At 56.8% G+C, this 228,541-nt stretch carries 205 protein-coding genes, 1 tRNA gene and 1 other RNA gene (2 of these 207 running past the window's edge); 100 read left to right on the forward strand and 107 right to left on the reverse strand.

The features are described 5' to 3' along the window. From ACHUE7_RS02200 to ACHUE7_RS02210, 3 genes are all read left to right on the forward strand, one after another. On the forward strand, positions 1 to 399 hold the 3' portion of the coding sequence (locus tag ACHUE7_RS02200; RefSeq protein WP_394168526.1) for a polyamine aminopropyltransferase. 321 nt of this gene lie to the left of the window's left edge; 399 of the gene's 720 nt are visible here — the last part of the coding sequence; the start codon falls outside the window, past its left edge; the stop codon is at positions 397 to 399. 422 nt (positions 400 to 821) lie between these two features. Then, a complete protein-coding gene (locus ACHUE7_RS02205; RefSeq protein ID WP_394168527.1) occupies positions 822 to 1,166 on the forward strand; it encodes a protocatechuate 4,5-dioxygenase subunit alpha in 345 nt (114 codons plus the stop codon). A 2-nt stretch (positions 1,167 to 1,168) separates the two neighbouring features. Continuing rightward, positions 1,169 to 2,008 (forward strand): class III extradiol dioxygenase family protein, encoded by an 840-nt coding sequence (locus ACHUE7_RS02210; protein WP_394168528.1) that lies wholly within the window; start codon positions 1,169 to 1,171, stop codon positions 2,006 to 2,008. A 3-nt stretch (positions 2,009 to 2,011) separates the two neighbouring features. Here ACHUE7_RS02210 and ACHUE7_RS02215 read toward each other — a convergent pair whose 3' ends face one another. The 4 genes from ACHUE7_RS02215 to ACHUE7_RS02230 form a co-directional block, all read right to left on the reverse strand. Continuing rightward, positions 2,012 to 2,269: a GNAT family N-acetyltransferase gene (locus ACHUE7_RS02215; protein ID WP_394168529.1), complete on the reverse strand. Its 258-nt coding sequence runs from the start codon at positions 2,267 to 2,269 to the stop codon at positions 2,012 to 2,014. Between the two features lie 21 nt (positions 2,270 to 2,290). Further along, entirely contained in the window at positions 2,291 to 2,527 is a 237-nt protein-coding gene (locus tag ACHUE7_RS02220) for a DUF2789 family protein (protein ID WP_394168530.1), read from the reverse strand. Positions 2,528 to 2,653: 126 nt separating this feature from the next. Then, on the reverse strand, positions 2,654 to 3,217 hold the full coding sequence (locus ACHUE7_RS02225) for a tetratricopeptide repeat protein (protein WP_394169143.1): 564 nt from the start codon (positions 3,215 to 3,217) through the stop codon (positions 2,654 to 2,656). A 277-nt stretch (positions 3,218 to 3,494) separates the two neighbouring features. Further along, entirely contained in the window at positions 3,495 to 4,043 is a 549-nt protein-coding gene (locus ACHUE7_RS02230; RefSeq protein WP_394168531.1) for a cupin domain-containing protein, read from the reverse strand. A gap of 238 nt (positions 4,044 to 4,281) precedes the next feature. Here ACHUE7_RS02230 and ACHUE7_RS02235 point away from each other — a divergent pair, with 238 nt between their 5' ends. Together ACHUE7_RS02235 and ACHUE7_RS02240 are read left to right on the forward strand one after the other, a co-directional pair. Continuing rightward, a complete protein-coding gene (locus ACHUE7_RS02235; protein WP_394168532.1) occupies positions 4,282 to 5,631 on the forward strand; it encodes an NAD(P)/FAD-dependent oxidoreductase in 1,350 nt (449 codons plus the stop codon). Positions 5,632 to 5,773: 142 nt separating this feature from the next. Then, a complete protein-coding gene (locus ACHUE7_RS02240) occupies positions 5,774 to 6,811 on the forward strand; it encodes a DUF2235 domain-containing protein (RefSeq protein WP_394168533.1) in 1,038 nt (345 codons plus the stop codon). A 3-nt stretch (positions 6,812 to 6,814) separates the two neighbouring features. Here the strand turns inward: ACHUE7_RS02240 and ACHUE7_RS02245 are convergent, their stop codons facing one another. The 20 genes from ACHUE7_RS02245 to ACHUE7_RS02340 form a co-directional block, all read right to left on the reverse strand. Next, positions 6,815 to 8,296 carry an FAD-binding domain-containing protein gene (locus tag ACHUE7_RS02245; RefSeq protein ID WP_394168534.1) on the reverse strand — a complete coding sequence of 494 codons (1,482 nt, stop codon included), beginning with the start codon at positions 8,294 to 8,296 and terminating at the stop codon, positions 6,815 to 6,817. Beyond that, on the reverse strand, positions 8,293 to 8,580 hold the full coding sequence (locus ACHUE7_RS02250; protein ID WP_394168535.1) for a TIGR03643 family protein: 288 nt from the start codon (positions 8,578 to 8,580) through the stop codon (positions 8,293 to 8,295). Before ACHUE7_RS02250 ends, ACHUE7_RS02245 begins: the two co-directional genes overlap by 4 nt. A gap of 247 nt (positions 8,581 to 8,827) precedes the next feature. Then, complete coding sequence (locus ACHUE7_RS02255; protein ID WP_348474850.1) at positions 8,828 to 9,052, reverse strand: RSP_7527 family protein; 225 nt, start codon at positions 9,050 to 9,052, stop codon at positions 8,828 to 8,830. A 169-nt stretch (positions 9,053 to 9,221) separates the two neighbouring features. After that, entirely contained in the window at positions 9,222 to 9,818 is a 597-nt protein-coding gene (locus ACHUE7_RS02260; protein WP_394168536.1) for a HupE/UreJ family protein, read from the reverse strand. A 33-nt stretch (positions 9,819 to 9,851) separates the two neighbouring features. After that, positions 9,852 to 10,523, reverse strand: a complete 672-nt coding sequence (ureG, locus tag ACHUE7_RS02265) for an urease accessory protein UreG (protein ID WP_394168537.1) — start codon at positions 10,521 to 10,523, stop codon at positions 9,852 to 9,854. A gap of 14 nt (positions 10,524 to 10,537) precedes the next feature. Continuing rightward, entirely contained in the window at positions 10,538 to 11,206 is a 669-nt protein-coding gene (locus ACHUE7_RS02270; RefSeq protein ID WP_394168538.1) for an urease accessory protein UreF, read from the reverse strand. Beyond that, a complete protein-coding gene (ureE, locus tag ACHUE7_RS02275) occupies positions 11,196 to 11,714 on the reverse strand; it encodes an urease accessory protein UreE (RefSeq protein WP_394168539.1) in 519 nt (172 codons plus the stop codon). The genes ACHUE7_RS02270 and ureE overlap by 11 nt, the downstream gene beginning before the upstream one ends. A 200-nt stretch (positions 11,715 to 11,914) precedes the next feature. Beyond that, positions 11,915 to 13,621, reverse strand: coding sequence for an urease subunit alpha (gene ureC, locus ACHUE7_RS02280; protein ID WP_394168540.1), 1,707 nt, complete (start codon positions 13,619 to 13,621; stop codon positions 11,915 to 11,917). Next, positions 13,618 to 13,941 (reverse strand): urease subunit beta, encoded by a 324-nt coding sequence (locus ACHUE7_RS02285; RefSeq protein ID WP_394169144.1) that lies wholly within the window; start codon positions 13,939 to 13,941, stop codon positions 13,618 to 13,620. Before ACHUE7_RS02285 ends, ureC begins: the two co-directional genes overlap by 4 nt. A 38-nt stretch (positions 13,942 to 13,979) precedes the next feature. Further along, positions 13,980 to 14,282 (reverse strand): urease subunit gamma, encoded by a 303-nt coding sequence (locus ACHUE7_RS02290; RefSeq protein ID WP_394168541.1) that lies wholly within the window; start codon positions 14,280 to 14,282, stop codon positions 13,980 to 13,982. Between the two features lie 185 nt (positions 14,283 to 14,467). After that, positions 14,468 to 15,340 (reverse strand): urease accessory protein UreD, encoded by an 873-nt coding sequence (locus ACHUE7_RS02295; protein WP_394168542.1) that lies wholly within the window; start codon positions 15,338 to 15,340, stop codon positions 14,468 to 14,470. Between the two features lie 13 nt (positions 15,341 to 15,353). Beyond that, complete coding sequence (gene urtE / locus ACHUE7_RS02300) at positions 15,354 to 16,049, reverse strand: urea ABC transporter ATP-binding subunit UrtE (protein ID WP_394168543.1); 696 nt, start codon at positions 16,047 to 16,049, stop codon at positions 15,354 to 15,356. Beyond that, on the reverse strand, positions 16,046 to 16,879 hold the full coding sequence (urtD, locus tag ACHUE7_RS02305) for an urea ABC transporter ATP-binding protein UrtD (protein WP_394168544.1): 834 nt from the start codon (positions 16,877 to 16,879) through the stop codon (positions 16,046 to 16,048). The genes urtE and urtD overlap by 4 nt, the downstream gene beginning before the upstream one ends. After that, positions 16,876 to 18,033: an urea ABC transporter permease subunit UrtC gene (gene urtC / locus ACHUE7_RS02310; protein ID WP_394168545.1), complete on the reverse strand. Its 1,158-nt coding sequence runs from the start codon at positions 18,031 to 18,033 to the stop codon at positions 16,876 to 16,878. The genes urtD and urtC overlap by 4 nt, the downstream gene beginning before the upstream one ends. After that, on the reverse strand, positions 18,030 to 19,619 hold the full coding sequence (gene urtB / locus ACHUE7_RS02315) for an urea ABC transporter permease subunit UrtB (RefSeq protein WP_463558422.1): 1,590 nt from the start codon (positions 19,617 to 19,619) through the stop codon (positions 18,030 to 18,032). Before urtB ends, urtC begins: the two co-directional genes overlap by 4 nt. Positions 19,620 to 19,716: 97 nt before the next feature. Beyond that, a complete protein-coding gene (gene urtA / locus ACHUE7_RS02320) occupies positions 19,717 to 21,003 on the reverse strand; it encodes an urea ABC transporter substrate-binding protein (protein ID WP_394168546.1) in 1,287 nt (428 codons plus the stop codon). A 492-nt stretch (positions 21,004 to 21,495) separates the two neighbouring features. Continuing rightward, a complete protein-coding gene (locus ACHUE7_RS02325) occupies positions 21,496 to 22,767 on the reverse strand; it encodes a phosphopantothenoylcysteine decarboxylase domain-containing protein (protein WP_394168547.1) in 1,272 nt (423 codons plus the stop codon). Beyond that, positions 22,764 to 23,879: a transglutaminase-like domain-containing protein gene (locus tag ACHUE7_RS02330; RefSeq protein ID WP_394168548.1), complete on the reverse strand. Its 1,116-nt coding sequence runs from the start codon at positions 23,877 to 23,879 to the stop codon at positions 22,764 to 22,766. Before ACHUE7_RS02330 ends, ACHUE7_RS02325 begins: the two co-directional genes overlap by 4 nt. Positions 23,880 to 24,133: 254 nt before the next feature. Beyond that, the gene (locus ACHUE7_RS02335) at positions 24,134 to 25,072 is read right to left on the reverse strand and encodes a response regulator (RefSeq protein ID WP_394168549.1); all 939 of its coding nucleotides are present in this window, start codon (positions 25,070 to 25,072) and stop codon (positions 24,134 to 24,136) included. Continuing rightward, positions 25,069 to 28,491, reverse strand: coding sequence for a hybrid sensor histidine kinase/response regulator (locus tag ACHUE7_RS02340; protein WP_394168550.1), 3,423 nt, complete (start codon positions 28,489 to 28,491; stop codon positions 25,069 to 25,071). The genes ACHUE7_RS02335 and ACHUE7_RS02340 overlap by 4 nt, the downstream gene beginning before the upstream one ends. Positions 28,492 to 28,858: 367 nt before the next feature. On the opposite strand from ACHUE7_RS02340, the gene ACHUE7_RS02345 reads away from it, so the two are divergent. From ACHUE7_RS02345 to ACHUE7_RS02375, 7 genes are all read left to right on the forward strand, one after another. Beyond that, complete coding sequence (locus tag ACHUE7_RS02345; protein ID WP_394168551.1) at positions 28,859 to 29,221, forward strand: 2OG-Fe(II) oxygenase family protein; 363 nt, start codon at positions 28,859 to 28,861, stop codon at positions 29,219 to 29,221. Between the two features lie 176 nt (positions 29,222 to 29,397). Further along, positions 29,398 to 29,865, forward strand: coding sequence for a GNAT family N-acetyltransferase (locus tag ACHUE7_RS02350; protein WP_394168552.1), 468 nt, complete (start codon positions 29,398 to 29,400; stop codon positions 29,863 to 29,865). A 77-nt stretch (positions 29,866 to 29,942) separates the two neighbouring features. Continuing rightward, entirely contained in the window at positions 29,943 to 30,392 is a 450-nt protein-coding gene (locus ACHUE7_RS02355) for a GNAT family N-acetyltransferase (protein WP_394168553.1), read from the forward strand. Between the two features lie 165 nt (positions 30,393 to 30,557). Continuing rightward, entirely contained in the window at positions 30,558 to 30,773 is a 216-nt protein-coding gene (locus tag ACHUE7_RS02360; RefSeq protein WP_394169146.1) for a GNAT family N-acetyltransferase, read from the forward strand. Between the two features lie 297 nt (positions 30,774 to 31,070). Then, complete coding sequence (locus tag ACHUE7_RS02365; RefSeq protein WP_394168554.1) at positions 31,071 to 31,568, forward strand: GNAT family N-acetyltransferase; 498 nt, start codon at positions 31,071 to 31,073, stop codon at positions 31,566 to 31,568. A 57-nt stretch (positions 31,569 to 31,625) separates the two neighbouring features. After that, a complete protein-coding gene (locus tag ACHUE7_RS02370; protein WP_394168555.1) occupies positions 31,626 to 32,135 on the forward strand; it encodes a GNAT family N-acetyltransferase in 510 nt (169 codons plus the stop codon). A gap of 236 nt (positions 32,136 to 32,371) precedes the next feature. Then, positions 32,372 to 33,091 carry a head GIN domain-containing protein gene (locus ACHUE7_RS02375; RefSeq protein ID WP_394168556.1) on the forward strand — a complete coding sequence of 240 codons (720 nt, stop codon included), beginning with the start codon at positions 32,372 to 32,374 and terminating at the stop codon, positions 33,089 to 33,091. On the opposite strand, the gene ACHUE7_RS02380 is transcribed toward ACHUE7_RS02375, so the two are convergent. The 3 genes from ACHUE7_RS02380 to ACHUE7_RS02390 form a co-directional block, all read right to left on the reverse strand. Then, complete coding sequence (locus tag ACHUE7_RS02380) at positions 33,078 to 33,941, reverse strand: CvfB family protein (RefSeq protein WP_394168557.1); 864 nt, start codon at positions 33,939 to 33,941, stop codon at positions 33,078 to 33,080. The two genes, ACHUE7_RS02375 and ACHUE7_RS02380, sit on opposite strands and share 14 nt — an antisense overlap. A gap of 93 nt (positions 33,942 to 34,034) precedes the next feature. Next, entirely contained in the window at positions 34,035 to 35,405 is a 1,371-nt protein-coding gene (gene gnd / locus ACHUE7_RS02385; protein ID WP_394168558.1) for a decarboxylating NADP(+)-dependent phosphogluconate dehydrogenase, read from the reverse strand. A gap of 113 nt (positions 35,406 to 35,518) precedes the next feature. Further along, on the reverse strand, positions 35,519 to 36,442 hold the full coding sequence (locus ACHUE7_RS02390; RefSeq protein ID WP_394168559.1) for an AEC family transporter: 924 nt from the start codon (positions 36,440 to 36,442) through the stop codon (positions 35,519 to 35,521). A gap of 135 nt (positions 36,443 to 36,577) precedes the next feature. Here ACHUE7_RS02390 and ACHUE7_RS02395 point away from each other — a divergent pair, with 135 nt between their 5' ends. Then, the gene (locus ACHUE7_RS02395) at positions 36,578 to 37,168 is read left to right on the forward strand and encodes a DUF2239 family protein (protein ID WP_394168560.1); all 591 of its coding nucleotides are present in this window, start codon (positions 36,578 to 36,580) and stop codon (positions 37,166 to 37,168) included. 114 nt (positions 37,169 to 37,282) lie between these two features. Further along, the gene (locus tag ACHUE7_RS02400; RefSeq protein ID WP_394168561.1) at positions 37,283 to 38,098 is read left to right on the forward strand and encodes a DODA-type extradiol aromatic ring-opening family dioxygenase; all 816 of its coding nucleotides are present in this window, start codon (positions 37,283 to 37,285) and stop codon (positions 38,096 to 38,098) included. Between the two features lie 108 nt (positions 38,099 to 38,206). Here ACHUE7_RS02400 and ACHUE7_RS02405 read toward each other — a convergent pair whose 3' ends face one another. Then, positions 38,207 to 39,064, reverse strand: a complete 858-nt coding sequence (locus ACHUE7_RS02405) for a class I SAM-dependent methyltransferase (RefSeq protein WP_394168562.1) — start codon at positions 39,062 to 39,064, stop codon at positions 38,207 to 38,209. A 465-nt stretch (positions 39,065 to 39,529) separates the two neighbouring features. On the opposite strand from ACHUE7_RS02405, the gene ACHUE7_RS02410 reads away from it, so the two are divergent. The 11 genes from ACHUE7_RS02410 (at position 39,530) to ACHUE7_RS02460 (ending at position 52,314) form a co-directional block, all read left to right on the forward strand. Next, positions 39,530 to 40,852 carry an ABC transporter substrate-binding protein gene (locus ACHUE7_RS02410; RefSeq protein WP_394168563.1) on the forward strand — a complete coding sequence of 441 codons (1,323 nt, stop codon included), beginning with the start codon at positions 39,530 to 39,532 and terminating at the stop codon, positions 40,850 to 40,852. Between the two features lie 253 nt (positions 40,853 to 41,105). After that, positions 41,106 to 41,984: a carbohydrate ABC transporter permease gene (locus tag ACHUE7_RS02415; protein WP_394168564.1), complete on the forward strand. Its 879-nt coding sequence runs from the start codon at positions 41,106 to 41,108 to the stop codon at positions 41,982 to 41,984. A gap of 9 nt (positions 41,985 to 41,993) precedes the next feature. Beyond that, a complete protein-coding gene (locus ACHUE7_RS02420; RefSeq protein ID WP_394168565.1) occupies positions 41,994 to 42,824 on the forward strand; it encodes a carbohydrate ABC transporter permease in 831 nt (276 codons plus the stop codon). A 94-nt stretch (positions 42,825 to 42,918) separates the two neighbouring features. Beyond that, positions 42,919 to 44,409, forward strand: a complete 1,491-nt coding sequence (locus ACHUE7_RS02425; RefSeq protein WP_394168566.1) for a mannitol dehydrogenase family protein — start codon at positions 42,919 to 42,921, stop codon at positions 44,407 to 44,409. A 72-nt stretch (positions 44,410 to 44,481) separates the two neighbouring features. Then, positions 44,482 to 45,375 carry a helix-turn-helix domain-containing protein gene (locus tag ACHUE7_RS02430; RefSeq protein WP_394168567.1) on the forward strand — a complete coding sequence of 298 codons (894 nt, stop codon included), beginning with the start codon at positions 44,482 to 44,484 and terminating at the stop codon, positions 45,373 to 45,375. A 74-nt stretch (positions 45,376 to 45,449) separates the two neighbouring features. Continuing rightward, entirely contained in the window at positions 45,450 to 46,157 is a 708-nt protein-coding gene (locus ACHUE7_RS02435; protein WP_394168568.1) for a Type 1 glutamine amidotransferase-like domain-containing protein, read from the forward strand. A gap of 103 nt (positions 46,158 to 46,260) precedes the next feature. After that, entirely contained in the window at positions 46,261 to 47,073 is an 813-nt protein-coding gene (locus ACHUE7_RS02440; protein ID WP_394168569.1) for a methylamine utilization protein, read from the forward strand. Further along, positions 47,063 to 49,408 (forward strand): putative bifunctional diguanylate cyclase/phosphodiesterase, encoded by a 2,346-nt coding sequence (locus ACHUE7_RS02445; RefSeq protein ID WP_394168570.1) that lies wholly within the window; start codon positions 47,063 to 47,065, stop codon positions 49,406 to 49,408. Before ACHUE7_RS02440 ends, ACHUE7_RS02445 begins: the two co-directional genes overlap by 11 nt. Continuing rightward, on the forward strand, positions 49,401 to 50,273 hold the full coding sequence (locus ACHUE7_RS02450; protein WP_394168571.1) for a DUF3034 family protein: 873 nt from the start codon (positions 49,401 to 49,403) through the stop codon (positions 50,271 to 50,273). Before ACHUE7_RS02445 ends, ACHUE7_RS02450 begins: the two co-directional genes overlap by 8 nt. 14 nt (positions 50,274 to 50,287) lie before the next feature. Then, positions 50,288 to 50,764, forward strand: a complete 477-nt coding sequence (locus ACHUE7_RS02455; protein WP_394168572.1) for a group I truncated hemoglobin — start codon at positions 50,288 to 50,290, stop codon at positions 50,762 to 50,764. Between the two features lie 140 nt (positions 50,765 to 50,904). Then, positions 50,905 to 52,314, forward strand: coding sequence for an HDOD domain-containing protein (locus ACHUE7_RS02460; RefSeq protein ID WP_394168573.1), 1,410 nt, complete (start codon positions 50,905 to 50,907; stop codon positions 52,312 to 52,314). 59 nt (positions 52,315 to 52,373) lie between these two features. On the opposite strand, the gene ACHUE7_RS02465 is transcribed toward ACHUE7_RS02460, so the two are convergent. Then, the gene (locus tag ACHUE7_RS02465; RefSeq protein WP_394168574.1) at positions 52,374 to 53,093 is read right to left on the reverse strand and encodes a hypothetical protein; all 720 of its coding nucleotides are present in this window, start codon (positions 53,091 to 53,093) and stop codon (positions 52,374 to 52,376) included. 151 nt (positions 53,094 to 53,244) lie between these two features. On the opposite strand from ACHUE7_RS02465, the gene ACHUE7_RS02470 reads away from it, so the two are divergent. The 4 genes from ACHUE7_RS02470 to ACHUE7_RS02485 all read left to right on the forward strand — a co-directional run bounded on the left by ACHUE7_RS02470 (position 53,245) and on the right by ACHUE7_RS02485 (position 56,307). Next, positions 53,245 to 53,793 (forward strand): sigma-70 family RNA polymerase sigma factor, encoded by a 549-nt coding sequence (locus ACHUE7_RS02470; RefSeq protein ID WP_394168575.1) that lies wholly within the window; start codon positions 53,245 to 53,247, stop codon positions 53,791 to 53,793. Continuing rightward, a complete protein-coding gene (locus ACHUE7_RS02475) occupies positions 53,790 to 54,512 on the forward strand; it encodes an anti-sigma factor (protein WP_394168576.1) in 723 nt (240 codons plus the stop codon). Before ACHUE7_RS02470 ends, ACHUE7_RS02475 begins: the two co-directional genes overlap by 4 nt. A gap of 132 nt (positions 54,513 to 54,644) precedes the next feature. Then, positions 54,645 to 55,088, forward strand: coding sequence for a hypothetical protein (locus tag ACHUE7_RS02480; RefSeq protein ID WP_394168577.1), 444 nt, complete (start codon positions 54,645 to 54,647; stop codon positions 55,086 to 55,088). A 115-nt stretch (positions 55,089 to 55,203) separates the two neighbouring features. Continuing rightward, the gene (locus ACHUE7_RS02485) at positions 55,204 to 56,307 is read left to right on the forward strand and encodes an AI-2E family transporter (protein ID WP_394168578.1); all 1,104 of its coding nucleotides are present in this window, start codon (positions 55,204 to 55,206) and stop codon (positions 56,305 to 56,307) included. Here the strand turns inward: ACHUE7_RS02485 and ACHUE7_RS02490 are convergent. The 5 genes from ACHUE7_RS02490 to ACHUE7_RS02510 form a co-directional block, all read right to left on the reverse strand. Next, positions 56,304 to 57,179 carry a DMT family transporter gene (locus tag ACHUE7_RS02490; RefSeq protein WP_394168579.1) on the reverse strand — a complete coding sequence of 292 codons (876 nt, stop codon included), beginning with the start codon at positions 57,177 to 57,179 and terminating at the stop codon, positions 56,304 to 56,306. The two genes, ACHUE7_RS02485 and ACHUE7_RS02490, sit on opposite strands and share 4 nt — an antisense overlap. Before the next feature lie 73 nt (positions 57,180 to 57,252). Continuing rightward, on the reverse strand, positions 57,253 to 57,948 hold the full coding sequence (mtgA, locus tag ACHUE7_RS02495) for a monofunctional biosynthetic peptidoglycan transglycosylase (RefSeq protein ID WP_394168580.1): 696 nt from the start codon (positions 57,946 to 57,948) through the stop codon (positions 57,253 to 57,255). A gap of 172 nt (positions 57,949 to 58,120) precedes the next feature. Further along, positions 58,121 to 59,386 carry an inorganic phosphate transporter gene (locus ACHUE7_RS02500; protein WP_348474807.1) on the reverse strand — a complete coding sequence of 422 codons (1,266 nt, stop codon included), beginning with the start codon at positions 59,384 to 59,386 and terminating at the stop codon, positions 58,121 to 58,123. 55 nt (positions 59,387 to 59,441) lie between these two features. Then, complete coding sequence (locus ACHUE7_RS02505) at positions 59,442 to 60,122, reverse strand: TIGR00153 family protein (protein WP_127556869.1); 681 nt, start codon at positions 60,120 to 60,122, stop codon at positions 59,442 to 59,444. 206 nt (positions 60,123 to 60,328) lie between these two features. Beyond that, a complete protein-coding gene (locus ACHUE7_RS02510; protein WP_394168581.1) occupies positions 60,329 to 60,748 on the reverse strand; it encodes an acyl-CoA thioesterase in 420 nt (139 codons plus the stop codon). 300 nt (positions 60,749 to 61,048) lie between these two features. Between ACHUE7_RS02510 and ACHUE7_RS02515 the strand changes: the two genes are divergently transcribed. The 10 genes from ACHUE7_RS02515 (at position 61,049) to ACHUE7_RS02560 (ending at position 71,142) form a co-directional block, all read left to right on the forward strand. Next, entirely contained in the window at positions 61,049 to 62,092 is a 1,044-nt protein-coding gene (locus ACHUE7_RS02515) for a substrate-binding domain-containing protein (protein WP_394168582.1), read from the forward strand. Positions 62,093 to 62,338: 246 nt separating this feature from the next. Then, the gene (pstC, locus tag ACHUE7_RS02520; RefSeq protein WP_394168583.1) at positions 62,339 to 63,727 is read left to right on the forward strand and encodes a phosphate ABC transporter permease subunit PstC; all 1,389 of its coding nucleotides are present in this window, start codon (positions 62,339 to 62,341) and stop codon (positions 63,725 to 63,727) included. Continuing rightward, positions 63,720 to 65,033, forward strand: coding sequence for a phosphate ABC transporter permease PstA (gene pstA, locus ACHUE7_RS02525; RefSeq protein WP_394169147.1), 1,314 nt, complete (start codon positions 63,720 to 63,722; stop codon positions 65,031 to 65,033). Before pstC ends, pstA begins: the two co-directional genes overlap by 8 nt. Positions 65,034 to 65,057: 24 nt before the next feature. After that, positions 65,058 to 65,933 carry a phosphate ABC transporter ATP-binding protein PstB gene (gene pstB / locus ACHUE7_RS02530; RefSeq protein ID WP_394168584.1) on the forward strand — a complete coding sequence of 292 codons (876 nt, stop codon included), beginning with the start codon at positions 65,058 to 65,060 and terminating at the stop codon, positions 65,931 to 65,933. Between the two features lie 17 nt (positions 65,934 to 65,950). After that, positions 65,951 to 66,667 carry a phosphate signaling complex protein PhoU gene (phoU, locus tag ACHUE7_RS02535; protein ID WP_348474804.1) on the forward strand — a complete coding sequence of 239 codons (717 nt, stop codon included), beginning with the start codon at positions 65,951 to 65,953 and terminating at the stop codon, positions 66,665 to 66,667. A 73-nt stretch (positions 66,668 to 66,740) separates the two neighbouring features. Next, positions 66,741 to 66,816, forward strand: a tRNA-Thr gene (locus tag ACHUE7_RS02540). Between the two features lie 211 nt (positions 66,817 to 67,027). Beyond that, complete coding sequence (locus ACHUE7_RS02545; protein WP_348474803.1) at positions 67,028 to 67,363, forward strand: DUF3392 family protein; 336 nt, start codon at positions 67,028 to 67,030, stop codon at positions 67,361 to 67,363. A 5-nt stretch (positions 67,364 to 67,368) separates the two neighbouring features. Next, complete coding sequence (locus ACHUE7_RS02550) at positions 67,369 to 68,172, forward strand: S1/P1 nuclease (protein WP_394168585.1); 804 nt, start codon at positions 67,369 to 67,371, stop codon at positions 68,170 to 68,172. Between the two features lie 1,228 nt (positions 68,173 to 69,400). Further along, complete coding sequence (locus ACHUE7_RS02555; RefSeq protein WP_394168586.1) at positions 69,401 to 70,153, forward strand: hypothetical protein; 753 nt, start codon at positions 69,401 to 69,403, stop codon at positions 70,151 to 70,153. Between the two features lie 77 nt (positions 70,154 to 70,230). After that, a complete protein-coding gene (locus tag ACHUE7_RS02560; protein ID WP_394168587.1) occupies positions 70,231 to 71,142 on the forward strand; it encodes a response regulator in 912 nt (303 codons plus the stop codon). Here the strand turns inward: ACHUE7_RS02560 and phoR are convergent. The 4 genes from phoR to ACHUE7_RS02580 form a co-directional block, all read right to left on the reverse strand. Continuing rightward, entirely contained in the window at positions 71,110 to 72,459 is a 1,350-nt protein-coding gene (phoR, locus tag ACHUE7_RS02565; protein WP_394168588.1) for a phosphate regulon sensor histidine kinase PhoR, read from the reverse strand. The genes ACHUE7_RS02560 and phoR overlap by 33 nt on opposite strands. Continuing rightward, complete coding sequence (phoB, locus tag ACHUE7_RS02570; protein WP_127556847.1) at positions 72,456 to 73,163, reverse strand: phosphate regulon transcriptional regulator PhoB; 708 nt, start codon at positions 73,161 to 73,163, stop codon at positions 72,456 to 72,458. Before phoB ends, phoR begins: the two co-directional genes overlap by 4 nt. Before the next feature lie 152 nt (positions 73,164 to 73,315). Then, positions 73,316 to 74,170 carry a 4-hydroxybenzoate octaprenyltransferase gene (ubiA, locus tag ACHUE7_RS02575; protein WP_394168589.1) on the reverse strand — a complete coding sequence of 285 codons (855 nt, stop codon included), beginning with the start codon at positions 74,168 to 74,170 and terminating at the stop codon, positions 73,316 to 73,318. Next, positions 74,139 to 74,708, reverse strand: coding sequence for a chorismate--pyruvate lyase family protein (locus ACHUE7_RS02580; RefSeq protein ID WP_394168590.1), 570 nt, complete (start codon positions 74,706 to 74,708; stop codon positions 74,139 to 74,141). The genes ubiA and ACHUE7_RS02580 overlap by 32 nt, the downstream gene beginning before the upstream one ends. A gap of 183 nt (positions 74,709 to 74,891) precedes the next feature. Between ACHUE7_RS02580 and ACHUE7_RS02585 the strand changes: the two genes are divergently transcribed. From ACHUE7_RS02585 to ACHUE7_RS02600, 4 genes are all read left to right on the forward strand, one after another. Further along, positions 74,892 to 75,056, forward strand: a complete 165-nt coding sequence (locus ACHUE7_RS02585) for a rubredoxin (protein ID WP_127556841.1) — start codon at positions 74,892 to 74,894, stop codon at positions 75,054 to 75,056. Then, positions 75,053 to 76,219 carry an FAD-dependent oxidoreductase gene (locus ACHUE7_RS02590; protein WP_394168591.1) on the forward strand — a complete coding sequence of 389 codons (1,167 nt, stop codon included), beginning with the start codon at positions 75,053 to 75,055 and terminating at the stop codon, positions 76,217 to 76,219. The genes ACHUE7_RS02585 and ACHUE7_RS02590 overlap by 4 nt, the downstream gene beginning before the upstream one ends. Positions 76,220 to 76,320: 101 nt before the next feature. Beyond that, positions 76,321 to 76,593 (forward strand): HU family DNA-binding protein, encoded by a 273-nt coding sequence (locus tag ACHUE7_RS02595; protein ID WP_127556837.1) that lies wholly within the window; start codon positions 76,321 to 76,323, stop codon positions 76,591 to 76,593. A gap of 176 nt (positions 76,594 to 76,769) precedes the next feature. After that, positions 76,770 to 77,138, forward strand: a complete 369-nt coding sequence (locus ACHUE7_RS02600) for an SCP2 sterol-binding domain-containing protein (RefSeq protein WP_348474795.1) — start codon at positions 76,770 to 76,772, stop codon at positions 77,136 to 77,138. A 163-nt stretch (positions 77,139 to 77,301) separates the two neighbouring features. Here ACHUE7_RS02600 and ACHUE7_RS02605 read toward each other — a convergent pair whose 3' ends face one another. Then, positions 77,302 to 77,796: an Lrp/AsnC family transcriptional regulator gene (locus ACHUE7_RS02605; RefSeq protein WP_394168592.1), complete on the reverse strand. Its 495-nt coding sequence runs from the start codon at positions 77,794 to 77,796 to the stop codon at positions 77,302 to 77,304. 365 nt (positions 77,797 to 78,161) lie between these two features. On the opposite strand from ACHUE7_RS02605, the gene leuA reads away from it, so the two are divergent. Both leuA and ACHUE7_RS02615 read left to right on the forward strand, forming a co-directional pair. Beyond that, complete coding sequence (gene leuA / locus ACHUE7_RS02610) at positions 78,162 to 79,862, forward strand: 2-isopropylmalate synthase (protein ID WP_394168593.1); 1,701 nt, start codon at positions 78,162 to 78,164, stop codon at positions 79,860 to 79,862. A 1,119-nt stretch (positions 79,863 to 80,981) separates the two neighbouring features. Next, positions 80,982 to 84,380, forward strand: coding sequence for a hypothetical protein (locus ACHUE7_RS02615; RefSeq protein WP_394168594.1), 3,399 nt, complete (start codon positions 80,982 to 80,984; stop codon positions 84,378 to 84,380). Between the two features lie 315 nt (positions 84,381 to 84,695). On the opposite strand, the gene ACHUE7_RS02620 is transcribed toward ACHUE7_RS02615, so the two are convergent. Beyond that, entirely contained in the window at positions 84,696 to 85,685 is a 990-nt protein-coding gene (locus ACHUE7_RS02620; RefSeq protein WP_394168595.1) for a transposase, read from the reverse strand. A gap of 119 nt (positions 85,686 to 85,804) precedes the next feature. Here ACHUE7_RS02620 and ACHUE7_RS02625 point away from each other — a divergent pair, with 119 nt between their 5' ends. Together ACHUE7_RS02625 and ACHUE7_RS02630 are read left to right on the forward strand one after the other, a co-directional pair. Further along, the gene (locus ACHUE7_RS02625) at positions 85,805 to 86,458 is read left to right on the forward strand and encodes a hypothetical protein (protein WP_394168596.1); all 654 of its coding nucleotides are present in this window, start codon (positions 85,805 to 85,807) and stop codon (positions 86,456 to 86,458) included. 16 nt (positions 86,459 to 86,474) lie between these two features. Next, positions 86,475 to 87,506, forward strand: a complete 1,032-nt coding sequence (locus ACHUE7_RS02630; RefSeq protein WP_394168597.1) for a hypothetical protein — start codon at positions 86,475 to 86,477, stop codon at positions 87,504 to 87,506. A gap of 575 nt (positions 87,507 to 88,081) precedes the next feature. Here ACHUE7_RS02630 and ACHUE7_RS02635 read toward each other — a convergent pair. After that, positions 88,082 to 89,071, reverse strand: a complete 990-nt coding sequence (locus ACHUE7_RS02635; RefSeq protein ID WP_394168598.1) for a transposase — start codon at positions 89,069 to 89,071, stop codon at positions 88,082 to 88,084. 153 nt (positions 89,072 to 89,224) lie between these two features. Here ACHUE7_RS02635 and ACHUE7_RS02640 point away from each other — a divergent pair, with 153 nt between their 5' ends. Both ACHUE7_RS02640 and ACHUE7_RS02645 read left to right on the forward strand, forming a co-directional pair. Then, the gene (locus ACHUE7_RS02640; RefSeq protein WP_394168599.1) at positions 89,225 to 90,148 is read left to right on the forward strand and encodes a hypothetical protein; all 924 of its coding nucleotides are present in this window, start codon (positions 89,225 to 89,227) and stop codon (positions 90,146 to 90,148) included. Next, on the forward strand, positions 90,145 to 91,134 hold the full coding sequence (locus tag ACHUE7_RS02645; RefSeq protein WP_394168600.1) for a hypothetical protein: 990 nt from the start codon (positions 90,145 to 90,147) through the stop codon (positions 91,132 to 91,134). The genes ACHUE7_RS02640 and ACHUE7_RS02645 overlap by 4 nt, the downstream gene beginning before the upstream one ends. A 262-nt stretch (positions 91,135 to 91,396) precedes the next feature. On the opposite strand, the gene ACHUE7_RS02650 is transcribed toward ACHUE7_RS02645, so the two are convergent. Continuing rightward, positions 91,397 to 93,016 carry a hypothetical protein gene (locus tag ACHUE7_RS02650; protein ID WP_394168601.1) on the reverse strand — a complete coding sequence of 540 codons (1,620 nt, stop codon included), beginning with the start codon at positions 93,014 to 93,016 and terminating at the stop codon, positions 91,397 to 91,399. 208 nt (positions 93,017 to 93,224) lie between these two features. On the opposite strand from ACHUE7_RS02650, the gene ACHUE7_RS02655 reads away from it, so the two are divergent. Genes ACHUE7_RS02655 through ACHUE7_RS02665 form a run of 3 tightly spaced genes read left to right on the forward strand, consistent with a single transcriptional unit; the run spans position 93,225 to position 96,232 of the window. Next, positions 93,225 to 94,922 carry a vWA domain-containing protein gene (locus ACHUE7_RS02655; RefSeq protein WP_394168602.1) on the forward strand — a complete coding sequence of 566 codons (1,698 nt, stop codon included), beginning with the start codon at positions 93,225 to 93,227 and terminating at the stop codon, positions 94,920 to 94,922. A 19-nt stretch (positions 94,923 to 94,941) separates the two neighbouring features. Then, a complete protein-coding gene (locus tag ACHUE7_RS02660; RefSeq protein WP_394168603.1) occupies positions 94,942 to 95,562 on the forward strand; it encodes a sigma-70 family RNA polymerase sigma factor in 621 nt (206 codons plus the stop codon). Beyond that, positions 95,549 to 96,232 (forward strand): hypothetical protein, encoded by a 684-nt coding sequence (locus ACHUE7_RS02665; RefSeq protein ID WP_394168604.1) that lies wholly within the window; start codon positions 95,549 to 95,551, stop codon positions 96,230 to 96,232. Before ACHUE7_RS02660 ends, ACHUE7_RS02665 begins: the two co-directional genes overlap by 14 nt. Before the next feature lie 110 nt (positions 96,233 to 96,342). Here the strand turns inward: ACHUE7_RS02665 and ACHUE7_RS02670 are convergent, their stop codons facing one another. Both ACHUE7_RS02670 and speA read right to left on the reverse strand, forming a co-directional pair. Next, the gene (locus ACHUE7_RS02670) at positions 96,343 to 96,633 is read right to left on the reverse strand and encodes a hypothetical protein (protein WP_394168605.1); all 291 of its coding nucleotides are present in this window, start codon (positions 96,631 to 96,633) and stop codon (positions 96,343 to 96,345) included. Positions 96,634 to 97,011: 378 nt separating this feature from the next. Continuing rightward, positions 97,012 to 98,922: a biosynthetic arginine decarboxylase gene (gene speA, locus ACHUE7_RS02675; protein WP_394168606.1), complete on the reverse strand. Its 1,911-nt coding sequence runs from the start codon at positions 98,920 to 98,922 to the stop codon at positions 97,012 to 97,014. Between the two features lie 160 nt (positions 98,923 to 99,082). Between speA and ACHUE7_RS02680 the strand changes: the two genes are divergently transcribed. Next, on the forward strand, positions 99,083 to 99,466 hold the full coding sequence (locus ACHUE7_RS02680; protein WP_394168607.1) for a RidA family protein: 384 nt from the start codon (positions 99,083 to 99,085) through the stop codon (positions 99,464 to 99,466). Between the two features lie 176 nt (positions 99,467 to 99,642). On the opposite strand, the gene ACHUE7_RS02685 is transcribed toward ACHUE7_RS02680, so the two are convergent. Then, positions 99,643 to 99,792 (reverse strand): hypothetical protein, encoded by a 150-nt coding sequence (locus tag ACHUE7_RS02685; RefSeq protein ID WP_394168608.1) that lies wholly within the window; start codon positions 99,790 to 99,792, stop codon positions 99,643 to 99,645. 85 nt (positions 99,793 to 99,877) lie between these two features. Between ACHUE7_RS02685 and lpxL the strand changes: the two genes are divergently transcribed. From lpxL to folE, 3 genes are all read left to right on the forward strand, one after another. Next, a complete protein-coding gene (gene lpxL, locus ACHUE7_RS02690) occupies positions 99,878 to 100,858 on the forward strand; it encodes an LpxL/LpxP family Kdo(2)-lipid IV(A) lauroyl/palmitoleoyl acyltransferase (protein ID WP_394168609.1) in 981 nt (326 codons plus the stop codon). Positions 100,859 to 100,996: 138 nt separating this feature from the next. Continuing rightward, entirely contained in the window at positions 100,997 to 102,412 is a 1,416-nt protein-coding gene (locus tag ACHUE7_RS02695) for a M17 family metallopeptidase (RefSeq protein ID WP_394168610.1), read from the forward strand. A 92-nt stretch (positions 102,413 to 102,504) separates the two neighbouring features. Further along, positions 102,505 to 103,143, forward strand: coding sequence for a GTP cyclohydrolase I FolE (gene folE / locus ACHUE7_RS02700; protein WP_348475879.1), 639 nt, complete (start codon positions 102,505 to 102,507; stop codon positions 103,141 to 103,143). A 240-nt stretch (positions 103,144 to 103,383) separates the two neighbouring features. Here folE and ACHUE7_RS02705 read toward each other — a convergent pair whose 3' ends face one another. The 9 genes from ACHUE7_RS02705 to ACHUE7_RS02745 form a co-directional block, all read right to left on the reverse strand. Continuing rightward, positions 103,384 to 104,706: an NAD(P)/FAD-dependent oxidoreductase gene (locus tag ACHUE7_RS02705; protein WP_394168611.1), complete on the reverse strand. Its 1,323-nt coding sequence runs from the start codon at positions 104,704 to 104,706 to the stop codon at positions 103,384 to 103,386. A gap of 56 nt (positions 104,707 to 104,762) precedes the next feature. Further along, positions 104,763 to 105,311, reverse strand: coding sequence for a histidine phosphatase family protein (locus ACHUE7_RS02710; protein WP_394168612.1), 549 nt, complete (start codon positions 105,309 to 105,311; stop codon positions 104,763 to 104,765). 41 nt (positions 105,312 to 105,352) lie between these two features. After that, entirely contained in the window at positions 105,353 to 106,147 is a 795-nt protein-coding gene (locus ACHUE7_RS02715) for an adenosylcobinamide-GDP ribazoletransferase (RefSeq protein WP_394168613.1), read from the reverse strand. A gap of 5 nt (positions 106,148 to 106,152) precedes the next feature. Further along, entirely contained in the window at positions 106,153 to 107,208 is a 1,056-nt protein-coding gene (gene cobT / locus ACHUE7_RS02720; protein WP_394168614.1) for a nicotinate-nucleotide--dimethylbenzimidazole phosphoribosyltransferase, read from the reverse strand. 116 nt (positions 107,209 to 107,324) lie between these two features. Next, a complete protein-coding gene (gene cobU, locus ACHUE7_RS02725; RefSeq protein ID WP_394169148.1) occupies positions 107,325 to 107,828 on the reverse strand; it encodes a bifunctional adenosylcobinamide kinase/adenosylcobinamide-phosphate guanylyltransferase in 504 nt (167 codons plus the stop codon). A 353-nt stretch (positions 107,829 to 108,181) separates the two neighbouring features. After that, positions 108,182 to 110,077 carry a DNA topoisomerase IV subunit B gene (gene parE / locus ACHUE7_RS02730; RefSeq protein ID WP_394168615.1) on the reverse strand — a complete coding sequence of 632 codons (1,896 nt, stop codon included), beginning with the start codon at positions 110,075 to 110,077 and terminating at the stop codon, positions 108,182 to 108,184. Positions 110,078 to 110,264: 187 nt separating this feature from the next. Further along, positions 110,265 to 111,071, reverse strand: coding sequence for a 3',5'-cyclic-AMP phosphodiesterase (gene cpdA / locus ACHUE7_RS02735; protein ID WP_394168616.1), 807 nt, complete (start codon positions 111,069 to 111,071; stop codon positions 110,265 to 110,267). 326 nt (positions 111,072 to 111,397) lie between these two features. After that, positions 111,398 to 111,859, reverse strand: a complete 462-nt coding sequence (locus ACHUE7_RS02740) for a DUF1249 domain-containing protein (RefSeq protein ID WP_394168617.1) — start codon at positions 111,857 to 111,859, stop codon at positions 111,398 to 111,400. A 30-nt stretch (positions 111,860 to 111,889) separates the two neighbouring features. Continuing rightward, positions 111,890 to 112,501 carry an NUDIX domain-containing protein gene (locus tag ACHUE7_RS02745; RefSeq protein WP_394168618.1) on the reverse strand — a complete coding sequence of 204 codons (612 nt, stop codon included), beginning with the start codon at positions 112,499 to 112,501 and terminating at the stop codon, positions 111,890 to 111,892. Positions 112,502 to 112,804: 303 nt separating this feature from the next. On the opposite strand from ACHUE7_RS02745, the gene ACHUE7_RS02750 reads away from it, so the two are divergent. The 4 genes from ACHUE7_RS02750 to ACHUE7_RS02765 all read left to right on the forward strand — a co-directional run bounded on the left by ACHUE7_RS02750 (position 112,805) and on the right by ACHUE7_RS02765 (position 118,389). Continuing rightward, complete coding sequence (locus ACHUE7_RS02750; RefSeq protein WP_394168619.1) at positions 112,805 to 114,121, forward strand: TolC family outer membrane protein; 1,317 nt, start codon at positions 112,805 to 112,807, stop codon at positions 114,119 to 114,121. A gap of 132 nt (positions 114,122 to 114,253) precedes the next feature. Further along, entirely contained in the window at positions 114,254 to 114,919 is a 666-nt protein-coding gene (locus ACHUE7_RS02755; protein ID WP_394168620.1) for a glutathione S-transferase, read from the forward strand. 60 nt (positions 114,920 to 114,979) lie between these two features. Continuing rightward, positions 114,980 to 116,917 carry an ATP-binding protein gene (locus tag ACHUE7_RS02760; protein ID WP_394168621.1) on the forward strand — a complete coding sequence of 646 codons (1,938 nt, stop codon included), beginning with the start codon at positions 114,980 to 114,982 and terminating at the stop codon, positions 116,915 to 116,917. Continuing rightward, entirely contained in the window at positions 116,914 to 118,389 is a 1,476-nt protein-coding gene (locus ACHUE7_RS02765) for a two-component system sensor histidine kinase NtrB (RefSeq protein WP_394168622.1), read from the forward strand. The genes ACHUE7_RS02760 and ACHUE7_RS02765 overlap by 4 nt, the downstream gene beginning before the upstream one ends. A 46-nt stretch (positions 118,390 to 118,435) precedes the next feature. Here the strand turns inward: ACHUE7_RS02765 and ACHUE7_RS02770 are convergent, their stop codons facing one another. Continuing rightward, on the reverse strand, positions 118,436 to 119,812 hold the full coding sequence (locus ACHUE7_RS02770; RefSeq protein ID WP_394168623.1) for a response regulator: 1,377 nt from the start codon (positions 119,810 to 119,812) through the stop codon (positions 118,436 to 118,438). A 187-nt stretch (positions 119,813 to 119,999) separates the two neighbouring features. Between ACHUE7_RS02770 and ACHUE7_RS02775 the strand changes: the two genes are divergently transcribed. From ACHUE7_RS02775 to ahpF, 5 genes are all read left to right on the forward strand, one after another. After that, positions 120,000 to 121,163, forward strand: coding sequence for a sensor histidine kinase (locus tag ACHUE7_RS02775; protein WP_394168624.1), 1,164 nt, complete (start codon positions 120,000 to 120,002; stop codon positions 121,161 to 121,163). A 137-nt stretch (positions 121,164 to 121,300) separates the two neighbouring features. Next, the gene (locus ACHUE7_RS02780) at positions 121,301 to 124,465 is read left to right on the forward strand and encodes an EAL domain-containing protein (RefSeq protein WP_394168625.1); all 3,165 of its coding nucleotides are present in this window, start codon (positions 121,301 to 121,303) and stop codon (positions 124,463 to 124,465) included. Between the two features lies 1 nt (position 124,466). Next, positions 124,467 to 126,632 carry an EAL domain-containing protein gene (locus ACHUE7_RS02785; protein WP_394168626.1) on the forward strand — a complete coding sequence of 722 codons (2,166 nt, stop codon included), beginning with the start codon at positions 124,467 to 124,469 and terminating at the stop codon, positions 126,630 to 126,632. 251 nt (positions 126,633 to 126,883) lie between these two features. Continuing rightward, positions 126,884 to 127,450, forward strand: coding sequence for an alkyl hydroperoxide reductase subunit C (gene ahpC, locus ACHUE7_RS02790; RefSeq protein WP_127556810.1), 567 nt, complete (start codon positions 126,884 to 126,886; stop codon positions 127,448 to 127,450). Positions 127,451 to 127,564: 114 nt separating this feature from the next. Further along, positions 127,565 to 129,157: an alkyl hydroperoxide reductase subunit F gene (gene ahpF / locus ACHUE7_RS02795; RefSeq protein WP_394168627.1), complete on the forward strand. Its 1,593-nt coding sequence runs from the start codon at positions 127,565 to 127,567 to the stop codon at positions 129,155 to 129,157. 161 nt (positions 129,158 to 129,318) lie between these two features. On the opposite strand, the gene ACHUE7_RS02800 is transcribed toward ahpF, so the two are convergent. Together ACHUE7_RS02800 and ACHUE7_RS02805 are read right to left on the reverse strand one after the other, a co-directional pair. Next, entirely contained in the window at positions 129,319 to 130,278 is a 960-nt protein-coding gene (locus tag ACHUE7_RS02800) for a Ppx/GppA phosphatase family protein (protein WP_394168628.1), read from the reverse strand. A 157-nt stretch (positions 130,279 to 130,435) separates the two neighbouring features. Further along, positions 130,436 to 131,197, reverse strand: a complete 762-nt coding sequence (locus ACHUE7_RS02805; protein ID WP_394168629.1) for a dienelactone hydrolase family protein — start codon at positions 131,195 to 131,197, stop codon at positions 130,436 to 130,438. Between the two features lie 242 nt (positions 131,198 to 131,439). Here ACHUE7_RS02805 and ACHUE7_RS02810 point away from each other — a divergent pair, with 242 nt between their 5' ends. After that, on the forward strand, positions 131,440 to 132,135 hold the full coding sequence (locus ACHUE7_RS02810) for an alpha/beta hydrolase (protein WP_394168630.1): 696 nt from the start codon (positions 131,440 to 131,442) through the stop codon (positions 132,133 to 132,135). Here ACHUE7_RS02810 and ACHUE7_RS02815 read toward each other — a convergent pair. After that, positions 132,122 to 133,792 carry a methyl-accepting chemotaxis protein gene (locus ACHUE7_RS02815; protein ID WP_394168631.1) on the reverse strand — a complete coding sequence of 557 codons (1,671 nt, stop codon included), beginning with the start codon at positions 133,790 to 133,792 and terminating at the stop codon, positions 132,122 to 132,124. The genes ACHUE7_RS02810 and ACHUE7_RS02815 overlap by 14 nt on opposite strands. A gap of 351 nt (positions 133,793 to 134,143) precedes the next feature. Between ACHUE7_RS02815 and ACHUE7_RS02820 the strand changes: the two genes are divergently transcribed. The 3 genes from ACHUE7_RS02820 to ACHUE7_RS02830 all read left to right on the forward strand — a co-directional run bounded on the left by ACHUE7_RS02820 (position 134,144) and on the right by ACHUE7_RS02830 (position 137,834). After that, on the forward strand, positions 134,144 to 134,911 hold the full coding sequence (locus tag ACHUE7_RS02820; protein WP_394168632.1) for an EAL domain-containing protein: 768 nt from the start codon (positions 134,144 to 134,146) through the stop codon (positions 134,909 to 134,911). 121 nt (positions 134,912 to 135,032) lie between these two features. Further along, entirely contained in the window at positions 135,033 to 135,722 is a 690-nt protein-coding gene (locus tag ACHUE7_RS02825; RefSeq protein ID WP_394168633.1) for a pirin family protein, read from the forward strand. A 150-nt stretch (positions 135,723 to 135,872) separates the two neighbouring features. After that, positions 135,873 to 137,834, forward strand: a complete 1,962-nt coding sequence (locus ACHUE7_RS02830; protein ID WP_394168634.1) for a metallophosphoesterase family protein — start codon at positions 135,873 to 135,875, stop codon at positions 137,832 to 137,834. Between the two features lie 30 nt (positions 137,835 to 137,864). On the opposite strand, the gene ACHUE7_RS02835 is transcribed toward ACHUE7_RS02830, so the two are convergent. The 3 genes from ACHUE7_RS02835 to ACHUE7_RS02845 form a co-directional block, all read right to left on the reverse strand. Next, positions 137,865 to 139,757, reverse strand: a complete 1,893-nt coding sequence (locus ACHUE7_RS02835; protein ID WP_394168635.1) for a PhoX family protein — start codon at positions 139,755 to 139,757, stop codon at positions 137,865 to 137,867. 153 nt (positions 139,758 to 139,910) lie between these two features. Further along, the gene (locus ACHUE7_RS02840) at positions 139,911 to 141,500 is read right to left on the reverse strand and encodes a hypothetical protein (RefSeq protein ID WP_394168636.1); all 1,590 of its coding nucleotides are present in this window, start codon (positions 141,498 to 141,500) and stop codon (positions 139,911 to 139,913) included. Between the two features lie 248 nt (positions 141,501 to 141,748). Beyond that, positions 141,749 to 143,884: a hypothetical protein gene (locus tag ACHUE7_RS02845; RefSeq protein WP_394168637.1), complete on the reverse strand. Its 2,136-nt coding sequence runs from the start codon at positions 143,882 to 143,884 to the stop codon at positions 141,749 to 141,751. 205 nt (positions 143,885 to 144,089) lie between these two features. Here ACHUE7_RS02845 and ACHUE7_RS02850 point away from each other — a divergent pair, with 205 nt between their 5' ends. From ACHUE7_RS02850 to ACHUE7_RS02860, 3 genes are all read left to right on the forward strand, one after another. Further along, positions 144,090 to 144,680, forward strand: a complete 591-nt coding sequence (locus ACHUE7_RS02850) for an SAM-dependent methyltransferase (protein WP_394168638.1) — start codon at positions 144,090 to 144,092, stop codon at positions 144,678 to 144,680. A 356-nt stretch (positions 144,681 to 145,036) separates the two neighbouring features. Continuing rightward, the gene (locus ACHUE7_RS02855) at positions 145,037 to 145,243 is read left to right on the forward strand and encodes a cold-shock protein (protein WP_028671638.1); all 207 of its coding nucleotides are present in this window, start codon (positions 145,037 to 145,039) and stop codon (positions 145,241 to 145,243) included. Positions 145,244 to 145,611: 368 nt separating this feature from the next. After that, on the forward strand, positions 145,612 to 146,391 hold the full coding sequence (locus tag ACHUE7_RS02860) for a DUF4382 domain-containing protein (protein ID WP_394168639.1): 780 nt from the start codon (positions 145,612 to 145,614) through the stop codon (positions 146,389 to 146,391). Between the two features lie 58 nt (positions 146,392 to 146,449). Here ACHUE7_RS02860 and waaA read toward each other — a convergent pair whose 3' ends face one another. The 9 genes from waaA to ACHUE7_RS02905 form a co-directional block, all read right to left on the reverse strand. After that, positions 146,450 to 147,775 (reverse strand): lipid IV(A) 3-deoxy-D-manno-octulosonic acid transferase, encoded by a 1,326-nt coding sequence (gene waaA / locus ACHUE7_RS02865; RefSeq protein WP_394168640.1) that lies wholly within the window; start codon positions 147,773 to 147,775, stop codon positions 146,450 to 146,452. Next, complete coding sequence (gene hemW, locus ACHUE7_RS02870) at positions 147,772 to 148,938, reverse strand: radical SAM family heme chaperone HemW (protein ID WP_394168641.1); 1,167 nt, start codon at positions 148,936 to 148,938, stop codon at positions 147,772 to 147,774. Before hemW ends, waaA begins: the two co-directional genes overlap by 4 nt. Continuing rightward, on the reverse strand, positions 148,935 to 149,546 hold the full coding sequence (rdgB, locus tag ACHUE7_RS02875) for an RdgB/HAM1 family non-canonical purine NTP pyrophosphatase (RefSeq protein WP_394168642.1): 612 nt from the start codon (positions 149,544 to 149,546) through the stop codon (positions 148,935 to 148,937). The genes hemW and rdgB overlap by 4 nt, the downstream gene beginning before the upstream one ends. Beyond that, a complete protein-coding gene (locus tag ACHUE7_RS02880; protein ID WP_394168643.1) occupies positions 149,543 to 149,992 on the reverse strand; it encodes a DUF4426 domain-containing protein in 450 nt (149 codons plus the stop codon). Before ACHUE7_RS02880 ends, rdgB begins: the two co-directional genes overlap by 4 nt. Before the next feature lie 4 nt (positions 149,993 to 149,996). Further along, entirely contained in the window at positions 149,997 to 150,587 is a 591-nt protein-coding gene (gene metW / locus ACHUE7_RS02885) for a methionine biosynthesis protein MetW (protein WP_394168644.1), read from the reverse strand. Next, on the reverse strand, positions 150,587 to 151,735 hold the full coding sequence (metX, locus tag ACHUE7_RS02890) for a homoserine O-succinyltransferase MetX (protein WP_394168645.1): 1,149 nt from the start codon (positions 151,733 to 151,735) through the stop codon (positions 150,587 to 150,589). Before metX ends, metW begins: the two co-directional genes overlap by 1 nt. A 74-nt stretch (positions 151,736 to 151,809) precedes the next feature. Beyond that, on the reverse strand, positions 151,810 to 152,412 hold the full coding sequence (locus tag ACHUE7_RS02895; protein ID WP_394168646.1) for a YggT family protein: 603 nt from the start codon (positions 152,410 to 152,412) through the stop codon (positions 151,810 to 151,812). 70 nt (positions 152,413 to 152,482) lie between these two features. Next, the gene (proC, locus tag ACHUE7_RS02900; RefSeq protein ID WP_394168647.1) at positions 152,483 to 153,307 is read right to left on the reverse strand and encodes a pyrroline-5-carboxylate reductase; all 825 of its coding nucleotides are present in this window, start codon (positions 153,305 to 153,307) and stop codon (positions 152,483 to 152,485) included. 46 nt (positions 153,308 to 153,353) lie between these two features. Beyond that, positions 153,354 to 154,067 (reverse strand): YggS family pyridoxal phosphate-dependent enzyme, encoded by a 714-nt coding sequence (locus tag ACHUE7_RS02905; protein WP_394168648.1) that lies wholly within the window; start codon positions 154,065 to 154,067, stop codon positions 153,354 to 153,356. Between the two features lie 288 nt (positions 154,068 to 154,355). On the opposite strand from ACHUE7_RS02905, the gene ACHUE7_RS02910 reads away from it, so the two are divergent. Together ACHUE7_RS02910 and ACHUE7_RS02915 are read left to right on the forward strand one after the other, a co-directional pair. Next, positions 154,356 to 155,390 (forward strand): type IV pilus twitching motility protein PilT, encoded by a 1,035-nt coding sequence (locus ACHUE7_RS02910; RefSeq protein ID WP_127556789.1) that lies wholly within the window; start codon positions 154,356 to 154,358, stop codon positions 155,388 to 155,390. 105 nt (positions 155,391 to 155,495) lie between these two features. Next, complete coding sequence (locus ACHUE7_RS02915; RefSeq protein WP_127556788.1) at positions 155,496 to 156,623, forward strand: PilT/PilU family type 4a pilus ATPase; 1,128 nt, start codon at positions 155,496 to 155,498, stop codon at positions 156,621 to 156,623. Positions 156,624 to 157,117: 494 nt separating this feature from the next. Here the strand turns inward: ACHUE7_RS02915 and ACHUE7_RS02920 are convergent, their stop codons facing one another. The 8 genes from ACHUE7_RS02920 to iadA all read right to left on the reverse strand — a co-directional run bounded on the left by ACHUE7_RS02920 (position 157,118) and on the right by iadA (position 166,778). Beyond that, entirely contained in the window at positions 157,118 to 157,621 is a 504-nt protein-coding gene (locus ACHUE7_RS02920) for a response regulator (protein WP_394168649.1), read from the reverse strand. A 176-nt stretch (positions 157,622 to 157,797) separates the two neighbouring features. Further along, positions 157,798 to 159,138, reverse strand: coding sequence for an N-succinylarginine dihydrolase (gene astB / locus ACHUE7_RS02925; RefSeq protein WP_394168650.1), 1,341 nt, complete (start codon positions 159,136 to 159,138; stop codon positions 157,798 to 157,800). Next, a complete protein-coding gene (gene astD, locus ACHUE7_RS02930; RefSeq protein WP_394168651.1) occupies positions 159,135 to 160,604 on the reverse strand; it encodes a succinylglutamate-semialdehyde dehydrogenase in 1,470 nt (489 codons plus the stop codon). Before astD ends, astB begins: the two co-directional genes overlap by 4 nt. Continuing rightward, a complete protein-coding gene (gene astA / locus ACHUE7_RS02935; RefSeq protein WP_394168652.1) occupies positions 160,597 to 161,649 on the reverse strand; it encodes an arginine N-succinyltransferase in 1,053 nt (350 codons plus the stop codon). The genes astD and astA overlap by 8 nt, the downstream gene beginning before the upstream one ends. A 15-nt stretch (positions 161,650 to 161,664) precedes the next feature. Continuing rightward, positions 161,665 to 162,678: an arginine N-succinyltransferase gene (locus ACHUE7_RS02940; protein WP_394168653.1), complete on the reverse strand. Its 1,014-nt coding sequence runs from the start codon at positions 162,676 to 162,678 to the stop codon at positions 161,665 to 161,667. A gap of 288 nt (positions 162,679 to 162,966) precedes the next feature. Further along, positions 162,967 to 164,172: an aspartate aminotransferase family protein gene (locus tag ACHUE7_RS02945; protein ID WP_127556782.1), complete on the reverse strand. Its 1,206-nt coding sequence runs from the start codon at positions 164,170 to 164,172 to the stop codon at positions 162,967 to 162,969. A 411-nt stretch (positions 164,173 to 164,583) separates the two neighbouring features. Further along, on the reverse strand, positions 164,584 to 165,498 hold the full coding sequence (locus ACHUE7_RS02950; protein ID WP_394168654.1) for a GlxA family transcriptional regulator: 915 nt from the start codon (positions 165,496 to 165,498) through the stop codon (positions 164,584 to 164,586). A gap of 107 nt (positions 165,499 to 165,605) precedes the next feature. Next, complete coding sequence (gene iadA, locus ACHUE7_RS02955; protein ID WP_394168655.1) at positions 165,606 to 166,778, reverse strand: beta-aspartyl-peptidase; 1,173 nt, start codon at positions 166,776 to 166,778, stop codon at positions 165,606 to 165,608. A gap of 194 nt (positions 166,779 to 166,972) precedes the next feature. Between iadA and ACHUE7_RS02960 the strand changes: the two genes are divergently transcribed. Then, positions 166,973 to 168,805 carry a methyl-accepting chemotaxis protein gene (locus tag ACHUE7_RS02960; RefSeq protein WP_394168656.1) on the forward strand — a complete coding sequence of 611 codons (1,833 nt, stop codon included), beginning with the start codon at positions 166,973 to 166,975 and terminating at the stop codon, positions 168,803 to 168,805. Positions 168,806 to 168,817: 12 nt separating this feature from the next. On the opposite strand, the gene ACHUE7_RS02965 is transcribed toward ACHUE7_RS02960, so the two are convergent. Then, complete coding sequence (locus ACHUE7_RS02965; RefSeq protein ID WP_394168657.1) at positions 168,818 to 169,567, reverse strand: glycerophosphodiester phosphodiesterase family protein; 750 nt, start codon at positions 169,565 to 169,567, stop codon at positions 168,818 to 168,820. 255 nt (positions 169,568 to 169,822) lie between these two features. Here ACHUE7_RS02965 and ACHUE7_RS02970 point away from each other — a divergent pair, with 255 nt between their 5' ends. From ACHUE7_RS02970 to ACHUE7_RS02980, 3 genes are all read left to right on the forward strand, one after another. Further along, on the forward strand, positions 169,823 to 170,320 hold the full coding sequence (locus ACHUE7_RS02970; protein ID WP_394168658.1) for a GNAT family N-acetyltransferase: 498 nt from the start codon (positions 169,823 to 169,825) through the stop codon (positions 170,318 to 170,320). Positions 170,321 to 170,388: 68 nt separating this feature from the next. Then, positions 170,389 to 170,736, forward strand: coding sequence for a hypothetical protein (locus tag ACHUE7_RS02975; RefSeq protein ID WP_394168659.1), 348 nt, complete (start codon positions 170,389 to 170,391; stop codon positions 170,734 to 170,736). A gap of 239 nt (positions 170,737 to 170,975) precedes the next feature. After that, positions 170,976 to 171,497, forward strand: a complete 522-nt coding sequence (locus tag ACHUE7_RS02980) for a P-loop NTPase family protein (RefSeq protein WP_394168660.1) — start codon at positions 170,976 to 170,978, stop codon at positions 171,495 to 171,497. 365 nt (positions 171,498 to 171,862) lie between these two features. Here ACHUE7_RS02980 and ACHUE7_RS02985 read toward each other — a convergent pair whose 3' ends face one another. The 3 genes from ACHUE7_RS02985 to ACHUE7_RS02995 all read right to left on the reverse strand — a co-directional run bounded on the left by ACHUE7_RS02985 (position 171,863) and on the right by ACHUE7_RS02995 (position 173,927). Then, a complete protein-coding gene (locus ACHUE7_RS02985; RefSeq protein WP_127556772.1) occupies positions 171,863 to 172,273 on the reverse strand; it encodes a hypothetical protein in 411 nt (136 codons plus the stop codon). 81 nt (positions 172,274 to 172,354) lie between these two features. After that, positions 172,355 to 173,017 (reverse strand): hypothetical protein, encoded by a 663-nt coding sequence (locus tag ACHUE7_RS02990; RefSeq protein ID WP_394168661.1) that lies wholly within the window; start codon positions 173,015 to 173,017, stop codon positions 172,355 to 172,357. 373 nt (positions 173,018 to 173,390) lie between these two features. Next, positions 173,391 to 173,927, reverse strand: coding sequence for a GNAT family N-acetyltransferase (locus tag ACHUE7_RS02995; protein WP_394168662.1), 537 nt, complete (start codon positions 173,925 to 173,927; stop codon positions 173,391 to 173,393). A 173-nt stretch (positions 173,928 to 174,100) separates the two neighbouring features. Between ACHUE7_RS02995 and rraA the strand changes: the two genes are divergently transcribed. Together rraA and ACHUE7_RS03005 are read left to right on the forward strand one after the other, a co-directional pair. Beyond that, on the forward strand, positions 174,101 to 174,580 hold the full coding sequence (rraA, locus tag ACHUE7_RS03000; protein ID WP_394168663.1) for a ribonuclease E activity regulator RraA: 480 nt from the start codon (positions 174,101 to 174,103) through the stop codon (positions 174,578 to 174,580). Continuing rightward, entirely contained in the window at positions 174,577 to 175,095 is a 519-nt protein-coding gene (locus ACHUE7_RS03005; RefSeq protein ID WP_394168664.1) for a GNAT family N-acetyltransferase, read from the forward strand. The genes rraA and ACHUE7_RS03005 overlap by 4 nt, the downstream gene beginning before the upstream one ends. Here ACHUE7_RS03005 and ACHUE7_RS03010 read toward each other — a convergent pair. Together ACHUE7_RS03010 and ACHUE7_RS03015 are read right to left on the reverse strand one after the other, a co-directional pair. Next, on the reverse strand, positions 175,092 to 175,982 hold the full coding sequence (locus ACHUE7_RS03010) for a DMT family transporter (RefSeq protein ID WP_394168665.1): 891 nt from the start codon (positions 175,980 to 175,982) through the stop codon (positions 175,092 to 175,094). The genes ACHUE7_RS03005 and ACHUE7_RS03010 overlap by 4 nt on opposite strands. 65 nt (positions 175,983 to 176,047) lie before the next feature. After that, positions 176,048 to 177,223 carry a hypothetical protein gene (locus tag ACHUE7_RS03015; protein WP_394168666.1) on the reverse strand — a complete coding sequence of 392 codons (1,176 nt, stop codon included), beginning with the start codon at positions 177,221 to 177,223 and terminating at the stop codon, positions 176,048 to 176,050. Between the two features lie 227 nt (positions 177,224 to 177,450). Here ACHUE7_RS03015 and ACHUE7_RS03020 point away from each other — a divergent pair, with 227 nt between their 5' ends. Further along, the gene (locus ACHUE7_RS03020) at positions 177,451 to 177,912 is read left to right on the forward strand and encodes a GNAT family N-acetyltransferase (RefSeq protein WP_394168667.1); all 462 of its coding nucleotides are present in this window, start codon (positions 177,451 to 177,453) and stop codon (positions 177,910 to 177,912) included. On the opposite strand, the gene ACHUE7_RS03025 is transcribed toward ACHUE7_RS03020, so the two are convergent. From ACHUE7_RS03025 to ACHUE7_RS03075, 11 genes are all read right to left on the reverse strand, one after another. Further along, positions 177,871 to 178,350, reverse strand: a complete 480-nt coding sequence (locus ACHUE7_RS03025; protein ID WP_394168668.1) for a methylated-DNA--[protein]-cysteine S-methyltransferase — start codon at positions 178,348 to 178,350, stop codon at positions 177,871 to 177,873. The genes ACHUE7_RS03020 and ACHUE7_RS03025 overlap by 42 nt on opposite strands. Continuing rightward, positions 178,347 to 179,732: an AlkA N-terminal domain-containing protein gene (locus ACHUE7_RS03030; RefSeq protein ID WP_394168669.1), complete on the reverse strand. Its 1,386-nt coding sequence runs from the start codon at positions 179,730 to 179,732 to the stop codon at positions 178,347 to 178,349. The genes ACHUE7_RS03025 and ACHUE7_RS03030 overlap by 4 nt, the downstream gene beginning before the upstream one ends. A gap of 348 nt (positions 179,733 to 180,080) precedes the next feature. Next, positions 180,081 to 180,377 (reverse strand): 2Fe-2S iron-sulfur cluster-binding protein, encoded by a 297-nt coding sequence (locus ACHUE7_RS03035; RefSeq protein ID WP_394168670.1) that lies wholly within the window; start codon positions 180,375 to 180,377, stop codon positions 180,081 to 180,083. A gap of 42 nt (positions 180,378 to 180,419) precedes the next feature. Next, on the reverse strand, positions 180,420 to 181,100 hold the full coding sequence (locus ACHUE7_RS03040; RefSeq protein WP_394168671.1) for a TetR/AcrR family transcriptional regulator: 681 nt from the start codon (positions 181,098 to 181,100) through the stop codon (positions 180,420 to 180,422). 83 nt (positions 181,101 to 181,183) lie between these two features. Continuing rightward, on the reverse strand, positions 181,184 to 182,539 hold the full coding sequence (locus ACHUE7_RS03045; protein ID WP_394168672.1) for a DUF1302 family protein: 1,356 nt from the start codon (positions 182,537 to 182,539) through the stop codon (positions 181,184 to 181,186). Next, the gene (locus tag ACHUE7_RS03050) at positions 182,539 to 183,351 is read right to left on the reverse strand and encodes an outer membrane lipoprotein-sorting protein (protein WP_394168673.1); all 813 of its coding nucleotides are present in this window, start codon (positions 183,349 to 183,351) and stop codon (positions 182,539 to 182,541) included. Before ACHUE7_RS03050 ends, ACHUE7_RS03045 begins: the two co-directional genes overlap by 1 nt. Beyond that, complete coding sequence (locus tag ACHUE7_RS03055; RefSeq protein WP_394168674.1) at positions 183,351 to 185,705, reverse strand: efflux RND transporter permease subunit; 2,355 nt, start codon at positions 185,703 to 185,705, stop codon at positions 183,351 to 183,353. Before ACHUE7_RS03055 ends, ACHUE7_RS03050 begins: the two co-directional genes overlap by 1 nt. A gap of 685 nt (positions 185,706 to 186,390) precedes the next feature. Continuing rightward, entirely contained in the window at positions 186,391 to 187,233 is an 843-nt protein-coding gene (locus ACHUE7_RS03060; protein WP_127556757.1) for a carbohydrate ABC transporter permease, read from the reverse strand. Positions 187,234 to 187,240: 7 nt separating this feature from the next. After that, the gene (locus ACHUE7_RS03065) at positions 187,241 to 188,230 is read right to left on the reverse strand and encodes a carbohydrate ABC transporter permease (protein WP_348477374.1); all 990 of its coding nucleotides are present in this window, start codon (positions 188,228 to 188,230) and stop codon (positions 187,241 to 187,243) included. A gap of 240 nt (positions 188,231 to 188,470) precedes the next feature. Then, positions 188,471 to 189,724, reverse strand: a complete 1,254-nt coding sequence (locus ACHUE7_RS03070; RefSeq protein WP_127556756.1) for an ABC transporter substrate-binding protein — start codon at positions 189,722 to 189,724, stop codon at positions 188,471 to 188,473. Positions 189,725 to 189,891: 167 nt separating this feature from the next. Next, a complete protein-coding gene (locus ACHUE7_RS03075) occupies positions 189,892 to 191,769 on the reverse strand; it encodes a beta-N-acetylhexosaminidase (RefSeq protein ID WP_394168675.1) in 1,878 nt (625 codons plus the stop codon). A 333-nt stretch (positions 191,770 to 192,102) separates the two neighbouring features. Here ACHUE7_RS03075 and ACHUE7_RS03080 point away from each other — a divergent pair, with 333 nt between their 5' ends. From ACHUE7_RS03080 to ACHUE7_RS03100, 5 genes are all read left to right on the forward strand, one after another. Continuing rightward, on the forward strand, positions 192,103 to 192,984 hold the full coding sequence (locus ACHUE7_RS03080; RefSeq protein ID WP_394168676.1) for a glucosamine kinase nucleotide-binding domain-containing protein: 882 nt from the start codon (positions 192,103 to 192,105) through the stop codon (positions 192,982 to 192,984). Further along, on the forward strand, positions 192,984 to 193,760 hold the full coding sequence (locus ACHUE7_RS03085; protein ID WP_394168677.1) for a GntR family transcriptional regulator: 777 nt from the start codon (positions 192,984 to 192,986) through the stop codon (positions 193,758 to 193,760). Before ACHUE7_RS03080 ends, ACHUE7_RS03085 begins: the two co-directional genes overlap by 1 nt. Positions 193,761 to 193,841: 81 nt before the next feature. Continuing rightward, on the forward strand, positions 193,842 to 194,984 hold the full coding sequence (gene nagA, locus ACHUE7_RS03090) for an N-acetylglucosamine-6-phosphate deacetylase (RefSeq protein ID WP_394168678.1): 1,143 nt from the start codon (positions 193,842 to 193,844) through the stop codon (positions 194,982 to 194,984). Positions 194,985 to 195,244: 260 nt separating this feature from the next. Next, on the forward strand, positions 195,245 to 196,027 hold the full coding sequence (nagB, locus tag ACHUE7_RS03095; protein WP_394168679.1) for a glucosamine-6-phosphate deaminase: 783 nt from the start codon (positions 195,245 to 195,247) through the stop codon (positions 196,025 to 196,027). A 46-nt stretch (positions 196,028 to 196,073) separates the two neighbouring features. Then, the gene (locus ACHUE7_RS03100; protein WP_394168680.1) at positions 196,074 to 197,000 is read left to right on the forward strand and encodes an NAD(P)-dependent oxidoreductase; all 927 of its coding nucleotides are present in this window, start codon (positions 196,074 to 196,076) and stop codon (positions 196,998 to 197,000) included. A gap of 102 nt (positions 197,001 to 197,102) precedes the next feature. Here ACHUE7_RS03100 and ACHUE7_RS03105 read toward each other — a convergent pair whose 3' ends face one another. Further along, the gene (locus ACHUE7_RS03105) at positions 197,103 to 197,585 is read right to left on the reverse strand and encodes a fasciclin domain-containing protein (RefSeq protein WP_394168681.1); all 483 of its coding nucleotides are present in this window, start codon (positions 197,583 to 197,585) and stop codon (positions 197,103 to 197,105) included. Positions 197,586 to 198,076: 491 nt separating this feature from the next. On the opposite strand from ACHUE7_RS03105, the gene ACHUE7_RS03110 reads away from it, so the two are divergent. The 3 genes from ACHUE7_RS03110 (at position 198,077) to ACHUE7_RS03120 (ending at position 203,799) form a co-directional block, all read left to right on the forward strand. Further along, on the forward strand, positions 198,077 to 199,858 hold the full coding sequence (locus ACHUE7_RS03110; protein WP_394168682.1) for an acyl-CoA dehydrogenase C-terminal domain-containing protein: 1,782 nt from the start codon (positions 198,077 to 198,079) through the stop codon (positions 199,856 to 199,858). Between the two features lie 276 nt (positions 199,859 to 200,134). After that, positions 200,135 to 201,901, forward strand: coding sequence for an acyl-CoA dehydrogenase C-terminal domain-containing protein (locus ACHUE7_RS03115; protein WP_394168683.1), 1,767 nt, complete (start codon positions 200,135 to 200,137; stop codon positions 201,899 to 201,901). 287 nt (positions 201,902 to 202,188) lie between these two features. Continuing rightward, on the forward strand, positions 202,189 to 203,799 hold the full coding sequence (locus tag ACHUE7_RS03120; RefSeq protein ID WP_394168684.1) for a methyl-accepting chemotaxis protein: 1,611 nt from the start codon (positions 202,189 to 202,191) through the stop codon (positions 203,797 to 203,799). 3 nt (positions 203,800 to 203,802) lie between these two features. Here the strand turns inward: ACHUE7_RS03120 and ACHUE7_RS03125 are convergent, their stop codons facing one another. Further along, entirely contained in the window at positions 203,803 to 205,248 is a 1,446-nt protein-coding gene (locus ACHUE7_RS03125; RefSeq protein WP_394168685.1) for a protein adenylyltransferase SelO, read from the reverse strand. A 444-nt stretch (positions 205,249 to 205,692) separates the two neighbouring features. Beyond that, entirely contained in the window at positions 205,693 to 206,475 is a 783-nt protein-coding gene (locus tag ACHUE7_RS03130) for a cyclic nucleotide-binding domain-containing protein (protein ID WP_394168686.1), read from the reverse strand. Positions 206,476 to 206,518: 43 nt separating this feature from the next. Here ACHUE7_RS03130 and ACHUE7_RS03135 point away from each other — a divergent pair, with 43 nt between their 5' ends. Next, entirely contained in the window at positions 206,519 to 208,843 is a 2,325-nt protein-coding gene (locus ACHUE7_RS03135; RefSeq protein ID WP_394168687.1) for a DNA polymerase II, read from the forward strand. 62 nt (positions 208,844 to 208,905) lie between these two features. Here ACHUE7_RS03135 and ACHUE7_RS03140 read toward each other — a convergent pair whose 3' ends face one another. Both ACHUE7_RS03140 and ACHUE7_RS03145 read right to left on the reverse strand, forming a co-directional pair. Continuing rightward, the gene (locus ACHUE7_RS03140; RefSeq protein WP_394168688.1) at positions 208,906 to 209,451 is read right to left on the reverse strand and encodes a DUF4124 domain-containing protein; all 546 of its coding nucleotides are present in this window, start codon (positions 209,449 to 209,451) and stop codon (positions 208,906 to 208,908) included. Between the two features lie 166 nt (positions 209,452 to 209,617). Next, positions 209,618 to 210,619 (reverse strand): adenosine kinase, encoded by a 1,002-nt coding sequence (locus ACHUE7_RS03145; RefSeq protein ID WP_394168689.1) that lies wholly within the window; start codon positions 210,617 to 210,619, stop codon positions 209,618 to 209,620. 417 nt (positions 210,620 to 211,036) lie between these two features. Here ACHUE7_RS03145 and mrcB point away from each other — a divergent pair, with 417 nt between their 5' ends. Next, a complete protein-coding gene (gene mrcB, locus ACHUE7_RS03150) occupies positions 211,037 to 213,406 on the forward strand; it encodes a penicillin-binding protein 1B (protein WP_394168690.1) in 2,370 nt (789 codons plus the stop codon). Then, on the forward strand, positions 213,385 to 213,843 hold the full coding sequence (locus ACHUE7_RS03155) for a hypothetical protein (RefSeq protein WP_394168691.1): 459 nt from the start codon (positions 213,385 to 213,387) through the stop codon (positions 213,841 to 213,843). Before mrcB ends, ACHUE7_RS03155 begins: the two co-directional genes overlap by 22 nt. A gap of 38 nt (positions 213,844 to 213,881) precedes the next feature. Here the strand turns inward: ACHUE7_RS03155 and ACHUE7_RS03160 are convergent, their stop codons facing one another. The 5 genes from ACHUE7_RS03160 to ACHUE7_RS03180 all read right to left on the reverse strand — a co-directional run bounded on the left by ACHUE7_RS03160 (position 213,882) and on the right by ACHUE7_RS03180 (position 219,683). After that, on the reverse strand, positions 213,882 to 214,919 hold the full coding sequence (locus tag ACHUE7_RS03160; RefSeq protein WP_463557992.1) for a peptide ABC transporter ATP-binding protein: 1,038 nt from the start codon (positions 214,917 to 214,919) through the stop codon (positions 213,882 to 213,884). Next, on the reverse strand, positions 214,916 to 215,911 hold the full coding sequence (dppD, locus tag ACHUE7_RS03165; RefSeq protein ID WP_394168692.1) for a dipeptide ABC transporter ATP-binding protein: 996 nt from the start codon (positions 215,909 to 215,911) through the stop codon (positions 214,916 to 214,918). Before dppD ends, ACHUE7_RS03160 begins: the two co-directional genes overlap by 4 nt. Before the next feature lie 9 nt (positions 215,912 to 215,920). Then, the gene (dppC, locus tag ACHUE7_RS03170) at positions 215,921 to 216,814 is read right to left on the reverse strand and encodes a dipeptide ABC transporter permease DppC (RefSeq protein WP_394169150.1); all 894 of its coding nucleotides are present in this window, start codon (positions 216,812 to 216,814) and stop codon (positions 215,921 to 215,923) included. 17 nt (positions 216,815 to 216,831) lie between these two features. Further along, on the reverse strand, positions 216,832 to 217,842 hold the full coding sequence (locus ACHUE7_RS03175; protein ID WP_394168693.1) for an ABC transporter permease subunit: 1,011 nt from the start codon (positions 217,840 to 217,842) through the stop codon (positions 216,832 to 216,834). A gap of 245 nt (positions 217,843 to 218,087) precedes the next feature. Continuing rightward, positions 218,088 to 219,683 (reverse strand): ABC transporter substrate-binding protein, encoded by a 1,596-nt coding sequence (locus ACHUE7_RS03180; RefSeq protein ID WP_394168694.1) that lies wholly within the window; start codon positions 219,681 to 219,683, stop codon positions 218,088 to 218,090. Positions 219,684 to 220,776: 1,093 nt separating this feature from the next. On the opposite strand from ACHUE7_RS03180, the gene ACHUE7_RS03185 reads away from it, so the two are divergent. The 5 genes from ACHUE7_RS03185 (at position 220,777) to astE (ending at position 225,260) form a co-directional block, all read left to right on the forward strand. Further along, on the forward strand, positions 220,777 to 221,550 hold the full coding sequence (locus ACHUE7_RS03185) for an ABC transporter ATP-binding protein (protein ID WP_394168695.1): 774 nt from the start codon (positions 220,777 to 220,779) through the stop codon (positions 221,548 to 221,550). Between the two features lie 256 nt (positions 221,551 to 221,806). Further along, entirely contained in the window at positions 221,807 to 222,565 is a 759-nt protein-coding gene (locus ACHUE7_RS03190) for a transporter substrate-binding domain-containing protein (RefSeq protein WP_394168696.1), read from the forward strand. 181 nt (positions 222,566 to 222,746) lie between these two features. Next, positions 222,747 to 223,457: an ABC transporter permease gene (locus ACHUE7_RS03195; protein WP_394168697.1), complete on the forward strand. Its 711-nt coding sequence runs from the start codon at positions 222,747 to 222,749 to the stop codon at positions 223,455 to 223,457. A 2-nt stretch (positions 223,458 to 223,459) separates the two neighbouring features. Beyond that, positions 223,460 to 224,173: an ABC transporter permease gene (locus tag ACHUE7_RS03200; protein WP_394168698.1), complete on the forward strand. Its 714-nt coding sequence runs from the start codon at positions 223,460 to 223,462 to the stop codon at positions 224,171 to 224,173. An 82-nt stretch (positions 224,174 to 224,255) separates the two neighbouring features. Next, the gene (gene astE / locus ACHUE7_RS03205) at positions 224,256 to 225,260 is read left to right on the forward strand and encodes a succinylglutamate desuccinylase (protein ID WP_394168699.1); all 1,005 of its coding nucleotides are present in this window, start codon (positions 224,256 to 224,258) and stop codon (positions 225,258 to 225,260) included. Between the two features lie 190 nt (positions 225,261 to 225,450). Here astE and ACHUE7_RS03210 read toward each other — a convergent pair whose 3' ends face one another. Both ACHUE7_RS03210 and ACHUE7_RS03215 read right to left on the reverse strand, forming a co-directional pair. Further along, complete coding sequence (locus tag ACHUE7_RS03210) at positions 225,451 to 226,152, reverse strand: LrgB family protein (protein WP_394168700.1); 702 nt, start codon at positions 226,150 to 226,152, stop codon at positions 225,451 to 225,453. Further along, positions 226,149 to 226,490, reverse strand: coding sequence for a CidA/LrgA family protein (locus ACHUE7_RS03215; protein WP_394168701.1), 342 nt, complete (start codon positions 226,488 to 226,490; stop codon positions 226,149 to 226,151). The genes ACHUE7_RS03210 and ACHUE7_RS03215 overlap by 4 nt, the downstream gene beginning before the upstream one ends. Positions 226,491 to 226,641: 151 nt before the next feature. Between ACHUE7_RS03215 and smpB the strand changes: the two genes are divergently transcribed. From smpB to ACHUE7_RS03230, 3 genes are all read left to right on the forward strand, one after another. Then, on the forward strand, positions 226,642 to 227,127 hold the full coding sequence (gene smpB, locus ACHUE7_RS03220) for an SsrA-binding protein SmpB (protein WP_127557919.1): 486 nt from the start codon (positions 226,642 to 226,644) through the stop codon (positions 227,125 to 227,127). Positions 227,128 to 227,284: 157 nt separating this feature from the next. After that, positions 227,285 to 227,670: a transfer-messenger RNA gene (ssrA, locus tag ACHUE7_RS03225) on the forward strand. A 125-nt stretch (positions 227,671 to 227,795) separates the two neighbouring features. Next, positions 227,796 to 228,541, forward strand: the 5' portion of a protein-coding gene (locus tag ACHUE7_RS03230; RefSeq protein ID WP_394168702.1) for a replication endonuclease. The gene runs 673 nt beyond the window's last position; only the first 746 of its 1,419 coding nucleotides appear in the window; its start codon is at positions 227,796 to 227,798; its stop codon lies beyond the right edge, outside the window.

A 228,541-nucleotide genomic window follows, 5' to 3' on the forward strand; every position in this document is an offset into this window, starting at 1 on the left:
GCCGAAGACGTGCCACTGGGTGCCATACTGAACGCCGACCCGCGTAACCGCTACGTTCAGGGCAGCTTTTTCGACCTCGCCAAAGGCGAGCCCACCGGCTTCGACCCGGAGCAGCCGGGCCGCGTTTTCGATGCCATTCTGCTGGATATTGACCATTCCCCTAGCGCCTTGCTCAATGCGGGCAACGCCTCGTTCTACCAGCCCGACACGCTAGCCGCCATGGCCGGCCAGCTACGCGATCAGGGCGTGTTTGCCCTCTGGTCCAATGAACCGCCAGCCCCCGATTTTGTGGCGGTTCTGGAGTCGGCTTTCAGCCGGGTTGAGTCGCATATCATTCGGTTTTATAACCCTTTTCAGAATAACGAAGCGACGGCTACGGTTTATGTGGCGGTTAAATAGCCGTTGGCTTCACGTTTCGGAGTTCGGGTAAGTTGAATTGTCATGAGTCCGTGTCAGGCACCGGGTATGTCTGTCCGGGGTCGGCGTAAACCCGTCCATGGGGCCTAGATCGCATGATATGAATCCCATCCATGGGATTCACCCTCCGGGCTCGCTACGCTCATGCTAAAACGCTCCTGGCGTTTTAGTCCATGTCGCGAACTTCCCCAGACAGACATACCCGGCACCTGACACTCAGTTGGTGCGAACTCCGAAACCCGATGCCTGGAAGTGGAACACTTCAAGGCAATTCTCGCAGTCGTTGCAATAACGCGAACGTACTGTCTGGGCATCAGCCCGACCAAAAATTGATCCAGATCAGTCTTTTTAGCCCATCAGCGATTACCTTTGGCCAACAGATACAGGCAGCCAGAGGACCCACCATGAACCCCGCCAGGAACCCGCTGGATACCGTCACCTTTGATGGTCCCAAAGCCACTCAGGGCTATAACCTGAACAAGATGTGTTACTCCTTCAATGAAGCCAGTGCCCGTGAAGCGTTTAAGGCGGATGAAGCCGCTTATTGCGATCGCTTTGGTCTGACCGCCGAACAGAAAGCGGCCATTCAACAGCGCGACATTCTGCGCCTGCTGGAATTGGGCGGCAGTATTTACTACCTGGCCAAGTTCGCGGGCTTGCTGGGGTTGTCGGTTCAGGACGTTGGGGGTTTGCAAACCGGCATGAGTACTGAAGCCTTCAAAGAAAAACTGGTGCGGATGGGAGACTGAGCATGGCAAAGATTATAGGTGCCGTCGGCACGTCACACATTCCGGCGATCGGTAAAGCGATGGACCAGGGGCTGGAGCAAACGCCGTACTGGAAGGACTTTTTTGATGCCTACCCGCCGGTGCGCACCTGGCTGAAGGAGCAGGCTCCGGACATCGCCGTGGTGTTTTACAACGACCATGGGCTGTCGTTCTTTCTTGATAAAAAACCGACGTATGCGATCGGCGCAGCGCCGGAATACACCAATGCCGACGAAGGCTGGGGTATCCAGCCCATCGCGCCCATCACCGGTGAAACCGAGCTTGCCTGGCACATCATTAATAACCTGATAGAAGACGAATTCGATGTCACCGTCTGCCAGGAATTGCGGGTTGACCATGGCCTCACCGTGCCGATGACGCTGCTGTGGCCGAACGAGGAATACCGCAAGATCAAGGTGATTCCCGTTGCCATTAACTGCGAGCGGCACCCCATGCCCAAACCGTCCCGGTCTTACAAGCTGGGTCAGTCGATCGGGCGGGCGATTCAGTCGTGGGACAGCGATGAGAAGGTGGTTGTGCTGGGTACCGGTGGTCTGTCACACCAGCTCGATGGTGCCCGCGCTGGCTTCATCAACAAAGCGTTTGACCTGTACTGCATGGACAAACTGGTCTCCAACCCCGAGGCTCTGCTGGGATATTCCAACGCCGACCTGACCGAAACCGCCGGTGCCCAGGGCGTTGAACTGGCGATGTGGCTGGCAATGCGTGGCGCGCTGGAAGGGTCGGTGAAATTGCTGCACCAGAACTACCACATTCCGGTCTCTAATACCGGCGCCGGGCTGATGCTGCTGGAGCCGACCTGAGGGTCAGCCTCCGCGCTTTATGACCGCATCCACATAGCTGCAGGAAGCGTTAATGTCATAGCCCTGGTCCCGTGCCCACGTGAGCCCGGCATCCACCAGCTGCCGGGCCAGACCGTGGTGGCGCAGAGCAGGCGGGACAAAGGTATGGTCAAAGTCGACCTGGCTGGATCCCTGTGGATGGTGATAGGTCAAAGACGACGTTTCGCCATCCATCTCGATCACAAAACGATGGTGTTCGGGCTGATGCTGAACATCAGGCATAGCGTGCTCCTGCAAAACGGGTTACGAATTCTTGTGCAGCAGGGATTCCATCGTATCGACCAGCTCAGCCCATTCGGCGTCGTCATCGCGCATCCGGGTCAGCGCCAGACGTTGTTCGAAGCTTAGAAAGTCCGCTTCTGACACATCTTCATCCTGCCCGAGATGATGATGCCGGAAGAAGGCTTCTATGGCGTCCTGGCTGCTGTCGAGCCCCAGTTGGTCGAATAGCGTGGTCATATCCGGTAAGGGTGTCAGCATACGATTTACCCCCCACGTGCAGTTAGCGTGAACCCCAAGCATAGCTGTTTCATATGACACTACCATTGCCGGGCGCTAAACCGATGCCCAGCCCCCGTAAAACCGTCAATCTGGATGAACAGCGGCTCAGATGGCCCGTCCCTCGATCTCCTGGCGCAAGCGCTCGAGGTTGCGCTGGCTTTGGGTAGATTGTGGGTAGATATCCAGCACCTGTTCGTAGGCCCGTATCGCTGCGGCCGGTTGTTGCAGACGCGCGAAAATCGACCCAAGCCCGGCCAGGGCGCCAAAATGGCGGGGTTCAAGCGTCAGGGTCTGTTCGATATCGGCCATCGACTGGCTGATGTCGCCGCGCAGGTAGTGCAGGGTAGCCCGTTTGTTCCACGCCTCTGCGAACTCGGGTTCTTCGTCAATCAGTTGGTCAAACAGCCCCAGGGCCATATCAAATTCACCCCGCTGCATGGCGCGAACGCCCCGGCGCAGCTGCCGTGTCGCTTCATCTGTAGGGCCCCGGCTCCACAGCACCCAGATTTGCTGTTCAATCACCGAGGAAACATTCACCCCGGGCGAGGATTGCAGTTCGTCGAAGAGGGGGTCGAGTCGCTCGTCATTCTGGTCAGCATTTACGCCTGTGGTAACCCACAGCACCGCTGCCATCAGCCAGGTCCAGTGGGTGTGGCGGACGCAGTTCATCACAGGTACCTCCATCCGTTGCAGCACTTTATTCGCTGCCGTCTGCAGAATAGACCATTTTCGACTGCGTCGAGGGCTTGGGTGCCTTCGGTTTTAAGTTTGGAGTTCCCGGATGCTGTATTGCCAGTAGCCCGCACCGGCTACCAGGTAGGCCTATCGGGGGTCAGCGTAAACCCATCCATGGGGCCTGGACCGCAGCGTCCTTGCTGCGGACCACCCCCGATAGGCCTACCTGGCATCCGGCGCTAACTCTGTGTTACCGAAATCCGAACTCGAGTTAGAAGTTGGCGGGTGTGGTGGCCGATACGATCTGGCAGGGCTCGTCGAACGGGTTTCGAAAGCGGTGTGGCCGGGTCGAGTCGAAATAGTAGGCATCGCCGGTTTTCAGTTCGTACACCTCGGTGCCTACCGTCAACTCAAAGCGGCCGCTGATGACCAGCCCCGCTTCTTCGCCTTCATGCACGTAGAGGTCGGCGCCGGTATCGGAACCGGGCTCGTAGGTCTCGATCATAAAGGCCAGGGCGCGGCGGCCATAGGCCTTGCCCACTAGCTTCATGCTGACGTCGTTGACCGACAGATCCATGAACTCATCCGGGCTGTAAACCACCGGCTGGCTGGCATCGGTTTCCGCCTCTTCGGCAAAGAACTCGACCAGCGACATCGGAATGCCCTGCAGCACCTTTTTCAGCGAGCCGACACTGGGGCTAACACTGTTCTTTTCGATCATCGAAATGGTGCTGTTGGTGACACCGGCACGCTTGGCCAGCTCGCGCTGCGACAAGCCTTTTTGTTTGCGTATAACTTTGAGTCGTTCACCCACGTCCAAGGGTTGTTTCCTCCGGTAACGAGCGTAATTCCATGGAAAGCGGCATGATAAGTCACCTGATGCCGACCATTCATTATTTTTTACAGAGTGTAGCAAATACTGGCAACTCCTAGATATGTCTATCTGGTTCAGTTGCACTACCCGGCATCCGGTGCGGACCAATGCCTATGAGGTGAACCGAACGCCGAAACTTGAGTTGTAAATCATTGCCATTTATGTCAAAAATACCGAACATTCGATGATTATAATTGACGGCCCCGACTTCATGAAAGCCACTAGCAGCAGTTATTTGAACCCCAGTACCCATACCGATGATTACCCTGCCTCCTACTATGTAGCCACGGCCAACCCGGCTACACAGCACCGGTACCCGACGCTGACCGAGGCTTTGGAGGCGGATGTGTGCGTTGTGGGCGGTGGTTTCAGTGGCGTGAACACCGCCCTGGAGCTGGCAGACCGGGGTTACAGTGTGGTGTTGCTGGAGGGGCGTCGCATTGGCTGGGGCGCCAGTGGCCGTAACGGCGGTCAACTGATTCGGGGGGTTGGCCATGGCCTGGAGCCCTTTCGCAAGGCACTGGGACAAGAAGGTATCGATGCCGTAACTCAGATGGGGTACGAGTCCGTCGATATCATTCGGGAGCGGGTTGCCCGTTTTGGTATTGAGTGCGATCTGAAGTGGGGTTATTGCGATTTGGCCTTGCGCCCGCGTCACCTTAAGGATCTGGATGCCGATTACGAAGAACTGAAAGCCACCGGTTACCCGCACGAGATTGAACGCATCGGCAAAGACCGCATGCACGAGGTGGTTGGGTCTGACCGATACATCGGTGGCCTGATTGACCGGGGTGCGGGTCACCTGCACCCCTTGAACCTGATTACCGGCGAGGCTGCTGCGGCCAGCCAGTTGGGTGTTCGCATTTTTGAGAACAGCCTGGTGACGTCTGTTGAGCATGGCGACCGGGTCAGTGTTCGTACGACCGAAGGCGAGGTGCGTGCAGACCGGCTGGTGTTGTGTGGTAACGCCTATGTGGCCGGCCTAAACGATACCCTGGCCGGCAAGGTGCTCCCCGCTGGCAGCTATGTCGTTGCCACAGAGCCGTTGACGGAAGCTCAGGCCAAGCGGGCCTTGCCGCAAGACATGGCCGTCTGCGACCTGAATGTTGCGCTCGATTATTATCGGCTGAGTGCAGACCGTCGGCTGTTGTTTGGCGGTCTGTGCAACTATTCTGGTCGCGACCCGGCTTCGATAGAAGCGGCCATCAAACCCCATCTCGACCGGGTGTTTCCGTATCTCACGTCACTGCGCATTGATTATCAGTGGGGCGGTATGATCGGCATTGGCGCCAACCGCTTTCCGCAGGTCGGCCGACTGAAACCCAATGTTTACTATGCTCAGGCCTATTCCGGCCACGGACTGAATGTGACCCACCTGGCTGGTCGCCTGATTGCCGAAAGCATTCATCAGGAAACTCAGCGCCTGGATATTTTTGAGAAAGTTAAACACATTACCTTTCCCGGTGGCCCCAAATTCCGGTCTCCTATTCTGGCACTGGGCATGCTGTACCACCGCTTGCGGGATGTGATTTAGCGCAGGCAATGCAAGTTCCTGTTCATCAGGCGCCGCCAACTATGGGCAATAGGGGTTTCTTGGTTATACTCCCTGCTGAGCTTTGGCGGTTACGGCAGTACGCACCAAGTTCAACTGTCCGTAATAGCTGGGAGGCAACGCCATGGCTAATATCATCGTGTGCGCAGATGGCACATGGAACCGTCCGGAAGAAGACCTCGAAAAAGATTTCCCCAGTAATGTGTTAAGGCTGGCCCGGGCCATCAAACCTGCCCAGGGAACTGACCGGCAGCACGTGTTTTACGACTGGGGCCTGGGCTCCTATCATAACAGTCTGTCTGCCGGCGCTACGGGCCGGGGCATTCACAAGAACGTTCTCGATGGCTACCGGTACCTTGTTCAGAACTACAACCCGGGCGATCACATCTATCTGTTTGGTTTCAGTCGCGGTGCCTATACCGTTCGGGCTCTGAGCGGGCTGATCAATAATTGCGGCATTCTCAAACGAGCCGTTGCTTCGCAGATAGCCGAAGCCTGGAAAATTTATAAAAGCCCTCTGAAAAAGAATCATCCCAGCGGTGCCGGCGCTCAGAAGTTCCGGGAAGATCATTCTCACCCTGCGCGCAATGTTCATTTTGTCGGGGTTTGGGATACGGTCGGCGCACTTGGCATCCCGTTCAGCCTGATGGGCCTGCTCGACAGCCACGATGAATTCTACGATACCAAAATGGGGTCCAACGTCACCATTGCCCGCCACGCTCTGGCGATCGACGAACAGCGGGAAGATTTTGAGCCCACCGTCTGGACACCAAAGCCCGGTGTGGATCTGAGGCAGGTCTGGTTTGCCGGTTCCCATTCTGACGTGGGAGGCTCCTACCCGCCGGATAAACACACCGGACTGCTGGCGTCAGATGCCCCCCTGGCCTGGATGTTAAAACAGGCCAGATCGGCCGGGTTAAGCCTTGAAACGCACCTTGAAAACGCACTTACCGATGGCAGCAAGGCCGAATTGCACCGGTCTAGGAAACACGTATACCGCTTTAAGAAACCCTTGCACCGGGAATTGATGCAGAGCGACAAACCCACTCGAATCCACCCGAGTGTTAAGACTCGTTATCTGGAAGATAAGACGTATCGGCCAAAGCAGTTGGAACAACTGGTTGAACAGGTCGGGTGGGAAAATCTGGATGTCGGCGAGTAACGTCTAGTCCGGTCTGACATGAGTGGCCAGAATGCGTTGTTGTTCGGCCTGCACGCCCGGTGCTTTGCGATGTTGCCATAACCGTTCCCGTGCATGGCGGCCAGTTTCGGTGATGTCGACAATGGGCTCCGGATAATCGCGCCCCAGTTGAAAGCCGATCATGGCAGCCTCCAGGGGTGGCAAGTCCCAGGGCGTATGAAGGTAAGGGTCGGGCAGTTCGGATAACTCTGGCACCCACTGGCGAATGAACTGACCGTCCGGGTCGTGATCCTGAGATTGCTTGACCGGGTTGTAGATCCGTACCGTATTGGTGCCGGTATTACCCGCCTGCATTTGAAACTGGGCGTAGTGAATGCCCGGCTCGAAGTCCAGAAACTGTCTGGCCAGATGGTGCACACCCCACCGCCAGTCGAGCCAGAGATGGTGCGTTAAAAAGCTGACCAGCATGGCGCGCATTCTGAAATTCAAATAGCCAGTAGCGATGACTGCACGCATGCAGGCGTCCACAAGTGGGTAGCCTGTGTGCCCGGTTTGCCAGGCGATAAGGTCCTCTTTGGCTTCAAACCCTTGCCGGTAATCCATGTCTTTATAGCCCCGGTTTACCGGTTCAAATTCCATTCGCGATTCGCTTTCGAACTTCTGAATGAAATGGCCCTGCCAATGCAAGCGGGACGAGAACCCCTGCAATGCACGATGCCATCCCGGGCGTTGCCAGTCTTGCAGTAGCCGTTGGTAGACCTGTCGAATACTCAGGTTTCCCCAGGCGAGGTAGGGCGACAAGCGGGAGCAACTTTCCCGGCTCAGATCAGGCTTGGAAATATGTCTCGCATAGTTCTGGCCGCGCGCTTCAAAGAACGATTTCAGAGTAGTCCAGGCTGCGGTTTCCCCACCGGTCTGAAACAGGTTCGCTTGTTGGGGCCAGTCGGCCGGCCATGGCCAGTCATCCGCTACGCTGTTTACCGGCACCAGTCGGGCCAAGTCGGGAGTGACCGGTTCAGCTTGCATGATGGCTTGCCAGTGTTTGTCCCAGTTGTGGCGGTGCGTGAGGCCACGCTGGACCGCACCGTTGGGTGTTTCCTGCCAGTCAATGCCGTGTTTTTTACACCAGCTGGCGACGGCTTTGTCCCGTTCAAAGGTAATGGCCAGGCCAGTTTCTTCGTGGCTGTGCAGGCTGATGATGTGATGGTCTTTGTGCAGTTGCGCCAGTATTCTCAAGGTATCGCCACTGCGTTTTACGACCCGGTTGCCATAGGGTTTCAGGCGCCGGTTCATGTCCTGAATAGACTGTCGGATAAAACGCCAGTGCCGCGCATCGTAATGCGGGTCGGTCAGCAAGTCTGGCTCGGCAATGTACATCAACAGAACCGGGTTTCCGGATTCGATCGCCTGTTGCAGTGGCGCGTGGTCGTGCAAACGCAAGTCACGCTTGAACCACACAACGCTGATGCCGTTACCCGGTTCGCTGCTGGGGTTGTTCAGTGTCATCGGTGCTTGTATTGGGTAGGGCAGTGGCTGCGTAACACCTGGCTATTGCGCAGGGCAATGTGCTTGGTGGCACGCTGGCTCACTCGAGCGCGCCAGTTGCGGAAACTGGTCGGTTTGAGCAGCCGTTGCATCAGGCGAATTACATCCGCTTCAGGCAGGCCGAACTGTGCCTCGATGGCATCGAAGGGCGTTCTGTCTTCCCAGGCCATTTCGATCAGGCGTGACTGTTCATCGGCAGGCCATTGTTGAAAACGGCTCCAGAGTTGAGAGCGTCGCTGGCTCATGGCGTTGTGCTCTGTGCAAGGGACATGGTACAAGCGGTTTTAAGCATTCAACCCATTACGGAGCGGTTTCCTGCTCGGATCAGAACCGGAATAGCGGGAAAGATACGTGCGGTCGGATGAGTAACCTGAGGCGTGAAATAATGGGGTCTGGTGGTTGCGCAGGAAAGCAGAGTCAGGCTGATGTCGGATGAGATTCGGTCAGCCTGACGGTCGGTCATTAAAGGCCGGATGTCTGAGCAACAACGGCTCAGGCATGACGCACGTAAGACGGCGCGTGGAAAACTTTTTGTGCGCTGCTTCGCACCCACTGACCAAAGCGCTGACTGGCGGCGCGAAACGCTTCGGAACGCATGCGTTCGGCGTTACGGATATGGTAGGCCACATCTGCGTCGTAGACGTTGAGCCTGCGGTCACCTTCCAGCAGTTCAGAGTGGTGGGTTGAGTTGGTCAAAATGGCCGGGTCAATAAACATTTGGGCGTCTCCTGTGTGGCTTAACAAGTCAGGGGTCGGGGGGTGCCGTCTGCATCCCCGCCCTGTTATGACCACAATAGGGTGAGCCCGGATGCATCACAAACGATCAATATTTGAGCCATGGGTGAGCTAAATTCATCTGCGTCCCGTTCGTCTGCTCAACAACGGGTTACGTTAAACTCAGCGCCAGACCTGAAAATGCTATGAACCCACCCGCCCAGCGATACAAACCTGGCAGCCCCCTGGCTGTTAAGCCTGAAAGAATGCCAATTCCATGCAAGGCCCCCGTTGCCAGGACAAAGCCAAGTGCATACCCCATGGCCGAACTGCCTAACGGCATTTCGTTGCCATGCGCCAGGCCGTGGAAAACAGCGAAACCTGCGCAGAGCATTGCCGCAGCGGTTGCATTCAATTTGCCGTTCACTGCCAGCACCAGACCAATAACAACGGACGAGGCCATTATCATCGGCTCCGTCGCCAGCGTCAGCAACGGTGCGACCATCCCGGTCATGGCCAGGGTGCCGCCCAGGACCATGGCAACCACAAACACCAGAGGTAACTGCCACCGAGCGTTACCGCTCAAATGCGCCGCCCAGAATCCGACGGCCACCATGGCTAACAGGTGATCGAGCCCGCCAAGTGGGTGGGCGAGACCGGCGGCAAAGCCTGAGGCATGGGTGTGGCCTTCATGGGCCAGGGCCAGGCCGGGCAGTAACGCGGTTGCCAAAACGCTGCCGGTAACGATGGATTTATTGAGTCGGTGCATGATCAATCTCCTGTTTTGGAAGTAGATGAAACGTTAAACAACGGCTTTGGCCGGCGGCATCGTTTTGGCTTCGAGCATGCCTTCACGCACGATGAAAGCGATGATGTCATCGAGACCCTGAGCCGCTTTAAGATTGCTGAATACAAAGGGGCGATCGCCGCGCATGGTTTTGGCATCCCGATCCATCACGCCGAGGTCAGCGCCAACCAGCGGTGCCAGATCGGTTTTATTAATGATCAGCAAATCGGATTTGGTAATGCCCGGCCCGCCCTTGCGCGGTATCTTGTCGCCGGCCGAGACGTCAATCACATAGATCGTCAGGTCAGAAAGCTCCGGGCTAAAGGTGGCACTCAGGTTATCGCCACCGCTTTCAACAAACACAAGGTCCAGGTCGCCGTGCCGGGCGGTCAGTTCATCGATAGCGGCCAGGTTCATCGAGGCGTCTTCGCGAATGGCGGTGTGCGGGCAGCCGCCGGTTTCGACGCCGATGATGCGATCGGCACTGAGCGCCTGGTGCTGGGTCAGGAATTTCGCATCCTCCTGGGTGTAGATGTCGTTCGTGACCACCGCGATGTCGTAGTGCTCGCGCATGGCGGAACACAGCGAACGCAGTAACGCCGTTTTACCGGAGCCAACCGGCCCGCCGACACCGATGCGCAAGGTTTGTTTGGGTTGTGTTGTTGTGGTTTGAGTGTGATTGATCATGGTTGGTTCTCCCCTCAGGATCGGAATAAGCGGCTGTATTGGGTTTCGTGATAACAACTGGCGATGGCGAGCGCAGGCAGACACGCGCCGATGTCATCGTCTTCCAGGGTGGTGGCCAGGGCGATGGCCTCTGGTATCAGCGGCTGCAATTCACCCAGTAAACGCTGTGCATCGGTTTGGCCAAGCGGCACCAGTTTGGTTGCAGCGGCAATCTGGTTTTCCAGCCAGGCCCAACTGAAACCCAAAGCCGCACTGTGAAATGGTATACCCCAATGCGAAGCGGCTATGGCATAGCCAGTGACAAAGCTCAGCGGTTCGGCGGGTGAAAAGGGCAGTTCGATGTCGAGGCTGCGCAGTAACCGAGCCAGGGCTTTACCCATGGCGGTATCGGTGAGTCGCAATTCCTGCGTTTCACGACAAGCCAAAGCCAGGTCGTTCCACTGGGTGAGCGCCATTAAATCGGTTTGGCCGAAACTGTGCATCGCTCGCTGCAGCAGCGGCAGGTCGAGACGGCCCAGGCCTTCACTCAGTTGCAGGCTCAGCGCCTCGAAGGTATCGGATTTGGTGCGCACCCAGCCTAGATCAATGCTGCTTTCCAGGCCCTGTGAAAAAGCAAAGCCTCCAACGGGTAAGCTGACACTGCTCAGTTGCAACAAACGCAGCTGATGAACATCAGTCAGCATGGGCATGGCCGTTGATGTGACTGTGAGAATGCCCGCTTTCGTGGTTGTGTGAATGGTTGTGCGCGTGCCCATGAGAAGTGCCCGGTGCATAAGCGCCGGATTCCGGGTTGAAGACGGCATTGTCAGAGACAACGGTTAGCCCCTGCTGAATCAGCATGGCTTCGAGCACATGATCGGGTTTAATGCGCAACCAGCGATCACCCACTTCGATTTTTACGTGCCGGTTACCCAGGTGGTAGCAGGCGCGGGCAAAGGTTTGCCAATCGTGGCAATGGGCTTCGGTTATGGGCTCAATGGCCCCCGCAACCTGAATGTGTTTACCACAGTCGCTCTTCAGAAACTCACCGACCTGTAACGCCTTGCCTCGCTCGAGAAATACCTGAACTTCTTCGCCGGCATCACTGACTGCGCGCAGTCGGCCTTTTTCACGCTGGTCGTGCGTTAAGGTGAGGCGGGCATCTATTGAAACCGGTGATACGGTACCCAGCCGTTGATGAATCGTTAACATTGTGTCTTCCTCATGATCCAGTTTCGGAGTTCGTTTTTGCGTTGGTACCAGGAATCCGTGTCAGGCACCGGGTAACCCTATCTGGGGCCGGCGTAAACCCATCCATGGGGCCTAGACTTCGGCATCCATGCCTCAGACTTCCCCAGATAGAGTTACCCGGCACCTGGCACTCAACTGGTTGCCAATCTCAACCTCGGTAATCAAAACAAACAATAACGTTGTGCCAGTGGCAGTTCGGTTGCTGGCTCGCACGTAAGCAGTTTTCCGTCTGCGCGTACCTCATAGGTTTGCGGGTCGACGGTGATGTCTGGTTGCCAGTCGTTCAAAACCATGTCGGCTTTGTTGATGGTTCGGGTGTTCTTGCAGGCGACCAGCGTGCGCTGCAAGCCGAGTTGTTCGCCGATGTTTGCATCCAGTGCTGCCTGGCTGGTAAAGGTGACACTCAACTGAGCGGGTGCCTGGCCGAAGCTGCCGAACATGGGGCGGTAGTGCATGGGCTGCGGCGTTGGGATGGACGCATTGGGGTCGCCCATTGGGGCTGCTGCAATCATGCCTCCTTTGATGATTAATGACGGTTTGATGCCAAAGAAGGCGGGTTTCCATAGCACCAGATCGGCCAGTTTTCCGGCTTCAATGGAACCCACTTCATGGGCGATGCCATGAGTGATAGCCGGGTTGATGGTGTATTTGGCAATGTAGCGCCGGGCGCGAAAATTATCGGTACCCCGGTCGAGGTCTTCGGCGAGCAGGCCGCGTTGCTTTTTCATCTTGTCGGCGGTTTGCCAGGTGCGGGTAATCACCTCGCCGACCCGACCCATGGCTTGTGAATCTGACGCGATCATGCTGAAAGCACCCAGGTCGTGAAACAGGTCTTCGGCAGCGATGGTCTCCTTGCGAATCCGCGAGTCAGCGAAGGCCACGTCTTCGGGTATTTTCGAATCGAGGTGATGGCAGACCATCAGCATGTCGAGGTGCTCATCGACCGTGTTGACGGTGTAAGGCCGGGTTGGGTTGGTCGATGAAGGCAATACGTTGGAATAGGCACAGGCTTTGATGATGTCGGGTGCGTGTCCACCGCCTGCGCCTTCGGTGTGGTAGGTATGAATGACCCGGCCTTTGAAGGCGTTGATGGTATCGTCGACAAAGCCGCTTTCGTTCAGGGTGTCGGTGTGAATTGCGATCTGAACGTCGTAGCGGTCAGCGACGCTCAGACAGGCGTCGATGGCCGCTGGTGTGGTACCCCAGTCTTCGTGAAGTTTTAATCCGCAGGCGCCGGCGAGTAGTTGCTCCTCCAGCGCCACAGGCTGGCTGGCGTTGCCTTTACCCATAAATCCCAGGTTCATGGGCATGGCGTCGGTGGCTTGCAGCATTTTACCGATGTACCAGGGGCCCGGTGTGCAGGTAGTGGCGTTGGTTCCGGTGGCCGGACCAGTGCCACCACCGAGCATGGTGGTGACGCCAGACATCAGCGCTTCTTCGATTTGTTGCGGGCAAATAAAATGAATGTGCGCGTCGATGCCGCCAGCGGTGAGTATTGAGCCTTCACCGGCAATGATTTCGGTACCGGGGCCGATGATGATGTCGACGTTGTCCTGAATATCCGGATTGCCGGCTTTGCCGAGTGTGACGATGCGACCGTTATTGATGCCAACGTCGGTTTTAACGATGCCCCAGTGGTCGAGCACCACGGCGTTGGTGATCACCAGGTCCATCGCGACATCGCAACTGACCTGGCTTTGCCCCATGCCGTCGCGAATGACTTTACCACCACCGAATTTAACTTCGTCGCCATAGGTGGCACTGTCGGATTCAATTTCGATCCAGAGGTCGGTATCGCCGAGGCGAATGCGGTCGCCGGTAGTCGGTCCGAACATCTGGGCGTACGTGGTGCGATCCATTGTTGTCATTGTTGGGCTCCCTGATCCAATGCGCCCATGACATCACCCCGGAAACCGTAAACTTTCCGGAGCCCGGCGTAGGCGACCAGTTCGACAGTGCGACTTTGCCCGGGTTCAAAGCGTACGGCCGTGCCAGCGGCGATGTTGAGGCGAAAGCCGCGCGCGGCTATACGGTCGAATGAGAGGGCGGGGTTGGTTTCAGCGAAGTGATAATGAGACCCAACCTGCACCGGCCGGTCACCGGTGTTCTCTACGGTCAGCTGTAAGGTGGCGCGCCCGGCATTGAGGGTAATGGACCCTTCGCCGACCTGAATTTCCCCTGGTATCATCATTAGGAGCTCCTGTGTACGTTGCGCTTTGCGGTCAACTAAATAATCGGGTTATGAACAGTGACCAGTTTGGTCCCATCCGGAAATGTGGCTTCCACCTGGACTTCGGTAATCAGGTCAGCGATGCCATCCATCACCTGGTCTGCTGTCAGCCAGGTTTTTCCTTCACCCATCAGTTCGGCGACGGTTTTCCCATCCCGGGCGCCTTCCAGAATATTCATGCTGAGATAGGCAACCGCCTCGGGATAATTCAGTTTGAGGCCACGGTTGAGTCGGCGCTCGGCCAACAGGGCGGCGGTAAAAACCAGCAGCTTGTCTTTCTCTCTTGGCAGTAATTCCATCTTTGTCTCCTGGTTGCATTAGGTACGTGCCAGTGGTCCGTGCAAGCGACCCGGAGTACTCGATCGGGGCCGCCGTGAATACTTCCATGTAGGCTTAGCCTCGACATCCATGTCTCGGATATCCCCGATCGAGTACTCCGGGCCGCTTTCACTTTCCTGGCAACCTTCACGAAAATTTGCATTAACTAAGTTGCCCAGATTCTCGGTTCACATACTGAGCGACTAAATAACTGTTGCCTCACTGGTGCCCAGCACTGTGTGAGCAATTTTTTAACCGGCTCCGCACGATTAGCCAGCGCTCGGATTACGAGGTACCGGTCGACTTGTGATACCCCTGCCAGCTCTGAAAACTCCGAGCAATGGTGTTTCAGCTGTTTCATTGCATCGGGTTCCAGTGGTTCGTGAAATGGTCCGGCAATCATGATGGCGTTGACGCTGTGGTCGCGAAAACCGAGGCGGCCGTTGAGTGCTTTTCGGTTGGCGTTGGTAAGGTGCAGGTGTTCGCGCAGAGCGACCCGGCCGTTTTCAATGACCTGCAAGCGTTGGCTTAATTCTCCCGACTGAAACGGTTGTTTGCTGGCCGGTAGCCCCAGGCAGGTAATGTCCCATCCGATGAACCGGGCACCGTCGTTCAGGTGAATGTCGGTATCCAGGCGAGCGCGGGCATCGGGGTAGAGCAGGGTTTCCTGGGGCAGCCATTCAAGTGTTGCGTTTTCATGGGCATTGAGTGATATGTGTTGGTGTTGCAGTGTTCTGTCGGGACGTGCCCGGTATGCACGGCCTGCGCCGGGCGTAGTTAGCAGGGCGTGGGCGTTTTGGTCAACGTTGACAGCAATCTGTAAGTGATCGCCGGAAACCAGGCCGCCAGGCGGGTGTAATAAATACGCATGGGCGCAGTCCGACCCTTCCGGGTAGAAAGGTTTCTGCACATAGAGTGGGCCCTGGTGGTTGCAGCGCGATAATTGCGTGCCTCGAGGGCCGTGGGTAAAACCCAGGTTTAACCAGGCGGCCCATTCGGAGGCTTGTATCGTTGGTGGTAACGGTGCCCGACTGTTCATGGTACTGCGTCTCCTAAACGGCCAGGTGCTGTCGGATGAGTTGGTCGTTGAGATTGGCCATCTGGTCGCTGGCGACGACGCGGCCTTTCTCCATCAATCGGAATTCCTGGCCGACGCGGCGGGCGAAGCCGAGTTTTTGTTCAACCAGCACAACGGTCAGCCCGTCTTCCTGATTCAGCTTTTGAATCACATCGCCGATTTGGGTAACGATGTTGGGTTGAATGCCTTCGTTGGGCTCATCGAGAATCAGAACCCTGGGGTCGATGACCAGAGCACGGCCGATGGCGAGTTGTTGCTGCTGTCCACCGGATAGGTCGCCGCCGCGTCGGTGCAGCATGTCGTGCAACACGGGGAACAGCTCAAATATTTTGTCGGGGATGGCTTTGGCTTTGTCAGCGCGTGCACCGAGGCCAATGCGCAGGTTTTCTTCGACACTGAGCATCGGGAAGATGTCGCGACCTTGAGGCACATAACCGATGCCAAGCCGGGCTCGGGCATCGGCGGGTTTCTTGTGCAGGGCTTCGCCGGCGAGGGTGATTTCGCCGCTGCTGATCGGCAGTAAGCCCATCAGGCATTTGAGCAGGGTGGTTTTGCCGACGCCGTTGCGGCCCATGATACAGGTGCAGCGACCTTCGGGAATGTCGAGATCGAGATCCCAAAGAATATGAGTACCGCCGTAACGCTGGTTGACGCCGTTTACGCTGATCATGGCGCTTCTCCCAAATAGACTTCGATGACATCGGGGTGGTTTTGAACGTGATCCATGCTGCCCTCGGCCAATACCGAACCCTGGTGCAATACTGTGACGGTGCGTGCGATGCTGCGTACAAATTCCATGTCGTGCTCCACCACCACCACGGTGTGTTTACCGGCCAGTGACGTCAGCAACTCAGCGGTACGCTCGGTTTCCTCAGCGGTCATGCCGGCGACGGGTTCGTCGATGAGCAGCAACCTGGGTTCGGAGACCAGCAACATGCCGATTTCCAGCCATTGTTTTTGACCGTGAGACAAGGCGCCTGCCAATTGAAACCGATGATCCGTTAAGCCAATGGTGGCCAGTACGGTGTCGATCCGGTCAATCTCGGAGGGGCTTAGGCGGGCCAGCAGGGTGGGTAGCAACCGCTTGTTGCTTTTCAGTGCCAGTTCCAAATTGTCGAATACGCTCTGGGCTTCAAATACGGTCGGTTTCTGGAATTTTCGACCAATGCCGAGTTCGGCGATGTCCGCTTCGCTGTACTTAAGCAGGTTGATGGTCTGGCCAAAGAACACGCTGCCTGAGTCGCATTGGGTTTTGCCGGTAATCACATCCATCAGGGTGGTCTTACCGGCGCCGTTGGCGCCGATCAGACATCTCAGTTCGCCATCGTTGATGTAGAGGTTCAAGTTGTTCAGCGCCTTGAAGCCATCGAAGCTGAGGTTCAAGTCTTCGATGTACAGCAGGATGTCTTTATCGACATTGATGCTGGCAGCAGGCGGTTGTAAAAAAGGCCAGACCTGGTCGCGTCGCATCAGTTCGGCGGTATTGGAAAATGCCGTCATGAGGTGGCCTCCTGGTTGTGTTGCGGGGGCTCATCGCTGCTCCGGCTGCGTTTCCATGAAGTGGTTAACTGGCCGTAGACACCGGCTAGGCCTTTGGGCAGAAACAGGGTAACCAGAACAAAGAGTGCGCCGAGCATGAACAGCCAACCGTCTGGCATTATTGCGGTAAAGCGGGTTTTGGCGTAGTTAACCAGCAGAGCGCCGATGACGGCACCATACAACGTACCCCGGCCACCCACGGCTACCCAGACGACGATTTCAATGGAGTTCAGTGGCGCAAACTCACCCGGGTTGATGATGCCGACCTGGGGCACGTAGAGGGCACCGGCGATACCGGCGATCATGGCGGAATAGACGAAAAGCGCGACCTTGTAGCGGTCGGTCCGGTAACCCAGAAAACGAACACGGGGCTCGCCATCACGAATGGCTTCGATCACCTTGCCAAGTCGAGACTTCAGCACCCAGTGGCTGAGCATGAAAATGGCGGCCAGAAGCCCGGCTGTGCACAGCAACAGCGCAACCCGGGTGGTGTCGGCCTGCAAACTGAAGCCAAGCAGGTCTTTGAAATCGGTAAGCCCGTTGTTGCCACCAAAGCCCATTTCGTTGCGGAAGAAAGCCAGCATCAGTGCGTAAGTAAGCGCCTGGGTGATGATCGACAGGTATACACCGGTAACGCGGGAATGGAAGGCGAGCCAGCCAAACACAAAGGCGAGCAGGCCCGGTACCAGTAAGACCATTAGCATGGCAAACCAGAACTGGTCCATACCGAGCCAGTACCAGGGCAAAACATCCCAGTCCAGAAACACCATAAAGTCAGGCAGGATTGGGTCGCCATAAACACCGCGACTGCCAATCTGGCGCATCAGGTACATGCCCATGGCGTAACCGCCCAGTGCAAAGAAGGCGCCGTGACCGAGACTTAGAATGCCGCAATAGCCCCACACAATATCAACCGCTAGAGCGAGCATGGCAAAGCTCAGGTATTTGCCGAGCAGGGTAATGGTGTAGGTGGACACGTGCAGCGCCGAGTCGGCCGGTATCCACAGGTTGCCAATCGCCGCCAGCACCGTTAGCGTCATGAGTACGGTAACGAAAGGCAATACCGGACTGCCAAGACTGTTACGGCGAGACAGAAAGGTGTTCAGCAGGGTCATTCAGCCGCCCTCCCGCGTTGCGGAAACAGACCCTTGGGTCGTTTCTGAATAAACAGGATGATGAACACCAGCACCAGAATACTGGCCAGTACCGTACCGGTAACCGGTTCCAGAAACTTGTTGGCGATGCCAAGCGTAAAGGCCGCGACTAACGTACCCAGTAAATTGCCGACTCCGCCGAACACCACGACCATAAAGGAATCAATGATGTAAGCCTGGCCAAGGTTTGGCCCAACGTTGGTGAGCTGGCTGAGCGCGACACCACCAATGCCCGCGATGCCCGAGCCCAAACCAAAGGTCAGGGCATCGACCCGGTCGGTTTTAATGCCCATGGCTTTGGCCATGTCCCGGTTTTGTGATACAGCGCGTACGTATAAACCGAGGGCGGTTTTTTTCATGATCACCAGCAGGGCGACAAACACGATCAGCGCAAAAATCAGAATGGTTAACCGGTTATAGGTCAGTGACAACACCGGGTTGATTTCCAGTGAACCACTCATCCAGTCCGGTGCAGCGACGCGACGATTCAGTGGCGAAAACACGGTGCGGACTAGTTGCTGCAGAATCAGGCTGATACCAAAGGTGGCGAGCAGCGTTTCCAGAGGCCGGCCGTGCAAGAAACGAATAACGCAGCGTTCGATCAGAATGCCGAACAGCCCCGCGACGATAAAGGCGGCCGGTATGGCGACCCAGAGTGAGTAGTTGATGAAGCCCGGCATCAGAAGCTGAACCACGTAGGTGGTGTAAGCACCGAGCATCAGCATTTCACCATGGGCCATATTGATGACACCCATGACACCGAAGGTGATGGCCAGCCCAATGGCGGCGAGTAACAGTACCGAGCCCAGGCTAAGCCCGAAGAACAACTGGTCGATGTAGCCGTAGAACGTCACCTTGCCGTCGATTTTTTGCAAGGCAGCGGTAGCGGCTTCGCGCACGGCGGGGTTGTCGGCATTGCGTTCCAGATCGAACAACAGGTTGCGCGCTTCGGGTTGCAGGCGATCCGACAGCGTGTCGATGGCGGTGATCTGAGCCTCGACTGTATTTCCAGACTGTGCACTGTACATTGCCAGCGCCAGGTCAATGGATGACAGCACGGTACGGTTGGATTCTTCGCGGCGCAGCTCGGCCAGATCGTCAGCGGTTGCAGCGTCCAGCGTTGTCAACAAAGACAGAACAGCCGCACTGCGCAAGGCGGGCTCCGGGCTGCGAAGTTGCAGTCGGCCTATGGCGCTGCTGAGAAAGTTTCGCAGGTTATTGTTTACGCGTATCTTGCTAACATCGCGCCGTCCCAAAGGCTCAATCGCGGTGCCGCTTTGAAATTCGGTGTACTGGTCGGTGCCGTTGACATCGACAATGGATACTAATACCTGGTCGGCTTTGCGAAAGTGCAGATTGCCATCCAGCAAGGTTTGAAACAGTGGCAAAACCTCAGGGTGTCCGGTCGCCTCTATTTTTTCCAGTATGGGTTGGGTGGTGTTGAGGTCGGCCTCGGTCAGCGCCATCAACAAGTCGTCATACGACGAGGTGGTATCGGTTTCGGCCATCGTCGGGGTCGACCACAACGCCAGCCAGCACCCGAACATCAACAAGGCTTGTTTCACGGCATCCTCCGCAGGCAATCAATGAAGTGCAATAAAAGAAGGGCGGCAGAACCGCCCCAAGGGAGAGTCGATTTAAGCCTCAGTACACGGTGCCGGAGCAGGTGCCGGTTTCAGTGTTGTAATTGCCACACTTCAACGGAGCGGACCAGTCAGCCAGTAGCATCTTCGACCCGGGCAGGTAATCAGACCAAGCATCACCCGGTACTACGCCAGCGGTCTGCCAGACAATCTCGAACTGACCGTCATCCTGAATTTCACCGATCAGAACCGGTTTGCTCAGGTGGTGGTTCTTGTTCATTACCGCAGTACCGCCAGACAGGTTGGCAACGGTCTGGCCAATCATCGCCTGTTCAACGGCGTCGACATCGGTAGTGCCTGCCTGCTCAACCGCCTGAACCCACATCTTGAAGCCGATGTAAGTCGCTTCCATCGGGTCGTTGGTGACGCGGTCTTCATCGCCAATGTAGGCGTGCCACATATCGATGAAGTCGTAGTTCACATCGGCATCCACACTCTGGAAGTAGTTCCAGGCTGCCAGGTGTCCAACCAATGGCGTGGTGTCGAAGCCGGAGAGTTCCTCTTCACCTACGGAGAAGGCGATAACCGGAATGTCGGCAGAAGACACACCCTGGTTACCCAGTTCCTTGTAGAACGGAACGTTGGCATCACCGTTAATGGTAGAAACCACCGCGGTCTTTTTACCGGCACTGCCGAAGGTTTTAATGTCGGAGACGATCGACTGCCAGTCTGAGTGCGAGAACGGCGTGTAATTGATCATGATGTCTTCTTCGGCCACACCCAGATCAAGCAGGTAGGCTTCCAGAATCTTGTTGGTCGTGCGCGGGTAAACGTAGTCGGTTCCCGCCAGTACCCAGCGCTCTACACCCAGCTCGTTGCGCAGGTAGTCAACCGCAGGAATCGCCTGCTGGTTCGGTGCAGCGCCGGTGTAGAAAACGTTTTTGGAAGACTCTTCGCCTTCATACTGAACCGGGTAAAACATCAGGCCGTTCAGTTCTTCGAGCACGGGCAACACGGATTTGCGCGATACCGACGTCCAGCTGCCGAAAATCACATCGACTTCTTCTTGCGTCAGCAGTTCCCGGGCTTTTTCAGCGAACAGAGGCCAGTTGGAGGCCGGGTCAACAACAACGGCTTCCAGCGGACGGCCGAGCAGGCCACCGGCTTCGTTCTGTTGTTCCACCATCATCAAAACGGTGTCTTTCAGCGTGGTTTCACTGATTGCCATGGTGCCGGACAGTGAATGCAGTACGCCGACTTTAATCGGGTCTTCCGCGATGGCGGCGGTGCTCAGTACGGTGGACGCCACGGCAAAGGTGAGGCCCTGGAGTATGGGTTTGAGTGTCATGCTGTGTTCCCCCTGGTGTGTGTTCGATTCGGATCGATGACGGTGTGTCAGCACGATCGATTGTTGAACAGCGGGGTGCCAGACGGTATGGGGAGGATGGCGGTGGCCCCTACGTCATTTAACGTATGGACAGTGGGAGGTTACTGTTTTTGTGGTGCCAGTCGTAGGTTTTGTGGACGACCGTTGAGCTCAGTTCTAGCCACAAGTCGGCCCCGGCCGCGTTCGTCTTCCACCCGGTCTTGCAGGCATATCCCTGTGCCCAAGACCTACCGCGAGCATCCATGCTCGCTGTGGAAGACGAACCCGGCAGGGGCCTTGGTAGGTTGGTTTCAATTTATGTTTTGGGTAAGCACATTGCGAGCGTCGAGTGGCGGTAGTCCCTCTGCGGGGGAGTCCGCAACATGGATGTTGCGGTCTAGGCTCCATGGACGGATTTACGCCGACCCCGCAGAGGGATTACCGGTAGTCGACGCGGGCTCATGGCAAGAGCGTCTATTTTACCTCCGAGGTCAGGGTTTCCAGGTGGTCTGCTATGGCGCCGGCGATTTGGTATTTGCCTTCGACGGGGGTGACGCCTGCTTTGGTGACCATTAGGGCGCGTTGCTCTTTGCCTTTGGTGTCTTCACCGCGAGTGGCGACGACCAGGCTGGCGTGATTCAGGCGTTTGGAGGCGACGTTGATGAGCTCTTCTTCGGTCACCTGTTCCAGATACTTGAACGCAACACAGTGCATTGACGAGTCCGCTTCGCAGGCCAGGTCGATGACTTTTTCGGTCGGTACCAGGTTGAGTGGCAGGCTGGCCTGGCCAGAGGTGATTTTGCCCTGCACTGCTTCGGCCGGTCGGTAGTCGGCTACACCGGCTGAAAATACACCGGCAAAGAGGCCCGACCGGGCACGGTCTACGACGGTGTCGCGGTACTCATCGAAAGTGCGGGTGATGGTGAGTGGCAGGGTTGTCTTTGGTCGCCAGGCACCGTCGCCGAGGATGAGTTCGGCATCGGCACCGCGCCAGATGAGCTCTTCGGCAATGGCAGCGCCGAGGCGGCCACGGAAGCGGTTGACGATTCTGCGAACGCCGTCGATCGGTACCGGGGTAGGGCCAGCGGTAACCATGATGGACTTATTTCGCAGCGGAGATTCGCTCAGAATGCGGCCGACGCTGGTGCAAAGTACATCGGTATCCGGCAGGTTGTGTTTGCCGTAACCGTCGCGCGGGGCAACAAAATGCACACCAAGGTTGCTGAGTTTACGGGCGTTCTCAACCAGTACGCTGTTGTGCAGGGTGCCGTGCATGGTCGGGGCGATCAGGATCTTGGTGCGGCCCTGTTCCATTCTGCCCAGTGCCGACGCCAGTGCCGACGTAATGACGGTATCGGCGATGCCGTTGGCCATTTTGGCAATGGTGTTGTGGGTGGCCGGAGCCACCAGGTAAGCATCGAAAGGGGCGTTGTCGGATAAATGTTCCGCCGCCCAGGTCAGGGTGCTGACCACGGGTGAGCAGGTGGCCCATTCCAGGGCTTCCCGGGCCACATAGCGCAGGGCGTCGTCCGATGCGAAGGCGACAACCTCGGCGCCATGCCGGCGCAAACCGCGCGCAATTTGCGGGGTTTTCATGGCGGCAATGCCGCCAGTAACCAGCAGGGCAACGCGCTTGCCGGCAAGGCGATTGGAGATTACCGGCACATCGTGGTCGCCCATGTCGCTCGGCGTCGGAGCCTGGAAATTCCAGTCAAACAGGCCAGCGGCGGTGGGTCTTGAGGTCATGCCACCAACTCCTCGCGGCGGGCAGTCTGAACCGGCTGGAACTGCTGCTGTGCCTGGTTAACCAGCGGCATGTAAACCGACTGAATGCGGTCGAGGCTGGTGTTCAGGGCTTCGAAATGTTGCATAGAGAATCGACTTTTTTTGCTCATTTCTTCTTCAAGATTCGTCAGCACTTCTTCGTCTTTCAGAAAGGGGTCAGTCTGGTTCATCAGGGCTGATGGGCTGTACGGGAAGCCATCGGCAAAGGTAACCGGCACCAGTTGAGCGAATTCCGGGTTGGCTTCAACAAAGGCGTCGCAGACGTCGTCGTTGAAGGTCGCATCGGCAGAGTGCCAGCGGCCGTTGATCTTCATCGCGGCGTAATAATGTTTGAACGAAGAACGCATCAGCAAACGCCAGCTTGGCGGCATGATAATGCCCAACACACTCAGCTCCAGTGGCGCTTCAATAAAGCCGGCTTCAATGTTGCTGGCGCGGCACAGGGCCACTTGCAAGTTGGCTTTGGTGGTACACATGCCAACGCCCTTGGCCAGGGTCGTTGACGCCGTTTCCTGCCAGGTGCCGAAGCGGTAGGGAATCGCCTGAACAAAATAGAAAATATTACGAGCAGTGTCGGCCGGGGTGTTGCCTTTGAGTTCCCGGGCGCATTTTTGAATGGCAGGGTGCTGGTAATCGCACAGCGTCGTTTTATCGGGCAATTGCGCATCGGGTACCGGTGCAACGGACTTGTAGGCGGCATCGGCAGCCAGCATGGCCAGCGTCATCGCCCGGCGCAGTGGCATGGCGGCTGGTGCCTGCCAGGCATCGCTGGCTAGATCCAGGTGCCATAGAATAACGGTGTCACCCAAGGCCGTCAGTGGTGGCTGACCGTCGGACAGTGCAGCCATGAAATGATTGCCGGGACCGTGCCAGGCTGCCGCGTGACCCAAGCGACCCTGAAGGACCGTATAGAGACGATAAGGCGACGGGTTTTCCAAAGGGGCGTCTGCTTCAAGGTAAGTCACAGTACCCAGGTGGAAGATTGGGTCGGCTTTGTCGTCGAGGTAAAAGCCGAGTGTTGTATCACGAAACAGGGCGTCGTGTTCCATACTGAGAGTGGGTGCGGCATTCATTTTTTTCTACTCCGTTTAACGGTTAGTCAGCGTCGGAGTGGGCGGTTCGGCGAACATCACTCCAGCAGTCAGTCAATTGACGTGGCACCTTCGGTACCGTGCTGGCGCTCTATGCGATTGCTGTGCCAAACTCTGTTTATGCTTAAAACACAGCAACTTAGCTGGGTTGGTTGAATCAGTGGCCGCCAGTATTTTGTTGCTCATGGCGTGTGTTGTCAGAAAAATGACGGCGCAGATCAGTCGAAATGAGCCGATCATTCGGCCAATTGTCGTAGGGCAATTCCGGCTGCCGCGGTCCGGTTATCGACTGCAAGTTTTTGAAAAATAGTTTCCAGATGTTTGTTTACCGTGCGCGGGCTCATAGTCAATATTTGGGCTGCTTCCCGGTTCGATTTACCGTTGGCCACCCAGTAGAGCACCTCGGATTCACGTTCAGTCAACCCCAGACTGTTTTTTAACAGAGCCGGGCCTGCGGCTCGCTCTTCGTCGACGAGTTTGAGCAGGGTTTCCTGATGGGTGTGCTGTGCGATCAGACGAATACTCAATGCGTGATCAAGGCCCGTCAGAGTGAGTTGGTGGCTGGGTTCGGGCCCATGGCCGAGCCAATGTCTTAATTGCGAAGCGAGCTCATTTTGCTGCCAGCGTTCGACCGCTCGTGCACGGGCCAGCAGGGCATGGGTTTGCGGTGTGGCCCATTGAATGGCGCCATCAGCATTCACGGTGAACAGAGTCTGGCCGGTGCTGTCGAGTGCGGTTTGAGCGCTTGAGGTCAGGCGCGCATTGTTCAGATGTACGCGCATGCGAGCCAGCAGTTCGCCGGGTTGAATGGGCTTGGTCAGGTAATCGACACCCCCGCATTCGAGGCCGCGCACCACATCGTTGGTGTCGCTCAGGCCGGTCATGAAAATAACCGGAATGGACGAGAGACTGGGGTCGGCTTTCAGCGCAGTGCAGGTATCGAAACCATCGAGTACCGGCATCACGGCATCGAGCAGAATAATGTCGGGCCGGATGCGTCGCGCTATGGTAAGCGCCTGTTTGCCCTCCAGTGCAACCAGCACATCCATGCCTTCGGCTTCGAGGGCGTCGTTAATCATACTCAGGGCATCGGGCGAGTCATCGACCACCAGCACCACGTCGGGAGTGTCGGGGCGATGAACCTGGGACGGCGCTGAAGAGGCATTAGCGTTCATGGTGTATCAAGCTCCAGGCAGTGCACCAGCGTTTCAAACTGGAGTTTGCGGGTAAGGTGTTCAAGGTAGGTGAGGGTATCGTTCTGAATAATATCCGACTCGCGAAGCTGTTTGAGTGTGGCGCGAACACCTTTGGTGTAGCCGATTTCGGCAAAGGCTTTCAACTCGCGTACCACTGGGTGGTCGGGTATTACCAGTGGGTTTGGCCGTTGCGGGTTGTGTTTTGGTGTGCGCCCGGCTGAGGCGTTCACCGGGTCTGACGGTTCCTGCAGCTGATACGTCCAGGTCAGCGCGAGGTGATGCGCCAGTTTGTCGAGCAGGTTTTGGTTAGTGACGGGCTTAACCAGATAATCGTTGTACGCCGGTGTGGCATGACCGGTGCTCTGGTATTCCTTGGCATCAGCCGAGAGCATGATGATCGGCGCGGTAATATCCCGGTCACGCAGGGTAGCCGCCAGGTCGAGCCCGTTCATACCGGGCATTGAGATATCGAGTAAAAACAGATCCGGTGAAATCTGGTTGAGCATTCCGAGGCAAGCGTTGGCGTCCTGGGCTTCCAGGGTGGTGAAGCCGAGGGGGATTAGCAGATCGGACAGCAAGCCGCGCAGCACCGGGTCATCGTCGACCAGCATCAGAGTGCGCTGGCGGCCTTCATAACCGGCAATGCGCCGGGGTTGCGACGCATCGGCATCCGACAGCGTAACCCAGGGCAGCATCAGGTTGACGGTAAAGCGGCTGCCGTGCCCGAGTTTTGATTCCACCCCCAACTGCCCCCCCATGATTTCCGTCAGCAATTTCACGATGGTCAGGCCAAGGCCGGTGCCCGGCAGGTTGGGCGACTCTGCCGTACGCACGCGTTCAAAAGGTGCAAAAATACGTTCCAGATCGGCCTCGGGAATGCCCGAACCGGTGTCGCTGATCACAAACTCCGCAACCTGGTTGCGGTAGTGAATATCGAGCAAGACACCGCCAGCCTGGGTGTATTTTATCGCGTTGGAAAGCAGGTTGATCAGAATTTGCCGTAGCCGTTTCTCATCGGTGATAACGGTTTTGGGCAGGGGATCGTGCAAGCGAAAATCGAAATCAATGCCTTTGTCGCGGGCCTGCATGGCAAACATCTGGGCCAGTTGTTCGATCAGTTCTGGCAGGGCAACCCGGTTGCGATACAGCTCGAGCCGGCCGGCTTCAATTTTAGAGACATCGAGCAAGCCTTCGATCAGGTCCGTCAGGTACTGACCGCTGCGGCCGATAATGGCCAAGCCATCCTGGTGTCGATCCGGCGTGTCGGGCCGGTCGGCCAGCAATTGGGCGTAGCCCAGAATGGATTGCAACGGTGTGCGCAGTTCATGGCTGAGCCCGGTAAGGTAACGGCTCTTCGCGGCATTGGCCCGTTCTGCCAATTCCTTAGCTTGTTGCAATGCCAGGTCAGTCGCCTGGTGCGCATCGATCTCGCGCATCAGCTTGTGCGTTTGCCGGTTGGATTCGCGCTGCGCAACCAGCCGGCTTTCATGGGCCAGCAAAAACAACCAGGCGATGACTCCGGAGACAATAAACAGCGTAAAAAACAGTGACCACAGCGTCTGCTCCAACAAGGCCGTTTCAGCCAGTGTCGCGGGCTGCATTTGCCGGTACACCAGGGCAAGCAACGCCGACAGCAGCACGGTGATTACCAGCAGTAAGGCGGTAAACCGCCCAAGTCGGGAATTCACCCAGCGCACGGCGCGTACCGGCAATACCAGACGCAGGCTGTCGATCAATTGTTGTGACAGCCGGGCCTTGGGTTTGCAATGGTCCAGGCAGCGGACATCAAGCGAACAACAGAGTGAACAGATAGGCAGATCGTAGGCGGAGCAGAAACTCATGTCCTCCTGCTCGAACCGGTTTTCGCATACGCCGCAGGTGAGCACGGCCACCGGATGATCCGCATCAGCCGGTTGTAATAAGGGAATCAGCTCGGGTGACTGGCGTGCCAGATAATATTTGCCACCGGTCAGCCAGGCAATGGCGGGAACGGCAATGAAACAGGTGCCGAGGCTGATAAAATGCGCCATGTTGGCTGCCACTTCACCAAAAGCGCCAAGATAGCTGACCATGCCAATGGCCGTTGCCAGACACATGGAACCGACACCAACGGGATTGATGTCGTACAGATGGGCCCGCTTGAATTCAACATAAGAAGGGCTGAGCCCGAGTGGTTTGTTGATCAGTAAATCGGCCGACAAAGACCCCAGCCAACTGACGGCCACAATGGCAAAAATACTCAGTATCGCCTCAAGTGACTGATAGATGCCCAGCTCCATCAGAATCAGGGCGATGGTGACATTGAACACCAGCCAGACGACTCGCCCCGGGTGACTGTGGGTGAGTCGCGAGAAGAAGTTCGACCAGGCGATCGAGCCCGCGTAGGCGTTGGTCACATTGATTTTCATTTGCGAGATAATCACCATCAGCGCCGCGAGTATTAACGCGATGGCGGGGGTATTGGTTAAATACAGAAAGACGGTCTGGTACATGTGGGTCGGGTCAGATGCAACCTCAGCAGGAATACCGGCACTGATGGCGAGGTACGCCAGAAACGAGCCCAGCAACATTTTAATCAGCCCAAACAACACCCAGCCCGGTCCTGCGAGGATCAGCCAGAACCACCAGCGGCGTGCGTTTTCAGGTGTCTTGGTGGGCAGAAACCGCAGGTAGTCAACCTGTTCGCCAATCTGCGCGACCAGTGCAAAAAATACCGATGCCGCGGCCCCGAACAATACCCAGCTGAACGCATCGCTGCCCGGGGTTTTGGCGGGCGCATACTGAGTCCAGTCTGGTATCGACTGGTAGTCGTGAACGATGACAACCAGCAACGCCGAGCATTGCAGCAGTAGCCAAATAGACTGGGTACCCACCTGGAACTTACTGATCGCTTTAATACCGTGAGTCACAATGGGAATGACCGCAACGGAACACAGAAAATACCCAATGGGCAGGGGGATGCCCAGAAGCGCTTTCAGTGCCGAGGCCAGAATCGCCGCTTCGATGGCGAAGAAAATAAAGGTAAAAGAGGCATAGATCAGTGAGGTCAGCGTTGAGCCCAGATACCCAAAGCCCGCTCCCCGGGTCAGCAGGTCGATATCCAGCCCGTGTTTGGCCGAATAGTAAGTAATGGGAAAGCCGGTAATAAAGAACAACACACACACCACAACCATGGCAGTTACGGTGTTTATAAAACCGTAATTCAGCGTTACCGCCGCCGCAATCCCTTCCAGCGCCAGAAACGCGGTAGCGCCGAGAGCGGTATTTCCCACCCGCTGAATACTCATGGTGCGACCCGCCCGCGCGGTAAAGCGCAGCGCATAGTCTTCCAGTGTCTGGTTGGCGACCCATTTATTGTAGTGCCGGCGGACCTTGAATATTTTTTGTGAGGCGGCCATGCCCGCGAACCCGCTGTTATGATCAATTCTGGTGCGCCAAGCGCTTCAATAACGAGCGCAAAAGCCCAAAAAATCAGCCTGATCGTGAGTAAAAGCCCTGTTTTGGGGCTGAATGGGTAACCTGTAGCAGGAAACGTGCCCTATTTTGCCCTCATACCCACTCCGTTTGGCCTGAGCCCATCGAAGACCCCTAGGGAGCAAATCCAAGTGCCAAACCCAGCGCGATCTAAAACCCGGCCCTATCCGCCATTGCCTTTCACCAGCCTTTGCAGGGGCAACCATGGCCTCCAAACCATATCGCTGGCTTGACCAGATATGCGCTTCCGCTTAGGTTGGGGCGCTTTCAAGGTCATGAGGACTCCCGCAATTGGAGCGTAAGGGCATATTCTCAAGGTTATTCAGATGGCAAAAAGGGCGTCAGAATACCGGTTACGACAAAATGCTGATTGGTGGCGGGCTATGGCCCTATCCGTTTGATATCTATATCTTGAAGTTCAGTGAGGGCCAGGAAATCCCTCCCCACGTAGACAAGGTGGCACGGGGCGAGCACTATCGGCTGAATATCATCCTGAAAGCGCCGACATCAGGAGGCGAGTTTGTTTGCAGTTCGCCACTGTATGAAAGTAAGCGCATTAAGTACTTCAGGTCTGATATTTCAGAGCACTCCGTTGGCAAGGTTTTAAAGGGACGTCGTTATGTTCTTAGTATTGGTTGGGTTAAAAACCCCTAGCCAAGGGCCGCACTCCATTGTGGTGAGAGCCTGTGGGCCTGAAAGATACGCCCGTAGAGAGAACACGAATACATGTCGATATCAAAACATTAATCAGGGAAGGTGCTTGATGAAATCAAGTGCCAAGAAGGCGTATCGGTTTCTCCTGATTCACGCTAACCAGGAGCGATAGTTATATGGACTTCGAATTGAGAGCCACTGAACAATCTGATTACGATACCATTGCAACATGGATAGAAGATGCCGTCTCATGTTCCCGTTGGGCGGGCCCACGGGTGCCGTTCCCTTTTTCAGCCAGAGAATTACCTGAGCTGCTGTCAGTAAAAGGCGGCTCAAGCTATTCTTTATCTGATAGTGACAATAGCTGCATAGGCTTTGGTCAATTCTGGGTCGTTAGACAAGGGACAGTTCACCTTGGCCGGATTATCATTTCACCGGAAGCGAGAGGCGTTGGTGCAGGCCGGTTGTTGTGTAAAAAGCTCTTAGCGAAAGCCATGCAAGAAACTGGTGCAGCAATGGTCACGTTACGTGTTTATCGGGATAATATGCCTGCGCTATCATTATACTCAAGCCTAGGATTCTCCGTTGTAGAGTCAGAGTCTACCGGTGACCTGTTGTTAATGAGTACCTCCAACGCTGAGTAATGAGTTGTATCGGCTTATTAAAGCTTTTTGACACCACCTGAATCAGGCGTGATGACTTAAGAGGTTCGGAGAGGACGATGAGTATTCGTGCCGCAAGCAATACGGATGTACCGAAAATTTCCAGTCTGGTAACGTCACTGGCGCACTACTATCTGGAGGGCTCAGATGGAACACTACCTTCATGGCTGGAAGATACGTTAACTCACGAAGCATTTTTAGCGAGAATAGCAGATACTGATTATTTGAATCTCGTTTTTGAAGTATCTGGCTTAATAGTTGGCTATATATCTCTAAAGGAACCTGGGCATCTTTATCATTTGTTTGTCGCAGAGGAGTTCCAGGGGCAGGGGATATCCCGAAGTCTCTGGGTGCATGTTAGAAGGCAGAGTCAGTGCAGTAGGTTCAGCGTTCGGTCGTCTGTTTACGCAGTGCCTGTCTACAAGCGGTTTGGTTTTCTTGAATCAGGCCCTGCCGGCAGCAAGGATGGTGTGTCTTTCCAGCCTATGGAGTATCTTAGTGAAAACTAGATATTACGGGCCAGATTACTATTGTGACGTTGAAGCCGAAAGGATGGCTTCCGGTAAACAGGGGAAGAGCCATTGACCAAGGTAATAGAGCTCGATGAACGTTATTCTGAAGCGCTTGCGGCGTTGAATGAGCAGTTAATATCGGATGAGGGTCACAGCAACTCTATGAATGGCCAGGAGTTGACTGTTCGGATTCGCCAGTGGCTTCGGCAAGATTATCGATGTTGCGGTATTATCAGAAGCGGTCTACCAATTGCCTATGCATTGTATCGAAATGACGGTGATTGCTTCTATCTTCGGCAGCTATTCACGGCTCGTGCCTACCGAAATCAGGGGTTGGCTTCTGAACTACTGAGGTATTTTAAAGTGAAAGTTTTATAGGTGAACCCGTTAGATAGGAAGTTTTAGTGGATGACGGTCGGTCTTTTGATTTTTACTGTAAGCACGGATTTAAAGGTTGTTCCCATACAATAAGTTCTTTGTTAAATGGAAGGCGAGGAGGCGGTTTGCAGTAGCGTAGACTGTGAATCATGAGTACGATTGGTTGTGTGTTTAACCAGGTTTTAAGCCCTGATTTAAGAGAGTATATTGATCGGAGACATGCTCTCGTCAGACGTATAAAAAGCTTTGGGATATAGTAGTTAACGCTACTTTGCTTGATATTTAAGGTGGTCTTTTTTGTCGATATCGCTAGTGCCTGCAGAACATTACCAGTATGTAGAAAACCTGTTTCAGTACTATCTGTACGATATGTCTGAGTATATGGGGTGGCCACCAGACAAAGACGGTACCTACAAGATAGATAAGTCGCTCACCAATCTGGCCGAGTACTGGTCCACGCCAGAGCACTATCCTTATTTGATCATGGTTGATAACGAAGTGGCGGGTTTTTCTTTGATCAGAAGATACCCTGGCAGCACAGATACTTTTGATATTGGCCAGTTCTTTGTGCTGAGAAAGTTTAAGGGTGCTGGGGTTGGCCGCTCTGCATTTAACATGACAGTTGCCATGCAGCCTGGAAAGTGGGTTACCAGAGTGCTTGCTGGGAATCAGAGTGCTTATACATTCTGGGAAAAGGTGATATCGGAAGTGGCGGTGGAAGAGCCGACTGTCAAACGGGAACTTTACCGTGCGACAGATATGCACTTTTTCTACTATGAAGTACGGCCCTGTTAAGCATGAATAGCGGCGGTCTTCGAAATAAATTAGAACGCTATAAATGAGTGGGGTTTTATGGACATACCGGTCATCGAAACTGAACGGCTGCGTCTTAGGGGTATATCTGCTGAAGATCTGGACGATTTCGCAGAAATGAACGCGAGTCCCGACTTTGCAAAATACTTTGGTACGGGTGAGCCTCTATCGCGCTGGGAGAGCTGGAACGTTTTAACGATGCTGGCTGGACACTGGATGGTACGGCAATTCGGGTTTTGGTTTGTGGAGGAAAAGGAAACCAGGCGTTTCGTCGGCAGGGTAGGTATCTGGTATCCGGATGGTTGGCCAGGCATTGAGATCGGCTGGGGCATCTCTCCCAAGTTCTGGGGGAAGGGTTATGCGACTGAAGCAGCCCGGGCCTCAAGAGATTGGGCCTTTCAGGCCCTTGATCTGGACGAGTTGATTAGCGTGATTCACCCGGAGAATGAGGCGTCCAAGAGAGTGGCTATGCGGATTGGCGAGTCCTTCAGGGAAACATTGACGGTGAATGGGAAAAGATCCGATATTTACTCGATGTCCCGTTCCTAGCAGGGCTGTCGATACTCCGAAGGCCCGTGATCGTTTTAAGGCATTTCCGCAGTAGAATAATTGATCTGTTTGGTCGATATCGCTAAAACAAATAGCATTTTTGCTTAATTGCATGCTTGTCATGTGGCCTATGAACACATCGGGGGCCCACGGTGCCTGGCTTGCAGCGCCGAATGCCTGGTTGGCACATCTCTCGCTATGGCAACGCCACCAATCACAATAGTAAGGAAATCGATATGCAGGTCAGGAATAGCCGGTGGGCCCTCTGGGCCGCCTTTGCAAGCTTTGCACTGGTGGGCTGCGCCTACAACAATACAGTACGCGGAGAGGGGGAGGTGGTTGTCACGGAAATAGCCCTGGGTGATGTGTTGCATGTCGACATCGGTGGCCGGTCGACTGTCACCTTGCACCAGTCTGAGCGCAATGAACTGGTGGTTCACGCTCAGCAGAACGTGCTTGATGAGCTGTACATTAACCTGACCGGTACCAGGCTGGAAATACGACCACGCCGGGGTGTGACGATCTCCTCTCGCTCACCGCTCAGCTACGATCTCTACCTCAGCCAGCTTGAAAGGCTGGACCTGAGTGGCAGCTCTCACTTGGTTTCCGATGGCTTTCAGACGCCCAGGCTGAGGCTTGATATCGCCGGCAGTGCAGACATCGACATGGTATTGACGGTCGATGAACTGGAGCTCGATACAGCGGGCAGTGTGGATGCTCTTCTGGCTGGCCGGGCCGATCGGTTCTCGATCGACTCTTCAGGGTCGGCCGATATTGACGCCCAGGCATTAGTTGCCCGGGACGTTGCTATCGATTCGGCCGGCAGTGCCTCGGTAAGGGTCTGGGCAGAGGATGCCTTGCGGGTGGATGCGGCCGGAGCCGCCAGTATTCGATACCGGGGCCGGCCCGTTATACATCAGGATCTGGCCGGGTCGGCGTCTGTTAACCCCCTTTAGAATTGCTTGGAGACCGGTCGTCCTGCAACAGTATTCGATGGGTCTCCTGGGTTATTTTTCCCTGCTTGAGCAGGCGCCCAATGGCTTTCTTGAAATTGCCCTTGCTGACCTGAAAAGCCGAGTAGATGGCTTCCGGGGTGGAGCGATCCGACAGTTCCAGAACGCCGCCGTTATCAGTCAGCTTTTTCAGAATCCGGTCGGCAATGTCTACCCGCGCTTCATGGCCTTGCAGCTGCAGCATCAGGTCTATCTTATGGTCGTCGCGAACGGTTTTTACATAGCCTTTTATGCGCTGGCCAATGCTCAGTGGCTGCAGTACATCTTCGTTAAACACCATACCGAGATAGCGCTGATCGACCACGGCGCGGTAACCCAGATCTGTGCGTCCGGCGATCAGCAGGTCGACCGGGTCGTTGACCCGGTAGGCGTCGGTTTCCTCAGCCAGAAAATTGCTCAGCTTGGCACTGCCGGTAATGCGTTGCGTGAGATTGTCGACAAACAGATAGACCACGTGTTTCTGGCCCGCTTCCATCGGTTTGCGTTGTTCGCCAAACGGCACCAGCAGATCCTTGGGTAAACCCCAGTCGAGAAAGGCACCAAAGGCCGTGAGTTCCTTGACTTCAAGCAGTGCGCACTGGCCAACTTCAGCTTTTGGCCTGATGCGCGTGGCGATCAACCGGTCTTCAGAATCGAGATAGATAAAGGCGTTGATGAAATCGCCTTCGTGAATGGGCTCGGGGCATTGTTTTTTAGGCAGCAAAATGGTGCCAAGATTCTCGCCATCGAGAAAGGCGCCAAAGTCGGTAAGGGAAACGACTTCCATCGAGTTGAAGGTGCCAATTTGTGCCATAGTCGGGGTGCCTTGCGTGAAGCGTTTGGAGGGAAGTGTAGCGGGATGTTGCGCCGACACGCTACTGCGCGTCAGCAGCAACATCCTGAAAAGTCAGCCAGGCAGCCGCTCGTACTCGTGGGCGCCAAAGAAGTTGCGCTGGCCCTGAATCAGGTTGGCGGGCAAACGCTGGCTGCGCACGCCGTCGTAGTAAGCCAGTGCATTGGACAACGCGGGTACCGGAACGCCGCCTTCGATCGCACGAACCAGCAAGCGGCGCAACGCGGCTTCGCAGCCTTTGAGTTCGTCGACGAAGAAATCACTGAGCATAAGGTTATCGAGGTCGGGTTCAGCCTGAAAGACCGACTGAATCGGGTCGAGTGCTTTCGCGCGAATGATACACCCGGCTTTCCAGACCTGGGCGATGTTAGCCATGTTCAGTTTCCAGCCGTATTCGCGGGCGGCTTCGGTGAGCAGGGTAAAGCCCTGAGCGTAGGCGAGCAGTTTGGCGGCATAGAGCGCTGCTTCGGCATCGTCTTCCAGGCCCTGGTAACCGGCAATTGAGGTCGTCTTTGCGTATTTCTCATGCACGGCCTGGCGCTCTTCCCAGCGCGAGGAAAGCGCCCGTGCGAACACGGCTTCGGTGACGATGGAACCCGGTACGCCCAGTTCCAGCGTTTGAATGGCGGTCCATTTGCCGGTACCTTTCTGGCCGGCCTTGTCCCAGATGTTGTCGACCCAGTCACTGCCGTCGTCGTCTTTGATGCGCAGTACGTCGGACGTAATTTCGACCAGATAGGACGCAAGGCGGCCCTGATTCCAGGTATCGAACAGGCTGGCGATGGCTTCGTTGTTGCGGCCACTGTGGCGCAGCAGGTCGTAGATCTCGGCAATCATCTGCATGTCGCCGTATTCGATGCCGTTGTGCACCATTTTGACAAAATGACCGGAGCCGCCGTTGCCCATCCACTCGCAACAGGGTTCACCGGCCTCTGTCTTGGCGCTGATGCCCTGCAAAATGGGTTTCAGAGCGGACCAGGCTGATTCATCGCCACCGGGCATCATCGACGGGCCAAAGCGCGCTCCATCCTGCCCACCGGAAATGCCACAGCCGACAAAGTGGATGCCCTGCGGCGTCAGGTCGTCGCTGCGACGCTGGGAATCGGTAAACAGGGAGTTGCCGCCGTCGATCAGGATGTCACCGTCTTCGAGCAGGGGTTTGAGGTCGTTGATCACGGCGTCGACCGGGTCACCGGCCTTGACCATCAGGATGATCTTACGTGGCCTGGCCAATGATTGAACGAACTGTTCCAGCGAGTGGGTGCCTACCAGATTGTCATGCTTGGCTTCGCCAACAAAGTCGTCAGTAACCTGAGCGGTGCGGTTATAGACCGCTACTTTGTTGTCGTGGTCGAGCAGGTTCAACACCAGGTTTTGGCCCATGACAGCCAGGCCTATCAGGCCAATCGTACAATCACCCTTCATCAGGTCACTCCTTGTCGGCGGACACATCCGCAGTAATGTGAGTCTGTAGGGTAATAAGGGCAATTCTTAATAATGCAATCAGGAAGGGCTACCCCGTCAACCTGAGAAGCGCTTCAGAATAGCGCGGTATTGGCGGCCAGAACCAGCCAGGCGGGCATCACCAGAAAGGCCATCAGCGTTTGCAGGGTAATGATGTTGGCCATGAGGTTGGCATTGCCGCCCATCTGGCGCGCCAGAATGAAGGCAGAACTGGCCGTGGGTAAGGTGCCCAGAATCAGCAGTACCGACACGCCCAGTGCATTCACGCCTAACAGAGTCGCCAGTGCGACCAGTGCCAGCGGCAACAGGGCGAATTTCACCAGGCTGGCCAGTAGAACGGGTTTTACATCGGCACTGATCGTGCTCAGGTTCAGTGCCGCGCCGACAGCCAGCAGGCCCAGTGGCAAGGCCGTGGAGCCGAGCAGGCGAGCGGTGTCGGCCGTCCAGCCCGGCAGGCCGATGCCACTCAGGTTCAGCGCAACGCCGGCCAGGCAGCCGAGAATAAGGGGGTTGCTGAGCAGGGCACGTACGATGCCCCGGGCCGATACTTGCGAGCCTGTGCCGGTCAGCGCGAAAGTGAGCACGCACAATACATTCACAGAGGGAATCATCACCGCCATGGCCATGGCGGCAATCACCAGACCCGGCTCGCCATACAGCGCGCTGACGACCGCCAGGCCGATGTAGGTATTGAACCGAACCGCTCCCTGGTACACCGAAGTCAGGTCTGGCCCGTTTTTGGCCAGCCAGCGTTGCAGCAGAAAGAAGAGCAGGCTGATCAGTAGTAGGGCCGAACAGATGGTGAGTGCCAGTTGACCGAAAGTGCGCAGGTTAAAATCGGCCAGTGCCAGCCGGTGAACCAGCAGTGCAGGAAACAACACGGTGTAGGTCAGGCGTTCAATGCCAGGCCAGGTGGCGGCTGGCGGCAGGTCCCAATGTCGCAGCGCGACGCCCAGCAGAATCAGCAAAAAGACGGGCCCGAGCGCGTTGGCAATCATTCCGTGTTCCAGTTGGTAAAGCCCGCATTTAACCCTTTGGAGCACCCGGCTGTAAAGAGACGACAAAAGCACTGTTCGAACGTGAGAAATCTGGATACACTGTATTTATTCCGGGTAAAAATAAAAGGGAACTCTATGAAAGTCATCGCATTCAATGGAAACCTCAAGGTCGCCGAAGGCGAGCCAGAACAGGCATTGCCTGCCATTCGAGCCTTTCTTGAGGCCGACCAGGCTGCTTCGTTGCTGGTGCTGAATCATCAAACGTCCAGAGTCCTGGAGATCGACTGGACCCAACCGGATGAACTGATTACCCGCAGCCTGGCCTACCAGGCAGGCGAGGCGCCAGTGCAGCAACGTCAGGGACGGGGGCGACCCAAGCTGGGCGTACAGTCGCGTGAAGTGTCGCTGTTACCACGCCACTGGGAATGGCTGAACCGCCAGCAGGGCGGTGCATCGGCCGCCTTGCGGCGCATGGTGGAAGCGGCGCGCAAGTCACCGGTGGTGCAACTGGAAGAGGCATCACTGGCGGTGGACCGTTTTATGCAAACTCTGGCCGGTGACCTGCCCCGCTATGAAGAAGCGTTGCGCCAGTTTTATCGCCATCAGTACGGCGCCATGTTTACCGAAATGGCCGACTGGCCCGAAGATGTGCAGCGCCACATCAGAGCCCTGGTGGGCGAAGTGCAACACTGGCGGGAAGCCAATGAACCGGATCGCCGGCATTGAAATTCAATGCAGCCGTTTTAATCAAATAGGGTGAAGATGTTGAACAACTTATTTTGATGGTTGCCGCCCGGCTCGCAGGGCTATGCTTGGCGCCATAATGATGAGGAGCCAACCATGAATACCGCAACCAACCAGCGGGCACCCGCGGTCTTTATTCCACACGGTGGCGGCCCGATGCCGCTGCTGAACGAACCCAGCCAACAAGCCCTTGCCGACTTCCTGCGGCAATTGCCGCAACATTATGAGCGACCGAAAGCGATACTGGTGATCAGTGCGCACTGGGAAGCGCCGCACCCGACATTGCTGGATGCCGACACACCGCCTTTGCTGTTCGATTACTACGGCTTTCCAGCTGAAACCTATGACTATCGCTACCCGGTAACCAACCCGGCTGATATCCGCGCCCGGGTGAAGGAATGCCTTGCAAATGCAGGGTTGCCGGTCGATACCGATGCAAAGCGTGGCTATGACCATGGTGTCTTCGTGCCGCTGATGCTGATGCACCCACAGGCGGACATTCCGGTGCTGCAGTTGTCGCTGATCGAAGGGCTGGACCCCGCAGCGCACATCGCGCTGGGTCAGGCATTGTCTGCCTTGCGCGATGACGGCGTGATGATTCTCGGGTCCGGGTTTTCGTTTCACAACATGAGTGTGATGCGCAACGGCAACGACCAGGCCAGGGCCATTAACAGCGAGTTTCATGACTGGCTGGCCGAGACCCTAACTCATCCGGAGCTGACGCCAGAGCAGCGCATCGCCAAAATGATCGACTGGGATCAGGCTCCAGGAGCCCGGTTCAGCCACCCGCGTGAAGAGCACCTGTTGCCATTGCCTGTGTGCCTGGCAGCAGCCGGAGGGCATGCCGGTGAGATTTTGTTTGATGACACGGTTCTGGGTTATCGGACGTTCTGTGTGATCTGGCGGGATTGACTCTGGCGGCTGCTTAACGCTCCATGGGGTTCGACAGGCTCGCCCCGAACGGAATGGGGCGTGGGTCTAACCTCACACCCCGCTCCCGCTGAGCCTGTCGGCGAGGTTTCAGCCCGGTTTTCTTAAGACAATGCGCCGGTAGGTTTTGTATCGCTCAAACACCGCCTGGCTGCGATGGCCGCTGAGGTACTTGAACTTCAGCTTGGCCAGTTTCTTGCGAAATAACCACTTGACCGACTTCAAAATGAAACCGTGACGTTCACCCAGGTACTGATCGAGCGTGCCCATTGCTGGCCCGATGCGTTCGCGCAACAGCAGGTCGAGCAGATGAATGTTCGGGCTGGTGTTGGCCGTGATGTCGCTGTTTTCCAGCACTTCCCAATTCGAGGCTTCCAGGTCTTTCACGAATTTGGTGTAAGGGTGACCGCCGCCGAAACTCTTGTCGCCGGGTTGCCCATCACCGGTGTGGTCGGTTTTGAAAAAGTCACAGATGACAACGTGGCCGCCGGGTTTGAGCAGGCTGTTCGCGGCGGCCAGTGCCTTCTGGTAAGGAATGTACTGAAAACTCTCGCTGAACAGAACCGTATCGTACTGGCCCGTCAGCGTATCGACCGGCACATCCTGCAGGGTGCAACCCCAGACGGTGCTCTTGAGATGACCGGCGGCGACTTTCTCGCGAACCCGGGCTTCCAGGTGCGGCGCGGGAATCACGCCATCGACCTGATGACCGCGCTCACTCAGCGCTACCAGCACCTGGCCGGTGCCACACCCCACATCGATGATCCGCTGCGGTCCAGGGCCATGGGCTTCAATGGTTTCTATTATCTGTTCGGTATAGCGCAACTGCGCCTGCTTCATGTAGAGCACGGAGATCTCGGGAATGGTGTCGTCCCAGAACCCATAGTGTAAATCTTCCATCCCTGTTAATTGCTGGCTGAAAACCAGCCCAAATTCTTTGGAGTCCATGGCGTTGCCGTTTGTTATTAGAGTCGGGTTACCTTATCACGGTCTCTGGGAGCGGTGAATCAGTGCTGGTAAAAGGTTACTAATTCAGGTTTCTGAAGTTGCACAATGTGAGCGTCGGTTGCCGGTGGTGCCTCTGCGGGGTAGTCCGCAACATGGACTAAAACGCCGGGAGCGTTTTAGCAAGAGCGCAGCGAGCCCGAAGGGTGAATCCCATGGAGGGGATTCATATCATGCGGTCTAGGCTCCATGGATGGATCCACGCCGAACCAGCAGAGGCACCACCGGTAGCCGACGCGGGCCATAGCCAATAAGCGAACTTGGGTGCCCGGTTACAAGAGGTCAAAAAAGTACAGAAACTTTCTGTTGGAGTATTGGTGAGTTGTTCGCCTTACTCGTTTAATGGTGTTGTCCGTAACGGGATTCCCGAAATCGCAGACATACAAAAACAACGATAGGTGAATGACAATGAACGCTTCCCCAACGACCTGGCTGCGCCTGAGTGCGCTCGCCATTGGTGTTTCCTGCACCACCGCCGCACTGGCAGAAACCATTACCATTGGCACCGTAAACAACGGTGACATGATCCGTATGCAAGCCCTGTCTTCCGAGTTTGAAGCCGCCAACCCGGGCATTGAACTGGATTGGGTCATACTGGAAGAAAACGTCCTGCGTCAGCGTCTGACCACAGACATCGCCGCCAACAGCGGCCAGTTCGATGTAATGACCATCGGCATGTATGAAACCCCCATCTGGGGAGCCAACGGCTGGCTTGAGCCTATGGACAACCTGCCCGCAAGCTACGACGAAGACGACCTGTTCCCGTCGGTAAAAGCCGGCCTGTCAGCTGATGGCCAGCTTTACGCCTTGCCGTTCTACGGCGAAAGCTCGATGACCTATTATCGCACCGACCTGTTTGAAGACGCAGGCCTGAGCATGCCAGCGGCACCCACCTGGGATCAGGTGCGTGAATTTGCGGTTGCCTTGCACGACCCATCGAACGAACAGTACGGCATCTGCTTGCGCGGTAAAGCTGGCTGGGGTGAGAACATGGCGCTGGTAAGCACCATGGTCAACGCTTTTGGTGGCAGCTGGTTCGATATGGACTGGAACGCCCAGCTGGAAACCGACGAATGGAAGAGCGCCGTTAATTTCTACGTCGACCTGCTTGGCAATTATGGTCCTCCGGGTGCCAGCAGCAACGGTTTCAATGAAAACCTGGCGCTGTTCAACACCGGCAAGTGCGGTATGTGGATCGATGCCACCGTCGCCGGTAGCTTCGTTACCGACGACAGCCAATCTAACGTAGCCGATTCAGTAGGCTTCGCCGCCGCACCAAGCCAGGTAACCGAGAAAGGCAGTGGCTGGTTGTGGGCCTGGGCCCTGGCCATACCGGTCAGCTCAGACCAGAAAGACGCCGCTCAGAAGTTTGTCACCTGGGCCACCTCGAAAGAGTACTCAGCACTGGTAGCGGACCGTCACGGCATTGCCGCCATTCCCCCTGGTACGCGTGTTTCCACCTACGAAAATCAGGAATACCTGGACGCTGCGGAATTCGCCAGCATGACGCTGACGCAAATGCGCAAAGCCAACCCGGATGATTCAACCCTGGAACCGTCGCCTTACACTGGCGTTCAGTTTGTGGCCATCCCGGGTTTCAGCGGCTTTGGCACCACGGTAGGGCAGCAGATCTCCGGTGCCCTGGCGGGCAGTTCAACGGTTGATCGCGCATTGGCCAATGCCAATACCGTTGTGAACCGTGAAATGCGCCGCGCTGGATATCAAGACTGAACCGGCAGTAGCGACTAAATTGCCGGTATTCGAATTGTTGTCCAGAGCGAGCAGCGGATGCCGGTGACGCCTCTGCAGGGAAGTCCGCAACATGGATGTTGCGGCCTAGGCCCCATGGAAGGGTTCACGCCGACCCTGCAGAGGCGTTACCGGTAGCCGCTGCGGACCAAAGCCAACTAAGTGAACTCCGGCTCTTGATTGATGAGTGCCGCCCGAAAAGGCGGCCAGGCCTTAACGTGGACGTACCCTAGTCATGTCTCAGCTTTCTAGAAATGCCCGAGCGGCACGCTTTCTGGTTGCACCCTCGGTACTGCTCTTGCTGGCATGGATGACTGTGCCACTGGCAATGACGCTCTATTACTCGACGGTCAATTTCAATTTAACGATCCCGGGTTTGCGCAACTTCGTCGGTTTCGAAAACTACATCTTCTTCTTTACCGACCCCAGTTTCTTCGCCGGCATGTCCAATACCCTGGTGCTGGTGGGTTCTACCCTGTTGATTACCGTCGTGCTTGGCACACTCATCGCGGTGCTGATCGACAACCCCTTTCCGGGCCGAAGCCTGGTGCGAATTTTACTAATTTCACCGTTTTTCATTATGCCAACGGTGAATGCCCTGATCTGGAAAAACCTGCTGATGAACCCGGTCAGCGGCTTCTTTGCCTTTTTGTCAAAAACGTTTGGCATGACTCCGATCGACTGGTTCACCGACGTGCCCATGTTGGCGATCATTCTGATCGTTTCCTGGCAATGGCTGCCCTTTGCGATTCTGATTCTGATGACGGCGATGCAATCGCTCGATCAGGAACAGCTTGAAGCCGCACGTATGGACGGTGCTGGCCCCGTGGCTATTTTCCGGCACATCACACTGCCGCACCTGGCACGACCGCTGGCGGTGGTGGTGATGATCGAAACCATTTTCCTGTTATCCATATTCGCCGAAATTTTTACGACCACCGGCGGTGGCCCTGGCACCCAGACCACCAACCTGGCGTATCTGATTTATTCCCAGGCACTGCTTCAGTACGACGTTGGCATGGCCTCGGCAGGCGGCATTGTCGCCGTGGTACTGGCCAATATCGTGGCGATTTTTCTGATTCGCATTGTCGGCAAATCGCTGGCCGGGGAATAGGAGTTCGAGATGAAATTACATACTGAAAAAGTGGTTAAACTAACGGTGGTAACCATCGTCTCCTGGTTGGTTGCGGCGCTGATCTTCTTCCCAATTTTCTGGATGATACTGACCAGCTTCAAAACCGAATTGAACGCCTTTTCCTCGCCGCCCAGTCTGTTTTTCTGGCCAACGCTGGAGAATTACTTGGTGGTGTTTGAGCGCAGCGATTATCTGCGTTATGCCTTCAACTCGGTGGTCATAAGTGTTGTCTCGTCCATTCTGGCGATGGTCATCGGTATTCCGGCGGCCTATTCCATGGCGTTCTTCCCCACCAAACGAACCCAGGGCGTCTTGCTGTGGATGCTGTCGACCAAGATGCTGCCGCCGGTGGGTGTGCTGGTGCCGATCTATCTGCTGGCACGGGATACCTCGTTGCTCGATACCCGCACCGGTCTGGTCATTATTTACACCCTGATCAACCTGCCCATCGTTATCTGGATGATTTACACCTACTTCAAGGATGTGCCCAAAGACATTCTCGAAGCTTGCCGGATGGACGGCGCCAGCCTGTGGCAGGAGATTCGCCATGTGCTGATTCCGATCACCATGGGTGGCCTGTCATCCACCTTTTTATTGTCGCTGATTCTGAGCTGGAACGAGGCGTTCTGGTCATTGAACCTGACCGCGTCGCAAGCCGCGCCGCTTACTGCTCTGATCGCCTCCTACTCCAGCCCTGAAGGGTTGTTTTGGGCCAAGTTGTCAGCGGCTTCAACCCTGGCGGTTGCGCCCATTCTGGTGTTCGGCTGGATCAGTCAGAAACAACTTGTTCGTGGTTTGACCTTTGGTGCTGTTAAGTAGTGTGGGTCCTCGTTAACGGAGCCTTCGGGCTCCGTCTTTTTCCAGATCAGTTGCAACCCGTCGGTTCACCGGCGGGTGATTAAGGAGTTTTTTCGTGTCGCAATCGAATGTCCTGGCTATCGCGGATTTGACGGCAGAGACTTGCCCGCCAGCGCTTCACTGGCCCGCTTTTAATCGTTCTGATGTGGTGCCCGGTATCGCCCATATTGGTGTTGGTGGTTTTCACCGTGCGCACCAGGCGCTCTACCTGGATGACTACATGACGCGTACGGGCGAGTTGAACTGGGGCATCTGCGGCATTGGCATTCGCCCGGCCGATAAAGGCTTTCTGGATACCCTGGCCCGTCAGCACGGGCTGTATACGCTGACAGAGAAAGATGATGACGTCATTCGCGACCGGGTGATCGGCTCGCTGACCGACGTATTGTTTGCACCGGACGATCCGCAGCGGGTTGTAGACACTCTGGCGCAGCCAGCCATCCGCATCATCAGCACCACCATCACCGAAGGCGGATATTTGTACGACTTCGAACAGCAGCGGTTCTTTCACGATCACCCCGATGTTCAACACGATCTGAGCAACCGGGATCAGCCGAAAACCATTTACGGTTACTTGTGGCAGGCGCTCGAAGCACGCTCGAAACGGGGCGCTGACGGTGCAGTAACACTGCTGTCGTGCGATAACGTGCCGCACAATGGCGATGTGTTTCGCAAAGCATTGCTCAGCTTTCTTGAACAGGCTGACGCAACGCTCTGCGACTGGGTCAGGGCGCAGGTGTCGTTTCCGAACTCGATGGTCGATCGCATTACGCCGGCGCCCGGCGTGGCTGACCAGCAGGCCGTGCTTGAGCGCCATGGCGTTGTCGACCCCTGTGCTGTGGGCGCCGAAACCTTTATTCAGTGGGTGATTGAAGATGACTTCAAAGCCGGTCGCCCGGCCCTGGAACAGGTTGGTGTGCAGTTCACGGCCGACGTATCGCCTTATGAAACGGCCAAATTGCGGCTGTTGAATGGCAGCCATCTGATGATGGGGTTTATTGGGTATCTGGCGGGCTACACCCGGGTGGACCATGCCATCAAAGACCCGGCCATCCTGCAGCTGGTTAACGATTATATGACGCTGGATGCAGCCCCAACCCTGACCCCAATCGCCGACATGCCGCTGGATGACTATCAGCTCCAATTGATCGAGCGGTTTGGTAACTCGAAAATTGCCGACCAGCAACAGCGTATCTGTTCCGATGGCTATTCCAAGCTGAAGAATTATCTGATGCCGGTGCTCGGGGATGTCATGACAACCGGTGGTGACACCCGTCGTCTCAGTTTGCTGTTTGCCAGCTTTTTGAAGTATCTGGACGGCGTTAACGATGCAGGCGAACCGATGCCGATCATCGAATTCAATCTCAGTGAGGCGCAACGCGAGGCCAGCTCGGCAGATCGTCTGTCGTTGCTGAAAGTGGATGCCCTGTTCGGCGAGCGCCCCGACGATAACCGCACCCGCTTTCTGGAAGATGTAGCCAGCCACCTGGCAGGCATTCGTGCCCGAGGTGCTTACGTCTACTTACAGCGGATGATGCAGGGGTAGCGCAGTTACCGCACAGCAGGGTGGCTATTTTGGGGTTGGAGGGTATCCTGTGCAGGCGACTGGAGGAACTGTATGAGTGCAATCAAACCGGAATACGAAGCCGTTTATGAAGCTCAAAATAGCTTTCGGTATCTGGCGCACGGTGCCGACAGTTCTCTGGTGCGCTGGCATTACCACAACGAATACGAACTGCACCTCATTCTGACCACCCACGGCAATGCCTTCATTGGCGATTACGTCGGCCCTTTTACGCCCGGTTCGGTGTTTTTGTGCGGGCCCTACCTGCCGCATAACTGGGTCTCGCTGGGTGACTTTCAAACCGGTATTCGCGACCGGGTGATCAACTTCTCCGATGAGCGTATTCAATCGCTGATTCAGATTCTGCCGGAAATGAAGTCGCTGCAAACCATGCTGGCCGACTCGCGCTACGGCATCGAATTCTCCAAGGAAGCCAGCGCCCGGGTGATGGATGAATTTGCCACCATCGCTGGCCTTAAAGGCCCGGCCCGGGTGCTGTCTTTCCTGAACATCATGTCGGAACTGGCGCAGTCGCAGGATTATTGGCCGCTGTCGAGCCGCTCGTTCGAGGAAGAGTCGGACTCGTTGATGGAGGGTCGGGTCAATACCGTGGTCAACTACATCATCCACAATTGCACCCGGGAACTGAGCCTCGAAGAAGTGGCCGGTGTGCTCGGCCTGGCGCCGACCTTCTTTTCACGCTGGTTCAAAAAGGCCACCGGATACCGCTACATCGACTTTCTGACCCGCTTGCGCATCAGCCGCGCTTGCGAGCATCTGGAAGTGACCGATCGCCCCATCACCGAAATATGCTTCGACGCCGGCTTTGCCAACGTGGCCAACTTCAACCGGCACTTCCTCAAAATAAAGGGTATGACACCCCGACAGTACCGGGAGTCGATCGAGATTCGCGGGCGAACCATGAAAAAGGTGGTCTTACAGCGTTAGTCTTGATCCGGCACCCACTTAGTGGGTATAAAGGGCGTCAGCGGGGAAGAAAACCCCTACCGAACCACCCGGATGTGAAGGATCATAACGCCATGCCGATCATCGCCATTGGCGGCGGTGAACTGAAGGATCAGGAAACCCTCTTGCTCGATCAGTTCATCGTCAAGCAAACCCAGAAAGCCCAGCCCCGCGCTCTGTTTATACCCACCGCCAGCGGCGATGCACCGGGCTACATTGAAGCCTTCGATCAAATTTACGGGCTCTTGCTCGGGTGCGACACCCGGGCACTGTGCCTGAGCCGGGCGCCTTCTCCGTCGGCCATTGCCGACCTGGTTGGCTGGGCCGATCTGATTTATGTGGGCGGCGGGGATACCCGTTCCATGATGGACCAGTGGCGGGCGCACGGGCTTGACCGCCTGCTGATCGAAGCCGAGACCAGCGGCAAGGTGCTGTGTGGCCTCAGTGCGGGCGCGATATGCTGGTTCGACGTCGGGTTCAGTGATTCCAATCGCTTCGACTCGCGCGGCGACTGGGCCTATACCCGGGTCGAGGGGCTGGGGCTGTTGCCCGGCATGCTCTGCCCACATCTCGACAGCGAGCAACGCGCCTTGCCATTGATGCAGGATTTACTGGCCAACCCGGTGCAGACGCTGGCGCTGACAGACGGTGCCGCCGTCGTGGTCAGTGACGGGCAACTGTCGATACTGGAGGGGAAGGACCGCGCCGCGGTCTATCGCATCACGCCCGCTACCGAGGGGCTGAACTGGAGCCAGCTTCGCTGACAGTCGCGAACCCGGCCACAGGCTGGCCATCACTGTAAAAAAACACCGGAAACCCGCTGTTTGAGTCGCCAAACCGTGACCGGGTCGACTATAGTGAAAGGCCATGGTAATTAAATGGCTGTGCATCATGCAGTGTGTTTCCCAATTGCGACGTTGGTGCCACCGGCAACTCCGGTTCCTCACGCAAAATCCGTTTGAAGCGTTGCGTTGCGTTCGTCGCGCTCGTGGTTCGGGCAGGCGGCCAACAGCCAGCCTGGCGTTGCTGGCCCTCATTCTGGGCGCGGCGGCTTCCGCTGCTGCCACCACCTTACCTCCGCTGCAGTTAGTTGATCAGGCCGGGCAACCCGTGAGCGACGCTGTGGCACGCATTGAGCAGTCACAAACCTCCGCTGCCCAGGAAGGCCCGGCGGTCGCGGTGATGGATCAGGTTGAACTGAGCTTCAGCCCCAAGGTCATTGCCATCAGCACCGGAACCCGGGTGCAGTTTCCCAACAGCGATGAGACCCGCCACCATGTCTATTCATTTTCGCCCGCTAAAACCTTCGAGCTGCGGCTGTTTCGCGGTAACGAAGCGCCACCGGTCGAGTTTGACCAGGCCGGCCTGGTGGTCATCGGTTGCAACATTCACGATGCCATGGTCGGCTATATCTATGTTACCAATGGCCAGGTGTATGGCGTGACCGATGCCGACGGTGGCCTGATGCTGCCCACCTTCACAGCGCCCGAGTCAGCTGAACTGCTCATCTGGCACCCAGATATGGACGACCCGCTGGCAGTGCCGCTGGCCGGGCTTGATACGTCCGGAGACCTTCTGCGAATTGAGCTGCCCATGACCCAGAGCCAGCCAGAGCCTGCATCAGGTGCGGCCGGCGGGTTGCGCAACCGACTGCAACAATACAAGTCCAATGACGATTAGCTTTCGAACCCGGTTGCTGCTGATTTTTACCGCCGTACTGGCTGTCACCCTCACCGCGACTACGTTGTCTGCTTTGCGGGCAACGGATGCCAATACCCGGGCGAACGCGACGCGTGAGCTGGCGGTGGCCGAGCGCGTGTTTCAGACCCTGCTCGATGAAAACAGCCGCGAACTGACCGACAGAACCACCTTGCTGGCGGAGGATTTCGGCTTCCGTGAGGCCATTGCCACTAACGAAGAAGACACCATCATCAGCGTGCTGGCCAACCACGGTGATCGCATTGGTGCCGATCTGATCATGCTGATGTCGCCGCAGGGCGAAGTGTTGATCAGCACCCACGACATTGGCGCCGACCTTGGCCGGGTGCGTGCGGGCCTTGGCAATCAGGCATCGGCGTTTTCACTGTTAACCCTGAGCGAGCATCAGCCCTATCAGATGGTGATGGTGCCGGTGGATGCGCCCCAGCGGGTCGCCTGGGTGGGCATGGGGTTCCTGCTGGACAACGATCTGCTGAGCCGGTTTCGCGACATTACCAGCGCCAATGTCACCCTCATTTACCGCGAACGGGAAACGGGCAGCAACTCGGACATACAAACGCTGAGCACTTTGCCTACTCAGCCTCTGGCTAATGTTGACTTGCTCGGCCCTTACGATGAGGTACTCAGTGAGGCATCCCGGGAGTTGCGTGAACAGGGCCTGCTAAGTCGCTACACAACCCTGCTCGATCAACCGCCCGTGCACCTGGGTGCCTTGCTGACGGTGTCGCTGGCCGACGCGGTAGCGGCCAATACCCGGCTGCGTACTCAAATGCTGCTAATCGCCCTGGCGGCGCTGGTGGCCGCTGCCGTTGTCACTCTGTTCATAGCCCGTGGTATTACCCGGCCGATTGACACCCTGGTGGCCGCCGCCAGACGCATTGCCAGCGGTGACTACCAGCACAGCGTGTCACTGAAAAACACCAATGAGTTCGGCGTGCTTGGGCAAACCCTCAACACCATGCAGAACGATATCCAGCAACGTGAGCGGCATATTTTTTACCAGGCCCGGCACGACCTGAAAACAGGCCTGCCCAATCTGGAACAAATGGCGCAGCGCTTTGCCGAGTTGACGCCGGACGATCAGCACCCGCTGGTGGTTGTGCTGGTGCGCCTGGAGAACGTCAGTGCGCTCAGCGATGTCTATGGCCTCGCCTTTACCGACGAGATCGTGCGACTGGCCGCCGAGCGTCTGGTGCACCGTTTGAGGCCCGGCGACATTGTGGGCCGGGTAGGCGCCAATGAGTTTCTGGTGTTGGCCGATGCGCAGCTTGCCGGGGAGTGTGATCAGGCATTGGCGGGGTATCTGGCGGTGTTTGACCAGGCCATTGAACACCAGGACATCGATGTGTTGCTCGATGTTCGCATGGGCCAGGTGATGTGCCCCGAACAGGCCAGCAATTTTGAAGATGCCTTGCGTCGTGCCAACATCGCCGTCGGTGATGCCAGAGTGCATGGCCAGGCGCTAGAGCGGTATCAAATCGGGCGCGATGAGTCACACCTGCGGCAATTAACTGTCACCAATCGGTTGCAGCACGCCATCGAACACGGGGGTTTCGAGCTTCTGTTTCAACCGCAATACGACCTGCGCAACCGCCGCATTCATTCAGCCGAGGCGCTGTTACGCTGGCACGACGATCAGTTGGGCCGAATGTTTCCGGATGAGTTCATTCCGCTGGCGGAGCAGTCGGGTGATATCACCCAGATTACTGAATGGGTTGTCACCGAGGCCATTGCCCGCATGACCGCCTGGCGAGAAGAGGGGTATGACCTTGGCGTCAGTATAAACCTTTCGGCCCGGGATATTCTCAACAGCCACTTTATCGACCGGGTGATCGAGCGAACCGCGCACGCGGGCTTTGAGCGCAAACACCTGATGCTGGAAATTACCGAAAGTGCCATGGTGACCGATACAGAGCTGGCTCTGGCTCACCTGAAACGCCTCTATGATGCGGGTTTTGACCTGGCGATGGACGACTTCGGCACTGGCTATTCGTCGCTGGCGCAACTGAAAACCATGCCGATACACGAACTCAAGATCGACAAGTCCTTTGTGTTGAAGCTCGATGAAGATCAGGATGACCAGAACATCGTGCGCTCTACCATTGAGATGGCACATCACCTGGGGCTGACCGTTATTGCCGAAGGCGTCGAAAACCAGGCCGCACTCAAATTGCTGGAACAGATGGGGTGCGATGCCATTCAGGGCTATTACCTGAGCAAGCCGATGGCGATTGCCGATCTGAAAGCCTGGCTGGCCGCCTTTAATGAAACCACTCTGGAGTCTAGTTATGGTTAACCGGTACCTGAATCGGGCTTTGCTGGCCGGTGCAGTGCTGTCGCTGCTGGCACTGGCTCCGGCCTGGGCTGGCAGTAAAATACTGGCCACCTCAGCCGCCACTCAGATTGAAGGGGCCGCCGGCGGTGGTCTGGTGCCCTGGGCCGTGATTGGCGGCTATGGCAGCGACGGTGAGTGGGCTGGTGCCGCCAGCCTGACCCGCGTTGGCCTGCCGGACTTTCAGCTGGGTACGGCAGCGGTGCACGCCGGAATTAACAACCGCTTTGAGTTCAGCTTCGCGCAGCAGACGCTGCAGGTGGATAACCTGGCGTCGGTGCTTGGCAGCCCTCTCGATGGCGTAATTGAGCAGCATGTTTACGGCGCCAAGGCCCGCCTGTGGGGTGATTTGATTTATGAGCCCTGGCCGCAAATCAGCCTGGGTGCCCAGCACAAGGTGAATCTGAACCCGGCCGCCGGTACCGTGCTCGGCGCTAACAGTGACAGCGGAACCGACTGGTACCTGTCAGCCAGTAAGTTGTACCTGCATGCTCTGTTCGAACGGAATGTTCTGTTGAACGGCACCTTTCGCTATACCGATGCCAATGAGACCGGGTTTCTCGGGTTCGGAGATGGGGCGGGCGCCGATCCACACATTATGGCCGAAGCCAGCGCAGGCCTTTTTCTGAATGCGAACTGGGCGTTGGGCGTTGAATATCGTCAAAAGCCAGACCGGCTGGACCTGGGCGAATCGGACTGGCGCGATGCCTTTGTCGCCTGGTTTCCCAACAAGCAGGTAACGGTGGTCGGAGCCTATACCGACCTCGGCAAGGTCGCCCTCTGGGATGACCAGACGGGCTGGTATCTGTCGGTTCAAATCAATAACTGAAGGTGACTGAATTCATGCGACTGATTACCTCCATCGTTCTGGTGGCCCTGGTGGCCCTGGTGGCCCTGGTGGCGGCCTGTAGCACTGCGCCCACCCAGCCGACCCTGTATGAGCGCCTGGGTGAGCAGGATGGCATTACCACCATTGTCGATAATCTGTTGTACGAAATTGGTGGTAACGATACGTTGCTGCCGTTTTTTGCCAAGACCGACATCGGCCGGTTTCGGGAAAAACTGATCGAACAGCTGTGCCAGGTCAGCGACGGCCCCTGTGAGTACACCGGCGACAGCATGGCGCAGGTGCATGCGGGTATGGGCTTGGATGACCGTCATTTCAACGCCCTGGTAACCGACCTGGTGGTGGCCATGGACGAAGCCGGTGTGGCGACCGGCGCGCAGAACGATCTGCTGTCGCGGCTGGTGCCGATGTATGACGAAGTCATGAACCCGGACGCTTATCTGGAGTCCGGTACCACACCGGAAGCGCCATAATCCGGCTATACTGATGATTCAAGACTGTGTTCCCGGGTCGTTGGAACCACCAACCCCGGGGCCGGGCAGGGATACCCGCTTAACGTTTGCTGCCACTGGCAGGCAGACACCCAGCCATATCCACTGCAACAGGGCCCGCCATGACTGACGTACGAGGCCTTAAAGCCTGGCTGAAAGTGATCGCCAAGCTCGACTTGCCATCACTAAACTCGGTGGTGAAGGCCATCTGTGAACTCAGCGATGACGACGACAGCAGCGCCGATGAATTCACCCAGATCGTGCTGCGCGACGCCGACCTCACCTCGCAGGTGCTCAAAGTCGCCAATTCGGTGCATTACAACCGCAGCTTCAGCCCGATCAAGACCGTCTCCCGCGCCATTGTTCAGATCGGTTATCTGGATCTGAAGAACATTGCCCTGGCCACAACGCTGATCGATGGCTTTCTCGACGGCAAGCCCCGGGACCGGCTGATCAATAACCTGGCCCGCTCTTTCCATGCCGCCGTGCAAGCGCGCGCCATCGCGCAGCAGTTGAACAGCGACGATCATGAAGAAGTCTTTATTGCGGCCCTGTTGCTGCGCCTCGGTGATTTGGCCCTGCTGGCCACGGGTCGGCCCGAAGTTGAAACCTTTATGGCCGCACGCGACCAGAGCCCGGGCGAGGCACACAGCCTGGCGCTGGAGCATCTGGGTGTTGGTGTCAAAACCCTGAACCGGGCGCTGATTCAGGAATGGGGGCTGGGCGATCTGGTGCTGAAAGCCAGTGATGACACCCACAGTACCGACCCCTGGGTGCGCTCGGTTCAGTTTGGCGATGAAATCAGCCAGACCATTCATCTGGGCATCGACCATCCTGAGATGCGCAAGGTCATTCAGCGCATCAGCCAGTTTCAGGGACGCAGCAGTACCGATGTTCGCGAGCATATTCTGCTGATGGCAGAAGAGGCTTCTTCGGTGGCGGCAACCTACGGGGCCGAGCGGCTGTTGCAGGCGTTGCCACAGCGGGATGCCATAGAGGGCGACGCCACCGAGGTAAAAGCGACCGACCACGATATGCAGCGCTTTCTGAACCGCATCAGCCGCTGCATTATGGATGTCGAACCCTTGCCACGCCTGCTGCAACTGGCGGTTCATGCCTTGCACCGCGGTGCCGGTTTTGGGCGGGTGGCTCTGTGGTTGAATTCCGCGCGGGATCACCGGCTCGAACCGGTCATCGTTGCCGGCGACGATGTCGCCCGCTGGCGCGATGTGCTGAAGCTCGATCTGAGCACCCTGCAGCAGGATGAATCACTGACTTTGTTCCTGAAAGCGCCGGAACCCCGGTGGTACCGCCGCAAAACACCCACCGACGGCGTCATGCGGCGGTTGCTTGGTCCTGTCGACGGGATGATGGTGCCGGTGCAATCCCCGGAACGGCTGGTGGGGGTGATCTACGCGGATAACGATGGTGCGTCACTTACCGAACGCCAGTTCGAGGAATTGCAGCTGGTGGCGAACCAGATCAATCTGTATTTGCAGTTTAATATGCCTGCACAACCAAAAAGCGGCTGACGAGTCAGCCGCTTTTATCCGATATACCCGGTTAAAACACCGCCCATGCGTTGCGCCGGTTAAAGCGTCGGTGTCCGGTCACTTTGCAGGGCATCGAGCACCGGGCTGGCTTCAATGCTGGTCAGGCCATTGGCATCGGTGATGTTCTCAAACGCCAGTTGCTGCTGCACGGCGGTGGTCACCGAATCGGCTTCTTCTGCTGAGTCGATCGCCGGGTTCCCCGGTGTCAGCCGTTCATCCTGAATGGCATTGAACGATTGCTGGAGTTGATCGATCTGTGACGATTCCGCTTCCGAGAAGCGTTCCAGTGCAGAGATGGTGCCATTCAACGTGGACAGCGTGTCGCCCCGGTCACGCACGAAAAAGCTGCTATCGGGCAGCGGGCCCAAATCCTCAATGCCCTGACCAAAGGGGTCGCTCAGCGCCCGTTCACGCAGCGCTTGCAAGGCTTCTGCAGCCTGGGCGCTCAGCTGCTCCCGGCCTTCTGTAAGCTCGGTGCTGCCGCCTTCAGCGATCTGATCGCGTTCGCTGCGCAGCTGGTCGACCACTTCGCCCCGGCTTTGCTGGGAAATGGCCAGACTCGAGGCTTCCTGAACCAGAGAGCGCTCGGCACTGGTGCGTCGGTCGATACGGGTATCGACCTGAACATCGGGAGCAGGTGTCTGGCGCTCCTGGGGTGAGGGTTCCTGCCGGGCAGGCGTCGGCCCCTGGGGCGCACGTGGCTCCGGCCGATTGATCGAACCCAGGGTGGCATTGCTACCCGTTATGTCCGTCAACATCTGCTAACCTCCCAAGCGATTGTTGAATGTCTTATGGAAAGTTTAGGGGTGTTTGGTTATTTTTCAACCAGCCTTCTGCATCCGAATGCGGTTTAGCAGAGTATTTACCCTAACTCTACACTTTATCAATTAGCAACGGTGACCCTCTGCAATGACCGAGTCCGATTCCCTAAGGCTACTGATGCGAACGGCTGAAGGCGACGCCCTGGCCTTTCGCCAACTCTACGACCAAACCTCCGGCAAGCTGTTTGCCGTCAGTCTGGGCATGATGAAACGCCGCGATCTGGCTGAAGACGCCGTTCAGGATGCATTTGTCCGGATCTGGCATAACGCCGGTGAGTACCGGGCCGAAAAAGGTGTGGTGCTGACCTGGATGATCAGCATTGTGCGTTACCGGTGCCTGGATCTGCTGCGGTCTGCAAAAGCGCGACGCGAGCACCTGACCGATGGCGATATGGACCTGGCCGATGAGCCGGAAGACCATGCCACCCCGGAAGGCGCCTTGCATGCCGGTCGTGACCGGGTACGGATTGACGAGTGTCTGGATGAACTGGAAGACCAGCAACGCCATGCCATTCAACTGGCCTACTTTCGCGGCATGACCCACCAGGAAGTCTGCGGTCAGTTGGACTTGCCGCTGGGGTCGGTAAAAAGCTGGATTCGGCGTGGCCTGCAACAACTGAAACGGTGCCTGGAATGACCCAACAACTGTCCGACAGACGGCTCGATACACTGGCCGCGGAATACGTACTCGGAACACTCGATGCTGAAACCCGGGTCAAACTGCAACGCCTGATGATGACCAGCGACCGGGCCCGCCAAGCGGTCTGGCGCTGGGAGCGGGAGCTGAATGCACTGGGTGCCAGCCTGAACGATGTTCAGCCAGGCCCGGTCGTCTGGCAGCGGATTGAGGCAAGGCTGGGCCTGGCTGGTCAGGCCACGGCCAACTCAGCCAGGGCGGAGCCGCGACCCTCCCGGGTCGGTTCAAGCCGAGGCTGGAATCCGTTCCAGCACTGGGTCTGGCCCGCTATTGCGGCAGCACTGGTACTGGTCATGGTGAGCTGGAATACCTGGCAGGTACCGCAACCGGCCCCGACGCAGGTCGCCGTTATTCAGGACGCCAGCGCCCGGGCGCTCTGGTCGGTTAGCCTGACTGAACAGGATCTGGTGGTTACCAGCACCCGCGAGGTAACGCCCAGCACCGATCGCGACTACCAACTCTGGCTGGTGGCGGCCGACGGTCGAGCCCCTGTCTCTCTGGGCCTTATGCCGGAAACGGGGCAGCGCCAGCTAGCGCGCAGTGCGCTGTTTGATACGGCTACTGTTGACGTGCTGGCGGTCAGCCGGGAGCCGGAAGGTGGCTCGCCCACCGGCCAGCCGACGGAGGTGCTGTACTCAGCGCAACTGGTCAGGCAATGAAACAAGGGGGCGTTTCAGGGCCGGTGAATTGTTCTTTACCGGCCCCTTTAAAATACAGGTTTCGGCATAATCACTGAACAATGCCATACTCATGGCGAACAGGGCCTACATATTGCCCCCGGGAGCGCCATTATGCCGATACTCAGAGACGACCATACCGCTGCGCTGGCAGGTATTCATGCCCAGGGCGGCGAGCTGCTGGAGCGAATTCAGGATGTGCTCGACCAAAGCACCCTCTCGGCTCCGATTGAACGTTTGTTAAGAACCACCGCGGTGCGCCGCGAAACCCTGCTGCTGGATGTCGAAATGCTCGAGCGCGAGCGTGGCGACCTGCCCAAGGCTGCCAACACCGAACGTGCGCTGCTTGAGGCCATTGCGGACTGGGTGCATACCCAACTGACCGACGAGAGCAGCCTGATCCGCCGCCTGACCGAAGCAGAGACCCAGTGGCGTCAGGTTATTCTGGAGGCACTGGAGCAAGACTGGACCGATCAGGAACAGGATGTTCTGCAGGCGCTGGTTGAGCACAGCGACGAATTCATCGACGAACTGGCGGTACTGCAAACGACGCTTTAGCCGGGTTGCTAGGCCCAGCTGTGACCCGTTGGGCATTTTGACGCCCCGGTGTTAGGTTTTAGCGCCACTTAGGGTAAGCTGGCCGACCTTGGGTTAAGGGATTAGGGATTGGAACATGAAGCAGTCGATGGAAACGCGCTCGTTTCTGGTGTTTTTACTGATCGTTACGGTGCTGTTCGGGCTGGTGCTCGAACCGTTTTGGGGGGCCATTTTCTGGGCCGCTGCCGTCTCCGTTATTTTCTATCCGTTGCAACGCCGTCTGGTGCACCGGTTTAACGGGCGTCGCAATCTGGCCGCTATGACCACTTTATTGTCCTGCATGCTGATTGTGGTGATACCGGTGCTGCTGGTGCTGTCGCAAGTGGTGCGCGAGGCCATAGGGCTCTATCAGGCGATTGAAGAGGGCGATATGTCGCCGGGCGGCTATCTGGACCAGATCCGGACGGCCTTTCCGATCATTCCGCAGACCCTCGAAACACTGGGCATCGATACCAACAATCTGCGCGAGCAGATCTCCGATTTCAGCGTGGCTGCGAGCCGCTACCTGGCGCAGGAAACCCTGACCTTTGGCCAGAGCACCATCAGCTTTGTACTGCACCTGGGCATGATGCTCTACCTCACGTTCTTCCTGCTGCGCGATGGCGATACCCTGATCGATCTGATGGTCAAAGCTCTGCCCCTGGGCGATGAGCGCGAACGCCGCCTGTTCGATAAGTTCGCCGAAGTCACTCGGGCGACAGTCAAGGGCAACCTGGTTGTGGCCATGGTGCAGGGTGCGCTGGGGGGCTTCATCTTCTGGGTGCTGGGCATTCCCGCCGCTATACTCTGGGGGGTGATGATGATGGTACTGTCGCTGATTCCCGCCGTCGGCGCAGCCCTGGTGTGGGGGCCGGCGGCCATCTACCTGTTTGCTGTGGGCGATGTTGTGGCGGGCATTGTGCTGGTGCTTTATGGCGTCATCATCATTGGCCTGGCCGATAACATTCTGCGCCCCATTCTGGTCGGACGGGACACCAAGCTGCCGGATTACCTGGTGTTGTTCTCGACCCTGGGCGGTATTGCGCTGATGGGCATCAATGGCTTTGTCATCGGGCCGCTGATCGCCGCCGTCTTCCTGACCTTCTGGGATATTTTCATGGAAGAATTCAATACCGATGTGAACCGGCCAGTGCCAGACAATGAGACCGCAGAGGCTGGCACCGCCGAACAGGGCCGCTAACGCGGTGGGCGGGCTGGCTGCTTTGCCCGGCCCGTCAGGAACACTCCAATGCCGCCCAGTAACAGCCCGGTGGCGATCAGTAACTGCGTGGTCAGAGGTTCCAGTACGATGACGGCGCCACCCACCGCCGCCAGAATCGGCACACTCAACTGCAGCACGCTGGCCTGGATGCCACTGAGTGCAGGCAGCACGCTGTACCAGAGCGCATAACCGATACCGGAGGCCAGAGCACCCGAGGCAACGGCCAGCCAAAAGCCGTGCGATGAAATCAGAATCGAATCGGTAAAGGGCAGATACAACAGCAGGGCGAACGGCGCCGCCCGCACGAAGTTACCGGCCGTATCGGCCAGCGGCTGGCTTGAGCCTCGTCCGTTCAGGGTGTAGAACCCCCAAGCAATGCCACTGATGACCATCAGCATAAACCCGAGCCGGGTTGGAGCCGTCAGCCCCGGAACGATCAGGTACAGAAAGCCGCCCACTGCCATCCACAGCCCCAGCCACTCCAACCCGGTCAGGCGTTCACCCCGTAGCAGGCTTGTGATGATCATCGTCAGTTGCACCGTGCCAAACAGCAGCAAGGCGCCAGTGGCCGTATCGAGTTGCACGTAGGCGAAACTGAAACTCGCCGCGTACAGCCAGAGAAACCCCGCCCCCCGCCAGGAACCGGCGAGCACCAGAGCCGACAGACGCTCCTGGCGATGCCGCAATGCGAGAATGACCACCAGCGTCAGCGCTCCGGACACCAGCCGCACGGCGGTAAACGACGCTGCATCAATACTCAGGGTGCCCAGCGCCAGCCTGCACAACACCGAATTGGCGGCGAATGCGAGCAGTGCGAGCAAGGTCAGAGAGGCGTGGCGGGGTGGCAGCATGGCGGAACCGTATCAGAACTGTGGGGCGCCTACTGTACGGGTTTTTACGCCAAAGCTCATGCCTTGAAACCAACTAACGAATCACGCCTTCCAGGTAGCTGTGACCGCCCAGATAGGACATGGCCGTGCGAATCGTCCGGCTGCGCTGCGACACATAGGCCGATGGCTGGCCGACGTTCAGGCGCTTGGGGTTGGGCAGCACAGCCGCGAGCAGAGAGGCTTCGTAGGGCGTTAGCTGCGCCGGTGTCTTGTTGAAAAAATGCTCGCTGGCGTCGGTCACCCCATAAATGCCCGGCCCAAACTCAACGACATTCAGGTAGATCTCGAGCAGACGGCCCTTGCTCCACAGCAGTTCCATCCACAACGTCAGCCAGGCTTCGATGCCTTTGCGCACTAAGCTGCGACCGGTCCAGAGATAGAGGTTTTTGGCCAGTTGCTGGCTGATGGTGCTGCCGCCGCGCAACCGGTCACGGTCTTCATTCAGGGCCTTGCGAATGGCCGCGACGTCAATGCCGAAATGGTCGGGGAAGCGCTGGTCTTCAGAGGCAACGACGGCCAGGGGCAGATGCGGGGAAATGTCTTCCAGTGGGGTCCACCGGGTTAGCCAGGGCGACCGGTCGCCCGAATCTTGCAGAATGTACGCCGTGGTAGGTGGGTTAAACACGGCCAGCGGCAAGGTCAGGCCAACACTCAACAGGCACAGGGCGCCTGTCAGCCAGAGGAAACCGCGCAACCAGCGCCTGGGAGTGAAGTTGAAACGCACACGCATCCACGATGATCAGAGAAAAATAAGTGGCCAGTTTACCCCAAAAGCAAGCCTTGCAACTGTCATGAAAGAGTATGCTGCCATTGCCTGTCGCGTACACGGAAAGTGCGGTTGCCATCTGAAGGGCTGGCGAGGAAGAGACAACCGCCCGGTAGGGCGGTTGCGGGAAAGCGGCTTAGCCGAAAATGCCCTTGAACATAAAGAAGAAAATGATCGCCAGGAAGGCACCGGCGGGCAGTGTGACGATCCAGCTGGCGAAGATGGTGCCCACGACTCTGAGGTTCAGTGCTGAGATGCCGCGTGCCATGCCCACGCCGAGCACGGCGCCCACCAGGGTGTGGGTAGTGGAAATCGGCAGACCGGTGCCCGAGGCCAGCACGACCGTGGTAGCGGCCGCCAGTTCGGCGGCGAACCCCCGGCTCGGGGTCAGTTCGGTGATCTTCCGGCCGATGGTGCCCATCACCTTGTAACCAAAGGTGGCCAGACCGACCACAATACCGCCGCCACCAAGCAGCAGCACCCAGGCGGGCATGGCCGATTCAGCCAGAATATTGCCCTGATTGGCCACCACATTGATGATGGCCGCCAGCGGTCCAACCGCGTTGGCCACATCGTTGGAGCCGTGGGCAAACGCCATGGCGCAGGCAGTGAAGATCATTAGAATAGCGAACACTTTTTCGACCGAGGCAAAGCGAAAATGACGGTCTGCCTCTTCGTCGATTGTCACACGTTTGAGTAAGGCGACCCCGAGCAACATCACGGCGAAACTGACGGCGAGGCTGATCAGTACGCTTTCCCCAAACGAGAGGCCAACGCCGACGTGTTTCAGGCCTTTGGTGAACGTCACCATGGTGATCATGAAAGCGGTCAGAAACATATAGCCGGGCACGTAGCGTTTGGCATTGCCAAAGGGGTCGTCGGTGTTGAGGATGAGCTTGTGAACGCTGCGGAAAATAAAGAAGGCCAGGGTTCCGGCCAATACCGGTGACACCACCCAACTCATCACAATGGACGTGACCTTGCCCCATTGCACGTACTCAACGCCGATGCCGACGGCCGCAAAGCCAACAATGGCGCCGACGATGGTATGAGTGGTGGAGACCGGCCAACCCATCATCGAGGCGATGACCAGCCAGATGGCCGCCGCCAGCAGAGACGACATCATCCCGTAGACCAGCAATTCCGGCGAGCCGGCCATCACATTGGCGTCGATGATGCCTTTTCGGATGGTACCGGTGACCTCGCCACCGGCCAGGTAAGCGCCGGCGAATTCGAACACCATGGCGATAATAATCGCCTGTTTAACGGTCAGGGCACGAGAGCCGACGGATGTACCCATGGCGTTGGCAACATCGTTGGCGCCAACGCCCCAGGCCATGAAAAAACCAAACAGGCAGGCAAGCAGGACGAACCATTGGCCGTATTCTGCAATGACGGTCATGGGGTATTCCTCTTATCGGTGAGCATGGGGTGACACAAGCCGATTGGGGCGCGTATCAGCGAGCTAACAGAATTTGCAAACGAGAGCCGACGCGTTGTGCCACGTCTGCCAGGTCACCGATCAGCTCGATTACCCGGTACAGGAACATCACGTCGATGGGGGGGTAGTCCTTTTCCACGGCACGCAGGGCGCGGCGTACGCGGATTTCCAGTTCATCGGCCCGGTGCTCCTGATCGTCCAGATCGTTGAGCAGGCCACTCACCAGTTTGATTTCGCGGCTGCTGAAGCCGGTTTCAAACAGTTCGTCCAGTTCGGCCAGGGCATCAGCCGCTTTCTGGCTGGTGTTGATCGATGATTCCAGATACTCGCGCATCAGCGGCTGTATGGGGTTCGGGATGGTCATTTCCCGGCCCAGCATCACCCCGGCAATGTCCTTGGCGCGGTTGGCGAGTTTGTCCTGGTGGGTCAGCAGTTCGAGCAGGTCAGAGCGGGGGACCGGCATGAACAGGCTGTTGGGCAGGTGCATGCGGATGTCTTTTTTCATCCGGTCCGCTTCGCCTTCGAGTTTGGCGATGTCCTGACGGATGGCTTCGGCCGCCTGGTAGTCACCAGTAGCGGCCACATCATAAAAGTCGATCAGTCGAACCACACAGGCGTGCGCCTTCTGCATGTGCTCCTGCATGGGCTTGACCGGGGAACGGCCAAAGAGGGCCATCAATGGGCTATCAGCCGCCATGTCGCTTTCCTCTGTTGCATCGTCGAATGAAGTGGGGGCGCATTATAGAGACCCGGCGCAGTAATAAAAACGTCACATGCGGGCTAATTCACATTTTTTTGACCAGCGGGTGTTTTGGCGTGGCGACGAGGTGGCAGGGCCGGGGGTTGCATGGAGAGTGATTACTTACCCGGCAGGCCGCCGGGCAGGTTTGAACGACGCGTCGGTCAGTTAAGTGGTTCGCCCTCGCTGGGCTGGGGCAGAGCCCGGATGCGTCGCTTGTCGTCGATGGCGACGTAAACGAACTCCGATTCCGTGACCTTTTGCCGTTCTTCGTCTTCGGGCATCCGGCACCAGACTTCAACGCCGATGCGAATTGAACTGCGGCCCATGCCCAGAATGCGGGTATAGCAGCAGATGACCGAGCCAACCCGGACCGGCCGCACAAATGACATCTCGCCAATGGCCATGGTGGTGGTACGGCCATGCGCCAGCCGGCTGGCGGCGATGCTGGCGGCCATGTCCATATGGGTGACCAGCCAGCCACCGGAGATATCGCCATTGGTGTTGGTGTCTTTGGGCTGGGCGACGACCCGCAATTGCAGTTCGCCGCGGGGCGTCGGGTCTTTTTCATCCAGTTTTTTCATGGGGTCCCTAGCGTCGTTCTGGCCTGGAAAGTCAGGCCGGGCGGGGCTGTCCGGCCGGTAGCGGCAATACATCACTGGTTTGGAGTATACGGGAAAAGCACCGCTTTTGACTATGCTGGTGGGCCGCTGATCGGTCCGTATGCGATATTTATGACAGTTGTAACAATACTGTCATATCAAAGACATATCCTTGTCATATCCGAGCTCTAGCATGCCTCTCGAGCTTCGAGGTTGTGACCCAGTTGCCAATTCGCAGTTGGGCAGGCCGAGAAAAACCAAAGACTGACTGGAGGTTTACCAGTGAACAAGAAAATGATTGGCGCCCTGGCACTTGCCGCCGCCGCTACCAGCTTCGCAACGGTATCGGCCGAAGGCCGTAGCCAGATTAGCATTGTAGGGTCTTCTACTGTGTTCCCATTCGCGTCGGTGGTTGCCGAGCGTTTCGGTCAGACTACTTCATTCCCAACGCCGACCATTGAATCTACCGGTTCAGGCGGCGGTTTGAGCCTGTTTTGCCAGGGCGTTGGCGAAAGCACGCCAGACATTACCAACGCTTCTCGTCGCATCAAGCAATCCGAAATCGACCTGTGTGCCAGCAACGGTGTGGAAGACGTCGTTGAAGTATTGATCGGCTACGACGGCATTGCCATCGCGAACAGCGTTGAGGGTGCTGAGCTTGAACTGAGCAAGGGCCAGTTGTTCCTGGCACTGGCTCAAACCGTGCCGAGCCCGAACGGTTCCGGTCTGGTAACCAACCCATACGAAACCTGGAGCGACATCGATAGCAGCCTGCCGAACATCGCCATTCGCGTCTTTGGTCCGCCGCCATCATCTGGTACCCGTGATGCGTTCGTTGAGCTGGTCATGGAAGAAGGTTGCATGGAATTTGACGCGATAGCGTCTTTGGAAGACACGGATGAAGACAAGATGGAAGAAGTCTGCGCTACCATGCGTGAAGACGGTGCTTTCGTTGAAGCCGGTGAAAACGACAGCCTGATCGTGTCGCGTCTGGAGAACGACCCGAACGCACTGGGCATCTTCGGTTACTCGTTCCTGGATCAGAACTCAGACAAGGTCAAATCAGTCTCGGTTGAAGGCGTTCAAGCCACGTTTGATACCATCGCTGACGGCTCTTACTCAGTGTCCCGCCCGTTGTTCTTCTACGTTAAGAAGGCACACGTGGGTGTGATTCCGGGTATCGAAGAGTACCTGGCTGAATTCACCAGCCGCCGGTCCATTGGCGCCAACGGTTACCTGATCGACCGTGGTCTGATTCCGCTGTCCAATACCGAATTCGCTCGCATGAAAGACAACGCAGAGAACCTGCGCGACGTCTCACTGTAAGCGATAGTCGTAAGGGGCCGGACAAGCGTCGGGCCCGATCGGAGGAGGTCCAGTTGGCTGGCCCTCCTCTTGGTGTTTTAACGGTACGGGTTCTTCTGGCGGTATTTTCTGAGAGAATGCGCAACCTAGGCCCGGTTCTGTTAACACCGATAATGGAATGTCCCGGTCAACGCTCTGCACGGTGTATTTCAACCGGGCAACAGAGCAGTGACCGAGACGTTTTTTCATGTTCTGAGGAGTGGTTGGATGCAAACATCGACCCTGATTTTGTTCGTACTGGCGTTGACGGTCGTCGCCTACGTGCTCGGCCGTCAACGCTCGGTGCAGCTGGCCCAGCCACTTGGCGGGATTAAGCGGCTGCATTCCCTGCCCAATTACTACGGACTGATGGCCGCCGTCTGGACAAGTATTCCAGCCCTTATCATCGTGGCTGTCTGGTCGGGGATGGAAACAACCGTCATCACCGGTACTGTCCTCTCGACGTTGCCGGATGCCTACACCAACGTCTCTGAATCTCAAATAAGCCTGACCTTCAGCCGCATTCGCAACATCCAACTCGGCACTATTGATGGGAGTCAGTTCCCCGACCTGGTTCAGGCGGGTGAGTTGCTGCAACGCTTAACCGAGAGCAGTCAGTTTGGCAAGGTAGCGTTGACCCTGGTCATCTCGGTTCTGGGTGGCGCCTATGCCTGGTTGCGCACCAGCCCGAGGCTGAGAGCCCGCCCGCAGTTTGAGGTCGTGCTTAAAGGCTTTTTCCTGCTTTGTTCTACCATCGCCATCTTTACCACGATCGGCATCATTTTGTCGGTTCTGTTTGAAAGCATCCGTTTTTTCCAGTCGATTCCATTTTTCGATTTTGTGTTCGGTACCAAGTGGAGCCCTCAGATTGCGATTCGCGCCGATCAGGTCGGTTCGTCTGGCGCCTTTGGGGCCATTCCGTTGTTTGTCGGCACGCTGTTGATCGCAGCTATCGCTTTGCTGGTGGCCGTCCCACTTGGGCTGATGTCGGCCATTTATTTATCGGAGTACGCCAATTCGAAAGTGCGCGGTGTCGTTAAGCCGCTACTGGAAGTGCTGGCCGGTATTCCCACGGTGGTGTATGGCTTTTTCGCTGCACTGACCATGGCGCCGCTGGTCCGCGACTTTTTTCAGGGCATCGGGTTCGATGGCGTTTCCGCCGAATCGGCTTTGGCCGCGGGCCTGGTTATGGGCATCATGATCATTCCCTTTGTGTCGTCGTTGTCTGATGACGTGATCAATGCCGTCCCGAACAGTTTGCGCGATGGCTCTTACGGCCTCGGAGCCACCAAAAGTGAGACCATCCGCCAGGTCGTCTTTCCGGCCGCTCTGCCGGGCATCATGGGTGGGGTACTGCTGGCGGCCTCCCGGGCCATTGGGGAGACCATGATTGTCGTCATGGCGGCAGGTCTGGCCGCCAACCTGACGGTGAACCCGCTTGAGGCGGTCACTACGGTAACGGTGCAAATTGCCACCTTGCTGGTGGGTGACCAGGAATTTGACAGTCCCAAGACCCTGGCAGCATTTGCCCTGGGCCTGATGCTGTTCATTACCACACTGCTGTTGAACATTGTGGCCATGTCGATCGTGAAGAGGTTCCGTGAACAATATGACTGATCAATCGTTGAATGCCATCGAGCGGATGGCGACCGTCAAGCAGGAACGACTGAACGCCCGACTGAAGCAGCGTTATAATCGTGAGCGCCGCTTCAAGGCCTATGGCATTGCGTCCATCACCGGAGGTCTGGCGTTCTTGGCCATATTGCTGATCACCATTTTCAGCCAGGGTATACCGGCCTTTCAGAGCTCCTTCATCAAGCTCGACATCACCTATGATCCGGATGCCCTGTACATCGATGACGCCTCCGATCCAGAGCAGCTGCGGTTTGCCGACTTCGACAACGCGGTGCGCCAGTCGATGCTGGAGCGCTTCCCCGAGGTGTCGGGCCGGAATGACACGCGTGAGCTGATGTCTCTAGTCAGCACCGCCGCCGGGTATACCGTGCGAGATCGGTTAATTGCAAACCCCGATCTGTTGGGTCAAACAGAAACACTGTGGCTCATGGCCGATGATGATCTGGACCTGGTACTGAACGGCACCATCGATCGCAATTTGCCGTCGGATGAACGCCGGGTGTCCGATCTGGAGCTGGAGTGGATTGACGACTTGATGGCCAATGGTGATATCGAGCGTCGATTTAATACCACTTTCTTCACCCGGGGCGACTCGCGCGATCCTGAAACCGCCGGTGTCTGGGGCGCTGTAGTCGGCTCTTTCTACACCCTGGTGGTGACACTGGCGCTGTCGTTCCCGATTGGGGTGGCCGCGGCCATATACCTGGAAGAATTTGCGCCCAAGAACCGATTGACCGACATCATTGAGGTAAACATCAACAACCTGGCGGCGGTGCCGTCCATTGTGTTTGGCCTGCTTGGTCTGGCGGTGTTTATCAACTTCTTCGGATTGCCGCGCTCCGCCCCGGTGGTCGGTGGCCTGGTGCTGACGCTGATGACCTTGCCGACCATTATTATTTCAGCCCGTGCATCGATAAAGGCGGTGCCACCGTCGATTCGGGATGCAGCCATGGGGCTGGGTGCTTCAAAAATGCAGGTAACGCTGCACCATGTATTGCCCCTGGCGATGCCCGGCATGCTGACCGGCACCATCATTGGCATGGCTCAGGCCCTGGGTGAAACAGCCCCATTGCTGATGATTGGCATGGTGGCCTTCATTGTGGATATTCCGCAGGGGTTCACTGATGCCGCCACGGTTCTGCCGGTTCAGGTATATATCTGGTCGGACAGCCCGGAACGGGCCTTTATTGCCAAGACATCCGCAGCCATTATGGTGCTGTTGGGCTTCCTGGCGCTGATGAATTTGTTGGCCGTCCTGCTGCGCCGTAAATTTGAGCGTCGCTGGTAGGCGATTTCGGGGAGACCGTAGACGATGACCATTACCAATCAGTACACAGAACATAAGGCCGACACCGTGACCGTAGCCAAAACCGAACCTGATCAATTTGACATCGGCGACTGGACCCAGACTGTGGGCGATCCGCTGCTGGATGACCCGCGCCTCAGTGCCCGTAATGTAGATGTGTTCTACGCAGATAATCAGGCGATTCACAATGTGAGTCTCGATGTCGGCAAGAACGAAGTCATTGCGATGATTGGGCCGTCCGGTTGCGGCAAGTCGACGTTTTTGCGCACCCTGAACCGGATGAACGATTCAATCGACATTTGCCGTGTCAAAGGCGAGATCATTCTCGACGGCCGCAATATTTACGATAAAAGCATGGACGTTGTAGAGCTTCGGGCCAAGGTCGGCATGGTGTTTCAGAAGCCGAACCCCTTCCCCAAATCCATTTACGACAACGTCGCTTATGGCCCACGCATTCATGGCCTGGTGTCGCGTCGTGCGGAACTGGACGAGGTGGTGGAAACCGCTCTGCGCAAAGCGGGCCTGTGGGATGAAGCGAAAGACCGACTCGACAAGCCAGCGACCGGTCTGTCGGGTGGTCAGCAGCAGCGGTTGTGTATTGCCCGCACCATCGCCGTATCGCCCGAGGTGATTCTAATGGACGAGCCCTGTTCAGCCCTGGACCCGATCGCCACCGCGCGCATCGAGGAGCTGATCGCCGAGCTGTCTGAGAACTACACCATTGCGATCGTGACCCACAGCATGCAGCAGGCGGCCCGGGTTTCGCAGCGTACGGCCTATTTTCACCTGGGCAAGCTGATTGAAGTGGGTGACACCGACAAGATTTTCACCTCGCCGGATCACAAACTGACTGAAGATTACATCACCGGTCGCTTCGGCTGACCGGAGAGGGAGACACCATGGATAAATCACATTTCGACCGCCACACCTCCGCTCAGTACAACGCCGAGCTGGAAGAGGCGCGCAAGAACCTGATGCAAATGGGCGGCCTGGTTGAGCAACAGGTCGAAGACGCGCTCAAAGCGCTGATGGAAATGGACACCGCCCTGGCCCAGCGCGTGATCGAGACCGACAAAACGGTAAACGACATGGAGCTGGAGATCGATGAGGAATGCACCCGCATTCTGGCGTTGCGCCACCCGGCAGCTTCGGATCTGCGCTTTGTGATCGCGGTCACCAAGGCCGTAAACGATCTGGAGCGAATGGGTGACGAGGCTTCAAAAGTCGCCAAGCACACGCTGGAACTGGCCGACACCGGCTCGGGCCCGCAGGGTTACGTTGAGTTGCGCCATATTGGCGAGAAAGTCCGCCAGATGGTCTCCCAGTCGCTGGATTCCTTTGCCCGCCTGAATACCGACAGTGCCTTTGATGTGCTGCAACAAGACCAGGCGGTCGATCTGGAATACGGTACGGCCATTCGCACCCTGGTCACCACCATGATGGAAGACCCGCGCACCATTACCCGGGCACTGAACGTGATGTGGTCGCTGCGCTCACTGGAGCGGATCGGCGACCATGCCCGCAACGTAGCTGAGTCGGTCATCTATCTGGTGAAGGGCAAAGACGTGCGCCACATCAAGCTCGATCAGGTGGAAGCCCAGATCAAGAAAAAATAATGGCGAAAAAACTTGTTGCGAATCAAAAGGTTGTTGACGAGCACAGGGGTTTTCCTTATATTACGCACCCGTTGCCGGCATAGCTCAGTTGGTAGAGCAACTGACTTGTAATCAGTAGGTCCCGAGTTCGACTCTTGGTGCCGGCACCATATTCAAAGAAACCCGCTTCGTGCGGGTTTTTTCGTTTCTGGGGTTTGGTGGTTGCTGTCACTGGGTGCCATGAGTCCGCTTCGGCACCTGTTTGCCATCAATCATGCAAAAATCTGCCTCGACTGATCCTTTCAGTTCCCTTCACTGGCGGCTTGCCCGGATATTCAGTAGAGTCAGCGGTTCGTCCGTTGTACTGCTTTGGAATCTGGCATGAACTTCATTACCGATCTGCTGTTGTCGCTTTCGGGGCTGATCCGCCCGCACCTTACCTTTGTGTCTTCGGCCCTGGTGGCCACGTTGCTGGTTATTTATGGCAATGACGTTAACCGTGCCGTCTGGGCGCTGATTCGCCGGGCTCATTTTATCGTTCGGACTCTGGTGTTTATTCTGCTGTGTGCCATCGGGTATGGCCTGATAGCGGTCTATCTGGTGCCGCTTGTTTCCCGCCTGCTGTTAATGGCGGGTTCGGTCTGGTTTGGGTTGATTGTAGTGCTGGTGTTTATACTGGTCGGCTGGCTGGCTGAAAAGCACAGTCGGCGGGGGTGATGAGGGTGGTTGGCACCTGTCTCAAACCGTTGCGCCGACTGGGTCTGAGCGTTGCGCTTGCTTTGTCGCTCCTGCCGCTGCAACGGGCCTGGGCCCTAAATGAGGCGGCGCACCAGGCGGTGCTTCAGCTAGCGATCATGCAACTGGAGGAGGGCGCCCGTGAGCAGCTGGCACAGTGGTATGGCCCCGAGTGGCAGCGCGATCTGATCGCCCTGGCGAACTGGGCCGATGAGGCCCGGCCCGAGCCGCGGTTCAGCAAGGTACTGTTTGCCGAAGGCGCGACGGGTTTTGATCTGGTTGAGAATTGCCCGGGAAATCTGTGTGCCGTGGCGGCCATTCTGGAAAGCCGTCGGGTGCTTGAAGATGAAACGTACAGTGTGATCCGCAAGCGCGAGGCTTTGCAGTATCTGATGCATTTCGTCACCGAGTTGCATGTGCCGGTCAATGCCGGGCGTCTGTCGGATGAGGGCGGGCAAACGCTGACCCTCACGGCGAGTGACCTGCGCGATGTCTCACTGGATTGGGTGTGGAATCAGGATCTGTACAGCCGAGTGAGTGATTCTTGGTTTGTGCAGGCCCAGCGCTATCGGCGTCGGCTGTCAGAACTGCCGGTATCGCAGTGGCAGCAGTCTACGACTCCAGTCGACTGGGCGCTGGAAACGCATCAGCTGTCGCTGGAGACAGCCTATGCCTTTGCTGAGCGCGGTAAGTATGATGCCGCCTACCGTCAGGCAGCGATGCCGGTGCTTGAGACGCAGATGATCAAGGCCAGTGTGCGGCTGGCTGGGGTACTGAACGCGGTTTTTTGAAGGGGCTGGGTTCCCTGCAGGCATAAAAAAAGGCCCCATCCGAGGGCCTTTCTTTATTACGATCATTTTAACCATCCGTGTCGACCACTGAACTGCTGAGAGCTTCCGTTGCCGCACCATTGGCTCCTTCCTGGCGCCTTTGGTGTGTCAATTCTGCTATCAGGCTACTTGCGTATTCTGACGTCAGCATCCGTGCTGTGTCGCGTGGTGCGATGCTCCTGTTGCCATCCTATGGCTGGCCAGCCTGGCCCCTGTTTTGTCCGTTGGCGTTCTTCCTGAACACGAGAGAAGTATAGCGAATGTCAGTTTGCTTTGTGACGCAGTTAGCGCTCTGAGAGCCGGGTCTGGTCAGTTTTGCCTCATAGGCAGACGGTTGGATGCGGCTTGGCGGGTGCTTTTAGTGAACTTCGTCACAAAATAAGTGGAAACATCGTACGTGCCGTGTAGGAAATGTCTTACACAGAGATGAGGAAAACGGGAAATTGAACGTCAATGGCAAGGTGTGAAACGGTCAGCTAAACGTCAGCCAAGGCGCTTGTAGAGCCTGTGTCGGCGGGTGGCTGCCTGTGTACTGTGTAAGAAAGGGTATCTGGTCTGGTGTGTGCCCGGGCAAATCTGACGGTTTACTCAACCTCATTGCTACGGTGAAAGTGGAAGGGCAGATGACTCTGCCCTTCCGGGTCTTGCCAGTGTGATGCTATTGGCTTGCTGCTGTGAACCATCCCGGCTCTTGCATGCTCTTCCGTGTGACCGTCCCCGGTCGGGCGTTCCTTGCGGCGCTGTTATCCCTGTCGGTTCGTCCTTGCGCATCCCTGTGACGGCTGCTGCCGAGCCGTGCGTTGTCCCTGGTGTGACCGTCCTGGTCGGCTTCCCTGTTTCTGGCCATCCTTAGAGCTGACTGTCCGTAGTCTCCGGTTTCCTTTTGGTTCAGGCCAAGTCTTGGCCCTGCTCCCTGAACGCAGGCTATGATACGGGTAAGGCCCCCTGGTTTGGGCGTCAATTTGTTGTCATATTGAATTGTAAGAAGTGTGACAAAGTGCAAAGCCAGCCATGCTGGGGGTGGGCTCTTTTTGTGGGACGACTCTTAGTGCAAGTCGCTCTTATTCTCACATCGAATGTAGGAAATCTCGTACAAATCATGTCAGAAAAAAAGACATTACCTTCTGGAACCTTACATTTTTTTGGCGGAAAACCGATGGTTTTTTGGCTTAAACAGGGGGTAATACCCTTGAGTCCGGGTTTGCCGTTGGCGCAGCCCTTCGTTCAGCCGGTGCCAGAGCAGGCGCGAATGCTGCAGCCGGTCAGTGCCGAAGCAATGGAGCGCGAATGGCAACGCCAGTATGAGGCGCTGCCATTGGCCGTTAAGGGGCTGTTGAGTTTCGAGCACTTTCGCGCCCAGTCCGGCGAGCTGGCCAGCACCATACAAACGGCGGCCCGGGAGCGTGAACACGGGCGCTTGCCCGGTTATGACCTGAACCGGCTGGCGAAAGCCCGGGTGGCCCGGTTGTTTCCATCGGCGCTGAGCTATCTGGCCTGGCGAGACCTGGCAGAGGGGTTCAGCGGTCTGGCGGTGGCGGTGCAGAGCCGGCACGCGTCTCTGGCCAGTCGGGAAGGGCGGCCCGCACTGCTGGCGCCGGTTCAGTATGGGGGCGAACACCGCTACCAGGTGACCGCAACCAACCCCTTTCCGGGCTTGTTGGTCGATCACCCCGCCTGTACGGATAACAATGAATGGCGCCTGCTGATGCCGGAGACAACGGTGCCGTTGAAACCCGGGCCCGACCGGGAGCCACAGCCGGTGCTGCCGATTCAGCGGGGGCTGGTCACGGCAATCTACTGGTCGGTCAATACTCCGGAAACAACGATTGCCGAGGTTCGCCAGCTGGTTGCCCGCGACATGCGCTTTCGGTCGGTGGCCCTGGGCCAGGTCATACCGGATCCGGGGCGCTGGCAGTTGCAGTTGCAGCCGGTCAGCGAGTAAAGGCAGGAATTGACTGCTAGAATAAAAACCGACTTGTTTCGACATCCACCCCGCAGGCCCGGTACAGGATTAACTACATGCAGAAACTCTCTTTTCTGGTGGCCGATGATGCCGGTTTTATCCGGGATCTGGTCAAGCGCGCGCTTAAGAGCCAGTTTGCCCAGTGCCAGATCGATGAAGCCCCCAATGGGCGCAAGGCACAGGGGTTGCTGAACCGGAATCGCTACGATCTGGTGCTCTGCGACTGGGAAATGCCTGAAATGTCGGGGCTGGAATTACTGGGCTGGCTGCGTGCGACCGAGACCGAGCGCGAACAAAGTAAGACGCCGTTCATCATGGTGACCAGCCGTGGCGACAAATCCCATGTGGTTAAGGCGGTGGAAGCCGGTGTCAGTGATTACATCGGCAAGCCGTTCAGCAACGAGCAGATTCTGAAGAAGGTGCTCAAGGCGTTGTCGGTGAACCACCGGGATCTGATCCGCAGTATTTTGAAGGGCCAGGCGACCATGTCGAAGCCAGAGGGTGGGCTGGGTGAGTCGGCCAGCCTGCTGACGTCTTCTCAGGCGACACCCCGGCCGGCCCCGGCACAGAACCTCAGCGACAGTGCCAGCTTGCTTACCGGCGGCAAACCCGCAACACCCAAGCCAGCCGCCGCCGCAGCCAACAGCAAGGCGCTCACCAAGGTTCTGGTCCGGTCATCGAAAGGGCAGTGGAAGGGCGCGGTGCGTGATTTGAACCTGATTGAGATTTCCGTCGACATTCTGCTGGAAGAAGCGCCGCCGCCCATCCTGTTTGAGCAGGTGGTGATTGACTTGCAGGTTCCGGATCAGCCCAGTTCCCTGGCGCGCATCAACGGTTTTGTCACCCAGCTTGCGCTGCGCGAAGCCTCAATGGATGCCCGCAGCGTGCGCCTGGGCGTGAAGTTCGTGGATGATGATCCGCAGAAGATGGAAGTCTTAAGCCGGCTTGTGGCGTCGATCCGGCGCTGAATCTGGCGTGACCGGTGCGTTGGCGGGCGGTAGCAGTCGTTCGGCGGGCAGGCAGCAGGTGAATACGGAGCCGCGCCCCGGCACGCTGGCGACATCAAGCCGGCCCTGGTGGTGATGCAAAATGTGCTTGACGATCGCCAGGCCGAGGCCAGTGCCACCGCGCTCGCTACTGCGGCCTGGGTCTACCCGGTAGAAGCGTTCGGTCAGCCGCGGAATGTGGCGCGGGTCGATGCCGATGCCGTTGTCCCTGATCGAGATATAGCCGCCCTGCGGTGATTCGTGCCAGTGCAGTTCAATATCGCTGCCATCGGGGCTGTAGTTGACGGCGTTGTAGACCAGGTTGCTGATGGCCGAGCGCAGTTCCGAGGGGTCTCCCTGTAGGTCTTTATCGCTGTCGAGGCGAACGCTGATGTGGTGGTTGCGTTCACTCGACAGCGCGCGGGCGTCGTCGGCAATGCTGTTCAGCAAGGTACTCACCTCGATGCGTTGGCGCACCGACTCCCTCACTTCCACATCCAGCCGCGTCAGCACCAGTAAGTCGTTTACCAGGTTTTCCATGCGCTGGGTCTGGCCATTCATGCTGCCCAGTGCCCGGCGCAGTGGGGCAGGCAGGTCATCGCTGAAGTCGAGAATCGATTCCAAATAGCCCTTGAGCACGGTCAGCGGGGTCTTGAGTTCGTGGCTGGCGTTGGCCACGAAGTCCTGACGCATGTGTTCCAGCTGGGTCATCCGGGTGGTGTCGCGAATCAGCAGCAGGCGTTCGCCCTTGCCGTAGATGGTCATCGAGACATCGAGGGTTCTGTCTGGGAAGGCCGGGTTATCGATGCGGATGCTCTCGCGCACTTCCCGGTTCTGGTAGAACTTCTGAAAGGCAGGCTCGCGCACCAGGTTGATCAGCAGTTGGCCTTCGTCGCGCGGTTGCAGCTTGAGCAGGTCGGCTGCCGACTGGTTCCACCATTGCAGAGCGCCGTGATGGTCGAGCAGGATAACGCCATCGCGCAGGGCCTCGGTGGAATTCTGCACCCGGTTGATCACGTTCTGGTAATGGCGGACTTGCTTCTTGCGCCGGCGTTGTTCGCTGTAGAGGTGGTCGAACACCATGCCCCAGAGGCCTTTGGAGTCCGGCGGTTCCGACTTGGCACCCTGTTCCAGCCATTTGATCAGACGGCTTTGCTGGAACAGCTGCCAGGCCAGATAACCGCTGACGGCAATCAGTAATAACAGGATCGGCTGGCCAATATAGACGCCGAAAGCGAATACGCCGGTCAGTGCCAGCAGCAGGTTTCGGAAATAGGGGCGTCGTATGTCTCGAATCATGAAGCCGATTGTGCCGAAACTTTGGTCGAGAAGCGATATCCCGTGCCTCTAACGGTCTGAACCATGGCCTGGAAGGGCTCGCCCAGGGCTTTGCGCAGGCGCCGGATGTGAACATCCACGGTGCGCTCATCCACATACACATTGCCGCCCCAAACCTGGTCGAGCAGTTGCGAACGGGTGTAGGCGCGCTCGGGGTGGCTCATGAAAAATTGCAGTAACCGGAACTCGGTCGGCCCCATGGTCAGTTCGCCCTCGCCGGTGCTGACGCGGTGGCTGTTCGGGTCGAGCCGCAGGCCCTGAATGTCGATGGGCTCTTCAATGCCAGCGGGCGTGGTGCGACGCAATACGGCTTTCAGCCGGGCAACGAGTTCGCGCGGTGAGAAGGGCTTGGTGATGTAATCATCGGCCCCGGCTTCCAGGCCGGTGATTTTATGGTCTTCCTCACCTTTGGCCGTGAGCATGATGATGGGGATTTCCGCTGTCATCGGGTCCCGCTTCAGGCGGCGCGCCAGTTCGACACCGCTGACGTTGGGCATCATCCAGTCGAGCAGGATCAGATCGGGCTTTTGGTCGACGACCAGGCTGTGGGCTTCGGTAGCATCACCCGCTTCCAGGGTATGGTAGCCGGCCATTTCCAGAGCTGCGGCGATCACTTCACGAATGGCCGATTCGTCGTCAACGATCAGAATGCTGCGAGAGTTCATGGTTCACCTTAATGTCACCTTTGTGATCATTTAACGCCGCTTCCATGACAGAAGTGTTACAGCCGTCATTGAATTGTCAAAATTCAAGCTGCGAGCTACGAGCTACGAGCTGCGAGTTTTGAGCTAACAGCTAACAGCTCGAAGCTCGAAGCTCACAAAAGATCTAATACAGCGCCGATGAATAAAGCCAGGCCGGCCCAGTGGTTGTTTAGGAAGGCCTTAAAGCAAGGGTCGCGTTCGCGGTGGCGAATCAGCCATTGCTGATAGAGGAAGCAGCCGGTGGCGACGGCCAGACCCAGCCACCAGAATAGCTTCAATTCGGCCTGTATGCCCAGCATGAACCAGGCGAGCCAGGTGAGCAGTTGCAGCAGGCCGACCATGAGTTTATCGGCATCGCCAAAGAGGATGGCGGTGGATTTTATGCCGATTTTAAGGTCGTCGTCGCGATCGACCATGGCGTAAAGGGTGTCGTAGTGCACGGTCCAGAGAATGTTGGCGGTGTACAGCAGCCAGGTAATTTCTGTGAGTGGCGCGCCAACGGCGGTATAGGCCATGGGAATCGCCCAGGAGAAGGCCGCGCCGAGAAAGACCTGGGGCAGGTAGGTGTAACGCTTCATGAACGGATAAAGCGCCGCCAGAAACAACCCGCCGAACGACATATAAACCGTGGTGGTATTGGTGAACAGCACCAGGCCAAAGGCAGCCAGTGCCAGAAGGGCGGCCAGCAGCAGCGCTTCGCGTTCGGTGACCAGGCCCCGGGCCAGTGGTCGTTGGTTGGTGCGTTTTACGTGGCCGTCGAGGTGGCGGTCGGCGTAGTCGTTGATTACGCAGCCGGCGCTGCGCATCAGGGTGGTGCCGAGTATGAAGATGACCACCAGGTGCAGCGGCGGCCAGCCCTCGGCTGCGAGCCACAGCGCCGTTAACGTTGGCCACAGCAACAGGTAAATACCGATGGGCCGGTCGAGACGGGTCAGTTTAAGGTAGTGCGGTAAGGCGTTGATGTTCATGGCTGAGTAAGGCTTCCATAAAAAATTCAGCGACCAGAACCGGGGCACCATGCAGCCAGTAACGGGTGCGTCGGCCCCAGCCGTCCTGGGTCCGGGTGATCTGTTGCTGGTCTTTGCGCACCCCGGGCGTGGTGAAGAGTAACTCGCCCAGTGGCCGCGTTTTCAATTGCGACAGGGCCGACAGAGAGCCGTTCAGGCTGGCCCGGGTAACCAGGGTATGTGCCAGCACCCAGGGTGTATCGCCATGGCACAAGGCCACCTGGCGAGACCAGCAGTGGCAGGCATCGGCTTGTTCCGTAAAGGCCGCCAGCGGTGTTTCGAGTGTCAGTTCGCCTTCGGCCAGAACCCGAACCGAAAAAGCCGGGGTCCGGTCGCGCAGCGCCTGCGTAAGGCTACCTGGCAACTGCAGCCAGTAACGCCAGTCTGCAGAGGGCTGGTCTGGTACGGTCGATAGGTCGTACCAGTCGTACTGACGCATGTCGGCCGGTTCAGGCGCGGCGCGGGATGCTGTGGCGGGTTGGGGGTGTGCAAGGGTCACAACCGTGCAATCCGTCTGCTGTAAAAGGCGCAGTGTAAAGTGGGGCACCCGCGAATACCAGAGGCGTTCCGGCTTCAGCGTCGGTGACTTTCTTGCAATTGACTGGCAGTGTCAGTAGTTTCATCAGCCCCGGGGTTTACCTGCCCGGGCCGGTAAAGCAGATCGCTATCTGAGAGGATCGACATGAGAAAGTGGCAATGCATTGTCTGTGGTTTTATTTATGACGAGGCCGAGGGTATTCCGGAAGAGGGCATCGAGCCTGGTACCGCCTGGGAAGACGTACCCGACACCTGGGCCTGCCCCGATTGCGGCGCCACCAAAGACGATTTTGAGATGATTGTGCTTTGAAGGCGTCGCCTGCTCCTACCCCACCGCTGATTGTTGTTGGCTCTGGCCTGGCGGCCTACACCCTGGTCCGCGAATGGCGCAAGGCCGACCCCGATACCCCCCTGGTGCTGATTACCGCTGATGATGGTGCGGGCTATTCCAAGCCGATGCTGTCCAACGCACACAGCAAGGGGCAATCGGCTGACGATCTGGTTCAGTTGACGGCCGATGAAGTGGCACAGCGTTACCAGGCCGAGTTGCTGACCCGAACCGAAGTGCTGCACATTGACCCGACCACCCGAACACTGCATCTCGATACTGGCTCTACGCTGGTGTGGGGCCAGCTGGTGTTGGCTGTGGGTGCTGAACCGATCCGCGCGCCGCTGGAAGGCGATGCCCTGAACCGGGTGTTCAGCGTCAACGACCGGCTCGATTTTGCCCGCTTCCAGTCTGAACTGGAGGGGGCGCGGCAGGTGGTTATTATGGGCGGCGGTCTGATTGGCTGCGAGTTCGCCAACGACCTGGTCAGTGCGGGTTTCGAGGTCGACCTGGTAGCCCCCAGCGAGACACTGTTGTCGGGCCTGGTACCCGCTGAAATAGGCGAGGCGCTGAAACAGGCGCTTGGTGAGGCGGGTGTTCGCTTTCATCTTGGGCCAATGGTAAGCCGGGTAGACCGGGCCGATGATAAAAAATTGCAGGTCAGTCTGACCAATGGTCAAAAACTGCCGACCGACCTGGTGCTCTCGGCCGTGGGCCTCCAGCCGCGGCTTGATCTGGCTCGCAAGGCTGGGCTGGCGGTTAATCGGGGTATTGTTGTTAATAAGTACTTACAAACCTCGGACCCATCGATTTATGCGCTGGGAGACTGTGCTGAGGTGGAAGGCCAGGTACTGATGTATGTGATGCCTCTGATGAATGCAGCCCGCGCCCTGGCGAAGACACTGGCCGGAGAGACGACGGCCGTACAGTGGCCGGCGATGCCGGTTACGGTAAAAACCCCGGCCTGTCCTGTGATCGCGTACCCACCCCGGAGCACTGGGGCATGGCAAATTGACGGCAGTGGCGCTAATCTAGCGGCTGTGTGCCGTCAGGGTGAGTTGATTGTGGGCTTTGCTTTGTCCGGTGAGCGCATCAAAGAGCGCAATACCTGGTTAAAGGCCGTACCACCTTTGCTGGCTAGCTAACCTGGGGTTGCCATGGGCCTGTGCGGCGCTTGGCAATCCAAATACCGTCGCGTATGCTGATTCAGTCATGCGGAACCCGAAATAAACAGAAGGAAAGTCTTATGCGTAAACCAGAACTGGCCGCTGCCATCGCTGAAAAAGCGGATATCTCAAAAGAAAAAGCCAATGAAGTGCTGAATGCTATGTTGGATCAGATCACCAACACCGTTGCCAAGAAAGAATCCGTCACTCTGGTAGGTTTCGGTACTTTTGAAGCACGCGCTCGCGCCGCTCGTACTGGCAAGAATCCGCAAACCGGTGCCAGCATCCAGATTCCGGCCAGCAACACCGTTGCTTTCAAGCCCGGTAAAGCGCTGAAAGACGCGGTTAACTAAGAAAGAGAGACGCAAGCTGCCTTCAATCCGGTTAACCACCAATGAAGGGGTTTTAGTCACGAAACGGGGCCTTCTGGCCCCGTTTTTCGTTCTAACTGCATGAATCCCCGCTTAGGCTTGGCAATCTGTCTGTGGCCCTGCATGATGCGCCTCCCCTGCATTGTGAGGCTAATGTCATGAAATATCGGTTATTACTTTGGTTGATGGCAGTGCGATTCAAGCGCGCCCTTCGACGTCAGCCTGCGTTTCGCGAAGCTCTGCAAGACATCGACCGAACGATCCAGTTCACCACCGACGAGCGCAAGGTCTCACGCTATCTGGCGTTTCGCGACCAGCGGCTCAAGTCCCGTCGCGGTCAGGCCGAGCACGCCGACATCACCCTGCGTTTCACCACCGCTTCAGAGGGCTTTAGCACACTCTGGGCCATGGCCACCGGCAAAGACCGCAACGCCGTAATGAAAGCCATTCAGGACAAACGCCTGGCCGTCGAAGGCGACCCCATGTTGTTGATGTGGTTCCAGAAGACGGTCAAATTCCTGCGGTAGGGTTTGCTTTTGGGGCATGGGTTTGCACTGGCCGCCGGGTAGACCTATCCGGGGCCGGCGTGAACCCATCCATGGGGCCTAGACTTCGGCATCCATGCCTCAGACTTCCCCGGATAGCTCTACCCGGCAGCCAGTGCTTAGTGCATTGGTTGACGTTACTGCTTTAAAGATCTTTTATGTAGCCCAGCGGCAAATCCGTTTTATCCACCACCCGCCTCAGTACGAAACTCGAGTGAACACCGGAAACGCCGGGGATTCGGGTTATTCGGTTCAGTAGCAGCTCCTGGAACACATCCATGTCCGGTACCACCGCCTTTAGCATGTAGTCGGCGTCGTGGCCGGTGATCAGATAGCATTCCTGGATCTCCGGGCAGGCTTCGATCTGGCGCTGAAACTCGTCGAACCGTTCGGGAATGTGTCTGTCCATGCTGATCATGATTACGGCCGTCAGTGACAGCCCGAGAGCTTTGCGCTCCAGTAGTGTGACCCGCTTCAGAATGACGCCGGCCTCTTCCAGGGCCCGCACCCGGCGCAAACAGGGCGAGGGCGACAGCCCAACGCGTTCGGCCAGTTCCTGATTGGTGAGGCCGCCGTCCTGTTGCAGGCAATCCAGAATGCGGCGGTCTGTTTTATCAATTCTGACCAGCTTTTCGATCATAGTGGCTTAATCTCGCTCGAAAAATAGATTATTGGCAATTAACTGCTTAAAAATAGCGATATTGAGTCAATTTAGCAAACACATTGCCCAATGGCCTGGGTATCATAAGGTCATTGCTCGGGTGAGTAGCGGTTACCGCTGTTGCAGACCCCGACTGCCTGGCTCACAAGGCCAGACAGTGCCAGCGACGACCCCGTTGCCGGCTCAGCAGGTGCCAGACCCATCATCATTGGGCTGAGTCCCTGACCAGGCGGTGCAAGCCGCCTGTCAGCTTTCTTGCAGAAACAAACAAGAAAGTTGCTGAATCCAGCACGACTGATCAATGAGCACAGCCTTTTCAGGACAGCCTAAAACAGGAAACCATCATGAGCTTCGACCACCGCAAATACCCGGCCTTTGCCCCCATTCGCAAAACCGACCGCCGCTGGCCCGATCGAGTCATCGAGCAGGCCCCGATCTGGTGTGCGGTGGACCTACGGGACGGGAACCAGGCGCTGGTCAAGCCGATGAACCTGGTGCAGAAGCAGCAGATGTTTGATTTGCTGGTTGATTGTGGCTTTAAAGAGATCGAGATTGGCTTTCCTTCGGCCAGCCAGCCCGATTTCGATTTCTGCCGGCAGTTGATTGAACAGAACCGCATTCCGGACGATGTCACCATTCAGGTGCTCACTCAGGCGCGCCCGGAACTTATTGCGCGTACCTACGAAGCCCTGGCCGGTGCGCCGCGTGCCATTGTGCATGTGTACAACTCCACCTCGACCGTGCAGCGCGAGCAGGTGTTCGGGCTCGACCGCGAAGGCATTAAAGCCATTGCCGTCAACGGTGCAAAAGAAGTGCAGCGCCACGCCGCCTTGCACCCGGAAACCGACTGGACATTCCAGTATTCCCCGGAAAGCTTCACCGGCACTGAGTTGGATTTCTCGGTGGAGGTGATTGACGCCGTATCCGACGTCTGGCATCCGGAGCAGGGCCAGAAGATGATCATTAACCTGCCTGCCACTGTTGAGATGTCGACCCCCAACATTTTTGCCGACCAGATCGAATGGGTGTGCGACAACATTAAGCACCGCGAACACATCGTAATCAGTCTGCACACCCATAACGACCGTGGCTGCGGTGTAGCGGCAGCAGAACTGGGTCTGATGGCTGGTGCCGACCGCATCGAAGGCACACTGCTCGGCAATGGCGAACGCACCGGTAACATGGATCTGGTGACCGCAGCGATGAACCTCTATTCACAGGGGGTTGATCCGACACTCGATTTATCCGACATGGCGCGCATCATTCGCACCGTGGAATACTGCACCGAAATTCAGGTTCACCCGCGCCACCCATACGCCGGTGAGCTTGTATTCACAGCTTTCTCGGGCAGCCATCAGGATGCCATTCGCAAATGCCTGAACCGCCGCACGGCTGACGACGACATGTGGCACGTCGCCTATTTGCCGATCGACCCTTCCGATCTCGGCCGTCGCTACGAAGAAGTCGTGCGCATCAACAGCCAGTCCGGCAAGGGCGGCGTCGCCTATGTGCTGGAACGGGATTACGACATCACCCTGCCGCGCTGGTTGCAGATTGATTTTGCCAAGGTCGTGCAACGTGCCGCTGAAGTCAGCGGCGACGAAATCAATTCCGATACCATTCATCAGTTGTTCGACCGCCACTATCTGGCCACGCCAGAAGGCTGGCGTCTGCACACCTACGACCTGCACCGCACCGACGAAGGCGTGGAAGCCCAGGTTGATTTCGGTGACGACGGCGACCGGGCGTTGTTGCAAGGCTATGGCCAGGGCGCCGTTGAAGCGCTGGCACAGGCACTGGAAAAACGCTACGAGATTACCCTGCAAGTCGATGCCTATGACGAATTCGCCCTGTCGGAAGGCACGCGGGCCAATGCACTGGCGTGTTTGAAAGTGAGTGTGAGCGGAACGCCGGTGACAGCAGCTTCGCTGGCCGGTGATACGACTACCGCTACCTTGCAGGCGTTGTTGAATGCGGTTGGCCGGTATCAGTTGGCCAGTGCAGATGATAAACGCCAGGCGGGGAGTGAAGCGGCGGCGTTGTAGGTAAAAGACACAGAACCTTCGGTGGCTGTTCTGTGTCAAACACGGCAATCAAGCCAGCCCTAAAGGGGCTGGTACGACCTGTTAAGCTTCTGTTGTGTGGTCTAAAGCTTATGGTCCTCTCTAATTCTGGTTGAGCAAAAACGCTAGGGCGCAACCTGGTGGAGCCAGTGCAAAGATCGGTTTTTATTAGCGCAACTACACTTCAAGATATGCTCATATAGTTTTCAACTTCGATTTTTCTTCCTTGTTTGTTTTCGACCCAAACTCGAAAATCCCTCCAGATTCTGATGCTGCTTTATCGGCAAGACCAAGCAAGGTTTGTTTAATCAGACCACTCGTATCGCCGGGTATCTTTTCAACTATGGCGCGGGTTGCTATGGCTAAACACGCTTCGGGCTAATGCATGAATTCTTGATTGCGGGAGGTTGGCAATATAGCTAGAGAAAGTTTGTGCCGTAGGTTGATATATTTCTGCAAAAAATGGGGTGTCTGCACTTTCCGGCTATGCCAGTATTTCTTTGTCATCAATGCTCTCATTAGACCCTGAAGCAAGTATATAAATGAATTCAGGAAGTATATTGGGCGGGCGGAGTATTTAACGGCACTATGAATGCTCACTATTAATATTTTCATAGTGTGAGTTGCGTCACATTTCTTGCTGAGTAGACTTAGATAATTTGTGGGGTTTTGTTGCCGCCAGTCAGCAAGATCGAGCGCGCCGTTAGTAAAATGGCGTTATCTGGGTGTCGTTGTGCCAATTTAATGTTCGATCCTTCAAACTCAAACTGTCTGACACTATGCACTAGGGTTCCTGGGTATTGTTAAAAAACGGTATGGTTTCAACCGTGTTCCGATGTCTATTAGCCTCTGAAGCGGAACTTTTTGCGTCAACGAACCAGATAAACGGAAAGTTGCCGGATTAGTGTAGTGAGGGCTGAAAGCGTTAGGATGGGTGTCCACCGATACACTGTTGGCTCTATTTATCTAGTGCCCACCATTTTCTTTTAGCACAAATGCGCGCTTCAGCTTTTTGATCTGCTTTGCTAAAGTCCGGGAGGGTCTTTACTCAAAGTAGGGATAAGTTAGGACCCAAACAATACTAAATTAGGGATATTAGATATGAAGAGTAGTTTTAAGCTGGCTCATATTGTTATCGGGCTTACCGCAGGCGTGACTCTCTCGCCTTCTTGGGCCGGAAATATGATCTCTGAAGAGTCCTTTAGCGCGTCATTCGGTAACCAGTGGTTTAATAATACTGCTGATGACTCCCATGATTGGCGATTCAATACCTACGGAACTCCTTCCTCCAATACCGGGCCGTCATCCGGTGCAAGCCGAGGGGCTGATGGTTACGTGTACTTGGAAACCTCTTCTGGCGCAGCATATAGTGCCGGGAGTACTGCCATCCTTGAGGGCCCTGAACTAGAAGAAGGACACTATCGTTTGGACTTTAAGGTCCATCGGTACGGGTCAGATATTGGCACACTTGAAGTGCAAGCGCGGACGTATGAAGCCGCCACTGGTACTTGGGAGTGGGTTACCCGGATATCAGATACAGGTCAGTTCCAAACGAGTAGTTCAGAACTATGGCTAGAACACTCCGTATCTTTTGAGACTTATGAGATCGACCGAATTCGATTTAAAGCGACTGCGGCAGGAGGGTGGGAAGGTGACATTGCTATAGATGATATTGCACTTTACACCTCAGGTCCGAATACCACTCCCCCGAGTCTGTCAGAAGGTGGCGTTAACGAAATTGTTTATCAGGATACCAGTGTTTATATCGATCTGGACGACTACATTACCAGTGGAAGTGAATACTTCGTATCATGGCCAGATATCCCGGCATGGCTTTCCCTGGAAGCAGATAATGTGTTGTCTGGCAGTGGTGTGGATGCGATGCCGGGGTTGCTCCAGGACGAGATAGAAATACAGAATGAATACGGCGCTATAGCTTTGCCTATTACGATAGATGTAGTGGATAGAGTAGCGCCCACGTTGGTGAGCAGCGAGTCCTTTGGCGAAGGAGTAGATCCAGTTTGGACGCTTAATTCAGACGGTGATACAAATGCTTGGCAGTACAAAATCGGTAATACGTCGAGTGCCAATACAGGGCCAGAAAAATCTCCTGCAGATGATCAATATGTATACTTCGAAACATCGAGCGGGTATGCCTACACTATTGGTAATTCCTCATCCTTAAAGAGCAACAGCTTTTTGATTGAAGGAGCGCTGATTGAATTTCAGTACCACATGTATGGCTCCAACACTGGCTCGCTGATTCTTGAAGCAAAAGTCGATAACGAATGGGTGCAGGTCTGGGCAAAAGAAGGTCAGCAGCATGCGTCATCACGAGACCCATTCAGCAAGGAAACAGTTGAGTTGGGCAATTTGGGTCAGATTCAGCAATTGAGATTCCTCGCCATTGCTCAGGGTGGTTTCATGGGTGATATCGCCATAGATGAAATCAGCATTGCTGGCTATCCGGTAGCCCAGCCAGACGCTGACGGCGACGGCTACCACGACGGGATCGACGCATTTCCCGATGATCCAAGTGAATGGGTGGATTCAGATGGCGATGGCACGGGTGACAACTCGGATGTCTTCCCGACGGACCCTACTGAGATAGCAGACTCTGACTGGGACGGCACAGGCGACAATGCCGATGTGTTTCCTGGCAATCCGAATGAATGGCAGGATTCAGACTCTGATGGCGTAGGCGACAACGGTGACGTGTTCCCTACCGATCCCACAGAATGGGCTGATAGTGATTTCGATGGCTATGGCGACAACGGGGACGCATTTCCGAACCACCCCGGCGAATGGTTAGATACGGACAATGATGGTATTGGCAACAATACCGATGAAGACGATGACGATGACGGCATTCCGGATGTCGATGATGCGAACCCCCTGACGCCGGATACTGGCGCTTATATCCCTCCGTATGAGCTGGTCAACCTTCAGGTAACGTTTATTGATGCGACTGGCCCGTTTCACACTGAGGTATCTGACCATATTGGGCTGTTTGGTTACAACAACCCCGCCCTTGATGGGGTTGACTACAACAGCCTGACGGTTGAGTGGAGTGGTCAGCTGGTCGTGAACCGTCCCGGGATCTATGTTGCAGGACCATATAGCAATATTGCTAATGTGGTTGAATTCGACCTCGACGGACCTGCGTTGGTTTACAATCCACTTCAATTGAGTGCTGGAACCTACGACTTCAATTTGGTAATCGATGGGCTGCAGGGTGACAGCAATTTCCAATTCCAGTTCTATGATACCAGTGAAAATCCGCCAGGAGATCAGGAACTTGCTGCAGTGTTGCAACAATTGATGACTGACCAAACGGCCGTGATTTACGCAAGCGCAAACCATCCACAGGACAAATACGGCAACATAAACGTTACCTTTGAGGCAACACAATACCCGGTGATATTGTTCCTAAGCACTTTTGAAGGGATGGGCTGGGACATCGATATTCCTGACGACGTTGAGGTTGCTGCAATTGTTGCAAACGCCAATATGGCCCCCCCGAAGGTGACGGTGAATCAGGATGTGCCAATATATCAATACAGCTTTCTAACCGCTGAGAGTAATGAACTGAGTGATGATGCTATACACATTGAGAACATGATTGGTACTGAGCCACACTTATACTATGGCAATGAAGCAATACTGGGGTGGAATCCAGAGATCAATCAGTTGTTGACGATTGAGAGGTGTGAATACTATTGCGGCTTGGATCCCAACGAACCATTGGATAGTGATCGGGATGGGATATTCAATAACGTCGATACCGATGATGATAATGATGGGTATCCCGACACCAATGACGACTTTCCGTTGGACAGTAAGGAATGGGTCGACACAGATGGCGATTCAATTGGCAATAACGCCGATCAGGATGATGACAATGACGGAGTAACAGATCGCAACGACGAATACCCTCTGGACTCGTCAGAAGCGTTCGACAGTGATAATGATGGTTTAGGCAACTCAATTGACACCGATGATGACAATGATGGTGTACCGGATGTTGCTGATGACTTCTCACTGGACCCCAATGCGAGCTCTGATTCAGATTTCGACGGTATCGATGATTCTGTGGATACTCTAGACAATGGAGGCCCTACGCGGATCAACAACGCGTATGACCTTTATCCATTTCAATGGGATATTTATGCTGGTAGTCACCTGATGACCACAGAGTATCGTCGTGTCGTCGATCTAGACTACCCGTGGGACTACTTATATGGTGTTGACTCCCCTGAATACTCGGCTGTCTGGAAAACTAAACTAGAGACTGCAAATGTAGACCAGTTAGTACATCTGGATGTTACTTTGAGCTGGGCAAGCGCTGAAGTCTCGGTTAACGGAGTTGTTATCGATTCATGGAGTACTGCTGGCTCTGTACATACCACCAGTTTTGTTATTCAACCCGGTGTGACCGACGTCGAGATACGACATGTTAACAACTGGCATACAACCAGTTTTCAGGCAGACTTCCGTTAAGTAGCTGTCTTTTGGTGAAAGGAGCACCGTTGGGTGCTCCTTTTTAGCATTGACCAGTAGATTATGTTAAGCCACGGCTACACTCCGAGATGTCTCAAGCAATAGAGAACAAGCAAGAGAGTAAACAGCAAACAGGACAAACCACCCAAGCTAGTAAATTTTGAAACACTTAGATCTCTGAAGTGAAAAGTCTTATGGCGGTGTATGGTGAATGACGATCTAGGAACCGAAATTACGAATGTGTTGCTATCAACCATGTTTTTCAGCCACGGGAAAATCTCAGATAGCCCTGATAATTGATTAAGATGGGTTGGGTTAAGCTAACTGTGTCGCAGCCGCTAGCCCCGGTGTTCGCTGGTATCCGAACCGCTGACACTGAGCTTTGATCGAAAGGACCGTTCCCACTAAACCTTTGAATTGACTCTCGAAATGCTGGGTATTGTAGACCCAGTGGTCGGTATCGATATTGAGGCGTTCGAGAATAGGGGGAGCCTTCTGGTCGATACTCCCGCGCTTGTCTGCTCTAATTTGTCTACCCGTCCAATCAACCAGTTCCAGGTAGTCCTGGAGCCGAAAGGGTAAGCCTGAAGGCATGTCCTGGCGGGGGTATCCTGCGAATGGAAACAATGGCTTCGGTTGCTTTGGTTCAACATTGTCGGGTTCGCTTTGAGCGGTATTGATGCGTTCTTTTATCGAAGTAAAGTCGGAAGTCTCGAGAGCGTCTGCCATCTGGGCACGAATGGGGTTTAAATCGACATAAGCCAGGCAGGTTGCCAGCGCTGTTTCATCGAGTAACGCTTGGGACTTGTAGCGACCTTCCCAGAATCTTCCAGTGCACCCGTCTTCTGCGTTGGCCTGTCGTGCAATGTCCTCGTTCAAGGCTCGCATGAACCAGCTGATCGACATCAGGCGTTCGCGCCATTTTTTAACCAGCTCTGAAATGACTCTGAGTTGCTCTTCATACAGGCCTTTGCCATCCAGATACTCATGGCTCAGGAAATTGCCAGCATACAGGGCGTGCCAGCGTTGAATAACTTCGGTGTCCGACCAGGCTTTGGCTTTCTCGGCGTTGATGTGAAGCACAATGTGGTAATGGTTGGACATGACGGCATAGGCACAGATATCGAGTGCATAAACTTCGGCTAGCGCCATCATGCGCAGCTCAATCCATCCACGGCGGTGCTCGTAGTCGTTACCGGAGTGCTCATCACGGCCGCACAGAAAGGCGCGGCGCACGCACCGGGAAGTGCAGTGGTAATAAGGTGTCGCCTCCAGGGCGATCTGGCTTTTCCTTGAACGTGGCATAGTGTCTAACCTTGACGGCCCGTTTTTAAGATGCTGTATAAAGTACTGTATGGATTTCGGTAGGTCAAGTGTTAGGATGGGTGTCCAGTTTGGCCCATCATTATGATCCTGGACAAAACTTGATAGCTAAAGCCGTATGGTTGTCTCGACAAGGGTGTGGTGACAGCTTTTGGCGAGCCTTTGTCGTTGATCCCAATGACGATGATGGAAGAACAAGATACGCCGGAAGCTATGTATCATCAGGAGGTGTCACTCTAAGACGTATTGAGACTGGGGGTGAAAGCACAATCATTGCAGGCGGAGTTCATAATGATGATGTTTATGAACGCTTGGCTAAGGCTCTCGGCGGCTATAATCAAGGGTCTCCTCAGTTTTCGAGGGGGCAGGGGAACAGTTGGTTAAATCACCTTATTGATATTAGTAACCCTAGCTCGGCCACATTTGTCCGATACTCGAGACTAGAGGAGCCTTCTCCAGCGCAAAAAAAATATATGGCCAGATCAAAGGCCATGGACTATGCCATGACAATCATGCACGATGATAATAAGTTAAGTTTGCCATCAAGATCATACATATTCGAAGGCGGGGCTTATGCTGATGATTTGGTTCTTGAAAATGGGGCTCCCGATCCGAGAGCAGGGCAGGTATGGTGTTTTGATTATAGCGAGTCCCACTGGTTGGCTGGTATTGGGTTGAGGGCTAGGTTGTTAGCTGCTAGGGGAGATCCTTTGGCTCTACCACCAATTGAGCCAACAGGAAGAGTGGATTGTTAAATTAGTGAGTTATTTTATGAATAAGATGCTAGTTTTTTTTACCGTGATTATGAGCCCCGTTGTTCATGCAATTGACCTTGATGCGGGTGTTGGATTGCATGCTGGTAATGAAGAGGAGCTGTACTATAGTTCGATTCCCTACGCGATCGCTAGGCAAGGCCATGCAAATTTTAACGAAGATGTTATTAAAGGTTTTTTCGAAACAACAACATATATTTTTTCAGTGTCTGATGAGCAAACTTTGGCGAAAATTGATAAAAATAGCCGAAGTGTAGTTGATAGTTGGTTTGTAGAAGGGCTTGGTTATCATTTGTATCTCAACGCAGAATATATTGCGGCTGATGATGAATTTCCAAATAGAGCAAGAGATGAATCTCGTCGTCGCTTAAATCCTGATGTTATTGTGGAAGATCGAGAGGTTGCATATTCCTTTATTGAGGCTGCTAATAATAATGTAGGCTGTTTTCAATTAACCCCTTTGCGGTACGGCGATATAGAAAGTGATGGGCAGCCTGAACTGGTTCTTTTTATGGGATATGACTTTATAGTCTTCTCTCCAGAAGAAGGTGAGGTTATTTTTAGTTCACATTTCTGGCAAAGCGATGAATTAACTGGGGAAGAAAAGCAGCGTTGGTTCGGAGAGCTTTCAAATTCAAACGCTCCACAGTTTGTGGCTTCCAGCGGGACGGATGTGCTTATCGATGCTATATTCCCAGCTTGGCACTCCCTAACAAAGATTTATATCGGAGAATTTGATGGCGTAGAGGGGTTCGATATACTTCTATGGCGCAAAGTTTACGATGCCAACCGTAATTCTGAATTGCCAGGATTTCATAAGATTGCTGATCGTCTAGTTCACTATACCAAGCAAGATGGAATATATCAGTTAACAGACTCTACATCAGCCATGGTCAGCAGTTGGTTAGCTGAAGAAGACATGACCTGGAGTGATGGCTTTCCTTCTGCAAGTGAGTGTGATGGAGAAGAAGGCGAGCTGATCCCGGAGATGCACGATCCGATGCTGAATGACCCGGAGGTATTGCAATAACAGGTTTATAGCAGTATCGGCTAATAGAAAGGGCTAATAGGACAAAGGGCTAATAGGGCAGCCATAACAGCGTAAAGAGATGAAAGCGAACATAAAGTCACACAACAGGCTGCGTAAAAAAGGAAAGTAACGGCCGGAGTTACTGGGTCGCTCAGAAATCAGGGTTTTCAGCAACAGTAAAGCTTCAGGCTGCCCTGTGAGGAGGATTTTTTATAAACTGGGGATCAATCTAAGTTAGCAGCTCTGCCAGCCCAAGACCCGGGGTTCGCCGATAACCAAACTGCTGAAACTTGGCTTTGATGGAAATGAGACTCCACAGGACATATATAGGGGAAAGGAAAACAGAAGGAAAACAGGACACCCAAGTTAGTGAACTTTGAAAATGAGAGGGAAAACAGGACACCCAAGTTAGTGAACTTTGAAAACACTTTGATCTCTGAAGTGAAAAGTCTTTTGGCGGCATATGGTGAAAGACGGTCCGTGAATGGAAAGTCGGAGTGTGTTGCCATCAACTATGGTTTTTCAGCCACGGGAAAATCTCAGGCAGCCCTGACAATCGATTTAGAGGGGTTGGATTAAGCTAGTTGTGTCGCAGCCGCTAGCCCCGGTGTTCGCTGGTACCCAAACCGCTGACACTGAGCTTTGATCGAAAGGACCGTTCCCACTAAACCTTTGAATTGACTCTCGAAATGCTGGGTATTGTAGACCCAGTGGTCGGTATCGATATTGAGGCGTTCGAGAATAGGGGGAGCCTTCTGGTCGATACTCCCGCGCTTGTCTGCTCTAATTTGTCTACCCGTCCAATCAACCAGTTCCAGGTAGTCCTGGAGCCGAAAGGGTAAGCCTGAAGGCATGTCCTGGCGGGGGTATCCTGCGAATGGAAACAATGGCTTCGGTTGCTTTGGTTCAACATTGTCGGGTTCGCTTTGAGCGGTATTGATGCGTTCTTTTATCGAAGTAAAGTCGGAAGTCTCGAGAGCGTCTGCCATCTGGGCACGAATGGGGTTTAAATCGACATAAGCCAGGCAGGTTGCCAGCGCTGTTTCATCGAGTAACGCTTGGGACTTGTAGCGACCTTCCCAGAATCTTCCAGTGCACCCGTCTTCTGCGTTGGCCTGTCGTGCAATGTCCTCGTTCAAGGCTCGCATGAACCAGCTGATCGACATCAGGCGTTCGCGCCATTTTTTAACCAGCTCTGAAATGACTCTGAGTTGCTCTTCATACAGGCCTTTGCCATCCAGATACTCATGGCTCAGGAAATTGCCAGCATACAGGGCGTGCCAGCGTTGAATAACTTCGGTGTCCGACCAGGCTTTGGCTTTCTCGGCGTTGATGTGAAGCACAATGTGGTAATGGTTGGACATGACGGCATAGGCACAGATATCGAGTGCATAAACTTCGGCTAGCGCCATCATGCGCAGCTCAATCCATCCACGGCGGTGCTCGTAGTCGTTACCGGTGTATTCATCACGGCCGCACAGAAAGGCACGGCGCACACACCGGGAAGTGCAGTGGTAGTAGGGTGTCGCCTCCAGGGCGATCTGGCTTTTCCTTGAACGTGGCATAGTGTCTAACCTTGACGGCCCGTTTTGATGATGCTGTATAAAGTACTGTATGGATTTCGGTAGGTCAAGTGTTAGGATGGGTGTCCAGTTTGGCCGGGTTATGAGATCGAAGCGACCTATTCAGACGCAGACCATGAGATCGTTACGAATGATTTGCCACAAGATGCCGCGAGTATCACCCGAGAAGGTATTATTCGCGCATGGATCTACCAAGAAAACGGTGGCGACCATTGGGGGGCTCGAAGCTACCCAAATGATGCGGCATCCAGGGATTTCCGCATTGCGGAAGGCGGGGCCGACGAAGAGGGCAGTATGGGTTTCAATCACATTGTTTGGAAACGCATGTATGGCGATGAAAACGACTGTGCCAGCATTCGAGGGTATTTACTGAATAATGGACATCCCGATGGTGCCGAAAATATTAATATGTACCACCCCAAAAACAGCTTGCTCGGTTTTGCTATGGCCGCATCTGACGAAGACTGCGGTTCATCCAATGGGTTGTTTCGGGCATTCTCTGAAATCCCCAGCTACACCACCGCCATACCAGACAACCAGCGGCCTGAGGCGTACTGCTACGAGCCGGTACCAAGGGGCGAAGAAAGCTGTGCCAACGACAATACCGATGACGGTAATATACGAGAGTTTACCGCCGAAGAAGATACGGGCTTAAACTTATTGGTTAAAGCCATGGTCGCTTATAATCGTGGGACTGCTGGGTTGAATACACATCATTATTTTTCAAATCTACTGTTGGGTAGCCGAGCAAGCATCAGTGATGGAGAATACCGATCCACCGCCTTTGGCTACGCCATGCGCATTAAAGAACATACGCAAACCTTAAACACCGTTGACGGTTATTTGCCTTACGTTACCTATATTTGGCAGGGTGCAGAAGCGGAAGAGGATGACCCGGATGCTGAAGCAGATGAAGCACAAGTGGCTTGGTGTTATGTGTATGGGGAGGAAGAGTGGATGGGTGGTGTGACATTCGATGATGCTTATATGCAAACGAGAAGAGTAATACTTGGTATTCCAAATGTAGATGACGTGAGCTACGAGGTAAATTGCCAGTGAAAAATTTTATTTATTTGTTTATTGTTTTGCAGATTCATCCTGTTGCATATGCAGCATTTGAGGCACTTGAAAAAACAAGAATAACAAATGCGCGAGAAATGTCAGATAAAGAGTTTGTAGAATTCACTATGCAAACTAGGAGGCTAGCAGAATTTGGTGTTGAAGGTTCAAGAGTTCTTACCTATATTGAATCTGGAAATAGCTTTTTCGTACTGAAAAAGGATTTGAGCTTGGCAGGAGCCGATCTGGCATCAGATGCGTTTATCGGAAATTGGCCCCTCACCCGCTGGCCAACCGAAGTGAATGACGAGTCACTGGATGCCTTTACGTCTAATTACTCCGGCGATTGGTACGACTATGGATTAACACTCGATACCTGGGTAGACCGAAAAGGGATTGGTTGCTTAACCGATGCACCGCTTCGTTACGGTGATATAGAGGATGACGGCACTAATGAACTGGTGTTATTGCTCGGCGATGTTGATCGAACCTTAGACATATTAGTGTTTTCACCTGAGCAAGAAACTGTGACCTTTGGTATGCGTGCCGCATTTCAGGATTCGTTCCCAGCTGAATCCCCCAACAAAGCCGGCTATGAGTATGTGTCAGAAATAGACATGCGCAGCCCATATCCAGCGGAGCGCATCTACGCCAAAGTGTTTGTCGGTGAATTTGATGGAGATGCCGAAACCACTAACGAACTGATCGTCTGGCGCAAACGCTACAGTCCATATCCCGTAGGCTCAAGCAATCAAGGGTTTTATCTCGATCAAACATCCTTTGAGCATTACGTACAAGCCGATGAATATCAAAGACAGGCAACGGAGCAAACCACGATTCAGCAATGGCTAGCAGCCAACAACCTACGCTGGCCCGATGGGTTTCCGAACGTCTCAGAATGTGAGGATAAGGAGGGTCAGCTTATTCCCGAGATGCACGACCCATTGCTCAATGATCCTGACGTTATGCCTGTTAAAGAACAATAGTAGTTTGACCGGGCATCTACCTTGTCTGGTCAGCACGGTTTAGGCACTGCCGCTTTGCGGGGTAGCCTACGAGTTGAAACAAGTTCTTCGGTTGCTTTGGTTTAGAGATTTCAGATTCAGTTTGAGCCGTATATATACGTTCTTTGACTGTCGTAACGTCAGACGTGTCAGGTGAGTAGGCCATCTGGTCGCGAATGGGGTTTAAATCGACATCGGCCAAGCGGGTTGCCAGGGAGCGCCGTAATAAGGTCGCGCTTCCCTTTCAATTAAAACGGCCGACACGCTCATACAACCCCAACTTCTCCAGCGACTCTTTCTGATGCTGTTGCATTTCTTTCAGAGACTCAACCAAGTTCTTTAATCGTTCAAGCGCACCGTCTTGAGGCGTTTTATCGAACTGCCAGCCGGTCGGCAGGTTATTGAGAAATCTGTGTTCGGCCGCCTCGGGCGTATACACGTAGGTCTGGCGGACGTTCATCGTTGTGCTGAAATCCAGGTTGGCCTGCATGCGTTCTACGGCTAGCCGTCGGGTTTCACTGTCATAGGTTTGCTCTTGTCGGCTCACGGAGGCCTCGGCGCGTTGAGTTATTTCGCCTTGTAAGGCGATGGTAACTACCGGGGCTTCTTCACTGGTGGGTCGTTGCAGCACTGGCTCGGTTGACGCTTGTGCCAACAGGTTGTTCCCCTGAATCTGGACCTGGGTTTCCTCATTGCGCTCCTGAATCCGAACATCTATGGATTCCTGAAAGAACGCCAGCGGGTTTATTCGGGTGTCTTCCTGCCCGTCGTCATCGATATACCCAAGGCTGGATTCGGAGACAAAGTTGCGCAGGTTCAGTTCCTGCACAACGGCGACGGCGCCGTTTTCCATTAAGGCGGCCCCGCTTCGTTTCACCTGGGCCTGCAAATCGCCCTCGCTATCGAGCAAGTCGTATTGGGTTTCGGCACTGGTGAGCGATATGGCACCCAGGCCCACGGTAGAGAGCGACTGGATGACGGGCTGACCCTGGTCATCGAACTGCATGAAGCCCAATTGTTGAAAAGCGGCGTCGCCTTCGTCTATCCAGCCGTTGCCGTCGTCATCGAGTTCGGCCAATTCCTGGTAGCCATAACCCGTCGACGGGCCAAACAGCTCACTGCCGTCATCAATCTTCCCGTTGCCGTTGCGGTCGAATACCAGGTAGCCGGAGCCACTGGCGGTTCTGGATACGCTGTCCAGTTCGCCGTCGGCATTCAAATCGAAGTCGAACACTTCATCACTTAACTGCACGCTCTCACCGTTCAGGTTGATGGCGAGCGGATCGATCAGGTCAACATTCCCAACGAAGGTATTGATCTGTTCACGTTGTGTCAGGCGTTCAAAGTCGAGTTGCATGAGAAAGCTAATCTCACGCCCGTCTGCGGTCGTTACCGTGCCCATAGTATTCATTTGTACCGAATTATGGGTTTCAACACTTTCGACTGTGCTGATCTCAATAAAGGTTGCGTCGGTTGGGCTGCCATTGCTACCCGTCGGCAGTGAGCGGGTAATCGTGAACTCGGCCCGTTGCGAAGACGCCGTGACCGCTTCGAGGATTGACTGGCTTAAATGGCTGCTGACGGTATCGTCCGGCCCGGTGACGACTGAGGCCGCTTGCAGTGCGAGCCGTTCTGAGTGCGTGGTGGTCAGTTCCAGTGTGACGCTGGCTTCTCGATCGGCTTGCCGTTTGCGTTCAAAGATCAGGTGCCCCTGACCGATATCCATAATGTCCGAGCCACGGTTGAACCGTTGCTGGAGTGTGTCCTGATCCAGCGTGCTGACCTGCTCACGCCGCTGTTGCAGTCGCTCGGTGGTTTTTTGCTGAACCGATTGGCTGACCACATCACTGCTGATGATACGCATAATAATCCCTCAGACGTAACGATACCCAGTGGGTATCGGCCGGGCTGAGCCAAAACCTGAATGAAATTGAGTATCAATTTGTAATTTCACCGGTATTCCGCGCGCTGGGCGCAGTGCACTCAAATTATTTTTACCCCTTTTCCCAACCTCAGACGTTTAACCCCCAAGACCGACCATTAGGCGGTCGTTCGATACAAGGGGAATCCACATGATCAATCGCACTCACGGCCTTTGGCTAAGCACCGCCATACTCACTGCCTGCTCCAGCGTTCAGGAGCCCAATACTCTGGAAGCTGGGCAGACTCAATCGGAACCGTCATCGGCTGACATTCGCCCGGCACCGCAGCCAGAACCGTTGCGTGAGACAACTAAACTCAATTCGACGCTTGCGGATGTCACCAGTACCCACATTCAGGCACAGCCCATTGCGCGCTCTGAAAGCATCGCAAGCTTTGTGTTGCCCGCTCCAAGCCCAGTGCCTGGGGTGGTAGTTGAGGCCGATCGGGAGCGCTATGAGGCGGCAGCGGTCAACCCGATCCACCGTGTGCTGGAGACGCCGGTGTCTACCTTCAGTGTTGATGTGGATACGGCCAGCTACAGCAACATGCGCCGGTTTCTGAGCCAGGGCGTGATGCCGCCCGAAGACAGCATTCGGGTTGAAGAACTGCTTAATTACTTCGACTATCAGTATGAAGGGCCTGGCGAGGGTGACCACCCCTTTGCCATTCATACTCAGCTGGCACCCACACCCTGGAACGAACATACCCAGTTGTTGCGCATTGGGGTGCAGGGTTACGAGGTTGAAGCAGAGTCACTGCCGCCGATGAATCTGGTATTCTTGCTCGATGTCTCCGGTTCCATGAACCAGCCCAATAAATTGCCGCTGTTGCAACGTGCTTTTGGATTGCTGGTAGATAGGCTACGGCCCGAAGACAAGGTTGCCATTGTGGTGTATGCCGGTGCTTCCGGGGTAGTACTGGAGCCTACCGGTGGGGACGATCGCGTCAGTATCAGTCATGCGTTGAACCAGTTGCAGGCGGGTGGCAGTACTCATGGCAGTGCGGGTATTCAGTTGGCCTATCAGGTTGCGGAAGCGCAGTTCAGGGAAGGTGGCATCAACCGGGTGATACTGGGCACCGATGGTGACTTTAATGTGGGTGTGACCAACCTGGATGACCTGAAAACACTGATTGAGGCCAAGCGTGACAGCGGCGTGTTCTTCAGTGCGCTCGGTTTTGGTACCGGCAATTATAACGATCAGCTGATGGAAGAACTGACCAACCTTGGTAACGGCACCGCCTATTACATTGACCAGTTCCGGGAAGCCCGTAAGGTATTCGCCGAAGACCTGACCGGCACGCTGCACACCATCGCCAAAGACGTCAAAATACAGGTCGAGTTTAACCCGGCCCAGGTCGCCGAATATCGGCTGATCGGTTACGACAACCGCCAGCTGCGCCGGGAAGACTTCAATAACGACCGGGTCGATGCCGGTGACGTCGGGGCTGGGCATTCGGTCACAGCACTATACGAAGTGGTGCCCGCCCGCAGTGACTTCCGGTTTACTGATCCGCTGCGTTTTCAGGAGCACTCGGGTGTTGAAGCCACGGCTTCGGAACTGGCCTTTGTGAAACTGCGCTACAAACAGCCGGATCAGGACCGCAGTATTCTGATGACCCAACCGGTCGGAGCGGCGACCGAGACTCAAAGCATGGATAACGCCATGCAGTTTGCCGCCGCCGTTGCCGGATTTGGCGAGTTGTTGCGCGGCAGTTACTATGTCGACGACTGGTCAATCGCGGATGCCCGCCAACTGGCGCAAGCGGCTGTGGGTGACGATGCCTTTGGTTACCGCCAGGAGTTGATTCAACTGATGCAGAACGCCGAGGCGTTAGAAGCCCATTGAAACAGGAACGCAGGTTGCCGTGACGCTGTTATCCAACGTACAGGGCTGGTTCACCGGCCGGGGTGATGCAGCCCCGGCCGACCCGGACAGCCAACTGATGTGGCGCTATCGTCAATCCGGCAGTGCCGACCTGCTCGCCCGTCTGATGCGCAACACGGGGGACGACCTCTACCATTTCCTGTTAACCCAAACCGATGCCGCCTTTGCCGAAGACTTGTACCAGAGCGTCTGGCTCAGGGTGATGGAGCGGCGTCATCAGTATGAGCCGGGGTCGGCCAAGTTCAAAACCTGGCTGTTCACCCTGGGCCGGCACTTGATGATCGACGAATTACGGCGGCAGCGGCGCTGGCAAACGACGGATTTGGACAACGCAGAAACCGACCCGGCGAGCCTTGCAGAACTGCACACACAACCGCTGGAAAATACCATCGCTAAAGATAACCTTCACCAGCACTTTGACCGGTTGTTGCTGGGGTTGCCCTTTGCCCAGCGCGAGGCGTTCGTGTTGCAACAGGAGGGCTTTAGCCTGAAAGACATCAGCGACATTACCGGCATCGGCCAGGAAACCATTAAAAGCCGGCTGCGTTTTGCCCGTCAAACCCTACAGCAACAGTTGGAGGCGCATCATGGCCCCGCATGACGACGACCGCTCAGCACCGCACGATGATGACCTGTCGTCGCTTTACCGGCAGCGCAAGCAGCGCCACCCGGCCCCCGAGCGCTTGAACGAGGCGGTGTTAGCGACTGCCAAGGCTGAAAAAGACCATCATGGGCGAGGTTATGGCTGGAAAGGTGCCTTATCTTCGGTCGCCGCCGCTGTGGTTATTCTCGTGCTGGGTATGAACTGGCTGCAAGATCCGGTGCTCTCACTCAGCGAAGACGTCAGTCTGGTTTCGGAAATGGCCGATACGGAAGCGACTGAGTCGGCACAGTCTTTTTTGTCTGAATTGACCACCGGTGAAGCGCCCCCTGAACCCGCTCGCAGTGCACCAGCACCGGCTCCCAAGGCAGAGACGCGGCGTATGGAACCGGCGGAGAGTGAACCCTCCGGGTCTGATGCGCCCGTGATGATGGCTGACCGGGCTTTGCAGTTTGAATCGTTGCAGTCAGAAACTGTAGCGCTAAAGCCGCGCTTTCTGAAAGCGATAGCAGGAGAAAACTCTGTGTTTGAACAATGTGATGGCAGTTTGTTCGAGTACACCATTCCGACAGCGCCCAGCAAGGGCTGGTTTGAAGTCGAATGGTCGGAGAGTGGCGGTATCGGCAGTGTTGTTTCCAGGGGTGCCGAATCGCCTTGTGACTCAAAATGAGCAGAGCTGAATAAAGTCGTTTGGGGAGAGGCTCTTGCAAAAAGAGCTGGGATCTTTCAGGTACGGTCTGCCTGCTAAAGTCAGGACCAGGCAGACCGTTGTGTTCGGGTTTAGCCGGTAATCCGACGCTGCGCACGCCACTGCTTCAACACCGGGCGCGGGTCCTGGCTCAGCGGCATGGCAATGGCCATCTTCAGTTCTGCACGGGTGTAGCCAATGTCTTCCAGCGTGGCATCATCGTATCGTGTCAGGCTGATCAGCTTGTTACGGTATTGCCAGGCACGGTAAAGGCGACCTGCCGCGGCAAACAAGTGCAGCGGTGGCATCGACGGCATATAGAATTCGGGTACCGGTGCTTTGGCAGGTAGTTGAACGAGGGTGTTGAGACCGATAGCTGTCATGGTGTTCTCCGGTAAAACAGCAAATGTAAGGGTATACGGTCTGGTCAATTAGTAGGCAGATCGCGGCGCGGATTATGCTTATCCGACCGGTCAAGATCAATCGCCAAAATCACTTTTTATCAGTTAAATACAAAATATTACTGGCTTGCTGACAGCGCCGGAAAAACGGCGGTTTAAAAGGCTGTCCGTTACCTCACTTTGACAACCCGCGACCACCCCAACCACCCCTTTCTGACCCAGATAATAAAGGCGCGCCGGCACTGGTCACATTTGACCGTGTGCACGCCTTCGGTTTTGGCCGGGTAGTCAGCCGTGAAGGGTGCGCTGCAAAACGGACACTGCACGGCCATGGTCGGTACTCTTTAGATTATGCCGGGGTTACTGCGGCGCCGTTGCCTGGCGCGCTTCCAGATAAGTGATCTGGTTCAGGCCGTTGATGTATTGCTGCATCATGTCGGCCCGTTCGGCGTCGGTCAGGTTGGCGGCTTGCAGTTGTTTGTCGAAGGCGGCCTTGAGCATGTCGAATTCGAAGTCGACGGTTTTCAGCACGCCCTGAATACTGTCGCCGCGGCGCACGTTGCTCAGGCGCAGGTCGCCATTCTCTTCAAAGAAGATGTCGAGGCTGTCGGTGTCGCCAAACAAGTTGTGCAGGTCACCCAGAATTTCCTGATAAGCACCGACCATAAACAAGCCCAGCCAGGGTTTTTCATTGGGTGTCCAGTCCGGCAAGGGCAGGGTGGTTTCGACGCCTTCGCCATCGACATAGGCGTTGATGCGGCCATCGGAATCGCAGGTGATGTCCTGAATCACGCCGCGTTCGGTTGGCTCCCGGTCTAGCCCGGTCAGCGGCAGAATCGGGAAGATCTGGTCGATGCCCCAGATGTCGGGCACCGACTGAAACACCGAGAAGTTAACGAACAACTTGGTCGCCAGCTTTTCATTCAAGTCGTCAATCATGCCTCTGTGGCTGCTCTTGCTCGGGTTCAAACGGCTGCGAATACCCTGGTTCAGGCTGCGCGCCAGCTCTTCGGCCTGGGCCCGGCCATGCAGCGACAATTGCCCCAGGTTGTAAGCCTGGTGGCATTCGCTGAGGAAGTAGCTGGCATCGTGATACAGCTCGGCCAGTGACCGCTTGCGCGAATCCAGATCCTGCAGGCAGGACCAGAGTTCGAGCAGGGCCGGTTGTTCGTCACTCTCCGGCTTGCCCACATTGGCCGTGTCGGCGCGTTCTTCTTCGATCACATCGGTCAGCAACACAGCGTGATGCGCGGTAACCGCCCGGCCGGATTCACTGAAAATGTTCGGGTGCGGTAGCTCCGCCTGCTCGGCCGCTTGCCGGAAGGCGAACACAACGTTGTTGGCGTATTCCTGGGTGCTGTAGTTCATCGAACAGGTCGAGCGCGAACGGGTGCCTTCGTAATCCACACCCAGCCCACCGCCGACATCAACACACTGAATCGGAACGTCCAACTGGCGCAGTTCAACATAGAAGCGAGCGCACTCACGCAAGCCGACCTGAATATCGCGAATATTGGCGATCTGCGAGCCCAGATGAAAGTGTAGCAACTGGAAAGCGTCGGTCATGTTAGCGGCTTTCAAGGCATCGACCACGCGCAGCACTTCGGCAGCGGTCAGCCCGAATTTGGATTTCTCGCCACCGGTGTTCTGCCAGTTACCCTTACCAATGGAAGACAGCCGGGCCCGCACGCCAATGCGCGGCCGCACGTTCAGCTCCTGAGCGATCTGAATCACCCAATCGACTTCGCTGGCTTTCTCCACCACCAGAAACACCCGGTGGCCGAGTTTTTCAGCCAGCAGCGCCAGTCGAATGAACTCCCGGTCTTTGTAGCCGTTGCAAACAATGGTGGTCTCACCTTTATGAGCCTCGGCCATCACCGCCAGTAACTCCGGCTTGCTGCCGGCTTCCAGTCCAATGCGACCGTTACAGGCTTGTTGCTGGCCGTTGATGATTTCCTCAACAACCCGGCGTTGCTGGTTCACCTTGATCGGATACAACGGCTGGTACTGGCCCTGATAGGCTTCACTGGCGATGGCCTTGTGAAAGGCATCCACTATGGTGCCAACCCGGTCGTGTAGAATATGCGGGAAACGCACCAGCAGCGGCATTTGCAAACCCTGGGCGCGAGCGGCGTCGACAATACGCGTGAGCGGAACCGGCTGGGCGGCGTGGTTGACGCTGACACGACCATCGCTGGTAATGCCAAAGTAGTCTTCCGACCAGCGGCTGACGTTATACAGTTCAAGAGCGTCGGCAACGGACCAACTCATAGTAAGCGTTTTCCTTATGATCAAATAACGGCAATCGGTATTGGCAGCCTAGCAGCATTCACCGGGATGTTCGAAAAGAGGCGATTGTAGAACGTTGTGCTCAGCGCGCAATCAATCATAATGGCGGGCTGCGTAAATTGATGAAATGGAGTGACCGAGCATGAATAAGAGCATCATTAGCACCGATCAGGCCCCGGCCGCCATTGGCCCCTATTCACAGGCCGTTAAAGTCGGTGACACCGTCTATCTGTCGGGCCAGATCCCGCTCGACCCGGAAACCATGGCGCTGGTCGAAGGCGACATCGCAGCCCAGGTGCACCAGGTGTTCAAGAACCTGACCGCGGTCTGCGAAGCGGCCGGTGGCAGCCTGCAGCACATAGTGAAGCTGAACATCTTCCTGACCGACCTTGGCCATTTCAACACGGTAAACGAGATCATGAAAGAGTATTTCGTGGCTCCATACCCGGCGCGTGCGGCCATTGGTGTGGCCCAGTTGCCGAAAGATGCCCAGGTTGAGATGGATGGGGTGATGGGGCTTTCCTGAGACAGTCACTCATTATCAAATGATGCGAGTAAGCAGCCAATTGAGTGACAGATGCCGGGTATGCCTCTCCGGGGTAGTCCACAACATGGATGTTGTGGTCTAGGCCCCATGGATGGGTTCACGCCGACCCCGGCGAGGCATATCCGGTGGCTGGCACGTACTTGAGGCACCAAAGCTTACTGGTGTTTGTCCCGCTTGTGCTTGGCCTTCAGCGCGCTGCGTGCGTCTTTATAGCCTTGCCATCTGACCTGCATGGCGGCCAGCCAGCTTAATAGCTTGTGGGCAGCGCGGCGGCGGGTTAGGAACTTGGGCAATGCTTTGGCCATGTTGGCGAATCCTTGACGGGAATTGTTCGAAGGTTAGTGGATAATTTTGATAAACTGCTGGTCCATTTAACGATTCATGAGCCCGATGCGTCAAGCGAACCCCTCACCACCGACCCCGCCCAAGCGGCCGGGGCGCCGTCAGCGCGACTCGCGTGTTACCGAAGGCACCCAGTATAGCGACTTTCTGGCGCCCAAATACTGGGGAGCCTGGCTGTTCATCGGCTTTATGTATGTGATTGGGTATATACCCGGTAAAGTTCGCATTGGCCTGGCCCATATACTGACGCCCCTGGCCATGCGCCTCGCCCGCAGCCGGCATCACATTGCCAAAACCAACATCGATCTGTGTTTCCCGGAGAAAACCGAAGCAGAGCGCAAGAAACTGGTTCGTGATACTTTTTTCGCCAATGTACTGGGTTTTTTCGAAACGGCCGATTCCTGGGTGCGCCCGATAGAGCGTATGCGCTCGCGCGTGCACTGGGAAGGCGTGGAGCATCTGGATGCGGCCGAGAAAGACGGCCAGGGCGTTCTGCTGGTTGGGGGGCACTTCGCTATTCTGGATATGGCCGGTGCACTGTTCGGTCTGATCAAACCCTACGATCTGGTCTACCGCAAACACGATAACGCCCTGCTCAACTACTTTATGACCCGCTCGCGCGAGCGCTGGTGCGAACGCACCCTGGCACGCCGCGACATGAAAGGCCTGATCCGCTCATTGCGCGAAGGCCGCATCGTCTGGTACGCACCCGACCAGGATTATGGCCGCAAGGCGAGCGAGTTTGTGCCCTTTTTCAATATGCAGACCGCAACCGTCACCATGACCAGCAAGCTGGCCAAATCGGGCAATGCCCGGGTGATACCGGTGTTCTTTTACCGCAACCCGTCACTGCTCGATTACGGCGCCCGCTTTGGCCCGCCGCTGCCGATCCCCAGTGGAGATGACATCGCCGATGCGGCCTGTTTTAATGCCTGGCTGGAAGGCTGTGTACGGGAAGCGCCAGACCAGTATTTGTGGTTGCACAAGCGTTTTAAAACCCGGCCTGAGGGCGAGCCTTCTGTTTATTAATGTCATTACTTGGCACTGTGCCTAGTGCCGGACTACCCGGCCCCAGGCACGGACGACTGGCAACCAAGCAAGCCAAGCTCGAGCAACCTCAGAGACAACGATTACCGCAGCCCATAGAGGCTTCTAACCAAGGTGACTATGAAAGCCTTCGACTATCCCGTTTTTGATGTCCAAATCGCCGCCTCAGTACCAACTGACAGTGATGCTGTGCTGGAATGGCGTGAACGCAGTGTGTTGACTGTCATTGCCGACCGAAATCGCGAGCGGGATCAAACGCTGGCGCCAGATGAAGCGCCAAAGGGGCAGTGGACCTTTGTTAAGCTGGCGACGGCCAGTTCCGTTTTCGAGCGCCTGACTCAGGCGCGTAAGGCGATGTCTGGTGCCTGGCAGGTGGGTGATCAGCATCTGACGCTGGTGGCCGACAGTGCCGAAGCACTAGACGCCTTGCTCAGTGCGGCACTGGCGGCTTTGTATGTGTTGCCTACCTTCAAGCAGGACCCCGCCCCGGCACCGACGGTGAGGCGTATTACGCTGGTTGGGCCGATCGCCGATGCTGACGTGCGCATTCGCTGTGCCGAGGCCGAAGGCAATGCCCTGACCCGGTTTTTGTCAACGATGCCTGCCAACAAGCTGACGCCCTGGTCCTATCGAGACTGGGTGGAAGACCTGGCCGAAGCCGAAGGCTGGGGTTTTCGGGTATACGATTATAAAGAGCTGCAGCAAATGGGCGCGGGCGCCTTTCTGGCCGTAGCCCAGGGCTCGGAGAGTCAGGATGCTTCCATCGTGCGGGTGCAGTATCGCGGCAAACCGGAATCAACCGACACCCTGGCCCTGGTCGGCAAGGGCGTCTGTTTCGATACCGGGGGCTATAACCTGAAAATCAGCGGCAGCATGTTTGGCATGCACGGTGATATGGGCGGCAGCGCGGTAGTGCTGGGCAGCCTGCTGACAGCCACCCGATTGGGTTTGCCGTTCAACATGACCGGCTGGCTGGCCCTCGTAGCCAACCACCTGGGGCCCAATGCCTATCATGCCAATCAGGTGGTGCGGGCGTTGAACGGCACCACCATTGAAGTGGTGGATACCGATGCCGAGGGCCGGATGATTCTGGCTGATACCCTGACGCTGGCGTCGCGCGAACGGCCGAAATGGGTATTTGACTACGCCACCCTGACCGGCACCTGCATTGCTGCCCTCTCTACCCGATACAGTGGCGTTTTTACCAACCATGATGCCTGGTGGATGCCGCTGATCAGTACCGGCCAGCGCAGCGGAGAGCGGGTCTGGCCTTTCCCGATCGACCCGGATTACGATGACCAGATTAAAAGCGACATTGCCGATATTCAGCAGTGCAACCCGGGCAAGTCGTCCGACCATATTGACGCAGCGCGCTTCCTGAGCCGGTTTGTGGAGGCGGGCGTACCCTGGGTGCATGTCGATCTGGCGGCCGATAGCCACAAAGGAGGCCTGGCCCATGTTCCAACGGATGTGACTGGCTTTGGTGTTCGCCTCACACTGCAGTGGCTGCAGGACTGGTCGTCCGGTGCAGACTGAGTCTGCCAGAAATCGTCATCGGGCTGTCATCTGGCCCCGGGTTGACTGCGTACAACCCGGTAACCCCACCTAATTGCAAAGAGTGCCCGCCCATGTTGAGTAACGAAGCCGCAGCTGTCCGTGAAGCACTGGTGCACCAGGGTCTGGAGACCCCCATGGTCGACAATGGCCTGAGCAATGAACAGAAACGAGAGCGCATCACCGGGCTGATGGCGGAAGTGGCAGGTACCCTCGGGCTCGATTTAACCGACGACAGCCTGATGGAAACCCCGGCGCGCATCGCCAAGATGTACGTTGAAGAGATTTTCTCCGGTCTCGATTACAGCACCTTCCCTAAGATCACCCAGATCGAGAACAAGATGGGCCTGCATGAGGTGATTAAAGTGCGGGATATTGGCGTGCTCAGCACCTGTGAGCATCATTTCATCACCATCGATGGCTGTGCCCGCATTGCCTACATTCCCAAAGATACGATTATTGGCCTGTCGAAACTGAACCGCCTGGTACGCTTCTTCGCCCAACGGCCTCAGGTGCAGGAGCGTCTGACCCGTCAGATAATGGTATCGCTGCAAGTGCTGCTCGGCACCGATGACGTGGCCGTGCATATTGATGCGAAGCATTACTGTGTAAAAGCACGCGGCGTAATGGATGAGCAGTCCCAGACCGAGACCATAGCGCTGGGAGGGGTATTCAAAAAAGACGCCGGGTTGCGTACTGAGTTTTTAAGTTAGTAGCCAAGTTACGGAATTCGGGTCACATTGGAGGCTATGGACCGCGCCGGCTACCAGGTATGCCTCTGTGGGGTCGGCGTAGATACGTCCATGTAGCCTAGGCCGCAACATCCATGTTGCGGACTTCCCCACAGAGGCACACCCGGCACCCGGCGCTAGTCTCCCGGGCGAACTCCAACACTAGAGTTAGCGAGCAACCCGATTCAGTATGAAACCAGGTTGCGTGCAGATAGTTCGATCTCAGTGCAGTTTCAACCGCGGCCGAATCGCATGATTTAACCGGTCGATTACCGTCAGCAGTGCCGTTCTGGCCACACCATGCAGTGCCACCTGATGCTGCCGATACAGGCTGATGTAGACCATCCGGGCGATTCGCCCTTCGATCATCATGCTGCCCCGGGTCAGATTGCCCATCAGTGAGCCCACCGTGCTGAAGCGGCTCAGGCTGATCAGCGAACCATGGTCTTTATACCGGTATTCAAGCAGAGGCTTCTGCTGGCGCTGACGCAGCATGTTTTTATAAACATGGCTGGCCATCTGGTGTGCCGACTGGGCGCGGGGCGGTACCCAGCGATCACCGGGTTGCGGGCAGGCACTGCAGTCGCCAAGGGCCCAGATGCGGTCGTCTCTTGTTGTTTGCAGCGTGGCACTGACCAGCATCAGGTTGTTGCGGGTGGTTTCCAGCCCGGCCAGATCTTTGAGAAAACCCGGAGCACGCACGCCGGCCGCCCATACCATGATCGACCCTTCAATGCGTTCGCCATCGTCTGTTTCCAGTGCACCCTCATGGCCTTTGACGACCTTGGTCTGGGTGCGGACGGTGACGCCCAGTTGACCGAGTTCGTGGGTGACCGTCTGGCTGATGCGATCGGGCAGGGCGGGCAAAATGCGCGGCCCGGCTTCGACCAGGGTAACGTCCAGATGTTCCGGGCCTACGTGGCCGAGGTCGTAGTCTTTCAGTACGCTGGCAGCGTTGTACAGCTCGGCCGATAGCTCAACCCCGGTGGCGCCGCCGCCGACGATGACCAGTTTTAAGCGTTCATCCAGACCCTGAGCCCGGGCCCGGTCGAGTCGCAGAAAGGCGTTGAGCAGGTGCTGGTGGAAGCGCTCGGCCTGGGCCGGGGCGTCGAGCACCATGCAGTGTTCCTTGATGCCGGGAATGTCGAAATCGTTGGTGACGCTGCCCAGAGAAAAGACCAGTTGATCGTAGGGGACGCGGCGTTCATTGAGCACGGTGGTGCCTTCGCTGTCGACCAGGGGCGCCAGAATTACCTCGCGTTTTTCCCGGTCCAGATCGCAGACGGTGCCCAGCGTAAAATGAAAGCCGTTACGGCGCGCCTGGCCCCGGTAGTTTACCTCATCGACACCCGCATCCAGCGAGCCGGCGGCGACTTCGTGCAGCAGCGGTTTCCACAGGTGGGTGTTGTTGCGGTCGATCAGCGTAATATGCGCTTGCTTGCGCCGCCCCAGCTTTTTGCCCAGGCGCGTGGCCAGTTCAAGGCCACCGGCACCGCCACCGATGATGACAATGTTCTCCGGCTGAGTGGTTGTGTTTTGAGTCACATTGGACTCCTTTGGTCATGAATAATCGGTTCGGGGCTGTTCTCAATTCTGGAGGACTAGTCATCCTGCTCCCATAAATCGAACCCGGTGCCCCGGGAATTCAGTTTTAACGCAATGCCGTAGGGTACTGGCCACTGCCAGGTATGCTCAAATGGCTGCTCCAACAGCGTTGCAGCCAGGGCGCGCAGGCTGCCAGCGTGGGCAATCACGATGCTGTGCTCATCGAGTGATGTTTGCATCGCCCAGGCATATACCCGGCTGAACAGATCGCGGCCGGATTCCCCGCCCGGCATGCAGTAATCGAGCGGCTGTTTCGCCCAGTCGTCCAGAGCGTCGCGATCAATATCGGACCAGGGGCGTTGCTCCCAGTCGCCAAAATTCAGTTCTCGCAGCGCCTCGACCTCCATTATCTGATCAGCCGGGGCCAGGGCCAGGGCAATGGCCAGACAGCGAGGTGACGGGCTGCAATACAAGGGCCCTGGTCGCTGCGCGAACCTGGCAGGCAGCGACCGGGCGGTTTGTTCCGCCGGTTCTGCCAGAGTCGGGTCGCTGTGCCCGTAACAGACACCGGTTTCGGCCGGTGCGCCGTGTCGAATCAGTATCACCGGTATCCTTCCATGATGACGGTTAGGTTTTCTATCCCTGCTCAGGCAATGAACGCCAGCAAGATCAGCACGGCCAGCGTTTCCTGCAGTTGCTGGGCAGCGCCCAGGCAGTCGCCAGTGTAGCCCTGAATGCGGCGCATAAACCAGCGGTTCAACAGGGCGCGAAGCAACAGGGCTCCAAGCGCTAGGCCGAGCAGCTGCATCGGGCTTAGCCACCAGACTAACCCCATTACGGGTACCAATGCCAGCACCGAGGCGCCTGTGCCAAAGCGGGTGGCCAGGGGTTTGCTTTTGCTGTTGTCGTCGCGGGCGTAGGGGAGCGTCCAGAGGGTTGAGATGGCCCAGAACCGGCTCCAGGCAGCGATCAGTGGCAGCGCCCACCAGGGCGACAGGCCTTGCTCGAACAGGGTTGTCCAGGCCAGCCAGCGAATCAGCAGGGTGACTACAAGGGCTGCCGCGCCATAGGTGCCCAGGCGGCTGTCTTTCATGATGGTGAGCACGGCCTCGCGGGTGAAGCCACCGCCAAAGCCATCGAAGGTGTCGGCCAGGCCGTCTTCGTGAAAGGCGCCGGTCAGCAACAGGCTGAAAGCCAGCATCAGTGCAACCGCCACGGGCCAGGTCCATAAGGTGCCTGCGGCCATCACGACCAGCGCCAACATCAGGCCGAGAATCGCCCCGACCCAGGTAAAATAACGGCTGCTGTGGTTCAGCAGCGCGTCGTCAAAGCGGATACCCGGGGGCGGCGGCAGGCGGGAGAAGAAGATCCAGGCGTTGAAGAAACTGTGCCACTGGGTGACGAGCCAGGGTTCCGTTCGGGGGGTATCCGGTGATGGCATTGCGCTCAATTACCCCCAGCGGTATCGACGCCGGCACTGTCGAAGCTGGCCATTTCATCGAGCATGGCAACGGCGGCCCGAATCAGCGGCCAGGCCAATACCGCACCGGTACCTTCGCCCAGACGCAAGTCGAGCTGCAGCAGGGGTTTTACACCCAGAGCGGTGAGCATGCGCTGGTGACCCTGCTCGCCGGAGACATGGCTGAACAAGGCGTAGTCGAGGATCTCCGGGTGGTCGTACCAGACAGTCAGCAGGGCGGCCGTTGCCAGAAAGCCATCGACAATAAAGAGTTTGCCCAGTTCTGCCGTGGCCGCCATGGCCCCGGCGATCATCGCCAGTTCAAACCCACCCAGGTGCTGCATGATGGCGCGACCCGAGGTAAGGCCTGCCTGGTGCAGAGCCAGTGCCTGGCGAACCACCTGGGTTTTGTGTTCAATCAGTGTGGCGTCGGCCCCGGTTCCGGCACCTACGCAGTCGGCCGGGTCGAGCTTCAGGCAGGCGGCCATCAGCGCCGCACCCGCGGTGGTGTTGCCAATGCCCATTTCACCGAAGCTGAGAATGTCGGCGCCTTCGGCCAGTTGCATTTCTATGATGTCGGCGGCTTTATCGACCGCTAGCTGGTAGTGCTCGCGGCTCATGGCGGGCTGACGCATCAAGTTCGCGCTGCCGTCGCCCAGCCTGGCGTCAATCAGGTTAGGGTGGGCGGGCAGTGGATCCCCCTTGAGCCCGGCATCGACCACGGTCAACCGAACGTCCTGCTGCCGGCAAAACACGTTGATGGCGGCACCACCGGCCATAAAGTTCAGCACCATCTGGCGCGTCACGTCGCTGGGGTAGGGGCTGACACCTTCCTCACAAACACCATGGTCGGCCGCAAATACACAATGATTCAACCGACTGAGCTGCGGGCTTAAACTTTGCTGAATACGAGCGATCTGCGCCGCCACTGCTTCCAACTGACCCAGAGAACCGGGCGGCTTGGTCTTGTTATCGAGCGTATTTTGGATAACAGCATCAAGACTGTTGTCTGCGGCGGTAATGGTAAATCGATCCTTCGGCATAATTTGACGTTCCCTCTGGTGGGTGAGTTTGGATCCCTGGTTGCCCGCTGGGTTTGCCTCGTCGGCAGCTGACACTTGAGTTGTAGCCATGGTAAAAACCAAGTCAAACAATCCAGTTATTTCAATTTTTGCGGTAACCCAGCCACAACCCAGGTGACCTGATCAGCCTGCTTTGCGATAGCCTGATGCAGCCAACCAGCTTCATCAACAAAACGCCGGTTCAGTGCGCCCAGGGGCACAATGCCCTGGCCGACTTCATTGCTAACCAGAAGGATATCAGCCTGTGGTTGTCGCAATTGGTCCAACAGGGCGGCACGCCGTTCAGACCAGGATGCAGTCTCGGTTAGCAGGCAATTGCTAAGCCATAAGGTCAGACAATCTACCAGAACAGTGTGGCCAGGTTGATCTCTTTTGGCCAGTTCCTCGGGTAGCGTCAGCGGGCATTCACAGGTTTCGAATCGGGGAGAGCGCAGGGCCTGGTGTCGCTCCAGTCGGTCTGCCATTTCTGCATCGCCGGCTTCGGCTGTGGCCAGATAGTGAAGTGGGCCGTCGGCTGCAAGAGCAATGCGTTCGGCATAACTTGATTTACCGGAACGGGCTCCGCCGAGGATCAGGTGCACAGTCAAATGAGATCTCCGGTTTTGAACGATAGACCACACATGCCGAGATACCTTTGATGTGGGCATTTAATAGTTGGTAAATCTATAGCCTTTGGAGGCAATCTAAAAATCGATGCTGAGCGAGCGTTGGCGATTGGGTGTCCCTGTCTGGGGTAGTCCGTAACATGGACTAAAACGCCAGGAGCGTTTTAGCATGAGCGAAGCGAGCCCGTATGGGTGAATCCCATGGAGGGGATTCATATCATGCGGTCTAAGCCCGAAGCGTCGGACCGCCATGGATAGATTTACGCCGACCCCGGACAGGGATACCCGGTCGGGAACGCGTACTCAAGGCACTCAAGCCGGAGTAGCCGTCAAACGGCGATGTCAGCCAGATTACCCTTGGATTCCAACCAGTTTTTACGGTCACCGGAGCGCTTTTTAGCCAGCAGCATGTCCATCATTTCGACGGCGACGTCGTTGTCGTCGATGCGCAGTTGCACCAGGCGCCGGGTATTCGGGTCCATGGTGGTTTCGCGTAGCTGCAGCGGGTTCATTTCACCCAGGCCCTTGAAGCGGGTGACCTGAACTTTGCCGCGTTTCTTTTCGGCTTTTATGCGGTCGAGGATGCCGTCGCGTTCGTCGTTATCGAGGGCGTAATAGATTTCCTTGCCGATGTCGACCCGGTACAGCGGGGGCATGGCGACGTAGACGTGGCCGTTGTCGACAAGGGCGCGGAAGTGGCGCATGAACAGGGCGCACAACAGGGTACAGATGTGCAGACCGTCCGAGTCGGCATCGGCGAGAATACAGACCTTACCGTAGCGCAGACCCTCAAGGTTGTCGGTGTCGGGGTCGACGCCCAGCGCAATGGCAATGTTGTGGATTTCTTCGCTGGCCAGCAGCTCATCGCTGGCGACTTCCCAGCTGTTCAGGATTTTGCCGCGCAGCGGCATGATCGCCTGGAAGGTGCGGTCGCGGGCCTGTTTGGCTGAGCCGCCGGCTGAATCACCCTCTACCAGAAACAGCTCGCTGCGGCTGGTTTCGCTGCCGGAGCAGTCGGCCAGTTTGCCGGGCAGGGCAGGGCCCTGGGTGACTTTCTTGCGGGCGACTTTCTTGGCCTGCTTCAGGCGGCTTTGGGCGTTGCTGACCACCAGTTCGGCGATCTGTTCGGCGATGTCGGTGTGCTGGTTCAGCCAGAGGCTGAAGGCATCTTTAACCACGCCGGAAATAAAGGCTGAAGCCTGGCGCGACGACAGCCGCTCTTTGGTCTGACCTGAAAACTGCGGATCGCGCAGTTTGAAGCTCAGCACGTAGTGGCATTTGTCCCAGACGTCTTCCGGGCTCAGCTTGACGCCGCGCGGCAGCAGGTTGCGGTATTCGCAAAAGTCACGCAGAGCGTCGAGCAGGCCCTGGCGCAGGCCGTTGACGTGGGTACCACCCAGCGCAGTCGGAATCAGGTTAACGTAGCTTTCCTGTACGCCTTCACCGCCTTCGGGCAGCCATTGTACGGCCCAGTCGACCGCTTCGTCTTCACTGCTGAACGCGCCGGTAAAGGGTTCGGCTGGAATCGGGTCGTAGACCACGGTGGCGTTGTGTAGGTAATCGCGCAGGCCATCTTCGTAATGCCAGGTGTCGGTTTCGTCTTTCTCTTCGTTGTAGAAGGTGACTTTCAGGCCGGGGCACAGCACCGCTTTGGCACGCAGTACATGGCGCAGACGGCTGGCGAGGAATTTGCCGCTATCGAAGTATTTGGGGTCGGGCATGAAGCGCACGGTGGTGCCGGTGTCGCGCTTGGCACAATTGCCGATCTCTTCAAGCTCGGAGGCTTTGTCGCCATTGGCGAAGCCCATGCGGTAGAGTTTGCCGTCGCGTTTTACCGAGACTTCCAGCAGCGTCGACAGGGCGTTAACCACCGAGATGCCCACGCCGTGCAAACCGCCCGAGAACTGGTAGTTCTTGCCAGAGAACTTACCCCCGGCGTGCAGCCGGGTCATGATCAGTTCGATGCCGGGTACGCCGTGTTCAGGGTGAATATCCACCGGCATGCCGCGTCCGTTATCGGCAACCGAGAGCGAGCCGTCTTTGTAGAGCACCACTTCCATACTGGTGGCATAGCCGCCGATGGCTTCGTCGACGCTGTTGTCGATGACTTCCTGGGCCAGGTGGTTGGGGCGGGTGGTGTCGGTGTACATGCCGGGGCGCTTGCGCACCGGGTCAAGACCGCTCAGGACTTCAATGGCGTCGGCCGAATAATTGCTCTGACTCATGCTCGGGAGTGCCTCATCAATCTGTCTCGCAAGGTTCTTGCTGAAAGTCAGCCAGGAAGGGGCTGAAGAATGGGGTTAGGATAATGGCTAAGCGGCACTGGCGTCGAGTGCCAGGGGGTATTGCCCGCACGGCGAGCATGGACCAAACCGCTGCCAGGCGGGCTACAGACCGGCAATACCGGGCCGGTCAGTAGCCTTTGACGGAGTAGTCGATCTCGAAGTCGACGCCTTCAACGCGGGTGAGGCCGGTGTCTATGCTGCCATCGGCATGCAGGTCGAGCCAGCGGTAGCCAGGGCCTTCTGTGTCGATCGAAAAATCTTTGCTTTTCGGTTCGAACTGAACGCAGGTCGAAGGCGTTGATAGGTATCGCAGGCCATCGTGCACTTCATCACTGCTCTGGTGCACATGTCCCCACAGCAGGGCACGCACGTTGGTGTGGCGGCCCAGCACGGCCATCAGTTCCGATTCGTTGTGAATGCCGATCTTATCGATCCAGCGGCTGCCCATTGATTTTGGGTGGTGGTGAAAGGTCACCAGGGCGTGTTTGTCGCTGTGTTGGGTCAGGGCTCGGTCGAGCAGGGCGAGCTGGTCGGCGGCGAGGTGGCCGTAGACCTTGCCGGGCACGGTGCTGTCGAGCAGTACAATGACCCAGTCGTCGGTGGTAAAGACGCTGCGTGCCATGGACGGCCGGCCGGTCAGTGCCAGGGCCTGGCTCATATGCTCGCGGTCGTCGTGGTTGCCTGCGGTCCAGAATACGGGTGCGCCGAGGCGATCCATCCGCCCGATGAAGGTGGTGTAGGCGCCGACGGACCCATCCTGGGCGATGTCGCCGGTGGCGAGCACAACGTCGATCTCCGGGCGCTCCGCGACCACGCGGTCGAGCACCAGGTCCAGGCTGTTCAGGGTGTTCATGCCCAGCAGAGTGCCTTCCTGGCTGGCATGAAGATGGCTATCGGTGATTTGCACCACTCGTACTGTCTGCTGTTTCAACATGTCAATCCGCAGTCAACGGTTATAAATCCATTTTTACACAAAGTTCGGGCTAAATGTAACACGCCCTGTGCATTTCGCGACCTGGCTCTCTTTTTAAACTCAAGTTTCGGAGTTCAGGTTTCCTGAGAGGCATTGGTCCGCAGCGGGCACCGGGTATACCCCTGTGGGGTCGGCGTAAATCCATCCGTGGAGCCTAGACCGCAGCATCCCTGCTGCGGACTACCCCACAGGGGTATACCCGGCACCCGCTGCTAGTCTCCTGAGCGAACTGCGAAATTTGAGCTTGAGCCCACTTACCGCACAGAATGAAGTGAGCTTTCTTTCTGTTACTGCTCCGGCGACGTAGGCTGCCAGCGCTCTTCGGTAACGCCGTGCTGCATCAGGTGCGCCAGCCATTCGCCCAGATACTGGTTGGCCTGGGCTTTTTCATCGATCTGGTACATCTGTTCGTTCGGGTAGGGGTATACGCCCGACATTTGCTTGCCCTTGGCCCAGGTGACGACTTCAGCCATACGCGCATCGTGGTACATGCGCAGCGTCAGCTGCACCTGGTTGAGCGGTTCGGGCAGGGCGGGGTTGTCTTTGCTCAGGGTGAGGGTGGTGGTGAACTTGAATCGCTCCTGCACATCAATTTGCACGCGCACCGGTGTCTGCCCCTTGCCGCCGCCCCATTGAAAGGCGTAGTGGCTTTTGCTCATATCACCGAGCAGCCGTTCCAGGCGCAGGAAGTTGGCCTCGGACAGGGCATTTTGCTCCGGCAAATCCGGGATGTAGCGTTTATTGATCAAGGTGGCGATGGCCTCCGGGTGGTACAGGTTTCATTGAGCGGACCAGTGGTCTCTCAGCCAGGTCAGGTTCAGTTGCACCCATTGCAGGGCGATCAGGCTGGCGGCGTTGTTGATGGTGCCGTCTTTACACCAGGCGAAGGCTTGCTCCAGCGGCACCCGGTGGACGCGTATGTCTTCGCCTTCCTCGTCGAGGCCATGGATGCCGCCGACGCCCTGGCTGTCGACTTCGCCAACGAACAGAAACACGCGTTCATTGGTGCCGCCCGGCGAGGGCAGATATTGGGTGATGGGGTGTAGCCGACCCAGTTCAACCCCGGCTTCTTCCTGGGCTTCGCGGCGGGCAACCTGTTCGGGAACCTCGTCTTTATCAATCAGCCCGGCCACCAGTTCCAGTAACCAGGGGTTGGCCAGGCGCAGGGCGCCGACCCGAAACTGCTCGACCAGCACCACATGGTCGGTGGCCAGGTCCAGCGGCAGCACGCACACCGCATCGTGACGGTCCATCAGTTCGCGCTGTATGGTCAGGGATTGGCCCGCGAATGTCTGGTGAGTCAGAGTGTAGCGGTCCATGCGGTAGAAGCCTTCGTAAAGATGCTCAACCTGGTCAATGGTGTGGTGGAACGTCAGGGTGTCACGGCTCATGGGCATCCTCTGGGTCAGCGTCGTGATTCAGGCCGGTTGGGTCGGCACGGGTATGGCGCGACAGTATGGCACAGTCAGCACCGGCGTCGAGTTGGCTGCCCGGGCGATGGTGACTTTTGGGGCTTCTGGTTGGGGGGGATTCGGGTCACACTGGTGCAATAATCCGTAAAGCCCGGGCCGACGACTGTAAACCTGCGCCCCAGGCGGCATAATGGCGGTTCGATACCAGAACAGTGCCCGTCACGGCGGTGTACCGGCAATAACCGGGTTCGCCGACAAACGTATAACCAAGAGACAGGAACAATGGCAGTGAATCGATTTGTAGCAAGCATCACTCTGGCGCTGGCTTCCGCCGGAGCCTGGGCTGAGGTGTCGCTGATGGATGTTTATCAGCAAGCGCTCGAGAACGACCCGGAACTGGCGATTCAGTCGCTCAACCAGCGAGTATCGGCCGTGCAGGTAGACTCGGGCTTCAGCGAACTGTTGCCGAGCGTTAATGCCTCGGCGGGTTACACCGTGTCGAGCACACCTGGCAATGGTGTCGGCCCCGATTTCGACAATGGCCAGAGCGTCAGCGCCCGGGTGACGGCGAGCCAGAATATTTTTGCGCTGGCGGCAATAGACGCCTATGAAGCCCTGAAGTTGAATGCGTCGCGCGTTGAAATCGAAACCATTGCTGCCCAGCAGTCATTGATTGTGCGCGTGGCTGAGGCTTACATCAGTGTGTTGCGCGCCAAAGAAGGCCTCGATTCAGCCCAGACGCAACTGCGCGCTGTGGAGCGCCAGGCTGAACAAACCGAGCAACGCTATGAAGTGGGTCTGGTTACCGTGACGGATGTGCTGGACGCTCAGGCCACGCTGGATCAATCCCGCGTGGCCCTGATCAGCGCCAACAGCGAGTACGACATCGCCCTGCAGAACCTCTCGGTATTAACCGGTGAAGTGCCGGATTCGGTCATGGCCATTGGTACCCGTCTGCCGATCAACATGCCGGTCGAGAATGGTCAGGATCGCTGGATCGATTACGCCCTGGACAATCACCCGAGCATTCTCGCGGCCCAGAAAGGCCTGGAATCCGGCGAGCGTGAGCTGCAGGCGCGGCGCAATAACCGTTTGCCCGTGCTCAGTGCCAGTGCATCGGTCAATTATCAGGACAACGCCAGCGATGGTGTCGACTTTGACGACCGGCTGGGCAGTTCAATCGGCCTGTCGTTGTCGGTTCCGCTGTACACCGGTGGCGCTACCTCGGCACAAATCGTATCAACCGGTTTGCAAAACAACATTGCGGAACAGCGCCTTGAACAACTGAAGCGCAATACCCGAATTCAGGTGGGCACCTATTACCGGCAGCTGCGCACAGCGGCGCAGAATATCGATGCCCAGGCGCGCGTCGTGGAATCCCGCGAGAGCGCTTTGCAAGCGACTGAGGTAGGCTACGAAGTCGGAACGCGGAACATTGTTGAAGTACTGAACGCCCAGCAGGCTGTGTTTGCAGCCCGGCAGGATTTCGCCAATGCCCGTTACGATTATGTGATCAGTGGGTTACTATTGAAGCAGTCGGCCGGTCAGTTGTCAGTGAGTGACCTGGAACAAATTGAGTCTTATCTGGTTAGTTTTTAAGGCAGATCCTGGTTTTTTGATTGGCTTTTTTTACCATCCACTCAATTCCGGCACAGAATACCGTTAGTTAAGCCAGCCAGCGTTTGCTGGCTTTTTTGTGTTTAGATTGCATCAGGCAGGAGTCCCTGAATTATGTTGACGGTTCATCACCTGGAAAAATCGCGCTCGCACCGGGTGCTGTGGTTGCTTGAAGAATTGGGGTTGGAGTACGAGTTAAAAACCTACCAGCGCAACCCCAGAACCATGCTGGCTCCGGCTGAATTGAAAGCCGTGCATCCGCTCGGTAAATCGCCGGTGATTACGACGGGCGATATGACTCTGGCGGAATCCGGAGCCATTCTGGAGTGGTTGACGGAGCAGTATCCCGAGAAGGCATTATCAGTACCAGCGGCGGAACCTGACCGGGCCGACTATCTGTACTGGCTGCACTATGCCGAAGGCACACTAATGCCCTTGCTGGTGATGACGCTGGTGTTTCGGCGGGTGCCCAAGTCCCGCATGCCGTTTTTCGCCAAACCGGTGGCGAAAAACATCACCCGTCGCGTGATTGGCAGTTACATTCAACCCCAGGTGGATACCCAGCTTCAGGTGTTGAACGATCACTTGCAGCACCGTGACTGGCTGGTTGCCGACCGCTTTACCTGTGCCGATATTCAGCTCAGCTACCCCCTGGAAGCGGCAGCCGGTCGCTATGGGTTGGGCGATGCCTATCCGGCGTTGACGGCCTATCTGGAACGGTTGCGTGCACGCCCGGCGTATCAGGTGGCTATCGACAAGGGTGGACCGGTCACCCTGTAGCGCTGGTGTAACCACGTATTTGGCTATACTTCCGGTCTCTGTTTTCTGATTTGAGCGGTTATGCCTGAACACAATAAAACGCACAGTGCCCGGCCATCCCCCAATGCGGCGGTCGCTTGGGCGTTGATTGATAAATTGCGTGAAGGCATTGTCCAGTTGGATGCGCAGGGTCGTATTGAACTGATTAATAAGGCCGCCTGCGAACTGTTTGGTGGGGATGGCAATGCCCTGTACGGCCAGGCCTGGGAGGCGGTGTGTGACCATTGCATGAGCAATGGGCGTCGCTATGCCCCGGGCCAGAGCCCGATTCGCCAGGCACTGTCTGATAACCGCGAGCGGCGTATCGAAGGCGACCGTTTTGTTGGGCTCGATGGTATCAGCCGCGTAGTCAGTTACGACTGCCTGCCCGTGGCCGACGACCAGGCTTCGGGCATGGTGATCAGCTTTGTTGATGTGACCGCCGACTTGCTGACGGAGCAGTTGCATACCTGGGAAGCTTCCATTCTGACCCTGATGTCTGGTGGTGCCCGCCTAAGTGCATTGATCGAGGCCATACTAAACGGGCTCGATGTGCTAACACCCGGTGGTCAGAGTGCGCTGGTGTTGTCTGACTCCAGCTCCCAGCCAGGCAAGGCGATATTCACGGTCAGTCTTACGGCCCGGGCGTGCGATGATTTACTCCGTGAGTCGACCGAACTCTCCGGGAAATCGAGTGGTGATGTGTGGCCGGTCAGAGATGACGCCGGTCGGCTTCTGGCCAAACTCTATTGCCCTGGGTTCAGTCAACTCGAAGACGGGCAGCGAGAGCGACGGGTTCTGGAACGAGCGGTCAGTCTGGTTCGACTGGCACTGGAACAAGACCAGGTACACCGCACCCGGGAAGACAGTGACCGACGGTTTCAGCAACTGGCAGAGCAGGTCAGTGAAGTGTTCTGGCTAACGCAGAGGGATGGCACCCTGTTGTACGTTAGCCCCGCGTTCGAGCGAATTTGGGGTGTGCCGGTAGCAACGCTTTATCAACAGCCATGGGTGTGGGTTGACTGTGTGGTCGCTGACGATCGTGACCGGGTGATCAAGGCACAGGCGTTGCAATCGGGCGGTCACTATCAGCTTGAATACCGCATCAGCCGGCCAGACGGAGGCATCCGCTGGATCGAGGATCTGGCCTTCCCGGTCAAAGACGATGCTGGCCAGGTGATCCGTATTGTTGGCACCGCGCGCGATATTACTGCGCGAAAGTCGGCCGAGCAGCGTATTGATGGTCTGTTGTCGGACCTGCGGCGCAGCAACGATGAATTGCAATCCTTCGCAGCCATTGTCTCCCACGATCTGCAAGAACCGCTACGTAAAATTCAGATGTTTTCCGAACGTCTGCAACGGGATACGGAACACCTCGGTACACAGCAGATCCATTTCCTGGTTCGTATGCAACAAGCAGCCGTGCGGATGCGCAACCTGATACAAGCGCTGCTCAGGTATGCCCAGCTCAGCGCAATTGACGAGCCACAGCAACCCGTAGATCTCGACCGCCTGCTGGATGAGGTTCTGGCTGACCTCGAATTGAGGCTAAATGAAGCTGGGGCCCGCATCGTTCGCAAACCACTGCCACAGATTCAAGGGTATAGCAGTCAATGGCGCCAGGTTTTACTCAACCTGCTTGGTAATGCCCTTAAATTTCGTCGACCGGCAGTTGCTCTGGAAGTCGCCATTCACACGGAAATTTCCAACGACAACCATTTGCAATTAATCGTTGCCGACAATGGCCTGGGGTTTGATGTGACTAAGAACCCGAACCTGTTCAAGCCGTTCTACCGGGTTGGCCAGTCACCGGATGTTGAAGGCACGGGCATTGGTCTGGCCATTGTCGAGAAAATTGTGCACCAGCATGGCCTCACCATTCGGGTCGAGAGCACACCGAATCGAGGCAGCCGGTTTATTATTGAATGGCCGGAAGACGCGGGTAAGCCGATGGGCACCAGGCACTGGACTGTACCATGAACCTACTATTTGGCTTGAAAGGGGTTGCTGTACTGGCGGTGCTGGTCGTGTTTGTGACCGATGCGTACACCCCGCTCGGTTTTGCTCATGGCATGTTGTACTTGCCAGTGCTGATTCTCACGGTCTTTATGGATAGCCGACGCTGGGTGTTGGGCGTTGGTCTGGCGTCTGCCTTGCTGATTATTGTAGGGGTTTATACCTCTGGCTCGGCCGAGGTGCGGCCATCGGTGTTCTGGACCAATCGACTGGTGAGTCTGGCGCTGGTGGTAATTGTCAGTGTGTTGTTGGCCCGGCAGAATGCCCTGCTGACCGCCCGTCGACTGACCATTGAGCGACTCGACACCGACCGCTTGAAACAGGAGAGCAACGCCCGTTACCGGCAACGACTGTTCACAGAGCTGACTGATGCACTGCCGGTCATCGTCTGGATGGCGGATGATCAGGGGCAGGTCGATTTTCTGAATCAGGCACTGGCCGACTATACCGGCATTCCAATTTCAGCCATCACCTTGCCGGATGGCTGGCTGGAATTGCTGCACCCCGATGATCGGGAACCGACCATGGCCGTCTGGGAACGCGCGGTAAGAACAAGTCAGCCTTACACCATGGAATTTCGCATTCGCCGGCACGACGGCCACTATGGTCATTTTCTGGTCAGTGCCAAACCGGTTGGGCATCTGGAAGCAGGCCTGCGCTGGTATGGCACCGCCACTGACATGGACGAGTATCGTCAGTTGCATGAACAATTGAATCAGGCCCGGCGGCTCGAATCGATTGGGCAGCTAACCGGTGGTCTGGCGCACGATTTTAACAATCTGTTGGCGGTGGTAACCGGCAACACGGGGTTGCTGCGGGATATGCTGGTCGACCGCCCCCAGGCCCGGGAGCTGGCCGATGTCGTTCTGCAAGCGGCCGACAGCGGTGAGCGCTTGACCGACAGTTTGCTGGCGTTTGCCCGGCGCCAGTCGCTGACACCCAGGCGCCTTGAGCTCACCAGCCTGATTCAATCGCTGGAGCCTGTATTGCGCAACAGTGTTGGCGCGGCCATCCATTTTAGCGTGTCGTTACAACCGGACCTGCCGGCACTGGTACTGGATCAGGGGCAGCTGGAAAATGCGATGTTGAATCTGGCAATTAACGCGCGCGACGCCATGCCCGATGGTGGCTCACTTCAGCTGACTGTCAGCAGAGCGGATGAAAAAGCGGTCTTTGGCGACGGGCAAACCGCAGAGGGAACCGACTGGGTGATCATCGAGATGACGGATACTGGCCATGGCATGAGCGACGCAACCAGGCAGCGTGCGTTTGAGCCATTCTTCACCACCAAGTCGGCCAGCAGGGGCACCGGGTTGGGGTTGAGCCAGGTATTTGGGTTTGTTACTCAATCGGGCGGTGAAGTGCAGATACAGTCGGAACACAATGCCGGCACCCGGATGAGGCTTTGTTTTCCGGTTGTGGGTGATGCAGAGTAACTGAAACCGGACATTGTCCGTTAAAAAACACCTCTGGAGTTTCGGGTCAGTGTTGAATGTAAATACTCAGGTCGCGACCAAATTCCGATTCCAGCGCCAGTAGTTTTTCAATGTGTCGGGCGGTTAACTTCTGGCCCTGGGTCAGCATCAGTATGTCCTGGTTGGTATAGACATCCTGCGCCAGCACCATGCCAGGTTCCAGCGTGCGAGCCGAAACCAGGTGTCCTTTTTTATCGGCCGACTCATCGTCATCTTCGACCTCCACTTCTTCAACGGCCATCGACTCTTTAAGCGTGAGGTACAGTGATTCCGGATAGCGAAAATTAACCCAGGGTTCAATGTCTTTCAGCGCCTCGATCTGGATATTCATGCTGCCAACACGCTTACCCAGTCGGGCTTTCTTTTCGCGGTATTTTTCGAGTGCCAGGGTGTAATCCCGGCACAGCAACACCAGTTGGCTGCCCAGTGGAATTTCTTCTTCCTTTAGCTTGTGTGGGAAGCCGGTGCCGTCCCAGTGTTCACGATGATGGTTGATGTACAGACTGACCTTTGCCAGGTAATCAACGCTGGTCAGCAACTGTGCACCGCGTTCAGGGTACATGCTGTAGTCGCGCCAGGCGTTGGACGTCAGCAGCGATTCCCGGGCCTGGTTCAATTCGGATGGAAGGGCCAATTTGCCGATCTCGTGCAACTGACAGGCATAGCGAATGGCAGTAACCTCGGCGGGTGGAAGCTCGAGCGCTTTCGACAAGGTGACACTCACTTCGGCCATGTTTTTTGCCAGGGTGCTGTCTATGCCCGGGTTAACCGCTGACACTTCCAGCAAGAGCCGAATAGTGGAACGGTATGTTTGCATCAGAGAGTTATGCGATTTCTCCAGAGACTGATGCGACGTTTGCAAGGCACGGGTTCGTTCAGCAACGCGTTTCTCCAGTGACTGATTCAACTCCAGCAGTTTTTTATTCTGTTCGAGGTTTATGCGCAGCAGCTGCTCGTTGCCTCGTTTCAACAGGGCTCGTTCAAGTTGTTCCTGTACGGCTCTTAGCAGAGTGCTGTCGTCCCAGGGTTTGGTCAGAATAACGCCACTGGCCCCTTCGTTGATGGCTCGCAAGGTATGCTCCAGGTCGGCATGGCCGGTCAGCAGAATACGGGCGACATTGGGGTGGTGTTTGTACGCGTGACGCAGCAGATCGATGCCATCCTTGCCGGGCATGCGCAGATCTGTCAGTACAAGATCGACGGTTTTTCCCGCTAACAGCTCAATGGCGAGATCGACATTGTCGGCTTCGACAACCTGATACTGGTGTCGGTGCAACAGCCGTTTCAGTGAACGCCGGACATTGTCGTCATCGTCCACGACCAGTATGCACGCCTGTGCGACGTCATAAGGGGTGTTTGTGGTTGCATCAGTGGTTTGGCTCATGCTCACTCCGCAATTGGATGGGCGCCGGCTAGTGATGGTTCCTGCAGTCATCGTAGCTTAAAGCATTCGCTTGCGACAGCGTATCGTTTGCACCTTTTAAGTCCCTTTGCTATACCGGCTGCAGTCATCCCGTCCAAGAGACCACCACGCCATGTCTGCCAACTGGTTACAACGACCGGAAGCACCAATGTTCGTTTTTGATCTGCACAGAACCTTGCGCTACTGGAATGAGCCCGCACAGGGCTGGAGCGGCGATCGTGCCTCACTGCAAGCCGGGCTGACGGTGGATGATCTGGCTTCACTGGGTTTTGCCGAGCTGTTTAACCACCCTGAGCTGACAACCTTCGAGGGCGATGCACTGAGAGTGCCGTTGAAGAATCACCCGGGAAGTGGCTTGTTAATGCCCATAGAAACGCGATCACAGTGTAAGTATTGGGTGCTGACCCTGTTGTCGGATGTTGACAGCGAAACGGAACAGGACTCGGAAGTGATCGCGGATGTGTTCAGTTGGCTCATGGCACAAGGCGATGCGGTAGCCGGTGTGCAAAACACCCTGTCGACGCGTAACCAGCAGTTGATTCAATCGGAAAAAATGGCGGCTATCGGCCAACTGGCTGCCGGCGTTGCCCATGAAATCAACAACCCCATTGGCTACATCAACTCCAACCTTAACGCTTTGTCACATTACGTCAATCAGTTGACGGGGCTCGCTAACATGATTGAGACCGCCAAAAGTCTGGATGAAGTAAAGGCACAACTGAATGTTATCGACTATGGCTTTTTACGGGACGATATTCAGGATTGCATTCGCGAATCAACTGAAGGGGCCACCCGGGTGCGGGATATTATCGCCGCATTGAAGGACTTCTCCCACGCTGATGATGGTCGTATGGAGGAGTGCGACTTGAAAGAGGTGTTTCAATCGACCCTTAAGCTGGTGTACAACGAGGTGAAATACCGCTGTGATGTAAAGGAAAGTTATCAGTCGGTTTCGCGAGTATACTGTAATGCAAATCAGATAAAGCAGGTCGCAATGAATCTGATTGTTAATGCTGCACAAGCCATTGAACAGCAAGGTACGATCCGGATTGCAACCGGTGAAGACGACGCGAGCGTCTGGTTTGCCGTTGAAGATAATGGAAGCGGAATACCCTTTGAGGTTCAGAAACACATCTTTGAACCGTTCTACACAACAAAACCGATTGGCCAGGGTACCGGGCTCGGGTTGTCGCTCAGTTACAACATTTTACATCGTCATGGTGGAACCCTGACGTTTGAATCCAAGCCTGGGCAGGGTACCATTTTCACCGGACGAATTCCTAAATTCACCCAGGACACAGGGAGTGCATAACGACATCGTATTGTCGATGGGAAGCGAGGTTAACATGTTAGCAACCAAGCGTTGTTTTATTGGAAGGAACGAACGTAGTCAAACAGTGTATCGGGCGACACTGATCGACAGTCAGCGTGTACTGAGTTGAGGCCGCAATGATGATGTCGGCCATTGGTTTAACGGTGCTGATGATCGATGACGATGAAGACGATGTGCTTATCGTTCGTGATCTGCTAAGCGATGTGATCGATCAGCGGTATCACATTGTTTGGGCGAACTCCATCGACGATGGGTTGATGCAATTGTCGGACCGGCGCTTCGACGCGGTACTCATTGATTATCGGCTGGGCAATGTACTGGGAACCGACTACGTAAACCTTATCGCGGATCAGGCGCCGGCGATGCCCATTCTGGTATTGACGGGGCAGGGCGATTACACGGCCGATCAATATGCGCTTGACTCAGGCGCGGCGGATTACCTGGTCAAACAAGACCTGACCGGAGACAGTTTGAACCGGGCTATCCGGTACGCTATTGAACGACAAAGCGCCTACGACATTCTGTCCCGGCGCGAGCATTACTATCGCCACCTTTTTGAAAGTCACCCATCACCTTGCCTGGTATACGACCGTTTTGATCAGACAATACTGGCTGCCAATGGCGCTGCGAGTCAGCTCTATGAGCAGGAGCGGGCAGCACTGATCGGGAAACCCCTCAAGGAGCTGTTTGCAAGACCCAGCACCGACTTTGAGGTGTTTGCTGCAATGCGACAGGCCACGACCGGCAAGCGCCGGGCAACCGTCTGGACTCACCGAACCTGTTCTGGTGAAGAGCTGGAAGTTGAATTGCTTGAAGCCGCGCTGGATTATCAGGGGCGGGCGGCGCAACTGCTGGTGGTATCTGATCGGACCCCTCAAATTCAAGCTGACCGCGAAGCCCGGGAATCGGAACGTGCGCTGCTGCAACTGCTGTCAGACAGTCGCGACGCCATTGTCGTGCTGGACAACACCACAACCATTCACTATGCCAACAGGGCGGCGGAACGATTATTGGGCTTGGAAGCCAGCCAATGGGGACGGCTCAGTGTGCCCATGGACGGTGACGATAATTTTGACTGGACGCTAGTTAAAAAAGGGGTCGAGCGCGAGTTCGAGGTTTTACGCTCCCATACTCGCTGGAATGGACAGCGCATGATCATGCTGACCATGCGCGACATCACCGAACGACGCCGCACCAATGAGCGTTTGCGCCTCTTCGAGCGCAGTCTGGAGTCTTCTAGCAACGGTGTAGTAATAACCGACGCCCGACGAGACGACTTCCCTATAATTTATGTTAACCCGGCTTTTTGTCGGATAACCGGCTATGACGCAGAAGAATCAATTGGCCGAAATTGCCGGTTTCTGCAGCGAGAGGACAACGATCAACCCAGCCTGGCGGTACTTCGAGACGCCTTGTCGAAGCAGCAAGCCTGTAACGTCGTTGTGCGCAATTATCGAAAAGACGGCAGCCCATTCTGGAACGATTTGTTTATTGCCCCGGTGACGGATGAACAGGGTGAGGTCACTCACTTTATTGGCGTTCAGAACGACATCTCCGAACAACGGGAGATGGAACACACCCTGGCTTATAACACCAGTCACGATGTACTGACCGATCTGCCCAACCGCGCCTTGCTGATTGATCGAATCGACCAGGCGGCAACCGTCGCTCAGCGATACCAGCGAGCCATGGCTGTGCTCTACATCGATCTCGATGACTTCAAGCCCATTAACGATGCACTCGGGCATGTTCTGGGTGACCGTATTCTGGTTGAGACTGCCAGTCGACTGAAAAGCCAGATTCGGGCCGGAGATACCCTGGCCAGAATCTCTGCCGACGAATTCGTCGTGTTGTTGCCCGACCTGGCCAAGGCAGATGATGTGGTCACCATTGCAGAGGCGCTGTTGGCGTCGGTTGCCCAACCCTTCGATATTGGCAAATCTGAACGCGTTCACCTGACGGCCAGCATAGGCATAGCGCTCAGCGACGGTACCCCGGGTGACGCCTTGGGTTTTATCCGGCGGGCCGATATGGCCATGTATCAGGCCAAGCAAGCCGGGCACAACCGGTACCGCTGGTACGAAGATCAGATGAGCGATGATGTCAGCAAGTCGGTCTGGTTGCGCAGTGAACTGCAATCGGCACTGGATCGTCAGGAGTTTACTGTGTATTACCAGCCGCAGTTCAGCTTGCTTTCAGGTCAGGTCGTTGGCTTTGAAGCGCTGATACGCTGGCATCACGAGACAATGGGCGCCATTTCACCGGCCCGGTTTATTCCGGTAGCCGAACACAGCGGCCAGATTCGCGCGATTACCAAATGGGTGGTGGAGCAAGCCTGCCGGGATCGTAAAGTACTAAGCAACAGTGGCTTTCATCAGCCCATTGCAATCAATGTGTCGCCAGTGTTGTTTAAAGATGCGGGGCTGAGCCGTTGGCTGGAATCCAAAGTCAAGGCAGCCGGGCTGTCGTGCAGCGACTTTGAACTTGAAATTGTTGAAAGTGTCATGGTGGGTACTTCGCTGGAATCGCTTGATACATTGAATGATTTGCGCAAAGCCGGGTTTCGGTTGTCGATTGATGATTTCGGCACGGGGTTTTCAAGCCTGAGCTATCTGAAGCATCTGCCTATTCAAAAACTGAAAATAGATCAGTCGTTTATTCAGGACATTATTCACAACCAGAACGATGCCTCCATTGTTCGCGCCATTATTTCCATTGCCCGGAACCTCGGCATCAAGGTCATTGCCGAGGGGGTAGAGACCGACGAACAGGCGGCGTTCTTGCGCCGGGAGCATTGCGATGATTTTCAGGGTTATTTGCGCAGCCCGGCCATTCCTTTGGAAGCGCTTTTGCACTTCCTGCGTCAGCCAGACCGGGCTATCGAATATCGGGAAGCCGGTCAGGATGAACCCACTCTGTTGATCGTGGATGATGAACCCTATGTCTTGAAATCGCTGAACCGCTGTCTGCGCGGCCAGGGGTTCCGGATTCTGACGGCAGAAAGCGCCGAAGACGCATTTAAGTTGCTGGCTGTCAGCAAGGTGCATGTAATTCTGTCAGACCAGCGGATGCCAGTGATGAGCGGCACGGAGTTTCTGAAGCAAGTCCGCAAGCTGTACCCGGATACCATCCGGATGATCATTTCCGGGTATACCGATCTGAAGACGGTGACCGAAGCCATTAATGAAGGCGCTATTTATAAATTTCTGACCAAACCCTGGGACGATGATGCCCTGCGCGCCCTGGTCGCCAACGCCTTTGCCGAAATAGCGGAGCAATAGAATGAGTGAACCGACCGGACAACGCCGCTTGCTGGTGCTGGAAGATGACGTACTGACCGGGCGAACCATTCAGACCATCGCCGAATTTGCCGGTCTCGCGGTTCAGTTTACGACAGAACCGGATGACTTCTTTCAACGGCTGGATGCCTGGCAGCCCGACGTGATCGCTCTCGATCTGATCATGCCCGCCATGGACGGTGTACAGGTACTGGCTCGCCTGGGCGAACGCGGTTGCAAGGCACGCATTATCATCACCAGCGGGGTCGGCAGCCGGGTGCTGGATGCGGCGCGCCGTGCCGCCCAGCAACATGGCCTGAGCATCTCGGGCGTATTGGCCAAACCATTTTCGCCCGCTGAGCTTCGCGCTTTGCTGATGCAGCCGGTGGCAACGTCCGGGCGCTCGGCATCGGCTGAAACCGGTACTCAGCAATGGCCTACATCCGACGAACTGCGTCAGGCCATTGCAACTGATAGCTTAAGCCTGGCCTACCAGCCACAGGTCGATTGTCTGACCGGTACCCTGAATGGTTTTGAGGCGCTGGTACGATGGGAGCATCCGCGGCTTGGCTGGGTTGGACCGGATCGCTTTATTCCGCTGTCGGAAGCCTGCGGGCTGATCGACGCGTTGACCGATTGGGTAGTCATGACTGGTCTGGCATGGTTCGCAGACTTTCGTGCCCGCTACCTGGGAAATGCAGCCCGGCACTCGACGGTGCAGTTGCCAGAGCATTTGCATTTGTCACTGAATGTCTCGGTACTGTCACTGACCAATTTCGACCTGTTCGAGCGCCTCTATCAGCGCTGTATTGAGCTGGAACTCAAAGCCGAGTGGATTACGTTCGAGCTGACTGAATCCAGTGCGATGGATGATCCAGTAGTCTCACTGGAGACCCTCACCCGGCTAAGAATGCGTGGCTTTCAATTGAGTATCGATGATTTCGGAACCGGCTTTTCCTCCATGGTTCAACTGGTTCGACTGCCTTTTACTGAACTGAAAATCGACCGCTCCTTTGTATTTTCTTCGGTGAGTTCTGAAGAGTCCCGTCAGGTTATTCGCTCCATCGTTGAACTGGGCAATAGCCTTGGCATGCTCACCGTTGCTGAAGGTGTGGAGTCGCAAGAAGCGCTGACCTACCTGCAGACACTGGGTTGTGATCTGGCGCAGGGTTACTGGTTCGCCAGGCCCCTGTTCCCGGCCGACCTGGAAAACTGGCTGCAGGCCTATGCGCAAGATGATGAGACGCGACGTTTGGCCAGCCTGCACAGCCTGCAGTTGCTCGACACCCCCGCCGAAGCCCGGTTCGACCGGATAACCCGACTGGCACAGCGACTGTTCGACGTACCCATGGCTCTGGTTACTCTGATCGACCGGGATCGTCAGTGGTTTAAGTCGAGCCTGGGTCTGGCGGGGCGGGAGACCCAGCGCAGTGAATCGTTTTGCACACACGCCATACTGGACAGTCAGATCATGATGGTGGAAGACGCCACTCAGGACATGCGGTTAAGAGACCTCAAGGCCGTCACTGGCCCGGACCATCTCCGGTTCTATGCCGGCTACCCGGTGCGCGCCCCCGATGGCAGTCGTCTGGGTACGCTCTGTGTGCTCGATACGGAGCCTCGCAGCCTGGCAACCGTTCAGCGAGACGTGCTGCAAACGCTGGGGCATATGGTAGAGCTGGAAATTGCTGTCCCACCCGAGACAGCGCTGGACTCACTGACCGGTCTGTTTAGCCGGTCAGCCTTTGAACAACGAGCAGTGCCGTTCCTCGACCTGGCCAGCCAGCTTGAAACCGGGGTGTCGCTGATGGTGTTTCGGCTCTATGGGCTTAGCAGCCTGGCAAGCCAGCCGGAGCACCGGAGTGACCGCTTGCGCGTGCGGTTCGCCGAGCTGCTGACACAGACGTTTCGACATTCCGATCTGCTCGGTCGTTACAGTGACGATGAATTTGCGCTGTTGATACTCGACAGTGAAGAGAACGTACTCAACCACCTTGCAGAGCGGTTACAGCATTCGGTTGCACAGATTGAAGCCGAGTTCGAGCCGCCGCTGACGCTGGATGTCCGTATTGGGCGGGCGGCGATGCTTCCCGGCATCAAAGCCAATTTGCAATCGCTGATGGCCAGTGCCGACCAGGAAATGACGGCCGCTACCACCCAAGCCAGCTAACCACGCCCTCATCGTTCAGCCAACACCGACGCTGCCCTGTTTTCTGCCTTCTGGCCGCCCCAATAGGGCGCATCACGTCCGTTTTGCATCAAAACTAATCACTTTTTAAAAAGCCATTGCCTATAGCTATCAGCATGATTGGCACAGGGGTGTTTAATTGTTACCAGGCTACTCATAGTATTGATTCCGTAGTCGGCGCATCGCCGAAATGTTTCTAACCGTTACATCCACAGACTAGGGAGTCTTGACACATGGCACGTTACATCAATTCCGAATTGGCCCCGTTTACCGCCCAGGCATTTCACAACGGTGAATTCGTTGAAGTCACCGAAGCGACGCTGAAAGGCAAGTGGGCGGTACTGTTCTTCTACCCGGCCGACTTCACCTTTGTATGCCCGACTGAACTGGGCGACCTGGCCGACAACTACGACGAGTTTCAGAAGCGCGGCGTAGAAGTCTACTCAGTGTCTACCGACACACACTTCACTCACAAAGCCTGGCACGATTCGTCAGAAACCATCAACAAGATCCAGTACCCGATGATTGCGGATCCGACAGGCAAGCTGACGCGCAGCCTGAACGTCATGATCGAAGAAGACGGCATTGCCGATCGTGCTACGTTCGTAATCGACCCGGAAGGCATCATCCGTGTGGTTGAGATCACCGACGGCGGCATTGGCCGCGACGCCAACGAACTGCTGCGCAAGATCAAAGCAGCTCAATACATCGCTGCCCACCCTGGCGAAGTATGCCCGGCCAAGTGGAAAGAAGGCGAAGAAACTCTGGCTCCGTCACTGGACCTGGTAGGCAAGATCTAAGCACAGCCTCTTGGCTGAATAACCAGATCGACCTTCATTAGGGGGCGGGTTCGCCCCTTTTTCTATCGCGTACCCGCCCCGTTTTCCGCTTTTCCAAACACACAGGACACACCGATGTTGGACGCCACGTTAAAACAGCAATTGGACACCTACCTGCAAAAGATTGTGACCCCAATCGAAGTCAGTGTGTCCACCGATGATACTGCCAAATCCAAAGAACTGGACGCCCTGGCCACAGAGATCATTGATCTTTCAGGCAACATCAGCCGCGGCCAGTTCACGGGCCAGCGAACGCCGAGCATGGCCATTGCGCCGGCGGGCGAAACCCCCCGGGTGAGCTTTGCCGGCATTCCCATGGGTCACGAATTTACCTCCCTGGTGCTCGCCTTGTTGCAAGCCGGCGGTCACCCGTCGAAAGCCGACCCAGAGGTGCTCGACCAGGTGCGTGCACTGACCGGTGAGTTCCATTTTGAAACCTATATATCGCTGTCGTGCCAGAACTGCCCAGATGTGGTTCAGGCCCTGAACCTGATGGCGACTCTGAACCCGAACATCACCCACGAAATGATCGACGGTGCCCTGTTTCAGGACGAAGTCGACCAACGCCAGATCATGGCCGTGCCTTCTGTCTATCTGAACGGCGAGCACTTCGGCCAGGGTCGGATGACACTGACCGACATCGTCGCCAAGCTCGACACCGGCGCCGCCGAGCGCCAGGCCGAAGCACTGAACGAGCGCGACCCCTACGATGTGCTGATTGTTGGCGGTGGCCCGGCGGGCGCAGCCGCCGCGATTTATGCCGCGCGCAAGGGCATCCGCACCGGGCTGGTGGCTGAGAAGTTTGGCGGCCAGGTCATGGATACCGTGGGCATCGAGAACTTCATTTCAGTGCCTTACACCGAAGGTCCGAAACTGACCGCCGGTCTTGAGCAGCACGTGAAAGAATACGGCGTTGACCTGATCACCGGGCAGCGTGCCGCCGAACTAAAACGCGGTGGCCAGTTACAACTGGCACTGGAAAGCGGCGCCACCCTGTCGAGCCGCTCGGTAATTCTGGCCCCGGGTGCGCGCTGGCGCGAACTGGGTGTGCCGGGCGAAGCCGAATACCGCAACAAGGGCGTGGCTTATTGCCCCCATTGCGACGGCCCTTTCTACAAGGGCAAACACGTTGCCGTCATTGGCGGCGGAAACTCCGGTATCGAAGCGGCGATTGATCTGGCGGGTATCGTCAGCCACGTCACGGTGCTGGAATTCGCTGACACCCTGCGTGCCGATGACGTGCTGCAACGCAAGGCGCGTTCGATGAGCAACATCGACATCATCACCAATGCTCAGACCACTGAAGTCGTAGGCAATGGCAAGACCGTCACCTCCCTGAAATATACCGACCGGGAGAGCGGCAAGTCTCATTCTGTCGAACTGGCCGGCGTCTTTGTTCAGATTGGCCTGGTCCCTAACACAGAATGGCTCAAAGACAGCGACCTTGCGCTGACCCGCTTCGGTGAAATTGAAATTGACGCGCGCGGTGAAACCTCAATGCCCGGCGTCTTCGCCGCCGGCGATGCGACGACAGTGCCGTATAAGCAGATTGTGATCTCAATGGGTGCCGGTGCTACCGCTGCCCTGAGTGCTTTCGATCACCTGATTCGCTCGGATGTGCCAGCTGCGACGGTCGAAGAAAAGGTTGAGGTGGCGGAACCAGCCTAAGCCACAAACTTCGGAGTTTGGGCTGGGTTGGGTGGCAGTGGTCCGCGCCGGCTACCTGGGGTGCTTCTGTAGGGTATGCCCGGTGCCTGACACGGACTCCTGGCACCAAGGCCTAGTTAAACACCGGAAATTGAATTTAAAAACCCGCCGAGGCGGGTTTTTTAGGTCTGCGATTCGGATGAAATGATGGGCTGGGTCATCAGTTCATCGCGAATCATCTCGTCGATCAGCCCTTCGCGAATGGCTTTGAACGACAGCCGCATGCTGTCGATATCGAAGGCATGGAATACCCGGTGCAGAATTATATAGCCGGCGGCGAAGACCGCAATTCGACGCGGGTTCAGCTCGAGTAATTGTGATAATTGCTGTTGGCTGTCGGCCTGTGTCAGCACCGGGTACAGCCGATCGAGTTGTGCCCGGCTGATGCTGCCATCGCGGGTCAGCCCGAGATTGCTCAGTGCCCAGCTCACCGCTTTGATGCTGCCGGAAGACCCCATCACATCGGTCCAGTCGTGTCCCTCGAAGCGGGGTTTGATGGCTGCGATCTGTTCATCGACATAGGCCTCGCAGGCTGCCAGATGTTTGGGGTCGAGCCGGTCGTGATCCAGAAAACGGGAAGTCAGAGTGACGCAGCCGAGCTCCAGGCTTGCCACCACTTCAGGCTTTCTGCCATGGCCGACGATCAATTCAGTACTGCCACCGCCAATGTCCAGCACGAAACGACGGTCCTGCTCTGGCTGGCCCTGAGAGACGCCCCGGTAAATGTAGTGAGCCTCGTCTTCGCCGCTGAGAATCCGAATGGGTTGGCCAAGGGCCGACTCGGCCCGCTTAATGAACTGGGCGTCGCCACTGAGGTGGCGAAAGGCACTGGTGCCAACGGCAGTGACCTGAACGTCGGGCAGGTTTTTGAGGGTATTGCTGAATTGAGTCAGGCAGCGTAAGGCGCGGGTTTTGGTATCCCGGTTGAGACGGCCGGTGCTGATGTCGACGCCCGCAGCGAGGCGCACCAGCTGGCGTTTGCAATCCACCGATTGCAGCGAGTGTCCATCCGATTTCATGATCACCAGATGGAAGCTGTTCGAGCCGAGGTCTACCGCGGCATAGAGTGCGGGTGCGTTCATGGGACAACTGGGGTTTTTATTATTATGGAAATATAGCGGGTATCTCGCCAGATTGACACTCTGGCAATGAAAAGTTCAGTCAGGCGGGGTGTTCAGCAAAACCAGCAGGGCGTTCGAACACCTGCCGGGAGGCAGGCGTTTGGTTCGATAGTCGGGTTCAATCCAGACGGGCAGCGAGAAAATCCTGCAGCGCTTCCCAGGAAGCCCGATCGGCGTTCAGATCGTAATCGCCACTGCCAAATACCGTAAAGGAATGGCGTGCACCGCCGTGAATCTGAGCAGAATGCTCAATGCCTGCGGCCTGCAGATTGTCGAGCAGGGCTGCGACATCGGCCATGCCCGACACCGGGTCGGCCGAACCGTGCTGTACCATCACCGGGGCAGCAACCTGGCTGTAGTTCTGGCCATCGGGCAGGTTAAGACCGCCGTGAAACGAGACAAAGCCTTCGGTTTCCGCTCCGGTGCGCGCCAGTTCCAGAACGCCGGCACCGCCGAAGCAATAGCCGATGACCACGATGTCGTCAGTGGCACCGGGAATCCACTCGGCCTCTGCCAGTGCGCCCTGCAGGCGTTTTTGGAATTCTGCCCGGTCTGCATACATTTCGCCCGAGCGTTGCTGGTTTTCTTCCATCGAGGTCGGGTTGCGGCCAGCGCCGTATACATCGATGGCAAAGGCGGTGTAACCCTGAGCGGCGAGCATTTCGGCCCGGCGTTTTTCGTAGTCGGTTACGCCATCCCAGTCGTGAATGATCAGCACGGTGCCAAGAGATTCATCCAGATTGCTGTTGTGAGCCACATAGCCTTCGAATTCCATGCCATCGACGCTGTAGGTATGGGCCTGGCCCATCACCTCGGCCTGGGCCGACAGCGCAAACAGGGTCGTACCCACCAGGGTGGCGAGACTGTGGTGCAGTTTCATATCGCGTCCTCTCTTTGTTGTGGTTACTGAAGCGTGAAGAGTGACCGGCCCGGTACTGGCGCACTGCCAGGCTAAGACCGTCGGGCCGAGCGGTAATACCTACGGCCAGGCTGCCATACTGGACCGATTCGGGCGGTCAGGTCGCACTCAGGGTAGTACAGGAATGCCCGGGGGCACTGCGAGGCGTGAGACAAGCCGGTATACTCCGTACCTACATGATTAATCGATTGAGGCTCAGTGAGATGGCATCTTCACCAGAACAGGCAACCAAGCTGTTACCGGCACTGGAAGTAGAAACGGGCGATCAGCCCGATGCGACCGTTATCTGGTTGCACGGCCTGGGAGCCGACGGTCACGATTTCGAACCCATCGTTCCGGAGTTGCAGTTGCCGGCATCCATGTCGGTGCGGTTTATCTTTCCGCATGCACCGCAAATTCCGGTGACGATCAACGGCGGCTTTGTGATGCCCGCCTGGTACGACATTCTGGAAATGTCGATCGACCGTAAGGTCGATACGCCACTGCTGGAAGCCTCTGCCTCGGCAATCGATGCGTTTATTGAGCGTGAACGCAGTCGCGGCATCGACAGCCGGCGCATCATCGTGGCGGGGTTTTCCCAGGGCGGAGCCGTGGCCTACGAATGTGCTCTGCGGCACGCCGAGCCTCTGGGCGGTCTGATGGCGCTATCGACCTATTTCGCGACGCAAAAGACCGTCAAACGGTCAGTGGCAAATCAGGCATTGCCCATTCTGGTGTGTCACGGGGTGATGGATCCGGTTGTGCCCGAGGTGCTGGGTCGCCAGGCTGTCATGGCGCTGACCGAAAACGGGTATTCGCCCGAATACCAGACCTACCCAATGGAGCACAGCGTGAATGCAGCCGAGATCAAAACGATCTCGGCCTGGTTGCAGAAAGTATTGGGCGTTACTTCAGCTTAAAGTAGGAGACCGAGTGCAGCAGATCCTTGCTCAGCTGATTCAGCGATTCGGTTGAACCGACCGATACCTGAGCGCGGCGGGTGTTGTCTTCGGTGATCTGGTTCACGTCGTTGACGGTGTCAGACAGGGTGCTGAGGGTAACGTTTTGCTCCTCGGCGGCGGCCGAGGTTTGCAGTGTCCAGTCGCGAATTTTTTCGACGGCGACGACAAAGCGCTGAATGGCCTCACCGGCCTCGCTGACCTTGTCGACCGACGCGATTGACTGGTCGTGGCTGTCATTGATGACGCTCACGGCTGCCTGGGTACCCTGGCGCAGCTCTTCCAGTGTTTGCTGAATTTCCTCGGTCGACTGCTGGGTACGGTGCGCGAGTTGGCGCACTTCGTCGGCGACGACGGCAAAGCCGCGGCCCTGTTCACCGGCGCGGGCGGCTTCGATGGCAGCATTAAGCGCGAGCAGGTTGGTCTGCTCGGCAATGGCTTGAATCGAGGTAATAATGGTGGTGATGTTTTCTGCCTGGCCGTCGAGTTTTTTGATCACCTCCACCGATTGTTCGATGTCACCGGCCAGTTTTTGAATGGCGGTAATGGTCTCGGTCACGGTGTCGTTGCCCTGGGCGGCGGCTTCGTTGGCACTTTCGGACACGTTAAGCGATTCGACCGCCGCTTCGGAAACCTGCTGCGAGGCGGTTTGCAGTTCACCAATGGCATGGGCCAGATGCTGCATTTTCTCCTGCTGGTTTTCCGCGTCTTTAAAGCGGGCTTCGGTGTCTTCCATAATGCTGCCGGCCGACGTGCCCAGGTGTTCGGAAAGCTCCACCACCGAGGTGAAAATCTCGTTGAGTTTGGTGTTCATCTGGCTAACAGCCAGTTTTACCTCATCGACTTCATCGCCCTGTTCGCGGGCATCGATAACGCCGGTCAGGTCGCCGCTGGCGAGTTGGCGGGTAATATCGACCACCGAATGCAGGTCGCGCTTGAGTTTGCGCAGCACGAAAAACGCCACGGCAACGGCCAGCAGAATGATCAGCGTCAAGCCAATGACCAGGTTTTGCACGGTGCTTTGCTGCGATTCGATCAAATCGTTGGATCGGGTGCTCACCAGGATGTTGTAGTGCTCGGTGAACAAACCAATACTTTCCTCTACGGGCTGGGTGCGCTCTTCCAGTGCCGTTTCCGCTGCGCGCCTTACATTGAAGCCGCCTTTGGTAATCCACACCTCGGCCGCGTCGTTGAAGGCCGCTGCCAGCGCTGTCTGGTGTTCTTTCAGGGTGTTCATCAGGTCTTCGAGGGGCAGGTCGGTGATGGGGACCAGTACCTTGTTCCAGCTTTCAATCAGCGCCGGGTCGAGGTTTTCCGTCGCGCCGAGCAGGCGGTTTTGAGTCGCTTGTGCGGCTTGCACCGATGCTTCCAGCTCGGCCAGTGGGATGGCATCGGCGAAATAGCGCGGTCCAAGGTCTGACGTTTCTGTATATTGTCGGTTGAGGGTTTGCCAGTTTTCAACCAGTTGGCTTTCCAGGCGTCGCAACTGGGCGTCGGTCTGGCTGTTGGCAATAATGCCGCTGAAGCTGGTGACAAAGAGCCCGGCGAGCAGTATCAGTGCCAAAATAAGCGCACTGACCAGTAGGCTGATTTTGTAAGTAAGCGAAAGTTTGATCATCTGCGATGCCTTTGGCCCTGGGGCGTTTGCTGAGTGGTGATTGCCTCCTCCTTGATGGCAACAACCCGGTATTGGGTGGTGTATCGGCTGTGCCAGCGTAATCTTGATGAAACTCTGAGCGAGTCGACGCTGGTCATTACTGAATCGCTAAGCGAAATTTGTGCCAGGCTCTACTTCGCTGCAGTCACCAAATGTCTACTGTTTCTCAAATTAAAGCACTGAAACGGTGCGTTGTCAGGTGCATTGCACCTCTTTTCTTTCATTCGGCGCAGGGTCACTGTAAAAGCATTTCACCGAATGGGGTCGGACTGCTAACCTGACTCTTTAGACAAATGACCGGAAAGTTAGACAATGACAGAACAGCCCGTTGATTTTCAAACACTGAGTTGTCAGGCCTGCCGCGATGGCAACCTGTTGGGATTTGATTTCAGTATGGCGTTCCAGCCGCTGGTGGATGTTTCCCGGCGCGAATTGTACGGTTATGAAGCCCTGGTACGGGGCTTGAAGGGCGAGTCGGCCTACAGCATCATCAGTAAGGTTGATGACACCAATCGCTACCGCTTCGATCAGGCCTGCCGGGTGAAAGCCATCACGCTGGCGGCCAGGCTGCAATTGCAAGGCATGCTCAGCATTAACTTTTTACCCAATGCCGTTTACCGGCCCGAGCTGTGCATTCGCACCACCCTGAATGCTGCAAACGAAGCGCAATTTCCGATAGAACGCATCATGTTCGAGATTACCGAAGTGGAACGGGTTGATGATCAGGATCATCTGGTCTCGATCCTCGATTACTACCAGAAACAGGGTTTTCTGACCGCGCTCGACGATTTCGGTTCCGGTTATTCCGGGCTGAATTTGCTGGCCAAGGTTCAGCCGGACATCGTGAAACTCGATATGGCGCTCATTCGCGGTATCGATCAGGATAGAACCCGCCAGATCATCGTACGGTCTACCGTGCAAATGCTGCGTGATATCGGCTGCCGGCCTCTGGCTGAGGGTATTGAGTGCGAGGGCGAGTTTGCCTTTCTGCAGAACCTGGGCGTCGATCTGTTTCAAGGGTACTGGTTTGCCAAACCGGGTTTTGAAACCCTGCCCGAAGTTGACTGGCACGGGCTGTAACTGCGGCCTGGCCCGGGGAGCCGTGGCCGTTCAGTTTTTTTGAGCAGTCACTGCAGAAACCCTCGCTATCTGCACGGGTGAATCTGACTTAGTCTGTGCCAAACAGTGAGGAGATTCCCCCATGACCTACGTCAGACCTGCGACCGAACGCGGTCGCGCCCAATTTGGCTGGCTCGACAGCCACCACTCCTTTTCCTTTGGCAATTATTACGACCCGAACCACATGGGTGTATCGGTGCTGCGCGTTATCAATGACGACCGGGTTGATCCGGGCGCCGGCTTTGGTGCTCATGGTCATCGCGATATGGAAATACTGTCGTACGTGCTTGAAGGTGAAATTGAACACCGCGACAGCATGGGCAACATCAAGCGCATTCCGGCGGGCGATTTTCAGATCATGAGTGCCGGTACCGGGGTGATGCACAGCGAATACAATGCATCAGACACCGAGCCTCTGCATTTTCTGCAGATCTGGCTGCTGCCCAATGCCATGCAGGTAACGCCCCGCTATGACCAGCGGGCCTTTGCCCGTCGTCCCGGTGGCACCGCCATTTTGCACCCCGGGGAGCCTGGCGCAATGCACGTGCATTCGGACGCCCGGTTGTGGCGTTACCTGGGCAGTAGCGATTCTGGTAGCGCAGACTGGACGCTGGTGCCTGAGGGGCAGCAGCTCTATGTCCACAGTGTCAGTGGGCAGATTCAGGTGGCGGGACATACCCTGAATCCGGGTGATGGCATTGCCCTCAATGACCGATCAATAACGCTGACCGGGGATTCAAGTGCCGAAGCGCTGGTGTTTGATTTACCCTGACGCAGAGTTTACGAGCGCTGGTCTGGAGGCCTGCGTCAGCACGGGGTAGGCTGGCAGGTACCTCAAAGCATTCAACAAAGGCTGGCAGGTACCTCAAAGCATTCAACAAAGGCTGGCAGGTACCTCAAAGCATTCAACAAAGGACAGGTGTTGACTAATACTTCCGGAGCAGCGTCCGTCACAGTCCCCTTGTTGGTTGCCGGGCCCGTGGTTCGGCGCCTAACGCTGGAGCGGTGTGTGCTCTGGATGGTCGTCACCAGGGAGCCAGCCGGGCGGTTTGAAGTGATCCGGAGCAGGGATCAGGCCGTTTTGCTGGACACTGACCTGGCCGACGTGGCCGAAACCGTCCGGATCGGCACGCGTGCCTGGGTGGTGCTGATTGACGCCCGGTTTGATGAGCCGCAAAGCAACGGTGAGTTCATCGAGTACGACTGGGTAGTCACTGAGAACGGTCACACCCAACGCCTGATGCAACTGGCCCCTTCGCTGCTGTATCCCAACCAGTCTCGCCCGCAACTACGGCTGAAAAAGACACTGAGCGAAGTACTGCACGGCTCCTGCCGGAAACCGCATTACGATGGCGACGATGCCCTGGCTCAACTGGACGACCGGTTGGCGAACGCGTTCGTCAATGCCGACGCTCAACGTCCCGATGTGTTGCTGATGACCGGCGATCAGGTGTATGCCGATGATGTGGCTGGCCCGATGCTGTGCGCCATTCACGCCACCAGTGAGCTGCTGGGTCTTTGGCCGGAACGCTGGCAGGGTGCCGAGATTAACGACAGCGAAACGCTGCAATCCTCTGACTTTTCTTACTATCGCCGTGAAGCGCTGCTGCCCAAGACGGAAGAAAACCGCGCCCTGTACAAACGCTTTATTTCCGGAGCGCGCAAGCCTATTTTTACCTCGGTAGCGGCCAAGAACCATCTGGTGGGCTTGTCGGAAGTGCTGGCCATGTATTGCCTGGTCTGGTCGGACCGGCTCTGGCCACTGATTGATCGGTCATCACCGGCCAGCATGTCGCCGGACTTTCAGGAACAGTATGATCGCGAAGCGGGCATTATTGCCGGCTTCGTCGCCGACCTGCCGCGGGTCCAGCGCGCGTTGGCGCATCTTCCCTGTTACATGATCTTTGATGATCACGACATTACCGACGACTGGAACCTCACCCGGGGCTGGGAAACCGCTGCCTACGGTCATCCATTTTCACGACGCATTATTGGCAATGCGCTGGTTGGGTACTCTCTCTGCCAGGCATGGGGCAACGACCCCGACCAATTGACGTCGCTGATTCGTGAACAGATCAAGCCGGTAATGGAAGCCAAAGCCCGGGGCTATAACCCGGAGCAACACGAGCGGATGATTGACCAGTTGCTCGACTGGGAACACTGGCATTACCAGGTGCCCACCCACCCGCCGTTGATTGTTCTGGATACGCGAACTCAGCGTTGGCGTTCGGAGTCGGACCCGGACAGACCTTCCGGGTTGATGGACTGGGAAGCCCTGACCGAATTGCAACAACAACTCATCCATCAACCATCGGTGCTGATGGTATCGGCGGCTCCGGTGTTTGGTGTGAAGCTGATTGAGGCGATGCAGCGCGTGTTTACATTTTTTGGGCGGGCATTAACCGTTGATGCTGAAAACTGGATGGCGCACCCGGGTGCAGCTCATGTGATGCTCAATATTTTTCGACACGCTAAAACACCAGTACATTTCGGCATTCTCAGTGGCGATGTGCATTACTCCTTTGTGTACGACATTCGCATTCGTCACAGCAAGAGCAGTCCGCATATTCAGCAGGTCACGAGCAGTGGCCTGAAAAATGGCTTTCCCACCACCCTGTTGCACCGCTTCGACAGGGCCAACGCCTGGTTGTATGGACGCTACTCTCCGCTGAATGCGTTTACCAAGCGGCGTGGCATGTCGATCGATACCCGGTACCCGAATGCAGACCCGATCCAGAATCTGGTAAACGGCAGTTCGCTGGGGCGGGTGCTGATCGATGAGGCGGGTGCCATTGTGCAGGCATCGATTTTCGATGCGAAAGGCAATGAAACCCTGTTCAGGGAGCCTGAGCAGGGTGGGGAAATAGCCGGGTCAGGCCGGTAAGGCACTGACCCGGCTGTTGCGCAGGGCCGGTTAGGCGCCGATAACGCCACCGTCGTTGCGACGAACCGCAATCACGGACGACCGGGGAACGCCGTCACGTGCTGCGTTGGGCCACTGACCGGCGGGGTGCTGAATGCCGACCAGCATGGTGCGATGGTCATCCGAGAAGGTCAGCCCCGTGACTTCGCAGCCCTGTGGGCCAACCAGGAAGCGACGAATGTGGCCGGTGACCGGGTCGGCACAGAGCATTTGGTTGTTGCCCTGGCCGGCGAAGTCGCCTTCGTTCGAATAGTTGCCGTCGGTCTGAATCCAAAGGCGGCCGAAGCGGTCGAACACCAGGCCGTCAGGGCTGTTGAACATGTTGTCGGCGGTGATGTTCTCACTGCCGGCATAGGCGCCGGTTTTAACCACCGGGTTGCCGGCAACGGCGTACAGGTCCCAGCCAAAGCGGCGTGATGCGTGATCGCGGTTTTCCGGCATCCAGCGCACGATCTGTCCGTACTGGTTTTCGGCACGCGGGTTCGGGCCACCGACCGGTTGCTGGTCGGTGGTGCCGCGCCGGGTGTTGTTGGTCAGGGCGCAGAAGACCATGGGTGAGGAGGGGTGGCAGGCAACCCATTCCGGGCGGTCCATGGTGGTCGCGCCGACAAAGCTCGCTGCGTCGCGGGCCCGCACCAGAATATCGGCTTCGTTTTCAAAACCGTTTGCCTGGTTCAGGCCGTTCTGGCCGTAACTGAGCTCGATCCATTCACCGGCCCCCCCATCGTGGAATTTGGCGACATAGAGCGTGCCCTGTTCCAGCAGGGTCAGGTTGTGGGCACGGTCATTGGGTCGGTAGGCATCGCGCGAGACAAACTTGTACAGAAACTCACCGCGTTCGTCGTCACCCGAATACACCACGGCACGGCCGTCCCGGTTGATGGTCATGGCAGCATTTTCATGTTTGAAACGGCCGAGGGCGGTGCGTTTCTTCGGGCGTGCGTCCGGATTGTACGGATCAATTTCGACAACCCAGCCAAAGCGGTTTGCTTCGTTCGGTTCCTTGGCCAGATTAAAGCGTTCTTCATACGGCCACCAGTTATAACCGAAACCACTTTCACTCAGGCCGTAGCGGCGTTGGGCGTCGCTCAATTCAGTGCCTTCCGGTGCACCAAAATAGCCGTTGAAGTTTTCTTCGCATGTGAGGTAGGTACCCCATGGCGTGCGACCGGAGCCGCAGTTGTTAAAGGTACCCAGCACGCGACGACCGCTTGGGTCGGTTGAGGTTTTAACGTACTCGGAACCGGCGACCGGACCGGTCAGTTCGAAGGCCGCGTAACCGTGCAGCCGGCGGTTCATGGGAGCGTCTTTCAGGTAAACCCACTGACCGTTAGGTTTGCGCTCCATTTCCACCAGCGTGACACCGTGCGCGGCGATGCCTTTGCGCACGTCGGCCAGGGTTTTGGCGGCTTCACCATGCTCGAAGATGAATTCGTCGTTATAGTATTCGTTGTTGACTGCAAGGATAGCCCGGTCTGGATTGACGCTGCCGTCGGCGTAATTCAGATGAAACATTTCCATGCCGTCGGTGTTGTCGCCAAACTGGCCTGCCTGGGCATCGGCGTCGTTGTTACGCGCGAAGTTGGGTGCACCGGGCAGCACCGGGTCACCCCAGGACATCAGCACATCGTAGCTGTAGCCAGCAGGCAGCGTAATGGTGTCAGCCGTGTTGGCGGGAATGTTGTTGAAGCTCATCAGGGTGGTGGCCTGGCTGAAGGCCATGGCCAGGCTGGACGTGCCACCGAGGAAGGTCGCCGCACCGGCAGCCGAGCCGATCTTGATCAGGCTGCGGCGTGAAATGGCTTTGCTGATTAGCCGATCGAATTCAACGGGGTTTTCGTTGTAATCAGGTTCCAGGCTGGCATCGGGGATGTGGTTAGACATTGGTCAGGTCCTTATTGTCAGGTCGGTTGGTCTGCACGGAAATCGTGTGACAGTTTTGCCAACCGACGTGACAGAGGCGTGACGACGGGATGTCAGTTTGATAGCGATTCGATGACAGGATTGAGTCCTGATCGCTCAATGGTTGTCTTCAGTCTAGTGCTCACTGAAGTCAGTCCAGCCGAGATACCAGGGGGTCGTCGTGGCCGGGTTAACGGCGCCGGCGTAGGTGGCGGTCTGATCCCAGAAGGGGTCGTTATCCGGCCAGGCGGTCGAACTGCCCGTTGGCTGGCGGGGTCTGAAGTCTGGTGCTACCGGGTTGCTGGCCTGGTTGCCCAGTAAACCGGGAATTACCTGGCTGATGGGAGCGAAGTAGTCCGGCTCGGCAAAGCCTGCGTCGTTATCCCGATCGCCGGTTTCCGGACGCCAGGGTGACGTTTCTGCGGACTCGCCATCGATGACCAGATGACTGAACCTCAAAGCCTCTTGGCTGATCAGACTTTCGGTTAGCGGATCCCGCAAGTCGATCGGGTTGTTGCCGTACCCCGAAAGCAGAATGCGGCTGAACTGACCGGCGGTGCCACTGCGCAGCACCATGGCGGTATGGTCCGGTGCGGTGCCGACCAGGGTGACGTTACTGATCTGTGGTTCGGAGCGTGGCCGGGCATTGTCGCGTTCCGGTGAGTTGTCGCCTTCAAAGGCCCGGTCACCAACGTTGGGGTGTTGTTGAGCGATCAGAAACTGCACCTTGCCGTTCCAGCCCAGATCCCAGTCGAGACTGTCGTCTCTGGCACCGGTAATCAGCAAGTGGCGTACGTTGGCCGAGCCGCCGAAAAATTCGATACCATCGTCCAGTGCCTTGTGAATCTGCAGGTACTCCAGCGTGGTTTGCGGGCCGCACCCGGCAACGGTCAGACCATTCAACTCATTGTCGACAAAGGCTTCGTACCCGGCGTATTCAATGCGCACGAAGCGCAGGCTACCGCAGCTGCCATTCCTCTCTTGCCCGCCGAAGTGGCCACGAATATCTCGCACGTCGACCCCTTCAACACGGGCAAAGGCTTCGTTGGTACGGTCGTCCCCGAGCAATACCACGCCACCCCAATCACCGCGTTCTCGTTGCCCGACTGGCTGGGCACTGGTGAAGACGATGGGTGCTGACCGGGTGCCTTCGGCAACCAGTTGACTGCCCCGGGCAATCACGAGTGAGGAACCCGGCCGACCTTTGATTACCGTGCCGGGGGCTATGCGCAAGACGGCATCATTGTGAACGAAGACGTCGGAATCCAGCCGATAGGTTCGGTCGGCACGCCAGCGGGTGTCGGTATCGATATCGGTCGCAACAACGACGGTGCCGGTCAGGGTTTCCAGCAGGCGCTCCCATTGGCTGTAAACGCCGGTGGCAACCAGGGCAAAGGCCAGCAGCGCCAGAAGCAGGCGCCGCCAGGGGCGTGCAAGCACTGGCTTAAACGCTCTGGGCAGGAGCCCTTGCTGACGGGCATCCGCAAGCAGGGAGTCAGGCATCTCGGTGCGCGCCAGTCGAAGCGCCAGATTTTGAATACCCGGGTCCTCCATCGCTCTGGCCCGGTCAAAAAGATCGTTGCGGTAGTCCGGTTCGCTCAGCAAGCGTTCGAAGTCGGTGTCGAGTTGGTGAGGCTTGGCAGCGAGACGCTCCCGGAATGTCCACAAAAGGCCGACCAGATTGCTTTTGGACGCAGGTTGGGCAGGTGATGCGATGAGGGTCATGGTGTGCTCCCGTACAACCAATGGGCGAAGTGCCGGGAGGATAGTGCTCAAATATGACATTTTCGTGACTTGGTGTATGAACTAACTGATTGTTTTTTAACGTATTTTAAGCGACGGCAGCGGGGAGGGCCCGGCATCGGTTTTCCCGGGTCTGTGCACAGGCTTGTCCACAGAAGGTGTGGGTAAGATGACCGGCCAAAAAAAACCCGGTGAAGGCACCGGGTTTTCCAGACTGGAACGCGTTGCGGTTACTGGAAGTAGCGCATCAGGTAGGCATCCATACCCGTGCCATACTGGCAGTAGAGGTTACCGTTGTGGCTGCCGAGCAGTGTACAGGTGAAGGTCTCTTGCGGCTGGTCTTCCCAGGCAGCGTCACAGCTTTCGCGTGAGCGCAGCGCCGTGGTGGTTTGCTCCATGACGTTGCCGTTCTGAGTCCAGGTGTAATCAGCCTGGTACAGGGCGCACTGGCCGTTGTCATCGGTTTCGGTGAACTGGCCAGTACCGTCGGCGTTGATGATTTCAACACCAGAGTCGTACCAGGTGCAGTCGTAGTCGAGGGTTTCAGACTGGAAAGTACCGGTCGGTACGCTGAGGTCTGTGTTCATTTCACCCAGTGTCACTTCGAATTTGGCTTCCCAGCCGCGCTCGGTGAGGGTATCCCGGTAGCTGCCTTCCAGCGGCAGAGCCGCCGCTTGCAGTATGCCAGCGTAGGCGTCGACACAACTGCCGGTCGCCATCGCCATGCCCTGGGCATTGCTGGCCACCATGGGTGATTCCAGAGCCACCAGAGCCGCTTCACCGAAACGCTCATAGTTGAAGGCAATGGCGGTGCTGCCACGTGTATTCAGCGGCTCACTGGCCATTGCATCGGCCGGTGCCTTGGCGGCGTCACCGGTGTATACCACCAGGTGCTTGCCTTTGATTGCGGCAAATACAGGCTGCGGTGCCATGGGTACCGGAACTTGCACGGCGGTGCCGTCGTCGGGAATGGTAACGCCGGCCATGCCAGGGATGCTGGAGCTGATCAGGCCAGCCAGTACGCTCGGGTTATCGGCACTCATTGTGACCAGGGCCGATCCCGCCAGCCCAAACGGGCTCTTGTCGTTGGCTGTGATGTCGTAAACCGCGGCACCGACACCCTTGACGCCCTGTGCCATGGCCGTCGCCATGCCCAGCATGGCCGGGTTGTTCTGACGCAGATCGGCGGTCATGTCACGCAGTGCCGGGCATTTGTATTCCGTTTGTGGCAGCTGTGACCACAGGGCGGTCGCTACCGGTGCCAGGGCATTGACATCGACACCCAGCGCCAGGGCCAGCAACTTATCGCTGCCATCGGTGGCATAGGCGGGCAGGCTGCCGGGCAGGCGCTTCAGTTGACCGGTCAGGTCGGTGTTGGTCAGTTCGAGGATCATGCCAACCTGTTGTGACAGGCTGTCGGACGTCGATGAGATGTCCTCGCTGCCAAAGGCGAAACGGGGCACCTGGCGGGCGAGCGCATAGCCTTCCGGTCCGCACTGGCTGTCGGCCATTTGGGTGTCCATTCGCTCGATTTCGTCCGGAATCAGGGCTTCCAGGTCGCGTCGCAGGCGGGTCTCGGTGCCGGTCAGCAGGGTGGCTGCCAGGCCATCGAGGTCGATATAGCCACGCAAGGTTTCATCGTAGTCGTACTGGTCGCCAAGGGCTTCCCAATCGCCCTGGTCGGCCAGAGAGTCGGACAGATCGGTCAGGCCCAGGCGCTCGGCCTGAATCGCGGCGGTATCGGTATGGTTGAACAGGGTAACGGTGGCAAACCCCTGGTCGACGGCGATGGCCAGATCAAAGCGTTCGTCGTCGCCTTCGGGCGTCAGCTGCCAGGTGCGGACTTCGACCCCATCTACCTGTTTCATGACCGGTGCAGCACCGGATTCAAGAATGGCCTGGTTCAGTACGTCATTGAACGCGTCGGGGTTGTCCAGGGCAAAGCGGGCAACGGGCATGGCGCCATGAAAATAAAAGGCACCGGCGCCTTCATCGGGCAGACCGTAGTGGGCGATCAGTTCGCTATAGCCGCCGGCTGCCGCGGCGGTGTAATTCACCAGCAAGGCTTCGAACAGGCCGAGCACCGGGCTGTCGTCGCTGCCTATTTCAGCCAGCAGAGTCTGCAGTTCATCGATATCAGACTGGTTGACCGTAGACCAGGAATCCATGATATCCCGGCCCACCAGAGTATTGTGCCCGCCCACAAAGAGGACGGTGTCGGCCGGGGTATGGCTGAGCAGGGTGTTGATTGAATTATCGGCCTGGTCGGAGGAGAACAGACCAAACAGATTAAAAGCGTAGGCACTGCTCACGCTGGCAGTGACCACAGCCAGGGTCAGTAGCACGCGCGTTATCATTCCTTTCATGTAAGGCTCCATCGGTAAGTAAAGTACAGGGTGCTCTGCCCAACAGTGCACCGGACAGTCCGTTCAATTCCTGAACGCTCAGACCATTGAACAAACGTTTAGGGAAGCGATTGTAACAGGCCCGTTTCCCGGCTGTCTGCGTTTCCCGGCTTGAACCGGCCATCGATGCCCCCATTGCCATCAGGAATGTGAAAGAGGCCGCAAAATGTGGGATGAGCGCTATGCCGGGGACGACTATGTCTACGGCACCGAACCGAACGATTACCTGAGAGCCCAGGCTGACCTCTTCGCCAGCGGCGCCCGGGTGCTGTGTCTGGCCGAAGGCGAGGGGCGCAATGCCGTCTACCTGGCGGAGCAGGGGCTGGAGGTAGTGGCGGTGGATGCATCGGCCGTGGGTCTGTTAAAGGCGGAACGCCTGGCACAGGCCCGGGGAGTGTCCATTGAGACGCAAACGGCTGATCTGGCCGATATCGACCTCGGCCAGGAGCAATGGGATGGCATTGTTTCAATATTTTGCCATTTGCCGCCTGACGTGCGCCAGTCACTGCACCAGAAGGTGTTCGACGCGCTCAAGCCCGGCGGGCTCTTTGTGCTGGAAGCCTATCGGCCGGAACAACTGCTGTTTAAAACCGGCGGACCGCCCCGCGCCGAGTGGATGATGACCGCCGAGCAATTGCAGGAGGAACTGGCACCGCTTCATTTCGAGCAATTGCAGGAAATGGACCGGCCGATTCATGAAGGGCGAGGCCACACCGGCCTGGGTGCGGTTGTTCAGGCTGTATGCATCAAGATGTGACGGTTGCCATGCTGGTGAGCGCAAAGCGACTGGGTTACATCGTCATGGATGGCCTGTCATCGTCCTGAAATCTCCGGAAAAATCGGCCTAAAAAGTACTTTACATACACAAGTGCTGGGCTAAAGTAGAGGTGTTAAAGATTTTCGCAATACTTATAAGCAAGACCAGTTAGACGCTATGAACCATGTGCTTGCCAGGCGTAATTGATGAATCAATGTGTCGCGGAAAGTACAACCAGGCTGTTCCTGAACAGGTTGCGCGTAAGTAGACGTTATGATCTTTACCCGGCAGCGTTGGCCGGGAATGACCGGCACGACGCAGGCTATTTGCAATCGCATCCGAAGCAGGAGAACAACATGGCGACACAAACCGGCAAGGTGAAGTGGTTCAACGAAACCAAGGGTTTTGGCTTTATTGAAGTTGAAGGCGGCAAAGACGTCTTTGTGCACTTCAGTGCCATCAAGGGCGACGGGTTCCGCACCCTGGCAGAAGGCCAGGAAGTGCAGTTCACCATTACCGACGGCCAAAAGGGCCCACAAGCCTCCGATGTCGAACTGATCTGAGTTCGAATCGCTGATTTGGTACCTAATTAAATATGAGAAAGGCCGCTGTTTAGCGGCCTTTTTTGTGGGTGACTGTTTTGTCAGCCGCTAGGTCTTCTGTGCGTGATGCCAAGCGGATCACGTTTGAACATACATTGACAATCGCAATACGTTCGCAGAACACAGGCGGTAGCGGTAATCGGTACAGTAAGAGTCGGCAGTCAGTTTGCCTGCCATTGGTATTAGCCAAAAATAAGGAGTGATTCCGTATGTATCGGCTAACGAAACAACAGCCACAATCCAAAGGTACCTTTGCGACTATCGCGGCTATGAGTGTAGTGGCATTCGCAATATCGGGCTGTAATTCCGACAGCTCCGGAAGCGGCTCAATGAGCCTGGATATTACAGACGCCCCCATTGACTCGGCCAGTGAAGTCAATGTGGTGTTCGAGGGCGTCGATATTCGTTCGGCAAGCGGTGCATTGGTTGAAATCACCTATGATGAGCCTAGAACCATCAACCTACTCGATCTGCAAGGCGGCACTACGGCATCTTTGCTGGACGATGAAACCCTGGCCGCCGGTGATTACGAATGGATTCGGTTACGCGTGGACGCCACCCAGGAAGCCGGAGGTTCAAACATTGTACTGGACGGGGGTGAAGAACATGACTTGTTTATCCCCAGTGGCGCTCAGACCGGTCTGAAACTGGTGAGCGGCTTTACCGTGCCAGTCGACGGCAGCGTGGCGTTCACCATAGACTTTGACTTGCGCAAATCAGTCGTCGAAGCCAATGGATCTTATCGGCTCAAACCGGCCCTGCGTTTGGTGGATAACAGTGAAGTGGGCTCTATTTCCGGCACGGTTAGCTCAACAGCGGTAACAGAGAATTGCAGTGGCGCCGTCTACGTATACGAGGGTGCCGATGTATCGCCCGGCGATGTCGGTGGCGAAGGCAATGAACCGCTGGTAACGGCACTGGTTGATACCTCCGGCACAGGTGTTACCGGATACGATTATACCGTTGCCTTTCTGACTGAGGGTGACTACACCGTTGCCTTTACCTGTGATGCGGATCAGGATGATCCGGAAGCAGCGGACACCCTGACCTTTACCGGTACCCAGAACGCGAGCGTCAGCGTGGATGCCTCGGTAAGCATCGATTTCTGAGTACGCTCTGGCAGAACCCTAAAAGACCCGGCCCTTGTGCCGGGTCTTTTTATATGGGCTAAGGGCGATCCGAGCTGATTTTGGGCGGCAGGGCGCGGCGAGACGAATCGGTGCCGGGGTCGACCAGATTCAGATGACGGTCGAGCCAGTGTTCCAGACGTTGCAAAGCGCCTTGTTGGTGCTGGTAAAACACATAGGCGCGCTGGCCGAAAGTGTCACGTAGGTCCTGGGATTTGAGCAATCCGAGCAGGCGTTTTTCCAGCGCTTCCAACGTATCGGCGACGATAATACCCTGTTCCTTTTGCATGGCGCTGATGATCGACTGAAAGTTGGTGAAACTGGGGCCGACCAGTACCGGCTTTCCCAATGCCGCCGGTTCAATCGGGTTGTGGCCGCCGCCGTCGTTGAAGGTGTTGCCCATCACCGCAACCTGGGCAGCGCCGAAGAAAACCATCAGTTCACCCAGCGAATCGGCCAGGTATACCTGGTCGTTGTTGCGTGGCTGGCTGCGTTGGCTGCGGCGGCTGTAACGCAGGCCCGATGCGGCAACGATATCGGAGACGGTTTCGAAACGGTCCGGGTGGCGGGGTACGAGAATCATCAGGGCATTTGGCAGCACCGTGGTGATGCGCCGCTGTACTTCCAGTAAGCCTTCCTCTTCGCCACCATGGGTGCTGGCCGCCACCCAGACAGGTCGGCCTTTGATACCACGGGCAAAGGCGGCGATGTCGCCGGTCAGCTTGCTGGAAATGCTCAAATCGAATTTTATCGATCCGGTAACCTCAATGTTCTCTGCCGGTACACCCAACGCCTGAAAACGTTCGGCGTCGGGCCAGTGCTGGGCAGCGATGCCGGTCAGCTGCTGCAGCATGGGCCGGGTTAGCGCTCGGAAGCGGTGGTAGCCCCGAGCCGAGCGTTCCGAGAGTCGACCGTTGACCAGAAACACCGGCACCCGTTGCCGGTCGCAGGCGTTGATCAGGTTGGGCCAGAGCTCGGTTTCCATGATCACCAGGGCTCTGGGGTTCAGCCGGGGCAGCAGACGTCGATACACGTGCGGGTAATCCCATGGCAGGTAGGCATGGTGAACTTTGTCGCCAAACAGTGCCTGTACCGTTTCGCTGCCGGTCGGCGTCATGGTGGTGATGATGACTGGAATGTCCGGATGGCGCGCCAGCCAGCGTTCGACAAAAGGCCGGGCGGCGATGGTTTCGCCCACACTGACGCTGTGCAGCCAGAGCGCACCTTCGGGCATGGCCGGCCAGTGCCCGAAGCGCTCGCGCCAGCGCTGCCGGTAGCCCGGCAAGGTGCGCCCGCGCAGCCACAGCCGCAGCAGCAGGGCCGGCGTCAGGCAATATAGCAGAGCGGTAAACAGCAGTCGTGTCATGTCAGCCAATGCGCCAGTAGGTCATTCAAGTATAGGAAACCCCGGTCGGTTGTGCGTAACGATCCGTGCTCCCATTCCAGCATACCCTGGTCGCGCAACCGGATAAGAGTGGGTTCAATCTCGGCCCAGGCCAGGCCGGTGACCCGGCTGAATTCTTCGGCCGGGCGGCCCTCGACCAGACGCAGGGTATTAATGAAATAATCGAACGGCCGGTCCTCGATGGCAACCCTTTCTTCGTGGCGAATCAGTAACCGGTCGCGGTTTAGATAATCTTTCGGCAGTCTCGTTTTGCGAGTGCGAATGATATCGAACGGGCTGGTTCGGGTGACCTTGCCGTGGGCACCCGGGCCGATGCCGATATAGTCGCCATAGCCCCAGTAATTGAGGTTGTGCTGACAGCGCTTGCCCGGTTGGGCGTAGGCGGAGACTTCGTATTGGCTGAACCCCGCTTCAGCCAGCCTTGACTGGCCGGCCTCCTGAATGGCCCAGAGGGTGTCGTCTTCCGGCAGTACCGGTGGCTTGCGGTAAAACTCGGTGTTCGGTTCGATGGTCAACTGATACCAGCTGAGGTGGCTGGGGTTCAGGGCGATTGCCTGGTTCAGGTCGGCCAGGGCGTCGGCTTCAGTCTGGTCGGGCAGGCCGTGCATCAGGTCCAGGTTGAAATTGTCGAAACCGGCGGCGCGGGCCCGGTCACCGGCGTGCAGCGCCTGGTTCCGGTCGTGAATGCGGCCCAGGCGCTGCAGGTGAGCATCGTTGAAGCTCTGGATGCCAATCGACAGCCGGTTGACACCGGCGTCTCTGAAACCGCGAAAATGCGCTTCGTCGACCGTGCCCGGGTTGGCTTCGAGGGTGATTTCACAGTCGTCACTGAAGCCAATGCGGCGCTCCAGCTCAGTCAGAATCTGACCAATAGCTGACGGTGACAGCAGGCTCGGTGTGCCGCCGCCAAAGAAGACGCTGTGCAACGGCCGGCCCAAGGCGAGTGAGGTATCCTGTTGCAGATCTTCGAACAGCCTCGCCAGATAGTCCGTTTCCGGAATCTGCCCGGGATCGAGCGCATGCGAGTTGAAATCGCAATAGGGGCATTTGCGCACGCACCAGGGAACATGCACATAGGCGGACAGCGGTGGCAGGTGAGTTCTGGGGGTGGTGATCTCCGTCATTTCGCCAGCAAGGCTTGCAGCCGCGGCATAAAGGCGGCCATGGCCTGGCCACGGTGCGACAGGCGATTTTTCAGGGACGATTCCAGCTGAGCGGCGGTGCAATCCTGTTCTGGCAGATAAAACACCGGGTCATAGCCGAAACCACCGGTACCGACCCGTTCGGTCAGAATACGGCCATCCCAGCGGCCTTCGGCGATCAGGGGGGTAGGGTCGCTGGCGTGGCGAACGAAGGCCAGCAGGCAGTAATAATGGGCGCCGCGGTCCGGTTCGGGCACGCCTGCCAGCCGCTCCAGCAGATAGTCGATATTGGCGCTGTCGCCGGATTCACCGCCCGCTCTGGCCGAGAAGCGGGCGCTGTAAATGCCCGGTTCGCCGTTCAGGGCGTCGACGACGACACCGGAATCATCGGCCAGGGCCGGCAAACCGGTCGCTGCCGCGGCATGGCGTGCCTTCAGAATGGCGTTTTCAATGAAACTCAAGCCGGTTTCATCGGCATCGCTGACGCCGAACTCGCCCTGGGGGCGCACGGTAATCGACAGCGGCTCGAGCAGACGGCTGAATTCAGCCAGTTTGCCGGCATTGCCGGAGGCGAGGACCCACTGGCTCATGCGTCTTCCTCCCAGAGTTCCTGGCTGAAGCTGAATTCAAAGTCGCGCTCACCGGGAATGCTGACTTCGATGTCGAACCAGAGCACTTCGCGGTCATCAAAGGGTACCGAGCCGATGAAGTAGCGCGCGTTCTGTTCTTCGATCACGCGCATCTCGAGCCGGTTGCTTTGCCCCAGCAGGTTGCGTACCCGTACCGATACCTCGGCATTCGGCACCGGGACGGCAACGTCGTTGCGGCGCTGTTCCAGTACCGACAGGTTCAGCAGGGCACGCTGCCCGGAGCGTGTCAGGCCATATTGCCCGGCGATTTCCGGCGTCAGCATGGTGCTGTTGAAGGCAATGTAATGCAGTTCATAGCCGTTGAAGGTGACTTTCTGGTCGGCCTGGGCGGTACTGAACAGCAGCGCCAGGCTCAGCATCAGCGTTGTGGTGTATCTCAATAACATGGGGTCACCGTGTAATGTGGTAGAGCGCGATTTCGCCCATCAGGTTGGGCATCAGACTGATTTTCCAGTTGGCCTGGTGGTTGCGGTCCACCACCGTGCGTTCCAGTATTTTAATGTTTCGTTCCCGACATAACACCTCAAAGTCGCGAAAGGTGAAGAAGTGAATGTTGGGGGTGTCGTACCAGGTGTACGGCAGGTTTTCCGAGACCGGCATGCGCCCGTGGAGGGCCAGGTAGGAGCGCACCGTCCAGTGCCCGAAGTTGGGAAAGGTGACGATGGCCTGCTTGCCGATGCGCAGCATGTCTTCAACAATGCGGTCCGGCTTGTGCGTCTGCTGCAGCGACTGGGTCATGATCACGGTGTCGAAGCTCTGGTCGTCAATGTCGTCCAGCCCTTCGTTCAGGTCCTGATGAATCACGTCCACGCCCTGGCGCACGCAGGACAGAATGTTCTGGGTATCGATCTCCATGCCGTAGCCGGTTACCTGTTTGCGCTGGCGCAACAGGGCCAGCAGGCTGCCATCGCCGCAGCCCAGGTCGAGCACGTGACTGCCGTTGGTGATCCAGCGTTCTATATAGTCCAGATCCGGGCGCATCAGACTGTCCCTCCGTTGGCCAGTGAGCCGAGAAAGCCTTCGATCAGCGCCACGTACTCGGGAATGGGGAACAGGAAGGCGTCGTGGCCCTGGGGAGCTTCAATTTCCAGATAGCTGACCTGGCGGCGGGCCCGGGTGAGGGCGCGCACCAGTTCTTCGCTGCGTTCCGGGGCAAAACGCCAGTCGGTACTGAAGGAGGTAACCAGAAAGCGACAGTGGGCCTGGCTCAGGCAGCGCGCGAGGTCGCCGTCGTGGTCGCCGGCCGGGTCGAAATAATCGAGCGCCTTGGTCATCAGCAAATAGGTGTTTGCATCGAACTGGTCCGAGAAATTCTCACCCTGATAGCGCAGGTAGGACTCAACCTCGAAATCGGCATCGAAATTGAAATTCAGCTTGCCGGTGCGCAGGTCCCGTCCAAATTTCTCGCGCATGCTGCTGTCGGACAGGTAGGTAATGTGCCCGAGCATCCGCGCCAGCATCAGACCGCGTTTGGGGCGGGTATCGTGATCGAAATACCGGCCCTGATGGAAATCCGGGTCGCTGACGATGGCCTGGCGAGCCACTTCGTTAAAGGCAATGTTTTGGGCGCTCAGCTTGGGTGCCGAAGCGATAACGGCACAGCCTTTCAGGCGGTCCGGGTAATCGATCGACCAGCGCAGTGCCTGCATGCCGCCGAGGCTGCCGCCGATCACAGCATGCCAGCAGTCAATGCCCAGGCGATCGGCCAGCCGTGCCTGGCTTTTCACCCAGTCGCGGACGGCGATGATCGGGAAGTCCGGTCCGTAAGGGCGGCCGGTCTCCGGGTCCTGGCTCATCGGGCCGGTGGAGCCGTGGCAGCCGCCCAGGTTGTTCAGGCTGACGACAAAGTAGCGGTTGGTGTCGATGGCCTTGCCGGGGCCGATGCAGGCATCCCACCAACCCGGTTTGCGGTCTTCAACGCTGTTGTAGCCCGCCGCATGGTGGTGTCCGCTCAGGGCATGGCAGATCAGAATGGCGTTGGAGGCATCCTGGTTCAGGCTGCCGTAGGTCTCATACACCAGGGTGTAGTTCGACAGGCTGCGTCCGCAGCGCAAAGGCAGGGCGTCTTCAAAAAAGGCCGACTGCGGCTGAATCAGCCCGACGCTGTCGGCGGGTATTTCTGTTGGCATTTACTATGTCCCGGGAGACCGGCCAGTCAGGCTAGCCGGTAATGAGTCAGCAATTCGGTGTGTTAACCCCTGATTCACAGCCCCAGAATTGGGCTGATTCCACCGACGGTGGAGTACCCGGTCTGGGGCAGAATCATGCCGCCGAGAATAAAGTCGCGCAGTATAATCAGCACCAGAAAGGCGATGATGTACGACAGATCAAGCATGCCAATGTTCAGGTTCAGGCGACGGAACGGGCCAACAAAAGGTTCGACCAGCTGGCCGAGGAAACCCAGCAAGGGGTTTTGCTGGCCCATGGCAATCCAGCTGCCAATGGCGACGATGATCATGCTCCATTGCAGCACAGTCAGCAGAATGCCGGCCACACCGAGCAGTGACCAGACTACCAATTGGCCAACCAGCGCCATGGGGTTTACGCCCATGGCGGCGAAGATCAGGCAACCCAGAATGAACTGGCCGATCCAGATGCACAGCAATGACGCCAGATCGAGCCCGCCGAGGCCGGGAATGATGCGGCGCATGGGTTTAAGCACCGGGTCGGTGATTTGCAGCACCGTCATCGCCAGCGGGTTGCGCACATCCGCCCGGGCGATCTGTGCCAGAAAGCGGGCAACCAGGCTGATCAGTAAAATACCAAACGCCGTTTTCAAAATGAGTACGATAAGCGGGCCCAGCATTCGGACACTCCTTTGATGAGTCTGTGTTAATCATACCCTGTGGTGCAGGGTGATGCCTGTTGTGATGTGACTAGTCAGCCAGTTCCTGCGATAACACCCGCGACCGATCCATGCAGGCTTGCATCGCACGGGCTACAACGGCGTCGAGGTCGTCGCGTTCGAAGCTGAAGATAGCCTGCTCGGTGGTGCCTTTGGGTGAGCATACCTTCTTACGCAATTGTGCCGGTGTTTCACCGGTTTGCTCAACCATGCGCGCCGCGCCCATAGCCGTTTGTACAATAAGACGCTGCGCGGTGTCTGCATTGAGCCCGGCGTCTTCGGCCGCTTTTTGCATGGCTTCCATAAAGCGGAAGAAGTAGGCCGGGGCACTGCCGCTGGTGGCGGTTACCGAGTGCAGGTCCTCTTCGTCTGTCACCCAGACTGCGACGCCGATGGCACTGAAGATGGCCTCAACGGCTTCGCGTTCGCTGGCCTCGACGGCTTCATTGGCATACAGGCCGGTGGCGCCGGTCATGACCAGAGAGGGGGTATTGGGCATGGTTCGGATGACGGCAAAGCCGCCGCCGAGCCAGCGATCGATGGCTTCTGCCGTGACACTGGCGGCCACACTGATGACCAGCGGTTTACTCGCCTGAAAGGCGTCGCGCAGCGGTTCCAGAACCTGCTTCAGTACCTGGGGTTTCACGGCCAGCACGACCGCTTCACAGGTCTCGATCAGGGCATTGTTGTCATCGGTGGCCTGCAGGCCCTTGGCGGCGAAGGCATCGCGCTTGGGCGCGTTGCGGTCACACACCCAGATACGATCGGCCGGGTAGCCACTGGCCAGCATGCCATCAATGATGGCTCCGGCCATGTTACCGGCGCCTATAAATCCGATGATGGGCTGCTGTTGCATGGGGTCTCCTTGTCGTAACCAGGTTAAATACAGTAGCTGATCAGCGTCAGCTCTGTGCAGAGTAGTGGCGTTGCCCGAACAGGGCGCTGCCCACCCGAACGTGGGTGGCGCCGCATTCAATGGCCAGTTCAAAATCACCGCTCATGCCCATCGACAGCGCTTTGCAGTCCGGATAATTCGTAATAAGGGTGTCGCGCAGTGTTTTCAATTCTTCGTATTGCTGGCGCAGGGTAGACTCACTGAGATCCACCGCGGGAATGGCCATTAAACCGGCTACAGTGAGGTTCTCCAGCCCAGCCATGTCGGCAAGCAAATCTGCCACGTCGGCGGGTACCACACCCGCCTTGGCCGGGTCGTCACTGATGTTGACCTGAATGCATACCGACAGAGGCCCTTTGGCGGGTGGGCGCTGCTCGCTCAAACGACGGGCAATTTTCAACCGGTCGACACTGTGCACCCAGTCAAACAGCTCAGCGACCTGGCGGGTTTTGTTGCTCTGCAGCGGGCCAATAAAGTGCCAGACTGGAGCTGGCCCCTGCCAGTGGGTGATCTTGTCGACCGCTTCCTGCAAGTAGTTTTCACCCAGGTCCGTTGCGCCAGCTGCAGTGGCGGATTCCAGGTCGGCCAGTGGCCAGGTTTTGCTGACGGCGACCAGGGTAATCTCTTCTGGCGAGCGGCCACTGCGGGCACAGGCGGCGGCAATGCGGGCTTTTACTTTGGCCATCCGGTCACTGAAGGCCGTATTTTGGGTGGCAGTCATGGTGTCCTCGGGCTGAATCGGCGTGGTGGCGGGCACGACTGGTGTCTGTTGCTCGCAAAAAACCGACGTTCGGTTACACTGATTGCAGATCAGCCAAACGGGCGACTGTCGAGTTCGACGGCGTCATTTTGAAGGCTGAGTCTCAAAAGCCGACAGCATACCTATTTTGGCACCGTCTGAATAATGTATCTTATGGCCTGGCAGGCGCCTCGAGCGTGACCTGACCCTACGAACGATAGCGACGGCATGCCAACCGGCCGCTGTGACAGACTGGCAGTGAGGAGTCTCATGGATATTACAGAATTACTGGCGTTCAGTGCCAAGCAGAACGCATCCGACTTGCACCTGTCATCGGGCTTGCCGCCGATGATCCGGGTCGATGGCGATATTCGCCGCATCAACCTCCCCGCTCTGTCGCACAAAGAAGTCCATTCGCTGATCTACGACATCATGAACGACAAGCAGCGCAAGGACTTCGAAGAATTCCTGGAAACCGACTTTTCCTTCGAAGTACCTGGTGTGGCCCGTTTCCGGGTGAACGCTTTCACCCAGAACCGGGGCTCCGGTGCGGTATTCCGGACCATTCCGTCCAAAGTACTGACCATGGACGACCTGGGCATGGGCCAGGTATTCAAAGACATTGCCATGGTGCCCCGTGGCATCTGCCTGGTGACCGGTCCGACCGGCTCAGGCAAGTCGACTACCCTGGCGGCGATGATCAACTACATTAACGAAACCAAATACGAACACATCCTGACCATCGAAGACCCAATCGAATTCGTGCACGAATCCAAGAAATGCCTGGTCAACCAGCGTGAAGTGCACCGCGACACCCACGGCTTCTCGGAAGCCCTGCGCTCGGCCCTGCGGGAAGACCCGGACATCATTCTGGTCGGCGAGCTGCGGGATCTCGAAACCATTCGTCTGGCACTGACAGCGGCAGAAACCGGTCACCTGGTCTTTGGCACCCTGCACACCACCTCAGCTGCAAAAACCATCGACCGGGTGGTCGACGTGTTCCCGGCTGAAGAAAAATCGATGGTGCGATCGATGCTCTCGGAGTCGCTGCAGGCGGTGATCTCCCAGACCCTGCTGAAAAAGAACGGCGGCGGCCGGGTCGCAGCTCATGAGATCATGATCGGCACACCCGCGATCCGGAACCTCATCCGTGAAGACAAGGTGGCGCAGATGTACTCCGCCATCCAGACCGGCGCTCAACTGGGCATGCAGACACTGGACCAGTGCCTGCAGAACATGATGCAACGCGGGCTAATCAGCCGTGAGGTTGCGCGTGAGAAAGCGAAACAGCCGGATAATTTTTAAACCAAAGTTTGACGTTTCCAGGTAGCCACCGCGGACCATAACCACTGGGGCAGCCCGACCAACGAGGCAAGCCCGATAGGGTGCTAAGCCACAACAGGATTGAGTATGGAATTTGATCGTTTATTGCGTCTGATGGTCGAAAAAGGCGCCTCTGACATGTTCATTACCGCTGGCGTACCGCCCAGCATGAAGGTGAATGGCCAGGTGGTACACGTCACCAAAAACCCGCTCAGCCCGGAGAAGACCCGAGAGCTGGTGATGTCGGTAATGAGCGACAAACAGCGAATCGAGTTTTCAGATACCCAGGAATGCAACTTCGCGATATCGGCACGCGGCATTGGTCGCTTCCGGGTCAGTGCCTTTCACCAGCGTAACCTGGCGGGGATGGTGCTGCGGCGCATTGAAACCCAGATTCCACGCCTTGAAGACCTGGGCCTGCCGGATATCATCAAAAAACTGGCCATGACCAAGCGCGGCCTGGTGTTCTTCGTCGGCGCAACCGGCACGGGCAAATCGACCAGCCTGGCGGCGATGATTGGCCACCGGAATCGTAATTCGCGCGGCCACATCATTTCCATTGAAGACCCGATCGAATTTATTCACCAGCACGAAGGCTGCATCGTGACCCAGCGCGAAGTGGGGCTCGATACGGACAGTTTTGAAGTGGCCCTGAAAAACACCCTGCGTCAGGCGCCGGATGTGATCATGATTGGTGAGGTGCGGACCAAGGAGACGATGGATTACGCCATGGCGTTTGCCGAAACCGGTCACCTGTGCCTGGCAACACTGCACGCCAACAACGCCAACCAGGCACTCGACCGCATCATGCACTTTTTCCCGTCCGACCGGCAGCGCCAGTTGTGGATGGACCTTTCGCTGAACCTGAAAGGCATCGTCGCCCAGCAATTGATTCCAACGCCCGACGGTAATGGCCGCAAAGCCATTATCGAAGTGCTGGTCAACACTCCGCTGGTGTCCGACCACATCCGCAAGGGCGAGGTTCACCTGCTCAAAGATCTGATGTCCAAGTCTACAGAGCAGGGCATGCAAACCTTCGATCAGGCGCTGTTCAGAGCCTATTCACGCGGCGAAATCACCTACGAAGATGCCCTAGGCTACGCAGACTCCGCCAACGACCTGCGCCTGATGATCAAGCTGGACCAGGAAACCGACCCGGGCCATCTCACTGGCCAGGCCGCCAAGCTTTCCATTCAGGGTACAGACGACTACTGATTGGTTTGCTTCGGTGGCTGACGTTTACTGTGGCTCGGGTGCCTACGGTGGCTGGGGTTCGTGCCGGCCACCGGGTAGGTCTCTCCGGGGTCGGCGTGAACCCGTCCATGGGGCCTAGGCTTCGGCATCCATGCCTCAGACTTCCCCGGAGAGGCCTACCCGGCAGCCGGCACTTGGTTGGGTGCTAACCGCTGCTTTACATCTTCAGGAATCGAAGTTTTCCACGCGAAGTGTTGGTTACCTGGTAAAAGTAACCTGAGTGTTGTGTCATGAGTTGGAAATTCGCGTTTATTTGACCGCTCACTATCCAAGGAGTGTCAGGTGCGTCTGATGAAGGGCGTTAGACAGCATGGATGCTGTCTTCGAGCCCCCATGGATGGGTTCACGGCGTACCTTCAGCAGGCGTACCTGACAGTCCAGCTGGCACTGGGGAATGGTTGAAACCTAAGTAGATTGAGCGACGAATTTCCAATTCATGACACTGGCTCGTGCCACTAATGAGTCTTAGCCGACACTGCATCCTGCATTAAACGCAGATCGCGGTAGTTGCGCAGGCCGCCGTACATCATGGTCTGAAACTTCTGGGCGGTGAGTTCTGTTTTTTCTTTGTAGTCGTTGATGTCGTAATCGCGGACCACATCGGTTTCCGGGGCGCTGCCGGGTTGTCCGGTGCGCAAAACGAGGCGGGTGAGGTGGTTGCCGACTTCCTCGCGAATGGCTTTGACCAGGTCGAGACCGGCGCGGTCGGTTTCCATTACCACATCGATGATGGCCATGGCGAGTTCTTCGCCCAGTTCATGGGCGATGGCCAGGGCTTCCTGACCGCTGGAGGCCGTGTGGACAACTAGGGGGCGGTTTTCAAAGGTAAAGCGGCGCAGGGCCAGGCGGGTCACCGCATGGACTTCGGGTTCGTCATCTACGACCAGCACTTGCCAACCAGCATTCGGAGGTTCTTCGCCGTTTCTGGTCTTTTCGTCTAGCCAATTCATCGATGCCATTGAAGCCTCGTCTCTGCTATACCCCCCGGTGCTGAATTTCACCCGGGCAGGGGCTGCCATCCTTAGTCGTTAGTACTAAAGATAGTGCTTTTTTTGAACAATGCAAAGGCAATTTGACGATATTCAGGGTTTATCTCTGGGGAAAATTGCGGGCTCGGTTGAGCCCGCGCGAGTGATCAGCGCTGGAAGGGGTAAATGGCGCCGACGCCGGTCAGGCGGGTCAGTTCGTCCAGCGCGGTGCGGCTCTCGATCAGCAGGTTTGGATCGGCCAGGTCAGCCTGGCTGAGGCGATCGCGGTAGTGCGCGTCAACCCAGTCGTTGAGCGAGTGGAACAGTGCATCGGTGAGAATAATGCCCTGGTGCATGGCCTCGTATTCGGTCTGCGTCAGCGCAACGCGCAAACGAAGGCAGGCCGGGCCGCCACCATTCTGCATCGATTGCTTCAGATCGAACACTTCCACCCGGTTGATCGGGTTGCTGGTGTCAGCCATCAGCCGGTCCAGAAAATCGGCTACCGGTCCGGTTTCGCGGCATTCGCCGGGCACCACCAGCATCATGCTGTCGTCGGCCAGGCTCAGCAACTGACTGTTGAACAGGTATGAGCGCACGGCGTCCAGAATGGAGACCTCGGCCGTCGGAACTTTGACGGCAATGAGTTTGACGTCGCCCAGCTTGCGTTGTAGCTCGTCCAGCACTGCGTCGGTATCGGCGAAGGCTTCCTCATGATAGAAGAGCACGTTGCGGTTACCCACGGCGATAACGTCGTTGTGGAACACACCGGCATCGATGGTCTCTGGCTTCTGCAATGCGAAAACCGCCTGATCGTCACCCAGACCATGCAACCGGGCCACGGCCTGGCTGGCTTCGAGCGTCTGACGCGCGGGAAACCGCTGTGGGCGCGGCGCATTCTGGTTGAAGGCTTCCTGGCCGTAAACGAACAACTCGACACCGGCGCTGTCGTACTGCCCGCAGAACCGGGTGTGGTTGGCGGCACCTTCGTCGCCGAAGAAGCTGACGGCAGGCAGGGCATCGTGATGGGCGAAGTAACGTTCATCCCGAAAGATTGATTTGAGCATCCGGGTGGTGGTCGGGTGCTCGATGGAACGGTGAAACTTGGCGTTCAAATTGGCGGCGGTGAAATGCACCCGGCCATCGGCCGTATCGGCGCTGGGCGATACGGTGCCGGCGTTGGCGGTCCACATGCAGGAGGCTGAGCTGACCGCGCTTAAAATCGCCGGGTTCTGTTTGGCGACTTTCTCCAGCACCTGGGCGTCTGTTCCGCTGAACCCCAGTTCACGCAACGCCCAGATGGCGGGGCGCTCGTGCGGCAGCAAAATGCCCTGGCGCAAGCCGAGGTCCGACAGCGCTTTCATTTTGCGCAGCCCCTGTTTGGCGGCTTCTTTCGGGTTGGACGCCTCGCTTTCATTGCTCAGCGAAGCGATGTTGCCGTAAGACAGGCCAGCGTAGTTGTGGGTTGGCCCAACCAGGCCATCCAGGTTCATTTCAAAGGCGGTCATAGGTTCATTCCCGGCGCAGTGGTTTCGGGTTTGGTCAGCGTCGGGCTTTCCATCGAGGCGACCGGGTAGGCGCAGTAGTCTGCCGCGTAATAGGCAGAGGCGCGGTGGTTGCCGCTGGCACCTACGCCGCCGAAGGGGGCGCCGCTGCTGGCGCCGGTGATCGGCTTGTTCCAGTTGACGATGCCGGCGCGAATCTCGTCGATGAACTGCTCATAACGGGCCCGGTCATTTGACAGCAGGCCAGCCGACAAGCCGTAGCGGGTGTTGTTTGCCCCGGCAATGGCGTCGTCGAAACTGTCGTAGCGGTAGATGCTCAGCAGCGGGCCGAAGTATTCTTCATCCGGCACGTCGTTGGCGTCGGTCAGATCGACGATGCCCGGTGTCAGCAAGGCCGTGCCTGCTTCATGACGCGTCATTTCCAGCAAGCTGCGGCCGCCCTTGCTGACCAGCATCTTCTGGGCCTCCAGCAAGGCATCGGCGGCGGGCAGTGATACCACGGAACCCATGTAAGGCTGGTCGTCGGCGTCCCAGTGGCCGACCTTGAGGTTGCGAGTGGCTTCGATCAAGCGGGCCAGGAAGGCATCGCCCTGTTCGCCGTTGGCGATGAAGACGCGACGTGCACAGGTGCAGCGTTGCCCGGCTGAAATGAAGGCACTGGTAATGACATGGTGCAGGGCCGCATCGGTGTCGATGTCGGTATCGACGATCAGCGGGTTGTTGCCTCCCATTTCCAGCGCCAGAATTTTGCCTGGCTGGCCGCCGTACTGTTTGTGCAGGATCTCGCCGACGGTCGAGGAGCCGGTGAAAAACAGGCCGTCAATGCCGGGGTGTCCGGCCAGCGCTACACCGGTGGTTTTCGCACCCTGAACCAGGTTGATGACGCCCTGGGGCAAACCAGCTTCGTCCCAGATGCGAACGGTTTCCTCGCCCATTTTCGGCGTCATCTCGCTGGGTTTGAACACAACGGTGTTGCCCGCAAGAATGGCAGGTACGATGTGGCCGTTGGGCAGGTGGCCGGGGAAATTGTAGGGGCCAAATACGGCTACAACGCCGTGTGGGCGATGGCGTAATACGGCTTCACCGTCAGGCAGTTCACTGCGCGTGATACCCGTGCGCTCGTGGTAAGCCCTGATCGAGATTTCGATCTTGCCAACCATGGCGCCGACTTCGGTGCGCGCTTCCCACAGGGGTTTTCCGGTTTCGCTGCCGATTACCCGCGCCAGTTTTTCCTGGTTCTCTTTCAAGCCTTCGGCAAATTTGCGGCAGATGGCGATGCGCTCATCCAGTGAGCGGTGTTTCCACTCGGCAAAGGCGGTACGGGCGGCGTTAATCGCCTGATCCACATCGTCGGCACTGGCGGTATTGCCTGCCCAGACAACCGACTGGTCGATTGGGTTAATGGAGTCGAGGTGGTCGCCGTGGCCAGTGTGCCACTGGCCGCCAATAAAGAGTCTTGCTTCAGTCATCGGAGGGTCTCCGGGGTCTCAGCGCGACGGCGCGGACAGAATCGCCTGCAGTAACCTGCAGGTTGCTGGCCTGGGCCGTGCTTAGGTGAAGGGTGGTGCCATCGATGGCCGCGGTATTGATCAAGCTGACCCGATAGTCGTCGAACCGGCGGTTAGAGACCAGGGTTAAGCCGTCTTTTCGGGTCAGGTCGGGTGCCGGTGTTTCATCCTGCACGGCAACGGTATACAGCTGGCTGTCTTTAACGGCACGAACGTTGGTAACGCGAGCCGAGACGGTAGGCCCCCCGTCAAAGATATCCACATAGCCGTTGAAGTCGAAGCCTTCCGCTTTCAGCATAGCCAGAGCAGGTTCGGTATCCGGGTGGACCTTGCCGATGGCTTCCTGGGCGTCTTTCGACAGCATGGGGACATAGATTGGGAACTTGGGCATCAGTTCGGCAATAAAGGCTTTGTTGCCGAGGCCAGTCAGGTAGTCCGCATCGGAAAATTCCATCTGGAAGAAGTGCCGCCCCAGGCTTTCCCAAACCGGTGATTTGCCCTCTTCGTCACTGAAACCGCGCATTTCAGCGATGATGTCCCGGCCAAACAGTTCCTGAAATTCAGCCAGGAACAGATAGCGGCTTTTGCTCAGCAACTGGCCGTTCTGGTTCTGGCGGTAATCCGGCATCAGAAACAGGGTGCAGATTTCGGAGCTGCCGGTCAGGTCGTTGCTCAGATACAGCGTTTTGGTGATCTTGTGCACGCCAATGTCTTTGGAGGCATGCACGGTTTTACCAACGTGGTAGTTGTACCAGATGTCGTCGTGCCCGATGCTGGCTTCGAGTGCGCAGATGCCGGCAATCTCATCGTTGCTGGGGTCGATCATCGCGAACAAATAAAGCCGGTCTTTTTCGGGGAGTTCTTTCTTAAACGATGCCACGGCTTTATCGAGCTTGGCCTGCATTTTCTGGCGGTTATCCGGCAGGGTGGTGACCCCCACTCCGGAGTTTTTGGCCATGGTGCACAGCGCATCGATATCAGTTGGCGCTACCGGACGAATGTACATAGTCGTATTCCTTCCTTATAGCGGCGCGTAGGCGATGGGGTCGCCTTCTTTGACGTTGAGGGCCTCGGCGACGTTTTCGGGTATGCGAATGGTCTCGCCAATGCCGTCTACCAGGGTCCCAATGGTGCAGCGGAAATCGCTCAGTGAACGATTGCTGATCAGGTATTTCAAGCCGCCGACCACATCACTCGGCCGCGCTTTTTTGTGGCGCACCTGTTTGAGCGTGAACAGATTGTTTAGCTCGCCGGTAAGCACCGGTCCACCGTCGAACGGGTCGATAAAAACGGTTTTGCTGAAACCTTCGCGGTAGAACAACTGGCAGGCGCGATTAGCCGCTTCATGATTCTGGCCAATGTTGCCCTGTGCCACTTCCGGCAGCAGCGGTACATAAATCGGGTGCTGTGGAATCAGCTCCGACATAAAGGTTTTGCTTTTCACACTGCAGTAGTAATCGGCTGTATTAAAGTCGATGCCGAAGAAGTGTCGGCCAACCGCATCCCAGAACGGGCATTCACCCTTGTCGTCGAATATGCCCTGAATTTCAATGATCACTTCGCGGTGAAACCGCTCGGGCAGACAGGCCATAAACAGCAGCCGCGCGCGAGACAACAAATCAAATGCATCGGAGTTTTTATGGTCCGGGTCGATGGCGAACGAGCGCAACAACGTTTTGCCGGTCAGCTCATGCGACAGAAACAAGACCGGTACCTTGGAACTCACATCCAGGTGATGCGAAGCATGAACCACGGCATCCATCCGGTAGTTAAAAAACGGATAACCGCCGCCGGCTTCGGTATCAATCCCCGACGTGCCCATCAGCGTCTGTTTGTCGGTGTCTTCCAGCACAAACAGAAACGAGGCCGGGCCATCCTGATCAATGCCACTTTTGAAGGCATCGTCAGACTGACCGATTTTTTCCGACAGTTTGTCCCTGTCTTTTGGCAGGGTTGTCACGCGGGCATCGGTGGCATTCAGCAATCGTTCGATGCTGGTCAGGTCCACGAAGTTACTCGGGCGAACAACGAGCATGGTGAATCCTCTCATTAAAGGCTTATAGCTCAAGTTTCGGAGGTCAAATTGGCTTTATACCTTGAACCCGCGACGGATGACCGGGCTGCTTTCGCGAACCCAAGTATAGGAGTTCGCAACCAATTGAGTGTCGGGTGCTGGGTGTACCTATCCGGGGAAGTCTGCAGCAGGGATGCTGCAGTCTAGGCCCCATGGATGGGTTTACGCCAGCCCCGGATAGGTACACCCGGTGCCTGACACGAACTCCTGGCACCAACGCACACCCAAACTCCGAACTTGAGGTTTTACTTAGCTAACCAATTTGGCAACCGCTTTTTCAAAACGCGCCAGGCCTTCGTCGATGTCTGCATCCGGGATGATCAGCGACGGTGTAAAACGCAACACGTTCGGGCCGGCGATCAGCATCATCAGGCCTTCGTCGAGTGCCGCGCCGAGGAAGTCCTTGGCGCGACCAGCCCAGTCTTCGGTCAGCTCTGCGCCGAGCAACAAGCCCATGCCGCGTACTTCCTTGAAGATGCCGTACTGGTCATTGATTTTTTTCAGGCCATCGCGGAACCGCTGTGATTTGGTTTCAACCGCATCGAGTACGCCTGGTTTGGTGATTTCGTTGATCACCGCCAGAGAGACCGCACACGCCAGCGGGTTGCCGCCGTAGGTGGAGCCGTGGGTGCCGATGCCCAGGCTTTCAGCGCAGGCATCGGTGGTCAGCATGGCGCCGATCGGGAAGCCGCCGCCAAGGGCCTTGGCTGTCGACAGAATGTCGGGTGTGACGCCGTACTTCTGGTAGGCGTAGAGTTCGCCGGTACGGCCAACACCGCTTTGTACTTCGTCGAAGATCAGCAGGGCGTTGTGCTTGTCGCACAGGGCGCGCACGCCTTCGAGGTATTCTTTCTTGCCCGGGGTAACGCCGCCTTCACCCTGAATCGGTTCGATGATGACGGCCGCCGTATTGTCGGAGATCTGGGCGGCCATGGCGTCCAGGTCGTTGTAAGGTACGTGGCTGATGCCACCTGGCGTTGGCTCAAAGCCTTCCTTGTATTTGGGCTGGCCACCGACCGATACGGTGAACAGGGTGCGGCCATGGAAGGAGCTCAGTGTGGAGATGATCTCGTTTTTCTGGGGGCCATACTTCAGGAAGGCGTGACGACGGCCCAGTTTCAGGGCGGCTTCGTTCGCTTCGGCGCCGCTGTTGCAGAAAAAGACTTTGTCGGCAAAGGTCAGCTCGGTCAGGCGTTTTGCCAGGGCAATGGCCGGTTCGTTGGTCATTACGTTGGCCAGGTGCCAGAGGTTCTGGCCCTGTGTCGTCAGTGCTTCTACCAGTGCAGGGTGGGCGTGGCCCAGGGCGTTTACGGCAATGCCGCCGGCGAAGTCGATGAATTCGCGGCCGTCCTGATCCCAGACGCGCGAGCCTTTGCCCTTGACGGGAATGATTTTGCCCGGGGCGTAGTTCGGGACCATGACGTCATCAAATTGTGCTCTGGTAATATCGCTCATCTCGATTTCCACTGGTTGAGGCTGGCGCCCTCTGTGTCGGGCGGTACAACCGATTATCGGGTCCGTTCTCTCTGCTGACCGGTTTGGGTCGGCGGGAACGCTATGGTGACTATCATAGAGAAAGTCGGGGCTGAAAGGTTACGGGGGTGCGACACGAGGTTATATCGTCCGAACCGGGGTTGGTGCCATGAGTCAGAAATTCCCAAGGGTAATTCGGTTCGGTGGCTACCCTAGTCGTGTGCCGAACGGACCACCGCGCGCGCCTACTGGAGGCACGCCGTGAACCCATCCATGGGGGCTCGGAGACAACATCCTTGTTGTCTAACGGCCCCCAGTAGGCGCACCCGGTGGCCCTTGGAGGGCCCGTGCTAAAATTAACAGGAATTTCTTAACGGTATTGGCTGTGGATATCTATTTATCGATCGACATCTTCTGATGCAAGCTGCGGTCTTCCGATGGGGTAAGACCGTACTGGTTGCGATAGGCCGTGGAAAAGTGGGCGCCGGAAGAGAAGCCACAGCTCAGGCCTATCTCCGCAATGCTTTCCGAGCAGGAAAGCAGCTTGTTCCGGGCTTTTTCCAGCCGAATTTGCAGGTAGTAGCGGCTTGGCACGGCGTTCAGGTGCTTTTTGAACAGACGTTCCAGCTGGCGACGGCTGATTTTAACGTGAAAGGCGATGTCGTCGGTGGTCAGTGGTTCTTCAATGTTGGCATCCATCAGCTCCAGCGCTTCAGCCAGCTTGGGCTGTTCGGCGCGGGTGCGCTCGCTCAGTTGTTGCGGCACGGTGTCGGATGGGATGCCGAGGCGTTCGTTGACGAAATGGCGGGAAACAGCTTCGGCGGTTTCGGCGCTGATGTTGCGGGCAATCCACATCAGCATCATGTCCAGGCTTGAGCTGCCGCCCCGGCAGGTGAGCCGGTCGCGGTCGATGCAGAATTGTTCTGAGGCCAGCAGGATGGACTTGTGCTCTTTCAGCAGTTCGTCGTAACTCAGCCAGTGCACCACGGCCCGGTAGCCGTTCACCAGGCCTAGCCGCGCCAGTACGTAGGTGCCGGAGGCGAGCCCGCCCAGGGAGCAGCGGGTGGGCAGTGCCAGCAAAAAGTCATCCAGCCCCGGCGTGGCCGGGTGGCGCGCCGGTGAGGTGCCGGCGACGACCCAGACATCGGCGTCCGGAGCGTCGTCCAGGTTGAAATCGGTGTCCATGCGGTTGCCGAGGCTGGAGAAGGTTTTATTGCCGGAAAGCGCCACGGTAAAGGTGCTGAAGGCGTCTTCACCGGTCAGTTCGTTGCACACCAGCAGTGGTTCCATGGCGGATACGTAGGCCATAGAGGAGTATCCGGGCAGTAAGATAAAACCAATGCGTTGTGTCACCTGTTACTCTCCGCGGTGGGGCGTTGTTGTATGGAAACCAGAGTTACTGATTAAACCGTCGGTTAACGATCGAAGGTGCCTTTTTTGAGGGTTTCCCCGTCGGCCAGGCACCAGTCGCCCTTGGCCATTACGCGCCGCAGCGCCAGGGTATCTTTATCCAGCAGCAGCAGATCGGCGTCGCAGCCGCGAGCCAGTCGGCCTTTTCTGGGCAGTTTCAAGACTCGGGCCGGGTTGGCAGTAACTGCTTTCAGGGCGGTGCTGTGGTGTATGCCTTCTTCCAGTACGGCATCGCGGTATTCGTTCAGCATGGCATCCATGGCACCGACCTTCAGGCTTTCCAGTATACCTTCCTTATTGAAATGAGGCAGGCTGGCGTGTCCATCGGTACTGAAAGTCAGGCGGTTTTCATCGGCGCCCCGGTCCAGGGCGTATTTCAGGGCGTGGGCGCATTTGATTTCGCCGGCGTCAAGAATCTCGGGCGTATGGCTGGCGGTGAAGTCGATGCTGCCACCGCCTTTGATGAAGCGCAGGCCGTCCTGCAGCAGTTCGGGAGACCGATTCATGTGCGTTGGGTAGTATTGGCTGAGGGGTATGTTCGACTGGTTGGCGACATCGAACAACAACGACAGTTGTTCGCTGGCCTCGCCGACGTGAATGCTGACGATCCCCGCCTTACCACTGAGCAAGCCGCCCACCCGGGCCTCGGCGCCAATGCGCGCCAGTTCCTGCCAGCTAGGCTGACTGCCGCGGTGGTCCGCTATCGCGACTTCGCCGACACCAACAAACCGCTCGATCAGCATAATGTCTTGCTGGATGCTGCCAGTAAGAGTGCGCACCGGTACCTGGTAAGAGCCCGTGTGGCATACCACGGTGAGGCCTTCGGCTTCGAGTCCGGCGGCCTTGGCGAGCAGGTCGGGCAGTGTTCGGGAGATGGCGTCTGTGCCCAGAACGCCGGTTACGGTGGTCACGCCCCCGCCAATCGCGTCGCTGAACGTCATGGCCGGGGTGCGGGTGTGAAAGCCGCCTTCGCCGCCACCGCCGGTGATGTGAGTGAGGGTGTCGACCAGACCGGGCGTCAAGTATTGGCCCCGGGCGTCGATAACCTCTATATCAACGGTGCCCGACAGGTTCAGATCTGTGCCGATGGCGATGATGGAGCCAGCGGCGATCAGTACGTCCTGAATGCCCAGGTCTTCCGGTGCCAGAAGGTGGGCGCCACGGATCAAAGTCAGCATATCGAGTCGGTGTCCTGTCCTGAATGTTTTTGTAGGAATGTGTCGGGCCATCATACGTGGCTGCCGCTCTTGCACCAAGGCAAGGCAGCGCCACAGGCCGCAATGATGAAAACGAGGCGCCTGTTTTTAAAGCTATACTGAGATTCATAAATATACCCCGCGCCCTCAGGCTGGCGTGCCATTGGAGTTGAACGATGTCCCTAATTGCCAAGGCCAACCCCCGTAACTGGACGCTGTTCGTGCGCACTCAGGTGCTGGTGGGCGTGCTGGTCATATTGCTGCTGCTCGGTTTTGCCTTTGTGATGGCCGGTGTTCAGGATCTGGTGGCGCAGAGCGAGAGCCAGGCCGACCTGGTAGACGAACAGCGCACCACGCTCACCCGGCAAAGTGAGGTATTGCAGCAGCAAAAACGCCAGCTTGAACAACAACAGGTAGCACTGGCAGACCAGTTGCAGGCGGTTCAGGTGCAGCAGCAAACGGCGGTTGCGCTGGAACGCTACCCGGCCTTTTTGTTCTGGCGCCTGGCTTCTACGGCCTCGCTGTCGTCCACGGATATTGGCGAAGGTGACCGGGCCGAAGTGCAACTGCGCGACGCGGTGCAAGCCCTGGGGGAGCTCGATGAGGAACTGGCCGAGGCCATTGATGTGTTCCTGCTCGATCTGGATGACTTCAACAGCAACATTGAACGCGCTCTGGAAGCCTTCGAACAGGGCAATGCCGAGCAGGGCCAGCGCATTGTGCAAAGCACCCAGAGTAACTTCATTTCAATGAACACCATGATGGAAGTGGTGGCCATGCTCTCATCTGAGGCGGTGGTCGCGGCCAATAGCAGCGTGACCGATGCACTGAGCAGCCTGGAGACGTCGGTGTTGGATGTTGAACGCGCAGCGGCCGGAGTGGCCGACGGCAGTGAAACCCTGATAGCCGGTATTGAAACCATGGTCGATCGGGGCCGTTCCACCCAGCGGCAGGGGTGGCTGACAGCGGCTGTGGTGAGCGTACTGTTCATTGTGGTCGGCTTTATTCTATCCCGCTCGGTCAGCCAGCCCGTGCTACAACTCGAAAAAGCCATTAAACGCATTGATGAAACCGCCGACTTGACCCAGCGCGTGCACCTGAAGCGCCGCGACGAAGTGGGCCGCATTGCCAAGAGTTTCAACAACATGCTGACCAGCTTCAGCAGCATTGTTCAGGATGTGCGCAGCAGCGCCGAGTCAATGGCTGAAAAAGTCTCGGAGAATTCACAGGCCAATGAATCCATCCGTCAGATACTCGACCGTTTGAATACCGAGGTAGATCTGGTCGCCGCCGCCATTAACGAGCTGTCAGCCACCGTGCGCGGCATCAACGAACACACTACCGAGGCGGCCAGCCGTGCCATGGATGTCGAAGCTGCCTGTCGCAACAGCAGCGACCAAGCCGTCGCCAGCGGCGAGCAGGTAACGGCCCTGGAGCAGGAGATTCGCACCGCCTCCGGCAACCTGAACGCCCTGGCCGACCGCACCAAAGACATTCACGCCATGGTCGATGTGATTCATGGCGTTTCCGAGCAAACCAACCTGCTGGCCCTTAACGCTGCCATTGAGGCTGCGCGCGCCGGCGAGCAGGGTCGGGGCTTTGCCGTCGTGGCCGATGAAGTACGTACTCTGGCGCAAAAAACCGAGCAATCATCCGAGGAGATTAAAACGATGGTGGCGCACTTCTCCAACGAAGTGAACACCACCGTGGCGGCCATGCAACGTGCCGTGGAATCCGCCGCCTCCGCCGGTACGCTCAGTGCCAGCGCCGGCGAGGCGATGCGTTCAGTGGTAACGGTAGTGGGGGATATTCGCGCCACCAACGAACACATTTCCCAGGCGACGCAGGAGCAGGCTGAAGCAACCGACTCCATCGACAACAGCGTAACGAGCATTGCGACCCTGATTGCTCAGGTTGCGGAACAGGCCCAGCAAACCGTCGCTGGTGTGCGCACCATGGCCGAAGACGCCGAGCGCCTGCGCGAACAGGCCGATCGTTTCAAAGTCTGATAGGTAGGGGCATCAGCCAGCCTTTACCAAAGCCCGCATATCCGGCGCGTGGGCGCGGTCTGAAAAGACCCCGGTTACGCCCATATCCAGCAGGCGCTGGAAGGTAATGGGGTCGTTTACTGTGTAGCAATACAGTGGGTACTGAGCCCGAATCTCCGCTGCCAGTTTAGCCGTGAGTGATTCGAAATCGGTATGAATGCTGTAGGGCGTAAAGTCAGTCAGGCTTTCGGCCCATTGTTCCGTTACCCCTTCATACAAAGCGCCTAAGGCCCAGTTTGGCTTTTGCTGTGCAACCCGGGCAAGCGCGGTATGATCGAAACTGGAAATAACCAGCCGTTCTCCATTGTGCAACGCATCCAACCCTCGGTTTGCAACCACCGCATCGACCAACGGCGCCACTGGCAAATCCGGGTTTACTTTAATTTCCAGGTTAAGCCCCAGCCCCAGGGTCTTGACCAGATCCAGCGCTTCTTCCAGAAACAATAAAGGTTCACCGGCAAACACGGGCGAAAACCAGGTGCCCGCATCCACCTTCATCAGTGCCTCCCGGTCCATATTACTGATCCGCTCCGGCCGACCGCCGAACCGTTCCAGGGTCTCATCGTGCATCATCACCAGGCTACCATCCCCGGCCTGGGTGACATCCAGCTCCACCCACTTGATGCCAAGCGACTTGCAGCGTTTCAGGCCAATGGCTGTATTCTCGGGGGCTTCGCTCGCAACGCCCCGGTGACCGATTAAGCCTGGCATAAGGTATGACATGGGGTGGGCCCTCGTGACGGTGGTGTGATTGGGTGCTATTTTCCTCTTCCTGGCGGGTGGTGCAAGGGGGATATGTTCTAAGGTTCCCTGGATGCAAGGAAATCGTCTAGTCTGAATACTTTTCTATTTGCTGAAACGGACTTGGCTGTATCGGACTGAATAAATTTTGACTAGGGTATTCACTAGGGCATATCGACGCTACCTATTCCAAGTTAACAGATGGTTTTAACAGTCGCTCACGTCGGAGGTTCAAAGTTGATAAGGAAAGCAGGGCAGGATGATTGCCAGAATCTGGCCGCGTTGTCGCTGCAGGTCTGGCTTCATACCTACGCGACACAGGGTCTCAGGGACAAGATTTCGCAGTACGCTTTAGCAACATTTACCGAAGGGCACTATCAGCAGCTTATAGATGCCAGTGGTCATGAAATACTGCTCTTTATAGAAAATAATCACCTGGTTGGTTTCGTGGTCATCGATCTGGACTCAAGATTCAAGGGTGGGGTCGGTGGCTACGAGATTGCCAGGCTTTATGTGTCGGAACACTTTCATGGCCGGGGTATTGGGCGTGCATTGATTGAAGAGGCAAAGTTACAGTATGGATTGCCCTGCTGGTTATCTGTCTGGGTTGAAAACCATAGTGCAATCGCTTTCTACCGAAAATTGGGATTCGAACAGATCGGAAATGTTGAATTTAATCTCGAAGGTGAGCTGCATGAAAATCATGTGTATTCGCTGGGCCGCTCAGAAGTATGATGAGCGTCGATGGTGATGGTACAGCCTGCCTTTTATAAACCAGTAATCTCTATAAAGGGAGTACCATTATGAATGAACATCCTGAAGCGTTAGTGGTTGCAGAAGAGTACTTGAAAGAAATGCTGGCGGCCGATGACGCAGGCAATTTTGAGTTGTACACAAAGCGCTACGAAGAACAGTATCTCGATGGGTTTACGCGAGACGTTTTTGAAAGCGACATTGAACAGATGCACGAAGAAAATGGCATGAATACGGGTTATGAGTTTCTGGGTACTTTAAGGAATCAGAGGGTTGATGAATTGGATGTATACAGGACGGTCTGGAAAGGCATCTACGAAAAAAGAGACGCGGTGATCGAGCTGGGTATATACGATAGAAAGGGTTCCTGGCATGTAATACGGTCTGCAGTCTATTGAAGTTCCCTTTACAGTGCAGGGAGTATAGACTTATTGACTCAGGCGAGACTTGAGCTCGTGCAAACATCATCAATAGTATGATCGATAATGAATACAAACCTTACGCAACAGACAGCCCGAATTATCATCATTCCATAGGAATGGTGGGTTTTTGATGCGTTCGTGATTGATCAAACCCGCCCAAGAGGCGGGTTTTTTGTGTCTGCCTCTTGGGCTTAGTCTCATTTAATGGAGGTAGAATGAAGAAGATAGCCGTTTTCGGTAAACCGGGTAGTGGTAAGTCCATCTTAAGCAAGCGCCTGGCAGTCGCTACCGGAGTCACTTTGTATCCATTGGATTCAATGTTATATGAAAGCAATGGAAGCCTGGTCGATCGGGAAGTTTACGAAGACAAACATGAATCGATACTGTCGTCAGAGCGCTGGCTCATTGATGGCTTTGGACCCATCGAGTCATTCTATCGTCGGTTGCACATGGCGGATACATTGATCTACATCGATTTGCCCTATTTTGTCAGCTATTGGCTGGTGACAAAGCGTTGTTTGAAAGGCTTGGTTGTAAGACCGGAAGGCTGGCCTGAAGGGAGTTCAGTGTTAAAGGGAACCCTAGAAAGCTATAGAGTATTAACACAATGCCCAAGGTTCTGGAATGATGGGTTTGTCAGCAAGCTGGAAGGTATGTCGGCAGATAAATCGCTGTATGTTATTCGGTCCGTTTCTGAGCTGAATCGTTTTGTTGAACAGCATGTCGAGTCTGTTTAACAGACACAGGGTTAGAGATTATAGTGATCGAGTGTTATTGATCTCGCATTATTGACACTGGAGGCTGACTGGAGCAATAGGCTCCCTGGTCAGCTCCCACTCAATGCCTGGACCGTACTGTGACCGTCTGGTTTTTCAGTTGTGGGATGTACCGGTAGAGATGGTGAGTCATTTTATCCGTTGTCATAAAGCTCAGCCAAAGCACACCGAGTAGGTCGGGGGAGAGTTGTTACTCAAGCACGGCCAGATTAACGTGCGTTTTAACAGCCGTTCCGGGTTGGACCCTGAGTGTTCCCTTTGTGTGCTGAAGGCTCCCACCCGAGGTAAAGACGGCAAGGGTGGGAGTACAGATGGTGGTTCTTAGTTCAAAGCTCTTTCTCGACAACGGTTTGGATGTTGTGAGCCCGATCGTCGATCTGGTCTACGTTGAAGATCGGTGAGTGATTCAACGTCAAAACGCCGTTTTTGAACGTAGCAAAACGATCAGAGTTGTGGTTATCGCTGTAATTCTGGATAACGACTTTTTTGAGCCCTTCCTGAACGGCTTCCTGTGCAAAATCTTCCGAGCACATTTCCTTCAGCGCTTTGATCAGAGGGTGAAAGTAAACCTTGGGCCAGGTTTCATCAAAAAGGTGTGAGTACTTTTCAACTTGTAATGTTTCCCAGTTCACTTCAACGTCTACTTCGAAGCCCGCTTCCTTGTCGATCTGCTTTTTCAGAGATTCGAAACGATTGTTCTGAAACTCACGCGCGGCTTTCTTTTCTGCTAAACCCATTACTTGCTCCTTCTTAACGTCACCTGGTTATTGGTCAGGTATAAAAAACGGCCTTTCTCAACCATTGAGGAAGCGCCGAACTTAAAGAACCCGTTCAAACAAGACTTTCAGTTTGTCGGCGAGTTGTGCCTGTGTGCCCGAACTGGCCCGGTAATCGTATTGGACCCGAAGGGCTGATTCCGCTCTTTTTATGGAGATCAACTGCGCTTCGTTATTCACTATGTGGATAGTACTGAGGGTGGCGACCATCTGAAGGCCAAACTCGTCCTGACTGGTTTTGGCAATCAGGTCGACCAGTTTGTCGACCATGTTCTTGACCCGGGTCTCGGTAGCCTCGTCTTCGATGTCTGCCTGATCGAGAGAAAGCTCAAGTGTTAACCCATAGTTTGTCTTCAGCATGGTCTGCTGTGTAAGCAAATAGTCGTCAAAATCAAAGCCATAGGGCGCGCTTGAGGTAGTCTGGCTGGGGGGTTTGGCGACGGTAAGGTGCTCCAGGTGTGTTTCTGCCTGATGCAGCATAAACGACACGATATCGTTCAGGGCAAGCACGCTGAGGGAAATATCTTTGCCCTTAATGCCACCGGACTGAAGGCCGATCAGGCCTCGTTCTGCCGACACGGATAAGACGGTGCCCGTATGCGAATGACCAAACTTGTCGTAAAGGGTAACGACGACGTTGTCTGAGGTCGGGAGCAGTTTTTCGATCAACTGCCGGGGTGGTGAAAGAATAAGGGATTTCAACACTGTCTGGGTCCATCCAGGGTGAGTTGCATTTGTCAGTATGTCGCTGTCAGCCGTCCGCTGAATTTCTTCCGGCACTAAAAGTCTGTCGCTAATGTGTAAGCGCAACACAAAAATGGCACGGGTGAAATCAGTGAGTAACAGCGGATGCTGTTTGGTCGGTAATGAGTGGCGAATACGTCCTTGGCGGTTTTTTCCATCAGCATTGCGACGAATGTCGCATGCTGTCAATTGAGATCGAAGATATCAGCAGAATTTTTTTCGTACAAACCGATGTGATTGAATTTGTGATCGAGTAGACAAATGTTCAATTGATGGCGTTTGATGATCCTGTATATAAATCATGACATCAATCAGCACATTCGGCGCGAGGTGGTCATAGTTTGAACTGGAATGTTTTATTGGTTTTCGATGTCAGTACATGGTCTCGCCATTGGCCATTGATGAACAAATAGTCTTTGGCAAACCCTTCCCGTTCGAACCCGAGCTTTTCGAGTATTCGGCCGCTTGCGGTGTTCCAGGGTTGGTAGTTGGCCATTATCCGGTGCAGGCGCAACCGATTGAAGGCGTGTCGTACCACCGCATCGACGGCTTCTGTCATTAAGCCCTGGCCAGTGTGATGCTCCGCTATCTTGTAGCCCAGATGCGCGGCCTGGAACACACCGCGCACCAGATTGCTCAAGCTGACATCCAGAATCAGCTCGCCTTCGAGCAAGCCATAGAACCGGTAGGACCGATCGTTTTTCCAGAGCGTGGTTTCCGCTTTCAGGCGTTGCCGGCAGATACGGAGCGACTCTGGCAATGTGCCGCCTGCTTGGGCAAAATGGTCAGCGTTTTGTAAGTGAAAGTCGAGCAGTACCGGGGCTTTGATGACCTCGGGGCTTACCAGAACGAGGCGCTCTGTGGTTAACATGGCGCTGCCTCGTATGTTGAGCCGGTTTTGGATTCGGGTGTTTGGATGTCACGGTAAGTCACGTCGGCACTCATTCTCTTGTTAACCTGGATCGGGGCCTGTTGTCATGCCATGAGCGCCCCGGTTAAAACGTTCATGATCATTCATTGCCAAAGAAAGCGAGTCAAGAGCCCATGTGGAATACACCTGATTTATGTGATGACAACCCCGATGACGTACTTGTCCTCGAACCGCTGTTTCAAAACTTTGGTGGCAAACCAGCGTTTTTTGGCCAGGTGGTGACGGTCAAGTGCTTTGAAGATAACTCCCGCGTCAAAGAGCTGGCTGGTACCGATGGCGATGGCAAAGTGATGGTGGTCGATGGGGGTGCGTCGTTGGCCAAAGCCCTGATCGGTGACCAGATCGCGCTCGATGCCGTTAATCACGGCTGGCAAGGCGTCGTCATCAACGGCTGCGCACGGGACATTCACGAACTGCAGCGCATGCCCATTGGTGTGCGGGCCCTGGCCAGCATTCCGGTGAAGACCGAAAAGAAAGGTCTGGGCGATGTCGATGTACCGGTCACCTTTGCGGGTCAGACGATCGAGCCGGGAATGTACCTCTATGCCGATGAAACCGGCATTGTGGTCAGCAAAAGGCAGCTGTTCGGATGATTGTCTGGCACCTGGAAATGCGCTCGCCCGAGGCAGTGACCGGCAAGCGTTTGGAACATGCGGATGCCGTGCTGGCTGAGGCTGAAATTCGCCAGGCGGCGTTTAACCGGTTTTTGTACCAGCTGGTCGGCGAAGACTGGGACTGGACCCAAAAGAACAGCTGGTCGCTCGAGCAGTGGCAAGCCCAGGTTGAACGCCCGGAAGTCCGCACCTGGGTGCTCTACCTGAAGGGCAGTCCGGCGGGCTATGTAGAGATGGTGCGTCAGCCACTGATCGATGGCGAGGGCCATCAGATCGAGATAGAAAATTTTGGTCTGGCGCGACCCTTCATCGGCCAGGGTCTGGGCAGTGGCTTTCTGACTGAGGCACTGCACCTGGCCTGGGCGTTCGCTGATGAACAGGGCAATCTGCCAAAACGAGTCTGGCTGCATACTTGCTCGGGCGATCACCCCAATGCACGCGCCAATTATGAAGCGCGCGGGTTTCAGTTGTTTAAGACGGTTGATGAAGGCTAGGGTGCTTCCCGCCGTGCCATCTGCTGCTGCAACCAGAGCCCCGCGATGATCAGGCCGAGGCCGCCGAAGGTCATCAGTTGCAGGGGTTCGTCGAGCACGAAGTGGATCAGGAACAGGCTGATAAAGGGTGAGAGGAAAATCAGCGTTCCGATGCGGCTGGCGTTGTTGGTGTAGTGCATCGCCAGTTGCCAGAACACAAAGGTGACGCCCATTTCAAACACGCCCACATAGGCCAGGGCGGCCCAGGGTTGCCAGCTGTTCATGGCGGGGAAGCCGTCGGTAGCCAGCATCCAGATCAGCAGTAATGGCAGCGCGTAGCTGAAGTTCTGGAACAGGCCAATGATCGGCGGTCGCGGGTCGCGTGCGTTCAGTAGCCAGTAGCCGGCCCAGAGCAGGGTGGAAAACAACGCCAGAAAAAGCCCGAAACCATCGAGTGTGCCCGAGATGTTTTTGCCCGCCAGCGAGATGAACACCACACCGGAATAACCCAGCAACATGCCGATCAGGTCCCAGCGGGTCAGTTTATGGCCGAGAAAAGGGACCGAGAGCAGACCAAGGGTAATCGCCCAGGTGTAATTCACAGGTTGGGCGACCTGAGCGGGCAAACGGTCGTAGGCTTCGAACAGAACGGCGTAGTAGAGCACCGGGTTGACCAGCCCCAGTCGAAAGGCCGCACCGCGATCAGACCAAAACCGCTGCAGGGCCTGGCGCAGTTCACCCCTAACCCGCAACGTCGCCGCCAGAGCGATCACCGAAAATACCGAGGCACCGAACATCAACTGACTGACGGTGACAAACCCCAGGGCAACTTTGAAGGCCGTGGCGACGGTTGACCAGAGCAGTACAGCAGCGAGTGCATAACACAGCGCCCGGGTTTCAGATGACATCACTTGCTCGCCAGTAGCCTAAAATGAGCGGGCTAGGCTAGCGACTGGTGCTGGGTGAGTAAAGCTTAAAACTGCAACTCCACATACCAGCCGCCGGAGAGGCTGTCGAATTGGGTGACGTCGTCGCGCAGTTTCCAGGTCAGCATCCAGCCCAGATTGAGGCCTTCGTTGTTGGTTTTCAGGTTTACGGACGCCTGGAAGTAATCTTCCGCTTCGTAACTGCGGGGTGTGCAAGCGGCACAGCCCGGGTCGAGATTGGCGGTTGAGTAGGGTTGGGCATCAACGTAGTGAATCATGTTTTCCAGGGTGACCGAGCGGTTGTCGAACACGCGATAACCAATGCCGACACCGCGAATGTCGTAACGGTCGCCCGCGTTATGAACGTTACCGCGTGAATCGGCGATGCCGGCTCGTTCATCGCCCCAGAAGGCCGAGACACCGATACGGTTATCGACCCAAAGTCCCACGCCCCAGCGGCGAGCGCTGAGCGCCAGGTCATCTTCACTGGCGCTGTCGTTGCCATCCCAAACGTAGAACAGAGTCACGTCCAGGTTATCCATTGGGCCAGGCTCGGCTGGCTTGGCGCGGGTCAGTTCACCCTGGGTGCCTGCGGGTTCAGGGGCTGGCGTCGAGTCAGTGGCTTGCTGCTCGGGGGCGACCCGAATGAAATAGAAGGTGCCGTCCATGGTCAGCGTCAGGTCCGACTGGTCGTAGTCGAACGTCTGGCTGCCTTCGAACCCGTCGGATTCCAGTGCCAGTTCGTCGTCTGACAAGCCTTCACGCTGTAACAGCCGGTTCAGCAGCGCCTCACCAGCCTCGGTTTCAATCTGCTCGCGGCACGCTTCACCTCGACGGCTGGCCCGGCAATCGGCCTGGTACCGGCCTTCTATGGATTCCAGGCCACCCAAACGCAACGGGTCTTCACGGATGCTGTCTGGCTGGGGCTGCTCTGCTGTTAGCGCCTGTCGTTCAAGCCAGAAGGTCTCGACCTGGCATTCAAAACGCTCGTCTTCTGTGGTGCCGAGCCGTTCATCGGTGCGGCTGACCAGCTCCAGGCGGTCTGTGTCGCCAGTGCCCAGTTGTGCCCGGGCGTCATCTTCAGCCTGTTCAAAGGCAAGGCGGCAGGCGGCGGATTGGGTGTCGGCAAAGGCCGTGCTGATAACACTGACCGGCTCGGGCCGGGTTTCGCTCCAGGCCCAGGGGGGCATGGCCAGCATTAAAACGAAAGCGGTGGCGCGCATGTCGGTCTCTCCTTGTCGCCCGGCGGCAAAAAAAGTGAGGGCCGGGTGCTGTGTCAATAGGGCTATTATCCGGCAGGCGAATAGCCGGTGCGAGTGCAACTGGTCACCTTTTTGCCTTTTTGACCTTGGCGTTCATCTTGAATTCATCGGCTTTCTAATGGTCCGGATTTCCAAACCAGGCTCTCAGCCTGTTAAATTGTCGACTTCGACTCAAGCAGGAACCGAGCATGACCGATATGATTGTTGGTTTGTCAGACTTGCCCGTCATACCGCCCCTGGTAGAAGGGTATGAGCTGACGCCAGCCAAAGCCTGGGACAGAGAGGTGATTGTCGACTGGGTACGCGACCATTTTGGCACGCTCTGGTCGAGCGAGGTGGCCAATGGGCTGGGTCACCACCCGTGCCGGGTACTGATTGCCCGGCGCGGCACCGAGATTCTGGGGTTTGCCTGTTTCGATGTGACCTTTCCCGGTTTTTTCGGGCCAACCGGCGTGGCTGAATCGGCCCGCGGCCTGGGGCTGGGCAAGGCCTTGTTGCTCGATGCACTGCATCGGCTGAGGGCTCGGGGGTATGTGTATGCGTTCATTGGTGACCCCGGCCCGATTGAGTTCTATCAGCGCACCGTGGGCGCAGTGGCCCTGCCCGAATCACTGACCAGTGGTTACAGCACCCCGCTCAAGGGCCAGTAACCAGGCCTTGCGGTCCAACCCACCCGCATAACCCGTCAACTGACCGCTTTTCCCGATCACCCGGTGGCAGGGCACCACAATGGAGATCGGGTTGGCCCCATTGGCTGCGCCAACGGCCCGCACCGCGCTCGGGCGCTGGATCACCCGGGCCTGCTCGGCGTAATAGCGGGTCTCGCCATAGGGAATCCGCACCAGGGCCTGCCAACAGGCTTGCTGGAATTCGGTACCTGATGGGGCCAGCGGCAAATCAAATGCCTGTCGCTGGCCTTCAAAATAATCGGTCAACTGCTGCCGGGCCAAACGAGTTACGTCGTTCTCTGCATGAGCTGAAGCGTCAGCTTCGTCGACAAAATCGATGCGCGTAATAGCCTCGTCATTGGCGAGTATGCGCACCGTGCCGATCGGGGTAGGCAATAAACTCTGATAAACCGGTTTCATAGCAGACTCCACATATAAAAGGTCAGATAACTTTGCCAGGGTGAGGCATCGGCGGGTTGCCAGGCACCTTTCGCCTGCCCCAGGGCTTTCTTCACCCCGAGATCAGACCCAAGCCAGACATCGCTGTCGCCCAACCCGCGCATGCGGGCGTAATTCACCGTCCAGGGGCCGATGCCGCTGAGCGCCAGCCAATGCTCCGGGTCTGCGGCCTGGTCGGGCTCGTTGTCGAAGAAACGGGCGAAATCGATCAGCGTCTGGCGCCGGCGTCCGGGGATTTTAAGGCTGGCCAGATCACTGTTAGCCAGCACCGCCGGGGTGGGAAACAGGCGATGCTCATCGTCCGCTCCGCTCAACACTTCCCCTTGCTCAGCCACAAGCTGGCGCACCAGGTTGCGCGCCGCCGCCACACTGATTTGCTGCCCGAGAATGGCGCGAATACCCGCTTCGAACGCATCCCAGGTGCCCGGCAACCGCAAGCCCGGCCGTTCCGGCCCAACTTCAGCCTGAATCGGCGCCAGATGAGCGTCGATGGTGCTGCTGTCGGCATCGAGATCCAGCAGCCGGCGGATGGTCCGCACCACCGGCAGCAAGGGTACGGCTTGACTGAACTGAAGCGAAACATCAAACCCGAATCGCTCAGGCCGGTGCCGGGCCGTAAAGCGGCCGGAAGCACCATTGGCCAGGCGAAAGGTGCGACCGTAGTGGTCATCACCACACCATTCCAGGGTGTCAATTAACCGGGTCTGCAGGAAATCGCGCAACGCCGCCCAGTCGTAAGGGGGGCGGTAACTTAACAACAACCGGATACCGGTTTCCTGAATTCGTTTGCCCGTTGGACGTCGCAATGAACGCGGTGTCATTTGAAGCACGCTGGCAAAGCAGTCATTGAAACGGCGTACGCTGTTGAACCCGGAGGCCAGTGCCACTTCAGTGATCGGCATATCGGTCTGTTGCAGCAGACTCTTGGCGAACAGCACTTGCTGGTAAAGCCCATATTGCTTCGGGCTGGTGCCGACAGAACGCTGAAACAACTGGCCCAGATAACGACTGGTAATGCCCAGCCGATCCGCAAGGTCAGTGACGCTGCCGGTTATCAGGGCCCCGTCATCAATCAAACGCAAAGCTCGCTCCAAAGTGGTATCCGTGCCTTTCCAGGCCCAGGATGCCGGTGCACTGTCTGGCCTGCAACGCAAGCAGGGGCGAAAGCCAGCGTTGGCGGCAGCGATGGCCGTTTCGAAATAGCAGACGTTCTGCTCTTTCGGCGCTGGAGCCGGGCAGATCGGCCTGCAGTAGATACCGGTGGTTTTAACCGCAACAAAAAACCGGCCATCGAAGCGGTGGTCGCGTGCGAGTCGGGCTTGTTGGTAGTGGCGGTCGGTCACAGGTGTTTCCTCATCTCATGACCATCAGTGTAACCCGGGAATCACAAAAAACTGGCCGGAAACGGAACTGAATGTGGAGTAGGGAAAGATTGGCTGAGGCAGTGCTGGGTTCGTTAGCTGAGTTAGAAATTCGTCATATTTAACCTCGGCTACAACAGAGGGCTGCCGGGTGTGTCTATCCGGGGTAGTCCGCAGCAGGGACGCTGCGGTCTAGGCCCCATGGATGGGTTTACGCCGAGCGATGTGTCGCACCACCCGGATAGACACTCCCGGTAGTCCGCCTCCCACCGAAGAACAACTAACCAAAGGTTCAATTGACCGCTGAATTTCTAACTCAGTTAACGAACCTCAGGCTTTACTCGTAAACCGCAAGTCTGCCAGTTTTACATGGGTTTTGGGGTAGGCGATGCAGGGGAGAATCCAGCCGTCGGCTTGCAGGCCGGAGTTCAATCCGTAGGGGTGGCGGCCGCGGTAATCGATGGCGCCGGAGGTCAGGCGGCAGCGGCAAATGCCGCAAGCTCCATTGTCGCAGGCTTTGCGCAGGGTGATGCCCTGGTTATCGAGGTTTTGATGCAGGGTGAGGTTGGGGTCACCCTGAATATAGCCGACGGGGGCCTGTTGCCATTGTATGGAGACGGTCGTCATTGCTGTCGCTCTGCTCCTGTGGTGGCTTGGTAAAAAGTAGGTTTATGGCTTAACGCCGGGCAGCACTCGTTTCAGGCCTTCGATTTGAATTTCCAACAGGTGCTCCAGGATATGTGCCTGGGATTCCGGGTTCTGGCTGGAGAATTCCTGGGGCCAGTTGCCGCAATAGGTCACAGCATCGACCACGCCGGTTTGCAGTAAGAGCGTAATGCCATGAACCATCGACCAGGCGCTGAAGCAGGCCACTGATTTTTGATAATCGTTCAGCTCAATACCATCGACTTGTAACATATCGGCGACGATATCCTGAAGCATTCTCTCGCCACAGGCAGCCGCATGAGCCAGGGCGTCTGTCAGGTACTTCTGTTCTGGCGTCCAGAAGAAAATCAGGTTGAAGATGCCAGGATGCTCGACCGCAAAGGCCATGTAGGCGCGGCCGAGGCAGCGTACCTTGTCTTCCGCCGATGCCTCTTTAAAGGCTTCCAGATGTTCGGCTAAAAACGCATCGAACCGGCGGAAGCCTTCCGTCTTCATTTCAACCATCAGTGCCATCTTGTCGGCAAAGTGATTGTAGGCCGCCGTTGGCGTTACCCCGACCTCTTTGGCCAGCGCGCGCAAGCTCAGGTCTTCCAGGTGGCCGGTTTCCAGCGACCGGAAGCCAGCGTCCACTAACGCGACCCGCAAATTGCCGTGATGGTAACTGGTTTTCTTTTGACGACTCATGTGGATACTCAAAACCGAAACACCGGCCATTCTACCAGAATGAGGCCGGTGTTTCGCCCGTTATGAGCCTGCAGTATCACTCTCTAAAACCCATACCGCAGATTGAAGATCGCTGCGTCCTGGTTGCGCACGCCGTAGAGGGCCTGGTCTGACTTTTCAGCGAGGTAGTCAACCACGCTCAGGCCGACTGAGAGCGGGTCGCTGACTTGCCAGTCGGCGGCGAGTCGCACAACCTGCCCAGAGTCACCGGGCAAGTTCACGCCCTGAGCGGTCAGTTCCAACCGGTCATTCCAGGTGGTGTAACGGGCGCGTGCCGATTGCGACAGCCGTATTTCGTCATCGTCGATGTCGTCTGGCGGGTCCAGCAACAGTTGGCTACCGACTTCCAGCGTCAGCGTCAGATTGCGAAAGCCGCTGTAATCGGCCCCGATTATGGCGCGCCATTCATCGGACTCGACCCAGGGTTCCAGCGCGTTGTCCGTCGCGTGCTGCACTCCCTGGTGCCAGGCTTGCTCGGTTTTCAGTAGCCAGGAGCCCCGGGCGAGCTGGGCACTCAGGCCCAGCACCCGGCGTCGTTCCGGCTGAAAGGTGGCGACTTCGGGAATAGCACCGCTGTAGCTGACGTCACTCAGCGTGGCTTCGAAGGCATTCACATCGGCCGCCAGCCAGGTCAGGTCGAGCCCGGGCCAGCGCTGTTGCCAGCGCACGGCAACGCCCAGCGGGTTCTCAGCCTCTTCGTCTCTGATTTCAATGCCGCTGGCACGCAGGCCAGCGCGTTGATCGAAGTCGTCAAAGGGGGCCGGAGTCAGGTCGGTTTCAGCCCAGCCCAGCACCGCCACATCCAGTTTGCCGGCCCAGTTCAGGGTGAGGGCAGGCACCGGCAGGCGGGTCTGTTCCAAGTCTTGCTGGCCAGGCCAGCGCTGGTCACGACGGGCCAGCACATCGGTGACGATCAGCGATTCCGCCTGGCCCCAGGCCAGCGTTTGGTAACCGGCCTTCAGCCACCAGTTGCCGTCTTGCCAGCCAAGGTAACTATCGGCCCATTGGGCCTGCCAGCGGCGTTCTTCTGCCTGGGCGTCGGTAAAATCGTGGGTCTCCCATGCATCCGCTTCGCTCAAGTCTGGCAAGGCATCGTAAGTGAGTGACCCGGCGAGTCGAACGGACCAAGCTTCGTGGCTGGCGCTCATCTGGCCGTAAAGCTGGGTCTCAAGGCGAGTCAGCGCGGCCCGGTCCCGGCTTGGGCCGGGCTCGGGTGCCCGGTAACCATAGGCGACCTTTTGCTGAACCCAGCCGAGCCATTGTACCGGGCTTTGTGAGGCCGGTTCGGTGGCGGTCGCCTGGGTGTCAAGGGCACCGAAAAAGTCATCCTCGGCCAGCGCCAGGCCGGGCATTGTCAATGCCAGACCCAACACGGCCCCTGGAAAGGGGAGTGCGGCCATCAGTTCAACCCTCGTTGCATCGCCTGGGTCGTGAACAGGCTAGGGTCGGTATGGTCGTTGTACGTCACCTCGTTGATCTGGAATACGCTGCCATGCTCGCGCTCGCCATTGCGGGTGGTGATCATCTGAATGCGATGGGCTGTCCAGATGCCATCGACCTCTTCAATATCGCGGGCACTGAAATACTTAACTCGCCCACCGCGCTCTACCCAAATCTGCCCCTGAACCTGCATGAAATTGTCTTTGCGAATCCACAGATGGGAACGCTCATAGCCTGTTTCGTTGGAAACCTGTTCAGCGAACTCGGGTTTGGGACGCGATTCGATTTTCCAGACAGGGTGGCCGTCGACGCTTTCGTCGTCACTGAGCAGCTCGTAGTCGTACCATTCGAGTGTGGTGCCGTTGAGGTCCGAATAGCTGAAATCGCTGCCCATGAACGAGTTAGAACGATCACCAGCGGCGACCCGACGCACCTGTTTCAGCGCCGGCAAATACAGCCAGGCTTCGTCTTCCTGGTTGTCATGGTCGTAACTCAGGTAGGAGGTTCCGGCGACGTCGGTCGGCGCCAGGAAGTAGGTAACCGCCCTGGTAACACCTGCTTCTTCAAGCGAGTACAGCCGCAGGTCACGCACGCGTTCGCGGTTGTTGCGATCGATCAGAATCAGGTTGGCGTCGGAGACGGAAGAGTCGCCGGTGTCACGGTCATCAACCCGTTCCATGATCTCGCGGGCGCTCAGGGTTTCCGCCTGGGCAACGTTCAGTAAGGCGGCCAGTGACAGCGACGTGATCGTGATAAGTTTAAAAACAGACATTACAGGGTTCCTCCGGTAGACGATGTTGAAAGCGTGGCCCTTGGGCTGGGTTCAACGACCTTGCGGCCGTCGATCAGGTGCAGCAGGGCAGGCAGGAAAATCAGATCACCCAGCAGGGCCAGCGCCATGATGCTGGCCGCAAACAGCCCGGTGTAGATATAAGGAATAAAGGAGCCAAGCAGCATCATGCTGAAGCCGAGGACCAGGACGATAGAGGTGAATATCACCGCTCGGCCGGCCTGATCGCTGGCAGCGGTAATGGCTTGCGATGCTGTCATACCACGTGCACGGGCACGCAGATAGCGGTTCATCATGTGAATGGCATCATCGACCGCGATGCCCATGGTCATTGCACCGACCACCATAGTCCCGAGGTTAAGCGGAATGCCGAGAATCACCAGCAGAGCACCGGTCATCAGGATCGGAACAATGCTCGGCACCAGCGCGATCAACCCATATTTCAGCGAGCGGAAGAGCACCATAAAACTGACGGCCATGATGCCGAGTGCGACCAGAAACGACTGGAACATGCCCTGGTTAATGTATTCATCCTGAGCGTTATACATCACCATGCTACCGCTTATTTCAGTGGTCAGTGTGGGGTATTCATCGCGCAGTTCCTGTTTCAAACGGTCGAGAAATGCCGAGGTGTCACTGGCGGCCATGTTGCGAATCGGCACCGACATGCGCAGCCAGCGCTCGTCGAAATCCTTCGCGTCAGTCAGGTCTTCATCGCTGCCGCTGTTGTCGTACAACAACAGAAACTGAGCCGCCATTTCGCGGGAGTCGGGCAGGCGTGAGTAGGCCGGGTCGTCAAAATTCAACGACTGATTTATGCGCTTGTGAAAATCGATCAGGGAATTGATTTCACCGGTTTCCGGCTGGGTTTCCAGCCAGCTTTGCAGGCGGTCTACTTCGCTCAGAAAGGCCGGGTTGTGAATGCCCCGTACCTCGCCACTGTCGATCATCAGATCAACGTTTTGAATGCCGTTGTACTGTTCATCGAAGTAATTCAGGTCCGCCCGGGTTGGGTTGGATTCCTTGAAGTAGGTGATGAAATTCGAATCGACCTGAATGCGCGGAATCAGAGCCAAACTGATGGCCAGTAAAGTGGCACCGAGCAGCGTCAGCAGATGACGGTTGCGATACGTAAAGTCGGGCACCGCCGTGGTAATGCGCGCCACCAGACCGGTATCGACACTGTGACGGGTACGGTCGGAAAACCAGGGAATAAAGCTCAGCACCGCCGGCAGCAGGGTCATCGCCAGTAAGAACAACATCATGGCGCCAATGGCACCTAACCAGGCGAATTGCTGAACAGGCACCAATTGGGTAACGCTCAGCGCCATAAAGCCTGCGGCTGTCGTAAAGGCGGTAAAAAACGCTGGCACCCAAAGGTGTTCAATGGTGCGCTGAGCCGCTTCTTTAGGCGACAGACCCTCACCACGAAACCGGTAGAATTCGACCAGTACATGCACAGAAACCCCCACGCCAATGATAATCAGCGCAGGCACCAGGGCCGATTCAACCACCGAGTGCGGCCAGCGCATCAGCCCCTGAATGCCGGTGACCAGCGTAATAGCGCTGCCGATCAAGACCCAGGGCACGAGCGTGCCGGTAACTGAACGAAAACTAAACGCCAGAATAATAATCATCACCAGGGCCATGGCGGGGTTGATCCAGGCCTGATCGCTTTTCGACAACACTTCGAACTGTTCATTGAACACCGGCTGCCCACTCAACCGAAGCGGATAGCCCTGTGCCTCATAGCCTTGTTTGGCGATAAAATCGCGCAGCGAGGCCATCAGCGACATTTTCAATTCGCTGGTGCCCGACTCATACTGCACCCGAGCCGCAATGCGGGTGTGGCGCAGGTCTTCCGTCAGCAGGCTGCCCAGCGCCATGTCTTCACCGAGCATGATCTCGCGGCCGTCGGCAATGGCGGTCGGGTTATCAATCTCTTCAAATACGGTATCGGTACTTAACATACCGCCACCCGAGTGGGTGTACTGGTACTTGCTCAGCGACCGCACCTGGGTCACTTCTGGCCGGTCCTCCAGAAACCGGGTCAGCTCATCGATCACACCGAGTGTTTCCGGCGTAAACAGGTCGGCATCGCCAGCCGGGGCTTCAATCCCGACTGACAGGTATTCGACATCGCCAAAGCGATACAACAGGTTGTTAAACGTCGCCAGGTTTGGGTCATCTTCAAGGAAGAATCGCTCATTGGAGTTGTCATAGTAAAGGTTGCCCATCGGCACAAAGGCCAGGCCCATAGCCGCAGCCACCAGGGCCAGTACAGCCCAGCGACCGCGCACCACCCATCGTGCCCAACCCCGTATCAATCCGTTCATTGTCATGCTCCTGTGTTGATCACTCATTATGTTTATGGTGTTAAGTTAACGATGCAAACTTATCACTAGAAATATACGGTGTAAATATTTGTGCGGAGGCAGTCTGGAGGGGTCAGTGGGAGGAAGGTCAAGAGGTGGGGCTAACTATGTGGCAGTGGATGCGTCGGTGGTTGAATTTAAAGGGCTGGGAGTTTGGGTGTCGGGCAGTGGGTTGTTCTTTCGGGGTCGGCGTAAATCCGTCCATGGAGCCTAGGCCTCGGCATCCATGCCTCGGACTACCCCGAAAGAACAACCCACTACCCGACACTCGCGCTTGCAGCGGCACAAGCAACTTGATCAGCTAAAAGTTCGGTCGTTAGGAAGCCATTTGCCATGAAGGTTATGAATCATGCAATTGGCTGGATGTTCGAAAGGAACTCTTGATTTTTTATTTGAGTCTGAGAAACCACGAATGGTGCGAGGGGTGTGGGGTCGGGTGTTCTCGTTCGGGGTTGTCTAAGGCATGGACTAAAGCGCCGGGAGCGTTTTAGCACGAGCGCAGCGAGCCCGGAGGGTGAATCCCATGGATGGGGTTCATATCCCGAAGCCAAGCTTACAGGGAAGTATTTACAGCGACCCCGAACGAGAACACCCGATTCCTCACCCCAAACTCAGAGGCAGAGCAACCGGAAGTTAATGCAACCACTTACTCCTTAACGCCACCCTGAGTAAGCCCGGCAATGAACTGCTTGGAGGCCAGCATGAAGGCTAGGATGGTGGGGCCCATCATGATTAGGATACCTGCAAACATCATGTGCCACTGGATTGAGAATTGCTGGTTGAAGCGTTGCAGGCCCAGGGTGAGTGGGTAGTTGGCTTCTGATTGCAAAAAGATCAGCGGTAAGAAGTACTCGTTCCAGGCTTGCACGAAGGTCAGCAGGGCAATGGTGGCGATGGCGGGTCGCATTAGGGGGAAAATGATGCGCCAGTAGAGGGTGAAGGGCAGAGCGCCGTCCATCTTGGCGGCTTCTTCCAATTCGGTCGAAATACCTTTCATAAAGCTGACCAGAATGAATACCGACACCGGCATCATGCTGGCACTTTGAACCAGAATGACCCCAAGCAGCGAATCGAGCAATCCGAGCGACCGCACAATGTCGAACAGCGGTGCCAGAGCGAGCCGGATGGGGATGATGACGCCGAATAAAAAGCAGATAAAAATAAAGGTACTGCCTTTGAACGGCATCCGCGCTAGCACAAAGGCGGTGGTGCTGGCGCAGAAGGTAACCAGCACGACGCAACTGACCGCGATGATGGTTGAATTGGCAAAGTACTGCGCAAAATTGGCGTTGACCCAGGCCTTGGCAAAGTTGCTCCAGGTCCAGGGGTCTGGCAGGCCGAAGGGTTCGCGAAATACCTGCCCGACGTTGGGCTTCAGTGCGTTGAGTACGGCTGCGCCGAAGGGAATCAGCACCACCGCTACCCAGGCGAGCATGATGAATTGCACCAGCAACTGTTCACGTTTGTTGAGCTTAAAAATCTTGTCCATAACGGCCTCAGGTTTTCCGTAGATTACGCAGCGCGAGGAAGATGGCCGCCGGTAAAATCATCAGTGCGGTTAGCAGCCCAATGGCCGCTGCCAGCCCGAAATTGGTGTCGGTGGTGTCAGCACTGCCGCCAAAAGCGGTGCGGAACAAAAAGGTACCCATGATGTCGGTTGAGCGCAGCGGGCCGGCTTCCGGACCCATGATCAGCAGAATGTAATCGGCGTTGTTGAACACATCGACCAGCACGATCACCGTGATCAGAATAAAAGCCGGGCCAAGCACCGGGAACACGACATGACGGATCGATTGCCAGCGACTGGCGCCATCGAGCATTGAGGCTTCGAGCAGATCGGTTCGAACCGCGAGAATGCCTGACAAAATCAGAATGATGGCGAACCCCATGCGGTGCCAGGAGTAAAACAACGCCATGGTAATCAACGAAGTGTCTTCCGAGCCTAAAAAGGGAATAGGCGCGTCGGCCAGGCCCCACTGGGTAAGTGCCGCGTTCAGTGGGCCGCGCGGGTGTACAAATAAGTCGAGCAAATAAGCAACGGCAGCACCAGCCATCGGGTAGGGCAAAAAGAACAACACCTGATAGGTTTTCCGACCGTAAGTGCGAAAACTCAGCAGTAGCGCCAGGCCAGTACCAATAATCAAAAAGCAGCCAATGATGACCGTAAAAAAGATCACATTTTGAAGCAGTGCGTTGATCATCTGATCGCGGTAATAGGGTTGGGTCAACACTTTTGCAAAGTTGTCGAGGCCAACAAATTCTTTCGGGCCAATACCGGGCCAGTCGACCAGGCTCAGGTAAAACAGCATCAGCAACGGAATAAAATTGAACACGCTGTAGAGCAGTACGCCGGGCGTTAGCAGCAGCGTGCGCTGAATTTTTTCAATCGTGCGATAGCTGAGCTTTACACGGCTGGCTTGTTTGTCGTCTGGCATGTCGGCGGTGCTCAGTGGAGCCAAAGGCTCAGCGGGGGCATGTCGTGTCATGATAGTCACATTTGCAGGCGGTAGAGAAGAGGGAGCGGGAGCCTAAAAGAGGCACCCGTTCAAGCATGTGTTGCCCAAGTTTTTGGCGTTGGCAGGGATGCAAGCGGCGGATGCCGGTGATGCTTCTGTGGGGGAGTCCGCAGCATGGATGCTGCGGCCTAGGCCCCATGGATGGGTTTACGCCGACCCCACAGAAGCATCACCGGTAGCCGACGCGGACCATGGCCACCGAAACTCGAGTCACAGTGCGCAGTTAGCCGCGCCTATGTAATCCGACTGGTTCAGACCAGACTGGATCTTTTCAGCCAGACCGCGCGGGGTAATCTTGCCCGCCAGTAACTCTTGCAGACCTTCCGAGACCAATGGGCGATAGCCCGGGTCGACGCTGATCAGTGAATCGGCAAAGAACGGCTGGGCGACCAGAGAGTTGTTGGCGATCATCTCTGAGGCCATTTGCACGCGCTCATTGTTTACGTCAACCGGGTAGTTCGATGCAGGTACGGCTTCGACCAGGTCGGCAAACAACTGTGCGAACATCGGCGAGGCGTAAAATTCCAGCACCTTCTCAACCGCTTCAATGTCGTCAGACTGCGGGTTGTAGGCCAGGTGCGCATCGGTAAAGCCATAGACTTTATTCGCCGAGCCCGGAATGGCCATGTAGCCCAATTGCAGCTCAGGGTCTATCTGATACATAGGAGAGGCCGGGGTTGCAGACCAGATGCCGTCGATCATCATCGCCGAGGTACCCAGTGCTACACCGGTGCGCATGGCACCGTAGTCATCCGCCATCGGGTTCGGGTTCAGGTAGCCTTTGTCCTGCCAGGATTTAAAGCGCGCCATGGCGTCAACATAAATGTCGTCGGTAAAGCAGGCCGTGCCTTCCACAACACCCTGGGCCCATTCATCGCTGGTTAGGCCCGCCAGCAGTGTTTCGTGCAGTACCTGGTTCAGGTACCAGCCATCACGACCATCGACGTGAAGAGGCACGATGCCCTGAGCTTTCAGGTCTTCAAAGGTGGCTTCGAGTTCTTCCAGATTGGTCGGTTCCGTGGTCAGTACCGACTTGTTGTACAGAATGGACTCCATCTGCATCACAAAAGGCACGCCATAAACCTGGCCATCGCTGCCGGTCGCGCCCGCCAGGGCAGCCTCGCCAAAGGCCGACATATCAATGCCGAGGTCGCTGACCGGAGCCGCAACACCCGCGTCGATCCAGGGTTGCATCCAGGCAGAGCCGGCTTTGGCATGGTAAAGGTCTGGCCGGTTGGTCTGCATGTCAATACGCAGCTTGGATTCAATGTCTTCGGTATAGACGTTCAGGTTGATCTGAACACCCGGGATCAGGTTTTTCTCGTTGATGTAATCAATCAGCGCCTCGTCCTGAATACGCCAGCTGTACATTTCTACCGTTGTGCTTTCCGCGAAGGCCAGGTGGCTGGTAGCAAGTGTGGCCGCTGCAGTCGCCAGAACCAGGGTCTTTTTGATGAGTTTCATATGAACCTCTTTATTGTTGGCAGATCACAGCCTGTGATCTTTTTTAATGAATGCTTCGATAAGGGCAAGCCCAATATAATACCAATGGTAGTACCAAGCAATAACCAGCCGGATTTTTCTTGTTGCTTTTTTGAGCCTCTCTCAAAATAATCAAACAAATCAGTTGCTTACCAGCTCGCGGTTTCATCACGAGCGGCAATACCAAGGTGAGCCAACAGGTTCATCGTTACCCGGGCATCCCGTTCGAACTGAGCAAAAGTGCGCTCTGCGCCGGTGCCCCAGGCCACCTCGGCGGTTGCCAGCAGGCGCGGAAACCACATGTACTCGGCATGAAGTGGGGTTTCGACGATCTCGGTCCATAGACAGGCCTGAACCCCTTTGATCTTTGCCTTAGCGGCGTCAGAGAGGCCAGCCAGTGGATCGAACGCCCAGGCTTTTTTCAGATTGACGGTTCCGGCCCAATAGTAGCCGGGGTCGAGAGGCTGATCCGTCACGGCCAGATCGAAATAACAATGGTGGGCGGGGGTCATTATCACCGGGTGCCCGGCCTCGGCGGCGGCCTGGCCCGCCTCAATGCCTTGCCACGACATCACCCAGGTTTCGGTGGAAACGGCCTGCCCGGTACGAATTTCCTCCCAGCCGACAACGGTCTTCCCCCGTGCCTGAACTTCTCGCTCCATCTCTGCCATAAAAGCACCGTGCAAGGTATCAACAGGCTGACCGCTCTGCTCGGACCAGGATTGGGCAGCCGGTGACCCCTGCCAGACGCCGTCAGGTACTTCATCCGACCCGAGATGGAACAAGGGTCCGGGAAAGAATGAGCACCACTCGTCGAGCAGGGTTCTCATCACTTCAGACGTCTTCGGCAAAGCGGGGTTGATCACATTGCGGCGATGGTGCTGAACACTGGTGTAAACAGAGGTATCGTCTGGCTCAACCAGTTCTGGCAAAGCAATCAGCAAGGCCCGGGCGTGGCCGGGGATATCGAGTTCCGGCACCACGGTGATGCCCAGATCCCGTGCGAGGCTCACGGTTTCACGAATTTCATCAGGCGTGTAAGCCCCGCCGTAGGGCTCGGAACCGGAGCCCATTTGCGGGCACACAGGCAGGTCGTGCCCCCGCCAGGCCGCAATGCGGGCCAGTTCCGGGTAAGCCTCGCTCGGCACACGCCATCCATCGTCATCGGTCAGGTGCCAGTGAAAGTGATTGAATTGCAACAGGGCCAGGATATCCAGCCAACCCTGGACAGTACCGGCCTGAAAGAAGTGCCGTACCACATCCAGATGCACACCGCGGTACGCAAAAGCCGATGTACCAGCCAGAGTGACGCCCGGTTGCGAGCCGGCCAGCATCCATTGCAGCAGATACTGCATCAGATACGCCTGGCCAGCGTAAAAGCCTGATTCATCTCGATAACTCAATTCAGCGCCCTGATGATCAACTTTCAGTCGAAAGCTTTCGGCAAGGTCGCTGGCGAGCGTGGCGTTAATGGGAAAACCATCATCAGCCAGCGCTGGGCTGGAAGTATTGAACCGGGCAATGAGCCGCTGATACCAGCCAGTGTTCCAGGCTGGGCCAGAGGTTGCAGCTATAAATCGCAGAGCGATCGGACAGGGAATCGAAGGCGAGTCAGCGCTTAAATGACTGGGTCTGGGAATAAAACTCAGGGTATCGGGGGGCACCGCAACGGGTTTAATACAGTGTCGCTCTGCTTCACCTTCGAACCGAACCGGCAGGCGTTGCTCACCCTGAACCAGATATACACCGTAGGGGCGATCGGTCAGCTTTTTCAGCTCATTCTTACCTGAAAAACTCACGGTCACCGCCTGTTGGCCTGTCCAGGGTGTCTCCAGTTCGAGGCGATGCCAGTCGCCCTGGGCATCCAGCAACCGGGCGCCTTCCAGGCTCGACAGGTCCATAGGGTGCGCGATACTGAAACAGAGTTCGGTTGCGCCCGGTTCCCTGGCTACCGCTTGAGGCAATGTCAGAATCAAATGATAGTGGCCATCCCGGGCGGTGATGGCGAGTTCGGCCGTTAATGTCATGTCTGAGTCCTTAATGTTTTTCTTAAAGGTATTATATTGGTATTGTCATGGCCAGTGAAAGGTCGTATTCTTGCCCGAAATAATTCTGACCGCCATGTTGTCAAAACTTGAGATCAGAGTAGCAACAACAACTAACCTGAACGACTGTCATTAATGGTTTTAAATTCCCAAATTGATGACATACCGAGTGCTGACTGCCGGGTAGGCTTATCCGGGGTAGTCTGAGGCATGGATGCCGAAGCCTAGGCCCCATGGACGGGTTCACGCCGACCCCGGAGAAGCCTACCCGGTAGCCAGCACGGATTAAGCCACAAAAAAAGGAGGCGCCGGAAAATGACAACCGCAACGAGTTCGCCTCTTTTTATGGGGATCGACGGGGGTGGGACTTCCTGCCGGGTTCGGCTGGCAGATGGCGATGGCCAGGTGCTGGCTGAAGCCAGTGCCGGTAGTGCCAATGTGTATCAGAGCGTTGAGACCAGTTGGGCCTCGGTTGATCAGGCTACGGCCACTGTATTGCAAGCCAGTGGCTTGCAACCGGCGGACCGGAAAAGATTGGTGGTTGTGGCCGGGTTGGCGGGTTCTGAAATCGAGTCTGCTGCGTCCGCGTTTTTGGCACGACCCCATGGCTTTGCCCGGTTCCAGTTATTGAACGACGGCCAGATTGCCTGTGTTGGTGCCCATGACGGTGACGACGGTGCCTTGCTGGTGGTTGGCACCGGCGTGATTGGTGTGTCGTTTCTGCAAGGGCAGTGGCGTCAGGTTTCTGGCTGGGGCTTTCCGCTGGACGACGGCGGCAGTGGCGCCTGGTTGGGTTTGCAAGCCGTGCGACATGCCCTCTGGCAGCGGGACGGCCTGGTTCAAGGCAGTGAACTGACCCGGGCAATCTGGAAACTGCACAATGATTCTGCCAGTGGTCTTATTGGTTGGGCCCAAAAGGCCAAGTCCGTCGATTATGGTAAGCTGGCGCCTTTGGTAATGGATTGGTATGACCAGGCCGACCCCATTGCCCGCCAGATCGTCTCTGACCAGCTCGACATCCTGAATCGACTGCTGGACGCCCTGAGCCCGACCCCCCAGCCACTTGCAGTGATGGGCGGCCTGGCCGCCCGGGTTAGCCCTTTGCTGGCAGAGCGACATCGTTTGCAACTGCGCACCGCGCAGGGCGACGCACTGGACGGGGCACTGCGGTTGGCCCAGACGAGGAGTCCCGACTGATGGCCACAGCACCGCTTAACGATCAGGACCTGATCGATTTTCTGACCCCGAACCCGGATCGCCCCGGGTCACTTTATACGCAACTGTCTCGCTCCCTGAGTCAGGCCATTCACGAAGGCCTTCTCAAAGACGGCGACTATCTATTGCCCCAGCGTGAGCTGGCAGTTGCGCTGGGTGTCTCCCGGGTCACCGTGCGCAAAGCCATTGAAGCACTGGTGAATGAGGGGTTGCTGCGCCAGCGCCAGGGTGCAGGCACGGTAGTGACCTCAGGCGAACGCAAGTCGATTCACAAGAACCTCTCGGTTTTGAACAGCTTTACCGAAGACATGATTACCCGAGGCCTTGAGCCCTCGTCGGAATGGGTAAGCCGGATAACGGTGCAAAGTTCACCACGCGAAGCCATGGCGTTGAATCTGTCGCCCGGAAGCCGGGTTGGTCGTTACACCCGGGTGCGCTTTGCCAGTGAAACCCCCATGGCCTACGAGATTGCCTCGGTGCCCGGCAGCATTATTGCTGACGCTAAAGACGTGAACGTGTCGCTGTATCAGGCGCTCGATGAAGCCAATGCCCGGCCGGTTCGCGCCCTGCAAACCATGACTGCGCACAACGCCGATGCCGAAGTGGCGCGGCATCTGAACATCGCGCCGGGTGATGCGGTGCTGTACATCGAACGCCAGGGCTTCGATAGCAGCAACCGCCCGGTGGAATTTACCCGGTCCTGGTACCGGGGTGACATCTACGATTTCGTGACTGAATTATCGGCGATGCCGGCCTGAGCTTGTTGGCCTGGCCGAACAAGACCGAACAATCAGTCATTAACCCGGGTTTGTACCGGGTTCGGCCAGGAAGGACAGAGTATGCATACGGCATTAATTGCCCCCGCTGTATTTGACGGTTTTGAACGACTGGGTACCAGTGCGCTTCTGATTGAAGGCGACACCCTGGTGGGTCGGGTTTCGCCAAGCGACATCCCCTCGCATTACGCTGCAGAAACCTTGCAGGGCGGCTTGCTGGCACCGGGTCTGCTGGACCTGCAGGCCAATGGTGGCGGTGGCGCGCTGTTGAACAATGACCCGAGTCTATCGACTTTGAAGACGATGGCCGAAGGCCATGCCCGCAAAGGCGTAGCCCGCATTCTGGCGACAGTAATTTCCGATACCCGAATGGTGACCGAGCAGGCGGTAGACGCCGCCATTGCTGCCAGTGCCGATCCGCATTTTGGTATTCTGGGCATTCATGTTGAAGGCCCGTTTTTCAGTAACGAACGCAACGGGGTGCACCATCAGGATCAGTTGCGCAAACTTGAGGCAGCCGACTGGCAGTGGCTGGAGCGGGCGTCGACCATTCCGGGCATCGTTACGCTGGCGCCAGAGCAGGTAGCGGTTGCCGACATTCAGCGTATGGCGTCGCTGGGTTTGCGCGTCAGCGCCGGACATACCAATGCGGTGTTTGATGAGGTAAACGCAGCCATCCATGCTGGCTTATCCGGTTTTACCCATTTGTTCAATGCCATGCGCCCGCAAACCGGTCGTGAACCCGGTGTGGTCGGGGCTGCTCTGGCCAGTGATGAAACCTGGTGCGGCGTGATCGCCGATGGCATTCATGTGCACCCGGCCTCTTTGCGATTGGCCTTGAAAGCCAAGCCCAGAGGCAAGGTCTATCTGGTCAGCGATGCGATGGCGACCATCGGATCGGTCGACAAGCAATTCAGGCTCTATGGTGAGTGGATTTCCGAAGTCGATGGCCGCCTGGTTAATGCGGCGGGCCGACTCGCTGGCAGTGCCATTTCCCTGGTCGATGCCGTGCGTTATTGCTGCGAGCACTTGCAGGTTCCAGTCGATGAGGCCATTGCGATGGCCAGCCGCTACCCGGCTGAATATCTGGGCATCGACGACCGCTTCGGTAGTCTGCGGCCGGGGCGCATGGCCGATCTGACCTGGTTCGATGACGCCATGAACGTGAAGGGGCTCTGGCGGGCTGGTAGTAGGTTGGTGCCATGAGTTCGAAATTCTGCGGCCGAATTTGGTTCGGTGGTTGATTGAGGAATTGTGGCAATCGGATCGCCGGGTATGCCGACTGAAGGTACGCCGTGAACCCATCCGTGGGGGCTCGAAGACAGCATCCATGCTGTCTCACGACCTTCAGTCGGCACACCCGGCGATCCTTGGATAGTCAGTGGTTGAACCGTACGAATTTCTAACCCTTAGTAACCGTTTCACTCATAGCAAACATTTCATTTAATCATCTTCGAGCCGTTGACATGCAAATCGTAATTCTGGATACACCCGAACAAGTCGCCAGCTATGGTGCAGACCGGTTCGCAGAGCAGTTAAATAACAAGCCAGACTCTGTTTTGGGCCTGGCTACCGGCTCAACCCCAATTGCGTTGTACAACGCATTGATTGCGCGGGTTAAGCGCGGCGAATTGAGCTTTGCCAAAGCTCGTACTTTTAATCTGGATGAATACCTGGGGTTGGCCGGTACACACCCACAGAGCTATCGGTACTTTATGAATGAGCATCTGTTTCGGCATCTGGATATTGATCTGGCCAATACGGCCGTGCCTGATGGTGCTACCGAGGAACCACTGGCCGCCTGCGATGCGTATGAAGTCGCGATTCAGGCCGCCGGTGGTATCGATTTGCAGTTATTGGGCATTGGTCGCAATGGTCACATTGGTTTTAACGAGCCCAGTTCCAGCCTGGCGTCGCGCACTCGGGTTAAGACGCTAACGCCGGATACGGTGAAGGCCAACCAGCGCTTTTTTGATGACTGTGAGTTTCAGCCGCATCTGTCGATCACCATGGGCATTGGCACCATTATGGAAGCCCGGCAGGTTCTGCTGCTGGCGACTGGTGAGAACAAGGCGGCGGCGGTGCGGGCGACGGTAGAGGGCCCACTCGCGGCACGGTGCCCGGCGTCTATTTTGCAGATGCACCCCAAAGCCACGCTGGTACTGGACCGGGCGGCGGCCAGCCAGTTGGAAGATGTGGCGTTTTACCAGTACATCGAGCAGGAAAATCAGCGCCTGCCCGGCGTTTGAACTCTGTGGTAGGGTAGCGAGTTCACTCCGAGTACAGAGACGCAGTATGGCCATTCTGGTGGATATGACCGGCAGCGAAAGCCGGCTCGATGCGATTAAAACCGATTTCAAGCGACTGGGTATTACCGATCCGGTCTGGTTACCGGGTGAAGACTATGACCCGGCCAGCATTGAGTTGGTGCTTGCCTGGAAGCCGCAGGTCCGTGACTGGTCAGCCTATACAAGGGTCAAGCTGGTGCAGAGCTGGGGCGCCGGAGTGGATCACCTGCTGGATGCTGGTTTTCCCGCCGACTGGCCGGTGGCCCGTTTTATGGGCCAGTCTCTGAAAGACCGGATGGTGCGTTATGTCTGTGCTCAGTTGAGCAACTGGCAGCTGGATATGCCTCGACTGGTTCATGCCCAAAACGAAAAGCACTGGGACTGGCACGATGGCCGCTGGGGCGAGCAGGTGCTGATTCTTGGCCTGGGTGAACTCGGCCAGTCTGTGGCGAAAGCGCTGGTGGTGCAGGGCTACAAGGTCAGTGGCTGGAGCCAGTCGCCGAAGCAACTCGGCGAAGTTGAATCCCTGACCGGGAAGTCCGGTTTGAACGCCGGTCTGGCCAGGGCGGATTATCTGATCAATTTATTGCCACTGACTTCCGCCACCCGCGGGCTGCTCGGCAGCGAACTCTGGGCACGGTGCGAGCGCCAGCCTGTGGTCATGAATGTGGGCAGAGGTGCGTCGCTGGCTGAAGATGATCTGATACCCGCGCTAGAAGTCGGGCTGCTTAGCGGTGCCATTCTGGACGTATTCGAGACGGAACCGCTGCCACCGGAGAGCCCGCTCTGGTCGCACCCGAACATCTGGGTCACGCCGCACATTGCCTCGATCAGCGATCCGTCGGATGTGATTCGGCTGGCGATTGATAATCTGCGCCAGGTCCGGGCCGGCGGGCCGCCCCGGTACCCGGTAGATCTGAGCCGGGAGTATTGAGCAGGGGCTTCGACAGGCTTTGGGTGAGCGGCACTGGTAAAAAAAAACGGGCCTAAGCCCGTTAACGCATCACGCTGAAAGCGATGTCTGAATAGCACAGATTTACTCGGTGATGACGGTGTCGATCACGTGAATGACACCGTTTGAGGTTTCAATGTCGGTGGCGATAACGGTTGCGCCGTTAACCATGACTTTGCCGCCCATGACTTCGATCGTCAGGGTTTCACCGGTAATGGTTTCGGCGCTGCTCAGGCCGACGACGTCTTCGGCCATCACTTTACCGGCCACGACGTGCAGGCCCAGAATGGCGCCCAGGGCTTCCGGGTCTTCCAGCAGGCTGTTCAGAGTGGCGCTGGGGATCTTGTCGAAGGCGGCATCATTAGGGGCAAACACGGTGAAAGGTCCGTCGCCCTGCAATGTTTCGACCAGACCAGCAGCCTGAACGGCAGCGACCAGGGTGTTGAAGTCGTCGGATTCGATGGCAGTTTCAACTATGTCTTTGCTGGCCATGTGAGCGCCGGCAAACGCCGTTGCTGCGAAGACTACGGAAGCCAGGGTAATGGTAGCGCGTTTGATCACGTTCATATCAGTAAAGCTCCTGTCGTGCGTTATCGGTTCGCGGGATAAACGGTATCCGGCGATTTCAAGGTTAGGATCTGCACTCGACAGATCGAACTGCCCCCTAGATACGCTTCTGGTTCATCAACCGGTTTGTTAAGCAAAACTGGGTGTCTTGCGCAAAATATTCCGTCAAACCAGTTCATATTGACCCTCGTATACGGGCTGGCAGTCCGCCAGATGTCGTTAGAAAGTAAAGAAACCATGCTATACAGAGCCTTCGATTTCCCGGGTCAATCGCGACAGGAATGAGACAGTTTATGCCGGGAAGGAAGCAATACCCCAGGCCGGGCCCAAACCTGTGAGCACAGTGCGAATGGCGCTTGACTTGGCTTGAATGCGAACGTATGTTTCAAACGATCGTTTGAACACTGAAGTCGGTTCGGTTCTACCCGCTTACGTTATGGTTGAACTGAGCTGGCCGCTTACCGCCTACGGGCCCTGTTGAGGTGAACACAATGCCAGCTTATAAAGCCCCCCTGCGCGATCTGCAGTTCGTCATGCATGAAATGCTTAACGCAGAAGCCCACTACCAGGCCATCGGTGCCGAAGATGCCACCCGCGACATGGTCGATGCCATCATGGGTGAAGCCGCCAAGTTCTGTGAAGAAGTATTGTCACCGTTGAACCAGGTGGGCGATCAGGAAGGCTGCACCTGGAACGACGGCGAAGTGACCACCCCGACCGGTTTTAAAGCGGCCTATCAGCAGTGGGTCGATAACGGCTGGCCGTCACTGGCGCAACCGACCGAATTCGGCGGCCAGGGCCTGCCCGATTCGATCGGCAATGTGGTCTCTGAAATGGTCTCTACCGCCAACTGGGCCTGGGGCATGTACCCGGGTCTGTCGCACGGTGCGATGAACACCATCGAACTGCACGGCACCGATGAGCAGAAGGAAGTCTATCTGTCGAAGCTGGTGTCAGGCGAGTGGACCGGCACTATGTGTCTGACCGAGCCGCATTGTGGGTCTGACCTGGGCACGCTGAAATCCAAGGCCGAAGAAAACGCCGACGGCTCTTACGCCATCAGCGGCACCAAGATCTTCATCTCTTCCGGCGAACACGATATGGCCGAGAACATCGTTCACATCGTTCTGGCCCGTCTGCCAGGTGCTCCGGAAGGCACCAAGGGCATTTCGCTGTTCATCGTGCCCAAAGTCCTGCCCGATGGCACCCGTAACGATGTTAAATGCGGCTCCATCGAGCACAAGATGGGCATTCACGGCAACGCCACCTGCGTTATGAACTTCGATGGCGCCAAAGGCTTCCTGATCGGCCCGCCGAACCAGGGCCTGAAGTGCATGTTCACCTTTATGAACTTTGCCCGTCTGGGTACGGCGATGCAGGGTGTTGCTTCAGCCGAGCTCTCCTTCCAGGGCGCGCTGACGTATGCTCGCGATCGCCTGGCGATGCGCAGCCTGACTGGCCCGAAAGCACCGGAAAAGCCGGCTGACCCGATCATTGTTCACCCGGATGTGCGTCGCATGCTGCTGACCCAGAAAGCCTTTGCCGAGGGCGGCCGCATGATGATGATGCACGCCAGCCAAATGGTCGATCTGGTCAAATACAGCAAAGACGAGGCTCAGAAGAAAGAAGCCGATGATCTGCTTGGCTTCCTGACGCCGATTGCCAAGGCCTTCCTGACCGAAGTGGGTACCGAAGCCGCCAACCACGGTGTGCAGGTTTACGGTGGTCATGGTTACATTCAAGAGTGGGGCATGGAGCAAATTGTTCGCGATAACCGCATTGCCCAGTTGTATGAAGGCACTACAGGTATTCAGGCACTCGACCTGCTCGGCCGTAAAGTGCTGATGACTCAGGGCGAAGCGCTGAAGAATTTCACCAAGATCGTGCACAAGTTCTGCAAGGCCAATGCGGAGAACGAGGCCATCAAACCGATGGTGACGCAACTGGCGACGCTGAACAAAGAGTGGGGCGACCTGACCATGCAGATCGGTATGAAAGCCATGCAGAACCGCGAGGAAGTTGGCGGCGCAGCGGTCGATTATCTGATGTACTCAGGCTACGCTGTGCTGGCGTACTACTGGGCGCTGATGGCTGAAAAAGCTCAGGCAACCCTGGCCGCCGGCACCGATGAAGTCGATTTCTACCAGGCCAAGCTGACCACGGCTCAGTTCTACTTCGACCGCATTCTGCCGCGCACCGCCGGACACAAAGGCTGCATGTTGGCCGGTGTCGACAGCACCATGGCACTGGATGAAGCGCACTTTGCGTTTTAAACCTTTTCTAGCGGGCTCTGATGAGCCCGTTTTGTTAAGTGGCACCCGGTTGGGTTTGCTGTTGCGCCAGGGGTTCGTATCAGGCACCGGGTATGGCTATCCGGGGTCGGCGTGGACCCATCCATGGGGCCTAGATCGCAGCATCCATGCTGCGAACTTCCCCGGATAGCCATACCCGGCACCTGCTACTTAGCCAGTGCTAATTTCAAAATTTAGTGACGTAAGACCACGGTTCGTTTTGCTTACTTCATGACTCAGATATTCAGGTAACCGATCATGGCAAATTACAAAGCACCCATTCAGGACATGCAGTTCGTACTGCACGACGTGTTCAAAGCCGACGACCTGTGGGCCAGTATGCCTACTACGTCAGAAGTGACGCCGGATCTGGTGTCGGCGATTCTTGAAGAAGGCGCTCGCGTTTGTGAAAACGAGTTGTTCCCCATCAACCGTCAGGGCGATGAGGAAGGCTGCACCTGGAAAGACGGCGAAGTAACGACGCCGACGGGCTTTAAGGAAGCGTACGCGACCTACGCCGAAAGCGGCTGGCTGAGCCTGGGCGGTGACCCTGAGTTTGGTGGCCAGGGTATGCCTAAAATGCTGACGGTGATGTTCGAAGAGATGGTCTACGCGGCCAATACCTCTTTTGCGCTGTATCCGGCGCTGACCGCCGGTGCCTGTTTGTGCCTGTTGCACCATGCCAGCGATGAGCTGAAGCAAACCTATCTGCCGCCGATGTACGAAGGCCGCTGGTCGGGTTCCATGTGTCTGACCGAGCCGCATTGTGGTACGGATCTGGGCATTATGAAGACCAAGGCGGTGCCTGAAGGTGAGGGCGCGTATAAGATTTCCGGTACCAAGATTTTTATTACCGGTGGTGAGCACGATTTGAATGAGAACATCATTCATCTGGTGCTGGCCAAGTTGCCGGATGCCCCATCCGGGCCGAAAGGCATTTCCCTGTTTGTTGTGCCCAAGTTCAAAGTGAATGCCGATGGTTCGCTGGGTGAGCGTAATTTGCTGGCCTGTGGCTCCATTGAACACAAAATGGGCATCAAGGGTTCAGCCACCTGCGTGATGAATTTCGATGGCGCTGAAGGGTATCTGGTCGGTGAGGAAAACCGCGGTCTGGCGGCGATGTTCACCATGATGAACTATGAGCGTTTGTCGATTGGCTTGCAGGGCATTGGCCTGGGTGATGTCTCCTACCAACTGGCGCGCGATTACGCGCGGGAGCGGATCCAAAGCCGGTCGCCGGCAGGCAAGGTGCAGCCGGATCAGGTGGCCGACCCTATTATTGTGCACCCGGATGTGCGCCGTATGTTGCTGACCCAGCGCGCTTACACCGAAGGCGGCCGTGCTTTTGCGGCCTATGTCGGTATGTGGCTGGATATGGCCAAGGGCCACCCGGATGACGCGACACGCACCAAAGCCGAAGGCCTGGTGGCCTTGCTGACGCCGGTCGCGAAAGCCTATTTCACGGACCGCGGGCTTGATGCCACGGTATTGGGCCAGCAGGTACTGGGCGGCCACGGTTACATTCGTGAGTGGGGCCTTGAGCAGTTCGTGCGCGATGCTCGCATCGCCCAGATTTACGAAGGCACCAACGGCATTCAGGCGCTGGATTTGATGGGTCGGAAAATTGCGGCTAATCAGGGTGCGTTCTTCCAGAGTTTCAAGCAGGAAGTACAGGCGTTCATTGATAGCACTTCCGACCTGACCGAGTTTACTGGCCCGCTCGCCGATGCACTGGCCCGTCTGGAAGATGCGACCGCAGCGGTGCTGAATCAGGTGAAAGACGACCCCAACGCCATTGGCGCAGCCAGTTGCGATTATCTGAACCTCTTTGGTCTCACGGCTTATGCTTATATGTGGTCGATGATGGCCAGGGCGGCCAAAGAACAGGATTCCCAGTTCCATCGCACCAAGCTGGAAACCGCCCGGTTCTTCATGCAGCGTTTGTTGCCCGAATCGCTGGGTTACCACGCCAAGGTACTGGCTGGCAGCGACACCCTGATGACGACGCCGGCCGACGCCTTTTAACGGTCCGGTAACTTCAAGCCCGCCATTGGCGGGCTCGTTGATTTTCATACCCCTCTCTCTTGTTTGTGGCCAGTGACACTGGTACCCAAGTGTCGAAGTTTAGTCGAATATCCCTTCAGTTTTTTCTAATGTGTCCGATAAGTCTGATCTAGACTAACGTTTAACCGGTGCTCATGGACGGAGTACTTGCTATAAGTTGGATAATTGACGTCGTCAGAACGTAGGCCCGATCGTGTTCAGGGAACCAGCACGCGAAGTAATGATTTAACTGGAAGAGAGAGCATTGCATGAAATCGTTTAAACACTGGTCTTTAAAGAACAAGATCCGCCTGCCTCTGTTGGTGCTTGCCCTGTTCATTTTCTGGATGTCGTTCCAGTCGTACCGGGCGATGACTGACATCGATTCACAGGTTGCTGCCTTTGATCAGCAATACTTCCCGGCCATATCCGCAGCCCTGAATGCCGATCGCGATCTCTACCAGGCGCTGGTGGCCATGCGTGGGTATGTAGAGCTGGGCGCCAGTGGTGATCCGCAGACGCGGCAGGCGCTGAACGCCGAGCGAATTGAAAACTATCAGCAAGCCCTCGACCGGGGGTTGAATGCCATTGAGATGATGGGTGACCAGCTCGAGCCGAATACGGCAGCACGATACCGTTCTCAAATGCAGGCCTGGCTGGCCCATGGCGACCAGGTCATCGCCAACAACGAACCGAATGACAACCTAGATCTGTTCAATGCCCCGCGAGACTCACTCAACCTGCTCGGTGAGCGGCTGGATCAGTTGGCCGACTCCGCCGCTTCGGCTGCCTCCGAAACACTGAGTCAACAGACGAATTTCCAGTTATTCCAGGTCATTCTTTTGTTGGTGGTCTTCATTGCGATTGGGATTACGCTGCCCATGATGCTGGTGCGGCCGATCGAGTCACTGCGCGATAAAATGAACGACATCGCCCAGGGTGAGGGTGATTTGACGGCCCGCTTAACCGCCAGTTCGCAGGATGAGCTGGGTCAGTTGGCCCTGGCTTTCAATGCAGTGATCGAAAAACTGCAGAAGTCCATCTCTGTGGTCAAGGAAGTCAATGTGCATCTTGAGCAAGGTGCTTCCTCGCTGCGGGAAGCGGCGGCCGGCAACATCAATCTGGCCGATGAGCAACACCAGACGGTTGATCAGGTGGTTACGGCGGTGGAGGAAATGCACGGTGCCGCAAGAGAGATCGCCAATAACTCGAACTCCGGTGCTGATGCAGCGAATGAAGCACAAAATTCGGTAGGGCAGGGTACCGAGGTTTCACAACAGGCCAACGAACGCGTAGCGCAGTTGTCTGATCGTCTGAACCGGTCCTCCGAAGCCGTTGGTCGCCTGGCTGAAGAGGCCGTCAGTATTGCCTCGGTTCTCGATGTGATTCGCGGTATCGCCGAGCAGACGAATTTGCTGGCGTTGAACGCGGCCATCGAAGCGGCGCGTGCGGGCGAGCAGGGTCGAGGCTTTGCTGTGGTCGCCGATGAGGTTCGTGCGCTGGCGAGTAAGACTCAGCAGTCCACAGAGGACATTCAAAAACGGATTGAAACCCTGCAGGCGGGTGTGGACGATGCCGTGGGCTCGATGAAGAGCGGGATTGAAGTGCTTGATCTCACGGTAACCGATGTGGCGAGCGCTGCTGAATCTTTCAGGTCGATTGAGGGGGCTATCACTCAGATCACCGATATGTCGATGCAGATTGCCACCGCCACTGAAGAGCAAACACATGTGGTCGAGGAGATTAACAAAAACCTGCAGATGATTTCTGACTACTCGAGTCGTAGCTCTGATCAGTCGCGCAATTTGAGTGGACTGGCAGATAACCTGAAGCAGCGTACCGATGAGCTGAGTGATGTGGTGGGTCGGTTCAAGGTGTAGCGCTCAGCTGCTGCAACTGAGTGGCTGCGCCTGATATTCTGCCGGAGGTGGCATGCGCCAGCGTTGCCACTCCCGCCGGTCTTCAAAGGGTGATTGCAGGGCGGCGAGATAACTGTGCAGCAGTGAATCGTCGCCCTCCTCGCACGCCTCGATCACTGCCTGGGCATGGTGAGTGCGTAGAATTGAGACCGGATTGCTGGCCAGTGCCAGGGTTTGGCCTTCGGGTTCCTGCTGGCGGCGTTCCGCCAGTGCCTGACGGAAGCGACGAAATCTATCGCGGTCGATGTAATCGTCGTCGAGCCTGGCCCAGTCGGGCATCGCAGTCTCGGCCAGGGCGCGCAGCGGACGATGAAAGTCTAACGCCTCTGCGGTAGCCAGTTGCATCCAGTCCCGAATCAGTGACTGATCTTCCCCGGATACGTTCGACAACCCCAGACGCGCGCCCATCAAACCTGAGAACCGGGCGTTGTAGTGTTCGGCAAAGCGACTCAGGCTGTCGCGCAAGGCACCCTGGTCGGCGATGCCCGCCAGGGCCTGGGCCAGGCATTGCAGGTTCCAGAAGGCAATGTCCGGCTGCCGGTTGTAGGCGTAACGACCGCTGGTATCGGTGTGGTTGCAGATAAAGCCGGGTTGCAGGGCGTCGAGAAAGGCGTAGGGGCCATAGTCGAAGGTATCGCCGATGATGCTCATGTTGTCGGTGTTCATCACGCCGTGACAAAAGCCGGTGCTCATCCAATGGGCGATCAGGTGGGCGGTGCGGGTAACCACCTCGTCGAAGAAGGCGGCGGTGGGGTCCGGGGCATCTTTGCAGTCCGGAAACAGGTGGGTCAGGCAAAACGCCAGCAAACGCTCCAGCTTTTCGGTCTGGCCGCTGAAGGCAAACCATTCGAAGTGACCAAAGCGAATGTGGGTTTTGGCCACGCGCAGCAGCATAGCGCCGTTCTCAAGCCGCTCGCGCATGACGGGCTCGTCAGACCCAATCAACGCCAGGGCACGGGTCGTGGGAATGCCCAGCCCGTGCAAGGCTTCACTGGCCAGCAGTTCGCGGACGGATGATCGCAACACGGCCCGGCCATCGCCGAATCGGCTGAACGGCGTTTTCCCGGCACCTTTGAGGTGAAAGTCCCAGTGTTGACCCTGGCCATCAACCCACTCTCCCAGCAGCAGGCCACGGCCGTCGCCGAGGTCCGGATTAAAAGTGCCAAACTGGTGTCCGGCGTATTTCTGGGCAATGGGGTCGGTGCCTTCCAGTTGGCCGTGGCCGGAGAAAGCGGCCAGCACATCGTCATCGGGCTGATTTGGCCAATTCAGCTCGCGTGCCAGGGGCTTGTTCCAGGCGACCCAGCGCGGATTCTTCACCGGTGTGGGTGTGACCCGGGCATAGGTGTCCGGCAGCTCCCGCTGATAGCGGTTGTCAAACTGCACGGTGGTAACCAGATCATCAGGCATGGGCGCTTAACCATTACGGACTATGGCAACGAGGATGGGGGGTATGGCAGGGAAGTCAAGCCAGGGGCGAGAGTGACAATTGGTGGTATTGGCGCTGTAGTGCAGTGGTGTCGCAGGGAAGGTTGGGGCGCGGGCAACAGGTCGGTAACCAGCCGTTGCGATACGTCGCTGCTTCGCCAGCCTGAAAGCAGAGCCGATCCCGTCGCGGATGAAGGGTAACCGGTTGGGGAAACAGCCTGCCTTGGCCGACTCAGCTGCCCACTGAGGAGTCCTTTGGGTCGTGCGAATCAGGTTCATAAAACCAGTATGTGGTCTTGGCGTCCTGCACCGGGTGCGTCCAATGCACCCCAGCTCGTCCTGAGCAATGAGTGCATTATGCAGTGGCCCGGGTGTCGGTAAAAGGCGTCATCGGTGACACCCCGTGTAGGAAATTGACTACAAAGGTCACCCTGCTTCGGTCAGTTGGGTGTTCAGCGACTGAATGCTGCGCGCCATGTTTTCGATCAGTGTCAGCACGGTATCCGGGTGGGATTTGATCAGCGAGATGAACTGGTCTTTGGGTACAGCTAATACTGTGCAGGGTTCGGCGGCGATTACCGTAGCTGAGCGCGGTTCGCCGGTGAACACAGCCATGGCGCCGAAAATCTCGTCTTTCAGTACCTCGCCTACCGGGGCCCCGGCCACGGTCACTTCAGCCCGGCCGGTCAGAATGGTGAACACCTCATGTGCCGGGTCGCCCTCGGCGATGATGGTTTCGCCGGAGGCAAAGTTCAGAAAGCCCGTTAGCGGTTGCTGGTCGGCTTCGCTCAGGTAGCGGCCGAAGGCGTGCATGAACAGGGCCGACAGAGAGATCAGGTAGCTGGTCCAGATCGACTGGCGCTGGCGGTTCTCCAGGCAATGTTGCAGCAGAACGTCAGCCGCGTAGGCTTCAAGTTCCACGGGGCCATCGCTGCTGATGCGAAATGAGGGTAGCTGGTAACAATCGGAAAGGCCGACCACATCACCGGGTTCGTAATAGAGGCAGTGACGTTCCTCCTGATGCCCCTGAAGGGTGCCACTGCGCAGAATGAACAGCGTTTCGCGGGTATGACTGGCGTACAGGTCGGTGACTGAGTCGAGCGACAATAACTGGCCTTCGGGCCGGTCTTCGAACAGCTTGTCGGCCAGAATTCTCAGGCGTTCCTGCAATTGATCGGCAACAGGCGACCGCTCACCCAGTAAAAGCATATACAATTCCTTCAAAGTCACTGCCATCAGTATAGCAATTGCCATGCCTCAGAACAGCCAGTCATTACCATCGGCCTTTGTGCTCAGCCGACACTGGTCGGAAAACGATCAGGGCATACAGCTGCGTTACTGGCTGAAGACGGGGGATCAGGTGCAGTGCTGGCAGGTAGCCAACCAGCGTTCTGTCTGTTTTATCCCGGTGGCTGAACGAGCGGCCTGGGGTCGGGTCTGGTCGGCCGTCGGGTCGGTGCCTGAAGTAGGCGATGCCGAGCTGAAACTGCTCAGTGGCGAACCGGTTGTACCCGTCTATTCCCTTCAGTTCAGCGCCCAGCGCAAGTGGGTTCGGCGCGGGCGCGATCAGCAACTGCGGGTCTGGGAAGATGACATTGTGCCCGCCGACCGTTTTCTGATGGAGCGGCTGATCACCGCCGGAGTGCAACTGGATGGCCAGCGGCCGCGGCCGGCCCGGGCCAGACCGACCCTTAGCGTACTGTCGCTCGATATCGAAACCGCCTGGTTTGTGCCGGGCAAGGTGCCAGACCTTTACAGCATCGCGGCGGTCACCGAAACCGCGAGCGCGGTCTGGGTCGTTGACCGGGGGCAGGAAAAGCCCGCCCAAACGGCCGACGATTTTCACTGGGTTGAGACACCGCGCGCCGCGCTAGAGGCCTTTTTCGACTTTGTGCATCAGACCGACCCCGATGTGCTGGTGGGATGGGCCGTGGTTGATTTTGATCTGTGGGTGTTACAGCAACATTGCGATCAGTTGGGTTTGCCACTGGCCATTGGCCGCAACCGGCAACCGGCGCGCTGGCAAGGGCGGGAGTCGGGGCGTCAGCGCATTGAGCTGGAGGGCCGCCAGGTCGTCGATGGCCCCGGCACGCTGCGCTCTGCAGCCTGGTCACTTGAAAGCTACTCGCTCGAGGCGGTTTCGCGCGCGCTGCTTGGGCGTGGCAAGGCCATTGCCGACAGCGACGACCGGGTCGGCGAAATCGAACGGCTCTATCGCGACGACCCGGTGGCGCTCTATACCTACAACCGTGAAGACGCCCAACTGGTGCTCGACATCTTCAAAACTGCCGATCTCTGGGGCTTTCTGATCGAACGGGCGCACCTGACCGGTCTGACACTGGATCGAATAGGCGCCTCGGCGGCTTCCTTCAGCTATGTTTACCTGCCTCGCTTGCACAGAGCCGGGCGCGTAGCTCCCTCGGTAGGCGATCAGCAACTGACCGAGCACAGCCCCGGCGGGTTTGTTATGGACAGCAAGCCCGGTCTCTACGACAACGTGCTGGTGCTCGACTTCAAAAGCCTGTACCCCAGCATCATCCGCACTTTTCTGATCGACCCGCTCGGTTTGCACCTGGGCCTGGAAGGGCCGGAGGCCGAGTCGGTACCCGGGTTTCTCGGTGCGCGCTTTCACCGCACCGGGCACTTATTGCCCGGTATTATCGATCAGCTCTGGCTGGCGCGGGATGAGGCCAAACAGGCCCGCAATGCACCGCTGTCTCAGGCCATCAAGATTCTGATGAACTCCTTCTACGGCGTGCTCGGCAGCAACCTGTGCCGGTTCTTTGATCCGCGCCTGGCCAGTTCGATTACCTTGCGCGGGCATCAGATTCTGAACGACAGTCGCGATTACATCGAACAGCAGGGGCATCAGGTTATTTACGGCGACACAGACTCAGTGTTCGTCTGGGTCGACCGCCATGCGGACCCGGAGGTGCTGGGCAATAAGCTGGCCAACCAATTGAACAGCTGGTGGCAGTCCCGCCTGCGCGACGAGTTCGACCTGGAATCTCACCTGGAGATGGAGTACGAAACCCATTACCACCGGTTTTTAATGCCCACCATTCGCGGACAGGAAACTGGCTCGAAAAAGCGCTATGCCGGCATGATCATGCGCGACGGCGAGCCCGAGCTGGTGTTCAAAGGTCTCGAGGTCGTGCGCTCAGACTGGACGCCCCTGGCTAAGACTTTTCAGCGCGAGCTCTACCGGCGGGTGTTTATGAAGGAAGATGTTACTCGCTTTGTAAAAGCCGAAGTGGCCGCCTTGCTTGCGGGCCAGCGCGATGAAGATTTGACCTACCGGCGCCGGCTGCGGCGGTCGCTGGCTTCCTACGAAAAACAGAAGCCACCGCACGTTCAGGCCGCATTGAAACGCAAGGAACGACAACCGCAGTGGAGCGGACGTGAAATCCGCTATCGCATGACGCTCAATGGCGTGGAACCCGAGCCGTTTATTGAGTCACCGCTCGATTACGACCACTACCTCGACAAGCAGCTGGCGCCCATTGCCGATGGCATTCTGCATTTTCTGGGGATGGACTTCGCGACGCTGGTGGATGAGCAGATGACGTTGTTTTAAATCAACCCAAAAACAAGGCTCCCGAACAGGAGCCTTGTTAGAATTCTGATGACGACGTTGAATCAGTTCACCAGGCTCACATTGATGTCCTGGCCCTGGCTGCGCAACGTAAAACTTTCCGGGCTGAAGGCGGTGAAGGTGTAGGTCAGCTGCACGGGCTCTACCGAACGTTGCATGCCGGTGCCGGCACCCCCTTCTTCAATGAACTCGGTAATGACGCTCAGGGTACGGTCTTCCAGGCGCCAGATGCCCTGGTAGTTGTAGATGGACTGGTCCGGGCGTGTCTGGGTGAAGCGTATCGCGCCGTTTTCCTGAATGCGGATGCGGGTTTCACCGCCGTCTGCGCCACGGCCAAACCAGGTGCCGTTAAGCTGAGCGGCATTGACTTCGATGGCCTCCTGACGCTGGCCACGAATGCTGACTTCCTCGGCCTGGGCATTGCGCGGTGGGCGGTCGCCGTAATGCACCGTGCCTTCTTCGTCGGTCCAGGTGTAAATCTTGCCTTCGGCCAGCGCCGGGCCAGCCTGGGCTGCAAGAAAGCCGACCAGCGCCACAACCAGTGCTGAGCGCGTCAGGCGGGAAGCTGTTAACAGCAAGCCTTGTTTCATGAGGATTCCTTAAACTGTGAGCATCGGCAGCAGTGTAGAGCATGCCAAACCGTTTCGATTAGTTTAACCCTCTGGCGCCCAGAAAGTGAATGTTTTGCTGTGACCCGCTCGACACTTCTCCCAATGGGTTGCTGGCAAGGGGCCATCCGTTGGCTGACGCCCCGGGTCAGTGGCCCAGAATGCGCTTGCGGCAGTCCAGCAATTGGGCTTGGTCTAGGCGGGCACCGGAGTGCTGAACCTTGACCGCCGAGGCCAGGCTCGCCAGTGCACCGGCGGTCTGGTAGCTGTGACCCTGCGACAGCCCATACATAAAGGCACCAGCGAAGGTATCGCCTGCTCCGGTGGTATTGATCGCCTTAACCTTGTGCGCCGGGATCTCAAAGCGGGTGTGGCCGTCGAAGGCAATGGCACCCTGGTCGCCGCGAGTCATCACCCATGTATCGGCCAGGTCATCCAGACTCGACAGCGCGTCTTCCAGATCCGGCTTATGGCTCCAGATGCGCGCTTCTTCTTCGTTGCAAAACAGCAGGTCACAGCGGTCGCTGAGCAGTTCGGTCATTTCCTCACGGCACAGGCGCACCACGGCCGGGTCGCAGAAGTTTACAGCGATCTTCTTGCCCAGCTTGCGTGCCCGGTTGCGACAGGCGAGGGCTGCCTGGTGGCCCAGGTTGGAGATGGACAGGTGCCCTTCCAGAAACAGCCAGTCGGCCGCAGCCAGGGCGTCGAAATTGACGTTGTCGATGCCAATGTCGTCGGTAATGCCGATGTAGGTGTTCATGGTTCGTTCGGCGTCCGGTGTCACCATGATCAGGCAGACGCCGGTATGGCCGTCTTTGACGCGGTCGTGCGGGTCGGTGGTTACGCCGGAATCCGTCAACTGCTGAATATAGAAGTCACCGTCGGCGTCATCGCCCAGTCGACAGGAGAAGTGGCACTTTGCCCCCAGTTGCGCGCTGGCGGTCAGGCTGTTGGCGCCACTGCCGCCGTTCATGCGTTTGAGCAAGGTGCCTTCGCGCGAGGCGGCGGTGCGCAGTGTGCGGCTGCGTTCAAAATCAATCAGGGTCCGGTGCGCCTTGGCCACACCCAGGGTGGCCAGAAAGGCCTCGTCGACGCTGTATTCTTCGTCTACCAGCGCCTGGCCGACGGCGTAAATATCAAGATGACTCATTCGCATAACTGCCTGTTAGTCCGGTGGGTACCGGAGAAATAACGAACGGCCAGCGTCTGTCAGTCAACGTCGGCGACCGGGTGGGGCGGGGCAGTGTACCGATCCTGATCATTCAGTCAAATCCTCCAAATTGTTTTTACGAGTGTGATGTAGCAGACGATGCGGCGTTTACCTCAGAGACTAGCGGCGGGTGCCGGGTATGCCCCTGTGGGGTAGTCCGCAACAAGGATGTTGCGGCCTAGGCTCCATGGATGGATTAACGCCGACCCCACAGGGGCATACCCGGCATCTGCCGCGGGCCAAAAGCTAGAGTTGACCCGAACTCCGAGGCTTGAATCGTAAGTACACTTGGGCAGACGGTAAATCTGCCAACAAGGCCAAAGACAGCGACTGTTTCGCCCTTTATACTCCCGCGCCATGGCAAAGAAACCAACTCGATCCCGCTCCGGCAGCACTCGCCGCAGCGCAGCACCCAAACCCCGTTCCAGCCGAAGCAGCAAGGCTCGCAAACAGAGCCGGGGCGCTCTGTGGCGCTGGCGTTTATTGCAGTTAAGCATCATTGGCGCAGCCGTGCTGATCGCCTGGATGTTCTATCTGAACGCCGTGGTGCGTGAACGCTTTGAAGGGCAACGCTTTACCGTGCCGGCCCGGGTGTACAGCGAAGCCCAGGAGCTTTATGCCGGAGCGCCGGTCAGTGCCGATCAGGTCGAGTCCCTGTTGCAGGCGCTGGGGTACCGGCAAACGGGCGATCTTGGTCAGTCTGGCCGGTATTTGCGTCGCGGGCAAACCCTCTCGGTACACACTCGCAGCTTCGATTTCTGGGACAACCCGGAGCCCGCCCGGCGCCTTGAACTGGATTTCAGTCAGGGCAGTCTGGCTAATATGGTAACCACTGCCGGGCAACCGGTTTTGGTCGCCCGTCTCGACCCGCTGTTTATTGGTCAGATTTACCCCGGCAGCGGGGAAGACCGCTTGCTGTTACCGCTCGATGAAGTGCCGCAATCCCTGATTGATGGCCTCATTGCGGTGGAAGACCGGCGTTTCTATCAGCATTGGGGCATCTCACCGGTCGGCATCGCCCGCGCGCTCTGGGCCAATGTCACCTCGGCCTCCATTGCCCAGGGTGGCAGTACATTAACCCAGCAACTGGTCAAGAACATGTATTTGACCGCCGACCAGACACTGTGGCGCAAGGGTAATGAGGCGCTGATGGCCTTGTTGATGGAGTGGCATTACAGCAAGGAACAGATACTCGAAGCCTACATTAACGAGATCTACATCGGTCAGCAGGGGCGGCGGTCTATCAACGGCTTTGGGTTGGGCGCTCAGTTTTTCTTCGGCAGCCCGCTGCGCTCGCTCAACATTCATCAGCAAGCCCTGCTGGTGGGGCTGATCAAGGGGCCATCCTACTACAACCCACGGCGCAACCCGGACCAGGCCATGGCCCGCCGCAATGTGGTGTTGTCGGTCTGGCGTGAAGCCGGGGTGATTACTCAGGCTGAATACGATCGCGCCCTGGCGTCTGGTCTGGACATCAGCGACGTACCCGGCGATGCCAGTTACCCGGCCTTTATGGATCTGGTGCGCAGGCAGCTCGACCAGGGCTACCGGCGACAGGACTTACTGGCCGAAGGGCTGACCATCTTCACCACCCTCGATCCACTGGCGCAAAACCACCTGGAGACCGTGTTGCCCAACGGCCTGGCTGCGCTGGAAACCAGCTACAACCTGAATAATGACACCCTGGAGGGGGCGGCCATCGTAACCCGGCCTTCCACCGGGGATGTGCTGGCGATTACCGGTGGCCGCAAACCCGAATTGGCTGGTTTTAACCGGGCGCTGGATGCACGCCGTCAGGTAGGCTCGCTGATGAAACCGGCAGTTTATCTGGCTGCGCTGGAAGCGGGCTACACCCTGGCCACACCGGTCAGCGATGCACCGGTGCAGGTGGCGTCGGCCGATGGTGATCTGTGGGAGCCCCGAAATTTCGATATGGACAGCCACGGTTCACCGCTGCTGGTGGACGCCTTTTCCAACAGCTATAACCAGGCGACGGCGCGGCTGGGCATGGAAGTGGGCCTTGCCGAGGTGTTCGATGTTATCGACCGGCTGGGGGTAAGTGAACGCTTGCCCGCCGTCCCATCGGTGATGCTGGGGGCCGTGGATTTGTCACCTTTTCATGTCGCCCAGATGTACCAGACCATTGCGGGTAATGGCTTCTACAGTCCGCTAAACGCCATTCGCGCTGTGGTGCACCCGAATAACGGCGTGCTACAGCGTTTTGACCTTCAGGTAGAACAACGATTTGCGCCCGAACAGATGTACTTGATCCAGGAGGCCCTGCACCGGGTCACCCTGGAAGGCACGGCGCGCAGCTTGCAGTGGCGATTGCCACAAAGCTGGTGGCTGGCCGGCAAAACCGGCACCACCGACGACAACCGGGATGCCTGGTTTGCCGGCTACAGCAGCGATCGCCAGGCGGTAGTGTGGGTTGGTCGCGATGGCAACGAGCCAACGCCACTGACGGGTTCGAGCGGGGCCTTGCCTATTTGGGCTGACATTATGGCCGGGTTGAAACCCAATCAGGAGCGGCGCGGGCAGCCGGCTACCGTGGTTCGGGTGCCGGTGAATGCGCAGGGGGCTCAGGTCAGCGAACGCTGTGATAACCAGCGGGTATTGCCCTTTTTAGCCGGTTCAGAACCCCCCGAACGGCGTGGTTGCTCTGGCAGCCCCGACCCGTCCAGCGAAGACGAAGGAGGTGGCTGGTGGCAACGGCTGTTCAATTAAAATACCGGGGCCGGGTTTGTTCCTTTTATGGGCGTTTGGTTTGGGTGTTGCTCACTGTGTTCTGGTTTTCAGGGTGCGTTTCGGTACCGGTAGAGCAGCCCGATGATCCCCGGCTGAGTACCTGGGAACGAAAGGAAGAACGGGTCGGTCAGCCTATCGAAACCCCCATCGCCACTCGCAGCAGCCTGGTGGATTCACTGCAGCGTTCAGCGCATGAACGGGCGGCTGTTGGCCAATGGGATCAGGCCGAAGCCCTGCTATTGCGGGCATTGCGCATCGAACCCCAGGCAGCAGACCTGTATTTGCAGATGGCTGAACTCAAATCCCGCCAGGGAGATACTGCCGGCGCCACGCAGATTGCGCGCAAAGGCCTGACCTATGCGGAAGCGGGCAGCGAACTTGCGGCAGGTTTACAGCGGTTTGTTCAGCCCGAGTGACTGAACAGGCCGCAGCCGAAAGGCTGCGGCGCGGTGGTTCAGCGGTTAATGTAAGGCAGGCGGTTTTCGTCGATCCCGAAGCAGGCGACGGAAGATTCGCCGCTCTTGTCTTTCAACACCGGTGTCTCAACCTTGCAGCGTTCATTGGCAAACTCGCACCGGCCGTGAAAGGCACAGCCACTGGGCGGGTTCAGCGGAGAAGGCAATTCACCGGTCAGCCGGATTTTGTCGATCCGGTGTTCAGGGTCGATGCGCGGTGTTGATGACAGCAGTGCCCGGGTGTAGGGGTGTTGGGGGTGTGTGAAGATGTCTTCGGTCGCACCGTACTCCACCACTTTACCCAGATACATCACCATGACTTTATCGGCAATGTGCTCGACCACCGACAAATCGTGAGAGATGAACACGTAAGCCAGATCAAGCTCTTGCTGCAGGTCCATCATCAGGTTCAGCACCTGCGCCTGTACCGACACGTCCAGGGCCGACACCGGCTCATCAGCCACCACGACCTTGGGATTCATCATCAACCCCCGAGCGATGGCGATACGCTGGCGTTGCCCACCCGAGAACATGTGCGGGTAGCGATCGTAGTGTTCAGGCTTCAGTCCCACTTTCTGCAACAAATTCAGGGCGCGCTCTTTGCGCTCTGCCTTGGTCAGCTTGCCGTTAATCACCAATGGCTCTTCCAGAATGGACCCGACTTTCTTGCGCGGGTTCAGCGACCCGTAAGGGTTCTGGAAAATAATCTGAATGCGCTGGCGCAATTCCTTGCGGGTTTCCCGGTCCAGAGTCAGCAGGTTTTTGCCTTCGAAGTTCAGCTCGCCTTCGGTGGGCAGCTCAATCATGGTCAGCAAACGCGCCAGGGTTGATTTGCCACAGCCGGACTCCCCGACGACGGCCAGTGTTTTGCCTGCTTCAACGGTGAAATTAACACCATCCAGAGCTTTGACCAGGCCCGGTGGTTTCATGAACCCCTGTTTGACCGGGTAGTGTTGCTTGAGGCCGATACCGCTCATGATCGGTGGTTTAGCCGCTGGTGTTTCGGAAGATTGTTGGGTCATTGGCTGTTCACTCATACCGTGGGCCTCCCGGCTTCATCCAGCGGGTAAAAACATTTCACCTGACGACCTCGCGGGCCATATTGCTCAGGTTCTTCGGCCCGGCAACGATCGGTCACATAAGGACAGCGCGGGTTCAGCAGGCAACCCTGTGGCCGGTCGTTGGCGCCGGGTACAACACCGGGCAGCGCATTCAACCGGTCTTTACCTTCAGACGACTCAGGCAGGGAGTTCATCAGTGCCTGGGTGTATGGGTGTTTGGGTGCCTTGAAAATGTCGCTGGCCGGTCCGGTTTCAACGATTTGTCCGGCATACATCACCACCACCCGGTCAGCGGCTTCGGCGACTAATGCCAAATCGTGGGTGATCAGCATCAGGCCCATCTGTTTCTCGCGCTGCAGCTTGAGCAACAGTTCGATGATTTGCGCCTGGATGGTGACGTCCAGTGCGGTAGTGGGTTCATCCGCGATCAGCAATTTCGGATCGCATGCGATCGCCATGGCGATCATGACCCGTTGGCTCATGCCGCCAGAGAGTTGATGCGGGTAGTTGTTGATGCGGCTTTCCGGTGCTGGAATACCAACCTGGCGCAGCAAGTCAATGGCCTTGGCCTGGCGCTCTTTTTTACTGCCACCCTGATGAACTTCAATGGCCTCCATGATCTGATTGCCCACGGTGTAGCTGGGGTTCAGGGAGGTCATTGGGTCCTGAAAGATCATCGAGATTTCGTCACCGGTGATCTTGCGCCGGGCCTTTTCATTTAAGGTTTGCAAGTCGGTGGTTTTGAAACGCAACTCGTCGGCGGTTACCCGGCCGGGGAAATCAATCAGCCCCATCAGTGCCAGGGATGAGACGCTTTTGCCCGAGCCGGATTCCCCGACAATGCCCAGCACCTCGCCTTCCTCAACGTGAAAGCTGACACGATCGACGGCTTTGAACGGATTGTCTTTGGTACCAAAGGCCACCGACAAGTTATGTACAACCAGGAGGCTTTTATCAGTCTCTGTCATGTCGGTCTCCTATTGTTTCAGTTTCGGGTCGAGGGCATCGCGCAGGCCATCACCCATCAGGTTAAACGCCAGAACGGTCATCAGAATGATCAGCCCGGGGAAGGTCACAACCCACCAGGCGCTCTGAATGAATTCACGAGCCGTGGCCAGCATTGACCCCCATTCCGGCAGCGGTGGCTGGGCGCCGAGACCGAGGAAGCCCAGTGCCGCCATGTCGAGAATGGCGTTAGAGAAGCCGAGCGTCGCCTGAACGATCAGCGGGGCCAGGCAGTTCGGCAAAATAACAATAAACATCAGGCGTAAAGCACCTGCGCCCGCCACGCGGGAAGAGATCACATAGTCCTTGTTGATTTCTGTCAGTACCGAGGCACGGGTCAGCCGCACATAGTGCGGCAGGTACACCAGTGACAGCGCCAGCCCGGAGTTGACGATGCTGGGGCCGAGAATCGCGACAATGGCAATGGCCAGCAGCAGGGCAGGCATCGACAGCAGGATGTCGGCAAAGCGCATGATGGCGACATCGACAAAGCCGCCAAAATAACCGGCAATCAGCCCCAGGCAAATACCCAGTACGAGCGAGACCGTCACAATCACCAGACCGATCAGCAGCGAGAGGCGCGCGCCGTGAATCAGCCGCGACAGAATGTCCCGGCCTACACCGTCGGTACCCAGCCAGAACTGGGCGTTGCCGCCCTCGGCCCAGGCCGGGGGCACCAGAATGAAGTCCCGGAACTGTTCATGCGGATGATGCGGTGCGACAAAATCGGCAAAAACCGCCAGAAAAACGATAAAGACGATAAAACAGAGGCCAATCAAGGCGCCCCGGTTCTGTATAAAGTACGACCAGAATTCGGCAAACGGTGTTTGTGGCACGCGCACCGTCGTCTGGGTTTCGGAAGTCATTGTCATGTGCTGGCTCCTTACTTGCTGTGACGTACGCGCGGGTTAACCACGCCGTACATGAGGTCGACCAGCAGGTTGACCAGAATGATGATGGTGGCAATCAGCAGCAGGCCGCCCTGAACCACGGGGTAGTCCCGCCGACCGATTGATTCGACCAGCCATTTGCCGATGCCCGGCCAGGCGAAAATCGTTTCGGTCAGAATCGCACCGCTGAGCAGTAAGCCGACTTGCAGGCCCATCACAGTGATGACTGGAATCAGGGCATTGCGCAAAGCGTGCTTGACGATGATGCGCCGCTTCGACAAGCCTTTGGCCCGAGCGGTCCGAATATAGTCTTCACCCAGTACCTCGAGCATGGAGGAACGAGTCATGCGAGCGATAACCGCCATAGGGATGGTGCCGAGTACAATGGATGGCAGCACTAGATGGCTCAACGCCGAGATAAAGGCACCGTCTTCGTCCGATAGCAACGTATCGATCAGCATGAACCCGGTTACTTCGTCGACCCAGAACATAACGTCCAGCCTGCCAGAAACCGGTGTCCAGCCGAGGTTGACGGAAAACAATAGGATCAACAGCAGGGCCCACCAGAAAATCGGCATTGAATAGCCAGTGAGCGAGATGGTCATAACGGTGTGGTCGAGCAGCCCGCCACGCTTGATAGCTGCGAGGATACCCAGGGTAAGGCCGGTGATGACTGCAAAAATGGCGGCGCATACCGTCAGTTCAATGGTCGCCGGAAACAGTGACATAAACTCTGACATAACCGGCTGGCGAGTCACATAGGAGGTGCCCAGGTCACCCTGAAGTACATTGCCCAGATAGATGAAATACTGTTGCCAGATCGGCTTGTCCAGGCCCAACATGGCCTCAAGTTCCGCCCGTTGTTCAGGCCCGAATCCGCGTTCGCCCCCCATGATGGTGATCGGATCACCGGGGATCAGATAAATAAGCGCAAAGGTGAAAAGCGATACCCCGATGAAGGTGGGTATCACCATGCCCAGACGGCGTAATAAAAATTGTAGCATTGAGTCTATTCTCCAACCTGAAATGGGTGCTTGGCCATTTCGGGAATGAAACCAGAGGGTCAGGCGAGCTGGTTTCTGCTTTATACAATGAACCGGGGATCACGGCCCGGAGCAGTGCTTGAGCCGGTACCGGGTAGGTGCCGGTGCCTGCATCACCCAGCGGTGACGGCAGCGGTTATTAAACAAGAAAGGGCGGCAGATGGTCTGCCGCCCTGATAGAGACGTCTTAACTGTCAGGTGTTGACTCAGTCTGCGAGGCTAACCCCGTAGAACGAGTGCGAACCGAACGGGCTCATGACGTAGCCCTGAACTTCAGGACGAACTGGCTCGAAGACCACCGAGTGAGCAATGGTGATCCAGGGCGCTGCAGCCTTGAATACGACCTGAGCTTCTTCGTACAGAGCGGTCCGCTCTTCTGTGACGGGTGTACGCAGAGCCTGGTCAACCAGAGAGTTGAACTCTTCGTCACACCAGAACGCACGGTTACCACCGGTTTCAGCCGCCTGACAGCCCAGCAGGGTGTTCAGGAAGTTATCCGGATCACCGTTGTCGCCGGTCCAGCCAAGCATCATGGTTTCATGTTCGCCATCCTGGGTGCGCTGCAGGTACTCGCCCCACTCGAAGGATACGATTTCAGCGTCAACACCGACAGCTGCCCAGTCTGCCTGAATCAGCTCGGCCATACGGCGAGCGTTCGGGTTGTAGGGACGCTGTACAGGCATTGCCCAGATGTCGGTTTCGAAACCGTCCGGGAAGCCAGCTTCGGCCAGCAACTGACGGGCGTATTCCGGATCGTAGTCATAATCGACGACGTTTTCGTTGTACGACCACATGGTTGGTGGGATCGGGTTTTTGGCAACCTGGCCAGCACCCTGATAGACCGCATCCAGAATCGCTTCTTTGTTGGTTGCGATGTTCAAAGCCTGACGAACGAGGTCATTGTCGAACGGGGCTTTCTGGGTGTTAAAGGCCAGATAGCCGACGTTCAGGCCAGGCTGGGACAGTACATTGATGTTCGGGTCATCTTGCATAGCCTGAACATCAGACGGGTTCGGGTACACCATGTGGTGACATTCGCCGGCACGCAGCTTGGCATAACGAACGCTGGCATCAGGAGTAATGGAGAACACCAGGCGCTCGATATCAGCCGCACCTTCCCAGTAGGCATTGTGACGCACATAGCGAATCACAGAGTCTTTACGATACTGAGCCAGAATGAATGGGCCGGTACCGATCGGCGTAATGTCGACCTGGTTCGGGGTGCCCGCATCCATCATCGCATCGGCGTATTCGGCCGAGTGAATGGAGGCGAAGTCCATGGCCAGATTAGCCAGGAAGGTGGCATTAGGGGCGCTCAGCTGAAAGACAATGGTGCTGTCATCGGGTGCGGTGATCGACTCGATTGCATCGGCCATGCCCATGTAACCAAAGTAGGCGTAATCCTGGTTGCTGATGCCGTGGAATGGATGACCTTCATCCATCTGGCGCTCGAAACTGAACAGCACGTCTTCTGCGTTGAAGTCACGGCTCGGACGGAAATCTGAACGCGCGTGGAACTTGACGTTTTCACGCAGGTTAAAGGTGTAGGTCAGGCCATCGTCTGAAATTTCCCAGGTCTCAGCCAGACCCGGTACGACTGCCGTGCCGCCACGCTCAAATTCCACCAGGCGGTTGAACATGGTGCGCGAAGACGCGTCAAAGGTGGTGCCAGACGTGTAGAAAGCCGGGTTAAAGCCTTCAGGGCTCGCTTCCGAGCAATACACAAAGGTGTCCGCAGCAGCGGTAGACGCCATTGCCGTGGCAAGTGCGGCGCCGGCAAAGAGTGACAGACTTTTCTTCATTGTTATTTCTCTCCTTTTATTATGTAAGCCGCTGTTGATCATGACTATGTTCATCAGCGGCCTTTGACCCGTCGCTCTGTGAGGAAGAGCGCCGGGGAACCATCGCTTCAGCAAGAATGAGACCACGCCGAGGCACAGGCTGACAGTTGGTGTTGCAGCCACCGTACGGGTTCCCGCAACCCGCGCGGGTCAGGCTTTGGCGTGTACCTTACACGTCAAATCAGAACCGACCCCAGTGGTCGATATAACCGTACTTATGGTCAACTGTGGTGCTTGAGCATAAAGCAGGGTTTAAAATAGGGCAACCAGTCAGGAAATGCTAAGTTTTTCCGGGTACCGTCACGTCAGATTGCCGCATTTATGTCTCAAAGCTGTAAAAGTTAAGGGGCTCTGGAGTGTTTTAGCGGCCAATTTTCGACTAAGGTTAAAAGGTCCGGGATGTGGTCCGCACTTTGCTTTGTCTGAGACGGGACGAGGCAGGGGTAAACTGGCAGCATTGAATTTTTGGCCAAAGTGGCGAAGATTCATGCTAATTAGAGCGGGTTTACAGGGTACTGGCCCCCCGGATACGGAACCGACATTGCGAAACGTTGCAGTGATTGGGACCATGGTCACCCCTCAGTCGGTAACGACGCTTTGGTGACTTTGCAGTAACAGCGCTCTGTTAGTGGTGTTTTGAATAGGGCGCACAGCGTTCAAGAGGCGAATCCATTGCGGAATCAAACATTGCATCAAGCATCGGCCCCGTCCTGCCATCTTTTTTCGGGTGTTGCCATGGCCGATGCCTGGACCAGCCAGCGCGGTTTCTATGCTGCCTCCCGGCACGCGCTGAGCGAATGGTTTAACGAGTAGCCTTGCTCACGCTGGTCTGGCTGTCGCGAAACAGGCCGGTGAATCCTCCGAAGTCAAGCGCATGTCGCACAACCACAACCCCGGGTGCGATTATGTTTTGCATTGGCCCCCGGGCTTATTCAAAATGCCAGCAACAAAAACGCATAAAAAGTAATCAGTTCTGCCGGCCTCAGATGTCCAGTGCCACCAAAGCACAGACATTCGGCAGGTACCGCAGGCAGGAACGGATCAGGAGACCACAATGGGTCAGCAAGTAGCCCCGCTGATAGCCACCGACATACACAAGTGTTTTGGTGAGCTGGAAGTCCTCAAGGGCATTTCACTGGAAGCGCACAAAGGCGATGTTATTTCCGTCATTGGGTCTTCCGGGTCGGGTAAAAGTACCTTTTTGCGCTGCATCAACATGCTTGAGATCCCTACTTCAGGTGACATTCAGGTGCATGGTGAGAAAGTGGCGTTCAAGACCAACCGTCGCGGTGAGCGTGAACCTGCCGACATACGACAGGTTGAAAAGATGCGTGCCCAGCTGTCCATGGTGTTCCAGGGGTTCAACCTCTGGGCCCACATGACGGTGATGGAAAACATCATAGAAGCTCCGGTCCATGTGCTTGGCATCAGTAAGAAAGAAGCCATCGAGCGGGCCGAAGAGCATTTGAACCGGGTTGGCCTGTACGATCGTCGCAACTACTACCCGGCCCACATGTCGGGTGGCCAGCAGCAACGGGCCGCCATTGCCCGGGCGCTGGCAATGAACCCGGAGGTGATGCTCTTTGATGAACCGACCTCGGCCCTCGACCCCGAGCTGGTGGGTGAAGTGCTCAAGGTAATGCGGGCTCTGGCAGAAGAAGGGCGCACCATGGTGGTTGTTACCCACGAAATGGCGTTTGCCCAGGATGTCTCGAACAAGGTGATGTATCTGCACCAGGGCAAGATCGAAGAGTATGGCGACCCTAAAGAGGTGTTCACCAACCCGAAATCGGAACGCTTCAAGCAATTTATTGCACCGAATTACTGATTCCGGGCGCCGCCTTTAGCGGCGACTGGAGTGCATTGGCCGCACCGCATGTTGGGGCGGTTAACCAGTATGATCAGCGTTAGCTGGTATGGACACAGGATGTGTCCGGTATCCGATCGCGCCGGATACCAACGCAACCTGTTCGGTTGTGCCCAATATCATGGACGATGGGATGATGAAAGAGAGGCGGCGCAAGCCATCTCATACTAGGAATCAGGAACCACCTGATCGAATGACAACACTGGAGTCAACCATAATGAAAAAAACGTTAATTGCTGTTGCGGGTATGCTCGCAATGACCTCTGCCGTATCGGCCGAAAGCTGGGACACCATTCGTGTGGGCGTGGATGCACCTTACCCGCCGTTTGAATACCGTGCCCCCGATGGTGAACTGACCGGTTTCGAAATTGAACTGGGCAATGAAGTGTGCCAGATCGTATCCGGCAACGACTGTGAGTGGGTTGTTCAGGCATGGGACGGTATTATCCCGGGTCTGCTGGCTCGCAAATACGACATGATTTTCTCATCCATGTCGATCAACGAAGAGCGCCAGAAGCGCGTTCTGTTTTCAGACCCTTACTACACAACTCCCTCTGCGTTTTTTGCACCGGATGGCAACGGCTTTAACCCCGACAGCAGCGACGGCAAGCGCGTTGGTGTTCAGCGGGCCACCATTCAGGACACCTACGTCACTGAATTCCTGACCGATGCTGAAGTGGTTCGTTACACCACCGCTGACGACATGATTGTTGACCTGCAAGGCGGCCGTCTGGACGCCATGTTCATCGATGCCCCGGTTGGCATCGAAATGCTGGAAGGCAACGATGAAGTATCCCAGGTTGGCGATTTCATCAAGGAGCCGACACGCATCTTTGGTGAAGGCGTCGGCGCTGCATTCCGTAAGCGCGATACCGCTCTGGAAGAGCAAGTCAGTGCGGCACTTGAGCAACTGAAGAACGATGGTACCTACGACACCATCATGCAGAAGTATTTTGACATCGACATCAAACTGTAACGAACTCGTCTGACAAGACGTTTTCATTTTGTGTTTGTGCGAAGGGCCGGTGTCAGCCGGCCCTTCATGTGTTGCTCGGCCTGCTTCACAGGGTGTCAGTCCGTTAACAGGATTGAATGATGCTGTTGCGTAGGCAGACCAAGCAACTCAGTAAAACAACAACCAACGAAGAGTAACGCCTGTGTTTGATTTCGAAGGCTATGGCCCTTCCATATTTGGTGGCGCCATCATTACGTTGGAGCTGGCTGTCTTCTCGCTGGTTCTGGCCGTGTTTCTCGGTTTAATGGGTGCCTGGGGCAAAATGTCCCACAACCGGCTGGCGAAAGGAGTCGCAACCTTTTATACCACGCTGATTCGTGGCGTACCCGACCTCGTCTGGATGATGCTGCTGTTCTTTGGTGGACAGATCGCCCTGAACAGCATTCTGGACTACTTGAATTATGATTTGGGGTTCAACCTGCCATACCCCCAGTTCAATGAATTTACTGCGGGCGTACTGACCATTGGTTTTATTTTTGGTGCCTATATGTCCGAGACGTTTCGCGGTGCCTTTATGGCAGTTGAACATGGCCAGATTGAAGCCGGCAAAGCCTACGGCATGAGCGGCTGGAAAGTATTTTCACGCATCATGTTTCCACAGATGATGCGTCACGCAATTCCCGGCATTGCCAACAACTGGCAGGTTCTGTTGAAAACGACTGCGCTGGTGAGTGTGATCGGTCTGGCAGACATGGTGAGGCTGGCCAGTGAAGCCGCAAAATCGACCGGATCACCCTTCAAATTCCTCATACCCGTTGCCATTGTTTACCTGGCCATCGCCGCTCTCTCCGACATCATTTTCAAATTGCTCAACAACAAATACAGCGCTGGCGTTGTTAAGGGAGGCAGCTGATCATGGATGCATTGATTGCCTTGCTCGAACAGAACGATATTTTTACTCCCGCCACTCTGATGCAGTATTGGGGCGGGTTGGTGACAACGGTCCAGCTGGTATTCCTGTCGCTCATCATTGGTCTGGTCATCGCGTTGCCGCTGGCCATTATGCGGGCGTCCGACAACCCCTGGATCAGCCGTCCGGTTTGGGTCTATACCTACGTATTTCGGGGTACACCCTTACTGGTACAGCTGTACATGATCTACTACGGGGTCACGCTGATTGACGGTATTCAGGATACCTTCTGGTGGGAAATCTTCCGGGGTGCCTTCTACCCGGCGCTGATTGCCTTTGTTCTGAACACGGCGGCTTACACCACTGAAATTTTCCGCGGCGCCATCGAGGCAACACCGCGGGGTGAAATTGAAGCCGCCAAGGCCTATGGCATGAGCTGGGCCAGAAGAATGCGCCGCATTGTGCTGCCCAGTGCCTTCCGCCGAGCCATTCCGGCGTACAGCAACGAAGTGATTTTCATGTTGCACGCCAGTGCCATTGCATCGGTCGTGACCATCATTGATTTGCTGGGCGCTGCCCGTAATATTTACGCGCAATACTATGCGCCATTTCCAGCCTTTATCTTTGTCGCCTGCATCTACCTGATACTGACCTTCGGTATTCTGGGTGTATTCAAGCAGCTGGAAAAACGTCTGCTGGGGCATTTGCGCCCGCGCTGACGGTTATTGAGCGTGCCGACAACTATCTGAAACCAGGCCGCCTATGCGGCCTTTTTTGCAATTCACCGGAGACAACCATTCCATGTTCGGGGCTCATACCGATTTTCTGCAGCACACCCTGGCAACGGCCGACGACACCGTCAGCCCCGAGTTTTCTATTCTGTCAGCGGGTACCGAAGTTACCCTGCTCGACTGTGGCGTGTTGCGGGTTGAGCCGAATACGGCTTGTGACACATCGGTCGTTATTTCCTGTGCCGTGCACGGCAACGAAACCGCTCCCATTGAGCTGGTGCGCGACATCGTACGGGATATTCTGGAAGAGGAGCAAAAAGCCGGGCAACGGGTGCTGTTCATTATGGGCAACCCCTGGTCAATGAACATCGCCCAGCGCTTTGTTGAGGTCAACATGAACCGCCTCTTCGCCGGTGACTGGCAGCAGTACGACACCACACTGAAAGAAGTAAAACGTGCTGCCAAGCTGGAGGCCTACGTTGCCAATTTCTTTGCTGAAGAGCCGGTAACCGTCACCAAACGATTCCACTACGATCTGCACACCGCCATTCGGGGGAGTAAGCGAGAACGCTTCGGTATTTACCCTTATGTCGAAGGGCGCGAGCTGCCTGCCAGTCAGCGAGCGTTTCTGGCGCGTTCTGACATAGATACCGTTCTGCTGCAGCAGAAAGAAGCCAACACCTTCTCCTCTTTCTCATCGCTGCGCTACGGCGCCGAGAGTTTCACGCTGGAACTGGGGTCGGTCAAACCCTTTGGCGAAAACGACCTCAGCCGCTACAGTGGCATCGACTACGCGTTACGTGAATTGGTGGCTGGCGAACCCCTGCCAGCCGAACCCAAGCGACCGGTCACCGAATTCGAAGTGTGCCATTCCATAGACGTTACCAGTGACACCTGGGAGTTCTTCATCCCGGACGATGCGCTCAACTTTACCGACTACGACCCCGGAACTCTGATCTGGCGCGATGGCGACCAGGAATACCGGGTGGGCGACGAACCCGAATACATTGTGTTCCCCAACCCCAAAGTGCCGGTGGGCCAGCGTGCTGGTTTGATGCTGAAAGCCAGGCGCTAACTCGGGTACCACCTCACTTTTCGACGTTCGAGTCTGGGAGGCAATGGCCCGCACCGAATGCCGGATGTGCCCCTGTGGGGTCGGCGTGGATCCGTCCGTGGAGCCTAGACCGCAGCATCCCTGCTGCGGACTACCCCACAGGAGCACACCCGGCACTCGCTGCTAGTCTCCCAGCTTAGGTTAACCCTGATTAAAACCCGATCATCCAGTAAGGCACCAACGGTGGCACGAGAAAAGCCGTTACTACCCCGGTTAAACTCATCGAAAGCCCCGCGAAAGCACCGCAGGTCGCTGACTTTTCGAACGCCTGGGCGGTGCCGAAGCCATGGGCAGTGAGGCCCAGCACGTAACCGTACAGAGCATGATCGTCCAGTTTGCAGAGACGCATCAGTGTAGGGATCATCAGCGTGCCGATAGCGCCAGTCAGTAACACCAGCCCGGCTGCCAGGGAGCCACTGCCGCCCAGGTTCTCGACCATGCCAATGGCGATCGGCGTGGTGATCGACTTGCCACTCATGCTCAGAGACAGGACATCATCGCTTGTGATCAGGTCCGACAGGATCACCGCGCTGCCGGCGGCTACCAGAGCACCGGTGAAACAGGCGACCAACAGGGGCATGGCCATTTTGCGGATCAGCGCCATGTTGTCGTGCAGTGGTACCGCCAGGGCCACGGTAGCGGGGCCGAGCAGGAAGTGGATCATCTGCGTATCGCGTTGATATTGCGGGTAATCCCAGCCGAGTAGGGTGATCAGCCCCATGATGGAGAAAATGCTGACGATCACCGGGTGCACCAGAGCCGACCGACCGGCCCGACGGTACAGTTGCTCCGCCAACAGGTAGATACCCAGTGTCATGCTGATGGCCAGCAACAGATCAATGGAGACACTCATGTGTTTTTAACCCGAAACAGACGAAAGATGCCGACCATGGCCAGGGCCGAGAGGGCGGTGCTGGCGGCGATGATCAGCAGCATCCAGTGACCGTTGGTCATCAGCCGGTCCCAGTGTTCAATCAGGCCTACGCCAGCAGGTACAAACAGCAGGGTCAGGTAGCGAATCAGCATTTTGCTGGCTTCGGCCACCGGTTTGGGCACCTTGCGGATGATGGTCAGGGTGACCCACAGCAGCACCAGCCCGACCACGTTGCCCGGAATTGGCCAGCCGATCCACTGCGATACCGCTTCGCCCGCGAGCCAATAGACCAGTAATACCAGAAAACCCAGAACCATCGTCTTACCCTTTAAACAGTCGATCCGGGGTCAGTGTGCCTGAAACCCGGTATCGGATCAGCGCAAATGCCGCAACTGATTGATTCACAGAATGAATTCCTCTCATCAAGCGCTTGCGCCCGCCGGGGGGAAGGGCGGTATAATGCGCGCCATGAGCAAATCCAAGAAAAGCACCGTCCACACAGGCGGTACCATCGCCCAGAATAAACGAGCCCGCCACGAATATCATATCGAAGAAAAGTATGAGGCCGGGCTGGTTCTGTTGGGCTGGGAAGTGAAAAGCCTGCGCGCAGGCAAGGCACAGCTGGTTGACAGCTATGTCATCTTCAAGGACAACGAGGCCTGGCTGATTGGTGCCCATTTTTCACCGCTGGAAGCCGCCTCAACCCACGTGATTGCCGATCCGACGCGCACTCGCAAGCTACTGCTCAATCGCAAGGAGATCGATAAAATCTCCCGCCAGTCCGAGCAGGATGGCTATACCGCTGTCTGTTTGTCCCTGTTTTGGAAGAAAAACAAGGTCAAAGCCGACATTGCCCTGGTAAAAGGCAAGAAATTGCACGATAAGCGGGCAACTATCAAGGAACGCGAATGGGGCCGGCAGAAACAGCGGGTGCTGAAGGCGTATAATACCTGACGCCTTCGTGTTAAACTGTACGGCCGTTGAAAGGGGCTTGAACTGTGTTGGTTCGGCACCATTTAACGGGTTGTAGAGAAGCTTGTATTAAGCGTTTTAGAAGAACAGGAAGAACCACCAGAGTTTGGTCATCACGGATGAATGACACACCAGTTTCGGGGGCGACATGGCTTCGACGCGGGTTACAAAGCTCAAGGTGCATGCCGAGATGGTAGCCAATCTCGTAAAACCAAAGCTGCAAACTCATAGTTGCAAACGATGACAACTACGAAGGTTACGCGCTAGCCGCATAATCCTTCAAACTGGACCCATTAACCGGTCCGGCGGTCACTGTCCTGTGCCTGAACGGGGCTGCTGACTGTCAATAATTCAGGATCGCAGTGTAAGGTTGTCTGGGCCGGAGCTGCTAAAACCTAATTCCAGGCTCCCCGAGTCGCACCTGTCCTTCGGTAACGGCAAGGGTAAATTAAAGAAGTGACTAAGCATGTAGGACCGAGAGTAGAGGGCTTGCGGACGCGGGTTCGATTCCCGCCGCCTCCACCAATACCGGGGCTGGTAATAACCAGCCCCACCCCCTTCAAACCCCGCTAGAATGCGGGTTCCAGACCAGAGCGCAGTTTTGCCAGTTGGTCTCGGAAAGTCTCCAAAGGTCTCCAGAATGGCACAAATTGGGCACAAGCCTGATTGGTGTCACGTCCATCAAGCTGATGGCCGCCTTCCTTGCCCGGCTCGTGACAAGGCTTCTGAAACAGACCGACACCCCCACCGAAGCACTCCAACAAGCCACACGGCTTGCAGAGTATCTAAACCTTACCGCACCCACCCCCAACCAGGGGCGCACGGCCGTCGGCTGCGCATCACGCCTGTCTGAGTCAGCCTGGTGGCGTCGACACTTAGAGCGGCACTATCGGCAGGCCATAGACAATAGCCACCGGGCATTAGGTCAGGTAAGGCACGGCTCAAGCCCCTACCTGGCTAAGCCCATCTTCAACGAATACCTCCACGCCCAGGAATTGAGCCAAGCCTATTTGGCGCGCACCTTTATCGAAAGTGAAGACGGTGAACGCCTGTCATTGGCTGAAGTCAGTGAGCATACGGTGTCTAACCCGGCGGTTCGGCGGGCGGAGCTGATGACCCGAGTGCGAGGCATGGAAGAATATGCTCAAGCCCATGACTGTGCGGGTCTGTTCATCACCTTAACCCTGCCGTCTGAGTTTCACGCTTCCCTAAAGAAAGGCTTCGTGAACCCCCGATACGATGGCAGCGACCCCAGAGCCGGAAACGATCACCTGGGCAAGTTGTGGTCCCTGATTCGGGCTAAAGTCCATCGAAACGACATCAACCCATTCGGCCTGCGAGTAGTTGAACCCCACCACGATGGCACCCCTCACTGGCATTTGATGCTGTTTACGCC

This window comes from Saccharospirillum alexandrii, assembly GCF_043641555.1.
Lineage (GTDB): Bacteria > Pseudomonadota > Gammaproteobacteria > Pseudomonadales > Natronospirillaceae > Saccharospirillum > Saccharospirillum alexandrii_A.

What these genes read in the sequence shown, in the direction of transcription:
- ACHUE7_RS02205 (WP_394168527.1), top strand. Translation starts at nt 822, where the DNA reads ATGAACCCCGCCAGGAACCCGCTGGATACCGTCACCTTTGATGGTCCC.
- ACHUE7_RS02210 (WP_394168528.1), top strand. Translation starts at nt 1,169, where the DNA reads ATGGCAAAGATTATAGGTGCCGTCGGCACGTCACACATTCCGGCGATC.
- ACHUE7_RS02215 (WP_394168529.1), bottom strand. Translation starts at nt 2,269, where the DNA reads ATGCCTGATGTTCAGCATCAGCCCGAACACCATCGTTTTGTGATCGAG.
- ACHUE7_RS02220 (WP_394168530.1), bottom strand. Translation starts at nt 2,527, where the DNA reads ATGCTGACACCCTTACCGGATATGACCACGCTATTCGACCAACTGGGG.
- ACHUE7_RS02225 (WP_394169143.1), bottom strand. Translation starts at nt 3,217, where the DNA reads ATGAACTGCGTCCGCCACACCCACTGGACCTGGCTGATGGCAGCGGTG.
- ACHUE7_RS02235 (WP_394168532.1), top strand. Translation starts at nt 4,282, where the DNA reads ATGATTATAATTGACGGCCCCGACTTCATGAAAGCCACTAGCAGCAGT.
- ACHUE7_RS02240 (WP_394168533.1), top strand. Translation starts at nt 5,774, where the DNA reads ATGGCTAATATCATCGTGTGCGCAGATGGCACATGGAACCGTCCGGAA.
- ACHUE7_RS02245 (WP_394168534.1), bottom strand. Translation starts at nt 8,296, where the DNA reads ATGACACTGAACAACCCCAGCAGCGAACCGGGTAACGGCATCAGCGTT.
- ACHUE7_RS02250 (WP_394168535.1), bottom strand. Translation starts at nt 8,580, where the DNA reads ATGAGCCAGCGACGCTCTCAACTCTGGAGCCGTTTTCAACAATGGCCT.
- ACHUE7_RS02255 (WP_348474850.1), bottom strand. Translation starts at nt 9,052, where the DNA reads ATGTTTATTGACCCGGCCATTTTGACCAACTCAACCCACCACTCTGAA.
- ACHUE7_RS02260 (WP_394168536.1), bottom strand. Translation starts at nt 9,818, where the DNA reads ATGCACCGACTCAATAAATCCATCGTTACCGGCAGCGTTTTGGCAACC.
- ureG (WP_394168537.1), bottom strand. Translation starts at nt 10,523, where the DNA reads ATGATCAATCACACTCAAACCACAACAACACAACCCAAACAAACCTTG.
- ACHUE7_RS02270 (WP_394168538.1), bottom strand. Translation starts at nt 11,206, where the DNA reads ATGCTGACTGATGTTCATCAGCTGCGTTTGTTGCAACTGAGCAGTGTC.
- ureE (WP_394168539.1), bottom strand. Translation starts at nt 11,714, where the DNA reads ATGTTAACGATTCATCAACGGCTGGGTACCGTATCACCGGTTTCAATA.
- ureC (WP_394168540.1), bottom strand. Translation starts at nt 13,621, where the DNA reads ATGACAACAATGGATCGCACCACGTACGCCCAGATGTTCGGACCGACT.
- ACHUE7_RS02285 (WP_394169144.1), bottom strand. Translation starts at nt 13,941, where the DNA reads ATGATACCAGGGGAAATTCAGGTCGGCGAAGGGTCCATTACCCTCAAT.
- ACHUE7_RS02290 (WP_394168541.1), bottom strand. Translation starts at nt 14,282, where the DNA reads ATGGAATTACTGCCAAGAGAGAAAGACAAGCTGCTGGTTTTTACCGCC.
- ACHUE7_RS02295 (WP_394168542.1), bottom strand. Translation starts at nt 15,340, where the DNA reads ATGAACAGTCGGGCACCGTTACCACCAACGATACAAGCCTCCGAATGG.
- urtE (WP_394168543.1), bottom strand. Translation starts at nt 16,049, where the DNA reads ATGATCAGCGTAAACGGCGTCAACCAGCGTTACGGCGGTACTCATATT.
- urtD (WP_394168544.1), bottom strand. Translation starts at nt 16,879, where the DNA reads ATGACGGCATTTTCCAATACCGCCGAACTGATGCGACGCGACCAGGTC.
- urtC (WP_394168545.1), bottom strand. Translation starts at nt 18,033, where the DNA reads ATGACCCTGCTGAACACCTTTCTGTCTCGCCGTAACAGTCTTGGCAGT.
- urtB (WP_463558422.1), bottom strand. Translation starts at nt 19,619, where the DNA reads ATGTTCGGGTGCTGGCTGGCGTTGTGGTCGACCCCGACGATGGCCGAA.
- urtA (WP_394168546.1), bottom strand. Translation starts at nt 21,003, where the DNA reads ATGACACTCAAACCCATACTCCAGGGCCTCACCTTTGCCGTGGCGTCC.
- ACHUE7_RS02325 (WP_394168547.1), bottom strand. Translation starts at nt 22,767, where the DNA reads ATGACCTCAAGACCCACCGCCGCTGGCCTGTTTGACTGGAATTTCCAG.
- ACHUE7_RS02330 (WP_394168548.1), bottom strand. Translation starts at nt 23,879, where the DNA reads ATGAATGCCGCACCCACTCTCAGTATGGAACACGACGCCCTGTTTCGT.
- ACHUE7_RS02335 (WP_394168549.1), bottom strand. Translation starts at nt 25,072, where the DNA reads ATGAACGCTAATGCCTCTTCAGCGCCGTCCCAGGTTCATCGCCCCGAC.
- ACHUE7_RS02340 (WP_394168550.1), bottom strand. Translation starts at nt 28,491, where the DNA reads ATGGCCGCCTCACAAAAAATATTCAAGGTCCGCCGGCACTACAATAAA.
- ACHUE7_RS02350 (WP_394168552.1), top strand. Translation starts at nt 29,398, where the DNA reads ATGGACTTCGAATTGAGAGCCACTGAACAATCTGATTACGATACCATT.
- ACHUE7_RS02355 (WP_394168553.1), top strand. Translation starts at nt 29,943, where the DNA reads ATGAGTATTCGTGCCGCAAGCAATACGGATGTACCGAAAATTTCCAGT.
- ACHUE7_RS02360 (WP_394169146.1), top strand. Translation starts at nt 30,558, where the DNA reads ATGAATGGCCAGGAGTTGACTGTTCGGATTCGCCAGTGGCTTCGGCAA.
- ACHUE7_RS02370 (WP_394168555.1), top strand. Translation starts at nt 31,626, where the DNA reads ATGGACATACCGGTCATCGAAACTGAACGGCTGCGTCTTAGGGGTATA.
- ACHUE7_RS02375 (WP_394168556.1), top strand. Translation starts at nt 32,372, where the DNA reads ATGCAGGTCAGGAATAGCCGGTGGGCCCTCTGGGCCGCCTTTGCAAGC.
- ACHUE7_RS02380 (WP_394168557.1), bottom strand. Translation starts at nt 33,941, where the DNA reads ATGGCACAAATTGGCACCTTCAACTCGATGGAAGTCGTTTCCCTTACC.
- gnd (WP_394168558.1), bottom strand. Translation starts at nt 35,405, where the DNA reads ATGAAGGGTGATTGTACGATTGGCCTGATAGGCCTGGCTGTCATGGGC.
- ACHUE7_RS02390 (WP_394168559.1), bottom strand. Translation starts at nt 36,442, where the DNA reads ATGATTGCCAACGCGCTCGGGCCCGTCTTTTTGCTGATTCTGCTGGGC.
- ACHUE7_RS02395 (WP_394168560.1), top strand. Translation starts at nt 36,578, where the DNA reads ATGAAAGTCATCGCATTCAATGGAAACCTCAAGGTCGCCGAAGGCGAG.
- ACHUE7_RS02400 (WP_394168561.1), top strand. Translation starts at nt 37,283, where the DNA reads ATGAATACCGCAACCAACCAGCGGGCACCCGCGGTCTTTATTCCACAC.
- ACHUE7_RS02405 (WP_394168562.1), bottom strand. Translation starts at nt 39,064, where the DNA reads ATGGACTCCAAAGAATTTGGGCTGGTTTTCAGCCAGCAATTAACAGGG.
- ACHUE7_RS02410 (WP_394168563.1), top strand. Translation starts at nt 39,530, where the DNA reads ATGAACGCTTCCCCAACGACCTGGCTGCGCCTGAGTGCGCTCGCCATT.
- ACHUE7_RS02415 (WP_394168564.1), top strand. Translation starts at nt 41,106, where the DNA reads ATGTCTCAGCTTTCTAGAAATGCCCGAGCGGCACGCTTTCTGGTTGCA.
- ACHUE7_RS02420 (WP_394168565.1), top strand. Translation starts at nt 41,994, where the DNA reads ATGAAATTACATACTGAAAAAGTGGTTAAACTAACGGTGGTAACCATC.
- ACHUE7_RS02430 (WP_394168567.1), top strand. Translation starts at nt 44,482, where the DNA reads ATGAGTGCAATCAAACCGGAATACGAAGCCGTTTATGAAGCTCAAAAT.
- ACHUE7_RS02440 (WP_394168569.1), top strand. Translation starts at nt 46,261, where the DNA reads ATGGTAATTAAATGGCTGTGCATCATGCAGTGTGTTTCCCAATTGCGA.
- ACHUE7_RS02445 (WP_394168570.1), top strand. Translation starts at nt 47,063, where the DNA reads ATGACGATTAGCTTTCGAACCCGGTTGCTGCTGATTTTTACCGCCGTA.
- ACHUE7_RS02450 (WP_394168571.1), top strand. Translation starts at nt 49,401, where the DNA reads ATGGTTAACCGGTACCTGAATCGGGCTTTGCTGGCCGGTGCAGTGCTG.
- ACHUE7_RS02455 (WP_394168572.1), top strand. Translation starts at nt 50,288, where the DNA reads ATGCGACTGATTACCTCCATCGTTCTGGTGGCCCTGGTGGCCCTGGTG.
- ACHUE7_RS02460 (WP_394168573.1), top strand. Translation starts at nt 50,905, where the DNA reads ATGACTGACGTACGAGGCCTTAAAGCCTGGCTGAAAGTGATCGCCAAG.
- ACHUE7_RS02465 (WP_394168574.1), bottom strand. Translation starts at nt 53,093, where the DNA reads ATGTTGACGGACATAACGGGTAGCAATGCCACCCTGGGTTCGATCAAT.
- ACHUE7_RS02470 (WP_394168575.1), top strand. Translation starts at nt 53,245, where the DNA reads ATGACCGAGTCCGATTCCCTAAGGCTACTGATGCGAACGGCTGAAGGC.
- ACHUE7_RS02475 (WP_394168576.1), top strand. Translation starts at nt 53,790, where the DNA reads ATGACCCAACAACTGTCCGACAGACGGCTCGATACACTGGCCGCGGAA.
- ACHUE7_RS02480 (WP_394168577.1), top strand. Translation starts at nt 54,645, where the DNA reads ATGCCGATACTCAGAGACGACCATACCGCTGCGCTGGCAGGTATTCAT.
- ACHUE7_RS02485 (WP_394168578.1), top strand. Translation starts at nt 55,204, where the DNA reads ATGAAGCAGTCGATGGAAACGCGCTCGTTTCTGGTGTTTTTACTGATC.
- ACHUE7_RS02490 (WP_394168579.1), bottom strand. Translation starts at nt 57,179, where the DNA reads ATGCTGCCACCCCGCCACGCCTCTCTGACCTTGCTCGCACTGCTCGCA.
- mtgA (WP_394168580.1), bottom strand. Translation starts at nt 57,948, where the DNA reads ATGCGTGTGCGTTTCAACTTCACTCCCAGGCGCTGGTTGCGCGGTTTC.
- ACHUE7_RS02500 (WP_348474807.1), bottom strand. Translation starts at nt 59,386, where the DNA reads ATGACCGTCATTGCAGAATACGGCCAATGGTTCGTCCTGCTTGCCTGC.
- ACHUE7_RS02505 (WP_127556869.1), bottom strand. Translation starts at nt 60,122, where the DNA reads ATGGCGGCTGATAGCCCATTGATGGCCCTCTTTGGCCGTTCCCCGGTC.
- ACHUE7_RS02510 (WP_394168581.1), bottom strand. Translation starts at nt 60,748, where the DNA reads ATGAAAAAACTGGATGAAAAAGACCCGACGCCCCGCGGCGAACTGCAA.
- pstC (WP_394168583.1), top strand. Translation starts at nt 62,339, where the DNA reads ATGCAAACATCGACCCTGATTTTGTTCGTACTGGCGTTGACGGTCGTC.
- pstA (WP_394169147.1), top strand. Translation starts at nt 63,720, where the DNA reads ATGACTGATCAATCGTTGAATGCCATCGAGCGGATGGCGACCGTCAAG.
- pstB (WP_394168584.1), top strand. Translation starts at nt 65,058, where the DNA reads ATGACCATTACCAATCAGTACACAGAACATAAGGCCGACACCGTGACC.
- phoU (WP_348474804.1), top strand. Translation starts at nt 65,951, where the DNA reads ATGGATAAATCACATTTCGACCGCCACACCTCCGCTCAGTACAACGCC.
- ACHUE7_RS02545 (WP_348474803.1), top strand. Translation starts at nt 67,028, where the DNA reads ATGAACTTCATTACCGATCTGCTGTTGTCGCTTTCGGGGCTGATCCGC.
- ACHUE7_RS02560 (WP_394168587.1), top strand. Translation starts at nt 70,231, where the DNA reads ATGCAGAAACTCTCTTTTCTGGTGGCCGATGATGCCGGTTTTATCCGG.
- phoR (WP_394168588.1), bottom strand. Translation starts at nt 72,459, where the DNA reads ATGATTCGAGACATACGACGCCCCTATTTCCGAAACCTGCTGCTGGCA.
- phoB (WP_127556847.1), bottom strand. Translation starts at nt 73,163, where the DNA reads ATGAACTCTCGCAGCATTCTGATCGTTGACGACGAATCGGCCATTCGT.
- ubiA (WP_394168589.1), bottom strand. Translation starts at nt 74,170, where the DNA reads ATGAACATCAACGCCTTACCGCACTACCTTAAACTGACCCGTCTCGAC.
- ACHUE7_RS02585 (WP_127556841.1), top strand. Translation starts at nt 74,892, where the DNA reads ATGAGAAAGTGGCAATGCATTGTCTGTGGTTTTATTTATGACGAGGCC.
- ACHUE7_RS02595 (WP_127556837.1), top strand. Translation starts at nt 76,321, where the DNA reads ATGCGTAAACCAGAACTGGCCGCTGCCATCGCTGAAAAAGCGGATATC.
- ACHUE7_RS02600 (WP_348474795.1), top strand. Translation starts at nt 76,770, where the DNA reads ATGAAATATCGGTTATTACTTTGGTTGATGGCAGTGCGATTCAAGCGC.
- ACHUE7_RS02605 (WP_394168592.1), bottom strand. Translation starts at nt 77,796, where the DNA reads ATGATCGAAAAGCTGGTCAGAATTGATAAAACAGACCGCCGCATTCTG.
- leuA (WP_394168593.1), top strand. Translation starts at nt 78,162, where the DNA reads ATGAGCTTCGACCACCGCAAATACCCGGCCTTTGCCCCCATTCGCAAA.
- ACHUE7_RS02615 (WP_394168594.1), top strand. Translation starts at nt 80,982, where the DNA reads ATGAAGAGTAGTTTTAAGCTGGCTCATATTGTTATCGGGCTTACCGCA.
- ACHUE7_RS02620 (WP_394168595.1), bottom strand. Translation starts at nt 85,685, where the DNA reads ATGCCACGTTCAAGGAAAAGCCAGATCGCCCTGGAGGCGACACCTTAT.
- ACHUE7_RS02630 (WP_394168597.1), top strand. Translation starts at nt 86,475, where the DNA reads ATGAATAAGATGCTAGTTTTTTTTACCGTGATTATGAGCCCCGTTGTT.
- ACHUE7_RS02635 (WP_394168598.1), bottom strand. Translation starts at nt 89,071, where the DNA reads ATGCCACGTTCAAGGAAAAGCCAGATCGCCCTGGAGGCGACACCCTAC.
- ACHUE7_RS02650 (WP_394168601.1), bottom strand. Translation starts at nt 93,016, where the DNA reads ATGCGTATCATCAGCAGTGATGTGGTCAGCCAATCGGTTCAGCAAAAA.
- ACHUE7_RS02655 (WP_394168602.1), top strand. Translation starts at nt 93,225, where the DNA reads ATGATCAATCGCACTCACGGCCTTTGGCTAAGCACCGCCATACTCACT.
- ACHUE7_RS02665 (WP_394168604.1), top strand. Translation starts at nt 95,549, where the DNA reads ATGGCCCCGCATGACGACGACCGCTCAGCACCGCACGATGATGACCTG.
- ACHUE7_RS02670 (WP_394168605.1), bottom strand. Translation starts at nt 96,633, where the DNA reads ATGACAGCTATCGGTCTCAACACCCTCGTTCAACTACCTGCCAAAGCA.
- speA (WP_394168606.1), bottom strand. Translation starts at nt 98,922, where the DNA reads ATGAGTTGGTCCGTTGCCGACGCTCTTGAACTGTATAACGTCAGCCGC.
- ACHUE7_RS02680 (WP_394168607.1), top strand. Translation starts at nt 99,083, where the DNA reads ATGAATAAGAGCATCATTAGCACCGATCAGGCCCCGGCCGCCATTGGC.
- ACHUE7_RS02685 (WP_394168608.1), bottom strand. Translation starts at nt 99,792, where the DNA reads ATGGCCAAAGCATTGCCCAAGTTCCTAACCCGCCGCCGCGCTGCCCAC.
- lpxL (WP_394168609.1), top strand. Translation starts at nt 99,878, where the DNA reads ATGCGTCAAGCGAACCCCTCACCACCGACCCCGCCCAAGCGGCCGGGG.
- ACHUE7_RS02695 (WP_394168610.1), top strand. Translation starts at nt 100,997, where the DNA reads ATGAAAGCCTTCGACTATCCCGTTTTTGATGTCCAAATCGCCGCCTCA.
- folE (WP_348475879.1), top strand. Translation starts at nt 102,505, where the DNA reads ATGTTGAGTAACGAAGCCGCAGCTGTCCGTGAAGCACTGGTGCACCAG.
- ACHUE7_RS02715 (WP_394168613.1), bottom strand. Translation starts at nt 106,147, where the DNA reads ATGCCATCACCGGATACCCCCCGAACGGAACCCTGGCTCGTCACCCAG.
- cobT (WP_394168614.1), bottom strand. Translation starts at nt 107,208, where the DNA reads ATGCCGAAGGATCGATTTACCATTACCGCCGCAGACAACAGTCTTGAT.
- parE (WP_394168615.1), bottom strand. Translation starts at nt 110,077, where the DNA reads ATGAGTCAGAGCAATTATTCGGCCGACGCCATTGAAGTCCTGAGCGGT.
- cpdA (WP_394168616.1), bottom strand. Translation starts at nt 111,071, where the DNA reads ATGTTGAAACAGCAGACAGTACGAGTGGTGCAAATCACCGATAGCCAT.
- ACHUE7_RS02745 (WP_394168618.1), bottom strand. Translation starts at nt 112,501, where the DNA reads ATGAGCCGTGACACCCTGACGTTCCACCACACCATTGACCAGGTTGAG.
- ACHUE7_RS02750 (WP_394168619.1), top strand. Translation starts at nt 112,805, where the DNA reads ATGGCAGTGAATCGATTTGTAGCAAGCATCACTCTGGCGCTGGCTTCC.
- ACHUE7_RS02755 (WP_394168620.1), top strand. Translation starts at nt 114,254, where the DNA reads ATGTTGACGGTTCATCACCTGGAAAAATCGCGCTCGCACCGGGTGCTG.
- ACHUE7_RS02760 (WP_394168621.1), top strand. Translation starts at nt 114,980, where the DNA reads ATGCCTGAACACAATAAAACGCACAGTGCCCGGCCATCCCCCAATGCG.
- ACHUE7_RS02765 (WP_394168622.1), top strand. Translation starts at nt 116,914, where the DNA reads ATGAACCTACTATTTGGCTTGAAAGGGGTTGCTGTACTGGCGGTGCTG.
- ACHUE7_RS02770 (WP_394168623.1), bottom strand. Translation starts at nt 119,812, where the DNA reads ATGAGCCAAACCACTGATGCAACCACAAACACCCCTTATGACGTCGCA.
- ACHUE7_RS02775 (WP_394168624.1), top strand. Translation starts at nt 120,000, where the DNA reads ATGTTCGTTTTTGATCTGCACAGAACCTTGCGCTACTGGAATGAGCCC.
- ACHUE7_RS02780 (WP_394168625.1), top strand. Translation starts at nt 121,301, where the DNA reads ATGATGATGTCGGCCATTGGTTTAACGGTGCTGATGATCGATGACGAT.
- ACHUE7_RS02785 (WP_394168626.1), top strand. Translation starts at nt 124,467, where the DNA reads ATGAGTGAACCGACCGGACAACGCCGCTTGCTGGTGCTGGAAGATGAC.
- ahpC (WP_127556810.1), top strand. Translation starts at nt 126,884, where the DNA reads ATGGCACGTTACATCAATTCCGAATTGGCCCCGTTTACCGCCCAGGCA.
- ahpF (WP_394168627.1), top strand. Translation starts at nt 127,565, where the DNA reads ATGTTGGACGCCACGTTAAAACAGCAATTGGACACCTACCTGCAAAAG.
- ACHUE7_RS02800 (WP_394168628.1), bottom strand. Translation starts at nt 130,278, where the DNA reads ATGAACGCACCCGCACTCTATGCCGCGGTAGACCTCGGCTCGAACAGC.
- ACHUE7_RS02805 (WP_394168629.1), bottom strand. Translation starts at nt 131,197, where the DNA reads ATGAAACTGCACCACAGTCTCGCCACCCTGGTGGGTACGACCCTGTTT.
- ACHUE7_RS02810 (WP_394168630.1), top strand. Translation starts at nt 131,440, where the DNA reads ATGGCATCTTCACCAGAACAGGCAACCAAGCTGTTACCGGCACTGGAA.
- ACHUE7_RS02815 (WP_394168631.1), bottom strand. Translation starts at nt 133,792, where the DNA reads ATGATCAAACTTTCGCTTACTTACAAAATCAGCCTACTGGTCAGTGCG.
- ACHUE7_RS02820 (WP_394168632.1), top strand. Translation starts at nt 134,144, where the DNA reads ATGACAGAACAGCCCGTTGATTTTCAAACACTGAGTTGTCAGGCCTGC.
- ACHUE7_RS02825 (WP_394168633.1), top strand. Translation starts at nt 135,033, where the DNA reads ATGACCTACGTCAGACCTGCGACCGAACGCGGTCGCGCCCAATTTGGC.
- ACHUE7_RS02835 (WP_394168635.1), bottom strand. Translation starts at nt 139,757, where the DNA reads ATGTCTAACCACATCCCCGATGCCAGCCTGGAACCTGATTACAACGAA.
- ACHUE7_RS02840 (WP_394168636.1), bottom strand. Translation starts at nt 141,500, where the DNA reads ATGACCCTCATCGCATCACCTGCCCAACCTGCGTCCAAAAGCAATCTG.
- ACHUE7_RS02845 (WP_394168637.1), bottom strand. Translation starts at nt 143,884, where the DNA reads ATGAAAGGAATGATAACGCGCGTGCTACTGACCCTGGCTGTGGTCACT.
- ACHUE7_RS02850 (WP_394168638.1), top strand. Translation starts at nt 144,090, where the DNA reads ATGTGGGATGAGCGCTATGCCGGGGACGACTATGTCTACGGCACCGAA.
- ACHUE7_RS02855 (WP_028671638.1), top strand. Translation starts at nt 145,037, where the DNA reads ATGGCGACACAAACCGGCAAGGTGAAGTGGTTCAACGAAACCAAGGGT.
- ACHUE7_RS02860 (WP_394168639.1), top strand. Translation starts at nt 145,612, where the DNA reads ATGAGCCTGGATATTACAGACGCCCCCATTGACTCGGCCAGTGAAGTC.
- waaA (WP_394168640.1), bottom strand. Translation starts at nt 147,775, where the DNA reads ATGACACGACTGCTGTTTACCGCTCTGCTATATTGCCTGACGCCGGCC.
- hemW (WP_394168641.1), bottom strand. Translation starts at nt 148,938, where the DNA reads ATGACGGAGATCACCACCCCCAGAACTCACCTGCCACCGCTGTCCGCC.
- rdgB (WP_394168642.1), bottom strand. Translation starts at nt 149,546, where the DNA reads ATGAGCCAGTGGGTCCTCGCCTCCGGCAATGCCGGCAAACTGGCTGAA.
- ACHUE7_RS02880 (WP_394168643.1), bottom strand. Translation starts at nt 149,992, where the DNA reads ATGTTATTGAGATACACCACAACGCTGATGCTGAGCCTGGCGCTGCTG.
- metW (WP_394168644.1), bottom strand. Translation starts at nt 150,587, where the DNA reads ATGCGCCCGGATCTGGACTATATAGAACGCTGGATCACCAACGGCAGT.
- metX (WP_394168645.1), bottom strand. Translation starts at nt 151,735, where the DNA reads ATGCCAACAGAAATACCCGCCGACAGCGTCGGGCTGATTCAGCCGCAG.
- ACHUE7_RS02895 (WP_394168646.1), bottom strand. Translation starts at nt 152,412, where the DNA reads ATGCTGGGCCCGCTTATCGTACTCATTTTGAAAACGGCGTTTGGTATT.
- proC (WP_394168647.1), bottom strand. Translation starts at nt 153,307, where the DNA reads ATGCAACAGCAGCCCATCATCGGATTTATAGGCGCCGGTAACATGGCC.
- ACHUE7_RS02905 (WP_394168648.1), bottom strand. Translation starts at nt 154,067, where the DNA reads ATGACTGCCACCCAAAATACGGCCTTCAGTGACCGGATGGCCAAAGTA.
- ACHUE7_RS02910 (WP_127556789.1), top strand. Translation starts at nt 154,356, where the DNA reads ATGGATATTACAGAATTACTGGCGTTCAGTGCCAAGCAGAACGCATCC.
- ACHUE7_RS02915 (WP_127556788.1), top strand. Translation starts at nt 155,496, where the DNA reads ATGGAATTTGATCGTTTATTGCGTCTGATGGTCGAAAAAGGCGCCTCT.
- ACHUE7_RS02920 (WP_394168649.1), bottom strand. Translation starts at nt 157,621, where the DNA reads ATGGCATCGATGAATTGGCTAGACGAAAAGACCAGAAACGGCGAAGAA.
- astB (WP_394168650.1), bottom strand. Translation starts at nt 159,138, where the DNA reads ATGACCGCCTTTGAAATGAACCTGGATGGCCTGGTTGGGCCAACCCAC.
- astD (WP_394168651.1), bottom strand. Translation starts at nt 160,604, where the DNA reads ATGACTGAAGCAAGACTCTTTATTGGCGGCCAGTGGCACACTGGCCAC.
- astA (WP_394168652.1), bottom strand. Translation starts at nt 161,649, where the DNA reads ATGTACATTCGTCCGGTAGCGCCAACTGATATCGATGCGCTGTGCACC.
- ACHUE7_RS02940 (WP_394168653.1), bottom strand. Translation starts at nt 162,678, where the DNA reads ATGCTCGTTGTTCGCCCGAGTAACTTCGTGGACCTGACCAGCATCGAA.
- ACHUE7_RS02945 (WP_127556782.1), bottom strand. Translation starts at nt 164,172, where the DNA reads ATGAGCGATATTACCAGAGCACAATTTGATGACGTCATGGTCCCGAAC.
- ACHUE7_RS02950 (WP_394168654.1), bottom strand. Translation starts at nt 165,498, where the DNA reads ATGGCCTACGTATCCGCCATGGAACCACTGCTGGTGTGCAACGAACTG.
- iadA (WP_394168655.1), bottom strand. Translation starts at nt 166,778, where the DNA reads ATGCTGACTTTGATCCGTGGCGCCCACCTTCTGGCACCGGAAGACCTG.
- ACHUE7_RS02960 (WP_394168656.1), top strand. Translation starts at nt 166,973, where the DNA reads ATGTCCCTAATTGCCAAGGCCAACCCCCGTAACTGGACGCTGTTCGTG.
- ACHUE7_RS02965 (WP_394168657.1), bottom strand. Translation starts at nt 169,567, where the DNA reads ATGTCATACCTTATGCCAGGCTTAATCGGTCACCGGGGCGTTGCGAGC.
- ACHUE7_RS02975 (WP_394168659.1), top strand. Translation starts at nt 170,389, where the DNA reads ATGAATGAACATCCTGAAGCGTTAGTGGTTGCAGAAGAGTACTTGAAA.
- ACHUE7_RS02980 (WP_394168660.1), top strand. Translation starts at nt 170,976, where the DNA reads ATGAAGAAGATAGCCGTTTTCGGTAAACCGGGTAGTGGTAAGTCCATC.
- ACHUE7_RS02985 (WP_127556772.1), bottom strand. Translation starts at nt 172,273, where the DNA reads ATGGGTTTAGCAGAAAAGAAAGCCGCGCGTGAGTTTCAGAACAATCGT.
- ACHUE7_RS02995 (WP_394168662.1), bottom strand. Translation starts at nt 173,927, where the DNA reads ATGTTAACCACAGAGCGCCTCGTTCTGGTAAGCCCCGAGGTCATCAAA.
- rraA (WP_394168663.1), top strand. Translation starts at nt 174,101, where the DNA reads ATGTGGAATACACCTGATTTATGTGATGACAACCCCGATGACGTACTT.
- ACHUE7_RS03005 (WP_394168664.1), top strand. Translation starts at nt 174,577, where the DNA reads ATGATTGTCTGGCACCTGGAAATGCGCTCGCCCGAGGCAGTGACCGGC.
- ACHUE7_RS03010 (WP_394168665.1), bottom strand. Translation starts at nt 175,982, where the DNA reads ATGTCATCTGAAACCCGGGCGCTGTGTTATGCACTCGCTGCTGTACTG.
- ACHUE7_RS03015 (WP_394168666.1), bottom strand. Translation starts at nt 177,223, where the DNA reads ATGCGCGCCACCGCTTTCGTTTTAATGCTGGCCATGCCCCCCTGGGCC.
- ACHUE7_RS03020 (WP_394168667.1), top strand. Translation starts at nt 177,451, where the DNA reads ATGACCGATATGATTGTTGGTTTGTCAGACTTGCCCGTCATACCGCCC.
- ACHUE7_RS03025 (WP_394168668.1), bottom strand. Translation starts at nt 178,350, where the DNA reads ATGAAACCGGTTTATCAGAGTTTATTGCCTACCCCGATCGGCACGGTG.
- ACHUE7_RS03035 (WP_394168670.1), bottom strand. Translation starts at nt 180,377, where the DNA reads ATGACGACCGTCTCCATACAATGGCAACAGGCCCCCGTCGGCTATATT.
- ACHUE7_RS03040 (WP_394168671.1), bottom strand. Translation starts at nt 181,100, where the DNA reads ATGAGTCGTCAAAAGAAAACCAGTTACCATCACGGCAATTTGCGGGTC.
- ACHUE7_RS03045 (WP_394168672.1), bottom strand. Translation starts at nt 182,539, where the DNA reads ATGGCCGCACTCCCCTTTCCAGGGGCCGTGTTGGGTCTGGCATTGACA.
- ACHUE7_RS03050 (WP_394168673.1), bottom strand. Translation starts at nt 183,351, where the DNA reads ATGTCTGTTTTTAAACTTATCACGATCACGTCGCTGTCACTGGCCGCC.
- ACHUE7_RS03055 (WP_394168674.1), bottom strand. Translation starts at nt 185,705, where the DNA reads ATGAACGGATTGATACGGGGTTGGGCACGATGGGTGGTGCGCGGTCGC.
- ACHUE7_RS03060 (WP_127556757.1), bottom strand. Translation starts at nt 187,233, where the DNA reads ATGGACAAGATTTTTAAGCTCAACAAACGTGAACAGTTGCTGGTGCAA.
- ACHUE7_RS03065 (WP_348477374.1), bottom strand. Translation starts at nt 188,230, where the DNA reads ATGACACGACATGCCCCCGCTGAGCCTTTGGCTCCACTGAGCACCGCC.
- ACHUE7_RS03070 (WP_127556756.1), bottom strand. Translation starts at nt 189,724, where the DNA reads ATGAAACTCATCAAAAAGACCCTGGTTCTGGCGACTGCAGCGGCCACA.
- ACHUE7_RS03075 (WP_394168675.1), bottom strand. Translation starts at nt 191,769, where the DNA reads ATGACATTAACGGCCGAACTCGCCATCACCGCCCGGGATGGCCACTAT.
- ACHUE7_RS03080 (WP_394168676.1), top strand. Translation starts at nt 192,103, where the DNA reads ATGACAACCGCAACGAGTTCGCCTCTTTTTATGGGGATCGACGGGGGT.
- ACHUE7_RS03085 (WP_394168677.1), top strand. Translation starts at nt 192,984, where the DNA reads ATGGCCACAGCACCGCTTAACGATCAGGACCTGATCGATTTTCTGACC.
- nagA (WP_394168678.1), top strand. Translation starts at nt 193,842, where the DNA reads ATGCATACGGCATTAATTGCCCCCGCTGTATTTGACGGTTTTGAACGA.
- nagB (WP_394168679.1), top strand. Translation starts at nt 195,245, where the DNA reads ATGCAAATCGTAATTCTGGATACACCCGAACAAGTCGCCAGCTATGGT.
- ACHUE7_RS03100 (WP_394168680.1), top strand. Translation starts at nt 196,074, where the DNA reads ATGGCCATTCTGGTGGATATGACCGGCAGCGAAAGCCGGCTCGATGCG.
- ACHUE7_RS03105 (WP_394168681.1), bottom strand. Translation starts at nt 197,585, where the DNA reads ATGAACGTGATCAAACGCGCTACCATTACCCTGGCTTCCGTAGTCTTC.
- ACHUE7_RS03110 (WP_394168682.1), top strand. Translation starts at nt 198,077, where the DNA reads ATGCCAGCTTATAAAGCCCCCCTGCGCGATCTGCAGTTCGTCATGCAT.
- ACHUE7_RS03115 (WP_394168683.1), top strand. Translation starts at nt 200,135, where the DNA reads ATGGCAAATTACAAAGCACCCATTCAGGACATGCAGTTCGTACTGCAC.
- ACHUE7_RS03120 (WP_394168684.1), top strand. Translation starts at nt 202,189, where the DNA reads ATGAAATCGTTTAAACACTGGTCTTTAAAGAACAAGATCCGCCTGCCT.
- ACHUE7_RS03125 (WP_394168685.1), bottom strand. Translation starts at nt 205,248, where the DNA reads ATGCCTGATGATCTGGTTACCACCGTGCAGTTTGACAACCGCTATCAG.
- ACHUE7_RS03130 (WP_394168686.1), bottom strand. Translation starts at nt 206,475, where the DNA reads ATGCTTTTACTGGGTGAGCGGTCGCCTGTTGCCGATCAATTGCAGGAA.
- ACHUE7_RS03135 (WP_394168687.1), top strand. Translation starts at nt 206,519, where the DNA reads ATGCCTCAGAACAGCCAGTCATTACCATCGGCCTTTGTGCTCAGCCGA.
- ACHUE7_RS03140 (WP_394168688.1), bottom strand. Translation starts at nt 209,451, where the DNA reads ATGAAACAAGGCTTGCTGTTAACAGCTTCCCGCCTGACGCGCTCAGCA.
- ACHUE7_RS03145 (WP_394168689.1), bottom strand. Translation starts at nt 210,619, where the DNA reads ATGAGTCATCTTGATATTTACGCCGTCGGCCAGGCGCTGGTAGACGAA.
- mrcB (WP_394168690.1), top strand. Translation starts at nt 211,037, where the DNA reads ATGGCAAAGAAACCAACTCGATCCCGCTCCGGCAGCACTCGCCGCAGC.
- ACHUE7_RS03160 (WP_463557992.1), bottom strand. Translation starts at nt 214,919, where the DNA reads ATGAGTGAACAGCCAATGACCCAACAATCTTCCGAAACACCAGCGGCT.
- dppD (WP_394168692.1), bottom strand. Translation starts at nt 215,911, where the DNA reads ATGACAGAGACTGATAAAAGCCTCCTGGTTGTACATAACTTGTCGGTG.
- dppC (WP_394169150.1), bottom strand. Translation starts at nt 216,814, where the DNA reads ATGACTTCCGAAACCCAGACGACGGTGCGCGTGCCACAAACACCGTTT.
- ACHUE7_RS03175 (WP_394168693.1), bottom strand. Translation starts at nt 217,842, where the DNA reads ATGCTACAATTTTTATTACGCCGTCTGGGCATGGTGATACCCACCTTC.
- ACHUE7_RS03180 (WP_394168694.1), bottom strand. Translation starts at nt 219,683, where the DNA reads ATGAAGAAAAGTCTGTCACTCTTTGCCGGCGCCGCACTTGCCACGGCA.
- ACHUE7_RS03185 (WP_394168695.1), top strand. Translation starts at nt 220,777, where the DNA reads ATGGGTCAGCAAGTAGCCCCGCTGATAGCCACCGACATACACAAGTGT.
- ACHUE7_RS03190 (WP_394168696.1), top strand. Translation starts at nt 221,807, where the DNA reads ATGAAAAAAACGTTAATTGCTGTTGCGGGTATGCTCGCAATGACCTCT.
- ACHUE7_RS03200 (WP_394168698.1), top strand. Translation starts at nt 223,460, where the DNA reads ATGGATGCATTGATTGCCTTGCTCGAACAGAACGATATTTTTACTCCC.
- astE (WP_394168699.1), top strand. Translation starts at nt 224,256, where the DNA reads ATGTTCGGGGCTCATACCGATTTTCTGCAGCACACCCTGGCAACGGCC.
- ACHUE7_RS03210 (WP_394168700.1), bottom strand. Translation starts at nt 226,152, where the DNA reads ATGAGTGTCTCCATTGATCTGTTGCTGGCCATCAGCATGACACTGGGT.
- ACHUE7_RS03215 (WP_394168701.1), bottom strand. Translation starts at nt 226,490, where the DNA reads ATGGTTCTGGGTTTTCTGGTATTACTGGTCTATTGGCTCGCGGGCGAA.
- smpB (WP_127557919.1), top strand. Translation starts at nt 226,642, where the DNA reads ATGAGCAAATCCAAGAAAAGCACCGTCCACACAGGCGGTACCATCGCC.